A 230686-nucleotide genomic window follows, 5' to 3' on the forward strand; every position below is an offset into this window, starting at 1 on the left:
CGATGACTTTCGCTCAGATTTCTCCCACCGGAATCGGGTCCTGATGGGCCTTACCCCTGGGTTTGCTGACGCCCTGCTCAAACTCCTGCCGGAAGTGTTTGAGGGCCGTCTGTAACGGCATGGCGGCGCCGGGAGCATGGGCGCAGAAGGTCAGCCCTGGGCCGCAGTCCGCCGCCAGCTTGTCCAGTAGTTCGATATCGCCAGTTTCACCCTGCCCCAGTTCCAGTGCCCACAGCAGTTTGACCGTCCACGGCAGCCCGTCCCGGCAGGGGGTGCACCAGCCACAGGATTCCCGCGCAAAAAATTCCTCCAGGTTGCGCATCAGCGCCACCATGCTCTGTTCCTGAGGTACCACCGTCAGCAACCCCGTCCCCAGACGACTGCCTTCCTTGCCCACGGTGTCGAAATCCAGCGGCAGCTCGAGATGCTCCGGCAACAGAAACCCGGTGCTGGCGCCGCCTGGCAGCCAGGCCTTGAGTGATCGGTTGCCACGCATACCCCCAGCCCGCTCAAGGATTTCTGCGCCGGTTGTCCCCATGGGCAATTCCCACAGGCCGGGCTTCTCCACCGGGCCGGACACGCCATAGAGTTTGCTGCCACCGTCGTCAGTGCGATCACCGGATAGTGCCTGATACCAGTCCGCACCCTTGAGGATCACCGCCGGCACGTTGCACAGGGTTTCCACATTGTTCACCACCGAGGGTTTGCCCCAGGCCCCGGACTGGCCCGGGAACGGCGGCTTGGCACGGGGGTTGGCCCGTTTGCCTTCCAGCGAATTGATCAGCGCGGTTTCCTCGCCACAGATGTACCGCCCTGCGCCGGTATGCACGGCAATGTCGAAATCAAAGCCGCTGCCATTAATGTTGGCGCCCAGCCAACCGGCCTCCCTGGCTTCGTCCAGAGCTCGGTTCAGAACTCGCGCTGCCTCCACGTATTCACCGCGTAGAAAGATGTAGCCGTAAAAGGAATTGTTGGCCAAAGCCCCCAGAATCATGCCTTCGATCAGCAGGTGAGGCTGTTGCTCCATCAGCAGGCGGTCCTTGAAGGTGCCTGGTTCCATTTCGTCCGCATTGCAGATCAGGTAGCCCCGGGGCATGTCGCCGCCCTGCAGGGTCAGGCTCCACTTGAGCCCGGCAGAAAAGCCCGCACCCCCGCGACCTCGTACATTGGCGTCTTTCATGGTGGCGATGATGGCCTGAGGGTCGCCGTTGTCCAGCGCCTTGCGAACCGACTGGTAGCCTTCCTTGCGCAGGTATTCGTCAAGCCAGATCACTTCGCCGTCGTCCCGCAGCCGCCAGGTCAGCGGATGGGTATCCGGATGACGGTCCGCCTCCGGTTGCAACAGCCGGCTGCGATAACGCACGGATGTTCGCTGGCTGGAAATGGACTCGCTCATGGGTAACCCTCCAGCAGGCCCGGCAGGTCGTCCGGCGACACCGGGCCATAGGTATCATCGTCAATCATCAGCGCCGGCGCGCCATCGCAGGCACCCAGGCAGCAGACCGGCAGCAGGGTGAACCGGCCGTCTTCTGTGGTCTGGCCATAGTCGATTCCAAGATGGCTCGCCAACGCCTGTTTCAATTCGTCGAAACCACTCAGAAAACAGGAACTGCTGTCACAGACCAGCACCACATGCCGACCCACCGGCTGTCGAAAAATCAGGCTGTAGAAGGTCGCCACGCCCTCTACCGCCGCGGGGCCGATACCAAGCACCTTTGCAATGGCGCCAATGGCACCATCCGGCACCCAGCCGTATCGGCGCTGGACGATTTTCAGGGCCTCAATGCACGCGGCCTGAGGCTGCTCGTAGTGCCCCACTTCTCCCAGCATCGCGGCCTCGTCCGCGGGATCAAGTTCGAATCCGTCGGTGCCGATAAGCCGATGTGTCTGCGGTGTTGTTGCCATCATCAGCGGTCCACGTCTGCCATCACGAAGTCGATACTGCCCAGGTGGGCGATCAGGTCCGGCACGAAGCCTCCACGCATCACCGCCGGTATCTGCTGCAGGTGCGGGAAGCTCGGGGTGCGGATGCGGGTACGGTAGCTCATGGTGTTGCCGTCACTGGTCAGGTAATAACTGTTGATGCCCTTGGTGGCCTCAATCATCTGCAGGGATTCATTGGGTTCCAGCACCGGCCCCCAGGACACCTGCAGGAAGTGGGTAATGAGGGTTTCAATGTGCTGGAGCATGCGTTCCCGGGGTGGCGGCGTCGTCAGCGGATGATCTGCCTTGTAGTCACCCGTGGGCATATTGTTGACGCACTGCTGGATGATTCGAAGGCTCTGGCGCATTTCGTCGATACGCAACTGTCCCCGATCGAACACATCCCCGTTGTGGCCCAGCGGCACCTCAAAATCGAACTGTTCATAACCGGAGTAAGGCCGCTGCTTACGCAAATCAAAATCGCAGCCGGTGGCCCGCAGGTTAGGCCCGGTCACCCCCCACTCCAGTGCCTCGGCTGTATTGAAGGCCGCCACATGGCGGGTCCGCTCGCGCACGATGGCGTTTTCCATCATCGCCCGCTCGTATTCCTTCAGGCGTGCAGGCATCCAGTCCAGAAAGCCCTGCACCAATTTTTCCCAACCCTGTGGCAGGTCCTGCATCACACCGCCAATGCGGTACCAGGCCGGGTGCATGCGAAAACCGGTAATGCCTTCGATCACCTCGTAGCCCCGCTGCCGGTCGCTGAAGGTGTAGAACACCGGCGTCATGGCCCCCAGATCCTGCAGGTACGTCCCGAGGAATAGCAGATGGCTGGTGATGCGGAACATCTCGGCCATCATCACCCGAATCACCTTCACCCTGTCCGGCACCTCAATACCGGCCAGTTTTTCTGCGGCCAGCACATAAGGCAGGTTGTTCATCACGCCACCGGTGTAATCAATGCGATCGGTGTAGGGAATAAAGCTGTGCCACGACTGGCGCTCGGCCATTTTCTCGGCGCCCCGGTGGTGGTAGCCAATGTCCGGCACGCAATCGACGATTTCCTCACCGTCCAGTTGCAGCACGATGCGGAAAGCTCCATGGGCGGATGGGTGGTTGGGCCCCAGGTTGAGGAACATAAACTCCGCCCCGTCGCGTTCACGCTGCATGCCCCAGGCTTCCGGGTCGAACCGCATGGCTTCCTGTTCGGCATCCTGGCCTTCCACAGTCAGGGTATAGGGGTCAAACTCGGTGGCCCGGGCGGGGTAATCCTTCCGCAGCGGGTGGCCTGTCCAGGTCGGCGGCATCAGGATCCGCTCCGGATGCGGGTGTCCGGCGACGGCGATGCCAAACATGTCCAGAATTTCCCGCTCGTACCAGTTGGCATTGGCGAAGACGTTGCTAACGGTGGGCACCCGCAAATCGCTCTCTGGCAGCCCAACCTTCAGGATCAGGTCTTCATTACGCTCCACCGACAGCAAGTGGTAGAACACGGTGAAGTCAGCCTCTGGCAGACCGTTCCTGTGACCACGCAAGCGCTCATCCACGGCCGACAGGTCATAGAGCATGGAAAATGGCGCTGGCTGCCGCTTCAAGTGGGTCAGGATATCCACGATGCTCTCACGAGACACCCAGAATACGGGCATGCCCGTCAGCGTGGGCTGTACATGCAGTACATCCTCTCTAAAATCGCCCAGCAGGCTCTCTAAGTCAGCGGTGCCTGTCGTCATCGTTGCGTTTGTCACAGTTTGTCCGGCGTTCTCAGTTCGGTGGCCTGGATGCGCTGGTCCCGCCATTTTTCACGCTGGGACGGCATCTCCGCCCGATAGACACCCTGATCGCCCACCACCCAGGACAGCGGGCGGCGCTCCTCCTGAATGGAGTCCTGCAGCAACTGCAACCCCTGCAGAAAGGCCTCTGGCCGGGGCGGGCAACCGGGCACATACACATCCACTGGCAGGAACTTGTCGACGCCCTGCACTACCGAGTAGATATCGTACATACCGCCGGAGTTTGCGCAGGAGCCCATGGAGATTACCCACTTGGGTTCCAGCATCTGGTCGTACAGTTGCTGGATCACCGGTGCCATCTTGATAAAGCAGGTACCGGCAATCACCATGAAATCCGCCTGTCGGGGCGATGCGCGGATAACTTCGGAGCCGAAACGGGCAATGTCGTGGGGCGCGGTGAAGGCCGTGGTCATTTCCACGTAGCAGCAGGACAGCCCGAAGTTGTAGGGCCAGAGGGAATTCTTGCGGCCCCAGTTGACCGCGGAATTGAGAACGTCGCTCAGCTTGCCGGTGAACACATTGCGTTCAAGCTGGCGTTTCACCGGATCTTCCGACGGTTCCTGTTGCCGTACAGGGTATTGCGTGTCACCGTCCGGCGAAGGTTCCGCCCTGGTCAGTGTGTAGGACATGCTGCGCCTCCATGGGCGCTGGTCCCAACAGCGAAATCACCGTTGGCCCGCGCCATAATCGGGTGCGTTGAATCAGCCTGCCGGACTACGAGGTCTACCGCTGGATGATTCCGGGGCCCAGTCCAGGGCACCGGTACGACTGTCATAGAGCAGACCGGCCAGCAGAATCAGGATAAAAACCGCCGCGCCCCAGAATCCTGTCCAGCCCACGTCGGGAATGACAATGGCCCAGGCAAACAGGAACACGGCTTCGATATCGAAGATCACGAACAGCATCGCGACCAGATAAAACTTGACGGAAAAGCGTTGTCTGGCATCACCGGTGCCGACGATGCCGGACTCAAAAGGGAGGGATTTGCTGACACCCCGGCTACGCCCTCCAAGCAAGCTGGAGGCACCCACCATAAAGGCACAAAGGCCCAATGTGGCAACGATGAAGAAGCCGGTGGCCCAGTAGCGGACCAGCAAGTCAGTGACGGTGTCTGCCATGCGCTCTCCCTATGAATTCAGGATGAAGCCCTGACTAGAAACCTAACAGTGGATTAGCGTTTGCGCAAATAATGAACGGCGAAAATCAATGACCTGGGGCAACTCAGCCGCCCCTCACACCCAACCTGTCCAGATAGACATGGAGCTCCGCTTCGCTGATGTTGACGTATTCCACCACCCGGCCATAGAGCATAACCGTTGGCACGTTACGACCTTTTAACTCATGCTGGGTTTCGTGTAACACATAGAGAATGATCCGCTCCGTGCGGGTGAGACCGTCACGGGCGTCGGGGATGGTTTCCAGCAGGGTATCGATTTGTTCCGGCGTCAATGAACTTTCTACCTCACCTCTGAAGCGCTGTTCTCAACAGCGCACGAATTCACACCACAGACGGATCGGATGGGCCCCTTTAATTCAAGCGAGACCATCACTACAGTATTTCCGCACAACCCCACAAACTTATACGGACATCCAGACTAGCGGACAAGCGGGGACCGACGATTGATGCGGCAAACCATCATCAGCCTGACGTCACTGATCCTGAGCATCATTCTGCTCATCGCGGGTAACGCTTTCCTCATGACCCTGCTGGGGCTCAGGCTCAGCATCGAAGACTTCAGCGCCAGTGTGATCGGGTGGATCCTGGCGTTCTACTCCATCGGCTTTGTGGCCGGCACGCTCTATGCCGGGCGCATCATTGAAAAGGTGGGACACATCCGCGCGTTCGCGGTTTTCGCCGCGGTGCTTTCTGCCTCGATTCTGATTTATCCAATGGCCGTCCAGGCCGGACTCTGGGGTGGCCTGCGGGCCGTGGGCGGCTTCGTAATGGCCGGCCTGATGATCGTGATGGAAAGCTGGTTCAGCAGCAAGGCCGACAACCGTAACCGGGCCAGCCTGTTTGCCATTTACCAGGTCATCTTCTTCCTATCCACTGCCGGGGGTCAGGTATTGATACGCGTCGCCGACCCGGCGGGCTTTATTCCCTTTTCCCTGGCCACCATCCTGGTGGTGCTCGCCCTCACCCCCCTGACAATGACCCGCCGGGAGTCACCGTCGGTTTCGCAGGGTGAACGCCTGTCATTACGTAAACTCTATAACAAGTCACCAACGGGCACGCTCGGCGCACTGATCGCCGGGCTGCTCATCAGTGCCTTCTATGCCATGGGGCCAGTGTACGCCAATCAGATTGGCCTGAACCTCGGGCAGCTCTCCAACTTCATGGCTTCGGCCATCGTGGCTGCCATGCTGATGGCCTGGCCCATCGGGCAACTGTGCGACCGCTTCGACCGATACCGGGTCATGCTGGTGGCCGCCATCGTCGCTGCCGTGTGCAGCCTGGCTGCCGCTGCTATTGGCAACATCAGCATGGTGGCCCTGGTGCTATTCGTCGGGTTGTACATGGGCATCAGTGCTGCCATCTACCCAATCGCTGTGGCCATCACCAATGACCTGATGGAAACCCACCAGATCACCGCAGCAAGCACAGCGCTGTTACTGAGTTATGGCATTGGCAGCATCATCGGCCCGCTGATCAGTTCCCTATTCATGGACCTTCTGGGGCCGCGGGGCCTTTTCGTCAGCAATGCCCTGATGCTGGGAGGGCTGATCCTGTTCATGGTGGCGGGGCCGAAGCGCCAACACCCGACTGTGGAGCAGCAGGAGCAGTACTACACCGTCACTCCGGAAGCAGGATTGGGGGTTGAGGAACTTGATCCGCGCAATACGGAGTTTGAATCACGAGACATCTAGGATGCGTAGGATGCGCCTGCAACAACCCCACTGAGCCACCTGTCCATGGATGGTTTGGGCAGCTAATCCGGACGACGAACAACCCTCAACTTCCCACTCTGGCCGCCTCCGCAGAAGAAGCGACTACGACCATCGGCCCCAAGTCCCGATATGCCAACGCCGGACGGCATTGCAATGCTTTTCAGAACGTCCCCGGTCTGGGGGTCGATCTGCCTGATCTCATTGTCGTCACCGTCCCAGGTGGCGTGCCAAAGTTCGCTGTCGATCCAGGTAACACCGGTCACATGTCGGTTGGATTCGATGCTACGAAGAACCTTCCCTGTTTGCGGGTCCAGCTGATGAATCTTGCACGCCTGATACTGCCCCACCCAGAGAGAACCTTCCGCCCATGCCAGCCCCGAGCAGCCGTCTGGCGCAGGGATGGTTCCAAGTACCTCGCCGGTTTTTGGATCAACCTTTTGAATCTGGCTGTCCGCAATCTGGAAAATATGGTGTCCGTCAAAAGCGGTCCCGGCTTGTGCGGGCACACTAAGGGAATCGACCGGCTTGCCGCTATCCGGATCGATTGCATTCAGTTTGTCACCGGATGCAAACCAGACGCGCTGCCCATCGAATGTAACCCCATGGATCTGCTCAGCTCCGTGGAAGGGGCCGTACTCGTTGAGAATCTCTGCACTAAACTGTTTCATGGTCGTCTCCTGGTTGACTGAATCACGTCCCCATATTAGCCAAGGGCCAGTGAACCAGGGAGTAACAAGATTGTCGCGAATCCGGCAATGGGTGGCGTTGTCCAGCGGCGGTTTCGGCCCCGGCCAAACGAGTAAACCTTGCCTTCTGTCGCTAACGTATCGAGTGCCCGCTGCACGCTGCGCTGGCCGATATTCAACGCCAGAGCCAAGGCGGAACTCGACCAGGACTCACCATCGGAAAGCAGTGCCAGTATAGGCGCGTACTTTTCCTCCACTGGCTGTGCCAGGACGGCCACCTCGCACGCCTCGTGGGGTACCAGTGCAAAACCCCGTGACGTGGCATCCACGGTTGCCAACGGCTTCAATAACTCACGAAGGCGCCCGATCTCCACCCGCAGGCGTGCACGATGGGAATCATCAGCCTGTTTCATGCGAAATGCCCGTGCAATCAGCTCGTCTCTGGATGCTTCTTTGGGCCAGGCTTCAGCCATGATGCGAAGCAACACGAACAGCACTGGGCGCGTCGCGAGTAACACAACGGCTTCCTTGTGCTTCACGGTATAACGGCACCCGTCGACCACAAACGCCTGGGACGCCATTAACGCTTCTACTTCGTTCAGAAGCAGCAAACGCTCACTACCCATCCTGGTCAGGCGAGCGGCGGGCAAGCCCAGAAGTTCAACTTTACTGGCGACTTCAGCCACAAGAGCCGGAATACCGGCGTGCTGTGAGGCGCGTTCGGCCTGCAGGAGCGCATCGCGTGCCACCTGGGTTTCCAGGCGCCGCATAGCAATCCCGGCAACAATGAGTTCGTGGATGGTTCTCAACGCCGGCGGCAACGAGGCAACGTCCGTACCCCCTAGTTCGAACTCAGCTTCATTGAGTCGACCAATCAGCAGCCGGCGCCGGATATCGATATAGCGCGCATGCGTTGCATTCACCCGGTCGCCATGCTGTTCCAGCACCTCGCGCGCTGCGTCAAGCTTGCGGGATGGCCAGCCGAGATCACGGGAAGCAAGCGCAATTTCCGCCTCGGCCACAATGCACTTTGCGCGTGCCAACGGTTCCTGCGAACCAAAAGCACGGGTAGCGTTGCCTATCAACACCCTGGCCCGGTCCAGTTCTCCGAGCTGGGCCATGGCGATGCCACGCAGCGCAAGCGACGGCGCGTCGTCGCGCAAGGCAACGCAGTTCAGCGCGGCCAACGGGTCGCCCATTGCAAGCGCTCGGCCAGCGGCTGTGATCATCGGGTCCATCGCGAGCTCGTCACGGTGTTTTAGCTTTCTATGGCTTAGTTTGAGACATCTGGCTCAACCACTTCCGCAGGTTCTCACCGACGTGCGACTGGGGATAGGACCAATTCGATTCTTCCATACCAATCTCTTCTTCCCAGGTTCGGATCTGCTGGTTGATGTCCTCGAACATGGCATCAGGGTCGGCCAATGACAGCCCCACACTCTGATAAACCGCCTTGGTGAACCAGGTCATCTCCGAGTCATCACCACAGCCGAAAGAGGTACGGTCTGCCCGGGCGGAGGTCATGATCAGTGTGTCTTCGTCCTTGAGTGGCTCTATCCATTGGCCGGAGTAGCATGCCGAAATTACCAGCAATTTTCGGCGCACGTTCAGTGGTTCCAGCATTTCCGCAAAATCCTGCGGCGAGAGGTTCGGCAACTCGATACCGGGTTGCTGCAACAGCAACTGCCCGTTTTGCATGCCGTGGCTGACCAGGTGAACCACGAGCAGGTCTTCCTTCGGGTTCATCTGCGCATCCAATGCCGCCAGAGCTGAGGCAATGGATGGCCGGGTAGCCAGAGGAAACGTTTCATAGTCCCGGTGATTGAGCAGCATGATGGCGCGGTTTTCCACATCGAACTGCGCCTGAAGGCCAGTTTTGGCAACCTGGATATCGCGCATGAACACCGACTCGGTGCCGTCGCCACCCACGGCCAGGAAGTAGGCATCTGCCGCCCCCGCCTGTTCCGGTGCCAGGCTCTCGATCTGGTTGTTCAGGCGCTGACGGTCTTCGACGAGAATAGTCTCAGTCAAAAGCGCTGGTTCTTCCGGGACAGATGCTTCCGCGACGTACTCTTCCTGATCGACGAACTCACCAAACTCCCAGGTTCCTGTGAGGCTGCCCAGATCCTCCGATTCGCCGGTAAAGGCGTAGCTGCCTTCCCCGTGGTAATACCAGTCACGGAACTCCCCTTCGTAGGTGCCGTAATCTGTAACGTGTTTTCCCTCCACGGGCTCGCCATCTTCAAACTCAGCGATATAGACACTGCCACCGGCTTCGTAACGCCCCTCACCGTGAAACTCACCGTTCCGGAATTCCCCCTCGTAGCGACTGCCGTCGTCTTCGATTACGCCCTGTCCCGACATCGTCCCTTTCTGGAACTCGCCCTCGTAATACCAACCCGCCGGGGACTCGAGCTCACCATGGCCGTGCCAGTAGCCCTCCTGGAACTGGCCGGTGTAGACCATGCCACTGGCAAATTCCTGAACGCCTTCACCGTGAAAGTAACCATCCTGAATATCACCGGAATAGGTACTGCCGTCCGGAAGGCGGGCGTCAGGCGGAAGCAGTTGTGGCGCATCGCAGGCGGTGAGCAAAAGGATTGCGACCAGCGGGAAAGCTCGCCGCAGGGGGCTTGATACAACGGGTTTTCTCATCCAATCTCCTGTGTGTCCGCCGCCTTGGGCGCACTGAGTGCTTTGCTGTAATACCCTGAAGGATCAAAGCAGCAAACGCGCCGCTTTCCCGAGGCCAGCATGTCGCACGCATCGCTAATTCGCTTCGTCCGGGTTTTTGCCTGCTTGGCTGAGACAATCCAATGAATCCAGTCCAGACGCGCGATGGTGGTTGTCTCATTCCAAACCACCCGAGCCTCGGGGGCCGCTTCCAACGCCTCTTGCAGGTCCGAGGGAACTTCTGGTTCAGGTTCCTGGTCCACCGGCCTGATGCCCAAATCAACAACATCACCGACGCTCACACCTGCGGCTTCGAGATGTTCCTTGCTCACCTTTAGCCAATGGCTCAATTGACCATCGGGCTCGAGCGTTACCTGAAAATGATGACCGTTGAGGCTGGCCTCTACCGTTGTTCTTCCCCGCCTGGGAAGCTTTTCGCTTGCCTCCCGGGGCAGAACGATAAAGGCCCAGGGAGCGCCTTCGCCGGGCTTAGCCGGACAAAGTAATTCCGCGTTGAACTGAGAGTTTGTTTCACTTTGCTCCATGCTTTTCCTCCCCTCGACATGCACTAGGCATTACCACTTTCTTTGACTTTATCGCCGACATATTTGGAAAATCTAACCGATGGCTACACCACAGACAATGGTGCAGTTTCCAACGACTGAATCACCCATACAAGCGCTGGAAGTGATTCGCCGCTACCTGCTCGCCGTTGCCAGCCCCAGCCCAAAACCAACAAACGTCGCCCCACCCAGTTTATTGACCAAGTGCCCCCCTTTTTCAGATGAAAGCCAGCCACGGGCTGATCTGGCGAGGCGCGCATACAGCAAGTGGATGGCGACAACCAGGGCGCTGTAAGTCACAACCAAAAGGGCGAACTGGCCGACAAATTCAGTCGAGTAATCAATAAATTGCGGGAATACCGACAAGAAGAAAAAGACGGCTTTCGGGTTTGTCAGTTGCAATGTCAGCCCCTCGAGAAACTGGAGCTTCCTGCTCCGAGCTGCCGTCGTCGCTTCCTCAATTTCGGTGACAGGAGACCGCCACAGTTTTACCCCCAGATAAATCAGGTAGGCGACACCGATAAACTTCATGACGCTAAATGCCGTCGCTGACGTCGCCAGTACAATGCCCAGGCTTGTGGCTGAAATACCCGCAACAATGAAAGTACCAGAGGCAATCCCCAGAATTCCGCCGAAGGCACCGGACACACCGAACCGAATGGCGTTGGTCAGTGTCAACATAACGCCTGGCCCCGGGCTGAGGACAGTCGCTATAGCGATAACTACGAACAGCAGATAACTACCCATCTAGACTCCTACGGATTGCAATCGACGATCCCAGGATCGTTCAAGTGCTTCAAACAGGCTATCCGTTGTCAGCGCAAGCAACCCGATCAGAATCGCTCCTTGCAGCACATACGCGGTATTGCCGTTCACCAGCCCGGCGATCACCGGATCGCCCAGGGTGCGGGCCCCAATGGTTGAGCCGATAGCGGCGGTCGCGATATTGATAGTAACAGAGGTTCGAATACCCGCGAGAATGACCCTTCCGGCTAGGGGCAGTTCTACTCGCACAAGGACCTGCACTGGCGACATACCCATACCCAGTGCGGCCTCCCGCACAGCCGGATTGATACCTTCCAGCCCCGCCAGGGTATTACGCAGAATGGGCAGCAAGCCATAAAGGACCAACGCAAGAAGAATCGGAGCCTCGCCGAAACCAAGCACTGGTACCGCCAACGCAAGTACAGCCACCGGCGGAAAGGTCTGGCCAATGGAGGCCACTTGCCCAACCAAGGGCAGGAAATCGCGGCCAAAAGGACGGGTAACAAAGATGCCGCCAGCCACCGCAACGAACGTACCCACGGCCGCCGATACGACGACCAGCATCAGGTGATTCTGAAGCAGGAATAAAAAACTCTCCCGTTCATAGATCACCTGCTGCTTGCCCGGCTGCACCCAGTTAAACAATGGCTCCAGCACCGGCATGCCGGCACTCAGCACGATCAGCAGTGAAGCCAAAAGAGTGGCAGGTAACCAGACACGCATTACACGCCTTCCTGGATAATGCGTTCACGGGTAATCACACCTGTCTCCTGCCCCTGCGCATTGAACACCGCGACCTGCCGCAGGTCCTGCCAGAGCATCACGGACAGAGCCAGGCGAACACTGTCTTCCTCCCTGAGTACATGCTCCCCGGGTTCCGACTGCCGCGGCTCAGTGTGATTGGCCATCAGGTCTCGCACAGGCCGCAGGCTCATCAGTTTCAGACCGCGGTCCTGCTTGCCAATCAGGTTTTCAACAAAGTCCGATGCTGGATGGCGGAGGATATTCTCCGGCGTGTCATGCTGGATGATGCGCCCCTGATCCATCACGGCAATCCGGGTGGCCAGCTTCAGTGCTTCATCAATATCGTGGGTCACGAAAACAGTGGTTTTACGGACCTGCTTCTGGATCCGCAGCATTTCCAGCTGGAGGTTTTCCCGCGTTATGGCATCCAATGCACCAAAAGGTTCGTCCATCAGCAGAATGTTGGGGTCCGCCGCCAATGCCCGCGCAACACCGACCCGTTGCGCCTGGCCGCCAGACAATTGCTGGGGGTATTTGTTGGCGTGGGCGCTGGGGTCGAGATCCAACAAGGTCATCAACTCGTCGACTCGTGCGTCGATCCGCTCCCTCGGCCAGTTCAATAGCCTGGGCACCATGGCGATGTTGCGCGCCACCGTCCAGTGAGGAAACAACCCCGTACCCTGGATCACATACCCCATGTTCAGCCGCAGCTGTTCCGGATTCATGGTGGTGATGTCCTCACCATCCACCAATATCTCGCCAGCGCTGTGGGGCAAAAGACGGTTGATCATGCGCAGCGTGGTCGATTTACCGCAGCCGGAACTGCCCACCAGCACGCAGACTTCACCGGTTTCGATGGTCAGGTTAACCCCATCCACTGCGATGGTATCGCCGAAACGCCGGGAGACATTTTTCAGTTCAATCATCCGACCAGTTCCTTCCCCTATCAGGCCGTTGCCGGTGTCGGCTTGAGACTGGCCGCCAGCATCGTGAGTAACGCATCGGCAAGCAGCGCCAACGCAATCGTAGGCAAGGCGCCGAGCAACACCAGGTCCATAGCCGCCTGCCCCAGCCCCTGAAAGATAAAACCACCGAAACCACCCGCTCCGATGAGGGCGGCTACCGCCGTCAGGCCGATTGCCTGAATGGTTGTGATGCGTACACCCTCAATCATCACCGGCAGCGCCAACGGCAGCTTGAGCTGATAAAACACCTGGTGTTCATTCATACCCATACCCCGCGCCGCATCGGCCAGGCTTTCGGGAACTTCGGTAAGAGCCACAAAGGTGTTGCGCACCATCGGCAGCAAACTGTAAGCGATCAACGCCAGTAGCGCTGGCGCCCAGCCAATCCCCCGGATGCCAAGATCCTGCAGAAACGGGAGCGCTGACGAGAGCGCACTGAGTGGCGCAATCAGCAAACCAAATACCGCAAGGCTTGGAATGGTTTGCAGAAAACTCACGGCGCCCAGAAGAGGACGCTGCCAGGCGGGGCTTCGGATCATTTTAAGCGCCAGGGCGAACGCCAGGCCCGCACTGATGGCGACCGCACCCAATGCCAGGGCCAGGTGCGTCCAGAGCGCTTGCTGGAACTTGTCGGGGCGAGCGTTGAACTCCCGCACCAGCGACAGACTTTCCAGGCCCTCGCCACGCAGCAGGACAATCCAGCTCCCACCGATAAACACGAGCAGTATCAGTTGAAGCCAACGCCGGGCTTCGAGCCGGCCAAGGGTCTCAATCAACATCAGCGAAAGCAGGAACAGAAGAGACCAGAACCCTGCCCCGACCGACGAGCGGGCGTAGGGCGAACCCTCGGGCAGATGGAGGGCGGCAAACATATCCAGCAACAGCGGCATCGTTGCCAGTGAAAGCCCAATCAGACCGAGCAGGAGCTCATAGCGACGACGTAACGGCAATGTGGACAGCACAATGGTCGCCAACAGAATCCCCGTAACCAGCCCTGCCCCTGTCCATCCCACGGCCGAAAGTAGGCCATGGCCGGTGCCCGGAACAATACGGTTGGGTTGGATAGTACCAAGGTCCAGCAACCAGACCAGTGCCAGGGCCAACACCCCAAGCACCGGAATGACTCGGTTTGGGCGCAAAGTCTCGGTGATCGCCAAATCTTAGTCCTGAGCCAGGGAATCCAGATAGTCCCGGGCAACGGCTTCGGCAGGCACACCATTCACCGCAACCTGGCCATTCAGGCGCTGAAGAGTCTCCAGGTCCAGTGACTCAAAGACCGGCGCAAGAACTTCGCGGATGTTCGGATACGTTTCCAGCACCTCTGCGCGCACGATAGGCGCGGGCTGATAGACCGGTTGAACGCCCAGGGTGTCTTCCATCACCTTCAGGTCGAGTGCGTTCAGACCACCATCAGTGCCGTAGGTCATGGCGCCATTCACATCGTTGTCGGTCAGGGCCGCAGCCCGGAGCGTCGCAGCAGTGTTGCCGCCGGACAGGATCAGCAACTGATCAGACCCCAGTTTGAAACCGTACGCTTCCTGGAACGCCGGCAACGCGCTGGCAGATTCGACAAACTCGGCACTGGCTGCAAACTTGAAGGCGCCGCCGCCATTGATATAGGAAGCCAGATCTTCAAGCGTGTTCAAGCCGTTCTCACGTGCCAGATCGCCCCGCACACTCATGGCCCAGGTATTGTTGGCTTTCGCCGGTGTTAGCCAGACAATGTTATGTGCCTTCTTATCAAGGCTGGCAGCCTGCTCGTAGGCCTTGGCGGCATCTTTCCAGATGTCCCGGTCTGCCTGATCATGGAAGAAAGCGGCATTGCCGGTGTACTCCGGGTACAGATCTATCTCGCCGGCCTTGATAGCATTGCGAACGATGCTGGTCGCGCCGAGCTGCAGGCGGTTCTCAACCGGAATGTTCGCTTCTTCAAGGGTTTGCAGGATCATCTGGCCCAACACTGCGCCTTCCGTATCGATCTTGGACGACACCACCACTGGGTCAGCAGCCATAGCCGGCCCGGCGATCATAGCAAGGGTAAAAGCCGCTGCGCGGTAAAAAGGAAAGATAGCGGGCACGGTTATTCCTCTCATTGGTTGGCCTTTCTTTGATTATCAAGCCGCCACAACACCCTAAGACGGGCTTCCGGCTGCAGTTATCAGTCTATTGCAGGCAACTACGAAGACAAGGTTAATTTGGCTTCTCGCTGTATCATAGCGTCGACTAGCCCTCAAACATCACCGGCTCTGGCTTGCTGATTCGCGGAAGTCTCAATCTTCCATGCAAACTTGCTCCTGAGCCTGTCACTCGGTTTTGAAGTTACTTACCCACCCAATCCTGCCAGTTCCCGCGTAAGAGCTGCCGCCGAAACCTCCTTGCAGCCACCAACATTCTGTCCCGCCCACAGAGGCGAAAAGTCACCGCTCCCCTCAGCTTCGGCTTTCGCACGTAATGGTGCAATGGCGGATGATGCCAGGGGGAAAGCAGGAGCTTTGGAACTCATCGGCCCCAATTCACGCATTATTCGGTTCACAATACCCCGGGCGGCGCCACCGCTAAACAGATTTGTCAGCGCAGTTACACGGCTGGTCTCTGATTTCAGGGCGGCGCGATGCACTGCTCTGGTTTGAGCTTCGGGGCACAACAAATACGCGGTGCCAATCTGCGCTCCGGCCGCCCCAAGCGCCATTGCAGCCTGTACGCCTTTGAAGTCCGCAATGCCGCCAGCGGCGATAACGGAGATTTTCACCGCGTCTACCATTTGTGGAATCAGGGCGAAGGTGCCGACCTGAGTACTGATGTCCCGCGACAGAAAAAACCCGCGATGGCCGCCCGCTTCAAGCCCTTGCGCGATAATGGCATCGACGCCCTGCGCCTCCAGCCAAAGCGCTTCGTCCACGGTTGTGGCGGTCGACAGTATCTTCCCGCCCCACCCTCTTATACGAGCCATCAACTCGGGTGCCGGCAAGCCAAAGTGGAAACTCACCACCGGCGGTTTGAAGTCCGCCAAGACATCCGCTGCCTCAGAGCTGAAAGGGGCCCTTCCCGCTTGCGCGGATACATCATTGGAATCGATACCCAACTCGTCGAAATATGGCGACAGCGCTTCGCGCCAATGATGCTCTGCATTGGCATCTGGCTCTGGGGGCGTGTGACAGAAGAAGTTGACGTTGTAGGGCTTGCTGGTCTGGCTTGTCAGTGCTTCCAACTCTTTTCGCAGTGCTTCAGAGCTAAGCATGGCACAGGGCAACGAGCCCAGCCCTCCAGCATTGGACACCGCTACAGCCAGTTCATGCCCCTGCACACCGGCCATTGGCGCCTGAATGACGGGCAGATCAATTCCCAGCACATTCTGGATGGTCATTTTTTACCTCTAGATTCTTAATTGGTGGAGAGTCGCTCCCAAAGCTCATGGGCAACCACCCCCAGAGCGCCTTCCCGACGACGCACCAGGTGAAGCTGTGAACGGCGGATCGGGTAACCTTTCAGATCAAGCGTTACCAGTTCGCCGGCCTCCAATTCACGGGCAATCAAATGCTCCGGCAGACCGCCCCATCCCATCCTGGCCATCACGATCTCTTTTTTAGCGGCAAAATCCGACACCGTCCACCTTAGGCTCTCCGGAACCACATCCCGGCTCTGGTCATATTGCCCCTGCCCGGTACCCGCCACCACAACCTGGACGTACGGGCGCATTTCAGCATTGCTCAGCCGCTTGCGACTGCTTGCCGGACCATAGCCGGGATGGGCTACCGGGATGATATTCACGGCGGTGTAGGGCGAAGCATGAACTGCCTCTGTGGAAAGACCATCCATTGTGGCGATGATAAAATCAACCTCGCCCGCCATGAGTCGTTCTGCACTGCCACCCATGGCATCCGACATCAGCCGGATATCCGTGGCTGGGTATGCCTCCTTGAGCTCACCAATCACTGACAGGAGATTACCCAACGGACAAGTGGCGGATACCGACAGCCGCACCTCAGCTTCCTGGCTGGCCGACAACTTGCCGGCCAACTCCTTCAGAGCCTGTACCTGGTCCAGCACACCCCGTGCCTGGCGGTAATAGGCCTTACCGGCTGGGGTAAGCACCGGGCGGTAACTCTCCCGGGACAGCAGGGTTAGCCCGGTTTCCTCTTCCAGGCTTTTGATAGCCTGGCTCAAAGCGGGCTGGGATTTGTAGAGCACCTCAGACGCTTTGCGAAAGCTGCCTTGCGTCACGATGGCATCCAGCACACGCAATTGCTCCAGCTTCATCGACGCCTCTCGTTTCTTCACCCAAAGATGATTCTATTAGATTATCATTATTATAATAACTCAATATTATTTTATTCTTATTGCAGACAGTAATCTCCTCTGTGTCCAAGCCCAGTGCTTATCACACAAAGGAGATCTACCCATGAAACTGTATTTCAAGCCCGGCGCCTGCTCACTGGCGACACACATTGTACTTAGAGAACTGGGTATTGATTTCACCCTTGAGCCCGTTGATACCCAAACCCAGCGCACCGAGTCCGGTATCGACTATAAAACCGTCAACCCCAAAGGTTATGTGCCGGCGCTGGATACCGGCAGAGCGGTACTGACCGAAGGCGCTGCGATCCTTCAATACCTGGCGGAATCAACTACATTGATACCCGACGTAGGCACCCTTGAGCGAGCCCGTTTGCAGGAGCACCTGAACTACATTGCATCAGAGCTGCACAAGGCCTTTGGCCCCTTCTTCAAAGCCAGCGCAACGGACGAACAGCGTGCCCAGGCACTGGAGACCATCCCCCGCCATTTCGACTACCTGGAGTCTCTGCTCGACGATGGTCGAGCCTATCTGGTGGGCGACACCTTCACCGTTGCTGACGCCTACCTTTTTGTAGTGTGCAGTTGGGCCGCCGTGCCCGGGATCGATCTCAAGGATTGGCCGTTCCTGAACACCCTCTGGAATCGCATGGCGGCCCGGCCGAGCGTTAAAGCCGCAATGTTGTCGGAAGGACTGGTCGCACAATGAACTCACCCAAGCCTTACGAAGCCATCCCGGTCCTGCTCGAAACCTATTTTGAAGGACTGCACAAGGCCGACAGCGCCATGCTCTCTGGCGTGTTCCATCCGCACGCCCAGTATGTGAGTGCGACACCAGAGGATTACCGGGTACTGTCGTTCGACGAATACCGGAAGGTGCTGGATCAACGGGTGCCGCCAGCAAGCAACGGAGAAACCCGCAACGAGCGCATCATTTCGATCGAAACGGGAGGCCCGACTCTCGCGTTCGCGCGAGTGGAAATGACCATGATGGGCCGCGACTACACCGATTTCCTGACCCTGATCTACGATCAAGGCCGCTGGGCCATCATGGCCAAAATCTTTCACTATGAAATCACAAGCCAGGGAGACTGACCATGCCGTACGTCAATATCAAAATTACCCGCGAAGGCGGCCCGGAGGGCAAGGGACCTTCTGCGCAACAGAAAGCGGAACTGATCGCGGGCGTTACCGACTTGCTCGTTCGAATTCTGGACAAGAAACCGGCCTCAACCATGGTCGTGATTGATGAAGTGGCGCTTGAGGACTGGGGAATCGGGGGATTGCCGGTGCCAGAATATCGGGCGCAAGTGACTAAGCACAAGACAACGGCAAGGGAATGAATCACTCCTTGCGATCATTCAGCAGTTGAGTCATGACACTCTGGTTCACCTGTATAAGACCGCGTTTTGGTCGATCCAGATCAATTATTATAAAGACGATCAAGGTAATCAGTATGGAAACCAACACTATCGGCGCGAACATACGTTTTCCACTCAACCCTGCGGAATACCCCATTATCCCACCTGAGGAGACGAACACTATAAACAGTAAAACCAGTACAACTTCTGGAACTTGCATTTGAAGCAATGCATTTCTTTTACCTTGGCTATCAATAACGTCATTGAGTGATTTTACAAATGCGCCAGTTGTTACCGGGCGGGGGTCCACCTCGGTAGCTGATATTGCCAATGCCCATAACCGATTCTGCAAGTCGGCGATTTTATCATTGTAGGAAGTACGCTCTTCCGTTTTGGTAAGGTCCAACTGGCCAATTTCTACACGCAAACCAACATATTGCCGGAATAGATTGCCAGCTTCGTCTCTGTATTCCTCTGGCAGCAATTGAACCCTCAGTATTGCGGTTCCTATGGCATTCGCTTCATCTATTAAGGCCATACTTCGATTATCATATCGTTGCATGGACATGCTGAATGTAAACCCGAGCAACAATGCCAATAAACCCAGTACGCTGGCCTGAATGGAACTCGTAAGCGCTTTAACTTCATCGTCCGTATGGGACTGTACGAAGCGCCCTACTCTAAATCCCACTTCATTAAGCGCAACTATCGCCATGAAGAGAATTACAACGATAACGACACTGCTGAATCCGTAAAGCAGATCAAGTTGGTTCATAGGTAATCCTTGGGGAGGCCGCGAAGCGTAGCGGTGCTCTATTTACCATGGACCCACGACATAACCAAGCTTTTCCGGTAACCACAACGCAATCCCCGGCACCAACATCACCAGCACCAGGCTGACAGCCATCGCAGCCACAAACACCATGGCCCAACCGATGGTGTGTTCCAGGCGGATGTTGGCGATGCGGGTGGTGACCATCAGGTTCACGGCGACCGGTGGTGTGAACTGGCCAATGGCGATGTTCATGGCCAGCAATATGCCAAACCAGATCGGGTTCCAGCCAAAGTGATTCATCAGCGGCAGAACAATCGGAATCAGGATCAGGTAGATCGAGATGGCATCCAGCAGCATCCCGGCAATCAGCACCAGGACCATCACCAGACCCAACAGCACCCAGCCGTTTTCCGAGAGCGACAACAAGGCATCCGCAAGGTGCTGGAAAGTACCCAGCGTCGTCCCCGCCCAGGCGAAGATGCCCGCCAGCGCAATGATAAACATCACCACGCCGGAGGTAACGGCGGCGTCTGTCATCAGGCCCCAGAGGTTCCGCAGGCTGAGATTGCGATACAACACGCAACCGACCAGCACGCCGTATGCCACCGCCACCACGGCCGCCTCAGTGGGCGTAAACAGGCCTGAGCGCAGGCCCCCAAGGATGATCACCGGTGCAAACAGCGCGGGCAAGGCCGCCTTGAGGCTGGGCCAGAAAGGCGGGCGTTCGACCGCTTCGGGGTCTTCCCAACGGTACTTCTTCGCAAAATACAACGCTGGCGCCAGCAAGGACGCGCCCGCCAGAATGCCCGGAAAAATACCAGCGGCGAACAGCGCCCGCAGATCAACACCAGGCACCACGATGGAATAAAGAATCAATGCAATGGACGGCGGAATCAGGATTGCTGTGGACGACGAAGCCGCAATCAATGACGCCGAAAACGGCTTCGGATAACCGGCCTTCTGCATGCTTGGCAGCATCACCATGGCAACAGCGGCCGCATCAGCTGGACCAGAACCGCTCATGCCACCCATGATCAGGCACACCAGCACCGCGACAACGGTCAGCCCACCATGGCGGGGGCCGATGATCGACTGGGCAAACCGCACCAGCGCGGCGGCAACGCCCGCACGCTCGAAGATCAGGCCGGTCAGGATAAACAGGGGAATCGCAATCAGCGGGTATTTGGCCACGCTGTTATACGTGTTGGTACCAAACGTGCCCAGCATCGCGGGCGGCAGTCCCGCGACGATACCCACCAGCCCGCCCAGGCCCAGGGCAATTGCGACCGGCATGCCCAACAGCAACGCCAGCAGGAAACTGCCAATCATCAGCAGATCAGGACTCATGGATCACCTCTGGGGCTTCCCGGCCGCGAAGGCGATCAACAAGGTTCTGGGTCAGGCGGATAATGATGGCTGCAGATAGTAGCGGCAGCCAGATCACGTAAATCCAGTTAGGTAATCCCAGGCCTGGTGACAATGACTCCCACTGGTATTCCTGCATGGCGAAGGTACTGCCATACCACGTCATGATCCCCAGGACTGTCACCCCGCCCAGCCATTGCAGGACAAACACCACCTTTCGTGCCCAGGGCGGCAGATAGTGCTCGATCAACTCAATGCGAATGTGCTGGTTGTGTCGCGCAGCCACCGCAGCGCCTGCGAAGGTAAGCACCACCAAAAGGAACACCGAGAATTCCTCGGTAAAGGCAAAGGAGGCATCTGTCGCGTAGCGCACGATCACATTGCCGAGGCTGATCAAGCAGATCGCAACCAGGGCAATGGTGGCCAGCCAGGCATCGAGCCGGAATTTGGGAGGACGGGACGGCATGGTAACTCCGGTTCGGAAAGAGCGCCCACCGGCAACGGTGGGCGCCTGAACAGATCGCGCTTACTGGTTACGGTTGGCGACCGCTTCCTGCGCTTGCTTGACCAGATCCTCGCCAATGCGCGGAGTCCAAGTTTCATAAACCGACTGGGTGGCCTTCATGAAGGCATCACGCTGCTCATCAGTCAGTTCGGTGACCTCTACGCCACGTTCCTTGATGGCGGCCAGGGTCGCGTCGATTTCGCTACGGGATTTCTCGATTTCCCACTGGCCGGCATCAATCGCCGCCTGCTTCAGCAGCGCCTGATCTTCCTCGCTGAATTGGTCCCAGATGCTGTTGCTGACTGCAAACACCAGCGGGTCCGCCATGTAGTGCCAGCGGGTCAGGTACTTCTGGCCAACCTGATCGATACGCGCCACGTCAAAGACCGATAGCGGGTTCTCCTGGCCGTCGACGGCACCGGTGGTCAGCGCCGGCTTGGCATCGGCCCAGCTCATCTGGGTGGGGTTAGCGCCCAGGGCCGTAAAGGTATCCTGGAACAGCGGCGAACCGACTACGCGTATTTTCAGGCCATCCAGGTCGGCCGGCTCATCGATGGTCAGCTTGGAGTTGGAGAGCTCGCGGAAGCCATTCTCGCCCCAGGCCAGCGGTGTAACACCACGCTTCTTGATCGCGGCAAAGACAGCTTCGCCAGCCTCGCCTTGGGTGATCGCATCGATGGCGGCATAATCCGGCATCAGGAAAGGCAGGGAAAACAGGTTCAGCTCAGGCACCTGAGGCGACCAGTTGATGGTGGACCCCACCGACATATCGATCAGCCCGGAGCGCATCGCCGAGAACTCTTTGGTCTGGTCACCGGAAACCAGTTGGGAGTTGCTGTAGATTTTCATGTTGATACGCCCATCGGAGCGCTCTTTCACCAGCTCCACCCATTTGTCGGCAGCCTGGCCCCAGGGAAACGCAGACGGCAGTACGGTGGAAACGGTGTATTCATCCTTGTAATCGGCTTGAGCAACGGCACTGAACAGCAGGGTAGCCGCCGCGGCAGCAAGAAGAGAGCGACGTTTCAACATGTGGTTTTCCTTTTTATTGGGATTGTGAAGATCGCTGTGCCGCTATCAGGCAGCGGACCAACGATTGATTATAGAAATCGGGCTATCTGGGAGCAATAGACGATGGTGGGAGTACCCCCTCCCCCAATGAATGAGTAATGCAATACGGCGAAAGGATAGTTGGTGCTACCCCAGGCTTTTAGTTTAGCTTGCCAGCAACAAAACAAGCTGAAAAAAATATTGGGGGACAATGTGTTAGACAGAGCAGCCAAACCTATGGTCAGTCTGGTAGACAAATACCTACCGGACCCCTACCTATTCGTCATCATACTGACACTGCTGTCATTCGTTGCCGCTATGGTGTTCCAGGGGCATAGCCCCATGGCGGTAGTAGAGATGTGGGGGGACGGTTTCTGGAACCTGCTGACCTTCTCAATGCAAATGCTGCTGGTACTGGTCACCGGCTTCATGATGGCGAGCACCCCACTGGTGCGTGGCATCCTGAACCGGATTGCAGGCCTTGCCAGAACACCGGGCCAGGCAATTGTACTGGTTACCTTCATCGCGCTGATCGCCAGTTGGATCAACTGGGGCTTTGGCCTGGTGGTCGGCGCGCTGTTTGCCAAAGCCCTCGCCCGGCAAATCCGCGTACACTATCCGTTGCTGATCGCCAGTGCCTATTCCGGGTTCATTGTCTGGCACGGCGGGCTTGCAGGCTCCATCCCACTGACGATTGCCACAGAGAACCACTTCACTGCAGATGTGATCGGCGTTATCGGCACCAGTGAAACCATCTTCGCCTTCTTCAACCTGGCCATCGTCGCCGCACTTTTTATTATTGTGCCCCTGGTTAACCGACTCATGCTGCCAGACGAAAGAGACAGCGTGTACGCGGACCCTAAAATCCTGGACGATGAGCCCGACACCTCGGTTGTTATCAATCGCCCGGCCGACTACCTGGAGAACAGCAGAATACTTGCCTGGTTGATCGGATTCAGTGGTATCGCATTCATCTTCCAATACTTTATCGAGGGTGGCGGGCTGAACCTGAACATCGTGAACTTCATGTTCCTGTTCGTTGCCATCATCCTGCACCAGACCCCAAAGCGCCTGCTTGCCAGCCTGAATGAAGCCGTGAAAGGCGGCGCCGGCATCGTTATCCAGTTTCCGTTCTACGCCGGCATCATGAGCGTAATGACAGCTTCCGGACTGGCAGCAAGCATCTCAACAGGGTTTGTGTCCATTGCGAGCGCCGAGAGCTTGCCATTCTGGAGCTTTATCAGCGCCGGGGTGGTCAACATATTCGTGCCATCCGGCGGCGGCCAGTGGGCCGTTCAGGCGCCGGTTATGCTGCCTGCTGCACAGGAGCTTGGCGCTGACATATCCAGAGTGGCCATGGGGGTTGCGTGGGGCGACGCCTGGACCAATCTCTTACAACCTTTCTGGGCTCTGCCTGTGCTTGCCATCGCTGGGCTGAAAGCCAAGGACATCATGGGCTACTGCCTGATGCTGCTGATCGTCACCGGCATCATTATCAGCGCGGGCCTGACCTGGCTTTAACTGCCATCCAAATATAAAGGCCGGAGAGTAGCGCTACTCTCCGGCCTTTGACACGGATAAAAGCTATCTAGACACGCGTTCAGGACACGCCTCTAGCGCTTCCTCAGAATGGCGCGGTCGTGCTCAACAAAATCACATGCTTTTACCTTGGGCCATATGCCGCTCATGGAGCTCATTGTTATACTCACCAAGGCGCTCACGAGCGTTCTCAAGCTCTTTCCAGGCTTCCTGTAGCTCCGATAGATCTTCCTCGGCGGGCGCCTGGTCCTTGGTGCCACTATCGAGGCTTTCGTATTTGGCATCTATCCGCTCAGCCACGTTCTGGTACTTGGCCCAGGCCGCCTGATACTGTTCCCGCTCGCGTTTCCAGTTTTGTGCGTTTGCCATTGCTTACCTCCCACTGGTGCAATTGAGTGATGGGGGATCTTTCGCCTCACTCATCATGACGTTACGGCGGGAAGGGGCTTTTTCAACCAGAGACAAATTACGGAATAGACAGTTGGAAGCCGCCTGGGTTGAGCAGCCCCTCAAACATTTGTGCTGCTCATAACGACCCACGTTAGTTGCAGAATCATGACTGTCCTTCCCTACGGGTTCACCAGCACGTAGTCGATCGCCGCACACACGGCAGTAGCCTGCGCTGCATTGCATTGCTCGGGGGTCACTCGTGCGCTGTCGGGATAGACTTCAGTGGTGGTCCTGTATGGAGCACTGGTGATACTGGCGCACAGGCCCAGCTGTTTGAGCGGGTACTGAATGACGCCTCGAGCGGCGACCGGTGAGCCAAAGATCTCACCGTTACCATCAGCCGGTGCGATGTGTGTGACCTGCTCCACCGCCTCAATCAACGCCTGTTGAAACTCGGGCTCTGGGCTTTCGCTGTCATCGACCAGATAGAAGCCGTCAGGAATTTCCCCCGGCTCGAACGGCTTGCCGTCTCGGGCCGCGAGCGCGGGACGAAACTCGGTTTCATCCGTATCAGTGGTCTCGTGCAGATCGATATGCATCAATGCATGATCGCGAACGGGGGCCACCAGTCGCATAAGCGCCGCCGCCTCATCCGCCAAACCGTCATCTCGGAACGAACGGTTCGGGTCGACCGCGTTCGGGTTCCAGCGATGGATGCGCTCGTATGCCCAAGGGCTGACGCACGGCGCGACCAACAGATTGACACGGCCCGCGTAATCCGCCGCATGCTGATCAAGAAACTGCAGTGCGCCGTGTACACCGCTGGTTTCATAGCCGTGTACCCCGCCTGTTATCAGCACGACTGGCAAATCCTCACGCCAGTCGCGGCTGCGAATCGCCATCAGCGGATAACGGTTGGCGCCATAATCCAGACGGCCATACTCTTCCACATCAAAACGTGGGCGCAGACGCTCGATCACGCTCAACACATCAGACTCATAGCTCCGTTGACGGGTCTGCTGTGACAACCACTCAGCACGTTCCACCTCACCCCAGGGAGTGCCAGGCTTACCGATGGGATAGGGTGCGGGAGCCGTGTTCATATCATCTTTCCTCCATATGAGTTGTCAGACGTCGTACTCATCGTGGCGGCGATTCCATACGTAGGGCTCCGTCTGAGGCCAGCCTTCCGGTGAGTCTTCCCAAGTTTCCTGGCGACCAAAGGGGGTCAAATCCAGGTATGTCCAGAGAGTGCCGAGATATTCGACGCCACGCGCACCCGTATAGTAGGTGCGGTAGATATCATCTCCGTCGCGAATAAAAACACTGGCACCGTGTCGTTCACCGTTATCCGTGGTTGCGCCGAAATCGACGTTAAAGTCGCTCTCGTAAGACGAATACCATGGAACAGGCGCCGTCCATCCCATCCGCGACCTGTACTGCATGAGTTTTTCCCTTGGTGCGCGTGACACCATAACCAACGACGTATCGCGAGCATGCAGGTGGGCCGGGTGTGTCATGGCATCTACCAACCAGGAGCAACCGTCGCAGCCAGCGTTCCAATCCGGGGCAAACATGAAGTGATAAACAATGAGCTGACGGCGCCCTTCGAACAAATCGAGCAGGGACACTGCGCCATTTTCCCCCTGGAGCGTATAGTGCTTGGCCACCTTGACCATCGGTAACTTCCTACGCTCTGCGTTCAGTGCATCCCGTGCCCGGGTTAACTCTTTCTCTTTTACAAGAAGCTGATCCAGCGCCGCTTTCCACTGTTCCGAAGAAACGACCGCCGGTAGTGGCTGTTTATCTGTCGCCATTGTCTGAGTCTCCTATGCGTTCAATGTAGGGCCTCCGGCAACCGCGGAAACTACGTAACACTGCGCACGGTTTTGGGCTGGAGTTGTCGCCACACTAGTTCGACAGGTTTAGCTGCCAAGACACACCATACCTATCATTCAACCACCCGAATTTCTGGCTAAAACCATAATTATCCAGCGGCATTAGCTCTGAGCCACCTTCTGCCAGGGCTTTAAATACTTCCTCAATTTCGCTCGCCGATTCGCACTCAACATACAGCGACATGGAGGGCGTAAACGTAAATTGGTGATCAAGGTGGCTGTCGAGCGCCATAAACTCTCGACCGTTTATCTTAAACTTCGCCATTTTCACAGAACCTTCTGGTTCATGCTCGCCGGCCTGGTAACGTTGAATATCGACGATCTCTGAACCAACGAATAGCGAGGTATAAAACCTGATGGCCTCCTCGGCTTTCCCAGCCTGCTCTCCAACAAACATGAGTGATGTTGCAATAGATCTCATCTGTGCCTCCATTCCAATCAGATAACATTCCGCTGCGGGCCACACACGCGCGCATCCGCCCCTGGTGCTTAACGAGGTTGTAGAGAAACCGCTTCCAAGCGTTCCCACCACCAGTCTTGATTATGTTTTTTTACACGCCACGAACTCACCTTTGCCTACCGGCACAGTAGTGGTGGTAAACCCGCCAGTGCTGTCGACAAAATCAATGAATTCCCTCAGTTCCTCAGCGTGCGAAACCGCATTGTCACACACCAGAATGCCCCCGGGCCGAATGAGGGAAACGATTTGGCCAGCAACTTGAACGTAGCTCGCGCGGTCGGCGTCAAGAAAAACCAGATCAAACAAACGGCTAGCTTGCCCGAGATAATCGACGGCGCCCATTTGTACCACAGTGATCTTATGATCGAGATTGGCACGTTTGAAGTTGCTTTTGGCCTGACTAATCTTGAACGGAGACACTTCCAGAGTGGTCACATGTCCATCCTCTGGTAGCGCGGACGCTATCCACAAAGTGGAATAACCGTTAGACGTTCCGATCTCCAGAACCTGTCTCACTGCGCCAGCTTTTATCAGTACCGACAAGAACTCCCCGGTATCCCTGGTGATGTTGAGATACTTGCGATCTTTCTGCTCTACCGACGCATCGTTCTCTTTCCCTAGCGTCTCGAGTTCTTCTAAAAGTTCCTTGAGTTTCACGTCGCTACTCCAGAAGCAACATTCAGCTCAGCCAGCCGAATCTATCTTCAGTTCTACCAGATTGCAGTGCCCGCAGTGCGTCGCTCAGTTTTCGAGTGTTAGGGCCGGTGCTACCATCGCCTACCTTGTATGTAGCGCCTTTGTGCACAAACGACCCCACACCAGAAAGAACAGCCGCTGTTCCGGATAACGCGGCTTCTCCGGTCTGAATCCAATCCATGACCTCAGCAACGGTAAAATCTCGTTCGATGACGTCATAGTTCAAGTCTCGAGCAAGGGTTATTACCGAATCCCGGGTGACGCCATGCAGAAACGACGCATCCAAAGGCTTCGTGAGCAGCTGAGAATCATTGATCAGGAAGAAGTTCGACGCCCCTGTTTCCTGCACATCGCCGTTCGGGCAGAACAACACCTGATCTGCTCCATGTTCTTTCCTGGCTTTAACGACATGGCGAAGCGCTGAGGCATAATTACCTCCGGCTTTCGCCTGACCGAAGCCGGGAGTACTCCGCAACTCCTGATCTTCGATCAGGATAGTCAAACCATGACCACCTCTCGAGAAATAATCTCCGACGGGCGACGCCAACACATAGAGCATGGCCTGTGCAGAGGGCGCACCCGCCGAACCGATGTTCTCCTCCGTGCCAATCAGCGCCGGCCGTAGGTAGAGCGCACCAGGTGCTTCCGGTATATCGTCAAAACATAAATCAACGAGTTGGCGGATCATTGCTTCGACAATGTCGGCGGGCGGCAGAGGCAAGCAAAGCAACTCGGCGCTGCGCTGGAAGCGTTCAACATGGCGGTCGAGGCGAAAAATACGAACGCCGCCATTCTGCATCCGAAAAGCTTTCATGCCCTCGAAACACGAACTGCCATAATGCAACACATGAGATGCTGGGTGTAGCGGCAAAGGTCCTACCGGCAGTGTCTCCACCTCAGACCAACGCCCATCGGCAAAACGGACGAGTGTCATATGATCGCAAAACTGAGTGCCAAATGGCGAGGCGGTATGATTAGCTGACGATACAAGCTTTGCTGACGGGGTTTCTTTCACGATTGAATGCCTCCGCAGAGACAGCGACCCATTTGCTTCATCTGTACACCTCCTTGTCTGCTTGTTTGATCCCGTCAGAACCTGGACTGAATCGACTGTTCCATACCTAACATTCAGTTTGAATTTTGGCTCCCTTTTGAACCAAACCCATGAACCGGTGCAGGCCACCACTGCTGTGGCCTATTCGCTTTATATCTCAATGTACCACTTGGGTTTCGTGCGCCCGAAATCCCGGCGGACATTTGCTTTCAGTGCCTTCCTGGAATCCAACACCTTTGCATCACCACGCTCTCTGACCAAAGCGCCGTATCGTCGGCGTAAATACCCAGCGCGTTTGCAGTCCGTTTAGCCTCGGCATAACTGATGCCTGCTAAAGCTGCACTTGCGGCTATACCACAACCAGTGGTTTCTTCCTGAACAACGGGTTCCATATTTTTACCATCTGACACGGAACGAACCGTTAGAGCAATCCCCAACGGTTACTCATGCTGTAAAACATTGATGAGCTTCCCGAACGGATCACGAACATAGAACCGACGAACACCCCAGGGCTCACTTACCGGGCCATACTCAATCTCAATATTTCCATTCTTCACTCTCTCCAAAGCGATCTCCAGGTTATCAACCTCGATAGACAGATCAGGAACTGGCGTTCCGGAGCCACCTTCCGATGCCACGCTTACCTGAGTGGTCATTTCCTCGCCCGAGCTATAGGTTCTTATCCATCCATGATCCATCACAATCTTAAGCCCAAAAATAGCCGAGTAGAATTTCTCTGCTTCGGAGGGGGTTGCCGCCGCTATGTTGGTAACTATTCGTTTTACCTTCATTTTGTCTCCCACAGATTGAGGTTCATTTAGCTCTAACCGGTGACCGCTGAACCGCTAAGCGTCTGAAAGCTGAACGAAACTGTCGAGGCAAATGTTCTCGCTCATGAGTTCAGTTTGCCGCTGGCGCGGCCAACAAAATGCCTATTCTCTGTTGGTTCCAAGAAGGCTCATATGCGTTATGTGGTAGTTGCATCTACACAGAATTTTCACTTTTTTCGCTCATTTCGACATCGAGATCTTGGATTTGCTGAATGATTTTGATGAGCCTCTGACCAGACTTGGTCAGCGAATACTCGGTACGCGGTGGGACCTCCGGGAAGCTCTCCTTGTGCATCAGGCCATATGCCGTAAGTTTTCGAAGTCGTTCAGAGAGGACTTTTGCCGAGATTCCTTCAATATGTCGCTCAAGGGCCCCAGGCCGGTTAACCCCCTTCTCCACGGCGAGAAGGACGGAAACCGACCATTTGCAGCCCACTATGTCCTCCAACTTGCGATAGGTGCTGCGAGTCTGCAAGAATTTTTCTCCTTTCATTTCGACAAATTACACCAAAAGGTGCCCAGCCCACTCATTTGTGCCCACTAGTCAACGCACTCTGCCAACTCTATCGTTTAGTCGTGCGCACGCCAATCAACCAACAGATATTAGGAGTTCAATAATGAGTGGCAAAGCTATTTTCTACCACGCAGGATGCCCTGTATGTGTCGCTGCTGAGGACCATGTTGCCGAGGCGATTGATCGCTCTCGCTACGATGTTGAAGTGGTCCATCTTGGCAATGACAAGGCGAGAATCGCCGAAGCCGAGGCAGCCGGAGTCAAGTCAGTCCCGGCTCTTGTCTTGGAAGGGGCTCCGTTCCATATCAACTTTGGGGCAAGCATCTCAGATCTGAAGTAATCGTTGCCTCCACTCGCGGCGCCTCTGATTGCTGAGGCGCCGTACTTTCGCTGTCTAACGTCCTGTCGAGTTCAACTCCTCCGCTAACAACTCCACCGATTGGGTTATCTCAGCTTTACTTAACGCTCCAAACCCAAATCGCAGGTGAGTCGGCGCCACCTGATCGTCCGTATAAGCAGTACTAAGGGTCGAATCCTTACCTGGCAGGCTATCCAGCTCCCGGCTTTTGGCCAGCTTGGAAATATCAACCCAGATAGCCATTCCGCCGGTAGGCAAGGTAAAAGATACCTTGTCACCAAATACCCGGGCGAACTCGGCTGCAGCAAAATTACGCCGGGCCTCATACTCCTTGCGCGTCTTACGAATGTGACGCCGGACCTCACCAGACTCCATCAGGTTAGACAAAACCTGCTCTGTGACTGTATTGCCCTGACGGTCAATGAGTATGATTTCCTGTGCAGCACGTTCAATGAACCGGATATCCGCTGCGATGTAGCCAAGCCTTAAACCCGGCGCAAACACTTTGGACATCGAGCCGATATGCACCACGTTCTCGGCATTGGGCAAGCTCGCAAGTGGGGGAACAGGGTTCGTCTCATAGTGGAATTCATGGTCATAATCATCCTCCAACACCGCGAACCTGTGTGCTTTGGAAAGTTCTAGCAGTGTTAGCCGCCGATCCATGGGCAGGCAAACGGTGGTGGGATACTGGTGATGCGGTGTGACATAAATGGCGGCAACCGAATGCTCGGCGAGTAATGCCTGTAGGTGTTCGATATCCAGCCCCTGGCCATCCAGCCTGCATTTCAGCACCTTGAAACCATTCGACTCGAAGGCTGCCCGGGCGGGCAGATAGCAGAGATCTTCCATCACGATGGCCCCCTTACTCGGGTCTAGAATACGGGAAGCGAGATAGATACCCATCTGGCTACCCCTGACAATGCACACCTGCTCGGCTGAGCAATTCATAAAGCGGTCACCAGACAGCATCTTCGCAACCGACTTGCGCAGGTCAACACTGCCTTTGGGATCGCCATAGCCCAGCCTGGAGTTGCGGCTCAGCTCAATACAGACCCGTCGATAAGTGCGCGCCAGCAGTTGATAGGGGATCAACCGGGAATCCGGGGTGCCGTCATTGGTGACCGGCATTGCGTTGTAGGCGCTAAGCGCGTCCTGATAGAGGATTTCCACCAGCTCCGAGGCGGATCGAGTCCTGTTGGTACTGTTAACCAGTTGATGGTCAGAGGACGACAGCCCCTGCTCGGGCAGGGTCTCGGACACAAAGGTTCCCGACCGCGGGCGCGTAACCAGCCAGCCCTGGGCCTCCAGCTCCTCATACACCTGTTGCACGGTTTTGCGATTTACACCCAACTGCTCGGCCAGTGAGCGGGAGCCCGGCAGCATGCTCCCCGGCGACAGCCGGCCTTCCTTGATATCCACCGTCAACGTATTCAGCAATCTTGCATGCAGGGTTTTGCCGGGGCTGTCCTCCAGCCACAGCTGCGTTTTCCAGGGTCTTAACATGCCCGCCTCTCCACTGGACCAGAAAACCTAACAAAACTGGCTCTTATTGCCGGTCCAGAATAGCGATATCGTTCTCCCCACGTCAAAGCTGACACCAAGGAGAACGCGTATGAAGACCGCCACCACAAGCAAGCAGGCACTGATGCAGAGCACCGAACGCGATATGCAAAGCCTGATTCAGGATATGGAACTGACCGACCATGAGAAGCTCGCGCTCACCTGTCGCATTCTGTTCGACAAGGGCCATGACTCCGGCCTGGCGGGCCAGATCACCTGTCGTACCGAGCACCGCGACACCTTCCTGACCCAGCGACTGGGGCTGGGGTTCGACGAGATTACGGCCGACAACCTGATCACTGTCGACCATGATCTCAAGCCGCTGGCAGGGGAAGGCATGCCCAACCCCGCCAACCGCTTCCATACCTGGATCTACAAAGAGCATCCGGAGGTTAACTGCATTATTCACACCCACCCGACCCACGTGGCTGCGCTGGCCATGCTGGAGGTACCACTGCAGATCTCCCAGATGGACGTCTGCGCTCTGTACGACGACTGCTCGTTCGTCGCGGACTGGCCTGGTGTCCCCGTAGGCAATGAGGAAGGCGTGCTGATCTCAAACGCCCTGGGCAACAACCGCGCCGTATTCCTCTCCCACCACGGCCAACTGGTCACCGGCAAGACGATCGAAGAGGCCTGCAACCTGGCCGTGCTGATAGAGCGCGCGGCACAGCTGCAGCTGCTTGCGATGGCTGCAGGAGAGATCAAGCCGCTGCCACACGAGCTGGCCCGGGAAGCACACGACTGGGTATCCACCGACAAGCGCAACAAAGTGAATTTTGCCTACTACGCACGGCAGGCGCTTAAACACCACGCGGACTGCATTTAACAACCTTTTTTCGAGGAACAGGACATGAACCTATCAGGCATCATTGGCTATCCGGTAACCCCTTTTAGCCAGGACAATAAACAGGTTGACCTCAATAAGCTCGGCGACGTCATCGATGTGCTGCTTGAAGCCAAAGTGGACGCCATAGCGGCCTTGGGCAGTGCCGGTGAAGCCGCCTATTTGAGTGAAGCGGAATGGAAGCAGGTCGCCGAGTACACGGTGCGGCATATTGCGGGTAAGGTGCCGGTGGTCATCGGCATCGCCGAGCTGACCACCGAACAGGCTATGCGAAAAGCGCAGCATGTCTATCAAATTGGTGCGGACGCGATCATGCTCTCGCCATTCTCGTACTACAAGTTGAGCGAGGCGGAAACCTTCCAGCACTATGAAACAGTCGCAAGCGCCAGCCCACTGCCCATCATGATCTACAACAACCCCGCCACCTGCGGCGTGGATATGTCCCCAGAATTCATGCTGGAAATGGTTGAGCGCATCCCGAACGCCAGCATGATCAAGGAAAGCACCGGCGACATTCAGCGTATGCATAAAATCTACACGCTATCGGATGGCAAAGTGCCATTCTTTAATGGCTGCAACCACATGGCCCTCGAAGCCCTCAATGCGGGTGCCACCGGCTGGTGTACGGCGGCACCCTGCCTGATCGGTGACAAGCCGAAGCAGCTGTATGATGCCGTTAAGCAAGGTGAAAACGAGAAAGCCAAAGAGCTGTTTTACCGGCAGTACGCGTTTCTGGAGTTTATCGTTTCATCGGGCTTGGCGGCAGCGGTGAAATCCGGCCTGGCCCTGCAAGGCAACGATGTCGGCAACCCGAGAAAGCCTCTTCTGCCTTTGAATGAGCAGGCACAGCAGCGCCTTCAGGGAATGTTGGAGGGGCTTGCTTAAGAGCAGGTGATAACAAAGGCTATTGCGGAGTTATCGATGCCTGTCTATTGAAGTGAGGGAAGTCCACGGTTTTGTGGTGAAGGCGCCGCCGCAACGAAAAAGCCGTGGACTTAAAGGCTCTTAACTATGCTCTTCGGCCCGGAGTGTCAGTACCTCATAACCATCGGAGGTAACGGCCACTGTATGCTCCCACTGAGCCGACAGCTTCTTGTCACTGGTGACAACGGTCCACCCATCCTTCTTCAACTTAACCTTGGCCTTACCCTGGTTAAACATGGGCTCTATTGTAAACACCATGCCTTCCTGGAGGACCAACCCTTTTCCACGCTGGCCATAGTGCAGAACCTGTGGCTCTTCATGCATTTCTCGACCAATCCCATGCCCACAATACTCGCGAACAACTGAATAGCCGTTCTTCTGGGCGTGGCTTTGAATGGCATGGCCGACATCTCCAAGTGTGGCACCAGGCTTTACGCTTCGAATCCCTTCCCACATGGCTTCATAGGTTTTATCGACCAAACGCCTGGCGACCGGAGTCACGTCGCCGATCATGTACATTTTGCTGGAATCAGCGATAAATCCGCCCTGCTCTAACGTGATATCTACGTTGATGATATCCCCGGATTTCAGCTTCTGAGCGGTTGAAGGAACGCCGTGGCATACAACCCGGTTTACAGAGCTATTCAGAACATACTGATACCCATACTGACCTTTACTCGCTGGGCGAGCGTTCAGCTGATCGACAATGTACCTCTCCGCAAGATTGTTGATATCCATTGTAGATACGCCGATCTCCATATGGCCATCAAGGTAGTCGAAAACCGTTGCGAGAAGCCGACCGGACTCCCGCATTGCACTCAGTTCCTCGGTGCTTTTCCGTTTTACACTAGCCACCGACAGCCTTCCTTATGTCTACCTCGGCCAGCTTCATTTGGTCGCGCATGATTTCGGAGAACGACATGCTGGGATTCGCCTCGGCAAGCATGCCAACTTTTATCCAATATTCAGCCTGAGCATTGATAGAGCGAACCATCACGGCACTTGCCTTGCGGATCTCCCCGTGTAATTCATCGTCAATCTTAACAATTCCCATAGCAGCCCCTTAATATACGATTTATATACGGATCATATATCGACAGTGGCAGCCATTCAAGATGAGTAATGAACTGTTTAACGTGTGGCTGCACTGCGCAGAAAAGCGCAGCATAGGTAGGTCTGACATCCCATTGCCGAAGTATCAATCGTTCAGTTCTAAGTCATGGTTCAGGTGGTGCCTTGGAAAAGGACCATCAAGCGCTTGTCGCGTGGATGGCGTTATTAGCTTCTGCTATCTCATATTGGCTAAATACCTGGATATTATGCCGACGTAACAACGCAGCCGTAACACCCATGCCTGGAGTTCGGTTACCTGAAAAGCGACCGTCATAGATAAATGAACTTCCACAAGAAGGACTGGACTCGGCCAGTATCGCTATCTCAATACTGAACTTTTTGCACAATTCCAGAGCAATAGAAGCACCTGCAATAAAATCGTCGGTGACAATATTTCCGCCCTTTTCAATAACGTCGGATTCGCCGTCTAATACATTGTTCCCGCTTCCTCCGTAAATCTCCGCAGGCATCCTTGGGATATTCATTCCGGCTTCAACTTCGGGACACACTGAAACAACCCGACCTTCTGTTATCCAGGTCTCTACAAGCTGATCATTCATCGAAAGGCTCCCACCATCGTATCGAACCCGTTTCCCTAGAAGGCAGGCGCTCATTAATACTCTTCTCAACTTACTAGACCTCAATATTGCTGTGTTTATGCAGCATTCTCAAAATGCCATTGCCGATGATATCGCCACGATCAGCAGCCCAACCCACCCCGGGTGCATTCCTTTAGTTGCGAAAAGTACCAATGCGCTGGACACGCCCATTGAAATTGCCACCGCTCGGAGAAACAAGCCTCGGACATCGGTGACCGGATAAAGAGACATGAAAACAAGTACCCCCGCAATGGCCAGACCGAATACAGAAACGATGTGCCATGTGGCCCACAAAATTCTAACGTAACGCTCTCTGAGGACCGGCTGCCCCTGCGTTGGGACAATTGTCTCTTTACGCATTCGCTGGAAAATCAGAACTTCGCCAAGCGCTGAATGGACAACCGCTACAACGATGGCGACCAGTCCACCAACTAACAACCAGCTTTCACTCGCCATCCGATTCATTCCTTTGATGCAGGGTCAGGGTGTAGTGGCTTACTTTAGCGCGTCCACCGACACGTATAGAGAATTACCATTGCAGCTTGCTATTTGCTACTGGCAGCAAGGTGAGATGGCCTTTATTTGAGGCTTGGGGGTCGAAACCATAGTCTCTGGTGATGTGCTTGACCTATGAGGCACACGGTTGGAGTGAAAAAATGAAAAGCCCAAACCACACATTACCAAGAAGTATCAGTAACTTGATGCCGCCCCGCGCAAAGGCCGGAATATTTTGATATCGGAATAAATACCCGATCACCACCCATTGCACAACCAGCCACACGACTGAGAAATACAGAAAACCTTTGTGGCACTCTACGTCAGTTGCTGTGTAATACGCATACCACCAAGCCGAAACTGCCCCCGTAGCGAGTAGCACAAGAATCACGCAAGATAGAATATTGCGCCAACGCGGGTAACCCGTGCTTAAAAGCTTTTCTTTCGCTTGGCTAAATTTTGCTGTCATTCAAGTCTCTTTTCCAATTGCCACAAAACGAATGCCAACCTCCGACTCGATTTTGCTGAATAACTCCTTAACTAGAACCTTCCGAATCACCGAGGTGCGCCCCTGCATCATATTAATCTTAATAACCGTGTAAGCGGGTGATCTACCACCTGGATAGTAAAAGTCCTCAGCATCCATTGGGATGAAACGGGCAACATGTGCGCCACATCAGTAGCGTCTCTTGACCTCGTTAAGCATTTGACTCCAGGGCATAACTCTGCAGATCAAGGCCATAGAATTTGGTGCCGGGCGTCGGGTTGAAAAAATAGGGCTCGATTTCCTCAAAGCCCATTAACTCGTATAGTTCCTGGGCTTTTTTCGTAGGAGGCACGGCATCCAAAACGACTCGGGTATAACCCATTCTTTTCAGCTTCAATAGCAGATTGTCCATGAGCACACGCCCGAGTCCCTTACCCTGATACTGTCGACGTACGTACAGGCGCTTCACCTCGGCTGTGTACTCGTCAATCCGTCTAAACCCAACACCACCGGCGATACGAAAACGTTCTATTGCGAATGTATATTGGCCGCTAGGCGGCGAGAACAGTGCTTCGAGCGAGGCCATCTCTCCCTCAAAATCCTGATAGGAAAGATCGATACCCAGCCAATCTGCATACTCGAGAATAAGCTTTCTTAACTCATCGCTATCTGCGGGGAAGACCACATCCCTGATCATAACCATCTCTTCCGTGTTTTAGACTATTGCTCAACACCTTTGTTTGGCAGCGCCCCTGTGGCTTAACGAAAAGGCATTCGGTGGAGGCCGGAGGCCCAAAACGTACTTGAGCGACCTGCTACACATTGACTGAATACTTAAGGTCACGTGCCTCGTCTCCAGTCATACCCCGAAATCCCCAACAATGGGCAGGCTGCTCCTTAATTGTCACTTCGATATCTACAGGAGATATGCCAACCACAGACTCAATTTTTCTGAAAAGTTCCTTGATCAAAGCCTTTTGGGTCTCTGGAGCCCTCCCCTGCATCATATTGATCTCTATGGCAGTGTAGGCTGGAGTTCTGCCACCTGGGTAATAAAAATCTTCGGCATCCATAGGGATAAAACGATGAGCCCGCTTGTCTTCCGGCATTCCGAGTACGGATTGCATGCATCCGTGAATGACCTCAGAGAGCTGAGCTTTGACCGGGTTAAGGTGTTCTTTGATTCCATATATGACTATCACGATGCCTCCTGCAATATGTGTAACGCTCCCATAACTCAATTCGATAATTAAGAGATTCTATACTCCATGAATACAGCTTCTGGGTGAGGGTTGAACCGGTACGGCTCGATTTCCTTGAAGCCAAAAGCTTGGTACAACCGCAAGGCCTTATCAAGCTCACGAACGCTGTCGAGTCGCACTGAACCATAACCCATTTCCTTCGCCTGACAGAGCAAAGCTTCAGTCAGAGCTTTACCGATACCCATGCCATGGTAGTCTGGCAAAACATACATCCGCTTCATCTCAGCAACTCCGGGCTCGAACTCTCTGAGGCCGACAGCACCAACATGCACTCCCTCAAAAGAGCTCAGCAATAGCGCACCTTTGGGTGGACCGTACAATTGGCAGCGATGCCAACTCACTGGAAAAGCCCTGAAACTCCAAATCCAGCCCTAGAAATTCTGCATATGCACGAATCAACCTACCACCCAAATCAAACTGTTCGGCGGTCTCAGCCACCTCAATACTTACGGACATCCTTATCTCCTAACGCTGGCTTTTGCGACGGTTTTGTTAGTCACGCCACGGTTTGAGCATGACCTCTAACTGAATCATACAAGATGATGACTGAGAGCCAGGTGGCCGCTGGCGCGGCCCCAAAAAGACTATTGCTTATTGATCCCAAGAAGGATCATATGGGTTATGCGCTTCTTCAGGCTGCAACAAGCCTCTTCACGTTGAGCTCTTTGCGATGTTGTTCGGCATGCCAGAGTTCATATTGGGACTGCTGATTCAACCAGCTTTCTGCCGAAGTATCGAAAGCAATAGAGAGCCGGATCGCCATTTCAGGACTGATGCCAGCTTTGCCATTTAACACGGCACTTAGCGTTTTGCGGCTAACACCCAATGCTTTAGCCGCCGCCGTGACAGAGAGGCCAAGGGGCTCAAGACAAAGCTCTCGCAGTACTTCACCCGGGTGCCAGAGAGTTCGTGCAAACGAAGGCCGGGTAAGTCCATATCTTTGGCATTCGCCGCTGCATCGCCTCAACTATTTTCCTACCAACACCTTTACCGTGTTGATCTGGGTGCACGAGTAGCTGATGGTAATACACTACCAAGCTACCGTCTGAAATTGGGTTACCGAGGCTAATGAGCTCGCCATTAATCCTCGTGGTTACCACTCTCTACCACGCTCAGAAGGTGCAAACTAACGATTGCAAGCGCGGCTACAGCGACATTCGTTGACACAGGGTTGAAGGCTGCCCCAAGCAGCATGGGCTGCATCAGAGCCACAAATGCCAGCAAGCCGATCATTGCAATCAATGTAACGACTATCGGCCATCGCTGGCGCCAAAATATCAAGACAACAGCCGACATGGTGATCTCTAGTACGCCACCGATAGTTGCCAACTGCAACGCACCAGCCGGTGAAAAGCCCGCTGCCATCCCCATAGCCAGTTCATCCTCATGCGGATAGAGCAGTTTCGGAATCAAGCCATGATAGAACCAAATAAAGGCGATAGCGCCACGGCAGACTGCATAGCTAAAAAATGGGCTACTCGCCCAGGAACCTCGAATCATGATCTTTATCCGGAATCATACAAACTTCATAGCGACCGAAAAGCTTGTAACGATTTAGTGCGATGCGGTCGTAAAGCCAGTCCCGAATGACTGAGGGGACAACCCAGCCAATACAGAAAAGTGGCCACGGCCATGGTAACCGAAGCATTACTCTGAAAAACGCTGAGGACTTCGTGTATATGTTGGGCCCTTCAGCAAGCAGCATGGTTTCGTATGAATCCGTTGGGAAACCATGCGATTCCAGAATGGCCTGGCCTTCAGGTGACTGAACAGTCGCCAACTTGAATCGACGCTTTCTATCAAACCTGATGAGGAACCGCGCCCACGCGGAACACAATCGGCACACTCCGTCGAACAGGACCACTCGATCCTCGGGGGCAATATTTGCTTCAGATTGCGATTGTTGTTTCATAACTGAGGTAACGTCTACTTTAAAGCGCCGGTGCCGAACACAGCGAAGTACCGGCTGGTTTGAACGGTTTTTTATATTTCACTCTGCTAAACGCGCCAGAGCATGCTCTTCCGCCAAGAATCTCTGGTTATGTGATCCTAGCTCACTCTGGCAGGACCTCGAACTCTGGCACGTCTCCAATCGCTTCGTCCCAAACCGCTCTGCTCGATGTAAAGATGTGCGCAGTTGGCAACACAGAGACTTCAGTGTCCAAACACCCTGCGGGAACAACGAGCAAACCTGCGACCTGAGTGTTTGGCAATGCCGAACCACACAACTTACAGAAGCTTTTGTTATGACGAGTGCCAGGGAGCGTAAAGGAAGTCACAGCATCTACACCCGACTGCCAGACCAATTTAGCTGACTGCGAGAATAAATTTGCCGCATGAGCGGATCCCGTATCTTTCTGGCAATACTCACAATGACACAGGTAAAAGCTGTCGAAGTCCCCATGGACCTCAAATTTCGCTGTGCCACACAGGCAGGAACCGACATGCTTAGTCATAGGATTCTCTTCTATGATCTGCAGGTGACGCGGCACATCAATGCCTCACTCAATCGATATATCAGCGTTCATCTGCAAGTGAGTTATTAGATACCTCGCTGAGATCGATTTTCTTTACATCTCGCAAATTCCTGAAGTCCTTAGACATAAGCCTTGCCAAGAATGAAAAAACCAACATCACTAACATTCCTAGGAAGCTGGTTACACTGTTATCTGAAAACAGTAGCTGAGTGGCCATCAGAAGACCAAGAAAGAAAATTATCGAAGCCGAGACTAAAGAGTATAAAGAGGCGAACTTCTCGAACCTAGATATCGACAGCTTTAGTCCGCCGTCAGAGGAGGGCTCCAAATACCTCGAGATTCCTTGCAATCTATCAAGAGAAACGTTACCCGATAAATAAAGTCGCATTAACGCTTTCGACTTTTTTGGTGATGACTTTATTCCAGAGACCACCCTAAATACCTCATTGTTTTTCAAGTCACTTAGAAAATCCCTATGAAGCCCAGACTCCTTGACTATCTCGGATAGATCAGCAATTCGCCTATATGATCTACGAATAATGTACTCCTCATAGAAGTCGTAAATGCTTTTGGCAACTTTCAGAGCTAGCCCAACAACCGACACCATCACTGCAAAGACTAAGGTGACGGAATGCTCTTTTAGTATGTCAGCGATCTCTATGCCCATAATTATTTACAACTCCCACCATCACCGATGACACAGCCACAGCGAAGCGGGGGTTCTGGCATCCGGTACATAGCTTGATGACACCTCATCTTGGTCAGTGAAGCTGATTAAAAACTTCCGGGTGTTGTTCAGCAATGCGCAAAAGAGCAACCGCTGGGCCTTGTGGCTCCCTGCGTCCTTGCTCCCAATCCTGAAGAGTTCGCACGCTCACTCCCATAAGACCTGCAAACGCTGATTGCGACATATTCAACTTCAGCCTAATCACTTTGGGCGGTGAGGGCTCAGAAAGCTCATGTGTTCGTAGAGCCAATTTGCCCTTCTTGAATTGCTTGATTTCATTGATACCGTCAAGAATCTCTGCTCCAAGGTTCCTGTCACCCATTTTTGATCGCCTCCGCTATCTGCTTGAGCGTATGGCCAGGAATGCTGGCGCGCTCTGATTTACTGTACAGCGTGAGCATCCATATCTCGTGGTCAGACTTCTTCCAGTAGTAAATGGCTCTGATACCACCGCTCTTTCCCGAACCCGCTGGTGCCCATCGAACTTTACGAACGCCACCCGAGCCTTTGATTAGATCCCCGGCATCCGGCTTCTGCAAAAGGTAGGTTTGAAGCCCACGGTATTCCTCGTCCGTGAGGTAGTTCGGCAATAGCTTGGTGAACGTTGAGGTTTCGATGAATAGCATTACCAGAATATACGGCTCTGCCGTATAAATCTCAAGATCGGAGCCGTAAAATGTAACGTAGCTTTCACACCGTACATTGATCGACTGAGAGCTTATCCATCACTTCTTGTCGAATGTTTGAGAGTTCCGGCGTTTTATCTACCAAGTTCCAATGATCTTCAATGCTCCAGTCCTTACAGGAAATCTTTTCACCGAAGTGGGTTTCAACCTCTATTCCGGCGGTATGGTAGCGCAAGAACGGCCGCTCAAGGTCATGCCCAGATTTTGTGAGGCCTAGGCGGCCAAACTTTTGATCTGAGGTTCTGGCAATTCGAGCTACTGGGAAGAATACTAACTCCTCAAAGGGAATTCCTGCCTCGTATAAGGACACCATTGCTGATACCGGAATAGCGTGTTCGCAGACTACTGGGATCTCAGGATTTAGACCCACTTCGCGATAGAGACAGCCGAATTTTCGAGAACCAGCCATACCCATGAAATCATGACACCCTCTCAACCTGCGATTGATTTCGTCTCGCTTTTCTCTGGGCCTGCGAAAAAAAGCAACCTTCTCAATTGTAAAAAGGTTCGCTTTGCAAAGCGCAATCTGCTCTGCAACCACATCCGCAGTTGTGGCGCCATGTTTGTTTCTTATACCAGGGATGGAAATCGTCATTTCATCGAACACCCGCCATAAACGGCCGCAAAAGCCGCTTCATAGTTACAACTGCGAAGTACATCGTGGTTTCACCATATACCCATACAAACACTTACAAACATGGTGACAGAGCACCAGTAAGGCTAATGCTCACCAAACAAAGACCTTCAAAACGCAAAGGATTGAGAAAACCACCACCAACCCAAGCCATCCACAGAACCTGGTAACTCCGACCGGAAACCGAACATTCAATTCCGGGAACAGAATTGCCCCAAAGGAGACCGCCGGGACAAACCCGAAAATATGGCCCAAATGAGTAGCCGTTATCCCCAGTTTGGGGGGAACGTACAAATAGATCGCCAGATAAATCACCATGAAAGCTGATGCATAGGCAACCTGCACCTCGTAGAAATCCTCACGATTCAAGACCAAGTACAGGACGATCAGTGCCGAGGCTACCGTGATTTCAATCACTTTCTATAAACCAGTAACGTTGGTGTTCATGAGAGCACTGTTCCCAGAAAAGCCAAACTTCTCATACAACCCTTGAGCATCACGGGTTTGCAATACCATTTGAGTGCCCTTGATGGCCGGATGCGCAACCAAACATTCCATAATCCACTGCCCCAGCCCCGCACCCCGAAACTCCGGCTCAACGACAATATCTGCTACCCAGGTAAACGTAGCGCTGTCGGTGACGGCTCGCCCGAAACCAATCTGCCTGGAACCACAGTAAAGACTGAAGCAAATGGAACCAGCAACCATACTGTCCACAATTTCTCTGGGACGGCGGCTCCCCCAATAGGTTGCGGCAAGCAAGCGGTGGACAACATCCAGTTGCACCCGGGATTTGTCGTCGGTGATAAGATATTCGTTCTTGCGCCACTCCATCGATGGCTACTCCCTGATTCAAAACGCCGAAATGGGGCTTTATCCCTTTCCTGCAGCACCGGCGGAACTACAGTTAGTTGACTGGTTAAGCTGCACTGCCCCCATAGCATGACCTTAGCACCTTGTGACGGTGCCGAAAGACGAACCGGTAAGCTGGCGCGAGAAGGTATGTCAGTAGGGGCACTCTGCATTGGAACTCAACAGTATCGGTAACCAGACAGTTTGCCCCACTACAATCAATATCCCTACAGTGATGCCACAACTTGTTGGTTAAAGAGTAGGACGTCTCCGCAAAACCCCGTTGACGATCCATGCTCTGGAAAAAGAACGTGTGCCTGTCGATCGGGATGATCCCAAAAAGCAGTATCCAGCTCGAAAAAAGCACTCGCCCCGTAGGCCACTCGAAGATCGGTCGGTTAGCCCATTGGGGAGACGCGGTCATGCGTATAAGAGGGCTCAGCTCCGAGTTTACTCCTCTCATGGTGAGAAGCTCGCTGACCTCATCTGGACTGATTTCAAGCTTGCTCGATACTTCGAATTTCACTCAGGTTTTCCGTGGACGTTAATGCGAAGCTCACCGATGGTTTTTACAGAACGGAGCGGCGTATCAGCCATCCATGTACAGCGAATTTTTACAGCCCATTCGCAGATTCCAGCCTTTCGATTATCGGAATATCACGAAAAGGCTTCTGGAAGTACGGTATCGACTCGAGATTTTTCTTCATGTCGTCAGGCAACTGAAGATACCTTTCCTTGAGCGCCCACGTTTCCTTTCCATACATCAGGGGTTTCACGCTGGAAATCAAATCCTCGACCTCAGCGTAGGCAGTAGATGCCTCTAGCATGCCGATTGTGTATGCCAAATCAGTCAGGTGGGGCTTTTGGCACTCATTCGCCATCGCCGCACTTCGGGTAATAAGAAAGACTCGCACTTCTTCATACTCGTACTGCCGGAGTAGATCGAAAACGTCTGAATCCGGCATGCCGTTTTCAGCAGCCTTTGAATCACACCTCACGATCGCCGCTTCCAATCGCTCTATATTTGACTCGATATACTGCTGAGAGATAGACGCATCCCCGGCCTGACATGATGCGGAAAGCCAACTTAAACACAGAACAATAGCTGCTTTACCCATTCTCATGGCTGACACCCCGCCTCGACTGCCCGCCAGAATTGAGTCTGTTCGTAGGACAAGCCAGCGCGTAAACGTTGCATCTGGGAGATGGTCACAATTCTCTTTTTGACAATCGGTGAAATGTGGGTCATTGCTTCTGCAAACTGAGCCCAATCCGTGGAGTGGATATTGTACGCAGCCTGTGCGGAGTTGTTGCCGAGGAAAATGGTGGTTAGAACACCTGCCGGCAACATGATTTCCAGCATATTCCCATTGCGCTGCGCATTTCGAATGGCTTCGATAGCTTCCAGATCTTCGGAGTCCAGCCGAAGTCCGGAAATGGTTGGACATTCCATGTGTCCTGCTCTCCTTTCCTTGAGTTCCGTACGACTGCCAAATGTTAACCCAAAGGTTGGCTAGGCTCAAAAGCCATGTTGTTTGCGGTATGCGCGCCCTTGGAATGGGATTAAAGGCTTAATAGCTGGTGACCCTGCCCCCGATGGAACGACCGGTTAGGTCGTGATCTAAGGCCACCTAAGAGCGCCCCTATATGTGTTTACTGTGAGTACCTGACAGCCCCACAAGGCTGAGGAGGAAGGCGTTCTCGCTCACGGTTTGGGTTGGCCGCTGGCGCGGCCAAAAAAATGACTATTGCCTATTGAATCCGAGAAGGCTCATATGTGTTAGATTTCAAAGTATCTAGTTGGTTCATTAGGATCGATTACCACGATCCTGTCCCAATCATGTTCAATTCGGACTTGATTGCGAAACATCTCTAGATCGTAGTCGTCAATTCCGAAGCCAACATAGTCTACGAGGGTAAGCCACCACTCTGGGTATCTACTTCTGACTTTGGAGACCTTTCTCAACTTTTCGGCAGCGCAGTAGCGAATATTCTTTTCCATCTCAGCTAAGACCAAACCGCCGGACTCTTCATCGCTACAACCTCCGATCAAAAACATTGTTGAGTGCCGGTTGCTTGCCGGAAAAATGTCGAGTTCAAAATCTCCATTCCGAAAAATAGTCCCTTTTTTTCTGAAGGGGATTCTCAGCAGATGACTGGAGAGCAGTTTTTATCTTTGGGCCAAGAGTTTTCCATGGAGCAACCGGGCGAGCAAAACGGAAAAAAACAAACCAACTTTGCCCAAACAATGGCGGACCGAGGCTTTTGGTAAGGTCATCAATTTTTCTCCAGAGTGGTATCTCTACCTCTTCAAGTCCCCTAAATTTCCCACCATCGAAGTGATTCTGGTTTAGACGTCGAACCTCCACAGCAATAGTGCCGCCCAGTAAGAAATCGGGCGGTACGTTACCGTCTGGTTCATAAGTAATGTCTTTAAAACCGCGGTGACGTAAGTGCCGTTCAACATATCTTTCAGTTGGATCCAAGTCGGCTCCTAGAAAATTAACGCCAGAATAAGCCGCCGTTTGGAGCGCCGGCGCAAAACGGTCGGCTTGATTCACTTGTTAAAAAATCAGGAAAATATGAATTTAAAAATAGCTGCTGTCAGAGCAACTATACTACCCACAGCAATCTTCGCTGCATGTTCTCTCCACCAAGGCGAGATTTCTGGCTCTGTCTTTTCTTTAACAAAGGCTCCCGATTCACGGATTAGTGAATATAGATCGCAGTCTGAAAAATGCTCTTCCGTCGAACTCTCGAATCGCCATTGTAGATCATCTTCTTCAGCCCCTCGCCTGGATAAATTTTCGTGAGCAATTCTCCTGTCTAAGCTATCTGTATAAAAGCTTAAATGAGAGCAGAAAAAGCCGAAGCGCTGGTAAGTCACCTCTGGACAGAAGTTTGAAATAAATGAAACTTGGTCATCAACTTTGAAGACCGAGGTCGCCTGCTCCTCAACCTTTGGCCACAAATCGGACTTGCTCCAATAGTTCAGCAACTGATTATCTTCTTCTGCGTTGAGCGACGTACCTCCAATATCGCCATGAAGGGATATGCTTTGGTAATAACGAGGGCACCTTTTTACAGAGGCATAAGGGCAGCGCGTCGGCAGGGATTTTGCCCCACTAATCTCTTTGTACCAGTCCTTACCAGGCACAACTGTCAATTTCTATTTTCCTTTTTAACAGCGTGTTATACGAACTCGTTCGCAAAACTCCGGGCGTATATCCAGCATTCGTATAATTCCACACACCTACCCGCACATAGTCCAAAAACTCAATATAGTTCATAAACTTAAACCATGCATCCAAAGTTCTGGAATCGGTGTTCTACGAATCAATGCCCGGAATGATCCATCCCATCCCCTTCCATCTTCATCTCCCCATCCAGCGGCGCAACCTTCAGTTCAACCTCCATGGTTTCCGCGCCATCAAAGCTCACCGTCAGCGGCACGCGCTCCCCTTCTTTCAACGGCCCATCCAGTTTTTCCAGCATCATGTGGTAGCTGTGGGGTTTGAGCTCCACGGTTTCACCGGCGGGGATGGTCAGGCCACCTTTCAGAGGGCGCATGCTCATGGTGCCGTCGGTCATGGTGCTTTCGTGAATGGAGACGCTCTTCGCCCTGGGCGTGGTAGCGCTGGTCAGGGTGATGTCGCTGTCGCTGTGGTTGGTGATCACCATGTAGCCAACGCCCATGGGTACACCGGGAGGCGTCGGGCGGCTCCAGGGGTGATTGATGGTTACGGAGTCTGAGGAATGATCGTGGGCGGCGGCCGGGGTGACAATCAGGGTGCTGCAGGCGATCAGGGCGCTGGCGGCCAGTTTTTTGAGTGGGTTCATGTTCCTTGTTACCTCATCAATGGTTGTTTCAATGGAAGTCGTCGTCAGGGCCGTGGCGTTCCGGTTTCAGGAAACGTGTGCCGCCAGAGCGCGAATTCAGTTGCTGGATATTGGTTGGCGCACCGGTTCCATCCAGCTCTACCAAGCCGATACCGGCGTTGTTCCATAGCCGTTCGCCAGCATCACGCCCCTCGGGCAGCCTGGGGCTCACTCGCATGCGCCGGCGCTTGGTAAACCAGTTCAGCGGGGACCAGGGCGCGTACAACCAGCGATTGATCCTATCCAGCCACTCCATAAGGGTGTGGGGGAATTCGTTCTTGAGGCCGCTGCTGGTAATTTGCCAGATTCTGGGCCGTTCCGGCCTGTGCCGCAGTCGAACATCGTAGACGAATGAGTAATGTACGTCACCCGAGAGAATCACGAAGGTTTCCGGTGTGCGGGAGTGGCCGAAGATATTGAGCAGAACATTGGCAGCACCCCGGTGGGCCATCCAATTTTCAGCGTCCACCACCAGGGGTTTGCCGAAGAAGGTGAACACACTCTGGATGGCTTCAATCAGTTTTACACCGAACATGGGCGCAGGCGACACCACAATGACAGCGTCTTCGCCCATCACATCCTGCTGGAATTCGGTCAGCGCTTCCCAGTCCAGCAGGCCGGAAGGCCGCGCCCGATTAAGCTCGCTTCGCCATCGGCGGGTGCGGGTATCCAGCACCACCACTTTAGGTGACGTCTGCAGGGAGTAGTGCCATTGCTGAAACTGCAGCAGATCATCAATCAGTTGGTCCTGCCCGGCGTGATTAAACACGCCACCCTGCTCTGCGGAGGCGGCCAGTTCCTTGATGGCCGGCATGATGTCATCGAAGACGTCAGGGTTGTTGCCCCAGCCCTGGCACAACAGGTAGGCCACCAGGGCATTGCCAACGATGCGCCGGGAAAACGGGTGTTCATAGGTGGTGGTTTCCCAAAGGGCAGACAGGTTCCAGTCGTCGGTCACGTCGTGATCGTCAAAGATCATGTAGGTAGGCAAGTGTGCCAGCGCCCGGGAAGCTTGTGGCAGGCCAGCGACGAAGTCATCGATGGCGGCCTGCTGGTCCTGAAAAACGGCGGCATCCTTGGAAGCCAGCGCAGGCTGGTCCCGTTCGACCAGTTCCCAGCACACAGGCGACCACACCAAGAGGTACATGGCCATCACTTCGCTGAGGGAAATCAGGTGGTTGTGGGCATTGGCGGTGGTGAACACCGGTTTTCGCACACCGCCGAAGAATCGCTCGATCAGCGCTTCATTGCTACGCACATCCGGGAGCAGCTTTTCCCTGTGAAAGTAGGTGTCTGCGTTTTCCCGCAGGGTTTTGCTGTCGCTGACCGAACCGCCGGTGAGCGTTTCCTCGTACAAGCCCAGGCGGTCAATCAGTTGGTGTATGGCCCGCAGCATGGGGCCAGCGACATCGTCCGCGTATATCTGGTCGCCGGTCATCAACAACAATGCTGGCCGCTCTGTGATATCGCCTTCAGCTTCCAGTAACGATTGATCCACTCTCACCATACCGTCGGCAGCGGCGGAATGGGGCCGCCGGCAGGAACCATGGGCGATCCGGTCCAATCGCTCCCGGATCACGAAGTCAGACCGCTCGGCGCCCGGCAGGCACAGGTGTGGCGCCCATTTCCGTATCCATCGCTCGTCGCTCCCGCCCGAATCCACGGTGTCGTCCGAAACGCCCAGGTCGTACCCGATGCGGGTGTTTGCCGGCAACGAGTCGTTCAATTCAACGTCGATCAGATAGAGGTAGGCGGAGGCGCCGAATCGCACCCTGGTGACGTCCTTCTCTGTCAGTACCCGGTCCATCCATGGCTCATCCGCATCTTGCAGATACAGGCGCAATCTCAGGGCGAGCGCACAGGAGCCGACCAGCCAGAGCGTAAGCCGGTTGAGAGAGGTATGCCGGAGAACAGGCCCGGCCAACACCGGCGACAGGGGCTTTGAAGATCGCTCATTCATTTAATCCTCCTGACACACTTTGCTGTTTTAGTGGTGTCTACCTGACCTACTTCGGGCCCTTGCGTGCTGCGGAAGGCGCGCCTCAACCAACGTCTGGTGACAACAATGCGAGTCGGTGACAATTTTTCCAAGAACCTGCACAAACTGGGTTACTACTCCGGAAACGCGGTGCGCTCCCTGGTTCCTCGAGCCTACTGGCAATGGCAGTGCGACCTGCTGATGTCGGAATACGAGGCGATGACGGGCGAACGCAGAGCGGCGATTGACGCAAGGGTTGCGTACTACAATCGCCTTTCAAACCCGTTCACGCTACCAGCAACCGCCGAACCCGCCGGCGACTTTACCTTCGCCGGCAAAAGCAGCGCCTACTGCTTCGATTTTCGCAATCTGATCCAGTGTTTCCCCCGGAACCGAAAAGTGGACTACCAGTTCGGTGATGTAACCGAAATCCCGAACGAACCCCGTTTCGTGAAAAGCCGCCCGGTACGTCGTGATGCCTCCAACCGTAACTCAGTATTGCTCAAACTCAACTCGGTTCGGCATTACCAGTTTGTAGAGGACCCGACACCTTTCCGCCAAAAGAAGCCCCTGGCGGTGTGGCGCGGCAAGTCCAACCGCCAGCACCGCATCGAATTTGCTACCCGCTTTAATGACCACCCCCTCTGCGATATTGGCTGCACCCAACATAAGGAACCCGCACCCCAGCCCTACCACAAGGACTTCATGAGCATTGAGGAACAGCTGCAGCACCAGTTTGTGGTGAGCGTGGAAGGCATTGATGTGGCGACGAACCTGAAGTGGATCATGGCCTCCAATTCCCTGTGCCTGATGCGCCGGCCCCGCTTTGAAACCTGGTTCATGGAAGGCTCACTGGTGCCCGGTTATCACTATGTAGAACTGGCCGATGACCACTCTGACCTGCCGGAAAAAGTACGCTATTACCAGAATCACCCTGAACAGGCAGAGGCCATCATTGCCAACGCCAACCGGTATGTAGAGAAGTTTTTCGATCAGCAGATGGAACAGACCATTGCACTGCTGGTAATCCAGAAATACCTTCACCTGAGCGGGCAGGAGGTGTACGACCTCCCACGCCTGAAGGCCGGTTGACCGATAGATAGGGAACATCGAGCCCTGGATTTGAGCGCCTAACTCCCCGGCGACACACGCGCCAGTATCGTCGGGTTTTCTGACAACGGCAGTGCCATAACCACTCCCTCGTTCGACGATGGGTATATGCCGGTCAGTGCCGTAATATTTACCTGATGGGATACCAGCACCACTGGCAGGCCTGGCTCCATTTCATTCACAATGGCGATGGTCTGCTGGGTATGCATGTCTGAGTTGCTACGGTTCTGGAAAAACGAGTTCAGCGACATCATCTCCTTCACCGGCCCCACATCCATTCCCCGCGCGGTATCGAGGCAGCGGCACCACTGACTGCTGAAGACCCTGGCCTCCTCAACGCCATGCTCCGCCAAATAGACCTTCCAAGCCCGCGCCTGCTCGCGCCCTTCGGCATTCAGGTTTCGCTGCGTGCTGCAATCGTCGACATCAAAGTTCGCGGGGTCGCCTGTTCCCGGTGCCAGGGCGTGTCGCAACATCAAAACCGCCCGGCCTTCCCGGAGAGCCTCCCAGGCCTCTGATTCATCGGCGTACGCAGTTCCTGCAAAAAGGGAAATCAGCCCCAGCGAAAACACAAGAAGTGCAGTAAGAACACTGTGAGTCTTCATAAGTTTGTGATCCTCCACCCGCAAAGCATGCAACCACGTAATTAATACGCACCCCAAACCTACCAGGCTCACATCATCAAAAGGTAAACTTCACCAAGCACCGAACCAACAAAGGAACCAAACATGCCAATCTGGGTCGACGCCGACGCCTGCCCCGTGCCCATTCGGGAAATCCTCTGCCGCGCCGCCACCCGCTGGCAGGTCGATACCACCTTCATCGCCAACCACGCCATTAACCTGCCCCCGAGCCCTTACATCAAACGCCGGCAGGTACCCCAGGGTTTCGACGTGGCCGACAACGACATCATTGACCAGATGGAGACAGGCGATCTGGTGATCACCCAGGACATCCCCCTGGCTGCCGAAGCCATCGAAAAAGGCGCGGACGTGTTCAACCCGCGCGGCCAGGCTTTCACCAAAGAGAATATCCGCCAGCGCCTGGCTATGCGCAACTTCATGGAAGAAATGCGCAATGCTGGCCAGGTCACCGGTGGCCCGGCGCCCTTCAGCCAGACCGACCGCAAGGAATTCGCCGACAAGCTTGACCGCTGGCTGCAACAGAACGCCAGTAGGTGATAATGATTCCATTTTAAATTCTCGACAAATCCGCTACGCTTGCCGCTTTCTGGCGCAAGCGGAGCGAACCATGACACAGTCTTCCCCCCACACCACCAGCAGCTTTGCCGCCCTGGGCCGACTGCTGAAATACGCTCGCGGCTATCGTCGCCAGATCATTACCGCCACCACTTGCTCCATCATCAACAAGTTGTTCGATATCGCACCGGAGATCCTGATTGGTATCGCCATCGACGTGGTGGTAAACAAGGAAGAAAGCTTTGTGGCGGGCCTGGGCTTTGAGACCGCTCAGGAGCAGATCACCATCCTGGCTGTGCTGACCTTCTTTATCTGGGCCGGCGAATCGATATTCGAGTACCTGTTCCAGATCCTCTGGCGCAACCTGGCTCAACGCCTGCAGTCCGACCTGCGGCAAGACGCCTACGAGCATGCCCAGAAGCTGGACATGAGCTTCTTTGAAGCCCGCAGCTCAGGGCAACTGGTCGCCACCATGAACGACGACGTCAACCAGTTGGAGCGTTTCCTGGATGGCGGCGCCAACGCCATGATTCAGGTGGTGGTGACGGTCGTTGCCGTAGGCGCTGTGTTTTTCGTATTGTCACCGCTCATTGCCCTGCTGGCGTTTACTCCCATTCCGCTGATTATCTGGGGCGCGTTCTACTTCCAGCGCAAGGCTGGCCCGCTGTACGCCGACGTGCGCGAGAAGGTCGGTGACCTGTCGAGCCGGTTGGCCAACAACCTGGGCGGCATTGCCACCATCAAGAGTTTCACAGCCGAAAACCGGGAAGCGGAGCGGCTGAAAGCCAGCAGTGAAGCCTATGTGGACGCAAACCGCCGGGCCATTCGCATCAGCTCCGCGTTTATTCCGGTGATCCGCATGGCGATCCTGGCGGGTTTCCTGGCCACCTTTACCGTGGGCGGCATGATGGCCCTGGAAGGCTCTCTGAACGTCGGTGCTTACGGCGTGCTGGTGTTCCTGACCCAACGTTTGCTGTGGCCTCTGACCGGCCTTGCGGAAGTAATCGACCTGTTTGAACGAGCCATGGCCAGCACCCGCCGCATCCTGGACCTGCTGGCTGAGCCGGTTCACGTTCGGGATGAATCCGGCAAAACGCTGGAACAGCCGGTGAAGGGCGAAGTCACCTTCGAGGGCGTGAGCTTCCACTACCCGTCCAGCGGTGCCGGTATCGACGACATTTCGGTAGCGGTACCAGCCGGCAATACCCTGGCGCTGGTCGGGGCGACCGGTTCCGGTAAGTCCACACTGATCAAGCTGTTGTTGCGTTTCTACGACCCCACGGGCGGCCAGATCCGCATCGACGGCCAGCCCATCCAGTCCGTCAGCCTGAAGTCCCTGCGGGAGGCCATCGGCCTGGTCAGCCAGGACGTATACCTGTTTGAGGGCAGCATTCGTGACAATCTCGCCTACGGCTCCCCCGGCGCGAGTGACGAACAGATTATCGAAGCGGCCAGGACGGCGGAGGCCTGGTCATTCATCGAGGCACTGCCCGAAGGGCTTGCCACCGCCGTGGGTGAACGAGGAGTTCGGCTTTCCGGTGGCCAGCGCCAGCGCCTTTCACTGGCCCGCGCACTGCTGAAAGACCCGCCCATTCTGGTGCTCGACGAAGCCACGAGTGCCGTGGACAACGAAACCGAGGCGGCCATCCAGCGCTCCCTGAAGCGGATCGGGCACAATCGCACCGTGATCATGATCGCGCATCGGCTGTCCACCATTGTGGATGCCGATACCATTGCCGTGGTAGCCGGCGGGCGCATTCTGGAATCCGGCCGCCATGAGGAACTGCTGGAGAACAACGGCCCCTATTCCGCACAATGGCGCGTACAGACCGGTCAGGCCTGACAGCACGCCATACATTGCCAGGCATACATTGATAGTAATTCGCATTTAGATTATTCTGCAGGCCCTCAGATCCATGGGAGCCTGCATGTCTGCGTTCTTTGAAGTATCCAGCCTGGGCGTGCACATTGGTGACGCTGCCATCCTTGACAACATCAACATCGAGTTTCGTGAAGGCGAGGTCACTGCCCTGCTCGGTCACAATGGCTCCGGCAAGTCCACGTTATTGAAAGTGCTGGCCCGCCAGATGTCGCCTTCTTCGGGCAATGCAAGCCTTCTTGGCAGCTCATTCCGGACCACCGGCGCGCGGGAATTCGCCCGTACGGTCGGTTACCTCCCCCAACATCCACCGGGCACGGACGGCCTCACCGTACGGGAACTGGTTGCCCTGGGGCGTTATCCCTGGCGCGGGCCTTTAGGCCGCTATACCGGCGAAGACCACCAGTTCATCGACCAGGCCATACACGATACCGGGCTCGACCACTTCCAGCACCGCTCTGTGGACACGCTCTCCGGCGGCGAACGCCAGCGCGCCTGGATTGCCATGCTGCTGGCGCAACAAACTCGCTGCCTGCTGCTGGACGAGCCGATTTCCGCCCTGGACGTCAAACACCAGGTGGAAACCCTGCGCCTGGTGCACCGCCTGGCCGAAGAACGGGAACTGACGGTGATTGTGGTACTGCACGATGTCGACCTGGCCGCCCGCTTCTGCGACCGCTTGGTGGCCCTCAAAGGCGGCCGGTTGATTGCAGATGGCAGTCCACGCGACATCATGGACTCGGGAATCCTGGAATCCATTTACGGCGTACCAATGGGGGTGATGGAGCGGGCGCCGGGCCAGTGGGTCTCGTATGTGCACTGAGCGTGTGGCTAAAACCCTGATTGCCATGGTGTTCATTGGTGCTCTGTCGCTGCCCGCCAGCGCCGGCACCTGGCAGCATGAAGGCGGCACCCTCACCCTGGACGAGCAACCTGAGCGGATTGTTGCCCTCAACTGGGCCGCCACAGAAGCCTTGCTGTTGCTGGGCGTGACGCCCGTGGGCGTCGCTGACCGCGATGGCTATGACGTGTGGGTGAATGAGCCGCAGCTTCCAGAGGAGGTTGCCAACATCGGCACCCGCGTCGCCCCCAGCCTCGAAGCCATTGCCGAACTCAAACCGGATCTGATTGTTACCAGTGCCGAAATGGCGCCCGCCGCAAAACTGCTGGAGCGTATCGCCCCCACTTACGTTATCAGTGTGTACAAAGAGGGCAGTCAACCCTTCGAGAAAGCCAGTGACATGCTGACCACCCTCGGCGAGATGCTGGGCCGCGAGGCTCGCGCCGAATCGATTCTGGCGGATATTGACACCACTCTGGAAACGCAACGCCGCCGGCTGGAAGCGGCGGGACTGACAGACCGGCCGGTTGCACTGGTTAATTTCATGGACGCCCGCCACGTGCGTATTTATGCCCCCAACGGCCTTTACCAGAGTGCCCTGAATGCCCTCGGGCTGGAAAACGCCTGGCCCCGGCAAGGCAACTTCTGGGGCTTCTCGGTGGTGGGCCTGGAATCCATAGCCCCTTATGAAGACAGCCGTATTGTGGTGATTGCGCCCACCGCCCCCGGGCTTGCAGACACCCTGGCCGCCAGCCCGTTCTGGACGTACCTGCCAGCGGTCAACCGCCATCAGGTTTACGAGATCGACGCCATCTGGCCGTTTGGCGGGGTTTTTCCGGTGAAACGGCTGGCCACCATGCTGACAGACAGCCTGCTGGCCGGGGGCTCTGACAATGTACGCTAGCACCTCCGGCATGCCTGCTTCCCGGCCTGATATGCCCGCCAGGCTGCCCATCGCCGCCACACTCCTCTGGCTGGGCGCGTTACTTGCCAGCGCCGCTCCCTGGCTCAACCAGTTGGATGCCGGCGCTGTGGTGTCAGCGTTCTGGGCCTTCAATCCGGACGACTATTCATCGGTTCTGGCTCACTTCAGCTGGGCGCCACGTGTATCCATCGCCATTCTGATTGGCTGCGGCCTGGGTCTGGCCGGGGCGGTTACCCAACAGGTGCTGGGCAACCCACTGGCTTCGCCTACCACCCTCGGTGTGGAAGCGGGTGGCCAATTCGGGGTGACCGTTGCCACGCTGTTCGCGCCCGGGTTACTGGCCTTCAGCCCGGATCTGGTGGCCATTGCAGGTGGCCTCATCGCCATCGGCATGGTCATCGCCCTGACGTGGCGGCTTGGTTTTTCACCCGTGACGGTGATCCTTGCCGGCCTTGTCATCACCTTCTTCCTGGGCGCCCTCAACATGGCATTTCTGCTGCTCAAGGGTGAGTGGCTGGGCAATCTTTTCATCTGGGGCGCCGGCTCCCTGGTACAGAACAATTGGGGGCCGTTCATGGAGCTGTGGCCCCGCGTGCTGATCATCTCGGTGCTGATATTGCTGCTGATGCGCCCGTTGCAGGTGCTGCAACTGGGGCAGTCGTCCGCCAGTTCACTGGGTGCCAGGGTCGGGCTTATTCGGGCACTGGCTCTGTTCCTGGTGGTACTGATGACGGCAACGGTTGTCAGCCGGGTGGGCGTCGTGGCCTTTGTGGGGCTGGCAGCGCCGGTACTGGCACGCCTGCTGGGCGCGCGTACATTAGCCAGTCGCATCCTGTGGAGCACGCTCATGGGCGGCGGGCTATTGCTGCTGGCGGATACTCTGGCGCATTGGGCATCTACCTGGGGTGATGGCTCCCTGGTGCCGACGGGAACCACCACGGCCCTCATTGGCGGCCCCATCATCCTGCTGGCGTTACAGGGTTTCAGAAACACCCATCACATGCCCGGGCAGGAATCCAACTTTGCGGGCTTCCAGCCCAGGCGGCGCGCGCCGTTGCTGGTCAGTGGTATCGTGACCGGGCTGATCGCACTGACCGTTGTCGTTTCCATGGGTTGGTCCCCGGGCCTGGATGGCTGGAACTGGACACCTGTCACCCAATGGGACAATGCCTGGGTGTGGCGCGGCCCGCGCCTGTTGGCCGCCATGCTGGCAGGGGTCGCATTGGGTCTCGCCGGCACGCTGATTCAGCGGATGACAGGTAATCCAATGGGGAGCCCGGAGATGTTGGGTATCAGCGGCGGCGCCGCGCTGGCCATGGTTCTTATCGTGCTCACCGGCGCGGATGTAGGCCGGGCCGGGCAGCTTGGCGCTGCGACGCTCGGCGCGGCCGGCGCACTCGGGTTATTGATTCTCCTGGCCCGAAAACATCGATTCGCCGGTAACCAACTGCTGCTGGGCGGCCTGGCCCTGTATGTATTCATGGATGCGGGGCTGAGATTGGTCATGGCCTCCGGCGGCACCGTCGCGTCACAACTGCTGAACTGGATGTACGGTTCCACCTGGCTGGTTTCCGAAACCGAAGCGTTTGGGCTGCTGGGATTCATCCTTCTTATCTGCGGCGTTTTGGCGCTGATCGTAAGGCCCCTGACGCTCTTGCCTCTGGGAGATACTTCGGCATCGTCCCTCGGGCTTCCGGTCACTAAAGCCCGCCTGCTACTGCTGCTGCTTGCCGCGGTACTGACTGCATCGGCTACGGTGGTGATTGGCCCTCTGAGTTTCGTAGGGCTCATTGCACCGCACCTGGCACGGGTACTGGGGCAGCAAACCGTTGGCAGGCAATTGATCGTGGCCGGGTTGGTGGGTGGCCTTCTGTTGGCCCTGGCGGACTACCTGTCGCGCATTGTGGTCTTCCCCAACCAGTTACCGGCGGGCTTGCTGGCTGCGCTGGTTGGTGGCGTCTACTTCTTGTGGGGGCTAAGCCGGCACGGTAAAGCGTGACCGACGGGACGTGTCACCAGAGCACCAGGAGGCTGGCTATGATCAGAACAAACACACCGGCGCCGGCGGCCAGTTTCAGCCCTTCAATCGCTTCCTCTTCCGGGGTCATTGTACGTCTCCTTGTGTCCATGGGTATGGATGGTTCCCGTTGATATTGAAGTAACAGTACATGATACTCGCCCAAATGTTAATAGTTCTCATTAACGTTTTGGTAACGTCAGGGTCGTAATGTTATCGCCTGATACTGCCGGCCATTCCGTTCGTATCAAATGCTAGACTTTATCGATGCAGGAATAACCTGGCACGGAGATCATTCTATGAATCGACTCGGCAACATCGCGACTCTACTGGCGTTGGCTGGGCTGGCAGCGGCCGGGCCAGCCTTCGGGCAAACGTTCCGCTCAGACAAAGCCGACTTTCGTCTGGATACGGTCGCGGAAGGCCTGGAACATCCCTGGAGCCTCGCCTTTCTCCCCAATGGCTCACAGTTGGTGACCGAGCGCGAAGGCCGGCTACGCCGAATCGAGAATGGTGAATTGCAGGACAAGCCAATTGCCGGTGTTCCCGAGCTGGTGGTCTCCGGCCAGGGTGGCCTGCTGGATGTGATCCTGCATCCGGACTTCGAAAACAATCGCACTCTGTTCCTGAGTTACGCCCATAAGATCAGCCGCGACGGGCTGACGACCAGAGTGGCTCGTGCAACGTTGGACGGCGACCGGCTGTCAGAGGTTGAAGTGATTTTCGAGGCCCTCCCCCGAGGCAACACCAGCCGTCATTTTGCGGGCCGCATGGAATTTGATCGCGATGGCAATCTGTACGTCGCGGTGGGCGACCGGGGTGAAATGGACCGTGCCCAGGCCACCGATGACGATGCTGGCGGCGTTCACCGCCTGACCGTTGACGGCGCCCCCGCGCCGGGCAATCCGTTTGTCGACGACCCGTCAGTGAATGACACCTTCTTCACCTACGGCAACCGCAACATTCAGGGCATGACCATTCACCCGCAAACAGGCGACATCTGGAGCCATGAGCACGGCCCCAGGGGTGGCGACGAGATCAACATCATCCGTGCGGGTAACAACTACGGCTGGCCAGACGTCACCTATGGCATCGACTACTCCGGAGTGCCCATCACCAGCAAAACCACCATGGAGGGCGTGACCGACCCGCTGCACTATTGGGACCCGTCCATTGCCCCCTCGGGCATGGCATTCTATACCGGTGACGAATTCCCGGAGTGGCGGGGAGATCTGTTTGTGGGCGCCCTGAAAATGCAGAAGCTGGTGCGCCTGAGCATTGAGAACGGCACGGTCAGGGAAGAAGAAGATCTTCTGGAAGACCTGGGCGAACGCATCCGTGATGTGCGAATGGGGCCCGACGGTGCATTGTGGCTGTTGACGGACGCGGACAACGGCAAGGTCTACCGGATAGTTCCAGCAGAATAGTTCGACGAGGAAACCAGCGATGCGTCAGTGAGGATCGTTGGTTCTCTCGGTTTTCTCAAACTGCGGGGTATCGTCGGTGATGGTGAACCAGTCCGACTTGGAGCCCACATAAACGTGTGATGCCGGCCCCTTTTCCAGGGGCTCATTGATCACACCCACCCGCAGGCGCAGTATACCGGGGATGGCATCCACGCGGCTGTATAACTGGCTACCGCACCTGGGGCAGAACCCACGGTACTTTCCCGGCCGGGATTCGTATTCACGGATCAGGTCCTCACCCGCTGTAAAACGGGTACGGATTTTCTGGATCGGCGAACTGGCGGAAAATGCACTGCCGTGAGCCCGGCGGCACTGGCTACAGTGGCACAGGGCAATCGGCCCCAGAGGGCCGTCGTATTCAAGCTTTATATCGCCGCACAGGCATTGCCCTGTCAGCATAACGTGACCTCAACCATGGTTTCGCTTGCGGGTTCCGAAGGCCGGTATGATAACCACCCGCCACTTGAAGAACCAGCGGGTGGGCACCACATATAAGTCACAGCGTTCACGAAGGAGGACACTATGGCATTCAGCACACTTCCGAACATCGGTATGGGTACATTCCGCCTGAAGGGCAACGATGCAAGAGACGCCGTGAAGAGTGCCCTTTCCCTTGGCTACCGGCATATCGATACCGCCCAGATGTACGGGAATGAGGCTGAAGTAGGCGATGGCATTACCTCAAGCGGTATTCCGCGACGGGAGATTTTCCTGACCACAAAAGTGTGGCACGACCAGCTCCAGCACAGCGACGTGATCAACAGTCTGCACGACAGCCTGTCGCGACTGAAGACCGACCATGTCGACCTCACACTGATTCATTGGCCATCGCCGGGCGACGCCATCCCCATGGAGGAATACCTGGGCGCACTGCGCGACGCGCAACGCGAAGGGCTAACCACCCACATCGGGCTGTCCAACTTCACCTGCGCGCAAATGGACAAGGCAAAGGAAATACTGGGTGACACGGCGATTTTCACCAACCAAGTGGAAGTGCATCCGTTCCTGGCCAACCGCAAGGTGGTGGAGCATGCCCAGAAACTGGGCATAACCGTAACCGGTTACATGCCGCTGGCGGTGGGCAAGGTAATGGACGATGAAACCCTGGCTCGCATTGGCCGCGAACATAATGCGTCTGCTGCGCAGATTGCCATTGCCTGGATGGCCTCCCGAGGGGTGGTACCGATTCCGTCGTCAACCCGACCCAAGCACCAGAAGTCCAACCTCGACGCGCTGAACATCACGCTCAGCGAGGATGAAATTGCGGAAATTGACGGCCTGGACCGTGGTGATCGGATCGCTAATCCGGATTTCGCGCCTGCCTGGGACTGACGAAGCAGGCCATCGCCGCCAACACCAGCGTGGTACCCGGAATGACCGCCAGCACCCAGGTGCCTAATGTCCAAAGGGTCGCCACGCTGAACAGTGACCATATCAGTGGTAATAATAGAAACAGCCACCGCACCCGGCGGGGAAACAGCAGCATGCAGAGCACCGCGCCCAACGCCGTGACGTCCGGTGTAACGGCGAACAGCGCTGCTGCCTGACCATTGCCGGTTTGAGCGACTGCGAGGAGAGGCGACAGCCCCATCAATGCGATCCAGCCGATGCCCATCAGCCAGCGAGACCATATCGGCCGGTTCGTTGCCGCATTCCAGGGCCAGAACAGCCCCGCCACCGTCAGTAAGGCACCCTGCAGGACAAAGGCCCAGCCGAACCAGATCGCTGGCAGATTGATCGGCCCGTAGTAATGCATCAGGAAGCCGGCCCCGCTCCATAGCCACGCCGCGGCCACCAGCAGCAGTGCACTGCGCCTCGCCATCCCATCCCCACGTACCAGTAAGGCGCCAATCGCGATCACCATCACCACCGCAACACCCTGCCATGGCCAGATATCCTGGTTGATGCGAAAAAAGAGCCGAAGAAACACCTCTGGCCCGAACATCAGGAAATCCGCCAGGGAATAGCTGAGCCAGGTGGTCCCCATCACAGCCCTGCGACATAGGCCGCCATTCGGCGCCGTTGTTTCTCATCCGGCAAAGCACCGTATAGGGCGCCCATGTTCTCCTTCATATGCTCAACGCTGGTGGTGGCCGGAATGGCACAGGTAACCGCCGGGTGGGAAAGGATGTACTTCAGGAAAAACTCCGCCCAGTTGCGGCAGCCCACCTCATCGGCCCAGGGCGGCAGTGCTTCGGACTGGAAGCGCCGGAACAGTCGCCCGCCCTGGAAGGGCCGGTTCGCAATCACGGCGATCCCGCGTTCCCTCGCCAAAGGCAGCAGTCGGTCTTCCGCCTCCCTGTCCAGCACGTTGTAGGTCAGCTGCACAAAGTCCAGCGGTTCCGTCTCCATGATGCGTGCAAAGTCTCCGTGCCTGCGGCCATGGGAGGTGGTAATGCCGATATAGCGCACGTCACCATCGGCCTTCATTTGCTGTAAGGTTGCCAGGTGTTGCTGCCAGGCCACCAGGTTGTGTACCTGCTGCAGGTCAAAACGCTCTATACCCCACTTCCTGCGGGATTCACGGTCCTGTTGCCGGGTTGCATCGCCGTCTCCGGTCCAGATCTTGGTGGCGGAAAACAGTTTTTCACGGGCATTGAGGGTGTCCAGCGCCTCACCCATCACCTCTGCCGCCGAGCCGTACATGGGTGAGCAGTCCACCAGGGTGCCACCGAGATCGAAAAAGGTTTTCAGTACCTCGGTACGCTGATCAATCAGATACTGGTCACCGCCGACATTGAAGGTACGCCAGGTGCCCATGCCAACGGCAGGCAACCGTTCGCCGGAGGAAGGAATGGGATTCATCATCACATCCCCCTTCGGAGCAGCCATCAGCGCAGGCATTCGACATGAAAGACCTGCCGCGGCCATGGCAGCCAGAAATCGCCGTCGAGTCAGTTCGTGCGCCATACTCACTCCATTTTCTGTTTCCATCATACTAATCAAGAGGTTGTACAAATGCTAACCAGTTGATTAGCATGGGCGCTTACATCCGTTAACAAAAACGCAATATAAACAACGCCCCTACTGGCATTTTTTAACGTCATGTAGAGCCTTTCCACATAGTACACGCTTAGAATATGGGCTATTGTTAATGCACTTGGAATCAATGAGCGCCACACCATGTTGCTGAAGGCACGACGCCACCCGAACACGTCCCGTTATGGAACTATCCGCCAGCATGGTCGGGTGGCCCGTGGCATGGTGGTTTCCACCATGGCTGCAGTCCTGGCAGTCGGGTCTGCCGGTGCCTTTGCTTCGGAGTCAGCCGAGGCCGGTGGCACCAATAAGACCTGGAGCAATCAGGTGCGGGATTACGCCACCGAATCCCTGAACGACGAACAGGCGCTGAGCCTCGCGGCCATCCCCATGAACGGGCCGGGCATCGAGCAGTACATCAATGCAGATGCCTTGATGAGCCCCGGCTCTATCATGAAGCTGGTCACCACCTATGCGGCGCTGGAAATCCTGGGGCCAACCCATCATTGGGACACCAGCTTCTACACCGATGGCGAGCTTGTGGGCGATACCCTCAATGGCAATTTCTACGTTGACATGGGGGGTGATCCCAAGCTGACCATTGAACGGCTCTGGAGCACCCTGAACGAGCTTCGCGGGATGGGTATCAGTGCCATCAACGGCAACCTGGTGCTGGACGGTGATGTGTTCCGCATCGCAGACGAGCAACCCGTTTTCGACGACAACGGTGACAACCCCCACGCTCCGTTTCTGGTAAAGCCGTCGCCATACCTGAGCAATCTCAACCTCGTTCACTTTCAGGTTCGCGCAGATGAACGCGGAACACAGGCCTGGAGCGCGCCTTCACTGAACGACGTGGTGATCGACAATCGAGTGATCGCTACTGCGGAAGCCCCCTGCCCCGCTCGCCGTCATTTTACCTGGGAGCCGTTTTTTCACGAGGATCACCGGGTCACCGTTCGGGTGTCAGGCGAATTACCGCAGGGCTGCCGCACCACGGCCTATCTGTCGCTTCTGCCTCACGAACAGTACACCGCATCCATGATACGTTCACTGCTGTCAGACATGGGTATCGACATCAACGGTAAGAGCCTGCTGGCCAAAACGCCGGATGACGCCCGCCTGTTGCTGAGGACCACGTCTCCGGATCTGGTAACGATGGTTAGGGACATCAACAAGTGGAGCAGCAACGTGATGGCTCGCCAGTTGCTTCTTACCATCGGTGCCGAGAATCGCCTGGAAGATGAAGAAGACGATCGTGTGGCCGGTATTCGCGTCGTTAACGAGTGGCTACAGGAAAAAGGCGTCAATACCGCTGGCCTGGTGATCGAAAACGGTGCGGGTCTGACACGCGACGGCCGTATTACAGCGCGCCAGGGTGCGCAGATTTTGCAGCACGCCTGGAACAGCCCTTTCGCTTCGGACCTGATGGCCTCCATGCCGTTGATTGCGATGGATGGCACCATGGCCAGACGGCTGCGGAATTCCGGCCTGGACGGCAAAGGGCGCATCAAGACAGGTTACCTTGAGAACGTGCGCTCCATCGCAGGCTTCACCCGCGACGACACCGACACCACCTGGGCCATTGTCGGCATGGTCAACAACGACCCTGCCTGGAATGGTCAGGCCGTGCTGGACCGGATTATCTACTCCCTTCACTACCGTCCGCCCACTGGAACCACCCTCTCCAGGGCCCAATCCAGCGGCACAAAAATACGCTGAACCACACCAATAAGCGGTAGCTGCCGGGTTTCGGTGGTTACCGTTCTGTCATTTACCGGCCCAAAGCCCACCCCCCACGCCCGCAACCTTTTGTGGCGCATTCGGCAACAGATCCGTTGTAGCGACGCCTCTCCCTACCAAGTTTATTTCCATACCTTCATGCCGTAATCAGATCCCACTGCTAATCTTATGCGTAGCAGTAGCACTAGGTGCTTAAATTGGCGGAGCCTTCAGGGGTGTCGCCAAAGACAAGTACCAACAAGAGTCTGGACGGGGCTATATCGCCCCGTTCCTCACTGGAAGGAGATTGTGCATGAGCAAGCATACTTCGATGTTAGGTGCTGCAGGTGTAATCAGCATCGCTGTCATTGCCGGAGGCTGCGCCAGTTCGGTTGAGCGGCCGGATGGTGAACTCCGGTCCGCCGAGTCCGCCATTCAGCAGGCGGTGTCGTCCGATGCCAGGGATTTTGAACCCGTACTCTTGAATCAGGCTCAGAACCGGGTTGCGGATGCCGAGGAATTGATCAATCGCGAACAATACCTTGAGGCAAGCCGCTTACTCGAAAAGGCAGCCGTGGATGCGCAACTGGCCGGCGCTCGCTCGGAAACCGCGAAAGCAAGACAAGCGGTTGATGAGGTCAATCGCAATATTGAGTCTCTTCGCAAGCGAATCGACGAACGCCAGTAAAGGCCTCATCGGAAACGGGAGATGGTTATGAATAAGCGCAACATGACTTTGGGTATGGCAGTAAGCGTTTCTGTCCTCGTGGCAGGCTGCGCCAGCACGCCCCAGGATAACGCAAAGGTCGATGAAGCACGGGCCGCCTATGAGGAAATCCGCAACGACCCGAACGTAGCCCGCAGTGGTGATCGCCAGTTGAGGAACGCAAGGGAGCAATTGTCCCGTGCTGAAACTCTGCTCGCGGACGGTGCGGACGTTACCGAGATTGAACACGCGGCTTATCTTGCCAACCGGCATGCACAAATAGCCGGTGAGCAGGGAGAGCGCGCAGAGCTGCAGGAGCAGATTGATTCCGCGGAAGCGCGTCGCAAGGAGCTGGAACTGCAGATGCGCGCTGACGAAGCGGCACAGGCCAGGCGGGAAGCCAAAGAGCTTCGCCTGCAAATGGAAGCCATGCAGGCAGAGCAAACCGACCGGGGAATGGTGTTGACCCTCGGAGATGTGCTGTTCGATCTCAACAAGGCCGAACTGAAGTCTTCCGGTGAAGCCACTGTCAGGCGATTGGCCGAGTTCATGGCCGAGTATGAAAACCGGCGTGTGCGGGTGGAAGGCTACACCGATAGCACCGGTGAGGCCTCCTACAATCAGGGCCTGTCCGAGCGTCGTGCAGAAGCCGTTCGCGATACCCTTGTCGATATGGGCATCAGCAGAAGCCGCGTTGAGACAAAAGGGTTCGGTGAGCAGTTCCCCGTTGCCAGCAATGACACCTCTGGCGGAAGACAGCAAAATCGCCGGGTAGAGATTGTCATCTCCGACGAAGAGGGCAATATCAAAGCGCGGGAGAATTGATCACCCCGTTGCCACTTACCCATAAAAAAGCCCCGGTTCAACCGGGGCAAGTTTTTTCAAAAGATGCAAAGAATCAACGCTTCAACCTGATTCTAAGGTGTTATACGTCGTTCATCACTTTTGGATCAGGTTACCCGCTTTTCCCGAGGACCGGTCATGATTCGGATTGTTTCCATTGCGCTGCTGGGCCTGGCACTCCTGGCCGGCTGCAGCTCCACCAAGATGGCGTATCGCTATGCGGACTGGGGCATCGTCTGGTGGGTGGACGACTACATACCCATGACCGCCGAACAGGAATCCCGGCTTGAGCAGGACATCCGTGGCCTCCGCCAATGGCATTGCGCCACTGAATTGCCACGCTATTCCGAGTGGCTTGCCCAGTTAAAAAGCGATGTTCGCTCTGGCAACCTGAGTCAATCCACCGTTACCCACCACCAGGAACAGCTGCTTTCCTTTTTTCCCCCACTCATGGAGCGCGCAAGGCCGGCAGCCACACGCCTGTTATCAAGCCTCAGCGATGAACAGGTTCAACAGTTGGCCAGCAATATGGAAGAGAGCCAAAAAGAGCTGGAAGACGAGTTCCTGGCGGACAACCCGGAACAAACCCGGGAAGCCCGGGCCGAGCGCACGATGGAACGGGTTGAACGCTGGCTGGGGTCCCTCAACGAGCGACAGCGTGACACGGTCAACGCCTGGTCGGAAGGCCGGGGCAAGCAGACTGAAATCTGGCTGGAGGGGCGTCGGAATTGGCAACAGGCGTTAATCGATGCCCTGGCAACGCGAGACAGCGACGATTTTTCAGATCGAGTCCATTATCTAATGAGCAACTACGAGGAAGTTCGGGGGGAACGATACCAGCGGATGATGTCGGAAAGCCGGGCAGCCATGGCCGGCCTGATGACCGATTTACTGCAGCAGGCCGACCAGCGCCACCTTGACCACTTGCTGGAACAGGCGGCAACCATGCAGGGCGATTTCGATACCCTCGCCTGCACCAGCGAGGGTACCGGAAGCCTTAACGGCTAACGTCAGGACGCCCGGCTCAGATCGTCAGGTAACCGCCGTCCACGTTAATGCAGGTGCCTGTGGTATAGCTGGAAGCACCCGACGCCAGGTAAAGGACCGTGCCGGCCATTTCGTCCGGGTCTGCCACCCGCTTCATGGGGATGTGGGCCATCGCCTGCTTCTTGATGGCTTCGTTGCTGGTCAGCGCACTGGCGAACTTGGTGTCGGTCAGCCCCGGCAGCAGGGCGTTTACCCGAACCTTCTGCTGCCCCAGTTCCATGGCGAAGGACTTTGTCATGGATATCACCGCTGCTTTGGTGACGGAATAGATACCCTGGAAATGGCCAGGGTTGACGCCATTGACCGAGGCCACGTTGATAATGGACCCACCGCCATTCTTCTTCATGATCTGTGCGCCGCGGGCACACATGAAGAAATAGCCGCGAATGTTCACGTCCACCGTCTTGTGGTAGGCGCCCAGATCCGTGTCTTCGATGGGGCCGAAATAGGGGTTGGCTGCGGCGTTGTTCACCAGAACATCCAGCTTGCCGTGTTTCGATTCGATGTGCTGCCAGATGTCTTCAATCTGATCCATTTCGCCAATGTGGCAGGCATAGGCTTCGGCGCTGCCCCCAGCTTCGCGGATGCTACTGGCAACCGCCTCGCAACCGTCAATCTTGCGGCTGCTGACAATCACATGGGCGCCGTAGTTTGCCAGGGTGCGGGCGATGCTCTCGCCGATGCCACGGCTGGCGCCGGTGATCAGGGCCACTTTCCCACTCAGATCAAACAGGTCTTGCTTACTCATTCTTCACCTCAGTTCGTTATCGGAAGGTCACCAGGGAGGGATCTTCGGCTTCCAGGTGACTGTAATTGTTGAACACCGCCAGGCTGCGCCGGGCCCCGGAATGCAGAACCCGGGTAACACTGGTATTGGCAATCACGGAATTCATATCCAGGGCCTTGCGATCACTCAGTTCCAGAAGATGCTGGGCGATCACGGCAATCGGACCGCCGGATGTGGATACCAGGGTCTCGCCACCATCGGCATACTCAATCAGTTGCTCCAGCGACGTAATCACCCGCTGACGGAACGCTTGCCAACTTTCGGTGTATTCGTGATCGTGTCCGCCACTGACCCAGCGCTGCATGGCTTCCTCGAACACCTGCTGGAACGCCCTTGCCGGCTTGGGGAAGGCTGCCAGATCACGCGCCATGCGCTCGCGGTCTTGCCACTCGGGGCGCAAACGCTCCACCACCTGGGTATGATCAAACTCGTTGAAGCCATCCACCGCCTGCATGTCTGGCAGTGCATCACCGTAACCACTGGCGATCGCCTCTACCGTTTCCCGATGGCGCTCCATGTTGCCGCCGAAGACCGCGTTGGGCGTCACCTTGCCCGCAAGCCACCGGCCGAGGACACGCCCCTGCTCCCAGCCACGAGGAGAAAGCTGGTCATAGTTTTCCTTGCCGAAACTGGCCTGCCCGTGGCGAATCAGATAGATCGTTGCCATTACAGGTCACTCGCCTCGATAAGTCGCTGACAGCGTTTTTCCAGGTAGTTCGCGGCATGGCCAAAGGCGGCGAATCGCTTGTCTTTGGTCTGGCCGTGGTAAAAACGGTAATAGATCTGCTGGACAATCACCGCCAGCCGGAACAGGCCATAGATCTCGTAGAAATCGAAGTTGTCGATCTTGCGGCTGGATTTCTCCGCGTAGTAAGCGACCACCTCCTTGCGGGTCAGCATGCCCGGCTGGTGGGTCGGCTGTCGACGCAACATCTGGAACGGGCCCTCGTCATCGGCCTCAATCCAGTAGGCCAGGCTGTTGCCCAGATCCATCAGCGGGTCGCCGATGGTCGCCATTTCCCAATCAAGAACACCAATCACCTCGAACGGGTTGTCCTGATTGAGCACCACATTGTCGAAGCGGTAGTCGTTGTGAATGACCACCTGGGCAACGTCGTCCGGCATCTTGTCGTTCAGCCAGCCCATCACTGCTTCAAAGTCACCCACGTCATCCGTCTTCGCCTTGCGGAAACGGTCACTCCAGCCGCCAATCTGGCGCTGCACATAACCGGCGCCCTTACCCAACTTATCAAGGCCGGTGGCCTTGGCATCGACATTGTGCAGGTCCACCAGTTTGTCGATCACATTCAGGCACAGCTTGCGGGTATCCGCCTCACTGAGCTCAAAGTCCTTGGGGAAATCCTGGCGCAGGATGATGCCTTTCAGGCGCTCCATGATGTAAAAATCGCAGCCCAGAATGTCGTGGTCGTCGCAGATGGCGACAATGTTCGGAACATACGGGAATTCGGGCTTGAGAGCCCGCATCACCTTGGCTTCCCGCAACATGTCGTGGGCAGACTTGGCAATATGGCCAAACGGCGGGCGGCGCAACACGTAAGAACGATCGCCATAGTCCACCTGGTACGTCAGATTGGATGCGCCACCGGGATACTGTTTGATCGCAGGCGCGCCTTCCAGGTCCGGGATGGCCTGCTTCATGAAGCGGTCAACGGCCGCAATATCCAGCTCTTCACCTTCGCGGATATCAACAGCCTGGTCGATCTGGGTCATACGGCTCTCCCTTACTTCCTGATTCTGTGTTAAATAATGACTTAGGCCTTGCCGCCCATTTTCTTCATCCAGCGCTTGCTTTCCTGGTACATCAACCAGTCAAACGCCTTGGGCGCGTGGCGTTTGAGTACCCACATGCGACGCTCTTTGGCGTGTGGCAGCACCCAGAAATCGCCTTTCTCTACCGAACGAACGATGTCATCGGCCACGTTTTCAGCAGTGATGGTGGAGCGTTTCATCAGTTTGTTGACGTTCTGCTGAATGCCCGGAATATCCGATCGCATGCTGCTGGTCAGATTGGTCTGGAAAAACGCCGGGCATACGCAGCTAACGTGTATACCGGAGTCTCGCAGCTCCTGGCTGAGGGTTTCCGAGAGCGCAATCACACCGGCCTTGGACACATTGTAGCTGTCCATCAGCGGCGCAAGCATAAGCCCGGCCATGGAAGCGATGTTCACAAAGGCTCCGGAGCCCTGCTTCTTGAACTGCGGGGTAAAGGCCTTGCAGCCACGAACGACACCCAACACGTTGATGTCCATGATCCATTCCCAATCGGCCATGGTGGTGTCTTCAATCGAGCCCGCGGAAGCGACACCAGCGTTGTTCACCACCACGTCTACCCCGCCCCATTTGCCGGTGAGGTCCTCGCAGATCTTCTCAAGGTCGGTCAGCCGGCGCACATCGCACTCAACAAAGTAACCTTCGCCACCCGCGTTGTTGATCTCCTGCTCTACGGCAATGCCCTGCTCGGGATTAATATCGCCAATACAGACCTTGGCGCCTTCTTTGGCATACCGCAATGCAATAGCCCGGCCCAGGCCGCTGGCCCCGCCGGTAATAAATACTCGCTGTGTCATCGTTGTCTTCCGCTGTTTTCTATCGTTTTTAGTTTCGGTGCAAGAGCCCGCGATGGCCCCACATGCCGACTCCCTGAGTTAGCAGGGGACGGAGGGGGGCTGTTTCAGAAACTGTACGGAGCCATGGATGGCGGAGTCCAAGCGCCACATGGATGTGCCGAAGGAGCGTGTCTCTGAAACAGCCTCCCTCCGTCCCCAGGCACCCAAGCTTCAGTTCCGGTATTTAGCCAACTCCAGACGAGCAACCATCGCACGGTGAACCTCATCAGGGCCATCAGCCAGGCGCAAAACCCGAGCATAGGCGAACAGCTGAGTCAGCGGGAAATCATCGTCGCTAACACCCGCACCACCGTGAATTTGAATCGTATCGTCCACAATCTGCTGAAGCATCTTCGGAATAACCGCCTTAATCATGGACACTTCCTGCAAGGCTCCAGAGATACCTTTGGTATCCAATGCCCAGGCGCATTTCAGCGTCAGCAAACGCGCCTGCTCAATCGCCATACGGGCATTGGCAATCACATCCGGATTACCGCCCAGTTTAGCGATTGGCCGACCAAACGCCTCACGACTGGTCGCCCTTTTGATCATCAGTTCCAGAGTACGCTCCGCCGCACCGATGGCACGCATACAGTGGTGAACACGCCCCGGCCCAAGACGGCCCTGGGCAATCTCGAAGCCACGGCCGGGGCCCGCAATAAATGCAGTCTTGGGCAAGCGCACGTTGTCGAAGGACACAACACCGTGACCGTATGGCTCATCGTAGGCGCCGAACACCGGCAGCATTCGCTCAATTTTGACCCCAGGGGTATCCAGCGGCACCAACACCATGGAATGACGGCGGTGCTTGTGGGCATCGGGATCGGTCAGGCCCATGAATATGGCAACCTTGCAATCCGGGTGGCCAACGCCAGTGCTCCACCATTTGCGACCGTTGAGAACAACCTCGTCGCCATCCACGGTGGCCGTGGCTTCCATGTTGGTGGCGTCTGAAGATGCCACAGCTGGCTCTGTCATGCAGAAAGCGGAGCGTACTTCACCGCTTTGCAGACGGGGCAGCCACTCGGCTTTCTGCTCTTCGGAGCCGTAGTGGATCAGCACTTCCATGTTGCCGGTGTCCGGCGCGTTGCAGTTGAAGATTTCCGGGGCAATGAAGCTGCGGCCAGTTTCTTCGGCAATCAGGGCATAGTCGGAGTTGAGAAGCCCACACCCGTATTTCTCATCCGGGAAGAACATGTTCCACAGGCCCTGTGCTTTGGCCTTTGCTTTCAGTTCCTTGATGATGGGCAACACCACCCAGCGGTTTTCCTGCGCCATCAGTTCCTTATGGTACTGCTCTTCAATCGGGAAGATTTCTTCCTCCATGAAAGTTTTGACGCGCTTGAGATAGTCCTGGCCCTTCTCGGAAATACTGAAATCCATTGCCATGTCCTCTTGGTTTGACCGATATCGAGCCAGTCTAGTTTTCTATCCACTATTACGCGACTGAATAATTCTTATCATTTATCATAAGGCTGGCTTATTCGCGAAGGGGAGATGCTTATGGCACTGAATCGACTGGACCTGAACCTGCTGCATGTATTCGACACCATCTACCGGGAGGGCAGTCTGACCCGCGCCGCCCGGGCCCTCCACCTCACCCAGCCGGCGGTCAGCCATTCCCTGTCACGTCTGCGGGAGCATTTTGATGACCCCTTGTTCAGCCGTCAGGGCAACCAGATGGTGCCCACTCCCCTGGCCCGTCGTTTCCTGGAGTCCATGCGCCCGGGGCTGACCCAGATACAGAGTGCGGTGAACCAGTTCCACGCCTTCGACCCGGCCAATCAGCGCAAAACCTATTCGCTGGCCTTGCGGGACATCCTCGAGTCGACGTTCCTGCCCAAACTGATGGGCCGACTGGAAAGCTACCCCGAACTGGAGATCATCAGCCAGCGGGTACCCCGGCGGGACATGGAAACCCAGCTGGCAGCGGGCAAACTGGATTTTGCGGTGGACGTGCTGTTGCCGGTCAGCAATCAGACGGGCCATGAACTATTGCGACACGACAGGTTGGTGGTGCTGGCGAGAAAGGGCCACCCGCTCACCGGCGGCGGCCTGACCTTGGACAAGTATCTCGAAGCCAAGCATGTACTGGTTTCGTCCCGGTCGGAGGGCCCCGGCATTGAGGACTTTGAACTGTCGCGGTTCGGAGTGCAGCGAAACATTCGTCTGCGATGCCAGCACTACTACGCCGCCTGCCGGGTAGCTGAGGGAACCGACCTGTTGCTGACCATGCCGGAAAACTACGCGCGGATCATCGCGGAACGGGCTGACATCGATATTCTGACCACTCCGGTGGACCTACCCGGTATCGATGTGCATCTATACTGGCACAAGGCCTATGAAAGGGAGCCAGCGCTCATCTGGTTCCGGGAGCAGTTGGCCAGCATCGTGTGAGCGCCACCTTCAGTAGGCCCCCACCAGTTTCAGGAAACCAAGAAATCCGGCGGCGGTAATACCCAGTGACGCTACAACAATGCCGAAGCCCCACCAGATCGCGGCCCCATCAGACACCTCAGTGTCGTGCCCTCGCAAGGTGCGGTAGAACGCCCAGGGGCCAAGAATAAAGGCACCCAACACCGCAAACACGAGCCCCACACTGACGCCCGCAAATGTCCAGGTGGCCAGCACTGTGGCGCGATCAGATACCTGTTCCTTGACGCCATGGCGAAGCAGGAACTGTTTGCAGAAGAACCAGATCAGCGCGAACAGGATGATGACAAACAACAGTCCGCCAACGACGGTAATCAGGCGATAGAACAAGGCAAATCCTCAGTAAAATTAGTCAACCACAGCACTATAACCAGCAATCCATAACTGGTAAAACAAACGAGGGATTAAATGGTGTGGAATCCCCATGGCACATGACTACACTGAATCACACGACTGACTCTACGATCACAGCAACAGGAAGGAGTATCCGGAATGGCCCAGAAAACCCGAATTGCGGTGACCCCCGGTGATGGCATCGGTCCTGAAGTGGTTGCCGAGGCGGTACACTGCCTGGAGACCCTGCGCAAACGACACGATTTGCCGATGGAGTGGACACGCTTTCCCTGGCCATCCCATGCCTGGCACGAAGAGAATGGCGAATCCATGCCGGCTGATGCTCTGGACCAATTAAAATCCTATGATGCGATTCTGTTGGGTGCCCTGGGCGACCCCGGCCCGGTCGACGACCCTGACCGTTACCTGCTGCCAGACAGCATCTCCCTGGCCCCCCTGCTGGACATGCGCAAGGGATTTGATCAGTGGGTTTGCGAACGGCCCGCCAGACTGCTTCCCGGTGCCCGTCAGTATCTGGCGGATGAGCGCGCCAAAGACATCGACATGCTGGTGATTCGAGAAAACAGCGAGGGCGAGTACGTTAGCCAGGGCGGGCGGCTCCGTAAGGGCGCACCGGATGAAGTGGCTACCCAGATGGAAGTATTCACCCGCCGGGCAACCGACCGGATTATCCGCTATGGCTTCGAGCAGGCCCGCCTGCGAGCCGCCGCACGCGCCGAAGAAGGCCGCACCCGACACTTCCGTACTCTGGAAGGTAAAACCTGCGAAAGCCAGGTGTGCATCGTGACCAAACGCAATGCCCTGCGCTATTGGGGCGACATGTACACCGAAGCCTTCGAAGAAATGGCGAAACAGTACCCCGACGTAGCAACGCACCACGAACTGGTGGATGCGGCCTGCATGAAGTTCGTCCAGGCGCCCTGGGCGTTCGATGTGGTGGTGGCCAGCAACCTGCAGGGTGACATCCTGACCGACCTGGCAGCCGTATTGTCCGGCGGCATGGGCGTGGCGCCCTCCTGCAACCTGAATCCCGACGAAAACGGCATGCCCTCGATGTTCGAGCCAACCCATGGCAGCGCACCGGATATTGCCGGCCAGGGCCTGGCCGACCCCACAGCAATGCTGTTCACCACGGCACGCATGCTGGAGTGGCTGGGGCGGAAGGACCCGGCTGTGGCCGCGGCCGGGCGGGAATTGTTTGACGCAGTAGCCGCTGATCTGGCGGAGAACGCCGGCAAATCCAGGGGTACACAGGAAATCGGCGCCGCCGTGCGCGAGCGCCTGGAGTCACTTACTCGGCCATAACGAACTCAAGCCGCCCGGGCGCAACCCTCACGTCCATGGGCACCATGCCGAACATTCGCTGGGTGAAGTCCGCTTCATCCAGCCGATACACCGGCATGGTTTCCAGCATCTGGGCAACCACCCTCATGACGTTATCCGTAACCGGTTTGAGATCCCCTTTGAAAAACGACGAATCGATACTGCTTTCCAACAGTTGCAGCCGCCGAATGTAGATCGCTTTCTCCTTACTGTCGTAAACAGGCGCTCCTTCCACTTTCAGGGCAATATCGACTGGCAGCTTTGCCATCAGCGCATTCAGGGCGACCTGTCCTCTCAGGTCAATGACCGCCACGTCACGGCCATCCGGGCCAAGGGTAATGTCCGCATTGCTCAGGCTCAGGCTAAGTGGCGACCCGCTCTGCAGCTGCCGGCGATCAAAGTCACTGACGGTATCCTGAAAGTGGCGCTCCAACGTCGCTTCGGAAATGGAATAGGGTGACAGGCTGGCACAGCCGCCTAGAACAAACATGGATAACAGAATAACGGCCGAAAACAGGCGGGTTGATGCGTTGACCATCGAAAGACTCTCCTTTGCAGTTCCTCCTATCCTGAGCCAAGGTGGCTGCCCGGGCAAGCCGGGCAGGTTAATCATCGTTCAGGAATGAATAGACACCGCCGAAGGTTGGCGGGCGGTTATTCGTTCTCGGCCCGGACGGTCACGGAGGGGGTCAGGTTCTCGTCGAGGACCACGTGGACCAGGATGGGCTGACAGCACACCTGGCAGTCCTCCACGTACTCCTGATCTTCCACCGAAGGGTCGACGCTGAGATCCAGCGTCTCCCAACAGTAGGGGCATTGCACAAGCACTGAGTCCAGAGCCGACATGACGGTCAGAACTGCTGCTTGGCCATCCAGGGGATGATCCGGTCGAAGGCTTCATCCAGTTTCTCGCACGTGGTCGAGAAACTGATCCGAACGGCGTTCGTGCACCCTTCCCCGAAGGCATCTCCCGGCACCAGGCAAACACCCGTTTCCTTGAGCATTCGCAGCGCCAGATCGGAGCCGTCCACGTGGGGCGGCAAATCCGGGAACGCAAAGAAGGCGCCACCGGGTTTGTACCCTGTCAGATACGGTGTCTGGTCGACCAATTCCACCACCTTGTCGCGGCGTTCACGGTAGATGTCCACCATGTTCTTGACGCATTGCTGGTCTCCGGTGAGTGCCGCGACGCCCGCGAACTGGGACGGCGTGTTGGCGACAGAGGTGGTGAACATGTGGAAACGCCGCAGCGACTTGATCGCCGCCTGGCTTGCAATCACCCAACCTACCCGCAACCCGGCCATACTGTAGGTCTTCGAGAAGCTGCTGATGCACATGATGTTGTCCAGGTCCATTGAGCAGTTCAATACACTGGCGAAGTCGTCATCGTCAAAGATGAGGTGATCATAGACCTCGTCGGCGTATACCTGGATTCCCCGGTAGGCGCACTCTTCCAGAATGGTCTCGACGGTAGTGCGGGGGTATACGGCCCCGGTGGGGTTATTGGGGTTGTTCAGGATCAGCGCAAACGTGCGCGGTCCCATGGCCCGGATTACTTCGTCCGGATCCAACTGGTGGTCGTTATCCGCCCGGGTGGGCACAAACTTGACCTCACCACCGTTCATGCGAATCAGCGGTGCGTAAAGCAGGAACGACGGGTCAGTCACGATGAACTGCCGGCCTGGCGCAGACGTCGCCGAAATCGCCAGGTACATCGCCTCGGTCGCCCCGCTGGTGATCAGGATGTTGTCCCGGGTCAGCTTGCGATCGTAGCGTGCGCCGTAGTAATCCCGCAGGGCAACCAATAACTCGGGCAGGCCCGCGTCCATGGTGTACCCCGTCTGCCCGGCATTGAGCGCGTCAATATAAGCGTCAATGACATGCTTGGGGGTTGGCAAATCCGGCTGACCGATGGAAAGATGAATGACATCCTTCATGGTGGCCGCCATATTCACCATGCGACGAATGCCCGGCACCGGAACCGCCTGCATCGCCGGGTTCCAACTGGCCTTGTTCTTCCGGTATTTCACTTTACGCGGTTTGGTCTGGCCGGTTTCTCGATTGGCGGCTTCTGCCATAAACACCTCCTGGACGCGGGGCAAAATAGTAGCTACTCCTGCAGGTTAGTCAGTAAACAGGGGCCGTACAAGACATAAAACAGAAAGATTGGATTACCGGAACGAAACGCCGTAGTACCCGCTATAACAAGGGCTACGACCTTTATCTTATATGGGGTCAGGTTGACCAGTTCAGGCTCAGATACCAGACTGTAGACTCGACATCCGGACTGTCGATTCCCGCGGCCGGACGCGGACAAACTGCATTGGCGGAGGACAGATGACCCAACACAGCAAACCGGTTGTAACCGTTCTGACAGCACCCGGTGAAAACGAGCCTCCTGGCATGGATGCCCTGCGGGCACGAGCAGAGGTTCGCTTTGCCTCTGACGAGCCCACTCTGCGGGACACCTTGCCGGGCACCGACGTAATGATGGTGACGGACTTTCGTACCGAGGCCCTGGCCGCCGCCTGGCCGTCAGCGGACAAACTGCAGTGGATCCACGCCACCAGTGCCGGCGTGGATGCCTTGATGTTCCCGGACCTTATTGAAGGCGATGTCACCGTGACCAACGCCCGGGGCATCTTCGACCGCACCATTGCCGAGTACGTGCTGTGCACGATTCTGATGTTCGCCAAGGATTTTCCCCGCTCCCTGCGCCTGCAGGCAGAGCACAAATGGCAGCACCGGGACACCGAAAGAGCTGAAGGCAAACAGGTACTGATCGTTGGCGCCGGTTCCATCGGCGGGCAGATTGCCCGGCTATGCAAGGCCGCCGGCCTGAAACCCCACGGTATTGCCCGCAAACCCCGCCAAGACGATCCGGATTTTGTCGCGGTTCACGGCAATGACGACCTCACCGAGCAACTGGGCCTGGCGGATTTCGTAGTCATCGCCGCCCCACTGACCCCCCAGACCGAAGGCCTATTCAACGAAAAAGCCTTCAAGGCCATGCGCAAGTCCGCCCGCCTGATCAACATTGGTCGCGGGCCCGTGGTGAAAACCGACGACCTGATTGCCGCCCTGAATAACGGCGACATCGCTGGCGCGGCGCTAGACGTGTTCGAGGAAGAACCCCTACCGGCGGATCATCCGCTCTGGGATATGGAAAATGTCATCATGACCGCCCACATGTCTGGCGATTTTATCGGCTGGAAACGGGCGCTGACCGACCAGTTCCTGGAGAACCTGGACCGCTGGCATCAGGGTGAGGAGCTGTTCAATCTGGTGGATAAGAAATTGGGGTATGCCAGTAAAAAGTGAGCACGCCCGCTCAAACAAAAAAAAGCGGAAATCCCATTCGCAGGGATTTCCGCTTTTTCAATTCAATAGAACCTCTGGGCCAATCAGCTACCAGACAACGACGTATCCGAAGGATCTATCTCCATTTGCTGGATCGCAATTACCGCCTGGGTCCGGTTGCGAACCCCCAGCTTCCGGAACACCGCCGTGATATGGGCCTTGATGGTAGCCTCTGAGACGTCCAGATCATAAGCGATCTGTTTGTTCAAAAGCCCCTCAGCCAGCATACCCAGCACCCGGAACTGCTGCGGCGTCAGTGACGCCAGTTTTTCGGAGAAGTCCGTCATGTCCGAATGCATCCGCTCGATCTTGTCCGCCACACCCTCCGGCAACCAGACGTCTCCTTCCAGGACTGCCTGAATCGCCTCGGTGATGGTTGGCAGAGGCGCCGACTTCGGAATAAAGCCCGACGCCCCATAGTCGATCGAACGGCGCATCACCTGCATTTCTTCCGATCCTGACACCACCACCACTGGCAGGCCGGGGTACTGCCCGCGCATGAACACGAGCCCCGAAAAGCCGTGGGCGCCCGGCATGTTCAGATCCAGCAACACCAGATCCGCATCCGGATGCGACTCTACCGCCGCCTGCAGCGCCTTGATGCTGTCCACTTCCACTGTCTTGGCATCAGGTACCGCCTGACTGACCGCCTGTTTCAGAGCTGCCCGAAACAGCGGGTGATCATCGGCGACGATAATAGTTTGTGTCATTCAACAGATTCCTCACAGGGTCACAGCCTGATAGCAAGCAGGCCTTACTTGTTCGCACGACCGCTTATCAGGTCATCCACCACGCCCGGGTCCGCCAGAGTGGAGGTGTCGCCCAGCTGATCGTGCTCATTGGATGCGATTTTACGCAAAATACGACGCATAATCTTGCCAGAACGAGTCTTGGGCAGTCCAGGCGCCCACTGAATTACGTCCGGAGACGCAATCGGCCCGATTTCCTTGCGCACCCACTGGACCAGTTCCTTCTTCAACTCGTCGCTGGGTTCCTCGCCATGAACCAGGGTTACATAGACATAAATGCCCTGCCCCTTGATTTCGTGGGGGTAACCAACCACAGCTGCTTCGGCAACCTTGTTGTGGGCTACCAGGGCGCTCTCAACCTCAGCGGTCCCCAGGCGGTGGCCGGACACGTTCAGAACATCGTCCACCCGGCCGGTGATCCAGTAGTAGCCGTCTTCATCACGACGGGCACCGTCGCCAGTAAAGTACATTCCCTTGTAGGTACTGAAGTAGGTTTGCTTGAAGCGCTCATGATCACCGTAGATGGTGCGCATCTGGCCAGGCCAGCTGTCCAGGATCACCAGGTTGCCCTCAGTCTTGCCTTCCAGGATATTGCCGTCATTATCCACCAGTGCCGGCTTGACGCCGAAGAACGGCACAGTCGCGGAACCCGGTTTCAGATCGATGGCGCCCGGCAGCGGCGAAATCAGGATGCCGCCAGTTTCCGTCTGCCACCAGGTGTCCACAATCGGGCACTTGCTGTTACCGATTACGCGATGGTACCACTCCCAGGCTTCCGGGTTGATCGGCTCACCCACCGAACCCAGCAGGCGCAAACTGTCGCGGGTGGTGCCGTTCATGCAGGACTCACCTTCGGCCATCAAGGCACGGATGGCGGTAGGTGCGGTGTACAGGATATTGACCTTGTGCTTGTCCACCACCTGACCCATACGGGAGGTATCCGGGTAGTTGGGTACACCTTCAAACAGGACGGTGACAGCACCATTGGCAAGCGGGCCGTACAGAATGTAGCTGTGACCGGTGACCCAGCCAAAGTCCGCCGTACACCAGTAGACGTCGCCATCGTGGTAATCGAAGACGTATTCGTGGGTCATGGAGGTAAAGACCATGTAGCCACCGGTGGTATGCAATACGCCTTTCGGGGCGCCAGTGGAGCCGGAGGTGTACAGCATGAACAGCGGATCTTCGGCGTTCATGGGTTCTGCAGGGCAATCCGTGGACGCGCCCTTCATCAGCTCCTCGTAACTCTCGTCACGACCGCCTTTCCAGGGCACATCACCGCCGGTACGCTTGACCACGATAACCTTGTCCACCTCTGCGCCGGCTTCCTTACTCAACGCAGCGTCGACGTTTTTCTTGAGAGGAATCTTGCGGCCGCCGCGGACACCTTCATCAGCCGTTACCACGAATCGGGATTTACCATTCGCAATCCGGGCACCCAGTGCTTCCGGAGAAAACCCGCCGAAGACAACAGAATGGATAGCGCCGATGCGGGCACAGGCCAGCATGGCAACACCCGTTTCAACAATCATGGGCATGTAGATAGTGACAACATCGCCCTTCTTGACGCCCTGATCTTTCAGAACGTTCGCGAACTTACAGGTTTCTTCGTACAGTTCGCGGTAGGTCACGTTGCGGGAATCGGCCGGGTCGTCGCCCTCGAAAATGATGGCTGTCTGATCACCGCGCTTTTCCAGGTGACGGTCCAGGCAGTTAGCGGCGGCGTTCAGTTGGCCGTCTTCAAACCATTTGATGGATAGGTTGTCGTAGTCGTAGGTGGTATTTTTCACCTTCGAGAAGGGCTTGATCCAGTCCAGTCGCTTGCCGTGTTCAGCCCAGAAGGTCTCCGGGTCATTCACCGACTGTTGGTACATCTTCTCGTACTGATCCCGGTTTAGCAGGGCCCGTTTGGCCACGTCCGGACTTACCGGATAAACCTGTTTATCAGTCATTGTGCTCCCCCTTATTAGTCAGAGTCTGTTGTCATTATCGGTTATTTAATAAAGAGCGTGACGGGCAAAAAAGCCCTGAAGACGGATACCCATAGTTCAACACGCGTGCCAGTGAACAATGAATTAGACTAACGTCCCAATCCGCCAGCACTTTTAGCTAGAATGACGGTCTCACGAGGGGTGACCCTATGTTCTGGAGCCTGCCCTAAAGGATAGACCCGCCAGCGGAAACAACAAGTGAGGTTCCGCCCCCCCGGGAACCGGGGGGGACGGGTAGAAAGGACAGCCGACTGACCGGGTGTCAGGCGGCTTTCTTGCGGGTCTGGGCAGCCCGCAGGCTGTACAGCTTCCTCTCCTTGAGAGCGTAACGGTTAAGACCTCCGAGGTGGATCTTGCACAGGTACAGCTGCCAGTCGATCTGGCGTGCATCCACCGGGAACAGGACACGATCCAGTTCACCCATGCGGGAAGCCAGGGCCATCAGCGAATCGTTACGGAAGATGTAATCCGGTGCCGTGTAGAAACCAAAGATGGTGGCGAGTGAACGCGTGGTATCGAGGTTTTTGAGAACCTTTAGCTCACGGTTCTGGCCAGCCAGCCTCAGTGCCTTGCCAGCGATGGACAACGGCACGCGCATCCCGCCAACCACAACATCAAACAGCTTGCGGTTGACCGCCACAAACGGTTTCGTGGGCCGTCGATAGAACAACTGGTCATACGCTGCATAGTTGGACTTGGCTTCGGCCATCAGGTAGTCAATGAACGTGCCCAGCGAAATTGGGTTTGAACCGCCACTGCAGCATTGATAGATGCGGCGATGCCCAGGCTCGGAAATGGCTTCAGCCAGGGACAGGATAATGCTGTTGGCCACTAGGTCCACCGGAATCACGTCGATAATACCGCTGCGTTTGCCGGGAAACAGGGAGACCTTCTCACGGGCGTAGGCAAGTATGATCGCATCCGCCACCTTCACACCTTCAATCCATCCCGGCGAGGGTTCTTCCAGTGCACTTTCAATGATGGAAGGGCGAACAATTGTGAGTGAGCGCCCGGAAAGGGCTTTCATCAGGAGTTGCTCACCCAGCCATTTGGTAAACGTGTAGGTGTCGCTCCAGCCGTAGTTGTTGGCCTCGCGAATACCCAGGTCCACGAGCTTTTTCTCAAGCACTTTGCCGGAGTATCGGGCCTTCACGTCGGAGATCTTGTCCTGCAGAAGGTGTACAAGCTCTTCCGTTTCATAGTATCCGTCGGTGCTGCGGGGGATAGACTCTCCCGCCGGCTTGATAACGGACTCCGTGATCTGACCGGAATTTTTTCCGTTGACGTAGCAGGTGGATACCTGGATGACCGCCATAGTGCTGTTGAGCTCCGCCAGAGCGGCAACGTTCTTGAGGCAAAGGGTATTGATCTTCAGCGCCTTATCGAGCTCCTCCCGGAAATTTACGCTGGCTGCGGAATTGATAAACGCATCGACCTGCCCGGCAAGAGCACGGAACCGCTCCTGCGTAAGCCCAAAACGGGGTTCAGTCACTTCGCCGGTGATGCAATGAACGCGTTCCTCAAGAAAGCTTTCGAACGCCTCGTTGTCATCGTGCCTAAGGCGTTCGAACACGGAAGAACTCGCGATCTCATTGAGGAATCGTTCCCGCGCTGCCGGATGCCTTTTGTTACCGCGGATAAGCAGATGGATCCCGCCAATATCCGGCACCGTGCGAATCAGTTTTTCCAGTACCACCTTACCAAGAAACCCGGTGGTGCCGGTGATCAACACGTGTTTACCACGTAGTTGCTCAAGAACACCGGACGCTGACGCTCCATTCTGTTGCTGCTGTGTTGCCATGACGAGAACTCCTTCTCAAATTCACTGTGTAGCCATCAAATGCAGTGGGTTTTACTGCATTTTGCGGGCCACGATTCCGGGAATAAGGCTGATTTTTGCACAGACCGAATGACAGTGCGGTGACATAGAGCAAAGTTACGCTACAAATTGCATCAATAAAATGACCATAAAATAAGGTGACTAAATGCAAAAAAAAGGAATGGAGAGAAACCGGATAAAAGGTGCTCAGGAACCGTTCTTGTCGGTGTCCGCCAGCGAGCGTAGAAGCTGATCCAGGGAGATATTGGACGGCTGCTCCTTAAGCGCCCGAATCAACCGGCTTTGTTCACCAAAACTGATACGGTCGTAGTACGGCTCCCGCTCTGGCTTATTTACTATTGCTTCCGCCTTACGGGGAACTGCCGCAGGGTCAACTTCTGCAGCGAGATGGCGAAGATGAGTCGCCATATGTTCTCGTTGTTCCTTTTCCAGTTTGTCCCAATTGAGAGAGGCTAAACCGGTCTGGATAATCTCGATGGCATCTGCATCCATTTTGCGCCCTAACAGTGCAAAAAGCCCCTGAAACGCGTCATAACGCAGCAGCGGCTTGTCACTGCTGTCAGCCAGTATTTCGCCGAGTTCTGCAGTCAGCCGCTTGCATTCCTGGGCCGGGTCTTTTGGCGTTTTTGCCTGGCCACCGCCGGACGCAGGCGCCGTATCCGCTGAACCGGACGACACCCGGTGCCAATACGCCGCAATCCCCGCCTTTCGCGGCGGCAGCTGGCGCAGCCGCACGTTCAGCATGTCAGCCAATGTTCGGAATTGACGGCTGGACGGATCAGAAGCCGGCAACAGTGCCACAGGGCGTTGATTCATCACTGACTGGCGCAAGGTTTCGTCACGCCAGATCGCACCCAGGTAATGCAACTGCAACCCCAGGTGCCGAACTGCAGCAGCATCAAGGCGCTGAAACACGGATCGAGCCTGACTTGCACCCTGGGCCATGTTCACCAACACGCTCGGCGTCCTTCGGTAGCCACGGCGAATCAGAAGTTTTATCAGGGAGAAGGCATCGGTCAGCGATGCAGGGTCTGGCGTGACCACGACGCAGGCCAGTTCCGCCGCCGCAATCATGTGCATGCCGGTCTTCTGCAAACCGGAGGCCGTGTCTGTGATCACGTAGTCGTAGTTTTTCTCCAGCCTCGACAAAGCCTTGAGAACACGCAGGCTTTCTTCAGCGGCCATATCCACACATTGTTCAACTCCCGAGGCGCCGGGAATGATGTGCAAACCCCACTCCGCTTCCATAATCACGTCGCGGAGAGAGCACTCACCGGCCATTACGTTGGCCAGGGTGCGCTCCGGATACCGGCCCAGCATGATACTGACATTAGCCAGATCCGTGTCACCATCCAGCAACAATACTCTGTAACCCTCTCGCGCAAGGGTCAGGGAAAGGTTCAGTGCCACCGATGTTTTTCCGACGCCACCTTTGCCACCGGTTATGGCCAGTGTTCTGGGTTGCTTCGGAATGTGCCTGGAAGTGCGGGAATCGGTCATGAATGCTTAATAGGCGCTGTCTTGTCCATCGACTGACACGTGATCCGGGTAAAATTTGAGTACTGTGTCAAAGTGTAACCCGGACGGAGTTCTAACTGTAGACAAAAAGAGACGGGTTGAATGCCCGATCATGGACGGTTTTGCGACATTTAACCTGTAAAAAGTTTACACACATCACAACACGGGTAATACTCTGCTTAAAAAAGGACCAATAACTGTTTAATAAATGCAGGTTATTGACTAAGCTCCATCGGGTTAATGTTTATGAACAAGTCGTCAGATACTAACGAAATATCTGGCGCGTTACACAGGCAGGCCTATGCAGATTGCCCCTGACATACAGCTACCGAGTCTCCCGGAGGTTACCCTTCGGGCGCTTGAGGCCTGCCATCAGGATGAAAACTATCGCCGAATAAGTGACATTGTGTCTGCCGACACCGCTCTGGTCACTCGCGTTCTCGCCCTCGCCAACTCGGCACTGTACGGCCCCACCTCGCAAATACGTTCCATTGACCAGGCCCTGCTCCGGCTGGGAACCCGACGTTTTCACACCCTGGTTCTGACTGCTGCATTGCGCCAGATTCTTTACGAACTCGGGGCAGACCAGTGGCAACAGCTGCGGGACTTCTGGCGCCATTCACTGACCACCGCCCTGACGGCCAGGGCTCTGGCAACACTGACCCGCTACCCCGAACCCGACCAGGCGTTCATGCTGGGTATGTTGCACAACGTAGGCGAGCTGATCGCACTGAAAACACCGCCTGGAGAAACCCAGCAATACTACTTTGACCACCAGTCCGATATTGCTGCCGAACTGGTCAATTCATGGGGGCTGGGCCCCATGGCGGTTGACGCTATGCGCTATCAGCAGGCCATGCCAGCGGAAATACAGGATGCTGGGCACCTGGTCAAACTGATCAGTCTGGCAACGCGCCTGGCACTCTCGGACGCGGCGGGCATTGCGGCGGCGGGGACCATTTTTGGGCTCAATGAAGAGCTCACGCGAGAGATCAACCGCAGGATCGACCAGGAAGTGAGCGGCGTGGCCGAGTCACTGGGCATTCCGCTATCGGAAGACTACGACGCCCACCATTCCAACCACAAACTCAAACAGACCATACTGAAACAGGCCATGGCCAGCCAGGCGTTGGAACTGTCGCCGATTCGCGGCAGTGCCCAGGAGAGTCTGGCCGCAACCGTCACCAGCCTGACACTGATCACCGGCCTGCCGGCACTGTATTTTGGCCAGGCCGGAGACGGGCTGACACTGCTATCCGCCAGCAACGGCGATACTCCTGACCTTACAGTTGCCAGCGGGCCGGCCACCAGCGTGTTGACCGAGGCCTACAGCAGCGGCACCGCCCTGTGTCTTGGTGACCGCACAACGACTGTGCTGGACCGCCAGCTGCTTTCTCTCTTGAAAACCCCTTCTCTGGTGGCTATTCCCGTTCGGGGGGAAGATCAATGTGCTGGCGTCTTTGTCGTCGGTACCGACCATGACAGTTCCGGTCAGACAGAAGAAATCGGTCGCCTGTTCAGCGCCAAACTGTCTGACGCCGTCACTGCCACGCTAGCCAATAGTGGTACCCAGGACAGTATGGAGTCGGAACTGGCCCGACAGGCCATTCGTCGCCAGGTCCATGAGGTGAGCAACCCGCTGACCATCATCCGGCAATATATCTATCAGCTACGGAACCGGCTGGATGATGACGAAGTACAGGAAGAGCTGGACGTCATACGTGACGAACTTGATCGCGCGGGGGATCTCCTGTTGCAGATCAGCAGGGGTCCGGGCCATGATGCAGCAAACCCGACCGGCGTCTGCAATCTTAATGACGAACTGAGAATTCTGCGGGACTTGCTGGAAGACAGCCTGTTCAGCGGCGACGACATGGCGCTGGAGCTTGACCTTTGCGCGGACCCCACCGATGTTACCGTGCCCGGTGCTGTCATCCGGCAGGTGGTTATCAACCTGGTCCGTAATGCGGCAGAATGCCTTGTTGACGGTGGCGAAGTGGCTATTCACACACAGGCACCAGTCTGGCAGAGCGGAAAAACCTGGGTGGAACTGGAAGTGGCGGACACCGGTAATGGAATTCCCGACGAGGTCCGAAAACACTTGTTTTCACCGGTTCAATCCACCAAGGGCAAGGGCCATAGCGGCCTGGGTCTGAGCGTGGTCAAACAGTTGATTGATGACATGGAGGGCATCATTAGTTGCCGCACGGGGCGCGGAGGGACAGCATTCCGAATTCTGTTTCCCGCGGCGGCAAATAAAAAAAACGATGAAAAATGACGAAGAAACGACGGGCTACTGACATGAAACCTGCGAGCACCGAGTGGACTTACGGCGACGACGGAAAGGCGCGCATCCTGGTCGTCGACGATGATCCGAGACTGCTTTCCGGCCTTGCTTCACTGCTCAGAAGCAAGGGGTACGAGGTCACCGAAGCGGAAGGTGGGCGCATGGCCTGTCGCATCCTTGAGACCGAATCGTTCGACCTGGCAATGCTGGATCTTCGCATGCCCGATGTGGACGGATTCGGTGTGATGGAACGCCTGTCATCGGAACAACCAGAATGTGGCGTGATTGTCGTGAGCGGTGAAAGCTCGTTCAGCGCCGTCAGCCGTGCCCTGCGCCGGGGGGCACTGGACTATATCCGCAAACCGTTCGACCCGGAAGAACTGCTGGCAACGGTCGACGGCGTGCTCGGCAAGCGTTCTCTGCTTCGCGCCCACGAGCACATACGAATGCGCCTGGAAAAGTCCGAGGAACTGCATCGCTACATCGTCAACAGCTCACCCGATATCGTTTTCATGCTCGATGGCGACGGGCATTTCTGTTTTGTGAACAGCAAGATTGAGAGCCTGCTTGGCTACCAACCCGCTGAGCTGTGCGGGCGTCACTTTCGCCACATCCTGGATGACCGGGACATCGCCCGGGGAACCTATGCTCTGAAAGGCCCGAATATCAGCGCCGACAATCCCCGGACACTGGAAGTTCGGCTCAAGACCCGAGGCAGCCGCAAAGCCACCCGACACTTTGAAATTACCGCGTTTCCGATTGACCCGGAAACCTGGCCCCACACCAATCACGATGACGGCAAATACAATGGTCGCGAGGCCCGCTACTACGGCACTGCTCGCGATGTGACCGAGCGTAAGGAAGCGGAAGCCTTTATCAACTTCCAGGCCTACCACGACTTGTTGACCCGACTGCCAAACCGCGCCCTGTTCAAGGACCGGCTCGACCTGGCCATCACCCACGCGCGCCGCAGTGAGCAGAAGCTGGCGGTGATGTTCCTGGACCTTGATCGCTTCAAGGTTATCAACGACACGCTGGGACATGCCATGGGCGATCGCCTGTTGCAGGCTGTCACACAGCGACTGGAACGGTGTCTGCGCAAAGGGGATACCCTGTCACGCTTCGGTGGCGATGAATTCACTCTGCTGTTGCCGTCGATCCACGGTTACGAGGACGCAAGACAGATTTCAAAGAAGTTGATCAAGGCCTTGCGCGCGCCTTTCCAACTGGGCGAACACGAAGTTTTCGTAGGTGTGAGCATTGGCATTGCCACCTACCCGGAAGCCGGCGAATCCATGGATCAACTGATCCAGAACGCCGACATTGCCATGTATCACGTCAAAGCACGGGGCAAGGATGGCTATCGCTTCTACTCGGAGAGCATGAGCATTGACACGGCCAACCGCCTGAGCCTGGAAAGAGACCTTAGGATGGCACTGGAGCGCGATGAGTTGCGGGTGTTCTATCAGCCGCAAGTCTGTTCCTCGAGCAATCGCGTGGTGGGTTTGGAAGCGCTGGTGCGCTGGCAACATCCGGAAAGGGGATTGCTCTATCCACGGGACTTCCTGCCGCTGGCGGAAGAAACCAAACTCATTGCCAAACTCAGTGAATGCGTACTCGACCAGGCCTGCCATGATGTCGGCCAGTGGATTCGAGAAGGACACAGCGACCTGCGACTGGCCGTAAACCTGTCCCCGGTCCAGGTGGAGCACCCAAGGTTTGTAGAGACCCTGATGGCTCAACTCCAGGCCCACGGCTTCCCGCCCCAAAACCTGGAAATCGAGATCACTGAAAACGTGATCATGAACGATCTTGAGCAGATCAGTCAGAAACTCCGGGAATTAGCGTCATTGGGCGTCAGAATTGCCATTGATGATTTCGGCACCGGCTACTCCTCCCTGAATTACATTCACCGGCTGCCCATTCACACCCTGAAAGTGGATCAGTCCTTCGTCAAAGCCATTCGCAGAGGCGAAGATGGTGCGTGTATTGTAAACGCCATTGTCGCCATGGCCCATGGACTGAAACTTCAGATCGTGGCGGAGGGTGTGGAAACGGACGAACAGCTCACCTACCTCAAAAGCCTGGGATGCCACCAGGTTCAGGGATTCTTCTACGGCCCGGCGCGGCCTGCAGACGTCATCGGCAAAACCCTCGGACATACCCCGGCGCGCGCCGTCGCTTTCTAACCTACCGCATTATCGATACTCCATTGTCGGACAGTCAGATCTAAAATGTTGATCTGGTTTGCAAAGTGTTGCTGTTCGTTACGTTATGTATCTGGAAATGCGCGGTACTGCACATAATTCCCCCACCGGCTTCTCTAAGCTCAAATCCATCAGGCGCTTCCTTCAATTCACCTGACGGTGAATCAACAATCACAAGAAGAATGGAAGCATCCCCAGGATATGGACAGGCAGAAGTCACCATGCGCGATAAATACAAATACATTGGCCCGGTATACGATTTTCTGAGCAACCTCTACAGCGGCAAGAACATCCATCGCTGCAAGACTGCCATGCTCGATGTGGAAACCGTCAAGCCCGGCGCCCGCATCCTGTTTGCAGGCGTGGGCCATGGCCGTGACGCGATCCGTGCCGCAGAGTTGGGCGCGGACGTGACCGTGGTGGACCTCTCCGAGACCATGCTGCGCAAGTTTGCCGAAGCCCAGGAAAAAGAGGCGCCGCACCTGACCATCCGCCGCATTCACAGCGACATCATGAAGGTCGATGAGTTCGAACAGTACGACATGGTGGTCGCCAACTTTTTCCTCAACGTGTTTGACGAAGACATGATGGTGCGGGTGCTGGAGCATCTGATCCGTCTGGGCAAGGCCGACGCCAGGGTGGTTGTGGGTGACTTCTGCTACCCCACCGGCAACATTGTGGCCCGCCTGTTCAAGAAGATGTACTGGTACATGGCCGTCTTCATCTTCTGGCTGTTCGCCAACAATGCCTTCCACAAGATTTACAACTACCCCGAACACATGCAGCGCCTTGGCCTGCACGTTACCGAGAAAAAGCATTTCAAGCTGCTGAACATGAACTGTTACTGGTCGATCCTGGGACGGAAACAGGTGTAGACACGAGGCCTCACGCCGGATTTAAAACAATAAACGGGGGAGTTTCACAATGTCAGACCAGATCCTTTCACTCGATGGCGTACGCTCTCTGGACGAAGGTGTATTTACCTTTCCGGAGCGCATCAGTTACCTCAAGAAGTACGGCACCCATTCCCAGTCGTTCTCGACGTTGCAACCTGAGATGCAGTATTTCGATGTGCCCGGCGTTGGCTACCTGGCGTATATGCGCAAATGGGGCGGCACGTTCGTGCTCTCCGATCCTGTCACCGCACCGGAACACTTTGAGGTGATCCTGGAACAGTTTCACCAACGCTTCCCTTCCGCCTGCTACATCCAGGTATCCAAACCTGTCGTGGACTACCTCTACCGCCGCTTTGGCCTGTTTGGCACCCAGTTTGGCAGCGAATCCCGTATCAACCTGAAAAACTGGTCGCTCAGCGGGAAGAAGAAACAGATCCTGCGCACGGCCCTCAACCAGGCGGAAAAAAACGGCATTACCGTGAAGGAGCGCTTCAGCGATGACCACACCCGCGAAATTTCCGATGCCTGGATTCGCACCCGTAAATGCAAGAGCAAGGAGATCCGTTTCCTGATACGTCCCATGGAGATGGAGTACCGGGAGAACGAACGCCATTTCTACGCGTACCAGGATGGCAAGGCCGTGGGCTTTATCTACTTCGACCCCATCTACCGCAATAACGAGATCATCAGTTACGTGCCCAACATCTCAAGGGCCAACGCGGATTTCCGCCAGGGTATTTTCTACACCCTGATGGCCCATGCCATGGATGTGTTCAAGGCCGAAGGCGTGCCCTATCTGGACCTGGGTTTAATTCCGCTATCCCTGGACCCGGCTACCGAGCACCAGGAAAGCCGACTGCTCAAGCGCATCATGCACGGCCTGTATGAGAAGGGGAACTTCCTTTACAACTTCAAGGGCCTGGAATTTACCAAGTCACGATTCCGTGGCGACAACTTTAAAACCTACTGTTGCCACCGCCGATCCTTACCGGCACTGGAGTTCCTGGCCATGTTCAAGCTGACCCGCTTGCTATAGCACCGACTACCGACGAGGACCAGTTACCACGGATGTCGTTGGTGGCCAGGCTGAGCCCATCCAGGAACTCCCCGATACCTCGTGGGATGTCCCCGGAAAACAGGGCGGCATCAACCACATCCCCATCGCTGTTGAGGGCCATAAGACTTTTCACTTCCAGCCCCTGCTGTTCGAATAACCAGGCCGCTCGGCGGGCGATGGCCTCTCCGGAATCCACCCAGTGTTTTACGGTCGGCAACTGGCTCTGCAGCAGATCCTTTATCAGCGGGTAATGAGTGCAGCCCAGAACCACAGTGTCCACACCCACGTCCCGGAATGGTTGCAATGCCACGGACAAGGCCTGTTCGGGGACTGGCGAACCGGACACCAGATTTTCGATCCATTGCACCAAGTCCGGATGCCCCAGCCGTTCCACCGTGCAATCACTGGCAAACTCGTCAATCAGGTCGGCAAGGTAGGGCCGACGAACAGTGGCGGGGGTGGCCAGCAGACCAATACGGCGGTTTTCAGACACCGCCGCCGCAGGCTTTACCGCCGGCACCACGCCGATCACCGGTATCGGTGTCATGGTCCGAAGATGCGGCAATACCACAGTGCTCGCAGTGTTGCACGCCACCACAATGACATCACAGGGAAATTCCGACAGCGCCAGCCGGATCAGTGTCTGGCTGCGCTCAATGACCACCGCTTCCGGCTGGGCGCCGTAAGGAAAGCCAGCGTTATCAGCCAGGTACACCAACTTCACCCCCGGCAATTGTTGATGGATACAAGCAGCAACGCTCAATCCGCCAACGCCTGAATCAAAGACCAGCACTCTTGGCGCAGTCACGACGATGCCCCCTGCCCTTTAATTTCCCGCACCATGGCCTGGATCAGGCCGCCAGAGATGGTGGTCACCGGCGGCACAGGTGGCATATCGCCCGGCAGAAACCAGTCCGCTTCCGCAATTTCGTCTTCCTGCAGCACCAGCTCGCCCCCGGCGTAGTCTGCAAAAAAGCCCAGCATTAACTGATGGGGAAACGGCCATGGCTGAGAGGAGTGGTAGCGAACCCCACTAACCTCAAGGCCGGTTTCCTCTTTCACTTCCCGGGCAACCGCCGCTTCAATGGTTTCACCCGGCTCCACAAAGCCCGCAATCAGGCTGAAATAATGACGCTTTGTCCGCGATGACCGGGCCAGCAACATGCGTTCACCACGGCGGATAACCACAATTACGCAGGGCGCCAGCCTGGGATACCAGGGAATGCCGCAGGGCTTGCACCACTTGGCCCTTTCCAACGGGTGCAGCTCTGTCAATTCACCACAGCGGCCGCAGAAGCGGTGATCCCGCCACCACTGATGCACCTGGAACGCGGTGCCCAGCATTTCCGCGGGAGCATCCTCCATCAGCAGCAGCGCTTCCCGAAGCGTCACCCGTTCTGTAGACCCCGCCAGTCTGGCCGCGTCGGCTTCGGCTACGTAGACAGGCTTGCCGTCCATCTGGCCAACATACACCGGCCCGATATCACCGTGCGTACTAGGGGCAATCATCCGCCAAGGCTTCAGCCAGCCAACGTCGGGCTTCAGCACCGCATCACCGTCGATGGCCAACACAAGATCGTCATCGTCGGGCCCTTTCGAAGACCAGCCGGGAGTCCATAACGCCATAATCCGTGTCCAGAAGCTATTATGTGGGTAGAGCTGGAAATGTATCACAGCGGCACAACACAACAGAACGACCGCATGGCTTTCCGCACTGCACGCAACCAAGTAAACTTACCGCCTGTTTTGTGAACCGGAGCGACCGTTTATGCGTTTTTTCCTGGGCCTTCGCAGCCTGATCCTGACCCTTTTCCGCAAAATCCTGTTTTTGTGGGTCCGGACGGATGTGAGCGGCAACAGCGTGGAAGCCCTGGGAGTAGACCCGGAAAAACCGGTTTGCTACGTACTGCAGTACAGCTCGCTGTCCAGCCGATTGGTCCTGGAACAGGAGGTGCTGCGAGCTGGCCTGCCTGGTGCCGAGTCGTCCCTGCCGGTCAAGAACGGTCCGAACCACTCCTTCTTTTTTCTCTACCGTCGGATTGGTGGTCTTTTCCGTCGTCGCCAGACGCCCGTTCCCACCGGTGAGTTCCGGGCGCTGGTTCGCCATGGCCTGGAACACCCTGAGCAGGATGTTCAGATCGTCCCTGTGTCGCTGTTCTGGGGGCGCTCCCCGGACAAGGAAAAATCGCTGGTCAAACTGCTGCTGTCCGACACCTGGTCCGTGGCTGGACGTTTGCAGAAATTCCTGATCATCATGGTGCATGGGCGTAGCACTTACGTGCAGTTCAATCAGCCCCTGTCCCTGAAGCAGGTGATTGACGAATACCGCCATAGCGAGGAACGCGCCAACCGTAAGCTCGCCCGCATTCTCCGTACCCATTTCCGCAGGGTGCGCCAAGCCGTGCTCGGCCCGGACCTGTCTCACCGCCGCACCTTGGTGGGTGGACTGGTGCGGACCCAGGCGGTCAAGGAAGCCATCCGGGAAACTGCCCGAAAGGATGACATCCCCCCGGAAAAGGTGCGCGCCAAGGCGTACAAATATGCGGACGAGATCGCTGCCAGCATGTCCATCGTGACCATACGCTTCCTGGAAGTGGTGCTGTCTTGGCTGTGGAATCGTATCTACAACGGCATCGCTATCAACAACATCCGCGTTGCCAAGGAAGAAGCCCAGGACAATGCCGTGGTGTATGTTCCCTGCCATCGCTCCCATATTGATTACCTGCTGCTGTCCTACGTGCTCTATAAGAACGGGCTGATGCCCCCGCACATTGCCGCCGGCATCAACCTGAACATGCCTATTGTTGGCCCCATCCTGCGACGCGGCGGCGCGTTCTTCATGCGTCGGAGCTTCCGTGACAACCCGCTCTACGCCACCGTGTTCAACGAATACATGCACGTGATGTTCTCCCGCGGCTATTCCGTTGAGTACTTCGTGGAGGGCGGGCGCAGCCGCACGGGCCGCATGCTCCAGCCTCGGCCCGGCATGCTGTCCATGACCGTCCGCAGCTTTCTGCGAGACCATCGCAAGCCCATCGTGTTCGTCCCGGTATACATTGGTTACGAGAAGGTGATGGAAGGCCGTTCTTACCTCGGTGAACTACGGGGCAAGAAAAAACAGAAAGAGAGCGTGTTCGCGATTGCCAAGACCGTTCGCAAGTTGAGCAACTCGTTTGGCCAGGTCGCTGTAAACTTCGGTGAAGCCATTCCCCTTGCTGAGGTATTGAACGAAGTCGAACCAAGCTGGCGGGAAGAAGCCTACGATTCCGAATACCGGCCAAAATGGCTCAATCAGGCGGTGTCTGAACTGTCCAATCGTGTTGCGTCCAGCATTAACGCATCTGTCGCCGTCAATCCCATTGGCATGACTGCAACGGTTTTGCTGGGCACCGATCGCCTGGCTATGGATGAAGGCCAGTTGATTCGCCTGATGGACCAGTATGCCGACCTGCTGAAAGCCTTTCCCTACGCCGACACCATCACGCTGCCGGAAGGCAGTGGCAAGGATTGGGTCGACTACTGCGAAAACATGGGCCTGATCACGCGCCAGCCCCAGAAACTGGGTGACATCATCGCGCTGGAAGGCAGCAACGCGATCCTGATGACCTATTACCGCAACAATATCCAGCATCTGTTTGCCCTGCCGTCTCTGATCGCGAGCCTGTTTGAGAACAAGAACTCCCTGCGCCGGGACAAAATTGAGTTCCTGGCCAGCGTGGCGTACCCCTATCTGAAATCCGAACTGTTCCTCAAATACGACGCCGAGGAGATTGACGGGGTCATCAACCAATGGATCGACGTTCTATTGGAGAAAGGGTTGCTGTTCGAAGAAGAGGAAGACAGGATCAGCCGCCCTGAGGAAGGCACCGATGCCATGCTGCGCCTGCGGGTGCTGTCACGGTTCATCATCCAGACCCTAGAACGCTATCACATTGCCATCGGCATCCTGCGCAAATACGGATCGGGTAAGATTACCGCCGGCGAACTGGAAGAGCAGAGCACGCTTCTGGCCGAACGTATGTCCATCCTGTTCGGCCTCAATGCGCCGGAGTTCTTCGACAAGACCCTGTTCCGTAACTTCATCGCCAACATGCAGCACAATGGCGTTATCACCACCGATGACGACGGACTGTTGTGCTACACCGACGGCCTGGATGAAGTAGCGGAAGACGCACGGTTGGTGCTAAGTGTGGAAAAACGCCAGGCCATTCAGCAGGTGACCATGCTTGGGGCCTGAACGCGACCGGTGACCTATCCGGCAGGAAACGCCTTGATGGAGTAGATATCGTACCGGCTGCTCTTTCCTTCAATACGGGTGGTGGGTTCGGGGCCACTCACTGGCTCCGCCTTGCGCGGGCGTTTGACGACAACCCGATAGGTTGCCACTGCCAACGCGGCCTTCAACAACGCTGGTGAATCATCGTCGTCTCCCACCACCGTGCGAAACACCTGCATTTCCTTCTTGACCAGGGCCGACTTGTCGCGATGGGGAAACATCGGGTCAAGGTAGATCACATCCGCGGCGCCCGCGCCCGCCTGCGATAACCAGTCGATACTGCTACCCGACTGCAATGCCATCCGGGCGACAATGGGCGCGCTCTGCTCGTTCAGGGCCGCACGGGAAAGTCCATCACTAAGCAACGCATGGATAACCGGCGAACGTTCGAAAAGGGTTAACCTGCAGCCCAGGGAGGCCAGTACGAACGCGTCCTGGCCAAGACCGGCCGTTGCATCCAGAACATGAAGGGGCTGGCGGGCTTTCTTCAGGCCAACAGCCTTGGCAATCAGTTGTCCGGTGCCACCGCCGTGTTCTCTCCGGTATCCCGCCTTTCCGGTCACGAACTCGGCTCTGACAGGCCCTGGAGCCCCCTTGCCGGTAACCTGCAGGCCAAGACCATTTTCATCCAGAAACAGCAGCACTGGGTAATCCCGCACGTCTCGCGGACGAAGCGTACCCAGCAAAGGCAACGATAATGCTTCAGACAGGGAACGTGCAGCGTGGAGATCGCCAAGGGGGCTGCAGCCAACGGCAAGTTCAGACAGGGTGTTTCCTGGCGACATCAAACCAGGATATCGATGCCTGAGAGCCCTGCATCCGCAACATCGCCTCCGGCGGCGACATCGGCAAACGTGGACAGGGCTCTGGAGGTGCTCAGGGAAACTTCATCGGCACGGAAACGCTCCAGGCGCACGTCCTCCGCGGCTTGACGTGCCTCGACACGGCGTTCTAGCGACTCAGCAGAAGGAACCGGCCGTTGTTCGGCGTTGGGGGGCCGTGCATCGGTGAGATCACGGCGAACGGCCTGGCTATCGTTATCGGGGGCGGACGCAGGCGCACGAGCGATGTCACTGCGCTCACGAACCGGGCTGCTGTTGCCGGACTGGAAAGGAAGACTGCTGTTTGGGTTAACACCACCGATCATTCTGGTACACCGGTTAAAAAGACCACAGGTAGTGGATTATGGAAGATCCTGGAGCAATTTTAAAGCAGGCTGTTCAATGTTTGCACTACCAGAGCATGACAAGCAACAGCAGACCAAGTACCAGGCGGTATATAACGAACGGCATCAGGCCAAGTCTCTCAAGGAACTTGAGAAACAGGTGGATACAGACCACGGCACTGACAAATGACAGCGCAGCACCCAGGGCAATAGCCGCCCAGTCGGTTGCCCCGCCCTGCTCCACCAGCTCCAGGGTTTTCAGCAGACCGGCGGCGAGAATCAGCGGGATCGACAACAGGAACGAGAATCGGGCGGCGGCCTCCCGTCCAAACCCGAGAAACAGAGCCGCCGTGATGGTAATACCGGATCGGGAGGTGCCCGGAATGAGAGCCAGCGCCTGGGCCACGCCAATGATCACTGCATCTTTCATGGTCAATGCCGGCAGGTCCCGGTTACGACGTCCCACCGCGTCCGACCACCACAGCACCAAACCAAAACCGATGGTCGAAACCGCAATCACCAACCCGGAACGCAGGGAGGTTTCAATGAAATCATTAAGCAACAGACCAGCCAGTCCGGCTGGAATGGTGCCGGCGATGACCGCCCACGCAAGGCCACTATCCTGCCCGACACGGCCCCGAACCGTATCTCCAACCCAGGCAACCGTGAGACGGCCCACTTCCGCGCGAAAGTACCAGATCACCGCTGCCAACGTCCCTACATGCACGGCGACATCGAACGCAAGGCCTTGATCCGGCCAGCCAAATACCTGTGAGGGAAGGATCAGATGGGCCGAACTGCTGATCGGAAGAAATTCCGTCAGCCCCTGTATAACGGCCAATACAATAATGTGCCACAGTTCCATCGGCAGTGATTCCGGGTGGTAGCAGTGAGGTTGTTGTTAGCGGCCGGGCAGTTTTTTCCAGGCCACTTCATCACGAATGTATACCGGTTGTGCTTGTTCGGCCGGCACCCCGGCACCCGCATGAAAGGCACGGGCGGCGATCTCCGCCACTCTGGAAGCCCTGGGCACCAGAGTCTCGTCGATGCGGTCCATGGTTGCGGCAACATCGGCCGGGAAATTTTCTTTCAGGCTCCACCCCTGACCGGCACCAAACCACCGGGATGCGCCATCGGCCAGAGTCACAGACACCGGAGCGCAGACCTGCTCGTGACCCATCAACTCCGGTTGCCCATCTCGGCACATATAACAGGCCCAATAGGCTTCACCCATGCGGGCATCGAAGGCCACTGCAACGGCGTCGCCGTCCAGCATTTGCCAATGCTGTATCGCATCCTCGGCAACGGCTGCCAGGGATGACACTGGAATAACGGGGATTCCGAGACCATAGGCCAGGCCCTGGACAACCCCCGTAGCAATGCGAAGTCCCGTGAACGAGCCCGGACCACAGGCAAATGCGAGCGCATCGAGGTCCGCCGGCACCAGTTCCTTCTCGGCGAGAAGCTCGCGGATCATCGGCATCAACAGGCGGGTGTGTCCGCGGGGAGCCAGCTCGAACCGCTCCACCAGGCTGTTATCCACCAGCAGGGCTGCTGAGCAGCCCTCTGATGAGGTATCCAGTGCCAGTAGTTTCACAGGGTTACTTCAGTTGGGTAAGAATCTGGTCGCGAATGTCATCCAGGCTGCCCACGCCTTTTACGCGCACATATTTCGGCGCAGCGGCAGGGGCTTCTTTCGCCCAGTCCTGATAGTAACCGACCAGTGGCGCGGTTTGCTCGTGGTAGATCTTCAGGCGTTTACGGACGGTTTCTTCCTTGTCGTCCTCGCGCTGGATGAGGGCATCGCCAGTCTCGTCGTCTTTACCTTCGGTCTTGGGCGGATCGTACTTCACATGATAGATGCGACCACTGCCCTCGTGCACCCGACGACCTGACAGACGGCTTACGATTTCCTCGTCATCAACGGCGATTTCCACCACATAGTCAATAACAATACCCTGGTCTTTCAGGGCCTCGGCCTGGGGAATAGTGCGGGGGAAACCGTCGAGCAGGAAGCCGTTCTTGCAGTCAGGCTGCTTAACCCGTTCTTCGATGAGCGCAATGATGATGTCATCAGACACCAGACCGCCAGAAGCCATCACTTCCTTGACCTGCTTGCCAAGATCGGACTCGGCTTTCACCGCCGCGCGAAGCATGTCGCCGGTCGAAATCTGCGGGATTTCAAACCGTTCGGTGATGAACTGGGCCTGCGTACCCTTGCCTGCGCCTGGCGCGCCTAACATGATGATTCTCATAACGCTGTGCTCCCGTTGTAGTCATTATCATTTGAAAAGCTGTTGCAAAACCCGGCGGCTTTGCGACAGCTTCTCGGCAGCAACGAGCCCGCAGCCCCTGCCAAGGAAGGCGCATTATACGAACTCAGCCCCCTCATAGAAAGTGGACCTCCGTAGCATGCACCAAAAGGTTACATCGGGCTGTGAGTTGCGGCTGTAGCTGATAGTGCTCGACGGTCAGGATGACAGGGATAACGCCAGCGCGTCCAGCTCCCCGGAAACGCTGTCAATCTCCTCGTTCAAACGAGCAACATCCCCTTCGGAAAGCCCGAGGGACGACGCAAGGGAGGCGACATCATCCGGGTTGAACTCATCCCCAATCCCCCTTTCCTTCAGCAGCCCATTGGCCAGCTGGACCATGAGCACATACTGTTCATGCTCGCCATGGTAGCCCTCCTGCTGATGCATGCCCGCGGCCTTGACCACCGGGTCAGGCAGCTCCCAAAGTCGGTGAAGGATGCCGCCAATGGCGCCGTGGCCAACTGCCAGCATCTGTTGATCGTTGCTGGCCCCGAACACCTGTTGCTCCAGCGAATGCATGCTGGCGTCGGGATTGGCTTCCCGCAGCGAATTCAGCTCGTCAAACTCCTGGGGAAACAGGTGGCCGATCAGCAGTAGGCCGAAGTTGTGCAGCAAGCCACACAGATACGCCAGGCCTTTATCGGAATGGCACTTTGGCGCCATACGCTGGCAAACAAACGCGTTATACAGAGAGTGGCGCCAGAACTGGTCCATCCCCAGCATGCCCTGACGGGGCACTTCGAAAGCGCGCACGGACGCGATACCCAGCGCGATATGGGCCACACGATCAAACCCAAGAACCCGGGTCACCGCTTCCTGTACCGAGTTGATCTGACCGGGATAGTTGAACAGGGCAGAACGGGCATAGCGCATGATCTGCGCGGTAAGGCTGGGATCAAACTCTATCAGCTCGCCCAGTTCGCGGGCGGTCGCCTCGGAATTGGCCGTCAAACGGAGAATGCGCAGCGCCAGCGCTGGCATGGGCGGCAGACGGTAAAGCTTCTGCAGCTTGTCGGCCACTTCTTCCAGCGTCAGGGCATCACGCTCATCGTTGTTTTGCCCGCGAATCGCCAGGTGGCCCTGAGTGGCATCCGCCAGGGCCCTTGCCAGAGAGGTGCGGTCCAACTCGAGAAGCGTGTTGTCGGTCCCGCAGCACATGAGGGTGCGGGGGTATCCCAGGATATCCTCATCAACGAGTACCGGCAGATCGTAGGCAGCCCCGACCGGCGGCTGGAAGCCCGGATCACAGTCGGCAAACAGCCGGGCGGACTGGCGAGCCGTTAACGGCTGCAGGCGTCGGCCAGTTTGCTTGTGCACCAGGTCCATATCCAGACTGGTGTTGTAACCGTGAACGGCCATGACGACGCCATTGATGTCGATCAGGGGCGTTGCCCGGATAAACTCATCCTGAGGACGCCCGGACGCCATGACCGCGGCGTCAAAGCTAAGTACCTGATCAATCTCAAGTTCCCGATAGGCAATTCCTTTGCCGGTTAAAAAGCGTTCCAGTCTTGCCGCTAACGCCACGGCGTTACTCCTGTTTTATATGATCCGCTGAACCTGCTTTAGCCGGTGTTCCGCATGCCGGCCGCAATACCGGCCATGGTTACCTTGAGTGCGCGCTCAACCATCTCGGGCACTTCGCCCTTGCCCTCGCCCTCACGGTCACGCTTGAGCAGTTCCGCCTGTAAATAGTGTAGCGGATCAGTATACGGATTACGTACACGCATGGAATGGGCAAATACAGGTTCCTGTTCCAGTAAGGTGTCCTGCTGCTTCAATTCCAGCAAATGGCGGATGCAGCCCTGCAGGCGCTCCCGCAGGTTCTTGCCGAGTTCAAGCAGTTTTGGATCATCGACCAACGTCTTTTCGTAGTAGCTGGCAATTCGCAGGTCAGATTTTGCCAGCACCATTTCCAGCATATCCACGTAGGTTTTGAAGAACGGCCATTGCTGCATCATCTCCCGCAGCACCGGCACGCGGTCGTTGTGAAATGCCTCCTCCAGGGCAACGTCGCTACCCAGCCAGCTGGGCAGCATCATCCGCATCTGGGTCCACGCGAAAATCCAGGGAATGGCCCGCAGGCTTTCCACGCCACCGCCGGGTTTGCGTCGTGCCGGGCGGCTACCCAGGGCCAGCTTGCCCAGCGCCTGTTCCGGAGTGACCTGGCGAAAATAGGGAACAAAGTCGGGATTCTCCCGAACCACGTCACGGTAAGCTTTGAGGGAGCGTTCGGTGAGCCAGTCCATAGCCTCCCGCCATTCCGGCTCTGGCCCTCGCGGTGGCGCCAGGGTGGCTTCAATCACCGCCGTGGTGTACAGCGTCAGGCTCTGTTCCGCCAGCCGGGGAAGGCCAAACTTGAAGCGGATCATCTCGCCCTGCTCGGTGATCCGGAAACTGCCGTTCACCGAACCCGGCGGTTGAGACAGGATTGCACGGTTGGCCGGGCCACCACCACGGCCGACGGTGCCACCGCGGCCATGAAACAGCGTGAGGTGGACGCCATACTGATTGGCGACCTCGGTGAGCTTTTCCTGAGCCTGGTACTGAGCCCACGCGGCCATCATCTGACCAGCGTCTTTGGAGGAATCGGAATAGCCGATCATGACTTCCTGCCGGCCTTCGCAATAGTCCCGATACCAGTCCACGCTGTAGAGCGCCGCCATACTGTCAGGGGCGCCGCGCAGGTCATCCAGGGTCTCAAAGAGGGGCACTACCCGCATCGGGTTTTTCATACCCGCTTCACGTAGCAGCAAAATCACGTTCAGCACGTCCGACGGTTTGCTGGCCATGGAGATGACATAGGAACCCAGCGCTTCCGGCGTCTGTTCTGCCACCACTTCGCAGGTAGCCAGCACCTCGGCGACTTCGTCGGAGGGTTTCCAGTGCCTGGGTATCAGTGGCCGGCGCCCCTTGAGTTCGCGCACCAGGAAATCCTGGCGTTCCTGTTCGGACCAGGACAGATAATCGCCCAGCCCCAGGTAATCCACCATTTCCGAAACCGCCTCGGCATGACGGGTCGACTCCTGGCGGATGTCCAGGCGAATCAGAGGCAAGCCAAAGGTGTGGGCGCGGCGAATGGTGTCCAGCAGCGGACCATTGGCAATGGATTCCAGCCCGCAGTCCACCAGGGACCGATAACAAAGCTCCAGCGGCCCTGTGAAGTCCTCGTTGGCAAACAGAATGCCGGTGGCGTCGGAGGGCTCGCCGGCAACCCTGGCTTCCGCCCAGTCCCGGGTTTTGATCAGTTTTTCCCTCAGCCCGGCCAGCACCTGGCGATAGGGCTCCCGGGTATCACCAACGACGTCCCGCAGCTCATCACTGGCCTGCCACATGGACAATTCCGCTCGCAGGGACTGGATGTCCCGCAGGTAGAGATCGGCTGCCATCCAGCGGCCCAGCAGGAACACCTTGCGGGTTACTTCATGGGTTACATTGGGGTTGCCATCGCGATCACCGCCCATCCAGGAGGCGATCCGGATGGGCGACGCGTCCAGCGGTAACCCCTTCCCCGTGGCGTCTGAAAGCGATAGATCCAGGCTTCTCAGAAAACGCGGCAATGCCTGCCACAGACTGTTCTCAATAACGGCAAATCCCCACTTGGCTTCGTCAACCGCCGTCGGGCGCTCATGCCGAATCTCATCCGTGTGCCAGGCTTCGGTGACCAGTTGCGACAGGCGTCCGACGATTTCATCACGCTCCGCGGGCAACAGGTCCTCATGATCCAGTCGGGCCAGGCAATCGGACATTTCGTCGTACTTCATGATCAGCGTACGGCGGGCCACTTCGGTGGGATGTGCTGTCAGAACGTACTCGATACGAAGGTCAGCCACTCGCCTGTGCAGTTCATCGGCACTGACGCCACCGTCTTTGAGGCGGCCAAACACCTCTTCGAGGGATTCCACCATCAGGTCCGATTGATGACCCCGCTTGCGGCGGATGCCGTGGTATTGTTCCGCCAGATTGGCCAGGTTCAGGAACTGGTTAAAGGCGCGGGTTACCGGCAGCAACTCGTCATCACGAAGCTTGCCCAGCAGGTTGACCAGGCGCTGGCCGGAACCGCTTTCCTGGCGACGGTCGGCCTTGGCAGCCGCCCGCACTTCTTCTATCAACTCGTAGCAATCTTGCCCGGGGTGACGCTGGATACTCTGCCCCAGCAACTCGCCCAGCATGCGAACGTTTTCTCGAAGGTCAGGGTGTAGCTCAGTCACATTGACGTCCTTTTAAATTGACGGAGGCGAAGTAAACTAACGATACTGTTTACTCTTATAAAGCCTTTCTAACGATTAAAGCCTGTCGCCGCAAGGAGTATCCATGAAAGTAACCGATCTGCCCAAGCACTGGGAAAGCAAGAAAGAGTCTGTTGAGCGCAGCCACGATTACAATCTCCGCTTGCCGCTGGAAGATGCCGCGCGCATAGCAGCACTGGCCGAGCTTTACCCGGACCGTTCAGAGAGCGACATACTGAATGACATGATTGGCGCCGCGTTGGACGACCTGGTCAGGCTGAGCCCGTTGAAGGACAAGCTGGAAGGCAAGGATAAATAAAGCGGGGGCACTTCTCTGCGGGGTGGTGAAGCCACCCCGTCGGGTATCACAGGGCCGTCGCGATCAATCAGGCGTTGGCCTGATCAGGCAACCGATTCGAGCTGGCGCGCCTTCAGCCGCTGGATATGCTTCTGGCTGAGACTGATGAAGCGCGGGGTCATCCCCTGATCTTCATAGATTTCGAAGCCGTCTTCATCGAACGCAACAACCTTAGACCCCTGAACGTACGGAAAGCTGGTTTCCAGCTCATCAAGAGCAGCGGAAATCAGGTCTCGCATCAGGTCCTGGGAAGACTTCATCGGATACAACGCGGCCAGTTTTTCCAGTCGCTTGTGATGCTGGTCAGAGAGGTCGGCAAAATACGCATCACGGGTCAGCCGACCACGTGCGTGCTTGTCCCAGTAGTTGACCAGATCTTTGATTTTCATGGTGCCTTCACTCCTGCATCTTCTTGGTGGCCCACAGGGTGCACGAAGTGTGTGCATCCTTAACCGGAAGTGTAGACGAAGCGACCGCACCAGGGGCGGAAAACTTGGTAACGGATTGTACTTATCCGTTACCTTTTACGAGTCTTTTCAACCCCTTTGACGGCTTGCCAGACGGCGTCCAATGCCTCCAGCGATTCGCCATCAAGATCACGGCCTTCGCGTTCGAGGTGCTCCTCAATAGCACGGAATCGCATCTCAAACTTGTGATTGGTGCTGTTGAGGGCCTGCTCAGGATTAACCTTCATGAAACGTGCCAGGTTGACGCACACAAACAACAGATCACCCAGCTCGTCCTCCACCGCCTCCGCCGGACCATCGCCAGAGCTCGCGTCATACCAGGCTTTCTTTAGCTCATCGATCTCTTCGTGAAGCTTGTCGAAGACCGGTTCAACCTCTGGCCAGTCAAAGCCATGGTTGGCGGCCCTACGCTGAAGTTTCTCAGCGCGCACCATTGCGGGGAGCGTCCGGGCAATGCCGTCGAGCCGGCTTGATGGCGCAGTCTCCACAGACGCCTCCGGCTTCGCCGCCCGCTCCTCTGCCTTGATACGTTCCCAGCTCGCCTTGATGTCAGCCTCACTGGGCCGGTTGTGCGGATCGATCCTGCTTTCCAGGGTGCCTTCCGGAAACACGTGGGGATGACGCCGGACCAGCTTGCGCACGAGGTTATCAACCACCGAGTCGAAGTCGAAGTGGTTATCTTCCTTCCCCATCTGGCTGTAGAAGATCACCTGAAACAGCAGATCACCCAGTTCATCTTCCAGGTGCGGGTAGTCTTCACGGTCGATGGCATCGGCAACCTCGTAGGCCTCTTCAATGGTGTGGGGCACGATGGTCTTATAGCTCTGGCGGGTATCCCACGGGCACCCGGACTCCGGGTCCCGAAGCCGTGTCATCAAGGTTTTAAGATCGTCAATGGAATAGCTCATGATCGCTTTCGCCTGACATTAATGATGTTGGGGAGATTGCGAATCTGGGCGAGCAACTTGGCCAACTGATCAAGGCTGGAAATTTCCAGGGTCACGGTCATGGTGGCTGTGTTCTCATCCTTGTTGGACAGGGTATTGAGTGCCAGAACGTCACTTTTGGAAGACGACAGCACCTGGGTGATATCCCGCAACAACCCGGAGCGATCGTAAGCTTCAATTTCTACATCAACGGGATACACGGCCACAGGCTGACCGCCCCAACTCACCTCGATAATCCGATTGGGCTCGAACTCCTTCAGATTCAGGAAGGTGATGCAATCCTGCCGATGCACGGTGACACCACGGCCGACGGTGATGTAGCCACCGATCGGATCACCCGGCAGGGGCTTGCAGCATTTCGCCACCTGGGTCTTGAGTTTGCCAACACCCAGAATCTGGATATCCGATTCGGTGTCGTAGGGCTTGCGCCTCTGGGTGCTGAGTTTCAGATCCAGTTGCTCGGATTTCGGCTCCAGCATCTGCTGGGCGACGTTGGCCACGTGGGTGGGTCGAAGATCCCCGGCCCCCACTGCCGCATACATGTCCTCGGCAGCCTGGTAATTCACTTTGCGAGCCAGGTCGTTGAGGTCCACCTCGTACAGCGACAGGCGTTTGAACTCGTCTTCCAAAATGGCCCGACCATCAACAATGTTGCGATCGCGGTCCTGTTGCTTGAACCAGTGGGTAACCTTGGCCCGGGCACGGGAAGTCTGGATATAGCCCAGGCTCGGGTTAAGCCAGTCACGGCTGGGCGCCTGGTTATTGGACGTGAGAATGGATATCTGGTCGCCGGTCTTCAGCGGGTAAGTCAGCGGCACGATACGGCTATTAACCTTGGCCCCGCGACAGGCATGACCGATTTCCGTGTGCACACGATAGGCGAAGTCCACCGGCGTCGCGCCTTGTGGCAGGTCCACCACATGGCCTTCGGGCGTGAACACATAGACCCGATCGGAGGCGACATCGGATTTGAGATGATCCGCCAGCCCGGACAGGTCGCCGAGTTCCTCCTGCCACTCCAGCACTTGCCGCAGCCAGTTGATCTTGGCGTCATAGCCCACGGACCGGTTGCCCTTATCCATGCCTTTGTAGAGCCAGTGAGCACAAACGCCAAGCTCAGCTTCCTCATGCATGGCCTGGGTACGGATCTGCACTTCCATCACCTTGCCTTCAGGGCCGATGACAGCCGTGTGCAGGGACTGATACCCGTTTTCCTTGGGATTGGCAACGTAGTCGTCGAATTCGTTGGGAATATGGCGCCAGAGTGTGTGCACGATACCAAGCGCGGCGTAACAGTCACGGACCTCAGGCACCAAGATACGGACGGCCCGAACATCGTACACCTGGGAAAAGTCGATGCCCTTGCGCCGCATCTTCCGCCAGATACTGTAGATGTGCTTCGCACGCCCTGAAAGCTCACCGTCTATTCCAGACGCATCCAGTTCGTCCTTGATGGTGGTGATGACACGCTTGATGTAGCTTTCGCGGTCAAGCCGTTTTTCATCGAGCAGCTTGGCGATCTTTTTGTAAGCGGTTTCGTGCAGGTAGCGGAACGAAAGATCTTCCAGTTCCCATTTGATGTGACCGATTCCCAGTCGATGCGCCAGCGGCGCATAGATATCAAACACCTCGCGGGCCACACGCATGCGCTTCTCTTCAGACGCGTTTTTCACCGCACGAATGGCGCAGGTCCGCTCTGCAAGCTTGATCAGCGCCACCCGGACGTCGTCGATCATGGTGACCAGCATCTTGCGAACGTTATCGAGCTGGCCCTCGGTCTGGCCCAGCACATTACCCTTAAGAGGGTGATGGATGGACGATATTGCCGCCATCTGCTGAACACCATCAATCAGCCCGGCCACCTCATCGCCGAACTCCTTGCGGATGTCCTCCAGGGGAATCCGTTCCTCCCGCACTGCCCGGTAGAGAATTGCTGCCACCAGGCTGGTCTGGTCGAGGTGCAGTTCCACCAGTACCTGAGCCATTTCGATGCCGGTTCGGAAGCTGCTGGCCCCCGGGGCCCAGACCCTGTCCTCGCGTACCGCCTGGACATCAATCGCGGCGGCCATTTCACAGGCCCGCCGGAACTGTTCAGCATCCTCAAGATGCGTCTGTGACTCGATCTGACGGACCCAACGCTCGATATCAACCTGGCCGTCACCCGTCACTGCATAGTCTTCGCGAACTTTTACCATATCGCTCTTGTTCTTCCTGGTCGCTTATCCGGCCATCCCTGACCGGTCCCGAGAGGCATCAATTATCCACGCGCTCGAACATCGCCATGGATTCAACATGAGTGGTGTGGGGAAACATGTCCATAACGCCCGCCCTCACCAGTCGATAACCATTACGCACCATCACCCCTGCGTCCCTGGCCAGCGTGGCCGGGTTACAGGAGACATAAACAATTCGCTTCGCACCAAAGGCTGTTAGGTATTCACACACCTCCTGGGCTCCGGAACGCGGCGGATCAATCAGGATTTTGTCAAACCCTTCCGCTGCCCACGGTTGTGCTGTGAAATCCGCCTGCAAGTCAGCGCCGTGGAATGCGACATTCGATAGCCCGTTGAGTTCCGCATTTTCCCGCCCGCGGACGACCATGGCATCGTCACCTTCCACTCCAACCACCTGCCCGGCACGGCGAGCCAGCGGCAGGGTGAAATTACCCAGTCCGCAAAACAGGTCCAACACCCGCTCACCGGGCTGGACGTCCAGCCACTCGACGGCCCGATGTACCATGTTTCGATTGATGTCCACATTGACCTGGGTAAAGTCCATGGGATGGAACTTCATGGTCAGGTCGAATTCCTCCATGTCGTAGGACAGTCGCTCTTCGCCGGTCTCGGGCCAGATTCTGTGAACCGTATCCGGCCCTTTCGGTTGCAGATAGATATGCAAGTCATGGGCCTGGCCAAAATCGATCAACGACTGCCTGTCGGAATCGCTCAACGGATCCATGTTGCGGAATATCATCGCCGCCGAATCGTCGCCGCAGGCGACTTCCACCTGCGGTATGCGACGATAGGCGTCCATGCCATGAAGAAGTTCACGTAGCGGCGTGATGCGATCGCCGATACGCGGATCCAACACCACGCAACGATCAATATCGGTCAGGAAACTGTTGCGCTTTTCCCGAAACCCGACCAGCACCGATTCCCGTGCTGGCACGTATTTCACGCCCAGCCGTGCCTTGCGACGATAGCCCAGAGCCGGGGAACGCATGGGCGCCACCCACTCGTCCGGTTCAATGCCCCCAAAATGGGCAAAATGCTCCCGCAGGGTATCTTCCTTGAACCGGATCTGGGCATCGCCACTCATGTGCTGAAGACTACACCCACCACACAGGTCGGCAAAGTCGCAGGGCGGAGTCATACGCGCGTCGTCGGCTTCAAGCACTTCCACAGCACGTAATTCATCGAACTTGCTGCGTGTACTGGTAAATTTGGCCATGACCGTCTCGCCAGGCAGGGCGCCGTCGACGAACTGTGCCTTACCGTTGTCCCGGGCGATGCCCCGGCCATCGTGACTGAGGGTTTCAATCACACAGCGCACCGGTTCGCTTGGCAGGGCCTTCCTGCGTCTTCTACTCATAGAAAGTCTCTTAACTGGATTCAGGTCTTGATGGGTTCAGGCACCGGGAAACACACCGGTGGAAAGGTAACGATCACCCCGGTCACAGATAATGGCCACGATCACCGCGTTTTCAACCTGTGCGGACAGCTTGAGGGCTGCAGCGATGGAGCCACCTGATGAAACACCACAGAAAATGCCTTCCTCGCTGGCCAGGGCACGCATGGTGTCCTCAGCTTCCTGCTGGCCGATGTCCATGACCGTGTCCACACGGGTGGCATCAAAAATTTTCGGCAGGTACGGCTCCGGCCAGCGCCGGATACCGGGGATAGACGCTCCTTCCTGGGGCTGCAGGCCAACAATCTGGATATCGGGATTCCGTTCCTTGAAATACCTGGACACGCCCATGATGGTTCCGGTGGTACCCATGGAGCTGACAAAATGCGTAACCCGCCCTGCCGTCTGCTCCCAGATTTCCGGGCCGGTGGTGCGGTAATGCGCCAGCGGGTTGTCCTGGTTGGCAAACTGATCCAGCACTTTACCCTTGCCTTCCGCCTCCATTTGTTGGGCCAGGTCGCGGGCGGTTTCCATGCCTTCCTCTTTGGTGACGGTGACAATCTCCGCCCCATAGGCGCGCATCGACGCTCGACGCTCCTCGCTCATGTTCGCTGGCATGATCAGCACCATACGGTAGCCCTTGATGGCAGCCGCCATCGCCAGGGCAATTCCGGTATTTCCACTGGTGGCTTCGATCAGGGTATCGCCTGGTTTGATTTCACCCCGGCGCTCTGCTTCCTGGATCATGCTGATAGCAGGACGATCTTTCACCGAACCGGCGGGGTTATTACCCTCAAGCTTGGCCAGAATCACATTGCTGGTCTCGCCCGGAAGTCGCTGCAGACGCACAAGAGGCGTATGCCCTACATAATCTTCGATGGTCGGGAAATGCATGTTGTAACCTTCCTCAATTCTTCCGGAACCCGCCGCCAGCGGGTAACGCCGACGACACAAGCCTGTGATACACTCCGGGTTCGCATGATACGCGGAATATCCGCAGTCTCCCAATACAGCTTCTCGCTATATCCATGACTGTGGGCTATATCCGGGGACGCCATCACGGCCAGACTGCGTGGAATCAACTATTCTGACAGGGAAGAATGCCGGATATCAGGCCGGCGACGTCAATCGGGAACTCACTATGCGGCGCTGGGGCATACGCAAAAAAGTACTGGTGGTGACACTCGTCCCCACCCTTCTGACCACGTTGATGCTGGGGCTTTTCTTCACCTACAGCTGGGTCAACAACATTGAAAGCCTCCTGCAGGATCGTGGCGAGTCGCTTTCGCGGCAGCTGTCAGCCGGCTCGGAATACGGCCTGTTCACTGCCAACAGAAGCCTGCTCAGCAGCCTCTCCAACGCCCTTCTGGAAGAGCAGGATGTGCGCTCGATTACCTTCTTCGACAGCGAGCATAACCGGCTGCTGCACACAGGCCCCGGCAGCTCCGACGATATTGGCAAGGACACGTTGACCGGCGAAGAAGCGGTACGGGTTACCCGCGCCGACAGTACTGTTTTCGTGACACCGGTCTATCTCCAGGACCTGATGATCGAAAGCATGCTGGACCCGGATTCCCGCCAGAACGTGGGGGCGGGCAAGAAACCGATCGGCTGGGTAACCGTGGAGATGTCCCACATACGCACCGAAAAGGAAACCTATAAAGCACTGCTGATTTCCCTGTTGCTCGTCTTAGGCGGCGTACTCCTCAGCCTGATGATTGCGCTACGCATGAGCCGCTCGTTTACCGATCCTGTCTTTGAACTCAATGAGGCGGTGGCCAAACTCAAGGAAGGCAAACTGGACACTCGGGTCTATACCCGCGCCGGCCCTGAATTCGAGCAATTGGAATCTGGCCTGAACGCCATGGCCGGGGAACTGAGCAAAGCCCAGGCGGAAATGCAGCAGAACATTGACCAGGCCACGGAAGACCTGAGAGAAACCCTGGAAACCATCGAAATCCAGAACATCGAACTCGATTTCGCCCGCAAGGAAGCCCTGGAAGCCAGCCGCATCAAATCGGAATTCCTGGCCAACATGTCCCATGAAATCCGCACCCCGCTGAATGGCATCATCGGCTTCACCGAGTTACTGCTTAAAAGCCCGCTACCGCGCCAGCAGCGGGATCACCTGAGCACCATCCGCAAGTCATCGGAAATACTGCTGACCATCATCAACGACATTCTGGATTTCTCCAAGATCGAGGCCGGCAAACTCATCCTCGACCGCATTCCCTTCCAACTCCGGGACATCGTAGAAGAGGTCATGGTCATGCTGGCTCCGGCGGCTCACAGCAAGAACCTGGACCTGGTACCACTGGTCTACAATGATGTACCCGACAACATCATGGGCGATCCCCTACGGGTAAAGCAGGTGATCACCAACCTGGTCAACAATGCCATCAAGTTCACCCAGACCGGTGAAGTGGTCCTGCGCGCCAGCCTTGAAGAAGAAGATAAAGAGAGTAACCGGATCACCCTGAGACTCAGCATTACCGATTCCGGTGTCGGGCTCTCGCGAGCTCAGCAGCAGTCCCTGTTCAACGCCTTCAGCCAGGCCGACGCGTCTACTGCCCGGCAATACGGTGGCACCGGACTGGGGCTTGCGATCTCCAAGCGCCTGGTTGAGGAAATGGGCGGCAAGATCGGGCTTGAGAGTGAGCTGGGCAAGGGCTCCACGTTCTGGTTTACCCTGACCTCGGAACTGTCTTCTAACGGCGAAGCCATCGCGCCCAAAGACTCTTTGCGCGGCGAAAGGGCCATCTACCTTGACCAACAGAAAACCACCGGCCTGGCGGTAGAACATATGCTCCGGGAATGGGGCATGACGGTCGACCGGGTTTCATCACCGGGTGCCATGCAGGAGCAGATAGAGGAAGCTCAAAAAGAGCAGTCCGGTTACGCCGTTGCGGTTGTCGGCATCACCCGTCACCTGCTGAATTCAAGCCAATACTGCTCGTTAGTACGGTCCCTGGAGCTGGAGCGGGATTGCCGCACACTGCTGCTGACCCCTACCCTTGAAACTCACGATACACCGCTATCGGGGCTGGCCAGTGGCCACCTGACCAAGCCAGTATGCCGCGACTCCCTGTACGACGAACTGTTGCTGCTGGTGCACGGTATCAGCAACCGGCAACGCCAGTTGCCGGATCATTCCCATGCCATTAGCCGTGAGTTGCCAACCCAATCAACACGCGTACCCAGAGTGCTGGCGGTGGACGACAACGATGCCAACCTGAAGCTGGTAATGACCCTGCTCAACGACTGCGGCGTTGTAGCTGAGGGAGCAACCAGCGGCTTTGAAGCGCTGAGCAAGGCGCGCCAACACTCGTTCGACCTGGTTTTCATGGATCTTCAGATGCCCGGAATGGACGGGGTGGAAACCACTGAGAGATTGAGAAGCCTTGATGGCGCCAGCCATCGTACTCCGATCATTGCGCTCACGGCCCATGCCCTTGCAGAGGAGCAGGACCGCCTGATCCAGCAGGGATTCGATGGCTACCTGGCCAAACCCATTAGCAACAGCCAACTGATCGACATTATTCATGACTACACTGGCTATACCTGCCACCCCGACCCGGATGATGGACACCTGCCGGTACCCGAGGTGCGCGATACACGCCGCTCGGTTCGCCCGTCAACCAGAAAGAAACAGCCTGACTGTGTCAGCGTGGCCGAAAGCGTACAGTTGGCCGCCGGAAAAGCAGATCTGGCCGAGGAACTGTTCAGCATGCTGATCGAACAGATCCATACCGACATTAACCAGGTGCCGGCACTCTGGAGCAAAGGCGACATGGACGAGCTACTGGAGTGCGTCCACAAACTGCATGGCGCCACGCGTTACTGTGGCGTGCCGGAGTTACGCGCTGCTGCAAACCAACTGGAAACCGCCTTGAAGTGCGCAGCGCCGGATATGGAGTACCAGAAGAATCAATTGCTTGCAGCCATGGAGCGCTTGCAGACCTGGAGCGAACAAACTGACTGGCAGCAGTTGTTCCGGCAGCAAAACCCTCGGCAGGCAACCGTGGACTGAGGGACGATCAGCGCCTTAGGTTCGGGCGCTTTCGAGGATTGTTTTCATATCCTTTACCGCCTCTTTGAGCCCGGTAAACACCGCCCTGGCAATGATGGCATGGCCAATGTTGAGCTCGTTGATACCCGCGATGGCGGCAACGCGTTCGGTGTTGTGGTAGTGCAGCCCATGGCCGGCGTTGACCACCAACCCTTTCTTGCGAGCGTAAGTCACTGCGTCCTGCAAGGTGTTAAAAGCCGCCTCAACAATCTGAGGGTCTGTCGCTTCCGCGTATTCCCCGGTGTGTAGCTCCACCACCGGCGCACCGCAACGGACTGCCGCATCAATCTGCGCCACATCCGGATCGATAAACAGGGAGACCTCGGCACCAACCTTTGCCAACCTGTCACAGGCTTTGGCCACCCTCGCCTCCTGGCCGTCCACATCCAGGCCGCCTTCAGTTGTCAGCTCTTCACGCTTTTCGGGCACCAGACACACACATTCCGGCCGCACCTGCTCGGCGAATGCCAGCATCGCATCAGTGACCGCCATTTCCAGGTTCATCTTGGTGGTGAGGATTTCCTTCAGCAGGAGCACATCACGGTCCTGGATGTGCCTGCGATCTTCGCGGGGATGGATGGTGATACCATCGGCACCCGCCTCTTCCGCCAGAATCGCAGCCTGTACCGGATCCGGATATCGGGTTCCCCTGGCCTGACGCAAGGTAGCAACATGATCAATATTCACACCCAGCAAAACTCTGGGCTTCATTGAGCTAGAGGTCATTACGGTCTCCTCGATGATGACTGAACAGGCTTCTGCTATGGAGCACCTTGCCCTGCAACAGGTAGTCCACAAGTACCCTTGTTACCCGCTTGGCGATGCGCCGGCACTCCGCAGATTCGAGGTCGCCATCAGCCAGCGCCAACAGTGTATCCCCGGGCAGGTTCCGGAGCCTGGAGCCCGGCGAGGGCTCGGCCAGAATCCCCTGCTCCGGATCATAGCAATAAAGCCCACCGGCCTCGACCGGCTGCCCACTATCCATCGCCTGATCCCAGACGAAGTCATACCCGAGTTCCGCAGCCAGGGATTGCTCGAAACGTCGAAGAACCGGCTCCACGTCACTGGCTTCCGACAACTCAGCAATCACATCAATGTAGGCAGCAAAGAGTTGGTGGTGAGGGTCGGCCATCGGCAGCAGACGCTGCAATAACTCATTCACGTAAAGACCACTGTACAGGGAGAGAGTGCGCTTCAGGGTGGGGCCGCTGCGAACGTCCGCCTGAGTCAGCGTCTTCAGGTCGCTGCGTCCGGTCCAGTCCAGCAACAGAGGCTGGAACGGTTGCAACTGTGCCTTGAGCGGGCTCTTTGCGCTGTTGCCACCACGGGCAATCACGGTTACCCGGCCCGCGTTGAGGGAAAACACATCCACCATCAGACTGGTTTCGCGCCAGGGCCGGCGGTGGAGGACATACGCGGGCTCCTGTTGCATTGGCCCCGTCATAGCTGCCTCAGAAGTCGTTCATACCCAGGCTTTTCAATGCCCGGTCGCTGTCCGCCCAACCTCGCTTGACCTTGACCCAGAGCCTCAGCATGACTTTACTGTCGAACAGGCGCTCCATATCTGTTCTGGCTTCCTGACCGATGCGCCGCAGGCGTTCGCCCTTGTCGCCAATAATGATCTTCTTCTGGCCCTCACGCTCTACCAGTATCAGCGCAGAAATGTGAAGAGTCTTACCGTCCTTGCGAAATTCTTCGATCTCGACCGCCACGGAGTAAGGCAGTTCTGCTCCCAGTTGCCGGGTAATTTTCTCCCGCACCATTTCGGAGGCCATAAACCGCTCGCTGCGATCCGTGATCTGGTCATCCGGGTAAAAATGCACACTTTCCGGCAGGAACCGACTGACCGCAGCCTCCAGCGGCTCCAGGTTCATCCCCTTGAGAGCTGATAACGGAATGATCTCGGCAAACTCGCGCTTCCGGGATAGCATATCGAGGTGCGGCAACAGGGCCTCCCGATTTTCAATGCGGTCGACCTTGTTCACTGCCAGAATCACCGGGCACTTCAGGCTACTGAGCTTCTCCAGAACCATTTCGTCCGCCGTCGTCCACGCCATCTGGTCGACAACAAACACAGCAACATCGACATCCTTGAGGGCCGATGTCGCCGCCTTGTTCATATACCGGTTAATAGCGCGAGGTTCTTCTTCGTGCATTCCCGGCGTATCCACGTAAATTGCCTGAACCGGGCCTTCGGTCTTGATGCCCAGTACCTGATGACGGGTTGTCTGGGGTTTACGGGACGTAATACTGAGCTTCTGGCCCAGAATGTGGTTCAGCAATGTGGACTTGCCCACATTGGGCCGACCGACGATCGCCACAAAACCACAACGGCTGTCCGGGTTTTCCGGACGAGTCACATCATTCATCAGTCATTCTCCACACCCAGTTGCTTAAGGGCATTGCGGGCGGCCTGCTGCTCGGCGATTCGACGGCTATTGCCAGTGCCGGTCGTTTTGCGGTCCAGCGATGGCAGGGCACAGGAAACATGGAACGTCTGGGCGTGGGCTTCACCGTCCACGGAAATGACGTCATAGCGAGGCAGCGGAAACTGCCGTGACTGCAGGTACTCCTGGAGCCGGGTTTTGGGGTCTTTCTGGGTATCCTGCAGATCCAGCTTCTGAAGGCGCACCTCAAACCAGCGCAAAACCTGTTCCCGACAGGTGTGAAAATCACTGTCCAGGTATATGGCACCGATGATGGATTCAACAGCGTCGGCAAGAATGGATTCACGACGGAAACCACCGCTCTTCATTTCACCGGAACCCAGCCTGAGGTACTTGCCCAATTCGAATTCACGGCCAATTTCCGCGAGGGTTACCCCCTTGACCATACGGGCTCTCAGACGGCTCAACTGACCTTCCCGGGCTTTTTCAAAATGCAGGTACAGGTATTCAGCAATGACCATGTTAACGATGGAATCACCCAGGAACTCCAGGCGCTCATTGTTCTGGTTGCCAAAACTCCTATGGGTCAGCGCCAGCAACAGCCGCTCAGGCGTCTTGAACTGGTAGCCGATACGTCGCTGTAACTGCTCGAGATCCGGTTGCGAACTCACTTGCCCTTCATCTCATACTCATGTTGAAAATGGATAACGGTATCCACATTACGGAACAGGTTGTTACGGACTTCGTAATCCACATTGATGATGACCAGATCCCCGTCCTTCTCAACGGTGATGTTCTTTTCATCAAAACCGCGAACATTGTTCACGCTAAGTCGCTTGTTTATCAGACTTCTCACCTGAGCAGGCCCCATGGTGGAAAGATCCTCTGTTCCTTCCAGGCTCTCAAGCGCTTCCTGAATGGTAATGTCATCAAGATACGCTGGCCCCAGCTTGATGGCCAGTGTCAGCAAGCCGCCGAAAAAGAGCACCATAATCATGATAACGAGCGCCGATGCACCCGACTGCCGATGCATGGAGGAAAGACTGTTCTTCTTCATGTTAGATACACCCCTGAATAACAACGTACTTATTCCAAACCGCCCACTCGGTCAAAGGATGGCAGACTGGTGAGCGATTGCCAGTGCATCCAGATCGCGAACGCCTTGCCAACGACCATTTCATCCGGAACAAAGCCCCAATAGCGACTGTCATTACTGTTGTCCCGATTATCACCCATCACGAAATACTCGCCTTCGGGCACCACCCACTCGCCTTCACCAGAGCGCCCCGTGCGCCCCAGGGTCAGGAAGATGTCGTGCTCAACGTCGCCCAGGTATTCACGTCTCAGCTCCACTGGTGGCAGCCGGGCAACAAAGCGTGTCTCCACTTTATCGCCATTGATAAACAGCTCCCGATCCTGGTATCGGATACGGTCTCCCGGAAGCCCGACCACCCGCTTGATGTAATTGGTGCTGCCGTCATCCGGATAGCGGAACACCATGATGTCACCGCGCTGGGGGTCATCCACTGCCAGGATTTTGTTGCCCGCAACCGGCAGGCGAAGCCCGTAGGCGTATTTGTTAACGAGGATGAAGTCTCCGACTTCAAGGGTAGGCAACATGGAGCCGGACGGAATCTGGAAAGGCTCCACCAGAAACGAGCGCAGAACCAGCACCACCGCCAGCACCGGGAAGAACGAACGGCTAAGATCAACGAGGTAGGGCTCCTTAGGTTCTTCCTCAGCCTCAACCTCCCCGCTGGCGCCTTCTACAACCGCGAGCCTGCGCTTACGCAGAAATACAACATCCAACAGCCAGATCAGCCCCGTTGCAAACGTCAGAACAACCAGAACCAGGGGGAAATCAATATCCATTCAGGTGCCTTTTAGTTATCCACTTTCAATACGGCAAGGAATGCTTCCTGAGGCACCTCAACATTGCCCAGTTGCTTCATGCGCTTCTTACCTTCTTTCTGCTTCTGCAGCAGTTTCTTCTTCCGGCTGACGTCGCCACCGTAACACTTGGCGGTGACGTTTTTGCGAAGCGCCTTGACGGTCACTCGCGATACCACCTGATTCCCGATAGCCGCCTGAATGGCGATGTCGAACATCTGGCGTGGGATCAGCTCTTTCATCTTGTCGATCAGGGCGCGACCCCGGTAGTGGGACTGGTCCTTATGGACAATCAGCGCCAGTGCGTCCACGCGCTCGCCGTTGATCAGCACATCGAGGCGCACCAGGTTGGCCGCCTGGAACCGCACAAACTGATAGTCCAGCGATGCGAACCCGCGGCTGGCGGACTTGATCCGGTCGAAAAAGTCCAGCACCACCTCGGCCATCGGCAACTCGTAGGTCACCTGAACCTGAGTGGACATAAAGTGCATGTTCTTCTGGATGCCGCGCTTTTCCTCACAGAGGGCGATCACGTTGCCCAGGTGTTCCTGGGGCACCAGAATACTGGCCTCCACGATTGGCTCGCGCATCTCCTCGATGGACCCAATATCCGGAAGACTGGACGGATTGTCTACCGACAGCGTCTCACCCTGTTTGGTAACGACTTCATAGATAACCGTCGGGGCCGTGGTAATCAGGTCAATGTCGTATTCCCGCTCCAGCCGCTCCTGGACGATCTCCATGTGGAGCATGCCCAGGAAGCCGCAACGGAAACCGAATCCGAGGGCATCCGAGCTCTCCGGTTCGAAGAACAGCGAGGCGTCGTTCAGGGTCAGCTTTTCAAGAGCATCCCGGAAATCGTTGTAGTCATCGGAACTGACTGGAAACAGGCCCGCATAGACCTGAGGCTTGACCTTCTTGAAGCCGGGCAGCATCGGGATGTCGTCCGAGCCTTTCTGCTGAACGATGGTGTCACCCACCGGCGCCCCATGAATGTCCTTGATGCCGGCCACCACAAAGCCGACATCCCCGGATTCCAGAATATCCGTGTCTTTGGGTTTGGGATTGAAAATACCGACCTTGTCCGCATTCCAGGCCTTGCCTGTCGACTTCATGACGATCTTGTCGCCCTTCTTGAGGGTGCCCTCAGTCACCCTGACCAACGACACAACCCCCAGGTAGTTGTCGAACCAGGAGTCAATAATCAGTGCCTGCAAGGGCGCGTTTCGATCACCCTTGGGTGGCGGGATTTTCCTGATCAGATCTTCCAGAACATCCTCGACGCCCAAACCACTCTTGGCGCTGCAGCGCACGGCGTCGGTTGCCTCTATACCAATGATGTCCTCAATTTCCTGGGCTACGCGATCCGGCTCAGCCTGCGGCAGGTCCATCTTGTTGAGCACCGGAACCACTTCCAGCCCCTGTTCAATCGCGGTGTAACAGTTGGCGACAGACTGGGCCTCAACGCCCTGACCGGCATCCACCACCAGCAACGCACCTTCACAGGCGTACAGTGAACGCGATACCTCGTAGGAGAAGTCGACGTGGCCGGGTGTATCGATGAAATTCAGTTTGTATTCAATGCCGTCCCGAGCCTTGTAGTTCAGAGTCACACTCTGGGCCTTGATGGTAATACCACGCTCACGCTCAAGATCCATGGAATCAAGGACCTGCTCAGCCATCTCGCGTTCTGTCAGGCCACCGCAGATCTGGATAAAGCGGTCTGCCAGAGTGGATTTACCATGGTCAATATGGGCGATGATCGAAAAATTTCGGATTCGGCTCAGTTCAGTCACAGACAATGAATACTCGCAAAAGACGAAGGATTGAGCCCGGAAGGGCCGTTGCCGGAGTCCGGCGACGGCGTGATTTTACCGGTTACCGGCCGCTATTGCCATGATCAGGAGATCAGCGGCCGTTCATATTGCCGAATAAGGAAGCCGATAAGCGCATCCTCGTCCAGCGGGTAACTGAACAGGTTGCCCTGACACTGGGCGCAACCGGCGCTTTTGAGGAAGCTCAACTGCTGAGGCGTTTCCACACCCTCGGCAACAACGGTCAAGTGTAACTTTCTGGCCAGTGCGATCACCGCCGAGGCAACATCGGTTGCACTGACGTTGTACGGGATGTCGCGAATAAAACGATGGTCAATCTTGATAACGTCCAATGGCAACTGCTGGAGCGCCACCAGAGAACAGGAACCGGTGCCAAAATCATCCAGGATCAGGCAGACACCCATGTCGTGCAGCGACACAAGGAGCTCTCTCAGCATGCGCGGGTCTTCATTCAGAAGCTCCGCTGGCATTTCAAGTTCAAGCCGCTCTGGCGACACCCCCGTTTCGGTAATGACCTGGCGCATCATATCCAGAAACCCGGAATCCGTCAGTTGGCGAACGGACAGGTTGACCGCCATTTTCAACGATTCAAACCCAGCCCGTTCGAGGGCCTGAACCTGGATACAGGCCTGCCTCAGCGCCAGCTCGCCAAGGCGTATGATCAGGCCCGTTTCCTCGGCCAGGGTAATGAATTGCTGGGCACTGACCAGCCCCTTCTCGGGGTGGTGCCAGCGCAGGAAAGCCTCGACGCCAATCACCCGCTCACTCTCGAGATCCACCTTGGGCTGGTAATGCAGCACAAACCGATCGCCTTCCAGTGCGGTCGCCAGTTCTTCCTGCTGAAGCAGCCGCCTGGCGGCCTTGATGTTCATGGCCGGGGTAAAGAACTGGTAGGTGTTGCGCCCTAACTCCTTGGCCCGGTACATGGCCAGGTCGGCGTATTTCATCAGCGTACCAGGGTCCTCACTGTCGTGAGGGATCATGGTAATACCGATACTGACGGTAACCCCCACTTCGTGATCGTTGAGACGAATTCGCTGGCACAGCCTCCGCAGTATGGCTTCGGCAACCTTGCCAGCGTCATCGGGACCGCTGATTCGTGACAACAGCACCACGAACTCGTCGCCACCCAGCCGGGCCACCGAATCTTCCTCCCGCACGCAGCCGGATAACCACTGGGAAACCTGCTTCAGCAGTTCGTCGCCACTATCGTGGCCGAGGGTATCGTTGATACGTTTGAAGCCGTCAAGATCCAGGAACATCAGGGCGGCCGGCTCTTCGGTGCGACGACTTCTGCGCACCACATGGTTAAGCCGGTCACGGAACAACTGGCGATTGGCAAGCCCGGTCAGCGGATCGTAGAACGCCAGGCGATGCAGCTCCGTCTGTGCGGCTTTCAGCTGGGTCAGGTCACGGAGGCTCAACACCACCCCATTCACGCCGGGCACCGTCAGCATGGCTGTGAACGTGCCTTCCATATCCCGCCACTGACCTTGCGCATCGCGTATACGACCACGGATCACCGGCATCTGCTTCCCAGGTGATTTGACCGCTTCATCAAACCCGGACTTTAACTGCGGCCAATCCTCGGCATGCACCAGGGAGGCCAACTCCAGACCATAAACCTTGTCGGGATCGAAGCCCAAAATGTCGTGACTGGACGGACTGGCGTAACGCGGCGTGCCATCGCGATCCAGCACAAGAGTCACGTTCGCGGCACCTTCGGTAATAGCCCGGTAGCGACCCGCGCCAATCTGCGCCATGATCCGGCCGCGAATCATGGTCAACACGAACAGGAACATCAGCAGACTGATAACAATACCGGAACCGAGAACGATGGGCGGTCGCGGATCAGACGCCAAGTAGTCAAACGCCGGTGTGGAACGGGTTTGCAGCAACCAGTCGCGCCCACCGTGGGTAATGGTCTGACTCATTTCAAAACTGAAATCCTCATCCAGGGAGCCCAGGTTTGACCCATACATCTGCGTATCCCGTGACACCTCCCCGCTGTCGTATATTTTCACGTCCAGGAATGGCGAGATCAGGCCGACGATGCCATCGAGCAGGGTGTTCATCCGAAAGGCACTGAACACATAACCGGCGAGCATCATCTGCCGCTCAACACGACTTTCAGGTATTTCCCCACCCTGGTAAACAGGGTAATACATCAGGAAGCCAGCCTGATCCTCCGCCACTTCCTCCTGAACCAGCACGACTTTACCCGTCACTTTTGGCTCGGCATGGTCCCGTGCCCTCGCCATGGCATGCCGGTGCACAGGATCACTGAAGGCGTCGTAACCAAGTGCCTTGCGATTCCGCTCTGTTCCGGGCTCCAGATACACCATGGGGTAGTAATCCGGCCCGGTACCAAGAGGCGTCACGAGGTAATTGAGGACACCATCTTTCCTGACCGACGCGATGTGGTCCGCCATCTGGCGGACACCTATTCTTTTCACGTAGCCAATACCCTGGATGCCCGGGTAATACCGGTTGATATCCACATTGTCGACGTATTCACGCCAATCGTCCCTATCCACTTCACCGGCAACGGCAAACAGGCCCGCACTGCCGGCCAATACCTGCTCATAATTCAGCAGGCGCTCTTCAATAGCAGTTCGCAGCTGTAGTGACTGTGTTTTGAAACGGGCTTCGGTACGGTCTTCGACCAGGCGAATGGAAACTTGCCATAACAGGACGGTGACAGCGAGAGATGCAATCAGCACTAGCCATGCTGCCCACGAGTAGCGCAGCTGGAGCAGTTTCCGGAGGGGAAGTTCCTTTCTGTTCATCATTCTCGTGCAGGTCCGATCCGTGGCCAGTAATCTGATTATTTTGGGAAGTATAACAAAAGCCCCACTGGCTGTCGTTTAAACGACCCCCAGCAGGGCTCTCAGTTTTGTACCATTTTGTGTCCGCCGATCCGGCGGATCAACCGTCAGGGCTTCATCACCAGATAAGTGGCCCGCCCCTGGCGAACAACGCGCACCGAGACGGCGCTGTCGTCTGGCAAGGAGGATACCGCTTCGCGGAAATCCTCCACAGAGGTGACTTTGCGGCGGTTCAGCTCGGTGATCACATCCCGTGGACGGATACCCGCATCAAGCGCTGGCCCGCGGGCAACCTCTGCCACAAGCACGCCCCCAGATATCCCCAGCGACTCCTGAAGCTCAGTTGGCAGAGGCTCAACCGTCATCCCCAATGGCGCCGATGATGGGCCGTTGTTGCTGGACGCCGGAGCGGAGGCCTGCTCCGAACCCTCTTCCGGCAGTTTGCCGATTTCAACGTCCAGTGTAATCTGCCGGCCTTCCCTCATTACTTCCATGGTGGCCGTTTCACCGACCGGCGTACGGCCTACCATCGGCGGCAGATCCGAAGACAACGTCACGTCCTCGCCCTCGTACTCGAGCACAATATCACCCGCCTGCAATCCCGCTTTCTCGGCAGGCGAGCCCGCCATCACTTCTGCAACCAGGGCGCCTCGAGGACGCTTAAGGCCAAATGACTCCGCCAGATCTCGATTAACCTCCTGTATCAGCACACCCAGCCAGCCACGGGACACCGATCCATCGTCCCGAAGCTGCCGGAACACATTCATGGCATCATCAATGGGGATTGCAAAGGACACCCCCATGAATCCACCCGAGCGGGTGTAGATCTGGGAGTTAATACCCACAACCTCGCCGTCCAGGTTAAACAGTGGCCCGCCGGAGTTACCCGGGTTGATAGCAACGTCAGTCTGGATAAACGGAACGTAGTTTTCCGATGGCAGTGAACGGCCCAGGGCGCTGACAATGCCCGCTGTTACGGTGTAATCAAAACCAAAGGGCGAGCCGATAGCCAGGACCCACTCACCCACTTTCAGGTCATTGGAGCGCCCGACCCGCACCACAGGCAAGTCGTCGCCGCCCTCAATCTTCAGAACCGCCATGTCCGAACGTGGGTCGGTGCCAATCAGTTTGGCAGGCAATTCCCGACGGTCATTCAGGCGCACAATGATCTCGTCGGCCCCTTCCACCACATGGTTATTGGTCAACACATAGCCATCACTGGAAACGATAAACCCGGACCCCATGGACTGACGCGGGGCTGAACCACCAGGGCTGCCGCCAAACGGTGACTGGGGACCGCGGAAGAAATCCTGGAAAAACTCCGGTAACTGCTCAAGCTGTCGATCGTTAAAAGGGAGACCGTTTGAGCGGCCACGATTCGCTGACTTGGGCTCGGTCGTTGTACTGATGTTGACCACAGCATTCGAGTTCTCTTCGACCAACTCGGTAAAGTCAGGGAGACTGCGAGCTGAGACAGACTGAGCCAGAGACAAGGGAACAAGAAGACACAAAAGATACCAGACGAACACAATGGAACCCTGGCGCTGAGGCCGGCGCAGCATGTCTTGATCGTTCTTTACTTCAGGCATTAAAGACCCCCTGTTCAGCGGACGTTATAAACTCAATGTGCGGTCAAAGCCGATAATTTCAACAGAGCCTGTTGGAACATCATTCCGGGGAAGCGACCACCCCCTGCCTGACCTCCACCAGTGTCGGCTCCCAGGTTCCCGCTTTACGTGACTGCCCCCTGCGAGCGGCCAGGAAGCCCAGGGCAAGTCCCGCCGCAGCACCCATCATGGCGACGGCCTCACTGGCCGCGTGGCCTGCCGACAACTGGTGCCCCAAAACAGCCCCGGCCACCATCGACACCAATGGCAGGGCGTAAACAAGCAGGGAAGCACCAAGCAGCGCGGACTCATCAATGGCCACCGTCACCTCATCACCCACCTCGGCACCAAGGCTGTTGGCCACCAGAACCTGATTGGCCCTGCCTCCTGAAACACCGGCCAGTGCACGCTGGCCACAGCCATGACGAGCCGAGCAACTTTCACAGGCGCTGGTGCGAATCGTCTGCACCCATACCCGGTCGCCGGCAACACCGACAACCCTCCCGGTTTCCGTAATCATTTCCGGCCTCCGCCGAACGCCAGGGTATCGTCAATCGTCACTGATTCGGCCACCTTACGGGCCGTCGTCGGTGGAACTTCCCCAACCACAGTCACGAAAAACGCGATGTCATCCACACTGAGCTGTTTCATGTACACCGTGGTGGCGCCAATTCGCGAAGCGCCGGTGGGCATCACCATCTTCCGTGCTGGTTCGACAAACACAGAAAAGGCTGCCAGCCCATCCGAGAACGCCACTGCCTGCCCTTTGCCTGATCGCGGGGCAGCGGCGGGAACAAAACCATCCGGGCGCCACTCGAGCGTCCAACCATCCATCCGTGCCGCGGGAGACGACGTCTGTTCCGGTTTCAATTCCCGTTTGATGGCCTCTCCCTCCGTTTGCACGATAAATTCGCTATCCGGGAGAGAGTCCGTTATTTCAAGGCTGGTGAACTGAAAATGCTCAAGCACCTCACCGCCGACGGAACGCACATGGCTCTTCACCAACAGACCGGTGGATTTTTCCAGCCATAACTGGTGACTGTATCGAAGATCATCCCTCGCCCTGAGCCCGAGCTTGACCACATCGTAACCAGCAATACGATCATCGCCCACCAGCTCTGGCTGATACCATTGACTGACCGGCATCAACTGATGGGAAAATGCCTCGGCAAAAGGACCCGACGGAATAACCTGATCCAACTGGATGCGCCCATGGTCAGGAAGCACACAGACAACCCGCATCCCCTTTCGCACGATCTCACCGCTGGCTCCGTCCTGCAGAACCAGCCGCTCTTCCACCATGCCATCCCGATACCGGTGCGCAATCTGCATCGAACTGACCTGATCACCCCGGGCATACACAAAGACGCCGCGATAGGACGTCATGTTGAGGGCAGGACCAAGACGGTTGAGCCAATATTCGGCGCTCTGTTCATTCTTCCCGGCGCTCTCCGCCGTCTCGGCAGACACTTGCCCTGTCAGAACGGTGAGCAACGTCAACATGACCAGCCCGTGCCTGATTGCACCAGGGAATCGACTCTGGATTGCCATTGCGATTCTGCCCATCAGCCGTTTAACTCCAGCCAGTGTCCTGCAAACATGAAACGTCAATACCCTGGTCCGGACGCGCTAACGACACGCGCATAGCCAACGGAGCCTCGACCGGCTCCTACGCTGTTATGTTGGGCGTGCTCAAGAAGATAGCGGCTAAGATGTTCCCATTGCTCTTCATCAAGTCCTTGCAATGCCACCTCCGGCACCGGCTCGACCGCCGACTCCTGCCGATCCTGTTCTTCTGAAACGCCCGCGGCTGCAATCGCTCCACCATCTTCGGCGGACTCCCAACCAGCACCGGCGCCAAAACCAATCACCGCTGCCAGTGTGACCATCGCAACCGCTGGCCAATGCCAGTTTTTGTCCCGGCGGGGCATCGAGCCGACTGTCGCGGCAGGCGATACCGCACCGCTGCCATCCAGAACATCCCTGACCCCAGCACTGACATCCACAGCCTCCGGTGCCACGCTGCCCTGATGCATGAGATCCCGCACCTGCTGCCAACGCTGCCACTGCGAACGAACCTGATCCTGCTCAGCGTGTGACAGCAGTCTGCGAACTGACAATTCGTCTGCCTCGTCATCCATCATTGCCGACAGCGTTTCTTTGAGACGATCATCCATAGGATGCAACCTCATTACGTCCGGGAATCATTTAACAAAGGGCCCAGGTGGCGATCCACTGCATCCCGTGCCCTGAATATTCGTGACCTTACCGTGCCGATGGGGCACTCGAGAATACCGGCGATGTCTTCGTAACTCAGCCCATCGTACTCCCTGAGCAAAAACGCAGATCGAAGCTCCTCCGGCAAGTTTGATATCGCCACCCTGAGCGCGCTCTGCAACTGATCCCGCTGCAACAGTTTCTCCGGTGACGCATTGTCCCTGAGTCTTGAACCGTCGTCGTAATTCTCGGCTTCCCCCGCGTCGGCACTGCCTTGCGGACGACGCCCGCGGGACTCAAGAAAATTCTTGGCCGTATTCACGGCTATACGGTACAGCCAGGTGTAGAACGCGCTGTCTCCCCGAAAACGGTCAATCGCCCGGTACGCCTTGACGAAGGTTTCCTGGGTAAGGTCCATCACCTCCTGGCTGTCGTAGACATAACGACTGATAATCGACGCAACCCTGGACTGATATTTGACAACCAGAAGATCAAAGGCGGGCCGATCACCATGACGGACCTTTCTTACCAGCTGAAGGTCTGTCTGGCTTTCGCTGCCGTCTTCCTTGTGTCTTTCTGTATCCGCATTCATGGACGGAGTGCCGGAGTTGCCATAGCGTTCGACCGTCTGGCCCACTTGCCTGCTATTCAATGGAATCATGCTGCTGTCCGGCATCCGATGAGTCTACAATGCCCCCTTTTATCCGGGAGCACCCCGTCAGGCCAAATAGACAGCGAGCGCAAAGTTTAGTTCAATACACATCCACATTATGGCCCGCGATTACGACCCGATGCCACAGTCCTACGAATTCGATGTCCTGATTGTCGGCAGCGGTGCTGCCGGCCTCACTGTTGCCCTGAATTTGCCCGAGCACCTGCAGATCGCCGTCATCAGCAAGGCCGATATCAGCAGCGGCGCAACACTCTGGGCCCAGGGCGGCATTGCCGCCGTGCTGGATGACGACGACTCTCTTGAGAATCACGTCAGCGACACCCTCAACGCCGGGGGCGGCCTCTGCCACGAGGATGCTGTCCGGTTTACGGTTGAGCATGGCCGCGAGAGCATCAACTGGCTGATCGACAGCGGCGTCACCTTTACCCGCGATGACCAGTCCCAGTACCACCTGACACGGGAGGGCGGGCATAGCCACCGCCGCATTATCCACGCGGCCGATGCCACCGGCCACGCTGTTTCCACCACCCTGACGTCCCAGGCCCAGGCGCGCCCCAACATTACCCTGATGTCCCGCAGGGTTGCCGTAGACCTGATCACCAATCGCAAGCTGGCATTGCCTGGAAACGCGTGCGTAGGCGCCTACATACTGAACCTGGAAGACAACCATGTCGAACTGTTCCGGGCCCGGTTCACTATCCTCGCCACGGGCGGCGCCAGCAAGGCGTATCGCTATACCACCAACCCGGACGGAGCTTCGGGAGACGGTATAGCCATGGCCTGGCGCGCCGGCTGCCGGGTCGGCAATATGGAATTCAACCAGTTCCACCCCACGTGCCTGTACCACCCACATGCCAAGTCGTTCCTGATTACCGAGGCAGTGAGGGGTGAAGGCGGTGTGCTGAAGCTTCCGGACGGCTCCCGCTTTATGGATCGCTTCGATGATCGAGGCGAGCTGGCGCCCCGGGATATCGTGGCCCGCGCCATCGACCACGAAATGAAACGGCTGGGTGCTGATCATCTATACCTGGACATCAGCCATAAACCGGCCGAGTTCATCAAACAGCATTTCCCAACCATTCGCGAAAAATGCCTGACGTTCGGGATTGATATCACCAAAGAACCGATCCCGGTGGTACCCGCCGCGCACTACACCTGTGGCGGCATACTCAGTGACGAACGCGCCCGCACCGACATCAACCAGCTCTATGTTGTCGGCGAGGCCGCGTTTACCGGTCTGCATGGCGCCAATCGCATGGCCAGCAACTCCCTGCTTGAATGCCTGGTCTACGGCCGTGCCGCCGCTGCGGATATAGCGCGACGGGAATCGGACATTCCCGCACCACCCCAAGCACCGGACTGGGACGAAAGCCAGGTAAGGGATTCCGACGAAGACGTGGTAATCTCCCACAACTGGGACGAACTGCGGCATTTCATGTGGGACTATGTTGGCATCGTTCGTACGACCAAACGCCTGCAGAGAGCCAAGCACCGGATTGATCTGCTGGAACGGGAAATTGGCGAGTTCTACAGCAACTACCGCGTCTCGAACGACCTGCTTGAGCTGCGCAACCTGGTGACCGTGGCGGACCTGATTATCTGTTCCGCGTTGCAGCGCCGGGAAAGTCGCGGCCTGCACTACACACTGGATTTCCCCGGACTACTCCACGAGGCAAGGGATACTGTACTGGTTCCCACCACTTACCGACGGTCGTCTCCCTGAAGGAAATGGCTCGGTCCACTCCAATGCCCACTGGTTAACTGAGAGAATCAATGTCTGACAATACTGAATTCAACCGCCTCTACTGGCACAGCCGCCGCGGCATGCTTGAACTGGACGTTTTGCTGATCCCATTCCTTGAGAACGCCTATCGAGATCTTCCCGCTGAGGACCAGGCACGGTACCAAAAGCTGATCAACTGCGAGGACACCGATATGTTCGAGTGGTTCATGCAGCGCAGCCGCCCGGAAGATCCCGACCTGCAACGCATCGTTGACCTCATACTGAACCGTGTCCAGCCGGATTGAACTGGCACTGATTCCATCCCACGCTGTCGGGTTACTGTGCGCCCTGCCCTGGCTGGCGCTGACCCTGTTCGTATCCGCCGTAGCCAGTGAGTTCAGCCCCCTCCTTCTGGTGCTGGCTATCCCCTCACTCGTGGGTGCGGTTTTCCAGTATCGCCGAACCGGCTTGCTGGTCGGTCCGGAAGCCGTAACCGAACTACGGGTTGAGGGCGAGCAATTATACGTGCGCCTTCGCTCTGGGCAGGACCGCGCTGTCCAGGTTGCGGACGAAAGTCGTCTGGGTGCCCACTTTGCGATCTTGAAACTGCAGCATTCCGGCACCATATCGTGTACATATCCTGTTGTCCTGGTTGCCGTTACGCCGCGGTTTCGCAACATCCCTTCCGATGCATTCCGCCGTTTGCGGGTCTGGCTTCGCCTGGGCCCGACCTCTGGCAGCAAGGCATCTGGTCGCCAAACGCAGGAAATCCACTGATTCTGGAGTGTTTCATGTCAGACATCGAAAGTCCGTTGGCCAACCATCCGCTTCCCCAGCCCCGCTGCGTTTTCATCTCTGACCGTGTCATGGTTCGAATATCCGGGCCAGGCACTGACAAGTTCCTGCAGGGGCAGTTCAGCCAGCAGATCGACGATGTCACCCAGGGTCATTCGCCAAGAGCGGCAGCCTGTACACCCAAGGGGCGCGCCTATTGCCTGACCCGGTTGGTGAGGGATGGTGATGACATATTGATGGAGCTGCCAGCGGATCTCTCCGACGGCACGGTGACTCATTTGCGCAAGTACCTGATGTTGTTCCGTGGTACGTCAATGGAGGTAGAGTCGGACGCTCGGATCATCGGACTTCTGGGCGATGCCGCAGTAGAAAAACTGCTGCCAGAAGGCACCGGTGCACTGGCAGTCGCAGGCGATTCCGTGAAAATCAACGGAGGCCACGTGATACGTACGATGGACACCGCCGAGGGCATGGCTCGCTATGAACTCTGGCAAACGGGTGATCTGGACACATCGCTACAACAGGCTCTGGCGGACATTCCTGCAGCCCCCCTCGCCGATTGGCAGGCTTCCGAAATTGCTGCCGGCGTAGCATCGCTCACGGCCGCCACCACGGAGAGCTTCGTGCCGCAAATGCTGAACTGGCAGCATGTTGGAGGCATCCACTTCAAGAAAGGCTGCTACACCGGGCAGGAAGTGATCGCGCGCATGCACTTCCTGGGGCAACTCAAAAAAAGCCTTTTCCGGTATACCTGCAGCGATGCCGGCACCCTGCCTGCCCCCGGTGAGTCGCTGCTGGACGGAGATCGGTCAGTGGGAAATGTCGTGAATTCTGTTGGTTTCTCTCACGGACACTCGGAGATTCTGGCCGTTGTGCGCCACGATGCGGCGGAGAAATCACTGGTACCCGAGAGCGCCTCCGACGCGGTTCTGTCACTGCGCCCCTTGCCGTATTCTGTTCCGGAGCGTGAAAAAACCGACACGCCTGATACATAAGTTGACAGGAAGAATCCCGATAATTTGCTATAAAGTACGTCATATACATGAACATATTAGCCTTTCCGGACGTTCCTGCCGGCCAGGTGACACTTAACAGGCGGATTCAAACTGACTATGTCCAACATTGTAGAAACCATAAAAACCGACCTGACCGACGCTATTGAAAACGACAAACTGGTACTTCCGACACTTCCGGAAGTTGCGCTTCAGGTACGCGACATCGCAGAAAACGAGGACTCGGCCATTATTGACCTGGTGAAGGTCATCAGCAACGACACGGCCCTGTCAGCCCGTATCATTCGAGTCTGCAACAGCCCGCTATTTCGCGGCAGCCGGGCGATTGAGAACTTGAATATGGCGGTTGGTCGCCTGGGCATGGCTTATACCAGCAACCTGGCGATGGGTCTTGCCATGGAGCAGATGTTCCAGGCCACTTCGGACATGATCGACAAGCGCCTGCGTGCCACCTGGCAAAAGAGCACTGAGGTGGCCGGGGTGTGCCATGTGCTGGCACAGCATTACACCAATCTCAAGGCAGACCAGGCCACCCTGGCCGGGTTGGTTCACCTCATCGGGGTGTTGCCGATTCTGCGCTATGTGGAAGACCGGGATATTCAGATCAGTAGCATCATGCTGGACAATGTGATTGATGAGATTCATCCGCGTATCGGGGCGACGATTCTGCAGAAATGGGATTTCCCGAAAGAACTTCAGAATGTGCCTCTGGAATACGCGAACCTGCATCGTGAGGTGCCGGCAGCGGATTATGCGGATCTGGTGATGATTGCCAATCTGCAGTTGATTGCCGGGACAGATCATCCCTGGACGGAGGTGGACTGGAAGACGATTTCGGCGTTTGATCGTCTTGGGTTGGATCCTGAGGTGGATATGAGCGAGGAAGAGGACCTGAATGCGCAGATGGAAGCTGCTATGGCGCTTCTTCAGTAGGTTTGGGGGCTGGCCGAAGGTGGGGGTATTTTTCTTCGGGAAAAGAACTCGCTTCGCTCGGACACCTTTTCCTGTCAGAGAAAATACCCCCACCTCCGGCCGATCAATACAGTTGCGGGCCGCTCTTTCGGGCCGCTTCATTTTTTCAGGATTGGCTCTTACCGTATTGTTCCAGTAGCTGCGATTTGTTTGGCAAAGACCAATCAACGGTCGGCAGGCCCTTCTGCTGTAACCACTCGTTGGCCCGGGAAAAATGCTTGCAGCCGAAGAAGCCGCGGTAGGCGCTTAACGGCGATGGATGTGGCCCGTCCAGTACCAGATGCTTGCTTCGGTCGATGTGCTGGCCTTTTTTCTTGGCGTAGCTTCCCCAGAGTAGAAACACCACCCCTTCACGCTCGCGGTTAATGGTTTCGATGACGCGGTCGGTGAAGGTTTCCCAGCCTTTGCCCTGGTGGGCGCCAGCCTGGCTCTGGACAACGGTGAGAACGCTGTTGAGAAGGAGCACGCCCTGCTCCGCCCAGGGTTGCAGACAGCCGTGGTCTGGGGGCTGAATGCCGAGGTCGGCGTGGATTTCTTTGAAGATGTTGACCAACGACGGCGGCGTGGCCACGTGCGGGCGCACGGAGAAGCACAGGCCGTGGGCCTGGCCGGGACCGTGGTAGGGGTCCTGGCCGAGAATAACCACGCGCACCTTATCCAGCGGTGTGCTGTTCAGGGCGTTGAAGCAATGCTGGCTGGCGGGGAACAAGGTCTTTCCCGCCTGCTCTTCCGCCGCGAGGAATTCAGCCAGCTGCTGCATGTAGGGCTGACGGAATTCGTCACCAAGGTGCTCCGTCCAACCTCGCCCTGATTTTAGCTGGCTTGCCAGTATCTCCACCGGCTGCATGTTCAGCCCTCGTCTTTCTTCGTTTCAGCCTTGTGCTCCGGGCGCATGGCGGGGAACAGGATGACATCGCGAATCGAGGCGGAATCCGTCAGAAGCATGGCCAGACGGTCGATGCCAATGCCTTCACCTGCGGTTGGTGGCAGGCCATATTCCAGCGCCATGACGTAGTCTTCGTCGTAGAACATGGCTTCGTCGTCGCCGGCGTCTTTCTCGGCCACCTGATCCTGGAAGCGCTCAGCCTGGTCTTCCGCGTCGTTCAGCTCGGAGAATCCGTTGGCAATCTCGCGGCCACCCACGAAGAATTCGAAACGCTCAGTGACGAACGTATCGTTGTCCTTGCAGCGGGCCAGCGGTGACACTTCTTTCGGGTAATCGGTAATGAATGTGGGCTGCATCAGGCGATGCTCAGCAGTCGCTTCAAAGATTTCGATCTGCACCTTGCCCAGTCCCCAGCCTTCTTTAAGGTGAATGCCCAGATCCTTCGCCACCTGTCGAGCACTGGTTTCATCGGCCAGTTGTTCGGCTTTGATATCGGGGTTGTATCGCAGGATGGCGTCCACCACGGTCAGGCGCTCGAAAGGCTTGCCGAAGTCGTACTCAATGATTTCTTCTTCGCCATCGGACAGGGTACGGGTGTTCACCACCGTGGTGGTACCGAGTACTTTCTGGGCAATGGTGCGCAGCATGTCTTCGGTCAGGTCCATCAGGTCGTTGTAATCGGCATAGGCCTGATAGAACTCCACCATGGTGAATTCCGGGTTATGACGGGTGGAAAGCCCTTCGTTACGGAAGTTGCGGTTGATTTCGAATACCCGCTCGAAACCACCGACCACCAGGCGCTTGAGGAACAGCTCCGGAGCAATACGCAGGTACATGTCGATACCCAGGGCGTTGTGGTGAGTCACGAACGGACGCGCCGTGGCACCACCAGGAATCACCTGCAACATCGGGGTTTCGACTTCCATGAAGTCTCGGTCGGTGAAGTACTGACGCATGACGCTGATAATCTTCGAACGTGCATAGAACACACGGCGACTGTCTTCGTTCACCATCAGGTCAACGTAGCGGTGACGATACCGGGCTTCCGTGTCGGTCAGCCCCTTGTGTTTCTCCGGCAATGGACGCAGCGACTTGGTCAACAGCGTGTACTCGTCCATGCTTACATAGAGGTCACCCTTGCCTGACTTACACAGAATACCCCGCACCCCCACGATATCGCCCAGATCCCAGTGCTTGGTGTCTTTCTGGACATCTTTTGAGGCGTAGATCTGAATGCGGCCCGTCATATCCTGAACCACTTTGAATGCTTTACGATCAAGCATCATGCGGCCGGCAACAGCCACCTGAATGCCCATCTCAGCCAGCTCTTCCTTGCTCTTGTCGCCATATTTGGCCAAAAGCTCGGCCGCGGTGGCGTCGCGACGGAAGTTGTTGGGAAAGGCATTGCCCTGATCACGCATCTCCGCCAACTTGGCGCGACGCTCGGCAATCAGCTTGTTGTCCTCTGGCTGTGCATTCGGGGTGTGTTCAGTCATGTTGGCTCGCAAAATCGGGAATTGTCCGGGTTAGCATGGCAAAGGCGCTGTTTACAGCGCCATCTTCAGGCTGGCTTCGATGAACTTGTCGATGTCACCGTCCAGCACCGACTGGGTATTGCTGGTTTCCACCTTGGTGCGTAAGTCCTTGATACGGCTGTCGTCCAGCACGTAGGAGCGGATCTGGCTGCCCCAGCCGATATCCGCCTTGGCATCCTCAGCCTTCTGTTTCTCGGCGTTACGCTCCTGCATCTCACGCTCAAACAGCTTCGCTTTCAGCTGTTTCATGGCCTGGTCTTTGTTCTGATGCTGGCTTCGGCCAGCCTGACAGGCCACGACAATACCAGTGGGATTGTGAGTCAGACGCACAGCAGATTCGGTCCGGTTTACGTGCTGACCACCCGCACCCGAGGCGCGATAGACGTCGACACGAAGGTCTGCCGGATTGATTTCAATCTCGAAGCTGTCGTCCACTTCCGGTGAGACAAAGACGGATGAGAACGACGTGTGACGGCGGTTGCCGGAATCAAACGGCGACTTTCGCACCAGACGATGCACACCGGTTTCCGTGCGCAACCAACCAAACGCATAGTCGCCCTGGATGTGGATGGTCGCACTCTTGATACCAGCCACATCGCCTTCCTGCAATTCGACGATCTCGGCCTTGAAGCCACGGCGCTCAGCCCAACGCAGGTACATGCGCAACAGCATATTGCCCCAGTCCTGGGCCTCAGTACCGCCGGAGCCGGCCTGAATGTCCAGGTAGGCGTTGTTGGCATCCATCTCGCCGGAGAACATGCGGCGGAATTCGAGCTTCTCGAGCTCTTTATCAAGCCCGGCCAGATCGGCTTCGATCTCCGCGGCCGTGCCCTCGTCCTCTTCCTCGTCCGCAATTTCGAGCAGACCTTCGGCATCTTCAAGGCCGGAGGTGAGGTTGTCGATGGTACGAACAATCAATTCAAGATCGGAGCGTTCCTTGCCCAGCGCCTGCGCCCGCTCTGGATCTTCCCATACGGAGGGCACTTCCAACTCACGCTCAACTTCAGTCAGTCTTTCACTACGCTGATCGTAGTCAAAGATACCCCCTGAGCGCTTCAGTGCGCTCACGAAGGTCTTTTATCTTCGTAACAATGGGATTGATTTCCATGAAATCCTTACTCTCGCTCGAAAAATGAATGCGATCAAAATCAGACGCGAGATTCTACCGGAAATCTGTTTTTAAATCAGCCGGTGGTAACCGCTACTTCGGTGAAAGCGTCAGGCAGGGCCGTTGTTCCGGGAGACGCTGTGAATACGTCCATGTACGCTTGACGAAAACATCCATGTTTTCGACACTCCCGGAACAACGGCCCTGCCTGGCGCCCAAAGTTGGGTGTGGCATTCATACAAGGTGTGATCGGGCTCGGGGTGGGGGTATCTTTTCTGCCAGAAAAAGGTGTCTGAGCGAAGCGAGTTCTTTTTCTAAAGAAAAGATACCCCCACCCCGGGCCCAGCCCGCCAAGGCCAAGTCCCCAAATGCCAGACTCCCAACCTTCAGGCCAGAGGCTCCAGATAATCCACCAAAAGCTGCAGGTTAGTACGCCCACGAAAGGTATTGGCATCAGGTTTGTAAACCACCCGCGCACCAGTCCTGGTGTAGTCGGGCACTTCCGGCCCGGTGTTGAAGGCGATGCCATCGATGATGGCGCCGCCCTCTTCCGGCTGGAGTACCAGCTTCAGGTGGTTCTCGCCAACGATGCGCTGGCTGACCACACGGAAGTTGCCGTCAAACAGGGGCTCCGGGAAATGCTGCCCCCAGGGACCGGCACGCTTTAACAGGGTGGCGGTTTCCAGGTGAAGCTCGTCCGGGCTCAGGGGGCCATCGGTGGTAATGGCCGCCTCAAGGTCTTCCGCCCGCAGGGTATCGCGGACCGCCCGGTCGAACGCGTCACTGAACGCGTCCAGGTCACCGCGGGACAGGGTCATGCCTGCCGCCATGGCATGGCCGCCGAATTTTTTCATCATCCCCGGGTGCCTGGCATCAACCACGGCGAGCACGTCGCGGATATGCAGGCCCGGGATGGAACGGGCCGAACCCTTGATGTCCTCGCCGTTGTCGTCCGGCGCAAACGCAATCGTCGGGCGGTGAGTCTGCTCGCGGATACGGGCCGCCAGTATGCCGATCACACCCTGGTGCCAGTCGGTGTCAAACAGGGCCAGGCCCCATGGCAGGCCCTCGATGTCCAGCGACATGGACGCCAGCAGGTCCTGAGCCTGGGTTTTCATATCTTTTTCGATGGTGCGACGTTCACGATTGAAGGTATCCAGTTCACGGGCCAGGCGCTGGGCTTCGTCACGGCTGTCCGCCAGCAGGCAGGCAATGCCCACGCTCATATCGTCCAGGCGACCGGCAGCATTCAGCCTTGGGCCAACCACAAACCCGAGATCCGTGGAGCTGATTTCGCTGTGGTCGCGGCCTGCCACTTCCAGCAGCGCCAGAATACCGGGGCGGGCCTCCCCCTGGCGGATGCGGCGCAGGCCCTGTTCCACAAAGATGCGGTTGTTATGGTCCAGGGGAACAACGTCCGCTACAGTGCCAAGCGCCACAAGATCCAACAGATTGCCGAGATTAGGTTGCGGCTCTGGCAACAGGCCCTGCTCACGCAGATGCTTTCGAAGAGCCGTCAGCACATAGAACATCACACCCACGCCCGCCGCGTTCTTGCTCAAGAAGGGGCAGCCGGGCTGGTTGGGGTTCACGATGGCGTCCGCCTCGGGCAGGGTTTCACCGGCCAGGTGATGATCGGTTACAACCACCCGGATGCCCAGTTCCCGGGCTGCGCGAACACCTTCCACGGCGGAAATACCGTTGTCCACGGTCACCAGCAGGTCCGGCAGCGCACCCTCATCTCTCAACCGGTGGATAATGCCCGGCGTCAATCCATAACCGTCGGAAAACCGGCTGGGCACGCGGAAGTCAATATCGTTCAGCCCCAGCATCCCCAATCCCAGCATGGCAACTGCCGTGCTGGTGGCGCCGTCGGCGTCGAAGTCCCCAAGCACCAGCACTCGCTGCTGACTGGTGATGGCGTCCGCCAGGAGCGCAACGGCACGGTCGACACCTCTTAGATCCATGGGCGATGCCAGGTGTTTCAGTGTGTAGGTGAGTTGGTCATCGGAAGTCACGCCACGGGCGGCGTATAGACGGCGAAGCAGTGGGGGCAGATTCTGGCCCCAGTCCGGAGTGGTGTCCGGGCTGGGGCGACGAAGGATTTTTTTGGGCGTCATACCACTCAGGTATTTTTCCAGTGTTTGGCGATAAAGTCCTGCACGGCGGACAGGTCATTATCCAAAACGGTGTATCGCTCCTCCCGTTCGAACAGATCCGACATATGCACCGGCAGGGACGGCTCGGCTTTAACACCTGAGCGCAACACGGCATCCGGGAACTTGGCCGGATGCGCAGTACCCAGGGTAATCATCGGTACCGCCGGGTCGCGACGACAGTTTCGGGCCGCACGCACGCCGATGGCGGTATGGGGGTCGAGCAAGTACTCGTTCTGGTCAAACACCTCACGGATGGTGTCTGTGGTGCCCTCATCACCCACCGCGTCACTGTCAAACAGTTTGCGAGCGTGCTTCCAGCGGTAATCTTCAATGCTGACTGGGCCCTTGGTGGCATTCTCCAACAGGTCCTTTACCGCAGCCCCGTCGCGGCCGTGCAGGTCGAACAACAGGCGCTCGAAATTGCTGGACACCATGATATCCATGCTTGGTGACAAGGTATGCTCAAGCTGGAGCTGCTCGTAGCGATTGCCACTCATAAAGCGATGCAGGATGTCGTTACGGTTGGTGGCGATCACCAACTGGGAGATCGGCAAACCCATTTTCTTGGCCAGATAACCCGCGAAGATATCGCCGAAGTTACCCGTGGGCACCGAGAAAGCCATACTCCGATCCGGACCGCCGAGCGCCAGGGAAGCATGAAAGTAGTAGACGATCTGAGCCATGATACGGGCCCAGTTAATGGAATTCACCGCCGCAAGCTGGGTTTGACCACCGAGGAACGACTGGTCACCAAAGCTCGCCTTCACCATGCGCTGGCAGTCATCAAAGTTGCCGCGCACCGCGATGTTATGGATATTGTCACCCTTCACGGTGGTCATCTGGCGACGCTGCACCTCGGACACCCGTTCATGGGGATGCAGGATGAAAATGTCGACGTGTTCGCACCGGCGGCACCCCTCAATGGCGGCGGAGCCGGTATCACCGGACGTTGCCCCCATGATCACCACGTGCTGCTTGCGTTTCTCCAACACGTAGTCCAACAGGCGCCCCAGCAGTTGCAGGGCAAAATCCTTGAACGCCAGGGTTGGGCCACGGAAAAGCTCCATGACCCACTCATTGGTGTCCAACTGAACCAGTGGGGCCACCGCTTTATGGGCAAATACATCACCGTAGGTCTCGTCCAGCATCCTGCGGAAATCCTCCGCAGGAATCGCATCGTCGACAAACGGGTGCATTACCTTGAAAGCGAGCTCGCTGTAGGAAAGCCCACGCCAGCTGCGAATTTCTTCCAGGCTGAAATGAGGCAATGATTCCGGGACATACAGGCCACCGTCGGTGGCCAGGCCTGTCAGCAGGACGTCTTCAAAGCCCAGGGCGGGAGCTTCGCCCCGTGTACTGATGTATCTCACCTTGCGTTCCTGTCAGTTAAAGTTTTCGGCGCGGATACGGACGACTTTTTCGTCGATATCGCTCAGGGCTTCCAGCTCTTCAATAGCGCGGTTGATCTGTCGCTCCTGGACCGTGTGGGTCAGGATAATTACCGGGATGCGGCCATCTTTCAGCTCCGATTCCTTCTGCATAATGGACTCGATGTTGATGCCGTGCTCACTGAGAATGGAAGCGACTTTCGCCAGCACGCCGGGACGGTCCAGCGCCTGTATGCGCAGGTAATAGGCGGACTGAACATCCTCCATCGGCAGCACCGGCAGATCTTCCATTGCCGCAGGCTCGAAGCCAAGGTAGGGAACCCGCTGGTTGCTCTTGGCAGCCACGGAACGGGCCGCGTCGATGATATCGGCGATAACCGCTGATGCCGTGGCCTCATCGCCGGCGCCGGGGCCGTAATACATGGTCTGGCCAACGGCATCACCGTCCACCAGAACTGCGTTCAACACACCATCCACCTGTGCAATGAGATGGCTGCGCGGAACCAGCGTGGGATGCACCCGCAACTCGATGCCCTCATCGCGGCGACGTGCGATCCCCAGGTGCTTGATGCGATAACCAAGAATTTCCGCGTGAGCGATGTCGTAAGGGGTGATTTCCGAAATCCCCTCGGTGTAGGCTTTTTCAAATTGCAGCGGCACACCAAAGCCTGCAGAGGCCAGGATCGTCAATTTGTGTGCAGCGTCAATGCCTTCCACATCGAAGGTCGGGTCCGCCTCGGCATACCCCAGGTCCTGAGCTTCTTTCAGCACTTCAGCGAACTCGCGACCGGCGCGCATCTCGGTGAGAATATAGTTACCGGTGCCGTTGATGATGCCGGCGATCCAGTCAACGCGGTTGGCGGCCATGCCTTCGCGAACAGCCTTGATGACGGGGATACCGCCAGCAACGCCAGCCTCGTAGGAAACGATCACATTCTGCTTCGCCGCTGCCTCGAAAATCTCGTTGCCATGGACCGCAATCAACGCCTTGTTGGCGGTGACTACGTGCTTGCCATTTCGGATGGCAGCCAGCACCAGCTCCCGAGCGGTTTCGTAACCACCAATCAATTCGACCACAACATCCACAGACGGGTCGTTCACCACGTCAAAAATGTCGGTACTGAACGGGATATCCCCCAGATCAATATCATTGCGCGGGGTGCGTGTCGCCACCCGGGCAATACGGAGATTGAAACCTGTCCGGCCTGTGATCAGGCTGGCATTACGGGTCAGTACGTTGAACGTACCACCACCGACTGTTCCCAGTCCGCAGATTCCGACATTGACGTCTTTCAAGCTTTCACCTCTGTTCCCGATGGGTTGCTGTGGGGAGCGATAGTATAACGGTTAACGGGCGCCCGAATAAGCCCCGCCTGATGAACAGGCAAACAAGGCATTCCGTAGCCTATCAGAGCAGCCCCAGGCCTTCAGCCAGTTTTTCAGACGGCACGTAACCACGCACCATATTACCGTCTTCCAGTACGATCGCCGGGGTACCCGTCACACCGACGCGACTACCCAGCTCGAATTGCTCCCTGACCGGGTTCTCGCAGCTCTGATCATCCACGGATCGACCCTGCTTGGCGGCATTCATGGCAGCCTGCGGATCATCGGAACACCAGACGGAAATATACTTGCGAAAAGAGGGCGTATTGGGGCCGGAACGGGGAAAGCCATAGTAATTGACAGTAATACCCAATTCGTTCAGTCGCGGAACCTCGTCATGCAGCTTGCGGCAGTATGGGCAATCGATATCGGTGAACACAGCAATAGAAGCCTTTTCGGTGCCCTTGGCCGGAAAACTGATCAGCCCCTCATCACCGAACTCGTCCATGGTTTGAGCGCGCTGGGACGCCCTGCCCTGTTCAGAGATATTGGCAATACCGTTCGCGGTCACTTTCAGCAGGTCGCCGGTCAGGAGGTACTGACCATCGGCCGTTGTGAAAATGGTATCGCCGTTATTACTGTACACCTCGTACAAACCCTCAGCCTCCGATTTGCGGACATCGGATATCTTCAGCCCCGGAATCGCTGCGGTGAGTTTGTCGGCAATCGTATCCTCGACCTCGCCCGCATGAGCAGTGTAAGCGCCAGCCGCCAGAGCCGCGAGCACCAGTGGCAGCATGGGTTTAAACAAGTTCTTGATCAGCATATTGGTTTCCAGTTTTCCAGAATCACGAAGGTATATAGCCTGTCAGACGGCGAATTCCGCCGAGTTTGTGCGACACCGCTGCCCGCAAAAAGTTCAGTGTACCAAGCGCCATGCCCGCCGACTAACCCGGGATGTTACGACACTCTAACTAACCGCGCGGATGGTGAGCCTGATGCAGCGATTGTAATCGCTGACGTGCCACATGGGTGTATATCTGGGTTGTCGACAAGTCCGAATGCCCAAGTAACATCTGAACCACCCGTAAGTCGGCACCATGATTCAACAGATGCGTCGCAAAGGCATGGCGAAGGGTATGGGGTGACAGATGCTTGAGAATTCCAGCACGGAGTGCGTAATGTTTGATCCGATGCCAGAAGGTCTGCCGCGTCATCGCAGCGGGACGGTTACCCGGAAACAGTGCGTTGCTGGCCCGCCCCTTGAGAAGCTCACCTCGCCCCTCCCTCATGTAACGTACCAGCCAATCAACTGCCTCTTCACCAAGCGGAACCAGGCGCTCCTTGTTTCCCTTGCCAACAATCCTGACCACCCCCTGGCGCAGGTTCACCTCATCCACCGTTAAAGCCACAAGCTCCGAAACCCGCAAACCGCAGCCGTACAGGATTTCCATCATCGCCTTGTCGCGAAGCTCAATGGGCACTTCAGGATCGGGTTCCGACAACAGGTTTTCCACGTCGTCTTCCGACAAAGAATCCGGCAACCGTCGAGGAAGGCGGGGGCTATCTATTCGCAGCGTAGGGTCTTCAGCGATCACGCCTTCTCGCAAAAGGTAGCGGAAAAAACGACGAAGACCGGAGAGGCGACGGGCAGCCGTGGAGGTTTTGAAACCATCAGACAACCCACGGGATATCCAGCCCAGCAAGTCGGTCCGGCGCACCTCGGTCAGCAGGGGCGTTCCCGGCTGCTCCTGCAGCCAGGCCGCCAACCGCTCAAGATCACTCCGGTACGCCTGACGGGTTTTTTCCCCCAAGCCATCTTCAAGCCAGATGGCATCGGTGAAGCGCACAATGACCGCTTCATCCTGCGATCTAAGCTCAACTCTGGAGGTGGGTTTCCGGGGCATGGCGGCCTACTCGAAACGAAACGGGAACGAAAAGTTCCGGCAACCGGATACGAAAAAGGCAGCCTTGGGCTGCCTTTTCCTGACGAACTGTACCAGCAACTTCTGCTGATCAGCCCAGCTTTTCCTTGATACGAGCTGCCTTGCCAGACAGGTCGCGCAGGTAGTAAAGCTTAGCCTGGCGAACGTCACCACGACGCTTCACACTGATGCTGTCGATCAGCTTGGAGAAGGTCTGGAAGGTACGCTCAACACCCACACCGTAGGACACTTTCCGTACAGTGAAGGAAGAGTTCATGCCACGGTTGCGCTTGCCGATCACAACGCCTTCGAACGCCTGCAGACGCTCACGGTTGCCCTCGGTAACGCGAACCTGGATTACCACGGTATCACCCGGCGCAAAGGCAGGGATTTCCTTGGTCATCTGCTCTGATTCAATTTGACTGATGATGTTGTTCTTGCCGCTCATCGTATGTGCTCCTGATACCCAATCTTTTAATGCCCTGATGATTCAGAGGCACCCGGTTCGTTCAAAATCTCTTCCAGCAGCTCACGCTCTTCGTCCGTAAACACCCGCTTATCCAGCAGGTCGGGGCGTCGCTCCCGGGTTCGCCTCAACGACTGTTTCAGCCGCCAACGCCGGATCTGATCATGGTGACCGCCTAACAAAACATCCGGCACAGCCTGACCTTCGTAAACCTCCGGCCGGGTGTAGTGCGGACAATCCAGCAAACCGTCAGCAAAGGAATCCTGCTCTGCCGACTGCGCATGACCCAGCGCTCCGGGGATGAGGCGTGTAACCGCATCAATGACAGCCATGGCCGCCAACTCGCCACCGGAAAGCACGAAATCTCCCAGTGACACCTCCCGATCGACTTCCGCCGATATCAGGCGCTCATCAACACCCTCATATCGCCCAGCGACGAGAATAAGACTCTCTTCCGCTGCCAGCGATTCAACCACGCCCTGATTCATCGCCTCCCCCTGGGGAGACAGATAAACCACGCAGGCGCGTCCGGGTGCAGACTCCCTTGCCGCATGGATGGCATCCCGCAGTGGCTGAATTTTCATCAGCATACCCGGGCCTCCACCGTAAGGCCGGTCATCTACCGTTCGGTGACGATCATGAGTGAATTCCCGAGGATTCCAGGCCGTGAACGTCAACAGACCATCACGAACGGCCCTTCCGGTAATCCCGTAATCCGTCACCGCAGCGTACATCTCCGGGAACAGACTGACTGCGCCAATCCACACCCGTCAGAACTCCGGATCCCAGTCGGCCACCAAACGCGAGCCGGCCAGATCCACACTCCGGACCACTTGGTCCGGAAGATAGGGAATCAGCCGCTCACGCTGGTCAATGGAGGCGTCGGTTGCCCGCACCACCAGGACGTCGTTGGAGCCTGTTTCTATCAGATGATGCACCTTACCCAGGTACTCATCCTCTGTCGTGAAAACGTCAAGGCCTTCCAGTTGATGCCAGTAGTATTCCCCTTCGGGGAGCTGCGGCAATTCCTCGGTAGACACAACAACGTCGGCACCACAGTAACTGCGGGCCACTTCACGATCATCGATACCTTTTAGCCTGACGACGATCCCCTGGCCTTGCCGGCGACCTTCCTCAAGCTTGGCCGGGATACGCTTGCCGTTGTGAACCAAGGTCCAGTCCCGGTAGTTCAGTATTCCGTCCTTGGGGTCAGTATAGGAGTAGACCTTGAGCCACCCCTTAACCCCAAACACCGAGGTAATCTGACCAATCACAGTTTCCTGCGAATGTTGAGCCATACCCTAACCCCGGTGGTGAAACGTTCTTTCAATTACTCTGCAGCAGCGCCTTTCAGCAGCTGTGCAACGCGCTCGCTGGTCTGGGCGCCTTGACCCAGCCAATGATCGATGCGATCACGATCAATACGCAGACGCTCTTCCTGGCCACGGGCAACCGGGTTGAAGAAACCAACACGCTCGATAAAACGACCGTCGCGGGATTTGCGGCTATCTGTCACTGTCAGATGGTAGAACGGGCGCTTCTTGGAGCCGCCACGAGCCAAACGGATTATTACCATTTCGACCAATATCCTGTTCTGTTGTACGAACTTTGTACGATTCACACCCGCCAAGCTTCAGAAATCACTGGCTGGCGCGAAGACCCATACTCGAAAGGGGCGCTATTCTATGCTAAATGAACGCCAAAGAAAACAGGGAAAACATCCCGGTTTCTACATACGCCCACGCGGAGGCATACCACCGCCTGCGCCACCCGGCGGCATCATACCGCCAAGACCGCGCATCATGTTAGCCATTCCGCCCTTCTTGCCGAATTTCTTCATCATTTTCTGCATTTGCTTGTGCTGCTTTAGCAGACGATTCACATCCTGGATTTGCGTACCGGACCCCGTCGCAATGCGGCGCTTGCGAGAGTTATTGATCACATCCGGGTAGCGGCGCTCCTTTGCCGTCATTGAGCAGATAATGGCCTCCATCTGCCCCATGGACTTGTCATTGACCTGTTGCTGGGCCATCTGTGCCATCTGGCCCATGCCGGGCAGCTTATCCATCAGACCGCCGATGCCGCCCATGCTTTTCATCTGCTGAAGCTGGTCACGGAAGTCTTCAAGATCAAAGCTCTTACCCTTCTTGATCTTCTTTGTCAGTTTCTGGGCTTTCTTCTGATCAATCTTGCGCTCGGCTTCCTCTATAAGGGAGAGCACATCCCCCATACCCAGAATCCGGGACGCCACCCTGTCAGGGTGGAATGGCTCCAGGGCATCGGACTTCTCGCCCACACCCAGGAACTTGATCGGTTTACCAGTAATGTGACGCACCGACAGCGCGGCACCGCCACGGGCATCGCCATCGGTCTTGGTCAGGACAACGCCCGTCAGTGGCAGCGCATCATTAAAGGCCTTGGCCGTGTTGGCAGCATCCTGGCCCGTCATGGCGTCGACCACAAACAGGGTTTCAACCGGGTTGACGGCTTTATGAAGACGACCAATCTCGCCCATCATCTGCTCATCGACGTGCAGGCGGCCGGCGGTATCCAGAATCACAACATCAACATGTTTCTTGCGGGCTGCATCCATGGCGCCATTGGCGATATCAACAGGGTCCTGGTCCTCAGAACTGGGAAAGAACTCCACACCCACTTCACCGGCCAGCGTTTCCAGCTGACGAATGGCCGCCGGGCGATACACGTCGGCGCTCACCACCAGAACGGACTTTTTCTGCCTTTCCTTAAGGAAGCGGGCAAGCTTGGCCACCGTGGTGGTCTTACCGGCACCCTGCAAGCCGGCCATCATAATCACTGCCGGTGGCTGTACTGCCAGGTTGAGGGATTCGTTGCCATCCCCCATCACGCGTTCCAGCTCCTGCTGGACAACCTTCACGAATACCTGGCCCGGACTCAGGCTACGCTGAACTTCCTGCCCGATTGCCCGCTGACGCACGCCCTCAATGAATGCCTTGACCACAGGCAGGGCAACGTCCGCCTCCAACAGCGCCATGCGCACTTCACGCAGCGTTTCCTTTATATTGTCGTCGGTCAGCCGCGCCTGCCCAGATATCTTGCGCAGACTGCCGGAAAGTCGGTCCTGGAGGTTTTCAAACATGTTGCTCTTCCGTACCCGGATAAATTGGTTGCATGAAACACCGGAACCCGATCAGGTTCCTTGATTCCTGTTGCATAATCGCGACATTATAACCAGACTATCGCCCTGAAACGACCAGCCCGGTCAAATCGGCGTGGAACCCCGCCGATCTCGAGTCAGAAAGTGGTTATAAAAAGGACGTCATGGGAACGTTGATCCTCGCGGTCACTTCGTTATTGCTTTACAGCGTAGGTACCGCCCTGCAGGCTCTCAGCTTCCGGGGACGGGTACACACCAGCATTGCCATCACCACCCTTATCGGCCTGCTGGCCCTGACAGCACATGGACTGTTGATTGCCCAGACCGTTCATCGTGAAGGCGGTTTCGATTTCGGCTTCTTCCAGAGCTCTGTCCTTATTTCCTGGCTGATCGCTTTTTTGCTGCTAGCCCTCAACCTTCGCAAACCGGTACAAAGCCTTTTCCTTGGCGTTTACCCGCTGGCAGCGCTGACCATCATTATGGGTCTGATTACTCACTCCCCTTCCCGATTGGTGCCGGAAGACCACTACGGCATGCTCTCCCATATCGCACTGTCGGTGACAGCCTACAGCCTGTTTACGCTGGCCGCCATACAGGCGGTGCTGCTTTACCTGCAGAATCGCCAGCTCAAACAGAACTATAACAGCGTCCTGATACGCAACCTGCCGCCGCTGCAGACCATGGAGTCATTGCTGTTCGAGCTGGTGTGGGCAGGCGTGGTCATGCTGATTCTGGCCATCGTGACCGGCGCCCTGTTCATTGACGACCTGTTCGCTCAGGATCTGGCCCACAAAACGCTGTTCTCGCTGTTGTCACTCATCGTCTTCATCGCATTGCTAATCGGACGCTACACGAAGGGCTGGCGCGGCATTACCGCCAGCCGCTGGACACTGGCAGGGTGCGCCCTGTTAATGCTCGCCTTCTATGGAAGCAAGTTCGTGCTGGAACTGATCTTTCACCGGGGCGGCTGACGCTACCATGAATTTCCCCGGACAGACACCAACTTGACACCCCGACTTTCAACCACCTATTTTCCCAACTTGTCGGTAACATAAGGACACTCAGTCTTGAACGAAACATCGCTTACTGCGCTGTTCATCATCCTGGCAGGACTCATCCTGCTTTCCGCCTTCTTCTCCAGCTCTGAAACCGGGATGATGTCACTGAACCGGTACCGGCTGAAGCACATGGCCAAGACCGGCCATAGAGGCGCCCGCAGAGCCCAGTCTCTCCTCAATCGCACCGATCAGCTGATCGGCGTCATCCTGATCGGCAACAACTTCGTCAACATCTTTGCCTCAGCCATCGCCACGGTGATCGCCATCCGCATTTGGGGCGACGCCGGGATTGCCATTGCCACCGTTCTGCTGACCATCGTTATCCTGATTTTTGCGGAAGTCACCCCCAAAACCCTTGCTGCACTGTTTCCCGAAAAGATTGCCTTTCCAGCCAGCCACGTACTGGGACCGCTGCTCAAATTACTCTATCCCGTGGTTTGGGCGGTTAATCTGTTTACAGGCGCCATCCTGAAGATCATCGGCGTGTCCGCCGACGATGCCGCCAACGAGCACCTCAGCCGCGAAGAACTGAGAACCCTTGTAAATGAGGCGGGCGCACTGATCCCAGCCAAACACAAGGACATGCTGGTTAGCATCCTCGACCTTGAGAAAGTGACCGTGAACGACATCATGGTGCCACGCAACGAGGTGGTCGGCATCGATCTGGATGATGACCTGGACACCATCCTGCGCCAACTAAGAAGCAGTCAGCACACTCGCTTGCCGGTGTTCAAGGGGGACATCAACAACATTCAGGGCGTGCTTCACCTGCGCAACGCCTCAAAACTCCTGCTTCACGATGAAATCAACAAGGCCATGCTGATGCAGCTGTGCCGTGAGCCCTATTTCATTCCGGAAAGCACACCCCTCAACACCCAACTGATCAACTTTCAGAAGGAGAAACGACGCTTCGGCATCGTTGTTGACGAGTACGGAGAAGTACTCGGCCTGGCGACACTGGAAGACATTCTTGAGGAGATCGTTGGCGAATTCACCACCGATTACGCCGCCACCAGCCCCGACATCATTCCCCAGGACGACGGCACATACATCATCGATGGTACGTCCGCTGTGCGAACCATCAACAAAACCCTTGGCTGGAAGCTACCTATTGATGGCCCCAAAACACTCAACGGCCTCATCACCGAAACCCTGGAAAACATCCCGGACACCAACGTGTGCCTGAAGGTGGGCGGGCACCGCGTTGAGGTGCTCCAAATCAAGGACAATGTGGTCAAGGCTGCGATCGTTCACCCCAAAAAGAAGAAAAAGCGCGCTATGGGCTAGATCATCTGGCTATAACACCTGACTATTTAGAAAGATCAAATTTTAATATTTTTCTTGACCGAAATGCGGTTCCACCCAAGACTGGAGTCACGCAAAAAATAATAACAACATGCCGTAAGGCATATGATCCGCCGTTCCTTAGGGTGCTTTGGAACATTAGTGGGTTTTGTTAGCGTTTGGTCATGTTACCGTGTGTTAAAATGCGGTAGATTTAACGTATAAAGAAAAAATACAGCTGTAAGCTCGGTCATGTATCCGGTTGAGGCGTACACAGGAGTCGGCCATGAATAAGCAGTCCGGCATACATTATCTCCGCGAGCACCGGGAGGCAGGGAGCTCAAATCCCGTACCTGCGCAGGTGGTTCGCATCCGCGACACTGTCGTTGCTGGACTGGGGGATTTGTTGCAGGGTGCATTTGATGCAGTTGATGACTCGCTGTTCGAGCTGGCAAACAACGCCAGAAGCAACAACGAGCAGAACCGCTATTTCGAGGCCATGCGCGAAATCCGTATCAAGCGGAAGGGTGTAGAGCGTCACTTCCAGAATGCGGTAGCACAACTGTTCGCCAATCCGCCTCAAAGCGGCAGCGTGGCAGCCGACGAAAGTCTAGCCAGCCAGACCAGCTCAGACAGCCTGTCGCTGGTAGGCGACGACGACCTGGAAGAACAGGTTGCCCTCAATGCCATGATCACCAAGTCCAAGGTCCACTTTCAGGGTCCCCTGTTACAACTGCAGACACGCTTCAGCGTGGTTTATCCGGGCGCCAGTGACGAAGCGCCGGTTAACCCCATGGCGCCAGAACATCTCTGCAGCGCCTTTGTGGAAGCCATCCAGGCGCTGGAAATCCAGATACGCGAACGCCTGATTCTGCTCAAGCAATTTGATCGTTACGTTGTTTCCAACCTTGGCATGTTGCTGGACGAAGCCAACCGAATCCTCATCCAGGCCGGCGTGATTCCGAATTTCCGCTACCACGGCAAGGCTGGTAAACAGCAGAGCAAGACAGCATCCGGCACTCACGCTGACGAAACAGGTGGGAACGCCAGCGCGATGACGGAACCCGCTGCTGCGGAAAGTCAGCAAGGGCACCATGAAGGCGCCATGTTCGACCAGATCCGGCAGATGCTGGCGCTCCAGCGCGCCAACGCAGGCATTCCGCCGCGGGCATCCGACCCCAATATTCATGTCGTTGGGGGAGCGGAACTGGCAAGTCTGCTCGGCTCACTTCCCCAACACCCCCCTGGCGAACAGATTAGCGGCAACCTGAGTGCCGGCGAGCCGGTGATGGTTGACCTCCATCAGGTTGTCCAACAGTTGCTGGCACAGGCCGGAACGACCAGCGATGGCAAAAAGCCGGCGTTGGCGGAAATGGACGAGGACCTGATCAACCTCGTGTCCATGTTGTTTGAATTCATTCTCGACGATTACAACCTCTCGGCCCCCGTGCAGGTCCTGATCAGCCGATTACAGATCCCCATCCTCAAGGTGGTGATCAAGGACAAGTCATTCTTCAGTAAAGCAACTCACCCAGCCCGCCGCCTGCTGAACTCCCTGGCACGGGCCGGCATTGGCTGGAGCGAGAGTGACGAGAAAACCCGCGACAAGCTGTACGAGCAGATCCACGCCATTGTCGTTCGCATACTGAACGAATTCGATGGTGACGTAACACTCTTTGAAACCCTGGGCGAGGAGTTCGAACAGTTCCTGGCAAGGGAAAACCGCAAGTCCTCCCTGGTGGAGCAGCGCACCCGGGAATCCGAGCGCGGACGTATCAAATCGCAGAAAGCTCAGGAAACCGTCGATCAGTTGCTGCAGAAAAAACTGGCGCGATACAAGCTTCAGGAGCCAGTGCGGAACATCCTGATCAACGGCTGGAGCCGAGTGATGTTCCTGGCTTACCTGAGGGACGACGTGGAACACCGCTGGCTACAGACTGTCCGCGTGGTGGATGACCTCATTTGGTGCCTGCATCCGCATCAGGAAGATGAAGAGCGGGATCAGTGGGTTCGCGTGGTTCCCGGCTTGCTGAAGTCACTCCGGGCCGGGCTTGAAGAGGTTTCCTACAACTCATCCAAGCTGGATGAGATGATGGCGGACCTCAAGCACGAGTTAACGGAAGCTTTTCGGGCCAACGCGCTGGCCGAGGCCATGGAGGACTCTCCCGAACCGGAACCCGAAGAAGACATCCCCACGGCTCATCAGACTGCCATTGAGCGCCAACAGGAGCTTGAGGACGCCGCCATCGCCGAATATGTGGCACAGATCGATGCTATTGAAATCGGCAATTGGGTGGAGTTCAACCTGGTCAACGGGGCCAGCTTCCGCTGCAAACTGTCCGCCATCATTGAGGAAGCAGACTGCTTTGTTTTCGTAAATCGCATGGGGCTCAAGGTGATCGAGAAAACCCGCACCGACCTGGCGCATGAGATGCGGCGCGGCCGTCTGACCGTCCTTGAGCAGGGAGCGCTGATTGACCGGGCGCTGGACGCAGTCGTGGGCAGCTTGCGGAGCAAGGCAGGTTAAAAGCACTGGGAGCGTCTGAGCAACAATGCTGGAGTATGGCAGTGTTACCGGCCTCCCGGACAAATACCGGATCACCCTGGCGATATCGGTTGCCTTACTGCTTCATACCCTGATAATGGCCACCCTTCCCTATACGGCTCCAAGCGCGGAAAGCCATCGCCAGACGGTGAAAGTGGAACTGGTCAGTCCTGGCAGTATTCCCTTGCCGGAATCCGCCGCCAGCGCGACATCGCCGACTCGCACGACAGCTCCGGACCGCAACACGATCACAACTGAACCAACGTCCACCAGCGACCAGCGTGACCCCGTTGCTGTGGAATCGCCGCAAGTCGACACCAGTCATCCCCGGCACAAAGAACCAACTGCGCGTTCGGCGCCATCACCACAAACACCCGTGGTGGAGCCCCAATCTCCAGCACGGACAACGCCCTCGCAGGACTCGGCCGCTACTGCCGCAGGCAACCCGGAGCAACCGGTGGAGGACACGCCGAAAAAGGTCACTCAGATAACATCGTCGCCACGAGATGTGGATCCCTATACGGCAAGCCTGGCCGTACACATTGGTAAGGAACTCGGCAAACGACCGGTTCCTTCCAGCCGCAGTGTCACCGAGCCGGTGAGCAGTCAGCTTGAGCTGAAACTACTCCCAAGCGGAGCACTTACTGGTGCCAAAGTCACCAAATCGACGGGGTTCAACGACATAGACCGAGCGATTTATCAGGCTGCCCTGCTAGCCAGCCCTTATCCAAAACCACCGGAAGAATACTCAGGAAGGAAGCAATTCCGGGTCGAACTCATTTTCGCCCCGGAACGCATTTAAACGCGGTTAACTCAGGCTTCTGCCTGTTTCGCAGCGGCTTTGACCTGCTCGGCCAGCTCACCACTTTCCGACATTTCGAGAATAATGTCGCAGCCGCCTACCAGCTCACCATTGATATAGAGCTGCGGGTAGGTGGGCCAGCTTGAATAGACCTTGAGGCCTTCACGCAATTCCTGGTTATCAAGAATATTTACAAAGGCGAACCGCTCGCCGCATGCCATCAGCGCCTGGACGGTCTTCGCTGAGAAACCGCACTGCGGAGCCTGTGGAGTGCCTTTCATATAGAGGATAATGGCGTTTTCCTCAAGCTGGCTCTTGATGGTTTCGTTGATGTCCATGAACTCTCACCTCTCATTGGAAACGGGGTCGCCCGGTTGCGACATGCCTGCCACTATTGTACACGTCCCGTGACGCTCACCAAACACCGCCTGACACCTGCATATGCCCTGGCGTTGTCTTCAGTCCCCTGACGGGCTAGACTTGAGCCCCTGCCTTTCAGGCAACCTCCGTTTCCGTATTTCCCGCCAGTGCGGCTCTCACCGCGTGCTGGCGTATTGCCGTTTCAGGACAATGACCACCGCGGGCCGGTTGTAACCACGAATAGATCCGGATTTCTTGGATAGGGTTATCGATTAATTAAGGGCCACTCCATGGCAGCAAGACATTTTCTCACACTCAATGACTTAAGCTCCGACGAGCTTGAAAGTCTGGTCGACCACGGCACTAAACTCCGCAACGATTGGCGTCAGGGCGTCGTGCGCGAAACCCTGAAGAATCGTGTCCTGGCAATGATCTTCGAGAAGTCGTCAACCCGTACGCGGGTATCCTTCGAGGCGGGCATGACCCAGCTCGGTGGCGCTGCGCTGTTCCTCTCTCCCCGTGATACCCAGCTCGGACGAGGAGAACCCATTGAAGACTCCGCCATCGTGATTTCAAGCATGGTGGACGCTGTCATGATCCGGACGTTTTCCCACGATACCGTCGACGCATTCGCGGCGGCCTCCAGAGTGCCCGTCATCAACGCTCTGACAGATGATTTCCATCCTTGCCAGCTGCTGGCCGACATGCAGACGTACCGGGAACATCGCGGCAGCATTCGTGGCGGTACGGTTGCCTGGATTGGCGATGGCAACAACATGTGCCAGTCCTATATCAATGCAGCGACGCAGTTCGGCTTCAACCTGCGCGTTGCCTGTCCGGAGGGTTACGAACCTGACAGTGAATTGCTGAAAACCCATCAGGATCGGGTGTCTGTGGTTCATGATCCGGCTGAAGCCGCCAGAGGTGCCGATCTCCTGGTCACGGATGTCTGGGCCTCCATGGGGCAGGAAGATGAGCAGAAAGCCCGTCAGAGAGTCTTCCAGAACTACCAGATCAATCCCTCGCTGATGAAATTGGCGGACAAGGACGCGCTGTTCATGCACTGCCTGCCGGCGCACCGTGGCGAGGAGATATCCGCGGACATGATGGAACACCCGCGCTCGGTGGTCTGGGACGAAGCCGAAAACCGCTTGCACGCCCAGAAAGCGCTGCTGGAATTCCTGATCCTCAATCGACTGGACTGACCGAATGACCGATAGCCTGGCTCAGCCTGCTGACTGGCTGCTGGAAGTAAACAACCTGTCCTGCGGGTATGGCGATGGCTCAGTGGTCAGGAACGTCAACTTTGCCCTCAGTCACGGCGACATCGGCTGCCTGCTGGGCCCCAGCGGTTGCGGAAAAAGCACCATCCTCAGGGCATTGGCAGGATTTCTTCCCATCAATACCGGTGAGATTTGCCTGCAGTCCAGTTCCATCAGCCTGCCCGGTCGCACTCTCGCCCCTGAGAAGCGCCGAATCGGCATGGTGTTTCAGGACTACGCCCTGTTCCCGCACCTGACAATTGCCGAAAACGTCGGCTTCGGCTTGCGCAGAGAGGATCGCGAGGAAAAACATCAGAAAGTCACCGAGTTGCTCAAGGTGGTTCATCTGCAGGATCTTGCCGACAACTACCCCCATGAACTGTCGGGTGGGCAGCAACAAAGGGTGGCGCTTGCCCGTGCCCTGGCACCGGAACCCACGTTGATACTGCTGGACGAGCCGTTCTCTAACCTCGACGCAGATCTGCGCCGCCGACTCAGCCTGGATGTGCGGGAAATCCTCAAGACACTGGGCATCAGTGCCATCCTGGTCACTCACGATCAACAGGAAGCCTTCGCCATGTGTGATCAGGTGGCGGTTCTGAAAGACGGCGGAATACAGCAATGGGACGTGCCCTACAACTTATACCACGAACCCGCCAACCGTTTTGTTGCAGGTTTCGTGGGCCAGGGAGGTTTCGTTCCAGGAAAAGCGTTGGGGCCGGACACGATTGAGTCCGAGCTGGGAGTCATCCGCGGCAACCGCGCATACACCTGGCAACCCGGCACGCTGGTCGACGTGCTGATCCGGCCAGACGACATCGTCTACGATGCCAACTCCGAACTTAAGCCAAAAGTGGTGGAAAAGACCTTTGCCGGGACGTCGACGCTCTATCGCTTTCGCTGCTCGGAAGACACCGAGTTCGAGGCCCTGTTCCGGAGCCATCTGGACTTTCACCTGGGCGAACACGTGCCAGTCCGGGTGGAGGCAGACCATCTGATCGCCTTCGAGAGAACCTGAGAGCCCGAGCCTCAGTTATTACAAACCCGCTCCACGGAATCCAGCCAGCCGGCGTACAGGGTCTCCCGCAGTGCCGGCTTCATAGCCGCCTCGAAGCGATGTTCCCGCTCCCAGAGTTGTGCTATCTCGTCCAGCCCCTGGTATACACCGGTCTGCAGCCCGGCCAGATAGGCCGCCCCCAGAGCCGTGGTCTCTGTCACGCGGGGGCGGTCCACTGGCACGTTGAGGATATCCGCCAGAAATTGCATCACCCAGTCGTTGACCACCATGCCACCATCCACCCGCAGTGCCTGCAGGGACGCACCATCGTTCTGGATGGCGCGGATCAGGTCCTTGGTCTGATAGCAGACGGATTGCAGGCCGGCGGTGACGATCTCGCCGATTCCGGTGTCCCGGGTAAGGCCAAGAATCGCCCCGCGGGCGTGAGGATCCCAATGTGGCGCACCCAGACCGGTAAAGGCCGGAACCAGATAAACAGGGTTTTCCGCCCCCACTTTCGAGGCGTAATCAGAGGATTCGCTGGCGTGACTGATAAGCTTCAACCCGTCCCTGAGCCATTGCATGGCGGCGCCGGCAACAAAGATGCTGCCTTCCATGGCGTAGCACGGTTTGCCATTCAAACGATAAGCCATGGTTGTCAGCAACCGGTTTTCGGAGCGTAGCGCCTTTTCGCCGGTATTCAGCATCAGGAAACAACCGGTGCCATAGGTGCTTTTCGCCATGCCGGGCTCGAAACAGGCCTGCCCAATCAATGCTGCGTGCTGGTCGCCCGCGATACCGGCGACCTGCACCGATGCCCCCAGCCACTGCCTGTCGGTGGTGCCAAAATCCGCGGCAGAATCGAGCACCTCCGGCAACAGCGCCCGGGGAACCCGGAAGAGGGTCAACAACTCGTCGTCCCATTGCTGACTATGAATATTGAACAACGCGGTGCGCGAGGCGTTAGTGGCATCGGTCTTGTGGGAGCGCCCACCAGTCAGATTCCAGAGCAGCCAGCAGTCCACAGTACCGAAGGCAAGCTCGCCAGCTTCCGCCCTCTGACGGGCACCGTCCACATGGTCGAGTATCCAGGCAATCTTGGTGGCGGAGAAATACGGGTCGATCAGGAGCCCGGTGCGTTCCACCACCCTACCTTCATGGCCATCGGACTTGAGTTTGGTGCAAACAGACGCTGTGCGTCGATCCTGCCAGACAATCGCGCGGTGAATTGGCTCTCCGGTTTTCCGATCCCAGATCACCGTGGTTTCCCGCTGATTGGTGATGCCGATACCTGCCAGGGTTGAGGCATCCAGCCCTGACGACTCGAGAACCTCCCTGCACACCGCCAATGTACTTTGCCAGATTTCGCCGGCCTCATGTTCCACCTGGCCATCTTTCGGAAAGTACTGGTGAAATTCCTGTTGCGCCGTGGCGATGGCTTGGCCGGAGGCATTGAAAATGATCGCGCGGGAACTGGTGGTCCCCTGATCGATGGCGAGCAGGTGCTGGGTCATGGGGCGTCCTTTCAGGGGCTTCAGCATTATTCTGGTCAATGCTGCAATCTTCTCAAAGGATTGCTAAGAACGCTACGGTAAAGTCGGGCATAAAAAAAGGGCCGGAAAACCGGCCCTCAAATGACGAATGAAACAAGGAAAGTTCGTAAGAACTACAACCTCAAAAGTCATCCCTTACACATTTAGTATCGGCTCGGATTGCCCAGCCTTCAGTTGAGGTTGTGTTGCGCCTTTGTTACATCAGGTTAGGGGCTGAGAGGCGCATCACAAAACGGCTTAGAGGGTGTGCTCCACCGGCTTCTTGCGAGGCCAGACCAGACTGAAGCGGGCTCCGCCCAACTCGTCGCTGCGACTGACAAACGCCTGCCCGCCATGCCAGTAGAGGATTCTCCTGACAATGGAGAGGCCAAGGCCATAACCGCCCGAGGTTCGGGTACGGCTGTCATCGAGGCGAGCAAATGCAGTAAACACTTTTTCCCAATCCTCTTCGGGAATACCAGGGCCGTCATCCTCCACATCAATGCGGCAATTATCCTCATCAAACTGGCAGTGGACTTTCACGCGGCCGGCCGCGTAGCGTGCAGCGTTTCCTACCAGATTCTGAACCGCCCGGTGCAGATACCGAGGCTCCACATCAGACAGTGACCAACGCTCGGATTCATCGTCAATGTCTGCCTCGATGGTGTGATCCGGGCGGACCATCTGCTGCTCGCTCACCACCTGGCGAACGATATCACTGACCGACCGCTCCTGAAGCGCAAATACGGGACCACCCTGCTCCAACCGGGCGTAGGTCAGGATTTCATCGATCAGCTCATCAAGCTCCTGGATGTCGCCGTCAATGCCATCAAGCTGCTTCTGGAGCGCCTCCGGAGAATTGGCGCTTTCGATCATCTGGACACCGAATCGAATACGGGCAACCGGTGTTCTCAGCTCATGGGAAACCGCGTGGATCATTTCCCGCTGAACCCCTACCAGCCGCTGAATATGCTCCGCCATACCGTTGAAGGCTGCGGCCAACCGGGACACAAGGCGACTGTCGCCTGCATCCACCCGCGCCCCCATCTCGCCGCGGGCTATGCGAATTGCCACCGACTCCACGGCCCGGAGATTGCTGTCTACATCCCTTAACGCCAGATAGAGAGCCAGTGCGAGAACGCTTCCCGCCACTACAAGCAATAGCAGCATTACCGGCCATGCCCAGGGACTGAAGGGCGCAGGCATAGCCATGTCCACGAGAGTGCCATCTTCCAGACGGATCAACACCTGGGCACGATCCCGGGAGGGATGATGGTATAGCGAGATACCCCGCTCGGAGACGCGTTCGAGAACCTCGGAATCCGGGAGTGCGGCCTGATCCCGAACCGCCATCAGCTCTACCCCGAGCGTATCGGATAGCTGCGACATGGCACCTTCCCTGCCATCCGAAGACATGTCATCAAGATGCAGGCGAGCGATGAGAGCGGTTGCCTCGGCAACATCGCTGTAGATATCCCGAAATCGCAGGTCGATGATCCCACCGCTATCGTTCCGGACCATCACCTGCTGGCCGATACTGGTGTCCATCGCCACTACCTGGCCATAGGAAAGGCGCTCCATGATGACATCGGACACCGACAGGTTACCCGGCGGCGTCACCCGGAAATCGTAGAAAGACTTGAGCCAGGGATACTGTTGCTGAGGATGAGGAGTCGCGACAAGCCAACGCAACAGGGGCTCTGAAAAACGCTCCTGCCAGTACTGCTCCCTGACGGAATTCACACCCAGGAACAATGCGGCACAAAACAGGAGAATCAGAAAGGTAAGACCAATCAGCCGGGCGTAAAGCTTGAGAAAAAACTTGAGGGGCATTGCGATAACCCTGGCAATGAACGCCGGCCCCGCCGGGCCAGCGCCAGAGACTGAACAGTCAGGCTTCCTTTACGAACAGGTAGCCTTTGCTGCGTACGGTTTTAATGCGCCTCGGGTGGATGGGATCGTCGCCAATCTTGGGACGTATCCTCGAAACCCGGACATCGATCGAACGGTCCTGGCCATCGTATTCGATCCCTCTCAGGGCGGTGAAGATTTCCTCCCGACTGAGCACTCGGCCAGCATTGCTTGCCAATAGCCAGAGCAGGTCGAATTCCGCGCTGGTGAGGTCGATACTGTCGTCGCTCAACCATGCTTCACGCATTGACCTGTCCACCACCAGGTTGTTGAACTGCAGCCTGACCGGTTCTTCACCGCTACCCTCTTCCGCAGCCACCGAACCATTCTCGGTAACCCGCCTCAGCAAGGCGCGGATTCTCGCCAGCAGCACCCTTGGCTGAACCGGTTTGCCGATGTAATCGTCGGCACCCATTTCCAGGCCGAGCACTTGGTCCAGATCGTCCGTGCGGGCAGTAAGCATGATAATCGGGCCTGGATAAAAAGGCCGCGCACGCCTGCAGATAGACAGTCCATCCTCACCCGGTAACATCAGGTCAAGCACGACCAGGTCCGGCTGTTCCTTGCGAATGCGCTCCACCGCGTTCCCACCGTGAGTTTCGAGGGTGACAGTCAACCCGTTACTCTCCAGGTACTCCCTGGTCAGCTCTGCCAGCCTCTCATCATCTTCGACTATAAGAATCCGCCAACTTTCGTTCGTCTGTTCCACGCCATCCATCTCTGATTTTGTTTTTCCGGTTTCTGAAACGTCCGGCCAACGTCACCCCACATGGCCGGAACAGAGCTGCCTGTCAGAAGATCAGCTACCCAACTGACAATACAGGCTACCTCCTGTAACAGCAATTATACATGCTATTCAGAAATATACATGGAACCGCCTGTTCGTTACAGCCCGTGACAAAGGTCACACCTCCACACCGATAACGGGACTTGTCACAAAGTCGTCATCCCCCGTTCATTCCGATGTCACACGGGATTCATAGCCTTGTCGAAAAGTGGAAACAAAGAGACATTGCCATGAACGCCCAGACCGCCCGCCTGTCACGCTCGGCCCGACAGCTCAAAACCGTCATTACCCAACAGCCGGATCTCGTTGAATCCGCTCAGAAATTGCGCTATCAGGTTTTCTCGGAAGAGTATGGTTCTGACCTGGGGGCTACCGTCCCTGGCATTGATGCGGACGAGTTTGACCGATTCTGCGATCATCTGATTGTCACCGATGAGAACACCGGTGAACTGGTCGCTACAACACGAGTGCTTCACCACAGCCAGGCCATGGAAGCCGGAGGCTTCTATTCCGAGGGTGAGTTCGAACTCTCTTCCCTTTACCAACTCCCCGGGACTGTCGCCGAGCTTGGGAGAACCTGCGTGCACCCGGACTATCGTAATGGTGCGACCATCAGCCTGTTGTGGGCATCCGTTGCGGAATACCTGGTATCGCGAAACGTGGATTACCTGATTGGCTGCGCCAGTATCGGTATGTCAGATGGCGGCCTGAAAGCCTGGCGCATAGCCCGATACCTGCAGCGGGAATTCCTGGCCGGCGAGGAGTACCGGGTAACCCCGTTACGGGCAATGCCGCACCTGACCCACACTGTCAGCGAGGATCGCCCGGTGGACGTTCCCGCGCTGATCAAGGCCTACATGCGCCTCGGCGCCCGCGTCTGCGGCGAGCCCTGCTGGGACCCGGACTTCCGTTGCGCAGACCTGTTGGTGGTGCTGGACGTCAACAACCTGGCCAGTCGCTACAGCCGCCATTTCATGCGCAAACAGGCCCAGTAGACAACCGGGACTACCCTGGCAACCCGAGGATTGGTTATGGAACTGATACGCCTGACCGCAAGACTGGTACTCTTTACCGGCTTCATGGGCCTGACGGCAACGCTTGCCGGCACTCTGTTACTGGTTGAGACCCTGTTCCGTTGCCAAATCGACCGCGCGCCCTTCGCCCGCATCTGCTTTAACGGAGCCAGTCGCTGCCTTGGCTTTCGCATGTCCACGCAGGGCACCTTCAGCAACAGGCCCGTGCTCTATGTCAGCAACCACATCTCCTGGTCGGACATTCCTGTACTTGGCGGACAGGTGCCCCTGCGCTTCCTGTCCAAAGCGGAAGTAGGCCGCTGGCCGGTGATCGGTTGGCTGGCCACGCAGGCGGGCACGCTGTTCATTCAGCGCGGCAGTGGCAAAGCCGGCCAGGCCCGCGACGAAATTGCCCGCACCCTTCTGAACGGGCAATCGGTGCTGGTGTTTCCCGAAGGCACCACCACAGCCGGAGTGACCGTCCTGCCCTTCCATAGCCGGCTGCTTCACGCCGCGGCGGATGCAGGCGTGGACATACAACCTCTGAGCATCGGTTATTTGAGAAACGGCCATCCCGACCATTTGGCGCCGTTCATTGGTGACGATGAGTTTCAGCATCATTTAATGCGCATGCTGCGCCAGCCGGCGGTCGAGGTCGGCGTTATCGCCCATCCGGTGGTGACTATCGACGACAGCACGGACCTGACAGATGTAACGCGGGATTTGCGGCAGACAGTACACGATGGGTTGCGGCAGATTCAGGCGGGACGCCTTTCAGACCAGGCATCAGACGGGCCGACAGCGGTTGCCGGCCCGGAGCTGTAATTCAGCTCAGCGGATGGCCGGCGTTGATTTCCTCTTCCGTGGCTTCACGCTTACCGATGATCTCCAGATCAAAGTACAGGGTAAAACCCGCCAGAGGATGGTTGGCATCCACCCGCACCAGATTGCCATCAATGCTTACCACCTGTACCACCTGGGCCGTGTCGCCGGTATTGGTTTGAAACTTCATCCCTACCTGCAGGTTCTCCACGTTCTCGAACATGGAACGGGGTACTTTGCGGATCAGCTCCGGATTATGTTCTCCATACGCCATGGCCGGAGGTACGGTCACTTCCAGGCAATCACCGACATTACGGTCTTTCACCGCTTTCTGGATGCCTTCGATGATTTCCGGGCTGCCTTCCAGGAAATGAAGCGGCTCGCTGCCCTCGGAGGTGTCAACCAGCTCACCGAGCTTGTTCTTGAGGACATAGTGGACGGTTAATACAGCAGGTTTTTGCATCAGGCGTTTGTGTTTCCTGTATTCGGGGGTGTATCAGTCAGATTCAGGCCATGGATAACCAGGCGCCGGTCCAGTCTCGCCTTCAGGCTCCGGGGTTTATCCAGGCTCATGCGCTCCAGCAACGGCTGGTAGCGATTGTCGTCGTCGTTTGCCTTAACGGCGCGCCAAAAAGTCAACAGTTTACCACGACGAGTCGCCGTTGCGGCCTTCAGAGTTTGTAAAGCCTTGCCCAGCCGGAGTTCTTCATCGGTAAAGTCCCGCCCGAACGGGAATGCTGGAAACATATCCGTGTCTCCGGCGATCTTTACAGCCTCTCCAACCGCCTCCGGCGTGTTATTGCACCAGTGCTCAGGCAGACGAAACGAAGCATCCACTTTTCCCGCTTTCTGGGCCTGCTTCAGCAAATCGGCCTGGAAACGGGAATCTGCAATGCGGATCAGTTGCAGGTATACCTGCTCGTCGGACTGACCCCTCAGATCCGCAATACCGTACTCGGTGATGACTATGTCGCGAAGATGACGGGGAATGGTGCAGTGCCCGTAACTGAAGACAATGTTGGACAGTGTTTCCTCACCGGACTTACGGGTGCTGCGCAGGGTCAGGATAGACCGCGCGCCCGGCAGCTCGTGGGCCATGGCGACAAAATTGTACTGGCCGCCAACACCGCTAACCACACGACCGTCTTCCAGCCCGTCGGACACGGCCGCACCGCTTAGCGTATGCATCATCGCCGAGTTGATAAACCGGCCATGCACCCTCTGTGCAGCTTTCAGACGCTGGTTGCCGAACGCGTGGTCATATAAGTGGTTGATGTAGTTGACGCTGGTCATGCAGATGCGTTGGCGGTCGCGCGGCGCCAGGTCCCGCAACCGCTGATAGAAGGCTTCGGGGCCGACGAAGAAGCCACCATGCACCACAATCCCTCCGGTCAGTGACTTTCCCAGGGCCAACGACTCAATGGCGCTTCTCGCCTCCTCACTGTCGAGATCCGGATCCAGGGATTGCTCGCCCACACGCAACCGCCCGCCTTTGAACTCGACCTCCGGATTAAGGATGCCGTAACGACACAGCCACTGCACGTCCCTGGCCCGTAACGGCGAGTCGATCAACTGTTCCCGCCGCAGGACATCCAGGGTGTCGAGAGAAACACTGTGAGTAAGTTCGCCCCGGTTTATCAATGTTTGCAGTCCGGCATGATCAAACACCTCGCGGGTCAGGACACCCGCCTCCATGAGGTAAATAAAACCATCCACCATCATTTCACTGCAGCCGTAGAGTCCCTCCTCGAAGACATCCGTGCCACCGCACTCGGAAACCACCGGGAAGCGGTCTGCCACCTTCAGGTGATCAAACACCTGCGTCCAATGCTCGTTGTGACGATGCCGCAGAATCGCGCTGTGAACCAACGCCGCGCCCAGCGAGCCAATCCCCACCTGCAGGGTCCCTCCATCCCGGAGCAACGCACTGGCGTAGAACCCGATAAGGTGATCCTCCGGGCTGACCGACATTTGTGGTGCCGAAAACAGGGGGTAGTCGGAGGCGGCATGCTCCAGGACGATATCAAACTGGCCCGTCTCGACGGCGGCGTCATTGCCGAGAAAGGGCAAATGGCTGTTGGTCTCTGCCACCAACGCCACGGGGGTTCCGGCCGCTTCCCGCGCCCGTAACAGGGGCAGCAGGTCCAGACTCAGATCCGGGTTGCAGCTCAGGCTAACGTAGCCTTCCTGATCCGGCTCGGTCGCCGGAGCCACCATCTGGCCGACGACATTGACACCGAGCGCCATAAGGTCGCGCACTGCATGGGTGTAGTTGGTACAGACATAGTTGCGCTGTTGGTCCTTGTTATTCAGGAAGGACCCGGCCTTGAAGAAGAACTCGGATACCCGCACGTTCTCGGGCAAACGCTGACCAATCACGTCCCGTGCGTAATCAAGTTCCGGAATCCGCCCGTACAGGCGCTCGGCGAACGGGCCCATGAAACGCTTTTCCAGCGATGAACTGCCACCGGGCGCGGTCAGGGATAGCGCCGTGACAATGTGAAGCTCTATGGACGGATCGTCCTTGGCACGCTGGTAGAGAGCATTGGCAAAACGTATGGGTTTACCAAGCCCCAGTGGCAGGCCGAGTGTGATGCGCTTACCCACCCGGCGAATCAGCTCGTCTACACAGGCGCTGCTGTCTGCGAGCGTTACCGGTTGTTCCTCCACCATCGCGGCCATAGTGTTACTCCCTTAGTTGCCGTCAGAATGCTTACCGATATGGATAATCACATGTGCCATTGCGACAGGCAATGCACTGAGACAGATAAGCGGTGGCGAGGATTCGTGGGAGGTCAGTCAGGGTTCAGAAGGAGAAAACGTCGGCGGGAGTTCAAAAATTCCAGCGAAGGTTGAGGCAGGCGCCCTCTTCAAGCAATGCAATACCGTGGTCCGGCTTGGCACGATCAGACGCGTAGGACTTCTTTCCCGAATCTGAGCCGCTGAGACTGAGGCTCAGCAGGCGAGAACCAATGGTCGCATACATGTCGGATTCTTCACGCTCGAAGTCACCCGACATCTCTTCCTGAAGCTGATACACATTCTCGGCCGGAACTTCGTCTGCAAACACACGTTCGCTCGCTTCGGCGCGAACGACGAAGGCGATCATGTTGAGTGCAAGTAGTGCGACGAAGATACGGATAATCATAATAATTCTGGCGACCTGTAATCGAAGCGGAATTCTACTGTCATGTAATGCTTAAGTCTAATGATTAAAGGTCAGAAAGATGTGATTTTGCACACAAAAGCGCCGCTTTTTTGTCACAGGATCACCGCATTTTTGTCAAGAAAACAGCAATTTTTGTTGCAAACTGTAAGCACCCCACTCTGCCGCCTGTAACGGTCAGAGTGGCTGCTTCACGATGGGAGTTGTTAAAAAACCGTAACGCTTGCAGGATTAAGGGCAGGGGTAGGTGTACACCTGGTTAAGGTTCTCTATCTCCCCAAGCACCTCTTCGCTCAGGGACACCGACGCTGACCCCAGGTTTTCACGAAGCTGCTCAAGCGTCGTGGCCCCAATAATGTTGCTGGTAACGAAATCACGGCTGGTCACGTACGCCAGCGCCATCTGTACCGGTGACAGCCCGTGGCTGGCCGCCAGGTCTACGTAGGCTCGGGTCGCCTCGGCACCACGACCGCTGGTGTAACGGGTGAAGCGCTCAAACAAGGTCATCCTGGCGCCTTCCGGGCGCTTGCCATCGAGATATTTGCCAGAGAGCATGCCGAAGGCCAGCGGGGAGTACGCGAGCAGACCAACCTGTTCACGGCAGGCAATTTCCGCCATTCCCACCTCAAACGTGCGGTTGAGCAGGTTATAGGGGTTCTGGACGCTGACCACCCTGGGCCAGTCATGCTCCCGGGCCAGCCTGAGGTATTCGTTCGTTCCCCATGGGGTTTCGTTGGAGATTCCTACGTGGCGGACTTTGCCTTCCTTGACCAGCTCCGCCAGTGTGCCCAGTGTCTCTTCAATGGGGGTCGCCTGCTCGTCCACACTGTGCCGGTACCCCAGCTTGCCAAAGAAATTGGCGTTACGATCCGGCCAGTGCACCTGATAGAGGTCGATATAATCGGTCTTGAGCCGGCGCAGGCTGTCTTCACAGGCCTGACGAATATGGTCCCGGGTCAGGCGCGGGCCATCCCGGAGGTAACCCAGTCCATTACCCGGCCCCGCCACTTTGGAAGCAATCACCAGATCGTCGCGACGGCCCCGCTTCGCCAGCCAGTTGCCCAGATAGCTTTCCGTGAGGCCCTGGGTTTCAGCCCGCGGGGGCACCGGGTACATCTCCGCGGCATCGATGAAATTAATGCCCTCGGAGGTGGCCAGGTCCAGCTGCTCAAACGCTTGCTGTTCGGTATTTTGCTCGCCCCAGGTCATGGTGCCCAGGCAAATCTCGCTTACATCAATGTCGGTCCTGCCGAGCTTGCGGGTTTTCATGCGTACTCCCGAATCTGATTGGTGAAAAAGGTAAAGGGATTGTCACGGGATTGTCCCGGAACTGTCATGCCAGGTTTCCATAGTGGAGGCATGAAAGAGGAAACCACAGGTAACACCGCGATGAGAGTCACCCAGGCTTCAGGGCGCAAGCACCACATTACCATTGTTTCGGAGACCTTTCCTCCGGAAATCAATGGCGTGGCGAACACCCTCAGGCACCTATGCCTGGGCCTGATGCAACGTGGCCACAAGGTGACGGTCATCCGTCCACGCCAGCGCCATGAATCGAAAGGACGATTCGATGGTGCCGGGGAATGCCTGTTTTCCGACGAGCAAGTTGTGACCGGCCTGCCGCTACCGGGTTACAGTGACCTGAGGTTCGGAATGACCCGGCCGGGCTTCCTGGCCTCACTCTGGAAGCATCAACGCCCGGATGCCATTTACGTTGCCACTCAAGGCCCCCTCGGCGTAGCGGCCGTTGCGGCCGCCAGACGGGCCGGCATCCCGGTCAGTTCCGGCTTTCACACCAACTTCCATGCCTACAGTCGCTACTACGGTGCCGGGTTCCTGGAAAAACTGTTGTGCAGCTACGGCCGTTGGTTTCATAACAGGACGGCCATAACACTGGTCCCCACCCGGAAAATCGCACAAACCACCCATGACATGGGCATTCAACCGACATCGGTCTGGAGTCGCGGCGTTGACTGCACCCGTTTTTCGCCCCACAAACGGGACACGGTGCTCCGGCAACAATGGGGACTGCAAGCCAACGACCGCGCGGTACTCTATGTTGGTCGCCTCGCTCCGGAAAAAAACCTTCAGATGGCGGTGTCATGCTTTGAGCGTATCCGCGGGCTGCACCCCTGCGCGAAATTCATACTCGTAGGTGATGGGCCGATGCGCAAGCGCCTTGCCGAACGCCATCCGGATTACATTTTTGCAGGAACCCGCCGTGGCGAAGATCTGGCCCGGCACTATGCCTCCGGTGACATCTTCCTGTTCCCCAGCAAAACCGACACCTTCGGCAACGTGGTTACTGAAGCCATGGCCAGCGGCCTGGCGGTGGTTGCTTTTGACGATGCCGCCGCCAGCGAACATATCCGCCATGAAGACAACGGCATGAAGGCTCAGCTCAGCAACGACGAAGGCTTTGTCGATCATGCCCTGCGCCTGGCTGACCAGCCAACCCTGATGAACAGGGTACGGGCACAGGCACGCCTGGACGCACTGGACCTGAATTGGGCCGCACAGGTTGAGCAGTTCGAACACCTGATACTGAACCAGCCACTGAGGAACAGCTACAATGCCCTCCACAAGCAAGGCATCTCGCTTCTTTAACGTGGTGGATCAGAGGGAATTTGCCCTCTGCCAGTCCATCAATCGCTCTCTGCGGTTTCGACCGGTTCAGGGGTACTTTAAGGTTGTCAGCCGGCTGGGTGATGGTTGGCTATGGTATCTGGTCATCCTGTCGATGCCAGTGCTTATGCCTCAGGCCGGGCTCGCCATCGCGCTGCTGATGGTGGCTACCGGCCTGACCTGCACCATTACCTACAAGCTGCTGAAGCGCTGGCTGATCCGCGAGCGCCCGTTTATATCGTTTCCTTCGATAAACTGCGGCACACCGCCCCTGGACCGTTACAGCTTTCCGTCCGGCCACACCCTACATGCCGTCTGCTTCAATACGGTGCTGGCCATGACAGCGCCTGAGGTGGCCTGGCTGTTGTTGCCGTTCACCCTGAGTGTTGCCGCCTCCCGGGTCGTGCTCGGCCTTCATTACCCCAGCGATGTAGCGGCAGGCGCCTTGATCGGCGGTTGCCTGGGCCTGGCTTCGGTTAACGGCCTGTACGACCGGTTTATTCAAATAGCCGCAGTTGCATAACCGGCGACTCATCACTGCGAAAGCGCACGCCCAGCCCCAACAGGCGCACCGGGCGACCCGTATCAGTCACCAGTTCATCCAGCAGCGGCTGATAGTCTTCCAGCTCGGGCTCCTGAATCCGGTCGCGCACACGCTCCAGGGTATGGGTGGAAAAGTCGCTGTAACGAATCTTGATAAACAGCTTGTGAATGGGTTTTCGGCCGGCCTTGCGGCTGAGCCGGAGGTTCAGGTCGGCCACCAGCGAGGCCATCACCGACTCGCAGGCGCGCTTGTCCGGCAGGTCCTGGGAAAAGGTCCGTTCCACGCTGACGGACTTGGCAATGCGCGACACCACCACATCCCGGTCATCACGGCCGAACGCCATTTCCCGCAGCCGGTACCCCTGCTTGCCAAACTTCTCCGGCAGGGCTTCAGCGGGTAGCGCCTGAATGTCGCCACAGGTGGCAACGCCCATCGTGTGAAGTTTGCCAGCGGTCACTTGCCCCACGCCAAAAAGCTTCTCGACCTTCAGGTCCTGAACGAAACCCTTGACGTCCTCAGGGCGGATCACGAACAGGCCGTCAGGTTTTTTCCAATCACTGGCAATCTTCGCCAGGAACTTGTTGGGGGCCACACCGGCGGAAATGGTGATACCCACCTCATCTTTCACTCGTTTGCGCAAGTACTGCGCCATCAACGTGGCACTGCCCTTATGCTCGGTTACCTCGCTGACATCCAGGAAGGCTTCGTCCAGCGACAGCGGCTCCACCAGATCGGTCAATTCCCTCAGAATGGCCATCACCTGTTTCGACACCGCCCGGTAGCGGGCCATGTCCGGCGGCACGGTCACCAGGCCGGGGCACAAGCGCCGGGCTTCGCCGCCAGGCATGGCGGACCGCACGCCAAAAGCCCTCGCTTTATAGTTGCAGGTGGTAACCACTCCGCGGCCACCTTCGCCACCCACGGCCAGCGGAACTTCCCTTAATGAGGGATCGTCCCGCATTTCCACGGCGGCGTAGAAGCAGTCGCAATCTACATGGATAATCTTGCGCTGGGCCATGACTCTTCAATCAAGTAAATTATCTGTACATATGTACAGCCTTGTATCTTACGGTAACATGCTGAGAATGTCAGGAGCTCCGAGTAGCAACTCCCAACGACGACAGAGACAGGTGTGAGCAATCATGACAAACCCGATCCCAGAACAATCGCAGACGGAAATCGAAGCCGCCGCGTTTCGAAAGCTGGTCAACCATCTGCGCGAGCACACCGAGGTCCAGAATATTGACCTTATGAACCTGGCAGGGTTCTGTCGCAATTGCCTCTCCAAATGGTATCGCGCCGAAGCCGCCGAGAGAGGCTTCGAGCTGTCTGACCCGGACGCCCGGGAGATCATCTATGGCATGCCTTATGAAGAGTGGAAAGCCCGCTATCAGCAAGGGCCCAAACAGGACCACAAGGCATGAACGTCAATGACGCGGTTCGTATCCACCTGGCATCGGTTGAGGCCGGCCATGGCGACTTTGACGATACCCTGGCGCTGATTGACCGATTCTTCGACTATCAGCCCACCGGGTTTCACAACGGACCGCTGTACAATGGCACCGGCGAGAACGCCGGTTCATGCCGGGTATTTTCCCTGGCCCAATACTGCAACCTGACCGAATCCGACACGTTGCGTCTGTTTGCCCAGCACTACCAGCAAGTGCTGGACGAACCGGCAGGTGAAAGCCATGGCAATATCCGCCAGTTCATGGGCACCGGCTGGTCCGGTATCCGCTTTGACGGCCCGGCGCTTCGCAAACGCCCGGGCACTACTCAGGACGACACCACGGAAGAGACCCATCCATGAGCGAGACCGCCGTATCCGGGGTAAAGCAGTGCTTCCAACTGAAGAGTGCGAACGTTTCCATGACCGCACTGGAGCTGTATTTTTTTGACAATGACGACTTCGAAAGCACGCTCAGAGACAAAATCAGCCAGGCACCCGGATTCTTCAAGGACATCCCCCTGATCATCAGCCTGGAAAAGTATGAGGGGCTGAGCAGCGAACTGGATTTTTTCAAGATCATCGGCGCCTGCCGCCGCCACAACATCCATGTCATCGGCGTACGCGGTGGCAACGATGATCAGCGCCGCCTCGCCCGCGGTGCGTCATTGGCGCTGCTTCCCGGTGGCAACCAGCGCGACCGGGACATCGATACCGCGCCGGCCACGGAATCGGCCGCCACTGAACCGACCGAAAACCCGACTCCCGCCAGGGTCGAGAATCCGGGTGAGCCAGCGCCCGCGAAAATCATCAATCAGCCAGTCCGTTCGGGCCAGCAGGTTTACGCACCCGAGGGCGACCTGATCATCCTTGCGCCGGTTCAAGCCGGCGCCGAAGTGCTTGCGGCCGGCAACGTTCATGTGTACGGACCATTGCGCGGGCGGGCCCTCGCGGGTATTCACGGCGCGGAACATGCACGGGTATTCTGCCAGTCTCTTGAAGCAGAGCTTGTGTCCATCGCCGGACACTATAAAATCTCCGAAGATCTTCAGGACAACGGCTGGAAAACCGCCGTACAGATCCAGCTCAGGGATGACCTGCTGGTGGTAACGCCACTGGAGAAGGCCTGAAAAGAACGTAACTACCCGCACGGGCGGGAAAAACGACGAATCCACCGCAAAACAGGAATGCAACCTTGGCTAGAATCATTGTCGTTACCTCAGGAAAAGGTGGCGTAGGTAAAACCACAACCAGCGCCTCTATCAGCACCGGCCTGGCGAAGCGAGGCCACAAAACCGTGGTGATCGATTTCGACGTGGGCCTGCGCAACCTGGATCTCATCATGAACTGCGAACGCAGGGTGGTGTACGACTTCGTGAATGTGATCCAGGGCGAAGCCACTCTCAACCAGGCTCTGATCCGGGACAAACGGGTCGACACCCTGTATATCCTGCCGGCCTCCCAGACCCGGGAAAAGGAAGCCCTGACCAAAGATGGCGTTGAGAAGGTGATCAACGAGCTGTCCGAGCGGTTTGACTACATTGTCTGTGATTCTCCCGCCGGCATTGAGCATGGCGCCCTGATGGCGCTCTACTATGCCGATGAGGCGGTAGTTGTTACCAACCCGGAAGTGTCCTCGGTGCGGGATTCAGACCGTATTCTCGGCATCCTGCAGAGCAAGTCGCGGAGAGCCGAGATGGGGCAGGACCCCGTAAAGGAACACCTGCTGCTATCCCGCTACAACCCGGATCGGGTGGAAAAGGGCGAAATGCTTTCCGTGGCCGATGTGGAGGAAATTCTCGCCATCCCCCTGCTGGGCGTGATTCCGGAGTCCCAGGTGGTACTGAATGCCTCCAACCAGGGCGTTCCGGTCATTCTTGAGGAAGACAGCGATGCCGGACAGGCCTATGATGATGCCGTGGCCCGCCTTCTGGGTGAGGAGCGAGAACATCGCTTCATGACGTCCCAGAAAAAAGGTTTCTTCTCACGGATGTTCAAGGGGGGCTGACGGATGAGTTTCCTGGATTATTTCAAGAGCAAGAAAAACAACCGGTCCGCCAGCGTTGCCAAGGAACGCCTACAGATCATTGTTGCCCACGAACGGGGCCAGCGCGACCAACCTGACTACCTGCCAGAATTGCAGAAAGAGCTGCTTGCGGTCATCCGCAAGTACGTTCAGATCAGCGATGACCAGGTCCAGGTGGAAGTTGACCGCAACGACAGCTGTTCGGTACTGGAACTGAACGTTACCCTGCCGGAACACTGACCGCGCCACTACCAGCGTGCGAAGTGATCCTCCATCAGTCCCCGTAGCCCGTCTACGGGGACTGAGTTGCCCGCCTCATCGCGCACTGTGCCGGAAAAGGCACCAATGTACTGGCGGAAATTGGAGGCAATCAGCCATGCATTGAGTCGCTCCCGCCGAACCCCCGATGGCTCAAACCAGAGATCGATCCTGCCATCGTCCGTGGTGACCTGCCAGGGTGCGGTTTCATTGTAGCGATCAAACACGAAACGGGCCTGCCCGAGCTTGATACAGCGCCCTTCCAGCCAGAGCGCATTTTCCGTCATACCGGTTTCATTCACGCCCGCCGCCAGATTGAGACCAACGGCACGACCATCTGCCAGCACCCCTGCCACACTCGCCCAGTTCCAGGCGGTTTCGCGCCTCATAAAGCCGCAACTCCAATCAACGGCTGCGCGTGACAGCGAGTCGCATTGCCAGCTCTGTCCCTGCCACCGAATGTCTCCGGACACCGGCAGACCCGCTGATTTACGGGTAAACACCCAACCGCTGTAACCGGCTGGGCACACCAGTCGCAGAGGGCGGGTGTCCCCTTCTATATTCAGGGCTATCCGGAGGTCACCGGGGCCGGAAACCAACACACCACGCGAGTGGCCGTCCGACGTAATACGAACGCATGTTTTCCCTTTACGAAACTCCGTCACCCCGGTTTCAGGCCTTGGCTCAATGTGAGTTCCCTTCGCCAATGGCTGCGTCAGGGACTGCTCCAGCATCTGCCCGGTCTTGAAATCATAAAGATAGAAAAACGCCGTACTGACCAGTTTCAGATCCACTACCGCCAGCCCGAACACCCAACCCGGCGCCATCGCACTGACGAACTGGAACTGGTTAAAACGGGTTTTACGGGCCAGGGCCGAGCGCGGTTTATCCATCACCGTACGGAGGTCAAAGTCCCGGTAGTTGATGACATCCACTGGTGTGTCCAATACGCCGTAGGGAATCCGCCCTCGGTCATCGATCAGTCGCTTGTTCGGTTTTTTCATCGTCAATTCGGGCCAAATGTTAACGTCAGGAATTCAGTCAGTTACCCAGTTCACAAACCCCCGATCGTAGCAGGTTGGCACCAGATCAGTCGTGCTAGACTCGCCCGACCATGTTCAAGGAAGTGTACCTCATGCAAAACCTGAGAGCCCGTGGCAACCAACGCCCGGCCAATCGACGCGTCATCTGGCTCGCAGCCACCACGGTTTTCCTGCAGGCCTCAGGTTTGACCTTCGCCGGGCTGCCAGCCGAAGACTCAGAAAACTGGAGCCTTCGCAAGGAAACCGATCGTATCCGGGTCTATACCACTGATCAGCCGAACTCCAGCTTCCAGGCCTTCAAGGCTGTGGCTGTGCTTGATGTGCCGATCGAGAATCTGATGGCGGTTATGATCAATCCCAAATCCTGTGTTCAGTGGGTTCATAACTGCTCGGAATCCTATGCCTTCGGCTCGGGTGACTTTGATGAGCGCTACGCCTACTCGGTCAACGATATGCCCTGGCCGGTCACCGACCGGGATTACGTACTACGGATTCGCACCCGGGGCCAACAGGTCGACGGCGAAATCGTGATGGACCTCAACGCCATTCCCGATCAACGGGCCGAGGAAGATGACTACATCCGTGTCGACAAGTCCGACACCCTTTACCGCTTTATTCCCGAAGACGGCCAGACCCGGATGATCTGGGTTCAACACACCGAGCCAAACGGTTCGATACCCGGCTGGCTGGTCAACACCCTGCTGGTGGACATTCCTATCCGTTCCATGGAGCAGTTGGAACGGGTTGCCCAGTGGGACCGTTACCAGAACTACGAACTGATCTATGACTCGCAGGGCCAACTGAAAGATGTAGCCCCCAAAGCTGAATCAGGGGATGACTAGAACATCAGCAACAGCTAAGCTCTTTTACAAAGGACCTGCTAACGGAGCCGATTCGTCAATGACCGTTCTCGCCTACGAGATCATGACCCCGAGCATCAAGGCCGTACCCCAATCCTGGACGATGGACCGTCTGGCCAGGTTCCTCACTGACAACGAAATCACCGGCAGCCCGGTTACCGACGAAACGGGCGAGATTGTCGGCATTGCCACCCTGAAGGACATCACCGAATTCCGCTGGAACGCCAGCCGTTCCGAGTCCGATGCGCGCATGACCCCGGAAGAAGAACACGAAGCCCGGCGCCTGCGCATGGCCATTTTTGAGGAGATGGGCAAGGTGCCGGTGGAAGTGCGTGACATCATGACCCCTATCGTTTTATCGGTTGACGAGCAAACGCCTGTGCGCGACATTGCCGATATTATGATGCGTGAACACCTGCACCGGATTTTCATCACCAAAGACGAAAAGATCACCGGTATTGTGACCACGTATGACATGCTCAAACTGATCTCCGACCAGGAGCTCACCAACCGCTGTGCCGGGAACGGCTGACCAGAGAGGTATCACACCCTATGCCAAGAGCATCGCAGGCTCGCAGAAAGATGTATGTCCTCGACACCAACGTCCTCATCCACGACCCGAACGCCCTCCTGAACTTTGAAGAACACGACGTCATCATTCCGATGACGGTCCTCGAAGAACTCGACAGTCTCAAATCCGGCAAACAGGCCGTTGCTGCCGATTGCCGACAGGCCATCCGCAACATCGACAAGTTGCTGGGTGACGCCAGCCCAGGAGAAATCGAGAAAGGCGTACCCATCGTGCGCGGCAAGAAAGCAGAACCGCTCGGCGCGTTATCGATACTGATGAGCACGGACTACCAGGGCAACCATGGCCTGCCCGAGCACCTGAACGACAACAAGATCATCAATACCCTGGCGGCCCTGCAAACCCGCCACACATCGCGCGACATCATCCTTGTCAGCAAGGACATCAACATGCGATTGAAAGCCCGGGGCTTCGGCGTGGAGGCCCAGGACTATCACAACGACATGCTGCTGGACGATATTGACCTGCTGCCGAAAGGGTACAAAGAATTCCCGAACTCGTTCTGGGACACCATCGAGAAGGTCGAAACCATCCAGCGGGAGGGTATTACCGAACACATCCTTCGTCGTGAGGGCGACCTGGCCAGGCTGACCATCAACGAGTTCGTTATTGATGAACAGGGATTCGTTGGCAAGGTGTCTGATGTGGGCGAAGACCAGATTGTCATTCGGGATCTGCACCAGCACGATCTGATGCACGAGGAAGTCTGGGGCCTGGTACCGCGGGATATATACCAGGCCATTGCCCTGAACCTGCTGCTGGACCCCGATATCCACCTGGTAAACCTGACCGGTTCCGCCGGCTCCGGTAAAACCATCCTCGCCCTCGCGGCCTGTATCGAAATGACGGTTGCCAGCAAGCTGTACAAACGCATCATCGCCACCCGTAGCACTCAGGGTCTGGACGAGGACATTGGCTTCCTCCCCGGCACCGAAGCGGAGAAAATGGAGCCCTGGCTGGGGGCCATCGTGGACAACCTCGAAGCTCTCCACGAAGACGATGAAAATATGACCGCCAGCGTGGACTACATCCTCAGCAAGGTGCCACTGCACTTCAAGTCGATGAACTACATTCGTGGCCGCAGCTTCCAACACAGCCTGATCATCATCGACGAATCCCAGAACCTGACACCGCATCAGATCAAGACCATCATCACCCGTGCCGGCAACGGCTCCAAAGTGATCTGCCTGGGTAACCTGGCTCAGATCGACACCCCTTATCTGAGCGCCCTGAGCTCAGGCCTGACCTACATGACCGAGCGCTTCAAGAGCTTCCGCCATGGCGGGCACATTCACCTGCAGGGCGTCCCGCGCTCTGTTCTAGCGGAGTACGCCGAAGCGAATCTCTAACCAGCGCGCACAAAAAAGCCGCACCGATCATCCGGTGCGGCAAAGCGGAGGTTAGCGACCGGGAACCGAATCAGTCGCTGGCCGGGCTTTCCTTCATGGCCGCGTTCATGCGGCGACGCAGCACCGGACCCACCACATAAGGCAACACCAGGCTCAGAGCGGCAACCAGCCAGAAGCTCTTGGCCAGGGTGCTTTCCCACAGAATGCTCCAGTCGCCGTCTGACAACACCAGGGCATGCCCCAGGTTCTTCTCCATCTCCGGTCCGAGCAATAGCCCGAGAATAATCGGCACCACCGGAATTTCCAGTTTGCGCAGGAAATAACCCGCCACGCCAAACGCCACCATGAAATACAGGTCGAAGGCGCTGTTGCTGATGGAATAGATGCCCACGAAGGCAACCATGGTCACAATCGGCAGCAAGTACATGGGCGGCACCGACAGCAGGCGCACAAAGAAGCCAACCAACGGGATGTTAAGCACCAGCAGCAGCACATTGCCAATCAGCAGGGCGGCAATGACGCCCCAGACAATATCGGCGTTCTGGGTAAACATCAGCGGGCCCGGAGTGATGTTCAATGAAATCAGCATCGCCAACAGCACCGCGGTGGTACCGCTACCTGGCACGCCCAGGGTCAACATGGGTACGAGCGCGCCTGATGAGGCACCGTTGTTGCCCGCCTCAGGCGCCACCACACCCCGGATATCGCCCTCGCCGAACGTGCCCTTCTTGCCTATCACGCTCTTTTCGAGGGTGTAGCTGATAAAACTGCCCAGGGACGCACCGGCACCCGGCAGCACGCCGGAAATGAATCCAAGCACGCCGCCACGAAGCTGGGTGGGAACCGTGGAGACCAACTCCTTGAAGGTAAGGGTCAGCTTGCCCACGTTCATTTTCTTACGCCCACCGCCCATGCGCGACTCGACGAAGAACAACAACTCCGAAATGGCGAAAAGGCCAACAATCGCCAGGATGAAATCAATACCCTCGTACAGCTCCAGCACACCGAAGGTGTAGCGCTGGGTGCCGGTGGAGATATCGATGCCCACAGTGGAGATCATGATCCCCAGGGTCGCGGCAATCACCGTCTTCATCGGGTTCTTGCCGGTAATACCACCCAGGGTGGCGAAGGCCAGCAGGAACAACGCGAAATACTCCGCCGGGCCGAAACTCAAGGCAAACCTCGCCAGCACGGGGGCAAGCATGATCAACCCTATAGTGCCGATCAGCCCACCGGCAAAGGACGCAATAGCAGAGATCGCCAGCGCATCGGCCGCCCGCCCCTTTTGGGCCATGGGGTAGCCATCCAGGCAGGTCATCATCGCCGGTTCGTCACCGGGAATGTTGAGCAGGATGGAGGAAATACGGCCGCCATACATCGCGCCGGCGTAAACCGATGTCAGCAGGATCATGGCAGTTTCCGGCGGCAAGCCAAGGGTAAACGCCAACGGGATGAGGATCGCCACACCGTTTGCCGGCCCCAGGCCAGGCAAACAACCAATCAGGGTGCCCACGAAAGCGCCGAAGAGCGCAAACATCAGGTTGTACGGTGTCAGGGCAACCGCAAACCCCTCCATCAGAAAACCGAGCGTTTCCATCAGTTCACCTCCAGGATGCCAGCAGGCAAGCTCAACGCCAGGCCATAGTTGAACAGGACGAACACCACCACGGCGCTGATCAGGCCCGTTAAAAAGGCATTCCTGGCGGGCGCGCCCATGCGCCAGCTAAGGGTGCCAACCGCCAGGGTTGTCGAGATGACAAACCCCAGGGGTTCAAGCAGCATCGCGTAGACCACCAGCACAACCAGCGACACCACCAGCTCAACTGCGGACCGGCCCAGCGGCCACTGGGCGTCGGGGTCCGGCTTGACCATCAGATAGATGCTGCCGGCAACCAGAACCACCGCAAGGATGGTTGGAAAGGTTTCCGGCCCAACGGTTTCGGCGCCGCCAAACGGCTCGGGCCACTGCTGTGCAACCCAGCCGTAAGCCACCGCCAGAACCATCAGGCCCAGGCCAAGAAGCCGATCACCCAGGCCTGTCATTTCAGCAGTCCTATTTCGCGGGACAGGTTCTCGATGTCCTGTACCTGTTGCTCGACAAAGCTGTCGAACTCATCTGCAGGCGGATGGAACGGGATGAGACCATTGGCCTTCATCACCTTTTTCCACTCCTCACTGGCATACAGGGTATCGACGGTCTCGACCCAAAACGCCTTGGACTCACTGGAAGCACCCTTGGGCATGTAAAAACCGCGCCAGTTCGGGCCAACGGCGTCAACGCCCTGCTCTTTTGCGGTCGGAATATCGGAAAATTCACCCGGCAGGCGCTCGTCGGCCAGCACGGCCAGAACACGAAGGTCGCCCGACGACAGGAAACCGGTGACTTCGGAGATATCACCGGTGAAGGCGTCGACCTGGCCACCGACCACCTGGGTCATGGCCTCACCACCGTTATTGTAGGAAAGGTACGGAATGGCGGGCAGTCGATCGGCGCCGGCGGCCTTCGCGGTGATCAGCACCTTCAGATGATCCCAGCCACCCCGGGCACTGCCGCCCGCGAACTTGACGGATTTCGGATTCTGCTTGATGGCATCGAGCAGTTGATTCAGGTTCTCATACTGTGAGTCCTTGCCTACGGCAATGACGCCGTAATCCGCGCCCAGTGCGCCAATCCAGGTCACCATATCGGCATCCAGCCCGGGGAACTGTTTCTGGGCGAGACGGGTGGTGGTTGCCGTTGATGCGGCGACGATCAGCTTGTCATCTTCCGCTCGTTTGCTGACCGTGTGAGCATAGGCAACACCGCCGCCAGCACCGGCCATATTGATGGTCTGTACGGTGCCATCAACCAGGCCAAGGTCCCTCATTACATTACCAGCGCTGCGACAGGTAAAGTCCCAGCCGCCACCCGGGTCGGACGGGGCGATGCATTCCACTTTTCCGGAGGGTTGCCATGCCATGGCATTAAGGCTGAAAGCCGCTGCCGCGATAAACGACAAGCTTCGTTTGAGAGTCATGATTGTCACCTCTGTCTTGTTTTTGTGATCGCTTCCAGGGTACGGGCCCGCGTTCAGGGCCAACGTGAAGCGCTACCGGACTGAGGTTAAAGATTCACCACTGAGGCCAGAAGTTTGTGCGCGTAATGCCTTTAAAGAAACTAAAGGGCGTTTCGTTCATAAAATTTACGGGCAATCGTAAAGCGGGTGTTTTAACCTGACCCCATAACGACAACAAACCAATCACTGCTGACAACGTGTTCCGAAAAACCAAACTGAAAACCCGAATGATCCTCACGCTCGGATTCGTCAGCGCAGCGCAGACGATCCTCATAGGCGTGTTCGCCGGCTATTACCTCAGCGACTCCCTGTTTGATGAAATCGGACAACGGGCTCTCATGGTGTCGAAGACCGTCGCGGCAGCCCCCTCGGTGATCGAGGGCGTACACGAGCGTGATATTGAAGGGCTGAACCGGCTGGCAAATCGACTGACCCGCACCAACGAAGCTTTGTTCATCGTCATTGGTGACCACCAGGGCATACGCCTGGCACACCCCTCCCCTGATCGCATTGGCCACTCCATGGCCGACGATGACGGTGACCTGGGCCGGCGTGCCCTGGTTGATGGCAAGGCCTATGTGGCAAGGGCCACGGGCAGCCTCGGCGAGTCCATGCGTGGCAAGGCCCCGGTGATCGAGCCAGAAACTGGCGAGATCATCGGCATTGTCTCCGTGGGATACGGAGTTGACCAGGTGGATGCCACCATCAAACGCTACAGCTTCGTACTGTATACCGTGGTTGGCCTTACCCTGCTGGTCAGCATACTCATCGCGATGGTGATCGCCGGGCGCTTCAAGCGCGCCATTTTCGGCCTGGAACCCGAGGAAATCGCACGCCTGTTCCAGGAGCGGGACGCCACCTTGCAGTCCGTTCGGGAGGGCATCATCGCCATCAACCGCGACGGTGTAATCACGACCTTCAACCGCACCGCCCTGGAAACCCTGGGTATCGACCCCGACACGCCGCTGTCAGGCCGTCCCATTCTCGATGTTCTGCCCGAAAGTGACCTGCTGTCGGTACTAGAATCCGGCACGCCGGACTTCGACCGCGAGGTCTGGCTGAGAAACCGACAGATGATCGTCAACCGGTTACCTGTTCGCCAGGGCGCTGAGATTACCGGTGTTGTGGCCAGTTTCAGGCTGAAGGACGAGGTGGATCAGGTCAGCCGGCAACTGACTCGCATACAACAATACGCAGATACCTTGCGAAGCCAGACTCACGAATACTCGAATAAGCTCCACACCATCGCGGGCCTGATCCAGATTGAAGCCTATGACGACGCGTTGAATCTGATCGGCAGCGAAGTCAGCGACCATCAGGCACTGATTCACCTGCTTCTGGAAGCCGTCCCCGATCCGGTTATCGCCGGTTGCCTTATGGGCAAGTACAATCGCGCCCGGGAGATGGGGCTGGGCTTACAGATCGATGCCGAAAGCCGCATGGTGGACATACCCGCCGACATGCCGCGGGATCAGTTGGTGAGTGTCCTCGGCAACCTCATCGACAACGCCCTCGAGGCGACCCTTCATCAAACGGGCGAAGGAGGACGGGTTCAGCTATCCATGACAGACTTGGGGCATGAACTGATCTTTGAGGTTGAAGATCAGGGGCCCGGTATCCCGGAAGAATCTCAACAGAAGATCTTCGAGAAAGGCGTAACCACCAAGCCGGGCGCTGAAGAACACGGTTATGGCCTGCACCTGGTGCGTCAGTTCCTGAATCGCTGGGGCGGCTCCATCACGGTGGAGAATCTACCGGGCGTGGGCTCGCGATTTACCCTTTACCTTCCGAAAACCAGTCAGGGGAGTGACAGCCATTGAATACCCTTCGGATCCTGATTGTTGAGGACGACCGGCAGATCGCCGAAATCCAGCGCCGGTTTGTTGAACGACTCGAGGATGTGGAGCTTTGCGGCATTGCCCACAGCCTGGGGGATGCACGCGACCTTATCGACGTTATGGCCCCACACCTGATCCTGCTGGATATCTATTTTCCCGACGGCAATGGTCTGGATCTGCTGCGGGAACTCCGGGCGCGGGATAGCAGCAGTGACGTTATTCTTATTACCGCCGCCAAGGAAGTGGAACCGCTCAAGAGCGCCCTGCGCGGCGGCGTCTTCGACTACATCCTCAAGCCCCTGGTTTTCGAACGCCTTGAGGAAGCCGTCAACCGTTACCGCGACCACTTGCGGCAACTGTCTGGCCTGGTGCAAATCGCCCAGAAAGAAGTCGATGCCCTGCTGCCCAGAGGGTCAAGCGAAGCCAGTCAGCCCGCACCCACAGACAGACTGCCCAAGGGCATCGATAGCATCACATTGGATAAAATTCGCGAGGTGGTTTCATCCGGCCAGTGGAGTGCCGAGGAAGTCGGCCAGGCCATGGGCGCGTCACGAACGACAGCGCGACGCTACCTGGAATTCCTCGTTGGCCGGGGGGAGTTAACCGCGGAAGTTACCTACGGCAGCGTCGGTCGACCGGAACGGCGGTATCGCGTCTGAACCCCTGCCTTTAGGGTCAATCCCGGAACTGAGACTTGTCCAGCCCGTACTTCTTCATTTTGTCGTACAGCGTCTTACGGGCAATGCCTAGCTGGACCATGGTGTCCTTAATGCTGCCATGGCAGGCATTGAGCGCACTGACGACGGCGGAACGTTCAAAGTCGTCCATCATCTCGGACAGAGTCTGGCGCCCGGACACATTGGCGGTGACGGAGGAATCGTTTTCGTCCAACGCCGCTGGCCCCAGCAGAACGTAGCGCTCGGCCAGGTTCCTTAACTCCCGCACATTCCCCGGCCAGCTATGCTGCATCAGACGCGCGGCCTGGCTGGCATCCAGCGGGATGCTTTCGCGGTCGTAGCGGGCTGCCGCAATCAGCACAAAATGGTGAAACAGTACGGGAATATCGTCCTTGCGTTCACGCAGTGGCGGAATATCCAGCTTCACCACGTTCAGCCGGTAGTACAGGTCAGCACGGAACTCGCCTTCGTCGCTGAGCTGCTTCAAGTCAGCCTTGGTGGCGGCGATAATGCGAACATCCACATTCTGCACCTGATTGCTGCCCAGGCGCTCCACACGCTGTTCTTCGAGCACCCTCAGCAGCTTTACCTGCAGGGCCATGGGCATGCTTTCCAGCTCATCCAGGAACAGAGTGCCCTTGTGCGCATACTCGATTTTTCCGATGCGGCGCTTTTCCGCACCGGTAAAGGCACCGGCTTCGTGACCGAAAAGCTCGCTCTCGATCAGATTCTCGGGCACAGCACCACAGTTGATAGCAACGAAGTTGTGAGCGCTTCGGGGGCTGTTCTCGTGGATATAGCGGGCCAAGGCATCCTTCCCCGAACCGGTCTCACCGTGCAACAGGATATTGGCGGAGATATCCAGTACCGGGTCGATGGTCGCCATCACTTTCTGCATACCGGCTGAATCCCCCAGGATTCGGGGGCCTGGCCGGGCCAGATGCTTCAGCTGGGCCTTCAGCCGCCGGTTTTCCAGCGCGAGGTGGCGCTTTTCCAATGCATGGCGAAGCAGCTCCAGAAGCTCGTCGTGATCAAAGGGTTTTTCGATGAAATCATAGGCGCCCTGCTGCATCGCGGTGACGGCCGTGCTGATATCGCCCTGCCCGGTCAGGATGATCACCGGGATGGTTTCATCCATGGCGCGAATCCTGTCGAGCATTTCCAGGCCATCCATTCCCGGCATGTTGTAGTCACATAGCACGACGCCCTCATAGTCCTGTGAGATGCTCTCAAGACCAGACCGCGCGTCCTCGAAACACGCAATGGAAAGGTCTTCCAGGGTAAGGGTTTGCGCGATGGCCTGGCGGATGTGCGGGTCATCGTCCACAAAAATTACCGATGCGTCTGTCATTCGGTGGCCTCCCGCTTTCTGAGTGTCAATACGAACTCCGCGCCCGGTCCGTCGCTCCGGTTACGCCCCGTCAGGCTGCCGCCCAGCGCGTCCACGATCTGCCGGGATATCGAAAGGCCCAGCCCGAGCCCCTGCTTTACCGATTTGGTGGTGAAAAAAGGCTCGAAGATCCGCTCCGTACTGCCCGGCAGGCCGGAACCGTTATCCCGCACAAGGCAATACCAATGCCCGTCATCTTCTTCCACATCAATGGTGATCTCCGGCCGTTCGCTGCTTTCGACTGCCTGAATAGCGTTCGCCACCAGGTTCACCATAACCTGTTCGATCCGGATCAGATCTCCATGGCACTGTACCGGTTGTTCCGGGCGGTGCCATTGAATGGAGATATCGGATCGGCTCTCCTGCGCCGCCATTATCTTTAGGGCACCGTCGACCGATTGCCGCAAATCAACCAGTGCCGGTGGCCCTTCCGATTTGCGGGCAAACACCTTGAACTGGCGGGTAAGCTCCGCCATTTTGTCACACAGGGTGATGATCTCTGAAAGGTTGGCATCCACCGTCTCCGTCGCCCCTTTCTCAAGGAACCGACGACTGTTGCGGGCATAGGTCTGAATCGCCGTGAGCGGCTGGTTAATTTCATGGTTCAGGCCTGCAGACATCTGACCAAGCACGGCAAGCTTGGCTGCCTGGATCAACTCATGCTGGGTTTCCCGGAGCTCATCGCGGGTTTTCTCCCGCTCGCGGATTTCATCCAGAAGTTGCTGGTTGGAACGCTCAAGCTCCGCCGTTCTGCTGGCGACGCTGAGCTCAAGCTGCTCTCCCCTGTGTGCCAGTTCAGCCTCCCGCCGATAGCGTTCCCGCAAATACAGCGAGGCGAGCAAGCCGACCACGAAAATCGCCACGCCCACCGCCGCAAACCCGAGCCGACTCCACAGCACAGTGCGGGTACTGACCATCACCTGAAGCGTCCAGTCCAGGCGTGGCAGGGGTGTAAGCACCCTGAGGTATTCGCGGCTTTCTCCATCGTTGTGGATACGCATGGTCCCTGCCCTGTCGGAAAGCCCCCAGGGTGATCCCAGGCTGTCGAAATCAATCGGCGAAAGCTCACGGTCAGGGTAACGCTGGCGAGACTGCTCACTGGGAGCGCCGCCGCTGTCACCGGTAAAGTTCCGGTACAGCCACTCGCTCTTGCTGGACAGGAAACTGATGCCAGCGTCGTCCAACACGACCATTTCCGAATCCCTCAATGAGGCGGGGCGACGCCACTGTGATTCCAGTTCATGCACCAGCACTTTCATGGCGATAACACCCAGAATCTCGCCGCTGTCATCACGGACAGGATGGGAGAAATACAGCCCGCGGACATCGGAGGTGACGCCCAGGGCAAAATAGATGGCGGAATCCCCGCTCGCCATGGCGTCCTGAAAATAGGGCCTGAAATCAAAGTTGCGGCCCACAAAGCTGTCCCTGCGCAGATAGTTGTTAGCCGCAATAGTGGTTCCGGAGGCATCCATAAGATAGACATCCGAACTGCCGACGATGGTCGCCATTCGCTGCATCTGGTCGTTAGCCCGCAGAAGTGTACCTGGGTCACCCGGTGATGCCAGGGCTTCTGCCAACAACGGATGCTCGGCCATCAACTCGGGGATGGGCACATACCGGTTAAGCTCATTGGCCACAAGTTGGCGATAACGAAACGACTCTTCCACGCTCTCCTGTTCAACCTGCCGGTAGCCATACCAGCCACCCAACATCCATGAGAAGGCCAGAGTCACCAGAAAAACAAGAAACGCGATAATCCGGTAGGACATACACTCCGGTTCCTGAAAAACCGTTGAAAGCCGCTAGAGTATAGCCCTGTCCGGGCCAGGGCAATCGAGTTTCAACTCGACCGCCCTGGCCCGGACACTCCAGCCGCTGCTGTTCAGGTGCTCGCCGGACGCAGTTTGCTCTGACGCTGCGCCAGGAACGCAACCACCGCCAGAGCAATACCGCTGAGGTCTGTCCATAAACCGCCTTCGATCATCAGCAACGCCGCACCGATCAGCAGAAGACGGGTGATCACACCGGCGGAGGCCCGTGCAAACCAGCCCAGCACACCACCGGACAGCATATACACTCCGAACAGAGCGGTGATCAGTGCTCGGGCGATATCAAACCAGCCGGCATCCATCAGCAAGGCGCCGTTGTAGAAAAACATGAATGGCACGATGAACGCTGCAATACCAATTCGGAACGAGGCCACGGAGGTCTCCATCGCATTGGCGCCCGAAATCCCGGCAGCCGCATAGGAGGCCAGTGCAACCGGCGGGGTAATGGCTGACACCACCGCAAAATAGAACACGAAGAAGTGTGCTGTAAGCGGCTCGATGCCCAACTGAACCAGGCCCGGGGCGACCACCGACGCGGCAACTGCGTATGCGGCGGTAGTTGGCATGCCCATACCCAACAGGATCGAGATGAACATGGCGAAGATCAGCGCCAGCAATTGGCTGGCCTCGGCCACGTCCAGCAGCAACACGGAAAACCGCGCTCCAACACCGGTCAGGGAAATGACGCCCACAATCACACCGGCCGCCGCACATACCACAATGATCTGGATGGCCATGTACGACGCAATTTCCAGCGCCTCAAGGATCTTCCGTATGCCCATTTTGTTGGGCGAGAACCAACTGACAACTGCGGCAGACACGGTGGCAAGCGTACCGGCCCGGATCACTGAGTAGCCCATGAAGAGCGCCACAATCAGAATAATAATGGGCACAAACAGGTAGCACTGCTTCACCATGGTCTTGAGCTTGGGCAACTCATCCTCGCGCATGCCACGCATGCCGGTCTTCGCCGCCTCAAAGTCCACCATGAAATAGACCGAGGCGAAGTAAAGGATGGCCGGGATGATCGCCGCAATGGCAATCTCGGTATAAGGAATGCCGGTAATCTCAGCCATGATGAAGGCGCCCGCCCCCATAATCGGTGGCATGATTTGCCCACCGGTAGAGGCTGCCGCTTCCACGGCCCCTGCCGACCGTTTGCTGTAACCCACCTTTTTCATCAGCGGAATGGTCAAGGAGCCGGTGGAGACCACGTTGCCAGCGCTGGTTCCGTTGATCATACCCATCAGGCCGGAGGCAAAAATCGACACCTTGGCCGGGCCACCCCGGGTGCGACCCGCCGCGGCGAAGGCGAAGTTCACGAAATAATCGCCCACTTTTGACGCCTGCAGGAAGGCGGCGAAGACGATAAACAGGATGATATAGGTCGACGACACGGCGGTGGTCGGGCCGAGGATACCAGCGTCGGTATACACCTGACTGAAGAAGCGCTGAACCGATAAACCAGGATAACCCAGGAAGCCAGGCAGGTAGGGCCCAAGGAAGACATATACCAGGAAGACCAGCCCGATAATGACCAGAGCCAGACCTGCCACCCGGCGAGTCAGCTCCATGATCAGGGCTGTGCCGGCAATGGCCGCGAATGAAATGCCGACCGGCGCAAACGAGGTGCCCGTGGACATGCGCATGGAGGTGTTATAAACCACCAGAAAATAGGCAGCGACCGCCACCGAACACACAATCAGCACCAGATCCGGCACACTGAAGCGGGAGCGCTCGCGCTGGTGAAACCAGCTCATCACGATACCGATCGCACTGGCGGCCAACAGCGGCCAGCCGAAATGCCAGGTTTCGAGGTCAACTGGAACTCTCTGGGTGCCATCCAGGATCATCTGGTGGAATGAAAATGTCTGGTACAGCGCGTATAGGGCCGGCACCAGAGCCACGGCACCAATCCATGTTGTCCAGCGATGGCGTGCGGGACCGTCTTCGGCGGAGACAAAACGGGCACCGGCAAACAGGATGAAGCCCAACACCAGGGCCCCCGCAATGTGGACAATCCGGAAAGACCAGGTTTCCAGCGGCGCAATGTTCAAGCTGTAAAGATGAAACGACGAGTAGGCGATGGCCAGTAACGTCACGAGTTTCAGCATACCGCCTTCAAACAGGCGGCGATTGGCCTCAACCGGCTCTTCATCGACATCGTGGGCCAGGACGTGGTCATCGCCAATGTCGTTCACCGGGTGTTCTTCGGGGTGTTGCTTGTCAGTCATGATAGACCCTGCTCACGGGGAAACGGGGCCGGCGGTTCGCCGGCTTTGCTCAGGAGGGCCACCACCGCGACCCTCCTGAGCACACGATGGTTACTGATTGATCTTGCTGTCTTCGATCGTGTAGCCGTTTTCGTTGAACCAACGAGCTGCGCCAGGATGCCAGGGCAAGACGTTGTTCTTCGTGTAGTTTTCCGGAATGGAGTTTTTGGCGGCCTTGTGGATGGACACCATCTTGTCGTTGTTCTCCATGGTCAGCTTGGTAATTTCATACACAAAGCTCTCCGGCATGTCGCAGTTGACCATGGCGAAGTTCCACATGGAGACCACGCGGGACGGCTCATTCAGGGACTGGTAGGTGCTGGCTGGAATGGTGAATTCCGATACCGGGAAATTCGCAGTCACCTTCTTGGCCTCTTCATCCGTCATGCCGATGATGGTCACATCGGTCTGCACTTCCAACTGGCTGACGGCCGGGATAGGAATACCGGCGGCAAAGGCCACCACGTCAATCAGACCATCCTGCAACTGCCCGCCCAAGTCAGACCAGCTACCGTTGCGGCGTTCAAAATTGACGCCCAGGGTTTCCATGATGCGGGGGAAATAGGTGTCGGATGTGGAGCCGGCCGGCCCGAATCCGATGGTGGCGCCATCGGGAATATCAGAGATAGACGTAATGCCGGAACTGGAAAGTGCGGTGACGGAAAACGGCGTTTCATACATGGGAAACATCGCGCACACATTGTCCATTTTCATGCCCGGTGCCAGTGGGCTGTTACCGTCGATGGACTCCTGCGCCGGCCCCATGGTGGTCAGCCCGAACTTCAGATCGCCAGTATGAACCAGCGCCATATTCTGCATCGGACCACCGGTAATTTCAGCACCACCGGATACGCCCAGGTTCTCGGCGACAAAGTTTGCCCATCCGGACCCATACGCAAAGTAGGTTCCCCCCTGACTTGCGGTACCGACCGTGAAGTTATCCGGCCAATCAGACCGGTCCTGAGCAATGGCGGGACTGGTGGCGGCAAACGTTGAGACAAATGCCATGGCAAAGACGGATTGGGTTTTCATAGAGAATGCTCCCGTTTCGTTGTGTTTGTTGGGTGCTAGAACGGAGCCCAGCAGGTTCCGGTTGGACACTTACAGCAACGAACAACAGCAACTAGCAGGCCAGATACGGCAACTAATTGATCTTACAAATATTTCATTAATAAAGCCGGGGCAGATCAAGCAGTAGCGGGTAACATTCCACCCATTTCCAGGAAGGTAATGGGTGGAGATCCACCCATATTGCACGACAAAAACCGTGTGATCAGGCTTTACCCTGTTTACTGGAACTCGAGTAGTTCTCCCAAACCAGGATCGCCGCAGCCAGATCTTCCAGCGAAACACCCACGGATTTGAACAGGGTAATGGCATCATCACCGTTGCGGCCAGCATGGGTACCACTTGCCAGTTCAGACAACTCCGCCTGAATCTTGTCCATGGCAAAAACGCCATCGTTCACAGCAAAGTGCAGATCTCCCGCTTCGCCTCTAGCGCCGGCATAAGAGTCAACAAAGACATCAGAACGAGCAACGCATTCGCTGTCGGTCTCCCGCATATTCTTTCGGAATGCCCCAACCAGATCCAGATGCGTTCCGGGTTTCAACCATTCACCCTGAATCATGGGCTGGGTTGAGAGCGTCGCCGCACTGACGATGTCCGCCTCTGGAACCACCGAGGCCAGGTTGTCGGTAGCGGTAACGGACTCAAATGCCGCCTGCCCTTTACGGTAACCCGAGTACGACCGGGCCAGATCCTCAGCTTTGCTCAGGTTGCGACCATACACCACGACCCGGCGAATCGGCCGCACCGACGCATGGGCTTCAATCAACATTGGCGCCAGCTTGCCAGTGCCCACGACAACCAGGGTCTCGGCATCTTCGCGGGCCAGGTAGCGGGCTGCCAGGGCGGAGGCCGCGGCAGTGCGCCGACGGGTCAGCTCACTACCATCAATACAGGCCAGGGGCTGGCCCGTGGCGCCATCGCTCAGCAGGTAAACGCCGCTGATCGCGGGCATGCCGCGATTCGCATTCTGGGGGAAAACGTTCACCATCTTCACCCCAAGATAGCCCGGCTGTTTACCCTGATCTTCCCACGCCGGCATCAGCAGCATCGTAGCCTCCCCGTCCTGACGCTCAACGGCATGATGGTGGCGAGGTGGTGTTACGATGCCGCCAGCGAAAGCACGTTCCAACTGGTCGACGAGCGCATTCCAGGGCAGGTTTTCGGCGACGATTTCAGGGTCGAGTATTTGCATACTTTGAGCTCCCGTTCAGGGTGCCTACAGAGAAAGGCGCCCGTGATGCATGGTTTACAAGGGCGAACACCCAGCCACTTTCTTATGTGACAGCAAGCGGTTACCACCGTCCCTGCAAAGTTGCTACGACCCGTCTACCGCCGGCCCGGTCCCGGTGTTCGCACAGATAGATCCCCTGCCAGGTGCCCAGGGCAAGGTGTCCTTCGTTCACGGGAATGGTCAGTGAGGGGCCGACCAGAACACTTTTTATATGAGCCGGCATGTCGTCCGGGCCTTCCATGGTGTGCTCATAGTGGGGCGCATTCTCGGGCACCATCACATTGAAATGGCGCTCCAGATCGCCGCGCACGTCCGGGTCGGCGTTCTCGTTAATGGCCAGGGAGGCCGACGTGTGTTGGATAAACAGGTGTAAAAGCCCCACCTGACAGTTCTGCAGGGCCGGCGCCTGGGCCAGGATTTCATTGGTTACCAGGTGAAAGCCCCTGGGTTGGGGCTTCAGTTCGATAAAGGTCTGATCCCAGATCATGTCCAACCTCGTTTCTATTTCTGCCGGTCGTCCCAGGGATGGACGGGCACCACGTCGTCGCCCACATCTCCTTCATAGCTGCTGCGGAAATAGTCCATTGCCTTCTCCGCCTCGCTGAGTTCGTCAAATCGGGCAATGTGGTAGATCGCCTCGCCCTCGTTTACCAGCGGCAGGTTATTCACACAAATAACAATGCCGGAACAGGGTGATGTCACTGCGGTTTCCGACTCGCCGAACGGGTCGGCTACCATGGCCAGTCTCTGACCTTTACGGACTTTCTGGCCAAGACTGGCAACCGGGCGCATGATGCCATCGGTGTCCGTTCGCACCCACTGCGAGTTTGCCGCCGTTTCCGAGCGTTTCCTCGGGGCCTTGGGGCCTTTCTTGGCGGGAATCATCTCCAGTTCCCGCATCACCCGGATGACCCCTTTCACGCCGCTGGAAATCACCACATCGTCAAATCGCAGGGCCTCCCCGCCCTCGAAGGTGACCACCGGAATATCCTGGGAATCAGCGTAGGCGCGAAGGCTGCCCTCCCGCAGGCTGGCGTTGATGATAATGGGCGCACCAAAGGCCTCAGCCATACGGATGGTTTCCGGGTTTTTGAGCTCCGCGCGAATCTGCGGCAAATTGAACCGGTGTATGGCGCCCGTATGCAGGTCAATAATGTGGGAGACATTCTCCATGATCTGCGTGCGCAACAGGTAGGCAATGCGACCACCGAGGGAGCCGGTTTCGCTGCCCGGGAAGCAACGGTTCAAATCCCGGCGGTCCGGAAGGTAACGGGTGCGCTGGACAAACCCGAAAATATTCACGATGGGAACCGCCACTAACGTCCCCCGCAAATGCCGCAGGGCGGAGTTGGTCAGCACCCTGCGCACAATCTCGACACCGTTGATTTCATCCCCGTGTATCGCTCCGCAAACCATCAGTACCGGCCCGCTTCGACGCCCATGAACCACTTCAACGGGAATATGCAGTGGCGTGTGGGTATATAGTTTGGCAACCGGAATCTCAACAGTCTGTCGAGTGCCGGCCTTGACCTCGTGACCGGCGATAACAAACGGCGCCCGAGCAGCCATATCAGCCTCTCCCCTTGGTGCGGGTTTTCCAGGGCTTCTGGTTTTTCTCGGTCCAGTTGATGATCATGCCGGCCACGTTCTTGCTGGTGGCATTTTCAATACCTTCCAGGCCCGGTGAGGAGTTCACTTCCATAACCAGGGGCCCGCGGCTGGAACGCAGCAGATCCACACCGGCCACGTTCAGGCCCATGGATTTTGCAGCCGTGATCGCCGTTTTGCGCTCTTCGGGGGTGATCCTCACCAGAGAGGCAGTACCGCCCCGGTGCAGGTTGGAACGGAACTCTCCTTCCCCACCCTGACGTTTCATCGCCGCAATCACCTTGTCACCAATCACGAAACAGCGGATATCGGCGCCACCGGCTTCCTTGATGAATTCCTGCACGAGAATGTCCGCTTTCAGGCCCATGAAAGCCTCAATGACACTTTCCGCCGCTTTGCGGGTTTCGGCCAGCACCACGCCAATGCCCTGGGTGCCCTGCAGCAGTTTAATAACGACGGGAGCACCGCCCACCATCTGCAGCAGTTCCGGCACGTTGTCCGGCTTGTTGGCGAAGCCGGTCACCGGCATGCCAACGCCCTTTCGGGCCAGCAACTGCAATGAACGCAGCTTGTCCCGAGAGCGGGTAATGGCCACGGACTCATTGACGGGGAAAACGCCCATCATCTCGAACTGCCGCAACACGGCCGTCCCGTAGAAGGTCACCGACGCGCCAATACGGGGGATCACCACATCGAAATCTTCCAGGACTTCCTCGTGGTAGTGAATGCGAGGGTCCGCGGACGTGATGTTCATGGAGCAGTGCAGGCAATCGATCACCTTCACTTCGTGGCCCCGATTGATCCCTTCCTCCACCAGACGACGAGTTGAGTAGAGATGACGGTTACGCGACAGAATCGCAATTTTCATGTTTTCGTCCTTAGGGCCGGCTCGCCGGCAAGATAGGAACATTCAGGAAGAACAATGGCGCGCCTGGCCATTGCCGTTCGACCAAGCAGCATACGGAAACGCATGGAGTCACGATTGGTCAATGTCATTTCGATGGGCCACTCGATGTTGCCGAGCACCAACCGGGTTTCGATCACCAGGCGCAGTTCTTTATGACCACCGGAGTCCGAGACGTTGCGCTCATCCAGAACCGCCGCATCGCACTCCACCACGTGATGTAGATCGTTCTGAACCGGGTGCACCCAAAAGCGGACCCGGCGCTGACCGCTCTCTGTGTAGGGTTCGGTACGGAAGGTATGCAGACAAGAGGTGCGGGCACCGGTATCCACTTTCGCCTTGATCCGGGAAATGTCGAACTCCGGCAGGGCAACCCACTCGCGCCAGCCCAATGCCAGCTTTCCGTCTGTGTCCGGCACCGGGCCGGCTTTCGAGGCATCATCCATTCTGGTCGGCATCCGGGCCTCCCTTGTTGGTTGTGGTTTCCGGCCGAAGCAGCTCCACCCGGAAGGGCTCGGAATGGCTTCCGGCATAAATGCTCGTATGAGGGAAGGGTATTTCAACGCCCTCCTCATCAAGCGTTTTCTTGATGGCCACCATCATCTGGCTACGACCCTCCAACACTTTGTTGCTGGGCACCCAGAACGAGAACTGCAGGTCCACTGAGGATGGACCAAACCCGGTGACCAGTACAAATGCCTTCGGCTCTTCCAGACTCGCACTGTTCTGTCTCGCGAGCTCAAGAAGCAGTTTTTCAACCCGCTCCACATCCTCGGCGTAGGCAATGCCCACCGTCAGATCCATACGACGGATGGGAAAGCGTGAGCGGTTGACCACGCGGGTCTTGATCAGGGTTTCATTGGGAATACGCACATACAGGTTGTCCGGCGTGCGCAACTTCACACTTAGCATATCAATGGAAACCACCTCGCCAATGGTGTTCTCCACTTCAATAAAGTTACCTATTTCAAATGGCTTCTCCACCAGCAGGAACAGACCGCTGATCATATTGGAGGCGGACGTCTGGGAGGCGAAACCAATAGCAACCGTCAGTATACCGGCGGCACCGAGCACCACGTCGAGAGAGAAGCCGGCTTCACGCAAGGCGGCGACGAAGAATATGGCCAGCACGATGTAGAAAACCAGCCGCCTCAACATCACCGTGTGGTGCCGTGACGCACGGTCCTCCATGAAGCGGGTAACTCCACGGGCCGCAAATGAAGCCAGCACAATGCCAAGAATCAACAGGAACAGGGTGCTGATCCACTTGCCCCAGGCAATGGCACCAAAAAACTGCATCAGGCTGCTTTCAAACTGCTCAATCAAGGAGGTAACTCCGTTTACGGATTCGATGTCGACAATTGGCCGATGATATCAGCCAAATATACGGTCGTAGGCTCGTACCAACCCGCCACGGGAGGTTTGTTCCCGCGCCGGCGAAATAAGCTCGCACTGCCCGGCAGCAGCAATAAGCGACTGGTCAATCTTCAGGCGTGCTGAGTTCATATCGGTTTCGCAGGTCACCGTCACACGCGGTGTCCATAGCTGCCCCTTGTCATTGCGATGAAGGGACAGCAACGGGGTGGGCAGATTGAACCGCTCCAGCAACAGCGGTTCCTGTCGTTCATTGACGATCCGCACCGGGGTAATCGCCCGCCAGGGACGTTTGGGCACAGCTTCGAGCACCAGGCGCGCAAACGTGGCGGCGGAGTAGCACAGCTCGCCTTCCATGGTGGTTCTTCCCACCCAGGTCAACGACGGATCTGCCAGCGGCAGTTCCATCAGGTGCGTGCCTTTGCTTCCAGCCTGGATTCGCATCCACAGGAGGGTGCCCACGTAAATGGTGCACTCACTCTCGGCGGGGATGGTCAGCGGCTGATAGGGACGTATCACCGTAGCAAGGCTGGACATCGCTGGCAGGTAGCAAACCTGACTGCCATCATCCGGCCGTACGAACCGATGAACCTCCAGATCCGCATCGGGTAGCGTGTGGGTTACCCTTTGCTGCCAACGCTCCTGATTGTCGTCTTCGGGCATACGCTGGTAGCGGATCAGCCATTCCTGATCCAGCAGGGTTATCCAGATTCGGGTGTGGCTGAGTTCGTGGTATTGCGTCTGCCCGGGTTCCAATGTGTAAGGCGTTGCCCAGTGGCCATCCTGCATCGTTCGCTGTGTGTCCAGACTCGTCGTCATTCCGGCCCTTTGTCCATAAATTCTTCCATTAACTATAATCCAATCAGCACGTTCCAGCGAATATCCATCCGTAACTGTCGATCCGCCATCAAACTCAGGAAGCTCAATGACTCAGCTCGTATGGTTCCGAAACGACCTGCGCGTTGCCGACAACGCTGCCCTTACGGCAGCCTGCAAGCAACAGCAACCGGTGCAGGCCTGTTTTATCGTAACCCCGGCTCAGTGGCAGGAGCATGATTGGTCTCCGGCGCGGGTTCAATTTGTGCTGGACCACGCCAATGCGCTGTCGGAAGAACTGGCGAAATTAGGCATACCCCTATCATTCATGACCGCAACCACGTTCGCCGAGAGCGTTGAAAAACTGGAAAAATTCTGCCGGCGCGAGAGTATCCGGCATGTGCATTTCAATGAGGAATACGGAGTTAACGAAAGGCGCCGCGACAAGGCCGTAAAACACACCCTTGATGATATTGGCGTGGCGGTGAATAAATACCGGGACCAGACGGTAGCGCCTGTTGGCACCATCCTTACTCAACAGGGTGAGCCCTATTCCGTGTTCACCCCGTTTTCCCGTCGGTGGCGAAGCTGGGTTGATGAGGCGCAGCCAACCCTCTTTCCCGTTCCCAAGCCCGTCGGCGAGCCTGTTAAGCCTCTTTATTATGTAGGCCTGCCAAAATGCTTCGATAATCCACCACCCCGGCTTGTTGAAACGGGCGAGGACGCCGCCCACCAGCAACTGGAACAGTTCCTCGACGACCACGGCGGGGACTATAAGGATCTGCGCGACCTGCCATCCGTAGATGGTACCAGCCTGCTCTCCCCTTACCTGGCCAACGGGGTGCTTTCCGGCAAACAGTGCCTGATTGCCGCCCGCCAGCAGCAAGGTATGGGAGGCAACCAGGAAGGCCTGGCCACCTGGACCAATGAAATTGCCTGGCGGGATTTCTACATCAATATCCTTTACCACTACCCCAGGATTAGTATGCACCGGGCGTTCAAACCGGAGACCGAGGCCCTGCAATGGAATACACCCGGCGAGAACTTCGAAGCCTGGAAATCGGGCAACACCGGCATCCCCATTGTCGACGCCGCCATGCGCCAGCTGAACCAGACCGGCTGGATGCACAACCGGCTGCGTATGATCACGGCGATGTTTCTCACCAAAAACCTGTTCATCGACTGGCGACTGGGTGAGGCCTATTTCATGTCAAAACTGGTGGACGGCTTCCTGGCCTCCAATAACGGCGGCTGGCAGTGGAGCGCCTCCACCGGCACCGATGCGGCGCCGTATTTTCGGGTATTCAATCCGGCCACTCAGAGTGAGCGGTTTGATCCGGATGGCGAATTCATCCGCAAATACGTTCCCGAGATCGCAAAGCTGGACAATAAACGGATTCACCAACCCTGGGCCGGTGGTGTGATTCCCGGTGGGTATCCACGACCTATCGTTGACCTGAAAGAAAGCAGGAAAGAGGCAATTTCAAAGTTTCAGGCTCTGAAAAATTAAGGCGCTGGCTTCGGCGTCGGGAGGAAACGGCCGGCTGGGGGGAGGTTCTGCCCAAACACGCTGTGAATACGTCCGTGTACGCTCGGCTCCGCCATCCATGGCTCCGCACGGTTTGGGCAGAACCTCCCCCCACCCGGCCTTATGCTGACTCTCTGCTTTTGCAGACAGGACAACCTGGATCTCTGGCGAGTTTCATTTCCCGCCATTCCATTTGCCAGGCATCCAGAATGAGCAGACGGCCTATCAACGGTTTGCCCACGCCGGTGATGACTTTTACGGCTTCCATGGCTTGGGAAGCGCCTATCATACCAACGAGGGGGCCGATAACACCGGCTTCTGAACAGGTGAGGTCTTCGTTGCCCTGCTCCGGGTAAAGGCAGTGATAGCAGGGGCTGCTGTCGTCGCGAACGTCATAAACCGACAACTGCCCTTCCCCGCGGATGGCGGCACCAGACACCAGCGGGACGCCGGCAGACACGCAGGCTCGGTTGAGGGCAAAACGGGTATTGAAGTTGTCGGTGCAGTCAACGACCAGGCTGGCAGACTCTACCTGATGAGCCAGTTCGTCCCCTTCCAGTCGTTCGGTCAATGCCGTTACTGACACTTCCGGGTTGATGCGCCGCACACGATCAGCCAATTGCCCAGCTTTGGACTGTCCGAGATCAGACTGCTCGAACGCGATCTGACGCTGTAGGTTGGCGACTTCTACACTGTCGTCGTCGACCAGAGTGAGGTGCCCAATCCCGGCGGCCCCGAGGTAGAGCGCTACTGGGCAACCCAAACCGCCAGCACCGACCACCAGCACTCTTGCGGACTTGAGCTTGGCCTGGCCTGCGATATCAAACCGTGGCATCAGGATCTGGCGACTGTAGCGCAGCAGTTCCTCATCGTTCAGCATCTTGTTTTCTCCCAAGGGTGAAGCGGTCACGCCGGCCGTAGTCCTGGCGGGTTTCCACACAGGTCAATTCCGCATCGGTAAAAAGCTGCCGCACAGCCGCTCCCTGTTCATAGCCGTGTTCCAGTATCAACCAGCCCCCAAGCGAGAGCCAAGCGGGGGCTTCGGCGGTTATCCGCCGGATATCGTCAAGGCCGTCATCGCCGGCCACCAGGGCCGACGCCGGCTCGAAGCGCACATCGCCCTCTCCCAGGTGGACATCATTCCCTGAGATGTACGGTGGATTGGAAACGATGAGATCAAAAGCAACTGATGGTAAATCCTCGAACCAGTTGCTTTGTCGCACCGTCACCGGCAGGCCCAACTGGTCGGCGTTGTCGGTCGCCAGGTCTACTGCTTCCCGGACGGCGTCGCAGGCGGAAACCCGCCAGCCGGGTTGCTCGCTGGCCAAAGCCAGTGCGATGGCACCCGTGCCGGTACCAAGATCCAGCACATTGGCATTTCTCGGTAAATCCAGCGCCAGCGCTGCCTCCACCAGGCATTCAGTATCCGGGCGGGGAATCAGTGTGGATGGATTGACCTTCAGCGGGAGTGACCAGAATTCCTGTTCACCCAGCAGGTGTGCAATCGGGTGGCCTTCACAGCGTCGTTCCACAAGGGTTCTGAAGCGGTCGACCAGGGCCACGTCCACCTCACGCTCGGGCCAGGCCCGGAAAGTGGTTCGGGACCAACCCGTCACATAACCCAGTAGTAGCTCAGCATCGAGGCGCGGAGAATCACCGCCAATAAGCCCGGCAGCTTCTGTCAGCAACGCCTCACAGGCCAGGGGTTTGTCAATCATCAGCCAGGGAGGCCAACAGATCGGCCTGGTGTTCCTGCTGCAAAGGCATGATGACGGCATCAAGATCACCGGAGATAACCTCATCCAGCTTGTACAGCGTCAGGTTGATGCGGTGGTCGGTCACCCGCCCCTGGGGGAAGTTATAGGTGCGGATTCGCTCTGAGCGATCGCCACTGCCCACCAGGCTCTTGCGGGTGGCCGCCATGGTTTTCTGCTGGCGTTCAATTTCCTCATTCTGGAGGCGCGATGCCAGGAAACTCATCGCTTTGGCCCGATTCTTGTGCTGGGAACGTTCTTCCTGACACTCCACAACAATGCCCGTGGGAATATGGGTAATACGAATCGCCGAATCAGTCTTGTTGACGTGCTGACCGCCGGCGCCAGAAGCTCGGAAGGTATCCACCCGCAGGTCGGACTTGTTGATTTCAACGGCCTCGGTTTCATCCGCCTCCGGCATCACCGCTACCGTGCAGGCGGAGGTGTGAATTCGGCCCTGGGATTCGGTCTCCGGCACCCGCTGTACCCGGTGGGCACCGGATTCAAACTTCAGTGCCCCATAGACCGCACTACCAGCAATGCGGGCAATGATTTCCTTGTAACCGCCGTGCTCACCATCGTTGGCGCTGATAACCTCAACCTGCCAGCGCTGGCGTTCGGCATAACGCATGTACATCTTGAACAGGTCACCGGCGAAAATCGCCGCCTCATCGCCCCCGGTGCCGGCACGAACCTCCAGGAATACGTTCTTGCCATCGTTGGGGTCCTTGGGCAGCATCAGGCGCTGGAGCTCTTCGTCCAGTTCCTCGCTCTTCTGTTCCGCCAGGCCCAACTCCTCTTCCGCCATGGCTCGCATGTCGGCGTCACCGTCGCGGGCCAGTTCAGTGGCTTCCTTAACATCGTCACGGGATTTCTGCCATGCCTGGAAGCAGTAAACGATGGGTTCAATCTCGGCAAATTCCCGGGACAGGTCGCGGAATTTATCCTGGTTGGCAATAGTACCCTGATCGCTCAGCAACGCGCTGACTTCCTCGAAGCGGTCAACAAGCTGCTCGAGGCGGGACTGAATCGATGACTTCATAGTTTTTCCGGGGTGATGGGCGCGTCGGCATCCAGCACATCAAGCTGATGCAGCTCTCTGAGCCATTGAGTGACTTCGGTTCTGCCCTCCGTGGTGGCCTTGCGGACCTGGATGGACGGCTCGTGCAGTAATTTGTTGGTCAACCCCCGGGCCATGCTTCGCATCACGGTTTCGGGGTCTGCGCCATTACGCAGGGCGCGAATGGCCTTTTCGGTCTCCCCGTCTCTCAGGGCTTCGGCCCGCTGACGGAACTGCTTGAGGGTGGAGACAGCATCCAGGGCCCGTAGCTGGCTCAAGAACTGCTGTACGCCATCAGCAACCATGTTCTCGGCTTCCCGCGCGGCGCCCTCTCGGGAACGAACGTTCTCCTCGATAACCTGCCGCAAGTCGTCAACGGTGTAGAGATAGACATCAGCCAGGGAACCCACCTCGGGTTCGATATCCCTGGGAACGGCGATATCCACCATGAAATAGGGGCGATGCTTGCGCTTTTTAAGCGCACGCTCCACGGCGCCCTTGCCAAGGATAGGCAACGGGCTGGCAGTGGAGGAAATGATGATGTCCACGTTTGCCAGGTGTTCTGGAATGTCGGAGAGCATAATGCCCTGCCCGCCACGGGAGTCCGCCAGCGCCTGGGCACGTTCCAGGGTACGATTGGCGACCAGGAAGTTTTTCACGCCAGCGTCGGCCAGATGCCTCGCGACCAGCTCAATGGTTTTGCCGGCGCCAATCAGCAAGGCTCGATTGCGGGACATATCCGCGAAGATGTGGTGCGCCATGCTGACCGCAGCGTAGGCCACCGACACCGGGTTTTCGCCAATAGCAGTCTGCGTGCGCACCCGCTTGGCGACGGAGAACGTATGTTCGAACAGACGGGACAGGAACGCACCGCTCGCCTCATGCTCGCGAGCGAGGGCATAGGCGTCCTTGAGCTGGCCGAGAATTTGCGGCTCTCCAAGCACCATGGAGTCCAGCCCCGACGCAACCCGCATGATGTGGCGCACGGCGTCTGAGTCCCGATGTACGTAGAGCACGTCTTCCAGGTCTGCCGCCTCCATGTCATGAAACCCCGCCAACCACCGCAATACCGCCGGGGCACAGTCGTCATCTCCGGCCAGATACAGTTCGGTGCGGTTGCAGGTAGACAGGATCGCCGCCTCGCTGGCGCCGGAAGTGGCACGCAGTTCGGCAAACGCCTCGGCCATACGCTCGGGCGTGAACGCGACGCGCTCACGCAACTCTACCGGTGCGGTGCGATGATTGATTCCGAGGGTGACCAGTGCCATATCGGGGTTAGACTGCCTTATCTTTGACGACGGTTCGATACCGCCATTTTAACGATCGGGAGCCAGTGTCGCCACCCATAACCATCGTGATATCGGCAACTGCTGACAGGTTGGGCAATATCAAGCGCTTGTGCCATCATAGAGCCTTGTCGCACTACGCCACATCTGAGACCGCCGCCAGACCCTTCTCCGGCCGATCAGGTGCATCGTACACAGATCATGGGATGTTGCATGCATAAGTCTGCATTACTGCTTGGTACCTGCCTGCTTGGGCTTTCCCTGTCCGGCTGCGCTTTTCTCCAGGACAACCAGGAATCGCAATCCACCTCGTCGCCTGATGACGCCACTGCATCATCCGCGGAACCGTCAGCGGACATCCGTTACGCCGATTTCGAACCGGAAGAACTGTACCTGCTGCTTTCCGGCGAGATAGCCGCCCAACGGGGCCGATTCGACGTCACCCTTGTCAATTACATGAAGGCGGCACAGCAATCCCGCGATCTGGGCGTGATTGAGCGGACCATGCGCATTGCCCAGTCACTGAACGCCGATAACGCGCAGCAGAAACTGGCGGCGCTGTGGCTGGAGGTAGCCCCGGACAACATGCAGGCACATCGCATCTCCGCCATCCAGGCCGTGAAGAAGAACGAACTGGAGACCGCCCTGGGCCACATGGAAAAGATCATGGATCTGGGCGGCGACGCGGATTTTGACAGCCTTGCCGCGATGGCCGGAAACCTGCCGCCGGAACAACAGCAGGAACTGCTCGACTTATACCAGCAACTGGAGCAGCGCCACCCTGACAACCCGGAACTGCAATACAGCATTGCCCTTCTACTGAAGGTGACGGGCGAGCCCCAGCAAGCCCTCGCCAAACTGGAACCCCTTCTGGACAGCAAGCCGGATTTCCAGCCAGCACTGATACTCAAGGGCGACCTGCTCTACCAGACCAACCAGAAACAGCAGGCCCTGGATCACCTGAGGGCGAATACACGACAATTCCCCGACAATCGCCAGATGGGAACCCTCTACGGCCGCATGCTGATCGGCGAAGGTGAGCTGCAAACCGCCCAGAACGAATTCCGCCGGCTGGTTAACCGCTTCCCCGACGTTCCCGGCCTGCGGCTCTCCTACGCCCTGGTCGCGCTTGAAAACGATCAGATCGCGCTGGCCGAGGAGGAACTGACACGCCTGATCGAACAAGGCCACCACAGTGATGAGGCTCACTACTACCTGGGCCGGATTGCCGACGAGGAAAACGAAAACGAGCAGGCCATCGGCTACTACAGGAATGTCGAGAAAGGTAATTACTTTTTCCCGGCCCTGGCCCGTGCCAGCGAACTGATGGCGGAACAGGGAGAGCTGGATGAGGCCCTGGCCGACATTCGCGAGATCCGCAAGAACAACCCCGACCAGGACGAGAATTTCCGCCTGCTGGAAATCAATCTCCTGCTGGATCGGGATCATGACGAGCGAGCCCTTCAGGCGGCCAATGAAGCCCTGGAATCCTTCCCTGGCAATGTCCGCATTCGCTACGCCCGTGCCATGCTGCTCGACTCCATGGATAAGCCAGAGCAGGCCGAAGCCGATCTGAGAACAATCATCGAGGAACAGCCCGACAACGCCGTGGCACTCAACGCGCTGGGTTATATCCTTACCACCCGCACGGACCGACTCGATGAAGCCAGGGACTATATTGAGAGAGCCCTGGCCATCGATCCGGAGAACCCTGCCATACTCGATAGCATGGGCTGGGTACTGTATCTGCAGGGCAACACCGACGAGTCACTGAGCTATCTGTCACGTGCCTGGGAGGCCTACGCTGACCCGGAAGTAGCCGCTCATTACGGCGAAGCGCTCTGGCAAACCGGCAATCAGGAACAGGCCCGCTCGATCTGGAGAGAAGGCTTCGAGCAGGACCCGGACCACCCGATACTGACTGAAACTGTTGAAAGGCTGACCGGGGAGCCGTCCCTGTGAAATTATCGGTTATCGCGCTGACGTTCGCCGCCCTGGTTCTGAGCGGCTGTAGCTCACTGACAGTTGAACCACTTCCTGAAGGCCTGACTGAACAGCCACCGGCCGACTGGAGCAAGACCAGTGCCCGACTTGACCAGCTTCAGCACTGGGAACTGACCGGCAAACTCGCCGTTCGCCAGCCCTCGGACAGCGGCACCGCCGTCATCAACTACTGGAAACAGGACCGGGAAACGTACGAACTGGCGCTGTCATCATCGTTCCTCGGTATGGGCCGCACTACCCTTGAAGGCGTTCCCGGGTTCATCGAACTCACACTTCCCAACGGCGAGCGCTACCAGTCCGGCGACCCGGAGTCCCTGGTCAACGCCGCCACCGGCTGGCTGCTCCCCGTTGACAGCCTGGCCTGGTGGATACGGGGCCTGCCCGGCCCTGACGGGGACTTCCGGCTGTTCTTCGACGACAAGGGTCAACTGGCCGTCATACGCCAACTGGGCTGGGAGATCCGCTACGACCGCTGGCAAGCATTCATAGAGGGCTACCCTCATCTGCCCGCCCGTATCACGGCGGTCAAGGGCGAGAAGCGCGTGAGGGTGGTGGTTACCAGCTGGAACCAGACCGATGGAGACAGCCAGTGAACAGCCTGGTTCTGCCCTCCCCGGCAAAACTGAACCTCTTCCTGCATATTCTCGGGCGTCGACCGGATGGCTACCATGAACTGCAAACCCTGTTTCAGTTTCTGAATTATGGCGACACCCTGACCCTGACCGCACGCACCGATGGCAGAATCGTCCTTGAGCAACCCCTGCCCGGGGTGCCCGACGAGGAAAACCTGATTGTCCGTGCTGCGCGACAACTGGCGGCAACCGCAGGTCATACGACTCCCGGTGTCAGTATTGCAGTCGACAAGCAGTTGCCCATGGGCGGTGGCCTGGGTGGTGGCAGCTCCAATGCCGCCACCACACTGGTGGGGCTGAACCGCCTGTGGGGCCTGAACCGCTCCCTGGACGAGTTGGCTGAACTGGGCCTGTCCCTGGGTGCCGATGTGCCCGTATTCGTTCGCGGACATGCAGCCTGGGGCGAAGGCGTGGGCGAACGACTCACCGACGCCAACCCACCAGAAGACTGGTTTCTGGTTATAAAACCACCTTGCGATATAAGCACCAAAGAGATTTTTTCCGAGCAAGGGTTGACAAGGGATACCCCCGGAATCAAAATAGCGCCCGCTTTTGAGGGAGACGCCTCGAGGTACCGAAACGACTGTGAGGATGTAGTTCGAAGACTGTATCCTGAGGTTCATCAAAGCCTGGAGTGGCTTGCACAATTCGGACCTGCAAGATTAACCGGAACCGGGGCTTGCATATTTGGACGTTTCCCGACAGAATCCGCAGCCCGGATTATCTGGGAAAGCAAACCCTCCGGCATCACGGGGTTCGTAGCTCAAGGGGTGAACATTTCACCACTTCACAAAAAGCTGACAGAGCTGAAATGATGCCAAAAAAGCACGATACTGGGGTGTCGCCAAGTGGTAAGGCAACGGGTTTTGATCCCGTCATGCGCAGGTTCGAATCCTGCCACCCCAGCCACCTTTCTCCCGCTTCTTCTGAATCAAACGCCGATACCGAGAAGGATGCCGTCGTGTCCAAACTGATGATTTTTACTGGCAACGCCAACCCGGAGCTTGCCAAGGCCATCGCCCAGAAACTTCACATTCCCATGGGCCAGGCCACCGTTGGAACCTTCAGCGATGGTGAAACCACCGTTGAAATCAACGAAAATGTTCGCGGGCATGATGTCTTCATCATTCAGCCCACCTGCAACCCCACCAACGATAACCTGATGGAACTGATCGTGATGGCCGACGCACTGCGCCGTGCATCCGCCACCCGGGTTACCGCGGTTATCCCCTACTATGGCTATGCCCGCCAGGATCGCCGTGTTCGCTCCACCCGTGTTGCCATTAGTGCCAAAGTGGTTGCAGATATGATTTCCAGCATCGGCGTTGACAGGGTCCTGACCGTTGACCTCCACGCCGACCAGATCCAGGGCTTCTTCGACATTCCGGTGGACAATATCTACGCCACCCCGGTCATGCTTGAGGATATCGAGAAGCAGCGCTTTGAGAACTTCGTAGTGGTATCTCCTGACGTTGGCGGCGTTGTTCGTGCCCGCGCCGTTGCCAAGCGACTGGACGATGCCGACCTCGCCATCATCGACAAGCGCCGTCCCAAGGCCAACGTGTCGCAGGTCATGCACATCATCGGTGATGTAAAGGACAAAACCTGTATCCTGGTGGACGACATCATCGACACCGCCGGCACGCTTTGCAAAGCCGCCAACGCTCTTAAGGAGCATGGTGCCGCCAGCGTGGTCGCCTACATCACCCACCCCGTCCTTTCAGGCCCGGCTGTTGACAACCTCAACGCCTCCGAATTGGACGAACTGGTTGTCTGCGACACCATCCCACTGGGTGACAAAGCGCGTAATTGTGATAAGATCCGCATCCTCACTATGGCTGGGCTGCTTGCGGAATCCATTCGTCGCGTCAGCAACGAAGAGTCCATCAGCGCGATGTTTGAGAACGCCTGATCAGCTAACCACCTGATTTAGTGAAAAGAATCCAGACCGGGAGCCCAGTGGGCTCCCGGTCTGTTTAGTCCGCCGGAAAACAGCCGGCATATCGAAAATATCACCGGTTCAGGACCTGGTCGCGGGCCGCTCTGGTGAAAATTGAGGTTATAACCATGTCTCAGGAATTTCTTATCGAAGCATTTCCTCGTGGCGATCAGGGGAGAGGTGCGAGCCGCCGCCTGCGTCGTGAGGAGCGTAAAATTCCGGCCATCATTTATGGCGGGAAGAAAGAAGCCGTTTCGATTTCCATCTGGCACAACGAGCTGAAAAAAGCTCTGGAAAACGAAGCCTTCTTCTCACACATTCTGACCATCGAACTGGAAGGCAAGAAAGAAAGCGTGATCCTGAAGGATCTGCAGCGTCACCCGTACAAGCCGCTGCTGACCCACGCTGACTTCCTGCGCGTTGACAAGGATCACGAAATCCACGTTAACGTACCGCTGCACTTCCTGAACGAAGAAACTGCACCGGCCATCAAGCTCCAGGGCGGCGTTGCCAACCACCAGATCAACGAAGTAGAAGTGATCTGTCTGCCGCAGAACCTGCCTGAGTTCCTCGAAGTCGACATGACTGCCGTGGAGATGGACCAGGTTGTTCACCTGAGCGACCTCAAACTGCCGAAAGGCGTTCGTATTGCGGCTCTGCTGCAGGGTGAAGACCACGACCTGCCAGTCGTTGCAATCCACAAGCCGCGCGCTGCCAAGACAGAAGATACTGACGAAGGCGAAGACGGCGAAGCGGGTGAAGAAGGCGAAGACAAGGAGTAATCGCTCCTGTACGAATGAGGGCAACGGCAGATGGCACAGGATATCCTCATGGTGGTGGGACTGGGTAACCCCGGCCCCGACTATGCGAATACCCGCCACAACGCCGGTGCCCTGTTCGTGGAAGCACTGGCCCGTGAAACGGGCCAGTCGCTCCGCCCCGAAAAGAAATACCACGGGCTCTACGCCCGAATTCAGCTTCAGGGTCTCGACCTGCACCTGCTGAACCCTTCCACGTATATGAACCGCAGTGGCCTCTCCATCAAGGCACTGGCGGACTTCTTCAAGATTCAGCCCCAACAGATTCTGGTTGCCCACGACGAGCTCGATCTGCCCCCGGGTACCGCCAAGCTAAAAAAAGGCGGCGGCCATGGCGGACACAACGGCCTGCGGGACACCATTGCTCACCTCGGCACCAACGACTTCCAGCGCCTGCGCATCGGCATCGGCCACCCCGGCGACAGCCGCCAGGTCACAGGCTATGTTCTCGGCCGCCTGGGCAAACGGGAAACCGAAGAACTCAACGCCCTGATCGACGAAATCATTCGCGTACTGCCGGACGCTGCCAGCGGCAAACTTCCCGCTGCGATGAATCGCTTGCACAGCTTCAAACCGGTATAATCCGCCCAAATTTTCCAGCACCAGCAGAGGCATTCCATGGGATTTAACTGCGGCATCGTCGGCCTTCCCAACGTCGGCAAATCCACCCTGTTCAACGCACTGACCAAATCCGGTATTGGCGCGGAAAACTTCCCCTTCTGCACCATTGAGCCTAACGCCGGCGTCGTGGCCATGCCCGACCCCCGCCTCAACAAGCTCGCTGACATCGTAAAGCCGGAAAAGGTGGTGGCAACCACAATGGAATTCGTGGATATCGCCGGCCTGGTAGAAGGTGCCTCGAAAGGCGAAGGCTTGGGCAACCAGTTCCTGGCCAACATCCGCCAGACCGACGCCATTGCCCATGTGGTGCGTTGCTTCGAGGACGACAACGTCATTCACGTCGCCAACAAGATTGACCCGGCGTCGGATATCGAAATCATCAACACAGAACTGGCCCTGGCCGATCTGGAAACCGTCGAGAAAGCCATCAAACGGGTTCAGCGAGTCGCAAAGAGCGGCGACAAAGAGGCCAAAGCTCAGCTTGAAGTCTTCGACACCCTGCTTCCCGTGCTGAACGAAGGCAAACCGGTTCGCAGCATGAATCTCGACAAAGAGAAGATGGCACTGATCCGCGAACTCTGCCTGCTCACCGTAAAGCCAACCATGTACATCGCCAACGTCAGCGAAGACGGGTTCGAGAATAACCCTCACCTGGACACCGTGAAAAAGATTGCGGAATCCGAGAACGCAGTTGTGGTGCCTATCTGCAACAAGATAGAAGCCGAAATCTCCGAACTGGAAGACGACGAAAAATCCATGTTCCTGGAAGAAATGGGCATGGACGAGCCTGGCCTGGACCGGGTCATTCGCGGCGGCTATGGCCTGCTGAACCTTCAGACCTACTTTACCGCCGGGGTGAAGGAAGTCCGCGCCTGGACGGTGAAAGTGGGCGCTACCGCACCACAGGCGGCAGGCGTGATCCATACCGACTTCGAACGCGGCTTCATCCGCGCCGAAGTGGTGAGCTACGATGACTTCGTCAAGTACAACGGCGAAGCCGGAGCCAAGGAAGCCGGCAAGTGGCGCCTTGAGGGCAAGGAATACATCGTCCAGGACGGTGACGTTGTCCACTTTCGGTTCAATGTCTGACCGCGCTGGAGCGTTCTGACGGTGAGCCTCGTGCCCGCATGCTGCAGTACCCCGGATGACCGGTGGCCCTGGCCGCAATCGTTGCCAGGGCTTGAGCTGATCAGCCTGGACTTTGACCCCGATAACCTCAAACCGGACGACTTTACGATCAGTGACATCGTCCCACCACCGTCGGTGGAAAGGGCTGTTGCCAAACGCCAGGCGGAATACCTGGCTGGCCGTTTCTGCGCCCGCGAAGGCTTACTGCGCGCCACGGGGCAACCGGTGGTGCCAGCCCTCGGCGATGACCGGGCGCCGGTATGGCCAACTGGGTGCGTGGGCTCGATCACCCACACCCAGGGTTGGGCTGCGGCGGTTATCGGCCAGCAACAGGACTACGCCGGAATTGGCCTGGACGCGGAAGTCATCATGCCCGATGAACGCGCCCTGCCGCTTTGCCGGCAAATCCTGATCCCTTCAGAGCAGACACGGTTTCGTTCGGAACTGGCCAATCATGCAGGGCATTTCATCACTCTGGTGTTCTGCCTCAAGGAAACGCTCTTCAAGGCGCTGTATCCGCTGGTTCAGAAGCGCTTCTACTTCGAGCACGCGGAAGTGCTGTCATGGGACCCGGATGGCACAGCACGATTGCGCCTGCTCACCCACCTTTCCGAACAGTGGCCTACGAATACGGAACTGGAAGCCCGGTTCGTGCAGGAGCACGACCGCCTGATCAGCCTGATCGTGGTTCCCGCCAACCACCACAATTGATAACCATTACCATTTGAGATAGGATCACGGTTTCTCTCAATCTCCCGCCAGAGGCACTATGTTTAAACTGGACGCCGTCAGTTGGCAGATCAATGGAAAGACCCTGCTCCATCCGATCGACCTGACCATTAAGCATGGTCAGGTGGTTGGGCTGATCGGGCACAACGGCTCCGGAAAATCCACGCTGGTAAAACTGCTCGCCCGCCAACTGACGCCGACATCAGGCCAGGTTTCCCTTGAGGGTAAACCGTTGGAATCGTGGGGCGACAAACCCCTGGCGAGGCAGATCGCTTACCTGCCGCAACAGCTGCCACCGACAGAAGGCCTGCGTGTTATCGATCTGATACGTTTCGGCCGCTACCCCTGGCATGGCGCACTCGGACGCTTTTCCGCCGAAGACCGGGCCCAGGTGAACCGAGCCATGGCACTGACGGATACGGAACAGTTTGCCCACCGCAACGTCGATGAACTGTCTGGGGGCGAGCGCCAGCGGGTCTGGCTGGCCATGCTGATCGCCCAGAACGCCCGGTATCTGCTGCTGGACGAACCCACTTCCGCACTTGATATTGCCCACCAGGTGGAAGTCCTGTCTCTGGTTCGCAACCTGGGCAGGGAGCTGGACATGGGTGTCGTTGTGGTTCTGCACGACATCAATATGGCCGCCACCTACTGTGACCACCTGGTCGCACTCCACAGCGGAAAGTTACTGACGCAGGGTGCGCCCAAAGAGCTGATGAACACCAGCACACTGGAATCCATCTACGGTATTTCCATGTCTGTCATGCCTCACCCTCATAATGATGGGGCACACATTGCCATCGCCTGAACCCCGCCGTTTGGTACCCTGACGCTTTTAAACCGATTGGTTGTTCTGCTCAGGCCTGCTCGACCAGGCTTTCCGGAAGCTGGGCCCCTTTAGGCGGTTTATCAATATGGGGACAATTCTCACACAGCGCCAGCTCCGGCAGCCGGTAACGGATACAACACTGACGCCGCTGACGCAGGGGCGAAGGCCCGGATGAGCGTTCCACATAGCGTACCGGGCTGAACATCGGGTTTTTGCCACCATCCGGGCGGCGCTCTGATTCAATCAGCCGTTTGCCGTCAGCAAGCATCTCCGCCGGCAATCCAAGGCCAGCCATGGCATGAACCAACCACTCAACATAATTGGCGGCATTGTTCCACAACACCTTCCTGGACAGCTTTACCTGCTGGTTCCAGCCCTCGATAAGTGGTTCGAAGTTGCCGTCCAGCAGCTCCTTAAAGCGTTCGAAAGGCCCTTCGGGCTTGCTCGCAAAGGGCTGTCCCTCATGGGGTAGCCGGAAGGCTTCCGGCAAGCCGTCATCCCCCAGAATCACCTCAAGCTTGTCGAGTGCCACTGGCAGCTCATGCCCCAGCACCATGTTCGCCGCCACAGTCGGCACGATCAGCTTCACGAAGTATGTGCGGGACCACTGGGAAACCAATGCCCGCCTGTCATCACCTGGCTGAAAGCGGCGATAATGTTCCAACAGCCACGCCAGGCCATCGGTGGTTATCAGTTCCCGGACAGGAATTGCTGGCCGCGGATCATCCGGCAGAACCAGTATGTCCCGGTAATGTTCGAAATCCCCGACGAACAGGGGGGCAAGCGCACGAATAGTCATGAATCAGGCTGCGTAAAGCTGTTTGAGAGGAAGGAACCTAACACATCGAAGACCGTTCAAAGAAGCGCTCCCGCGAAAGTGACATGAGCGCGGCTCGTTTGTGGGGGAAATCAAAATCCCGGACCCGATCAAAGCCGGTATTCTGAAGGTGGTGAATCATACGGTCGTTGTCGGACCGAGGTTCGGAGACGATACGCTGTGTCCGGGGTTCATCCAGAAACAGGTAGTGCACCAGGGACGGCAGCCAGCACGCCACTTTGTGGGGGCCACGGTGGTGATCCTCCCCGACCAGCATGTGGATGCCACGATCATGCAATCCGGCCTCACAATGGGGCCCGATACGATCTTCCTGGGCCCAATAGACATCGAAAAAACCAAACGGTTCGTCATCAAAACAGCCGATCAGTTGCAGGCAATGGGGGTCCTTCGCGAGGACCTCCAGATGCCTGCGATGCTCTTCCAGCGACCCGCTCTCCTCCCAGAAATACTCGACCCTGGGGGAGTTCTGCCAACGATTGAAGCGCGCCAGGTCTTCCCGGATATCCAACGTACGAAAAGAAATCCAACTGCACAACTGGGTATCATGGCGGCGGTACACCTCGCCAACGGGTTTTTGCGGTCGTATCGGAACACCCGGGTTTTCCAAAGTATCTGCTGTACTCACGTTACCTCCTCCCGAAGCGCCGGGTTCTGTGGATTGCTGGAAAGCCCATGCCCCTCGGCCATTGCAACGACGACTTTCCTGGGGCCGGCGAAGGGTTCCCGCGCATGGGCCATCAACATATTGTCCAGCATCAGGATGTCGCCACTGCGCCACGGGAAGACCACGCGACATTCATCCAGAACACCCCGGACTTCCTCCAGGGCGGAGGACTCAATGGCGCCGCCATCGCCGTAGTAAACGTTTCTGGGCAGATTGTCCTCGCCCACGGTTTCCAGCAGGATCGCCTGCATTTCCTCATCCAGCGCCGACAAGTGGAACAGGTGCGCCTGATTGAACCACACCTTGTCGCCGGTACGGGGATGACGGGCAACTGCCTGACAGCGCTGAGCCGTGCGCAGACAACCATCGTCTTTCCAGGTTACGTCAATACCCTGCCGTCGGCAGAAAACCTCAACCGCTTCGGCACTGTCGGTGTTGAACACCTGTTGCCAATCCACATCAAGGCCGTTGCCATAGTTGCGAACGTAAGTCAGCCCCCGCTCACTGAAACGCCGGCGCAGGGCCGGATCGATCCGGCGATAGACCTCTCGGCTGTCCGCGATGGGGGTCTCCCCGCCCTGCTCGGCCGCCCGAGCACAATAGAACCAGATCCGCATTGGCCACTCGGTGGTATAGGCCTGCTCGTTATGCAGTGGAATGCTTCTGTGAGCCGGATACTCCGTTGAGGTATAAACACCTTTTCCGGTCACCTGGCTGCGGGGCGTTGAACCAAACTCGTAACTGAGCAGCGGATGACCAAAAGAACCGGAAAACGACTGGAAGCCCTCAACGCCGGGCGCTGAAAAGCCGCGAAACAGGATGGCACCGTCTTTTTCCAGTCGGTGCTCGACCAGCTCCCGAATTGCTCCAGCAACCTGCTCCAGGCCGGTATCCGGCGTGAGCGGGCTGACCTTGAGCGGAACACCGTCCTCGATGGCCAACGCCTCAGGCGCTGTTCTGGCCGTGATGGAATTCATCGGCTTCAACCTCCGGCCATCGCATCCTGCAGGCTTTTGGGACGCATATCCGTCCACGCTTCACGGATGTGCGCGAGACACGAGGCCTTATCCCCCTCCACGCCTATCGCTTTCCAGCCTTCGGGAATGGGTTTGTAGCTCGGCCAGATGGAGTATTGCTCTTCGTGGTTAATGACAACCTGAAAAATGGTGCTCTCGCTATCGAAACTCATGACGTACCTCGCCTGACCTGTAACTCTAGGGGCAGACCGCCCCTCCCATACTCTCCAAGACGAACGGGACACCCGGAAATTTAGGGCGACGGCCTGTCTGAGCCCATCCCGTTCATCACATCAATCATCTGCTTCATGATGACGGTGGCGGTCAGCGGCCCACCAAACGACCAGTAGTTGGTTGCCAGGAAGCCGTAGCGATGCTTCCGCGCCGCCGGCAGAGCTCGCCAGAGCGGAGATTCAAACATCGGTGCTCCACTGAAATTGCCGATCATGAAGATATGGGCATCGGGTGCCTGGGCAAGCGCGTGGATTTCAATCCGCTGGTGGATGGTGTGGCTTTCCCGCAATGGCCAGGGATTGGTGCCGCCCAGCCGGTTCGCCAGGCTGACGACCAACGTCTGTTCATTCGAAACAATAAACAGCCCCTGCTCTGCCAATGGGTAAAGCACTGCGATGGGCTCTCCGGCCATCCCCCTTTTACGAGCCACCCGCCTTCCCTTATCCAGGACCTGTTCCAGCCGGGCAACAACCACCTCCGCCTCAGCCTCTCTCCCTGTCAGGGCCGCCAGGTGCCCCAGAATCGCCTTTCCAACGTCTACGGCATCCCGGGGTGACGTTTCCAGGGAGACCCGATACATCACTGTGGGCGCCAGCCGGTCAAGGCGGTCAAATAGGCTGACATGGAGGCTGGACACACCCAGAATCAGGTCCGGCTGCAGGCTGACCAAACGTTCCAGGTTGGGTTGTTGCGGCGTTCCCAGGGATTCCACGCCATCCAGACTGTCAGCCAGAGGCTTGCCCTGCCAGCGATAGCTGTCCGGGTTGGCAACACCCACCGGCTGTATACCCAGCGCCAGCAGAATCTCCGTGGTGAGATCATCCAGACTGACGATCCGCAGAGGCTCGTCGGGAATCGTCTCTGACTGCGCGGCCACGATAGGCTTCGGTGGTTCGGCGTTGGCGACCAGAGATACGAGGCAGAGTGCAATGGCTGCAATTAACGTCATTCCGGCTCTCATGCTTTACGAAAGTAGGTTCGGGTCAGGAGCACCAGGAAAATCGGCGCCCCTATGGTGGCGGTCATCACACCAAGTGGCACGTCCAGCGGTGACAACAATCGCTGCCCCCCCACATCCGCCAGGATCAGCAAAACCGCGCCCATCAATGGCGTCACGATCAGCCGATCCCGATAGCCATAGAAGCCCAGCAACCGCACAGCATGAGGCACCAGCAGCCCAACAAAAGCCACCGGCCCAAGCACACTGACAGCCGCAGCAATCATGAAACTGGCCAGCACAAGCAGTAGCAGGCGTTTACGGGCGGCGCCCACACCCAGACTGTCCGCGACCCCATCTCCCAGGGCCAGCAGGGCCAGCCACCGACGCGCCAACATCGCCAGCACCAGGCCGATGCACAACCAGGGCAACAACACCCATACATCACCCCAGGTAGTGGCGTAGCTGCTTCCAGCCATCCAGATCAGCGCGAGCGTTATGTTCAGGGAGTGAAAGCCAATCAACAGGCTGGTGAGCCCCGCAGCAACACCGGTCAGAGCGAAGCCTGCCAGAATCAGCCGCAAGGGCTCGAGACCATGACGAACGTTGAGCAGAATGACGACGGTCAGTGCCACGGTCGCCCCAAGCCAGGCGAAGGGCAGGCGCCAGCCCGGTGCGAGTTCGGGCAGTAGCATGATCCCGGCCAACACCGCCAGTGCGGACATCTGGCTGACCCCCAACACACTGGGACTCGCCAGTGGGTTGCGGGTTACTCCCTGTAGAATCAGACCACTGGAGGCAAACAAGGCGCCCCCGGCGGCATCCACCATCAGCCGGGGCAACCGCAGGTCCAGCAACTGCCAGGCCACTCCATCCCCCGCCAATAGCATGGTCAGGCTGATGGCGTCGCCACCTAGCACGCCATAACCCAGCCCACCGCCCAGCATCATCGTCAATATCACCACGATCGCGACGGCGGAGAGCTTTTTCCCGGTAGGCTCCCCTGACCCCAGGGCTGCCTGAACCGGAAACTGGCGGCTGCGGGTCAATCGCAACAACAGCATGACCGCGACGCCGCCAAGAACCGCCGACAAGGTCGCCAAAGGCAGTTCCATCACCTCCGCCACAGCAGCCACCACAACATCCGCGGACAACGTCAGGACCCCGCCCCAAAGCGCAGCCAGCGGCAGCAACCGTGATGGCCAGTGTACGCCAAATCCGTAGCGCACCAGGTTCGGCGCAACCAGACCAATGAACCCCAGCGGCCCGGCGATATGAATTGCCAGTGCGGTCAGCAGAGTGCCTATCAGGATAACCACCGTTTTAAGCATGCGGGGTGACAGCCCCAGCACCCGCATCTGGGCATCTCCCAACAGAGCCATGTTCAGCGGTCGCCGCAGCAACGCAAGAGCGAGCAGCAATGGCGGCACCATCGACAGTGCCAGTTGCACCCGGGCCCAACCGAACTGGCTGAGTGACCCGGTGTCCCAGATCGCCACCACAAAGGCCGCCCGTTCATTGAGGGTGAGCAACAGCGTCAACAGGGCGTAAAGGATCTGTGCCATGGCCATGCCGGCCAACACCAGGCGCAGCGGCGTCGTACGACTGCCGCCGGCGAAAAAGAACGTCAGCATCGCGGCCACAAGACCACCCAGGAAGACCAGCGGCAGGGCAAACGCCGCTGGCAGCATCATCCCCAGGATGACCCCAAACTGGGCGCCCGCCGTGATACCAAGTAGATCCGGCGACACCAGCGGATTGCGGGTAATCAACTGCATCAGGGCGCCGGCAATACCCAATCCCGCACCGACGATCAGGCCTGCAATAACTCGGGGTAACTGTGCCCACCAGAGCAGCAGGCCATCGAGGGACGGTGACGACTGCCATGGGGTCAACCAGGCACCGGCCTCCGGCATCGGATAACGGAAAAAGCCCTGCCATAACAGCAGGGCTATCAAGGCCAGGGTTCCCGCCCCGGTCGCCAGCCACAGTCGGCGGTTCGTCGCCTTGACCTGGCCACCTTCAATTTGCTGATTCACCGCAGTCACACCAACATCCATTCATCAGGGTGCAGAGAATCCGGCGATGGCATCGGCAGCCGCAGGAAGGCACGGCCGCCGTCAGCACATCGCCGGCTCAGGCACTACCAGTTATAGGAAACCGTGCCCTGAACGGTGCGCTCAGCGCCATAGTAGCAACGCGAAGCATTGTTACATTCGCCGACGTATTCCTCGTCAAACAGGTTGTGGACGTTCACGCGGGTCTCCCAACCGTTAAGGAATTGGTAGGCCAGAGCCAGGTCCACCAGAGTGACATCGTCGGTCTCCAGTCGTGACGGGTAGGCGAGATTATCTTGATCTGGGTAAGCATAGGACTCACCCACATAACGCACACCGACGCCAGCTTCCACGCCACGCAACAGGTCCTCGAAGAATTTGTAGTTGGCCCAGAGCGAAGCCTGGTTGCGCGGGACGCCCACGACCTGCCTACCCTCATAGCGAGGGAAGGATTCATCTTCGACGATCTTTGCGTCGGTGTAGGTGTAGGTGGCCAGCAGGCTCAGGTTCTCGTTGATGTCGCTGTTGAGTTCAAACTCGACACCCTCGGACTCCGTACGGCCGACGTTCCGATAGGCACCAATGGAACCGTCATAATTGACGTCGTCCTTCTTGACAATATCAAACGCCGAAACGGTCACCAGCGTATCCAAGCCCGGCGGCTGGTACTTGAAGCCGGCTTCATACTGCCGACCTGTGATCGGTTCCAGGGCTTCATTATCCGTCGTAGTCTGGCGAGCTGGCACAAACGAAGTGGAATAGCTGAGGTAAGGCGAAAGGCCAAAATCAAACTCGTACATCAGGCCGGCCTGCCATGTGAACTCCTTGTCGTTGAAGTCGAAGTCCTCGCCTCCCGGCAGACGATTATCAAATTCAGTTTCGGCGTAATCAAAACGCCCTCCCAGTAGCCCGATCAGGTTACCGACCCGACTCTGCACCTGTGCATAAACACCAGCCAGGTTCTGAATTTCCTCACCGTCGCTGGAGGTGGTCGGGGTACCCGGGATCCGGGCCCAAACCGGGTCATAGATGTTGATAAATTGAATATCGCTGAAACCGACATCCTGGGTCTGATCAAAACTGGTGCGATCAAAGCTCACACCGGCAAGCCAGGTGTTTTCGGTAGCGCCGATCTGCAGATCTCCAACCAGTTGGTTGTCGATGGAATAGGTACGCGACTCATTAAACCGGTCACGGCCATACGCACCCACGAAATCATCAAACCCATCCCCAGGGAACCCCCACCAGACTTCCTTGCGCTCAACACGGGAACGCAGGTAACGGGCGTTCTGCCGGAAGGTCAGGTCAGAATTGAACTGGTGCTCGTATTCATAGCCCAGTGACCAGACCTCACGATCAAAGGTATCCCACTCCGGATGACCAAGATTGGTGGACGGGTCGATTTGACCGGCGGGGTGATCCAACACGGTTCCGCCTGCCGGTAGCCCCAACTGAATTTCGGTATCGTCTTTCTGATAGGAGACCAGCAGTGTCAGGGTGTCCTGATCGGTCAGTTTCAGGGTCATGGACGGTGCAAAGTAAAGCCGGTCGTCCGGCACGCTGTCGGTCTGGGTATCGGATCGCCGGCTCAGGAACACCATGCGCCCCAGCACCTTGCCATCATCGGTCATCGCACCGGAAATATCAGCGGATACCTGTTTGCGGTCATGGGTGCCGTAGCTCAGGTTTACCTGGCCCTGATCGGTCTCAGTGGGACGCTTGCTCACCAGGTTCACCAGTCCGCCCGGCACGTTCTCACCGTACAGTACGGAAGTGGGGCCCTTGAACACCTCAACCCGCTCAAGCCCGAAGGGCTCTGCCGAGGTGGAGTAGGCGTTGGGCTGAACCCTGAGGCCATCGCGGTAGGTACCGTAGCCGTAGTCGCGCTGGTTCATACCGCGAATATAGAAAATGTCACCGGCAAGACCATCACCGACCGGGAACTTGGTCGAGGAAACACCCGGCATGTAGTAGAGAATATCGGACAACGTCTGGGCATTCTGGTCTTCGATGCGCTCCCTGGTAGCAACGGAAACCGACCGCGGTGTTTCAGCCAGCGGCGTGTTCGTCTTGGTCGCCGTCAGGCTTCGTTCCGCCTCGTAGCCATAGTCAGGTCCCTGCGGCCCTTCCCTCTCAGCGGTGACCTGAATTTCCTCGAGTTCCGTTGCGTTATTCTCGTCCTGGGCAAAGGCGTGGCCAGAGGTGCCTACTGCAGCCGCAAGCAGACTGATTCGGAAGGCGGATAAGCCGTTTTCCTTAAACGTCATAACTGATTCCCTACTGAATGTGACAAAAGCGCCAAAACCCGGCGCCTTACCTGAAGCTGAAGCTATCTTAAGTATATTTAATTTTAAACTCAACGATAACAATTCCTATTTACATTAGAAAATGCGTTATATTCAATGCCTGTTAAGGCCTAACCCACTGGTTCGCCTGAACGCCCCACTTTCATACCATCGGCTCCGACCGTGGAATTGGAGTTCGCTTCCAACGAACGGGGCATCGATTCAAGAAATTCCGGATGGCGTACAATTCCCAGATGGTGAGTATCGATCCACACCGAGCTGGCAGGTTTGCAGCCGATAAAGGCGGTCAGTAGCGCTTCTGCATTGTCATTGCTCTCTGGTGACTGCTTTGCCCACCACGCATGCACTGGCGCCCGAAGTGGTTTGACCCGTTCATGGGCCCTTGCCAGCCGGCGCATATGCCTTTCCACATCCAGCAATTGCTGCCACTCATCCTGGGCGACGCCCTCAGGGGATGATTCGGGATTGTTTTCGACGGACCGGTGGCCAGCCCCGGGGATATAACCATCGATCAGGCCGACCCAGGCCACTTCCCTGCCCAGGCGCTCCAGCAGGCTCGCCATTTCCAGCACCAGCGCACCACCCATGGACCAACCAAGGAGGTAGTATGGCCCCTGGGGTTGTAGCGCCAGCATCTCCTTCACGTAGTCCCTTGCCATCGCGGCCAGTGACCGGTCGCGCCAGCTTGAATCAAGAATCTGTCGATTCTGAAAACCCCAGACCGACCAGTCGCCCGCCAATCGTGAGGCAAGCGGATAGTAGCCAACCACCGTGCCGCTGACCGGGTGCGGACAGAATAGTTGCGGTGCTGTCCCACGCGACTCTGAAAGACGAATCAGAGGATTCAGCTTACCCGCCGACGGCCGCTCGGCCTCCGCCGGTAATGCCTCCGATGTGCCGGCCACCAGGGTTTCCAGAGCCAGGCCAATCGCTCTCATCAGCCGCTGGACGTTGGAAGCCTGATATCGCTGACCACTGTAGCGACAACTGAGCGTCAACTGCCCCTGATAGACCTGGCCGTTTATTTCCAGCTCCCGCCCGAGGGGCGCATCGGGGTCCACCAACTCACCCGCCGACTCCGGCGCCAATCTAAAACGACCGCTCGCAAGGGTGTCGTCAAACTGACCCAGGTAATTGAATGCCAGGTCCGGTTCCGGCAGGCGTTTCAGACGCGAACGGGTTTTAGGGTCGCCCAGGTATCGAAGGGCACCGTATCCGAGTCCCTTGCCCGGAATCCCGGCACGCAGATGGCGGGTCGCGTCTAGGGTTAATAACGGATTGCCTGTGGGTTCGAGCTGAACCGGATACAGGCTGGTAAACCAACCCAGTGTGCGGCTCAGATCGAGGGCTGCATCGTCGGTTTCCCGGCCATGACCCTCTACGGCGACGATGGGTCGCTGCAGACCACCCCATGCCCGCAGCCCCTCCGCCAGGGCAGCCAGCATGACATCGTCCATGCCCGCCTCAAACGCCGCCAGGGTTTGACGGAGCAACGTTCGGGTTTGACCGGCGGACAGGCTCCACTCGCAGAGTTCCTCATACCGTGTCGCCCGGCTGCCCGCCGGATTGTCCACCGGCCAGGGCTCAGGGGCAGTGGAAAAACGTTCCCAATACGCCAGTTCCTGCTGCCATGCTCCCTGATCGGCACGCTCGCGGAGGTGATTGGCCCAGGACTGGAAAGTAGCGCGCGGTAGCCGAGCATCAGTTGCCCTTCCCTCGGCAACCTGCCGGTAGGCTTCGCCGAGATCGTCCAGGAGAATCCGCCAGGAGACACCGTCAACAATCAAGTGATGGGCGCTGACCAACAGTCGCTGCCCACCGTCCGGAAGTGTCATCAGCACAATGGCTGCAAGGGGGCCGTTCTCGAGATCGAAACTGCGCTGTATTCGGTCACAAGTCGTCGTCACCAAACCCTCGTCTGGCAGCACCACGACACTGAAAAGCCGGTCCACGGACTCTGTAGCCCGGTAGTTTCCATACCAGACATCCCGTTCACGGTGGAAGCCCAGGCGGAGGACATCGTGGTGTTCGATCAGCGCCGCAACCGCTCGCCGCAGCAGTTCCTCGTCAAGCGGGTGAATGACCTCAAGCAATACCGACTGGTTCCAATGGGAATAATCAGGCAGAGGCTGCTCGAAAAAATGGGCCTGAATCGGTGTCAGTGGCACAAGGCCTTCGGCCCTTGCAGTTTCGGAGGCTGACGTCGTTATCGGCTCCAAAGCAGCGGCCAACTCCGAGAGTCGCGGTTTCAGGAACACGGTTTTCGGTGTCACTTGCCAGCGCAACTGACGCAAACGGGTGATCAGCTCCAGGGACTGGATGGAATCACCACCCAGCTCGAAGAAACTGTCATTCCTGCCGACCTCAGCCGCTCCCAGCATTGCGGCCCACAGTTCGGCCAGCAGGACCTCGCGCGCGCCTTCTGGCCTCTGATGCTGTTTCGTTCGCGAGACAGGCTCTGGCAACGCATTACGATCCAGCTTGCCATTGGGCAGCTTGGGCAGTTCCGCCAGGGTGACCACGTGCGACGGCACCATGTACTCCGGCAATTGCTCCCGTAGCTGTGTCTTGATGGCACGCTCATCCAACCCCTCACCAGACACATAACCTACCAGCCGCTGACCGGCCGCAGTATCTTTCACAACCGCCAGGGTGTCTTTCACCCCCTCGCAGCCCTTCAACGCCGACTCCACTTCCCCGATCTCGATCCGGAAGCCCCGCAGTTTCACCTGCTGGTCCATCCGCCCCAGGTATTCCAACTGACCCTCCTGGTTCAGTTTCACCCGGTCACCGGTACGGTAAAGACGCTCGCCGGCCCGGAAGGGGTTGGGTACAAAGCGTTCCGCGGTGATGTCCGGGCGGTCCAGGTAGCCCCGTGCCAGGGCGCCACCCAGGTAGAGTTCCCCGGCCACGCCCGGGGGCAGCAGGTTGAGGTCTGCGTCCAGCACATAGCCCTGACGGTCGCCCACCAGGTCCCCGATCGGAGCGTAGGCGCTGTCGAAGTCAGCCGTGTCAGCGGCAATGCGCCATAGCGTGGGCGTAACCACGGTTTCTGTGGGGCCGTAGCCGTTGATCACCCAGTCCGGCTGCAGGTGCTCGATGGCGTGGTGCATCATCTGTCGGCTGAAGGCTTCGCCGGCGAAGCAGTAAATACGCACGCCTGGCGGCTGCCCTTTCAGTTCCGCCCACTCCGCCAACTGGCGCAAATAGCTGGGCGGGAAGGCGGCCACGGTGATGCCTTCGTGGATCAGGCAGTCGTAGGTTTCCTGCACGCTCCACAGGGCCTGGTCCCGCAGGACAATGCGGGCGCCATGGCTGAGCGCGGTCAGCCAGCGCTCGTGGGCGCCGTCGAAGCTGATGGACAGGAAGTGAAGTTCCCGGTCCTCCGGGGTCAAGCCATAGCGGGCGCCGATGGTCTGGCAGTGCATGGACAGGCCGCCGTGGGGGATGGCCACGCCCTTGGGCTTACCGGTGGAGCCGGAGGTGTAGATCAGGTACGCGAGTTGTTCCGGATGAATCGATACCTCCGGTACTGACTCGGGCTGGCTGCTGACATCCAGGTGATCCAGGTTGACCGTCTCGACGCCCTCGGCCGAGGGCAGTCGGTCCAGAGCGGCGTCGTGAGTTAGCAACAACGCGGCGCCGGAGTCTTCCAGCATGTAACGCACCCGTTCGGCCGGATAGTCCGGATCCAGGGGCAGGTAGACGCCGCCGGCCTTGTGCACGGCGTACAGCGCCACCAGCATGTCGGTGCCCCGCTCCAGGGCCACACCCACGCGGCTTTCGGCACCGATGCCCTGCCCCATCAACCAATGGGCCAGGCGGTTGGCGCGGGTGTTAAACTCGGCGAAGGTCAGGCGGTCGTCGCCGTGGACAACGGCTATGGAGTCCGGGCGCTGGCGCGCCTGTTCGGCGATCAGGGTCGGGATCGGACGCGGGTCCACTGCCGGGTGCTCCACGCTGTTCCACTCGGACCAGACCTGTTGTTCGCGGTCCGTCAGCAGAGGCAGGTCCGACAAGTGGGCCATGGGCTCACAACTGATCACCTCCAGCAAGGCTTGCAGCTGTTCGGCCATTCGCGCCACCGACGCCGCGTCGAAGATATCCGTCGCGAAGTCCAGGTAACCGTCGATTCGACCGTCCGCGTGTTCGTGGGTGCCCAGTACCAGATCGAAATGCGCGTTCTCCGCCGGACAGGCGAGCGGCTCGCAGCTCAGCTCATGCAAGTCCGACAAGGGCTTCTGGTCAAAGACCTGATGGTTGTAGCTGGCCTGGAACAGCGGATTGTGGCTCAGACTTCGCTCCGGCTGCAGTGCTTCCACCAGTTGCTCAAATGGCAGATCCGCATGCGCCTGGGCTCCGTGCATTCGCTCTCGTACCTGGGCCAGAAGATCACTGACCCGGTCACCGGGATCAATCTCGGCACGCACCACCAGCGTATTGACGAAGAAGCCAATCAGTCCCTCGGTGCCCGGCTGATGCCGTCCCGAAACCGGAATACCCACGCGCAGATCCCGTTGACCACTGAGTCGGTACAGCAGCGCTTCAAAGCCGGCCAGAACGACCATAAACAGCGAAACTTCCTGATCACGGGCCGTGCGACGCAACCGCTCCGCCAGCGACGATGGCAAAGTGAAGGCGTGTCGGGCACCACGGCCATCCCGCTGCCCCGGACGCGGGCGGTCCGTGGGCAGCTCAAGAACCGGATGTTCATCACCCAACTGCCCTCGCCACCATTGCAATTGCCGATCCAGCTCAGCACCCGTCAGTTGCTCTCGTTGCCAAAGTGCGTAGTCCGCATACTGAACGTCCAGCGGTGCCAACCTATCGGGCTCACCTCTTGATGCACAGCGATAGAGCTCAACCAGTTCCTCCAACAGCAACTGCATTGACCAGCCGTCGGAAATGATATGGTGCATGCACAACAGCAGGCGCCAGCCCGATGTATCCATCTGCACCAGGGCAACGCGCCAGGGCGGTGCGGTCTCCAGGTCGAAGGGGCGGCGGCTGAACTCCCGGAATAGCTCTCCGAATACAGTCTCGGCATCGTCCTGGCCGCGAAGATCATAACGCTCCATGGGTACCGCCATGGCTTCCATCACCCACTGTTGGGGGCGACCATGTTCCCCATGTCGAAACGCCGTGCGCAGCGACTCATGCCGCTGAATGAGTCCGACGAAGGCCGCCGTCAACGCCTCTTCATTCAGTCGACCCTGCAAATCCAGGCCGCCCGGAAGATGGTAGGCACTGCTCTCAGGCTCCAGTTGGGCCAGGAACCAGAGCCGCTGCTGGGCAAAGGACTGCGGTGCCAACTGGCCCCGATCATGAACGCGTAACGGAGGCGCTTCATCGGCCGGTATGCTCTGAAGTACATCGGCCAGCCCAGCCAAAGAACCTGACTCGAACAACACGCTCAGCGGCAGCGTCCGATGCAGGGCTTTGCGGATACGATGAACCAGGGTGACACCCAGCAGCGAGTGCCCTCCCAGGGCAAAGAAATTATCCTGTCGTCCAACCCGCTCAACACCCAGCACTTCCTGCCATAGGCGTGAGAGTGTTTGTTCGATGTCGGTTTGTGGCGCCTCGTAGCCAACCGTGTCCATCTCCGGAGCCGGCAATGCCTTGCGGTTCAGTTTGCCGTTGGCCGATAGCGGAAAGCGTTCCAGTACCATCAGGTGTGCCGGCACCATGTAATCCGGCAGGTGGTTTTTCAGCGACGCTTTCAGGGCGTCCGTTTCGATGCCGGTGCCCTGCACGTAACCGATCAACTGGTCATTGCGGGCGATGACCACGGCGTCCATGACGCCGGCAGATTCCCGCAGCACGGCCTCGATCTCACCCAACTCGATCCGCAAGCCCCGCAGCTTGATCTGGTGATCCAGCCGGCCCAGGTATTCCAGGGTGCCATCCCGACACCAGCGGGCCAGGTCGCCACTGCGGTAGAGCCGCTCACCCCGCTCAAAGGGACTGGGCACGAAGCGCTCCGCCGTCAAGTCCGGCTGGCCGTGGTAGCCCTGGGCCAGACCGGCGCCGCCGATATAAAGTTCGCCCGGCACGCCCACAGGCTGCGGGTTCAGGCGGTCATCCAGGACATGGATCTGCAGGTTGGCGATCGGCCGGCCGATGGGCACGGTTGTGCGAGTGCTGCGATCGTCCTGGCCACAGGTCCAGTGCGTGACATCGATGGCCGCCTCGGTGGGGCCATAGAGGTTATAAAGCGTTGCCCTGGGCAGGCGACGAAGGGTCTCATCCTGCAGGTCTTTGGGCAGGGCTTCGCCGCTGCAGATCACCCGGCGCAGAGTGTCACAGCCGGTCAGGTCGTCCTGGGTCATAAAGGCCGGCAGCATGGAGGGCACAAAGTGAACGGTGGTGACCGATTCGCGCTGAATTTGATCCACCAGCCTGGCTGGGTCCCGGTGGTCCCCCGGTTGGGCGACCACGAGGCGTGCGCCCACCATCAGCGGCCAGAAGAACTCCCATACGGACACATCAAAGCTGTAAGGGGTTTTCTGCAGGACGGTGTCGTCCTCGCCCAGTTCGTAGGCCGCCTGCATCCACTTCAGGCGGTTGAACAGCGCTGCGTGGGTGTTGGCCACGCCCTTGGGTTTGCCGGTGGAGCCGGAGGTATAGATCACATAGGCCCGCTGCTCCGGGTGGATCCCGACATCGGGGATCGATGCCGGCTGATCCGCCAGATCAAGCTGGTCGAGGTTGATCACCGACAGCCCGGCCGGGGCCGGTAGTGACTCAATCACCGCGTCGTGGGTCAGCAGCAGGTCCATACCGGCGTCGGTCAGCACCTGACTCTGACGCGCTTGTGGGTGTTCGGGGTCCACCGGCACATAGGCGGCGCCGGCTTTCTGGATGGCGTAGAGGGCGACCACCAAGGCCACCGAGCGCTCGGTGGCAACGCCTACGAGACTGTTGCGATCCACGCCCTGGCCGATCAGGTAATGGGCCAGGCGATTGGCTCGGGCATCCAGGTTGGTGTAGCTCAGGCGTTCAGCGCCGAACACCAGGGCTTCCCGATCCGGGTGCGCAGCCACCTGGCGCTCGAACAGACGATGCACCGGCTCGGGCCGGCCATAGTCCACGCCCGTCCGATTCCAGCTCGCCAGTTGCTCGTGGTCGGTGTCGTCCAGCAGGTCATAGTCGCCGATTGGCTGCTGCGGGCCTGCCACAATCTCATTGAGCAGCCATTCGAAACGGGCCCCAAAGCGCTCAACCGTTGCCGCGTCAAACAGGTCCGTGGCGTAGTTCCAGTTGCCGGAGAACGTACCATCGGCTTCTTCGATCAGGTTCAGTGCCATATCGAACTGGGTGCTGCCGCCTTCCAGTTCCATTACCTTCGCGGTCAATCCAGGCAACTCGCCCAAACCGCGCTGATCACGGTGCTGGTAGTCGAATGCCACCTGGAACAGCGGGTTATGGCTGAGGCTGCGTTCCGGTTGCAGGGCTTCCACCAACTGTTCGAACGGCAGGTCCTGATGGCTCTGGGCCTCAATCGATGCCTGGCGGACGGTCGCCAATACCTGTTCGAAAGTCTGGGATGAGGCCAATTCACAGCGTAGGACCTGGGTGTTCACAAAGAAGCCGACAAGACCCTCGGTTTCCCGGCGATTGCGGCCTGCCACCGGCACGCCAACCCGCAGATCATCCTGACCACTGAGCCGATGGAGCAGTAGGTTGTAAGCCGCCAACAACATCATGAAAGGTGTGACATCGCGGCTCGCCGCCGATCCGCGAAGACGGTTGCTCAGGGACTCGCCCAGTCGGAAGTGATGACGTGCACCCTGGAAACTCTGCCGGGCAGGTCGTGGTCGATCCGTCGGCAACTCCAGAACTGGCTGCCCGTCACCGAGCTGGGCACGCCAATAATTCAGTTGCCGCTCGCCTTCGCCGCTGGCCAGCCATTCCCGCTGCCACACCGAGAAATCCGCATACTGGATCGACAATTTCTCCAGTACCGCCGCTCTTTCACCGCAGGCAGCACGATACAGAGACGCGAAATCCCGCATCAGCACCGACACCGACCAGCCGTCGGAGATGGCATGGTGCAGGCAAATCAGCAGACGCGATTCCTTTGCGGCCATGGTGACCAACCCAACTCGCCAGAGCGGCTGCGTGCCCATGGAGAATGGTCGGCGCATAAAGGCTTCCGCATGATCGCGGAATGCACCCTCCGGATCATCCGAGTGGCTGACGTCTACCCGTTCCAACGGGACACCAATCGCCGGGTCAATCACCTGTCGAGGGATTGCCTCGCCATCCGGGGCAGCCACCAGTCGCGTGCGCAGCGTCTCATGACGTTGCGCCAACGCGTCGAGTGCCTGCTGCAAAGCACCTTCGTCAACGGTGCCTTTCAGGTCCAGAACGCCAGGCAAGTTGTAGGCGGTAGCTCCCGGTTCAAGCTGGTCCAGGAACCAAAGCCGCTGCTGGGCGAAAGACTGCGGCGCACCCTCCAGCCCCAGTGCGGGAATGGTCTCTTGCGCTGGGGTGCCTTCCAGTGCCTCCAGCAAAGCCGCCATATCCGTCAGCCTGGGCGCCTCGAAAACCATCCTTAACGGGAGTTCCACACGCCATTCGTGACGAAGGCGAGAAACCAGCTGCGTCGCCAGCAGGGAGTGACCGCCCAGTTCGAAGAAATGATCCTGCCGACCGACACGGGACTGTTGCAAAAGATCCTGCCAGATCCGGGCCAGACTCTGTTCGCAGTCCGTTACGGGAGGTTCGTAATCACTCTGACCCACCACGGGCTCAGGCAACGCATTGCGGTCCAGCTTGCCATTGGGCAGCTTGGGCAGTTCCGCCAGGGTGACCACGTGCGACGGCACCATGTACTCCGGCAACTGCTCCCGTAGCTGTGTCTTGATGGCACGCTCGTCCAACCCCTCACCAGACACATAACCTACCAGCCGCTGACCGGCGGCAGTGTCTTTCACAACCGCTAGGGTGTCCTTCACCCCCTCGCAGCCTTTCAGCGCCGACTCCACTTCCCCGATCTCGATTCGGAAGCCCCGCAGTTTTACCTGCTGGTCCATCCGACCCAGGTATTCCAACTGGCCGTCCCGGTTCAGTTTCACCCGATCACCGGTACGGTAAAGACGCTCGCCGGCCCGGAACGGGTTGGGGACAAAGCGTTCCGCCGTGGTGTCCGGGCGGTCCAGGTAGCCCCGCGCCAGGGCGCCACCCAGGTAGAGTTCCCCGGCCACGCCCGGGGGCAGCAGGTTGAGGTCTGCGTCCAGCACATAGCCCTGACGGTCGCCCACCAGGTCCCCGATCGGAGCGTAGGCGCTGTCGAAGTCAGCCGTGTCAGCGGCAATGCGCCATAGCGTGGGCGTAACCACGGTTTCTGTGGGGCCGTAGCCGTTGATCACCCAGTCCGGCTGCAGGTGCTCGATGGCGTGGTGCATCATCTGTCGGCTGAAGGCTTCGCCGGCGAAGCAGTAAATACGCACGCCTGGCGGCTGCCCTTTCAGTTCCGCCCACTCCGCCAACTGGCGCAAATAGCTGGGCGGGAAGGCGGCCACGGTGATGCCTTCGTGGATCAGGCAGTCGTAGGTTTCCTGCACGCTCCACAGGGCCTGGTCCCGCAGGACAATGCGGGCGCCATGGCTGAGCGCGGTCAGCCAGCGCTCGTGGGCGCCGTCGAAGCTGATGGACAGGAAGTGAAGTTCCCGGTCCTCCGGGGTCAAGCCATAGCGGGCGCCGATGGTCTGGCAGTGCATGGACAGGCCGCCGTGGGGGATGGCCACGCCCTTGGGCTTACCGGTGGAGCCGGAGGTGTAGATCAGGTACGCGAGTTGTTCCGGATGAATCGATACCTCCGGTACTGACTCGGGCTGGCTGCTGACATCCAGGTGATCCAGGTTGACCGTCTCGACGCCCTCGGCCGAGGGCAGTCGGTCCAGAGCGGCGTCGTGAGTTAGCAACAACGCGGCGCCGGAGTCTTCCAGCATGTAACGCACCCGTTCGGCCGGATAGTCCGGATCCAGGGGCAGGTAGACGCCGCCGGCCTTGTGCACGGCGTACAGCGCCACCAGCATGTCGGTGCCCCGCTCCAGGGCCACACCCACGCGGCTTTCGGCACCGATGCCCTGCCCCATCAACCAATGGGCCAGGCGGTTGGCGCGGGTATCGAACTCGGCGAAGGTCAGGCGGTCGTCGCCGTGGACAACGGCTATGGAGTCCGGGCGCTGGCGCGCCTGTTCGGCGATCAGGGTCGGGATCGGACGCGGGTCCACTGCCGGGTGAGCCACGGTGTTCCAGTCATTCCAGACCTGTTGTTCGAGGTCCGTCAGCAGGGGCAGATCCGACAGTCGCTGTTCGCCGCTCCGCGCCATGGCGTACAGGAGGTGTTCCAACTGGCCTGCAAGCGCTTCCGCGCGGGCCGGTGACACCTGATCGTTACGGTAATGCAGGTGCAGGACCAGCCCCTGCCCGGCCTCGACCGCCAGGCTCAGGGGGTAATGGGTCTGTTCGCTCACCTGAAGGTTGCTGGCTCGCACGCCGGAGGCATCGCTGCGCAGGGCATCGTCCACCGGGAAGTTCTCAAACACCAGCAGGGAATCAAACAGCTCTCGCCCCGATTGCCCGGCATACTGCTGAATCTGGTACAGCGGGGTATGCTCGTGCTCCCGCAACGCCAGGTTGTGAGCCTGTAGCTCTGCCAACCAGTCTCCCAGGCGCTGCTCTGGTGCCGGGGCCTCAACGACTGGCAGCGTGTTGATGAACAACCCGATCTGGCGATCCATACCGGACACCGCCGCCGGCCGACCAGACACCGTGGCGCCGAAGGCCACTTCGCGCTGGCCGGTGTAACGCTGAAGGATCAGGGTCCAGGCGGCTTGAATGAGGGTATTGAGGGTCACCTGTTGTTGCCGGGCAAATCCCGCCAGGGAGTCGTAATCCGGATGCATCACAATATCGGCGAGTGAAGCCTCGTCCCGGTCCAGGCAACGGCTGTCGGCCAGCAGTGGGGCCAGACGCGTGGGCTCGGGAAGCTGGCACAGTTGGTCGCGCCAGAAAGTCTCGGCGCTTTCAAGATCCCGCCCAACCAGCCAATTGAAATAGTCATGGTAACGGGCCGGGGTCTCCAGGCGCCCGCCCAGAGTCTCCAGCATGACTTCGCTGAGCAGCGCCGCACTGCTCCAGCCGTCCAGGAGGATGTGGTGAAGCGTCAGGACCATCTGCCAGCGCCGCTCCCCCAGCCGGATCAGCACCATCCGCATCAGCGGCGGCCGGGCCAGGTCGAAAGCGGCCGATTTTTCCTGTTGGCAGAGAGCATCCAGAGTCATGGAAGCATCAGTGCGCCAATCCAGTTCGCGGATCGACAGCACGGCTTTGTGGTGAATCAGCTGCACCGGCAACTGGGAACCGGGCGCATGAATAAACCCGGCCCTCAGAACTGGGTGACGGGCAACCGCCGACTGCCAGGCCGCCTTGAAGGGCTCCACAGGCAGATCGTTCAGGGTCACGGACACCTGATTGACGTAGGTATCGGAGACACCCCCCAGCTCACTATGGAACAGCAACCCCTGTTGCATCGGCGTCAGTGGCAGCAGATCGTCGATGTCGCCCTGCCCGACCGGCAAGGCATCCAGCGCGGTCTGGTCCAGGGCCACCAGCGGGAAATCTGAGGGTGTTACGCCACCGGTTTCCCGGCACGTCGCGACTACGTTTTCGAGGGCGCGACGGAAATTCTTCATCAGCTCGTCAATTGCTTCACGCTGATAACGCGCCGCACTGTAACTGCAGGAAAACGACAGCACGCCGTCACGCACCTGACCGTCCAGCGACAGTTCAAACCCCAGAGGAGCATCCATAGCCCGCATGGCACCCGGCGATTCTTCCGCCAGTACCAGGCCATCCTGGCTGCCTGCGTCCACCTGCCCCAGGTAATTGAAAAGCACCGCGCCAGAGAGATCCGGCAGGCCGTGCTCGCCTTTCAGGTAGCGCAGCACACCGTACCCCAGACCGCCCCGGGGCACCTGACGCAGGGCTTCTTTGGTGGCCTTCAGGTTCTCGACAAGGTTGCCACCACCGGACACACACACCGGGTACAGGCTGGTGAACCAGCCGACGGTCCGGCTCAGGTCCACCCCTTCCATCAACGGCTCACGACCGTGGCCCTCGAGGGCAATCGTTGACTGCGAACGACCACTCCAGTGAAACAGCGCTTCGCCCAGGGCGGTCAGCAGCAGGTCATTCACCTGTGCGCGCCAGGCCTTCGGAGCCTCGGTCAGCAACTCCCCGGTGACCTCGGCGGACAAGGCCATGGTCGACCGGGCCAGTTGATCCACGGTATTGGGCCCGCCCGCGTTCACGATCGGCAGCGGTGCCGGGGCGGGGATGGCCGACCAGTAGTCGATTTCCTCCGCCAACACGGCGTCATTCCAGGGTGTTGGCAGTTGCTCGGCCCAGGCCTGGAAAGGAGTGGCCTTCGCCCCCAGGTCAATGGTTTCTCCCCGAAGGATCTGCTGGTAGGCCTGCATCAGGTCGTCTAGCAGAATGCGCCAGGACACGCCGTCGATTCCCAGGTGATGCACCGCCAACAGCAACCTTTCGGAACCGTCGTCCAGCCGTGCATGCAGTGCTCGCATCAGGGGCCCTTCCGACAGATCCAGGCTGGCCTGGGCCCGGTCGCATTCGTTCACCAACTGTTCAGGGGTTGTGGTCACCGACCACAGCAGATCCGCCGGTTTGTCTGGTATACCGTAGGCTTGCAGCCATTCATCGTTTTTCCGGGCAAAGCGCAGCCGCAAGGCGTCGTGGTGTCGGTAAATCGCGTTGAGTGCCTCGGCCAGAGCTTCGCTATTCAATGCCGTGGCGGGTTTGAGCAACAGTGCCTGGTTCCAATGCTCCGGCCGGGGCATGGCCTGATCAAAGAACCACTGCTGGATCGGTGTCAGCGGGAAGTCCCGTTCCATATCGACGACGTAGTTTTGTACCGTCGCATGGGTTGCTACCAGAGCCAGAGCAGCAATGGTCTGGTGCTCGAACATCTGCCGGGGCGTCAGCTCAAGACCGACGCGTTTCGCCTTGGCGATGATCCGCAAGCTCTGGATGGAGTCGCCCCCCAGGGCAAAGAAATTATCCTGTCGTCCAACCCGCTCAACACCCAGCACTTCCTGCCATAGGCGTGAGAGTGTTTGCTCGATGTCGGTTTGTGGCGCCTTGTAGCCAACCGTGTCCATCTCCGGAGCCGGCAATGCCTTGCGGTTCAGTTTGCCGTTGGCCGATAGCGGAAAGCGTTCCAGTACCATCAGGTGTGCCGGCACCATGTAATCCGGCAGGTGGTTTTTCAGCGACGCTTTCAGGGCGTCCGTTTCGATGCCGGTGCCCTGCACGTAACCGATCAACTGGTCATTGCGGGCGATGACCACGGCGTCCATGACGCCGGCAGATTCCCGCAGCACGGCCTCGATCTCACCCAACTCGATCCGCAAGCCACGCAGCTTGATCTGGTGGTCCAGCCGCCCCAGGTATTCCAGGGTGCCATCCCGGCACCAGCGGGCCAGGTCGCCACTGCGGTAGAGCCGTTCGCCGTTAGCAAAGGGACTGGGCACGAAGCGCTCCGCCGTCAAGTCCGGCTGGCCGTGGTAGCCCTGGGCCAGACCGGCACCGCCGATATAAAGTTCGCCCGGCACGCCCACAGGCTGCGGATTGAGGCGATGGTCGAGGATATGGATCTGCAGGTTGGCGATCGGCCGGCCGATGGGCACGGTTGTGCGAGTGCTGCGATCGTCCTGGCCACAGGTCCAGTGCGTGACATCGATGGCCGCTTCGGTGGGGCCGTAGAGATTGTAGAGTTGCGCCTTGGGCAGGCGACTCAGGCTCTCATCCTGCAGGTCTTTGGCCAGGGCTTCGCCGCTGCAGATCACCCGGCGCAGGGTGTCACAGCCGGTCAGGTCGTCCTGGGTCATAAAGGCCGACAGCATGGAGGGCACAAAGTGAACGGTGGTGACCGATTCGCGCTGAATTTGATCCACCAGCCTGGCCGGGTCCCGGTGGTCCCCCGGTTGGGCGACCACGAGGCGCGCGCCCACCATCAGCGGCCAGAAGAACTCCCATACGGACACATCAAAGCTGTAGGGGGTTTTCTGCAGGACGGTGTCGTCCTCGCCCAGTTCGTAGGCCGCCTGCATCCACTTCAGGCGGTTGAACAGCGCTGCGTGGGTGTTGGCCACGCCCTTGGGTTTGCCGGTGGAGCCCGAAGTATAGATCACATAGGCCCGCTGCTCCGGGTGGATCCCGACATCGGGGATCGATGCCGGCTGATCCGCCAGATCAAGCTGGTCGAGGTTGATCACCGACAGCCCGGCCGGGGCCGGTAGTGACTCAATCACCGCGTCGTGGGTCAGCAGCAGATCCATACCGGCGTCGGTCAGCACCTGTTGCTGACGGGCTTGTGGGTGTTCGGGGTCCACCGGCACATAGGCTGCGCCAGCTTTCTGGATGGCGTAGAGGGCGACCACCAAGGCCACCGAGCGCTCGGTGGCAACGCCTACGAGACTGTTGCGATCCACGCCCTGGCCGATCAGGTAATGGGCCAGACGATTGGCTCGGGCATCCAGGTCGGCGTAGCTCAGGCGTTCAGCGCCGAACACCAGGGCTTCCCGATCCGGGTGCGCAGCCACCTGGCGCTCGAACAGACGATGCACCGGCTCGGGCCGGCCATAGTCCACGCCCGTCCGGTTCCAGCTCGCCAGTTGCTCGTGGTCGGTGTCGTCCAGCAGATCATAGTCGCCGACTGACTGCTGGGGGTCTGCCGCGATCTGCCGGAGCAGGCATTCAAATCGACGGTGTATCCGCTCAACCGTTTCCCCATCGAACAGATCCGCCGCGTAATTCCAGTTACCGCCCACGCGACCGTCCGGGAAGGCCCAGGTGTGCAGCGCCAGGTCAAACTGGGCGGCGCCGGCGTCCTGCGCCAGCAATTCAGCAGTCACACCGGGAGTCAGTTCAAAGCGCTCGCCATCGCGCTGCTGATGGTTATAGAGCACCTGGAACAACGGATTTTGGCTCAGGCTGCGTTCCGGCTGCAGCTGGTCGACAAGATGTTCGAATGGCAATGCCTGATGCGTCTGAGCCTGCCGGGCAATCTCATGCTCCCGGGACAGTATGGCTGTGAATCCATCGCCGCCGGCCACATCGCTGCGCAGCACCTGGGTATTCACGAAAAAGCCGATCAGGCCCTCCAGTTCCGCCTGTTCTCGTCCGGCAATGGGAACGCCCACGCTCAGGTCGGTCTGCCCGCTCAGCCGGTACAGCAGCACCTTGTAGGCCGCCAGCATGACCGTGAAGAAGGTTGTTCCCCGGGACCGCGCCAAGGCATTCAGCGCATTGGCCACGGTGTCGTCGAACGTGAAGTGATAACGCCCGCCCCGGAAAGACTGCTGCGCAGGCCTCGGCCGATCGGTCGGCAATTCCAGCACTGGCGGCTCATCGCCCAACTGCCGCGTCCAGTAGTCGAGGCCCACTTCCCCGGCGCCTGCCTCAAGGCCACGGCGTTGCCACAGGGCCACGTCCGCGTATTGCAGGGGCAACGAAGGCAAGTCGGCCACCTCACCGGCCAGAGCGGCGCGATAGCATTGGGCAAATTCGGTCAGCAGCACCTGGATCGACCAGCCATCGGCAATGATGTGATGCAGGCACAGCACCAGGCGATGGTCGTGTTCCGCCATCCGCACCAACGCCACCCGCCAGAGCGGGCCAGCGGCCAGATCGAAGGGTTGCTGCGCGATCTCCCTGGCCCAGGCCTGGAATGCCATTTCGCTGTCTGCACTCAGTTGCGGGATGTTGACCGGCGCCACCGGTCCCACCACCTGCAGCGGCTCCCCATTTTCGTCGGCACGGAAGGTAGTGCGCAGGCTGTGATGGCGAAGTGCCAGGGTGTCGAAAGCCGCCTGCACCGCCCCGACATCCAGCGGGCCGTTGAGACGAATGGCGCCAGGCAGATGATAGGCACTGTTACCCGGCTCCAACTGATCGATAAACCACAACCGCTGCTGGGCGAAAGAGGCAGGGCTGGCATCACCGGCCATACCCGAAGGGATCGGCAGGGACGACAGGTCCAGCCCCTGCTCCTGCAGTCTGCGAAGGAACACCTGGCGCTTGTCGGCGCTCAGCCCCAGGAAGCGGCGTGACAGGGCCATCGCATTGTCCTGCATTATTCAATCTCCTCCAGTTCATTCATCAATGCATCAAGGTTGTCCAGGCGGTCCTGATCCAGGGCCTGTCCCTTCAGGCGTTCAATCACGGCAGCCATGGCCGCCACCGTGGTGGCCTCAAAGGCTTCCGCCAGCGGCACGCTCACGCCCAGGCGCTCGCGAATCCGAGACAGCAGGCGAGTTGCCAGCAGCGAGTGGCCGCCCAGTTCAAAGAAGTGGTCGTGGCGCCCCACCTGCTCGACCTTCAGCAGGTCTCTCCAGAGTTCCACCAGGATTTCTTCCAGTTCGCCTTCCGGGGCGATGTAGCGGCGTACCTCAAGCTCCGGCTGCGGCAGGGACTTGCGGTCCAGCTTGCCGTTGGCGTTCAGCGGCAACCGGTCAAGCACGACCAGATGGGTAGGCACCATCACCGCCGGCAGCTCATGGGACAATCGATCCCGCAGGCTTTCGGTTTCCAGGTGTAGACCGTCGTCGGGCACCAGGTAGGCCACCAGTTGGGCCCCGTGAGGTGTTTGCTGGGCCGCCACCACCGCCTGACGAATGCCGTTGCAGGCCAGCAGGCAGGATTCGATCTCGCCCGGTTCAATGCGCTGGCCACGGATCTTCACCTGAAAGTCCGCGCGGCCGGCGTACTCGAGCAGGCCGTCGTCATTCCAGCGTGCCAGGTCACCGGTGCGGTAAAGGCGGCCACCGGGTTGACCGAAGGGGTCCGGGACGTAGCGCTCCGCGGTCAGCTCCGGACGGCCGGCATAACCACGGCCGACTCCAGTGCCACCGACATAGAGCTCACCAACCACACCGCTCGGTGCCAGCTCCAACTGAGTGTCGAGCACATAAAGCCGGTTGTTGTCGGTGGGTTTGCCGATGGGAATGCCCGCGCGTGTCTCCTCCAGGCCTGTCAGGGTATGAAGCGCCACATCGTCGGCACACTCCGCCGGCCCATAGGCGTTGACCAGTGGAATGCGCGGGTAACGCTCGAACCAGCGCCTGGCCAGCTCCCGGCCCAAGGCTTCGCCCGTGGGCAAAAGCCAGCGCAATCCCAGACGCCGCTCCGGCACCGCGAGAATGCCTTCAATCACCGCCGGCACGCTTTCCAGCACGGTAACGCCGCTGTCGGCCACGGCCTCAAGCAGCCGCTGGGGATCGTGGGTGATCTCATCGGGAATGATGTCCAGGCGGCCGCCAAACAGCGGCGCGGTCAGGAACTGCCACACGGAAATGTCGAAGCCGGTGGCCGCCGTCTGGGCGATCACGTCCCCGTCCCCCAGCTCCAGATAAGGCACCTTGGACAACTGGTTGTTGAGCATGCCCTGCTGGTTGACCATCACGCCCTTGGGCTCACCGGTGGAGCCGGAGGTGTAGATGACGTAGGCCAGTTGATCCATGGCCGGATACCGGCGTGGATTACCATCCCGATCCGTAGCCAACAGGGATTCCAGGGTGACCACCCGTGGACGTGCTTCGGTTTCTGCCAGGATGGCGCCGACCTGCTCCAGGCAGGCTTCCGGCGTGACCAGCACGGGCGCCTGACTGCTATGCAACATGCGGCCACTGCGCGCCGGCGGATGGCGTTCATCCAGTGCCAGGTAGGCGCCACCGGCCTTGAAGGCGCCCACGATCATAGTCATCAGGTCCAGGTTGCGGGGCGAATACAGCGCCACCACTTGATCCGGCTGCGTGCCTGCCTCAATCAGACCGTGACCGATGCGGTTGGCCCGTTGGTTAAGTTCGGCGTAGCTCATGCTGCTGCCCTGGCAGCGGGCGACTTCCCGGCCGGGATCCGCCAGCGCCCAGGCTTCGAACCGTTCGAGCCAGCTCAGACTCATCCAGTCTGGTTCCATCTGGCCCTGGCCAAGTCCGAGCAGCTCGCCCCGTTCCCCGGCGGAAACCAGCTGGATAGCGGCAAGCGGCTGCTCCGGCGCCTGCATCAACTGGCGCAGAACCTGGTGGTACTGGTCCAGCAACGCCTGCATATCCCGATCCCGGAAAACCCGCTGGTCGTAGCTGAACTGAAGTTGGTAGGTCTCGCCCGGCAGAATGACCACGGTCAACGGATAGTTGGTGTGGGTGCGGTTCGCCAGAGGCGTGATGCCGTAAGCTTCGGCGGCCTGCCGCACGTCCGTCCCCATGGGCACGTTCTCGAACACGAACAGGCTGTCGAACAGGGCGTCGCCACGCGGGGTGTCTGCCAGGTTCTGTACCTCTGCCAGGGACAGGTGTTCGTACTGGCGCAGGGCCGCATTGGCAGACTGCAGTGAACACAGGAACTCGAGCCCGGTCTGGGTGGTGCTTTCAGCGCCTATGCGCAGCGGCAGGGTGTTGATGAACAGGCCAAGGGTGTCTTCGATGCCATCCAGCTCTGCCGGGCGACCGGCGACGGTCACCCCGAACAGGGCTTCGTCCAGACCACCGTGGCGCATCAGCACCAGTGCCCAGGCTGCCTGCATGAAGGTGTTCACGGTCAGCTTTTCGTCACGTGCCCGTTCAACCAGTTGAGCCGTTTCCTCGGCTGTGAGCGCATGCGTCACATCCTGAATGGATGGCTCACCATTGGCGGTGCGCCGGTAGGGCAATGGCGTGACCTCGGTGAAACCGACCAGATTATCGCGCCAGAAGCGGTGCGCCTGTGTGGCATCCTGGCGTTGCAGCCAGGCGATGAAGTCGCGATAGGGGCGCGCCGGGGTTACCACCGGCTGCTTGCCATCCACCAAGGTACGGTAATGGTCGAAGAACTCCGCGAGCATCAGGCCACGACACCAGGCGTCAATCAACGCATGATGATGGCTCTGTACAATGCGGCAATCATCCTGACCGAAACGCACCAGGCGCAGACGCAGCAGCGGAGGTTTGGTGAAGTCGAAGCCCTGGCGGCGTTCTGCCGCCAGCAACGCCTCCAGCTCCGCTTCCGCATCGGCACGCTCCAGATGGCTCAGGTCGATCAGCTGCGCCGGCGACGGCACATCGCGATAGACAATCTGGTGTTGGGTGCCACCGTCCAGGCCGTGGAAAGCGGTCCGGAGCATGGGATGGCGCTGGACCACCGCGTGCCAGGCCGCCCTGAAGGCCTCGAAATCCACCTCGCTGCGCACTTCATACTGGTCCTGCATAAGGTAGATGCCGCTGCCCTGTTCCAGCAGACTGTGTAGCAGGATGCCTTCCTGCATCGGCGCCAGGGGCAGGATGTCCTCGATATTCGCGGGGTTTTCCAGAGCATCCAGTTGCGGCTGGTCCAGATCAGCCAGCGGTACATCCGACGGTGTCAGGCCACCGGCCCGGGACGCACAGTCTTCAATCAGCGTCATCAACGCTTCGCGGTACAGGTCGATCAGGCGGGTCACCCGCGACTTCTCGAACCTCGCACGACTGTAGGTCCAGTCCAACTGTAACTGACCATTGCGTACCTGCCCGTCCACCACCAGCGCGTTCGCCAGCAGGCCGGAGCCGTGGCGCGAATCGCCGACGGGCTTGCCCTCGAGGACAAACTGCGAACCTGGCTCTTCGTCGAAACGGCCGAGGTAGTTGAACGTCAGGCCGGCACCGGTCATTTCCGGCAGTTCCGCGCCCTGCAGTTCCTTCAGCACACCATACCCAAGCCCGTCGCCCGGAACCTGACGCAGCATTTCCTTGGTGCGTTTGAGTGTGCCAAGTGCCTCTTCGCCGGCTTCCAGCGCCACCGGATACAGCGTTGTG

At 57.8% G+C, this 230686-nt stretch carries 215 protein-coding genes, 1 tRNA gene and 1 pseudogene (1 of these 217 running past the window's edge); 66 read left to right on the forward strand and 151 right to left on the reverse strand.

Features of this window, described 5'->3' with window-relative positions; translation table 11 throughout:
- Positions 1–13 precede the first annotated feature (13 nt).
- From nuoF to JJO78_RS05850, 6 genes are all read right to left on the reverse strand, one after another.
- Positions 14–1396 carry an NADH-quinone oxidoreductase subunit NuoF gene (gene nuoF, locus JJO78_RS05825; protein WP_075195902.1) on the reverse strand — a complete coding sequence of 461 codons (1383 nt, stop codon included), beginning with the start codon at positions 1394–1396 and terminating at the stop codon, positions 14–16.
- Entirely contained in the window at positions 1393–1908 is a 516-nt protein-coding gene (nuoE, locus tag JJO78_RS05830) for an NADH-quinone oxidoreductase subunit NuoE (RefSeq protein ID WP_075195903.1), read from the reverse strand. The genes nuoF and nuoE overlap by 4 nt, the downstream gene beginning before the upstream one ends.
- Positions 1908–3653, reverse strand: a complete 1746-nt coding sequence (nuoC, locus tag JJO78_RS05835; RefSeq protein ID WP_075195904.1) for an NADH-quinone oxidoreductase subunit C/D — start codon at positions 3651–3653, stop codon at positions 1908–1910. Before nuoC ends, nuoE begins: the two co-directional genes overlap by 1 nt.
- Positions 3654–3664: 11 nt before the next feature.
- Entirely contained in the window at positions 3665–4342 is a 678-nt protein-coding gene (locus JJO78_RS05840; RefSeq protein ID WP_075195905.1) for a NuoB/complex I 20 kDa subunit family protein, read from the reverse strand.
- A gap of 72 nt (positions 4343–4414) precedes the next feature.
- Positions 4415–4831, reverse strand: a complete 417-nt coding sequence (ndhC, locus tag JJO78_RS05845) for an NADH-quinone oxidoreductase subunit A (protein ID WP_041335332.1) — start codon at positions 4829–4831, stop codon at positions 4415–4417.
- 103 nt (positions 4832–4934) lie between these two features.
- Complete coding sequence (locus tag JJO78_RS05850) at positions 4935–5162, reverse strand: hypothetical protein (protein WP_075195906.1); 228 nt, start codon at positions 5160–5162, stop codon at positions 4935–4937.
- A 174-nt stretch (positions 5163–5336) separates the two neighbouring features.
- On the opposite strand from JJO78_RS05850, the gene JJO78_RS05855 reads away from it, so the two are divergent.
- Positions 5337–6581, forward strand: coding sequence for an MFS transporter (locus tag JJO78_RS05855; protein ID WP_075195907.1), 1245 nt, complete (start codon positions 5337–5339; stop codon positions 6579–6581).
- 62 nt (positions 6582–6643) lie between these two features.
- On the opposite strand, the gene JJO78_RS05860 is transcribed toward JJO78_RS05855, so the two are convergent.
- The 11 genes from JJO78_RS05860 to JJO78_RS05910 all read right to left on the reverse strand — a co-directional run bounded on the left by JJO78_RS05860 (position 6644) and on the right by JJO78_RS05910 (position 17255).
- A complete protein-coding gene (locus JJO78_RS05860; protein ID WP_036204389.1) occupies positions 6644–7270 on the reverse strand; it encodes a Vgb family protein in 627 nt (208 codons plus the stop codon).
- Between the two features lie 35 nt (positions 7271–7305).
- Positions 7306–8526 (reverse strand): helix-turn-helix domain-containing protein, encoded by a 1221-nt coding sequence (locus JJO78_RS05865; protein WP_091641727.1) that lies wholly within the window; start codon positions 8524–8526, stop codon positions 7306–7308.
- 28 nt (positions 8527–8554) lie between these two features.
- On the reverse strand, positions 8555–9943 hold the full coding sequence (locus JJO78_RS05870; RefSeq protein ID WP_273623090.1) for a C13 family peptidase: 1389 nt from the start codon (positions 9941–9943) through the stop codon (positions 8555–8557).
- Positions 9940–10506: a YdeI/OmpD-associated family protein gene (locus JJO78_RS05875; protein ID WP_085681410.1), complete on the reverse strand. Its 567-nt coding sequence runs from the start codon at positions 10504–10506 to the stop codon at positions 9940–9942. The genes JJO78_RS05870 and JJO78_RS05875 overlap by 4 nt, the downstream gene beginning before the upstream one ends.
- Positions 10507–10659: 153 nt before the next feature.
- Entirely contained in the window at positions 10660–11271 is a 612-nt protein-coding gene (locus tag JJO78_RS05880) for a LysE family translocator (RefSeq protein ID WP_075195910.1), read from the reverse strand.
- A complete protein-coding gene (locus JJO78_RS05885) occupies positions 11272–12012 on the reverse strand; it encodes an ABC transporter permease (protein WP_075195911.1) in 741 nt (246 codons plus the stop codon).
- Positions 12012–12959, reverse strand: a complete 948-nt coding sequence (locus JJO78_RS05890; protein WP_075195912.1) for an ABC transporter ATP-binding protein — start codon at positions 12957–12959, stop codon at positions 12012–12014. Before JJO78_RS05890 ends, JJO78_RS05885 begins: the two co-directional genes overlap by 1 nt.
- 20 nt (positions 12960–12979) lie before the next feature.
- On the reverse strand, positions 12980–14155 hold the full coding sequence (locus JJO78_RS05895) for an ABC transporter permease (protein WP_075195913.1): 1176 nt from the start codon (positions 14153–14155) through the stop codon (positions 12980–12982).
- Between the two features lie 3 nt (positions 14156–14158).
- Entirely contained in the window at positions 14159–15028 is an 870-nt protein-coding gene (gene osmF / locus JJO78_RS05900; RefSeq protein WP_075196019.1) for a glycine betaine ABC transporter substrate-binding protein OsmF, read from the reverse strand.
- A 293-nt stretch (positions 15029–15321) separates the two neighbouring features.
- A complete protein-coding gene (locus JJO78_RS05905; protein WP_075195914.1) occupies positions 15322–16362 on the reverse strand; it encodes an NAD(P)H-dependent flavin oxidoreductase in 1041 nt (346 codons plus the stop codon).
- Between the two features lie 17 nt (positions 16363–16379).
- Positions 16380–17255: a LysR family transcriptional regulator gene (locus tag JJO78_RS05910; RefSeq protein WP_075195915.1), complete on the reverse strand. Its 876-nt coding sequence runs from the start codon at positions 17253–17255 to the stop codon at positions 16380–16382.
- 142 nt (positions 17256–17397) lie between these two features.
- On the opposite strand from JJO78_RS05910, the gene gstA reads away from it, so the two are divergent.
- The 3 genes from gstA to JJO78_RS05925 are packed head-to-tail and all read left to right on the forward strand — an operon-like array spanning position 17398 to position 18634.
- Positions 17398–18000, forward strand: a complete 603-nt coding sequence (gstA, locus tag JJO78_RS05915; RefSeq protein ID WP_075195916.1) for a glutathione transferase GstA — start codon at positions 17398–17400, stop codon at positions 17998–18000.
- Positions 17997–18386, forward strand: a complete 390-nt coding sequence (locus tag JJO78_RS05920; RefSeq protein ID WP_075195917.1) for a nuclear transport factor 2 family protein — start codon at positions 17997–17999, stop codon at positions 18384–18386. Before gstA ends, JJO78_RS05920 begins: the two co-directional genes overlap by 4 nt.
- A 2-nt stretch (positions 18387–18388) precedes the next feature.
- Positions 18389–18634, forward strand: coding sequence for a tautomerase family protein (locus JJO78_RS05925; RefSeq protein ID WP_075195918.1), 246 nt, complete (start codon positions 18389–18391; stop codon positions 18632–18634).
- A 1-nt stretch (position 18635) separates the two neighbouring features.
- Here JJO78_RS05925 and JJO78_RS05930 read toward each other — a convergent pair whose 3' ends face one another.
- Genes JJO78_RS05930 through JJO78_RS05945 form a run of 4 tightly spaced genes read right to left on the reverse strand, consistent with a single transcriptional unit; the run spans position 18636 to position 22329 of the window.
- Positions 18636–19427 (reverse strand): bestrophin-like domain, encoded by a 792-nt coding sequence (locus tag JJO78_RS05930; protein ID WP_041335313.1) that lies wholly within the window; start codon positions 19425–19427, stop codon positions 18636–18638.
- A 42-nt stretch (positions 19428–19469) separates the two neighbouring features.
- On the reverse strand, positions 19470–20774 hold the full coding sequence (locus JJO78_RS05935) for a TRAP transporter large permease (RefSeq protein ID WP_075195919.1): 1305 nt from the start codon (positions 20772–20774) through the stop codon (positions 19470–19472).
- Positions 20764–21258 carry a TRAP transporter small permease gene (locus tag JJO78_RS05940; protein WP_075195920.1) on the reverse strand — a complete coding sequence of 165 codons (495 nt, stop codon included), beginning with the start codon at positions 21256–21258 and terminating at the stop codon, positions 20764–20766. The genes JJO78_RS05935 and JJO78_RS05940 overlap by 11 nt, the downstream gene beginning before the upstream one ends.
- 60 nt (positions 21259–21318) lie before the next feature.
- A complete protein-coding gene (locus JJO78_RS05945; protein ID WP_075195921.1) occupies positions 21319–22329 on the reverse strand; it encodes a DctP family TRAP transporter solute-binding subunit in 1011 nt (336 codons plus the stop codon).
- Positions 22330–22560: 231 nt separating this feature from the next.
- On the opposite strand from JJO78_RS05945, the gene JJO78_RS05950 reads away from it, so the two are divergent.
- Positions 22561–23868, forward strand: coding sequence for a short-chain fatty acid transporter (locus JJO78_RS05950; RefSeq protein WP_075196020.1), 1308 nt, complete (start codon positions 22561–22563; stop codon positions 23866–23868).
- 132 nt (positions 23869–24000) lie between these two features.
- On the opposite strand, the gene JJO78_RS05955 is transcribed toward JJO78_RS05950, so the two are convergent.
- From JJO78_RS05955 to JJO78_RS05990, 8 genes are all read right to left on the reverse strand, one after another.
- Positions 24001–24255, reverse strand: a complete 255-nt coding sequence (locus JJO78_RS05955) for a hypothetical protein (RefSeq protein WP_075195922.1) — start codon at positions 24253–24255, stop codon at positions 24001–24003.
- 200 nt (positions 24256–24455) lie between these two features.
- Positions 24456–25379 carry a M14 family metallopeptidase gene (locus JJO78_RS05960; RefSeq protein ID WP_075195923.1) on the reverse strand — a complete coding sequence of 308 codons (924 nt, stop codon included), beginning with the start codon at positions 25377–25379 and terminating at the stop codon, positions 24456–24458.
- Between the two features lie 24 nt (positions 25380–25403).
- Positions 25404–26093 carry a DUF899 domain-containing protein gene (locus JJO78_RS05965; protein WP_273623095.1) on the reverse strand — a complete coding sequence of 230 codons (690 nt, stop codon included), beginning with the start codon at positions 26091–26093 and terminating at the stop codon, positions 25404–25406.
- Positions 26094–26187: 94 nt separating this feature from the next.
- The gene (locus JJO78_RS05970) at positions 26188–26595 is read right to left on the reverse strand and encodes a VOC family protein (protein ID WP_041335301.1); all 408 of its coding nucleotides are present in this window, start codon (positions 26593–26595) and stop codon (positions 26188–26190) included.
- Between the two features lie 120 nt (positions 26596–26715).
- Complete coding sequence (locus JJO78_RS05975) at positions 26716–27291, reverse strand: O-methyltransferase (protein ID WP_075195925.1); 576 nt, start codon at positions 27289–27291, stop codon at positions 26716–26718.
- Between the two features lie 22 nt (positions 27292–27313).
- Entirely contained in the window at positions 27314–28345 is a 1032-nt protein-coding gene (locus JJO78_RS05980; RefSeq protein WP_075195926.1) for a branched-chain amino acid aminotransferase, read from the reverse strand.
- Positions 28346–28824: 479 nt separating this feature from the next.
- Positions 28825–29175 (reverse strand): VOC family protein, encoded by a 351-nt coding sequence (locus tag JJO78_RS05985; protein WP_075195927.1) that lies wholly within the window; start codon positions 29173–29175, stop codon positions 28825–28827.
- A gap of 193 nt (positions 29176–29368) precedes the next feature.
- On the reverse strand, positions 29369–29689 hold the full coding sequence (locus JJO78_RS05990; protein WP_218618582.1) for a winged helix-turn-helix transcriptional regulator: 321 nt from the start codon (positions 29687–29689) through the stop codon (positions 29369–29371).
- Between the two features lie 142 nt (positions 29690–29831).
- Here JJO78_RS05990 and JJO78_RS05995 point away from each other — a divergent pair, with 142 nt between their 5' ends.
- Positions 29832–30068 carry a thioredoxin family protein gene (locus tag JJO78_RS05995; RefSeq protein ID WP_075195929.1) on the forward strand — a complete coding sequence of 79 codons (237 nt, stop codon included), beginning with the start codon at positions 29832–29834 and terminating at the stop codon, positions 30066–30068.
- A 54-nt stretch (positions 30069–30122) separates the two neighbouring features.
- Here JJO78_RS05995 and pdxR read toward each other — a convergent pair whose 3' ends face one another.
- On the reverse strand, positions 30123–31592 hold the full coding sequence (gene pdxR, locus JJO78_RS06000; RefSeq protein ID WP_075195930.1) for a MocR-like pyridoxine biosynthesis transcription factor PdxR: 1470 nt from the start codon (positions 31590–31592) through the stop codon (positions 30123–30125).
- 109 nt (positions 31593–31701) lie between these two features.
- Between pdxR and JJO78_RS06005 the strand changes: the two genes are divergently transcribed.
- Positions 31702–32478: an aldolase gene (locus JJO78_RS06005; protein ID WP_075195931.1), complete on the forward strand. Its 777-nt coding sequence runs from the start codon at positions 31702–31704 to the stop codon at positions 32476–32478.
- Positions 32479–32502: 24 nt separating this feature from the next.
- Positions 32503–33381, forward strand: a complete 879-nt coding sequence (locus JJO78_RS06010; protein ID WP_075195932.1) for a dihydrodipicolinate synthase family protein — start codon at positions 32503–32505, stop codon at positions 33379–33381.
- Between the two features lie 120 nt (positions 33382–33501).
- Here JJO78_RS06010 and map read toward each other — a convergent pair whose 3' ends face one another.
- The 27 genes from map to JJO78_RS06140 form a co-directional block, all read right to left on the reverse strand.
- The gene (map, locus tag JJO78_RS06015) at positions 33502–34275 is read right to left on the reverse strand and encodes a type I methionyl aminopeptidase (protein ID WP_075195933.1); all 774 of its coding nucleotides are present in this window, start codon (positions 34273–34275) and stop codon (positions 33502–33504) included.
- Positions 34268–34474, reverse strand: coding sequence for a ParD-like family protein (locus JJO78_RS06020; protein ID WP_075195934.1), 207 nt, complete (start codon positions 34472–34474; stop codon positions 34268–34270). Before JJO78_RS06020 ends, map begins: the two co-directional genes overlap by 8 nt.
- Before the next feature lie 196 nt (positions 34475–34670).
- On the reverse strand, positions 34671–35162 hold the full coding sequence (locus tag JJO78_RS06025; protein WP_228712221.1) for a DUF523 domain-containing protein: 492 nt from the start codon (positions 35160–35162) through the stop codon (positions 34671–34673).
- A gap of 39 nt (positions 35163–35201) precedes the next feature.
- Positions 35202–35588 carry a hypothetical protein gene (locus JJO78_RS06030; RefSeq protein WP_075195936.1) on the reverse strand — a complete coding sequence of 129 codons (387 nt, stop codon included), beginning with the start codon at positions 35586–35588 and terminating at the stop codon, positions 35202–35204.
- Positions 35589–35760: 172 nt separating this feature from the next.
- Positions 35761–36096: a hypothetical protein gene (locus tag JJO78_RS06035; RefSeq protein WP_075195937.1), complete on the reverse strand. Its 336-nt coding sequence runs from the start codon at positions 36094–36096 to the stop codon at positions 35761–35763.
- Positions 36097–36279 carry a tautomerase family protein gene (locus JJO78_RS06040; RefSeq protein ID WP_256713615.1) on the reverse strand — a complete coding sequence of 61 codons (183 nt, stop codon included), beginning with the start codon at positions 36277–36279 and terminating at the stop codon, positions 36097–36099.
- 46 nt (positions 36280–36325) lie between these two features.
- Positions 36326–36811 carry a GNAT family N-acetyltransferase gene (locus tag JJO78_RS06045; protein WP_178380789.1) on the reverse strand — a complete coding sequence of 162 codons (486 nt, stop codon included), beginning with the start codon at positions 36809–36811 and terminating at the stop codon, positions 36326–36328.
- A 118-nt stretch (positions 36812–36929) separates the two neighbouring features.
- Positions 36930–37316 (reverse strand): tautomerase family protein, encoded by a 387-nt coding sequence (locus JJO78_RS06050; RefSeq protein WP_036204345.1) that lies wholly within the window; start codon positions 37314–37316, stop codon positions 36930–36932.
- 47 nt (positions 37317–37363) lie between these two features.
- On the reverse strand, positions 37364–37717 hold the full coding sequence (locus tag JJO78_RS06055; RefSeq protein ID WP_178380790.1) for a GNAT family N-acetyltransferase: 354 nt from the start codon (positions 37715–37717) through the stop codon (positions 37364–37366).
- The gene (locus JJO78_RS06060; RefSeq protein ID WP_127400811.1) at positions 37653–37832 is read right to left on the reverse strand and encodes a hypothetical protein; all 180 of its coding nucleotides are present in this window, start codon (positions 37830–37832) and stop codon (positions 37653–37655) included. Before JJO78_RS06060 ends, JJO78_RS06055 begins: the two co-directional genes overlap by 65 nt.
- A gap of 175 nt (positions 37833–38007) precedes the next feature.
- On the reverse strand, positions 38008–38343 hold the full coding sequence (locus JJO78_RS06065; RefSeq protein WP_273633663.1) for a HigA family addiction module antitoxin: 336 nt from the start codon (positions 38341–38343) through the stop codon (positions 38008–38010).
- Positions 38264–38476, reverse strand: a complete 213-nt coding sequence (locus tag JJO78_RS20580) for a GNAT family N-acetyltransferase (protein ID WP_127400810.1) — start codon at positions 38474–38476, stop codon at positions 38264–38266. The genes JJO78_RS06065 and JJO78_RS20580 overlap by 80 nt, the downstream gene beginning before the upstream one ends.
- Entirely contained in the window at positions 38457–38876 is a 420-nt protein-coding gene (locus tag JJO78_RS06070) for a DoxX-like family protein (RefSeq protein ID WP_075195939.1), read from the reverse strand. Before JJO78_RS06070 ends, JJO78_RS20580 begins: the two co-directional genes overlap by 20 nt.
- Positions 38851–39288, reverse strand: coding sequence for a thiol-disulfide oxidoreductase DCC family protein (locus tag JJO78_RS06075; RefSeq protein WP_075195940.1), 438 nt, complete (start codon positions 39286–39288; stop codon positions 38851–38853). Before JJO78_RS06075 ends, JJO78_RS06070 begins: the two co-directional genes overlap by 26 nt.
- Before the next feature lie 142 nt (positions 39289–39430).
- Positions 39431–39832 carry a GFA family protein gene (locus JJO78_RS06080; RefSeq protein ID WP_075195941.1) on the reverse strand — a complete coding sequence of 134 codons (402 nt, stop codon included), beginning with the start codon at positions 39830–39832 and terminating at the stop codon, positions 39431–39433.
- 61 nt (positions 39833–39893) lie between these two features.
- Positions 39894–40520, reverse strand: coding sequence for a hypothetical protein (locus JJO78_RS06085; RefSeq protein ID WP_075195942.1), 627 nt, complete (start codon positions 40518–40520; stop codon positions 39894–39896).
- A gap of 94 nt (positions 40521–40614) precedes the next feature.
- Complete coding sequence (locus tag JJO78_RS06090) at positions 40615–40902, reverse strand: helix-turn-helix domain-containing protein (RefSeq protein ID WP_012137897.1); 288 nt, start codon at positions 40900–40902, stop codon at positions 40615–40617.
- A complete protein-coding gene (locus JJO78_RS06095; protein WP_012137896.1) occupies positions 40895–41206 on the reverse strand; it encodes a type II toxin-antitoxin system RelE/ParE family toxin in 312 nt (103 codons plus the stop codon). The genes JJO78_RS06090 and JJO78_RS06095 overlap by 8 nt, the downstream gene beginning before the upstream one ends.
- Before the next feature lie 64 nt (positions 41207–41270).
- A complete protein-coding gene (locus tag JJO78_RS06100) occupies positions 41271–41861 on the reverse strand; it encodes a hypothetical protein (protein WP_075195943.1) in 591 nt (196 codons plus the stop codon).
- Between the two features lie 132 nt (positions 41862–41993).
- On the reverse strand, positions 41994–42317 hold the full coding sequence (locus tag JJO78_RS06105; protein ID WP_075195944.1) for a hypothetical protein: 324 nt from the start codon (positions 42315–42317) through the stop codon (positions 41994–41996).
- A 3-nt stretch (positions 42318–42320) separates the two neighbouring features.
- On the reverse strand, positions 42321–42734 hold the full coding sequence (locus JJO78_RS06110; RefSeq protein ID WP_075195945.1) for a GNAT family N-acetyltransferase: 414 nt from the start codon (positions 42732–42734) through the stop codon (positions 42321–42323).
- Between the two features lie 632 nt (positions 42735–43366).
- Positions 43367–43876, reverse strand: coding sequence for a hypothetical protein (locus JJO78_RS06115; RefSeq protein ID WP_127400809.1), 510 nt, complete (start codon positions 43874–43876; stop codon positions 43367–43369).
- Entirely contained in the window at positions 43873–44205 is a 333-nt protein-coding gene (locus JJO78_RS06120) for a hypothetical protein (protein WP_075195948.1), read from the reverse strand. The genes JJO78_RS06115 and JJO78_RS06120 overlap by 4 nt, the downstream gene beginning before the upstream one ends.
- Positions 44206–44848: 643 nt before the next feature.
- Positions 44849–45238 carry a hypothetical protein gene (locus JJO78_RS06125; protein WP_127400808.1) on the reverse strand — a complete coding sequence of 130 codons (390 nt, stop codon included), beginning with the start codon at positions 45236–45238 and terminating at the stop codon, positions 44849–44851.
- An 86-nt stretch (positions 45239–45324) separates the two neighbouring features.
- Positions 45325–45918: a hypothetical protein gene (locus JJO78_RS06130; protein WP_075195950.1), complete on the reverse strand. Its 594-nt coding sequence runs from the start codon at positions 45916–45918 to the stop codon at positions 45325–45327.
- A 170-nt stretch (positions 45919–46088) separates the two neighbouring features.
- Positions 46089–46592, reverse strand: coding sequence for a copper chaperone PCu(A)C (locus tag JJO78_RS06135; RefSeq protein WP_075195951.1), 504 nt, complete (start codon positions 46590–46592; stop codon positions 46089–46091).
- A gap of 28 nt (positions 46593–46620) precedes the next feature.
- Positions 46621–48591, reverse strand: coding sequence for a hypothetical protein (locus JJO78_RS06140; protein WP_075195952.1), 1971 nt, complete (start codon positions 48589–48591; stop codon positions 46621–46623).
- A gap of 105 nt (positions 48592–48696) precedes the next feature.
- Between JJO78_RS06140 and JJO78_RS06145 the strand changes: the two genes are divergently transcribed.
- Positions 48697–49701, forward strand: a complete 1005-nt coding sequence (locus JJO78_RS06145) for a glycosyl transferase family 90 (RefSeq protein WP_041336153.1) — start codon at positions 48697–48699, stop codon at positions 49699–49701.
- Positions 49702–49739: 38 nt separating this feature from the next.
- Here JJO78_RS06145 and JJO78_RS06150 read toward each other — a convergent pair whose 3' ends face one another.
- Positions 49740–50324, reverse strand: coding sequence for a histidine phosphatase family protein (locus tag JJO78_RS06150; RefSeq protein WP_041336157.1), 585 nt, complete (start codon positions 50322–50324; stop codon positions 49740–49742).
- A gap of 123 nt (positions 50325–50447) precedes the next feature.
- Between JJO78_RS06150 and JJO78_RS06155 the strand changes: the two genes are divergently transcribed.
- From JJO78_RS06155 to JJO78_RS06180, 6 genes are all read left to right on the forward strand, one after another.
- Positions 50448–50900, forward strand: a complete 453-nt coding sequence (locus tag JJO78_RS06155) for a YaiI/YqxD family protein (protein ID WP_041336161.1) — start codon at positions 50448–50450, stop codon at positions 50898–50900.
- A gap of 70 nt (positions 50901–50970) precedes the next feature.
- Positions 50971–52761, forward strand: coding sequence for an ABC transporter ATP-binding protein (locus JJO78_RS06160; protein WP_041336163.1), 1791 nt, complete (start codon positions 50971–50973; stop codon positions 52759–52761).
- 85 nt (positions 52762–52846) lie between these two features.
- Positions 52847–53620, forward strand: a complete 774-nt coding sequence (locus JJO78_RS06165) for an ABC transporter ATP-binding protein (RefSeq protein ID WP_041336165.1) — start codon at positions 52847–52849, stop codon at positions 53618–53620.
- Entirely contained in the window at positions 53610–54542 is a 933-nt protein-coding gene (locus JJO78_RS06170; protein WP_036204309.1) for an iron-siderophore ABC transporter substrate-binding protein, read from the forward strand. The genes JJO78_RS06165 and JJO78_RS06170 overlap by 11 nt, the downstream gene beginning before the upstream one ends.
- Positions 54532–56562, forward strand: a complete 2031-nt coding sequence (gene fhuB / locus JJO78_RS06175) for a Fe(3+)-hydroxamate ABC transporter permease FhuB (protein ID WP_075195953.1) — start codon at positions 54532–54534, stop codon at positions 56560–56562. The genes JJO78_RS06170 and fhuB overlap by 11 nt, the downstream gene beginning before the upstream one ends.
- A gap of 317 nt (positions 56563–56879) precedes the next feature.
- Positions 56880–58007, forward strand: coding sequence for a PQQ-dependent sugar dehydrogenase (locus JJO78_RS06180; RefSeq protein WP_127400807.1), 1128 nt, complete (start codon positions 56880–56882; stop codon positions 58005–58007).
- A 24-nt stretch (positions 58008–58031) separates the two neighbouring features.
- Here the strand turns inward: JJO78_RS06180 and JJO78_RS06185 are convergent, their stop codons facing one another.
- On the reverse strand, positions 58032–58445 hold the full coding sequence (locus JJO78_RS06185; RefSeq protein WP_007152016.1) for a GFA family protein: 414 nt from the start codon (positions 58443–58445) through the stop codon (positions 58032–58034).
- A gap of 123 nt (positions 58446–58568) precedes the next feature.
- Here JJO78_RS06185 and dkgB point away from each other — a divergent pair, with 123 nt between their 5' ends.
- Positions 58569–59378, forward strand: a complete 810-nt coding sequence (gene dkgB, locus JJO78_RS06190; protein ID WP_273623109.1) for a 2,5-didehydrogluconate reductase DkgB — start codon at positions 58569–58571, stop codon at positions 59376–59378.
- Here dkgB and JJO78_RS06195 read toward each other — a convergent pair.
- Both JJO78_RS06195 and JJO78_RS06200 read right to left on the reverse strand, forming a co-directional pair.
- Positions 59347–60033: a DUF6064 family protein gene (locus JJO78_RS06195; protein WP_075195955.1), complete on the reverse strand. Its 687-nt coding sequence runs from the start codon at positions 60031–60033 to the stop codon at positions 59347–59349. The genes dkgB and JJO78_RS06195 overlap by 32 nt on opposite strands.
- Positions 60033–60956: an aldo/keto reductase gene (locus JJO78_RS06200; protein ID WP_036204296.1), complete on the reverse strand. Its 924-nt coding sequence runs from the start codon at positions 60954–60956 to the stop codon at positions 60033–60035. The genes JJO78_RS06195 and JJO78_RS06200 overlap by 1 nt, the downstream gene beginning before the upstream one ends.
- 213 nt (positions 60957–61169) lie before the next feature.
- Between JJO78_RS06200 and dacB the strand changes: the two genes are divergently transcribed.
- The 4 genes from dacB to JJO78_RS06220 all read left to right on the forward strand — a co-directional run bounded on the left by dacB (position 61170) and on the right by JJO78_RS06220 (position 65304).
- Complete coding sequence (dacB, locus tag JJO78_RS06205; RefSeq protein ID WP_075195956.1) at positions 61170–62747, forward strand: D-alanyl-D-alanine carboxypeptidase/D-alanyl-D-alanine endopeptidase; 1578 nt, start codon at positions 61170–61172, stop codon at positions 62745–62747.
- 313 nt (positions 62748–63060) lie between these two features.
- Positions 63061–63435: a DUF4398 domain-containing protein gene (locus JJO78_RS06210; protein ID WP_036204295.1), complete on the forward strand. Its 375-nt coding sequence runs from the start codon at positions 63061–63063 to the stop codon at positions 63433–63435.
- Between the two features lie 27 nt (positions 63436–63462).
- Positions 63463–64278, forward strand: a complete 816-nt coding sequence (locus JJO78_RS06215) for an OmpA family protein (protein WP_041336782.1) — start codon at positions 63463–63465, stop codon at positions 64276–64278.
- A gap of 156 nt (positions 64279–64434) precedes the next feature.
- The gene (locus tag JJO78_RS06220) at positions 64435–65304 is read left to right on the forward strand and encodes a DUF6279 family lipoprotein (RefSeq protein WP_075195957.1); all 870 of its coding nucleotides are present in this window, start codon (positions 64435–64437) and stop codon (positions 65302–65304) included.
- Between the two features lie 16 nt (positions 65305–65320).
- On the opposite strand, the gene JJO78_RS06225 is transcribed toward JJO78_RS06220, so the two are convergent.
- From JJO78_RS06225 to JJO78_RS06245, 5 genes are all read right to left on the reverse strand, one after another.
- On the reverse strand, positions 65321–66091 hold the full coding sequence (locus tag JJO78_RS06225; protein ID WP_036204289.1) for an SDR family oxidoreductase: 771 nt from the start codon (positions 66089–66091) through the stop codon (positions 65321–65323).
- A 16-nt stretch (positions 66092–66107) separates the two neighbouring features.
- On the reverse strand, positions 66108–66797 hold the full coding sequence (locus tag JJO78_RS06230) for a histidine phosphatase family protein (RefSeq protein ID WP_036204287.1): 690 nt from the start codon (positions 66795–66797) through the stop codon (positions 66108–66110).
- Positions 66797–67861: a phosphotransferase family protein gene (locus JJO78_RS06235; RefSeq protein WP_075195958.1), complete on the reverse strand. Its 1065-nt coding sequence runs from the start codon at positions 67859–67861 to the stop codon at positions 66797–66799. The genes JJO78_RS06230 and JJO78_RS06235 overlap by 1 nt, the downstream gene beginning before the upstream one ends.
- A gap of 41 nt (positions 67862–67902) precedes the next feature.
- Entirely contained in the window at positions 67903–68718 is an 816-nt protein-coding gene (locus JJO78_RS06240; RefSeq protein WP_036204283.1) for an SDR family oxidoreductase, read from the reverse strand.
- Between the two features lie 210 nt (positions 68719–68928).
- Complete coding sequence (locus JJO78_RS06245) at positions 68929–70140, reverse strand: acyl-CoA dehydrogenase family protein (protein ID WP_075195959.1); 1212 nt, start codon at positions 70138–70140, stop codon at positions 68929–68931.
- A 120-nt stretch (positions 70141–70260) separates the two neighbouring features.
- Between JJO78_RS06245 and JJO78_RS06250 the strand changes: the two genes are divergently transcribed.
- On the forward strand, positions 70261–71154 hold the full coding sequence (locus JJO78_RS06250) for a LysR family transcriptional regulator (protein WP_075195960.1): 894 nt from the start codon (positions 70261–70263) through the stop codon (positions 71152–71154).
- A 9-nt stretch (positions 71155–71163) separates the two neighbouring features.
- On the opposite strand, the gene JJO78_RS06255 is transcribed toward JJO78_RS06250, so the two are convergent.
- The gene (locus JJO78_RS06255) at positions 71164–71520 is read right to left on the reverse strand and encodes a hypothetical protein (RefSeq protein ID WP_036204277.1); all 357 of its coding nucleotides are present in this window, start codon (positions 71518–71520) and stop codon (positions 71164–71166) included.
- Between the two features lie 162 nt (positions 71521–71682).
- Between JJO78_RS06255 and JJO78_RS06260 the strand changes: the two genes are divergently transcribed.
- Positions 71683–72849 carry an isocitrate/isopropylmalate dehydrogenase family protein gene (locus JJO78_RS06260; protein WP_075195961.1) on the forward strand — a complete coding sequence of 389 codons (1167 nt, stop codon included), beginning with the start codon at positions 71683–71685 and terminating at the stop codon, positions 72847–72849.
- Here the strand turns inward: JJO78_RS06260 and JJO78_RS06265 are convergent.
- The 3 genes from JJO78_RS06265 to JJO78_RS06275 all read right to left on the reverse strand — a co-directional run bounded on the left by JJO78_RS06265 (position 72836) and on the right by JJO78_RS06275 (position 74945).
- Positions 72836–73405 carry a DUF1439 domain-containing protein gene (locus JJO78_RS06265; protein ID WP_036204273.1) on the reverse strand — a complete coding sequence of 190 codons (570 nt, stop codon included), beginning with the start codon at positions 73403–73405 and terminating at the stop codon, positions 72836–72838. The two genes, JJO78_RS06260 and JJO78_RS06265, sit on opposite strands and share 14 nt — an antisense overlap.
- A 116-nt stretch (positions 73406–73521) precedes the next feature.
- Complete coding sequence (locus JJO78_RS06270; RefSeq protein ID WP_007152033.1) at positions 73522–73713, reverse strand: CPXCG motif-containing cysteine-rich protein; 192 nt, start codon at positions 73711–73713, stop codon at positions 73522–73524.
- Between the two features lie 5 nt (positions 73714–73718).
- On the reverse strand, positions 73719–74945 hold the full coding sequence (locus JJO78_RS06275) for a pyridoxal phosphate-dependent aminotransferase (RefSeq protein ID WP_036204271.1): 1227 nt from the start codon (positions 74943–74945) through the stop codon (positions 73719–73721).
- A gap of 259 nt (positions 74946–75204) precedes the next feature.
- Between JJO78_RS06275 and JJO78_RS06280 the strand changes: the two genes are divergently transcribed.
- Positions 75205–76188 carry a D-2-hydroxyacid dehydrogenase gene (locus JJO78_RS06280; protein ID WP_075195962.1) on the forward strand — a complete coding sequence of 328 codons (984 nt, stop codon included), beginning with the start codon at positions 75205–75207 and terminating at the stop codon, positions 76186–76188.
- A gap of 83 nt (positions 76189–76271) precedes the next feature.
- Here JJO78_RS06280 and JJO78_RS06285 read toward each other — a convergent pair whose 3' ends face one another.
- The 4 genes from JJO78_RS06285 to JJO78_RS06300 all read right to left on the reverse strand — a co-directional run bounded on the left by JJO78_RS06285 (position 76272) and on the right by JJO78_RS06300 (position 82307).
- A complete protein-coding gene (locus JJO78_RS06285) occupies positions 76272–76937 on the reverse strand; it encodes a LuxR C-terminal-related transcriptional regulator (RefSeq protein WP_007152036.1) in 666 nt (221 codons plus the stop codon).
- 44 nt (positions 76938–76981) lie between these two features.
- The gene (gene acs / locus JJO78_RS06290; protein WP_075195963.1) at positions 76982–78928 is read right to left on the reverse strand and encodes an acetate--CoA ligase; all 1947 of its coding nucleotides are present in this window, start codon (positions 78926–78928) and stop codon (positions 76982–76984) included.
- 301 nt (positions 78929–79229) lie between these two features.
- Positions 79230–80768: a fatty acyl-CoA reductase gene (locus tag JJO78_RS06295; protein WP_075195964.1), complete on the reverse strand. Its 1539-nt coding sequence runs from the start codon at positions 80766–80768 to the stop codon at positions 79230–79232.
- A 225-nt stretch (positions 80769–80993) separates the two neighbouring features.
- Positions 80994–82307 carry a MinD/ParA family ATP-binding protein gene (locus tag JJO78_RS06300; protein ID WP_075195965.1) on the reverse strand — a complete coding sequence of 438 codons (1314 nt, stop codon included), beginning with the start codon at positions 82305–82307 and terminating at the stop codon, positions 80994–80996.
- 319 nt (positions 82308–82626) lie between these two features.
- On the opposite strand from JJO78_RS06300, the gene JJO78_RS06305 reads away from it, so the two are divergent.
- The 4 genes from JJO78_RS06305 to JJO78_RS06320 all read left to right on the forward strand — a co-directional run bounded on the left by JJO78_RS06305 (position 82627) and on the right by JJO78_RS06320 (position 88751).
- The gene (locus tag JJO78_RS06305) at positions 82627–84603 is read left to right on the forward strand and encodes an HDOD domain-containing protein (RefSeq protein ID WP_075195966.1); all 1977 of its coding nucleotides are present in this window, start codon (positions 82627–82629) and stop codon (positions 84601–84603) included.
- Positions 84604–84626: 23 nt separating this feature from the next.
- The gene (locus JJO78_RS06310; protein ID WP_075195967.1) at positions 84627–86801 is read left to right on the forward strand and encodes an EAL domain-containing response regulator; all 2175 of its coding nucleotides are present in this window, start codon (positions 84627–84629) and stop codon (positions 86799–86801) included.
- Positions 86802–87040: 239 nt separating this feature from the next.
- A complete protein-coding gene (locus tag JJO78_RS06315) occupies positions 87041–87694 on the forward strand; it encodes a class I SAM-dependent methyltransferase (protein WP_007152042.1) in 654 nt (217 codons plus the stop codon).
- Between the two features lie 49 nt (positions 87695–87743).
- The gene (locus JJO78_RS06320) at positions 87744–88751 is read left to right on the forward strand and encodes a DUF2156 domain-containing protein (protein WP_036204254.1); all 1008 of its coding nucleotides are present in this window, start codon (positions 87744–87746) and stop codon (positions 88749–88751) included.
- Here the strand turns inward: JJO78_RS06320 and murI are convergent.
- Both murI and nudC read right to left on the reverse strand, forming a co-directional pair.
- Entirely contained in the window at positions 88729–89580 is an 852-nt protein-coding gene (murI, locus tag JJO78_RS06325; protein ID WP_075195968.1) for a glutamate racemase, read from the reverse strand. The two genes, JJO78_RS06320 and murI, sit on opposite strands and share 23 nt — an antisense overlap.
- Positions 89577–90398 (reverse strand): NAD(+) diphosphatase, encoded by an 822-nt coding sequence (gene nudC, locus JJO78_RS06330; protein ID WP_075195969.1) that lies wholly within the window; start codon positions 90396–90398, stop codon positions 89577–89579. The genes murI and nudC overlap by 4 nt, the downstream gene beginning before the upstream one ends.
- Positions 90399–90540: 142 nt before the next feature.
- Between nudC and plsB the strand changes: the two genes are divergently transcribed.
- Entirely contained in the window at positions 90541–93009 is a 2469-nt protein-coding gene (gene plsB / locus JJO78_RS06335) for a glycerol-3-phosphate 1-O-acyltransferase PlsB (RefSeq protein WP_036204246.1), read from the forward strand.
- Between the two features lie 14 nt (positions 93010–93023).
- Here plsB and JJO78_RS06340 read toward each other — a convergent pair whose 3' ends face one another.
- The 7 genes from JJO78_RS06340 to ppc all read right to left on the reverse strand — a co-directional run bounded on the left by JJO78_RS06340 (position 93024) and on the right by ppc (position 100739).
- Positions 93024–93833, reverse strand: coding sequence for a class I SAM-dependent methyltransferase (locus tag JJO78_RS06340; RefSeq protein ID WP_075195970.1), 810 nt, complete (start codon positions 93831–93833; stop codon positions 93024–93026).
- Complete coding sequence (locus tag JJO78_RS06345) at positions 93833–94195, reverse strand: UDP pyrophosphate phosphatase (protein WP_075195971.1); 363 nt, start codon at positions 94193–94195, stop codon at positions 93833–93835. Before JJO78_RS06345 ends, JJO78_RS06340 begins: the two co-directional genes overlap by 1 nt.
- Positions 94196–94280: 85 nt before the next feature.
- Positions 94281–95078, reverse strand: a complete 798-nt coding sequence (locus JJO78_RS06350; RefSeq protein ID WP_036204238.1) for an undecaprenyl-diphosphate phosphatase — start codon at positions 95076–95078, stop codon at positions 94281–94283.
- Positions 95079–95114: 36 nt separating this feature from the next.
- The gene (gene tsaB, locus JJO78_RS06355; protein ID WP_273623121.1) at positions 95115–95810 is read right to left on the reverse strand and encodes a tRNA (adenosine(37)-N6)-threonylcarbamoyltransferase complex dimerization subunit type 1 TsaB; all 696 of its coding nucleotides are present in this window, start codon (positions 95808–95810) and stop codon (positions 95115–95117) included.
- A gap of 4 nt (positions 95811–95814) precedes the next feature.
- Positions 95815–96468: an adenylate kinase gene (gene adk / locus JJO78_RS06360; protein WP_036204233.1), complete on the reverse strand. Its 654-nt coding sequence runs from the start codon at positions 96466–96468 to the stop codon at positions 95815–95817.
- A gap of 216 nt (positions 96469–96684) precedes the next feature.
- Complete coding sequence (locus JJO78_RS06365; RefSeq protein ID WP_036204230.1) at positions 96685–98055, reverse strand: HDOD domain-containing protein; 1371 nt, start codon at positions 98053–98055, stop codon at positions 96685–96687.
- 38 nt (positions 98056–98093) lie between these two features.
- Positions 98094–100739 (reverse strand): phosphoenolpyruvate carboxylase, encoded by a 2646-nt coding sequence (gene ppc / locus JJO78_RS06370; RefSeq protein WP_075195974.1) that lies wholly within the window; start codon positions 100737–100739, stop codon positions 98094–98096.
- Between the two features lie 103 nt (positions 100740–100842).
- Between ppc and JJO78_RS06375 the strand changes: the two genes are divergently transcribed.
- A complete protein-coding gene (locus tag JJO78_RS06375; RefSeq protein ID WP_007152054.1) occupies positions 100843–101076 on the forward strand; it encodes a hypothetical protein in 234 nt (77 codons plus the stop codon).
- Positions 101077–101159: 83 nt separating this feature from the next.
- On the opposite strand, the gene JJO78_RS06380 is transcribed toward JJO78_RS06375, so the two are convergent.
- The 5 genes from JJO78_RS06380 to cysM all read right to left on the reverse strand — a co-directional run bounded on the left by JJO78_RS06380 (position 101160) and on the right by cysM (position 107050).
- Entirely contained in the window at positions 101160–101504 is a 345-nt protein-coding gene (locus JJO78_RS06380) for a hypothetical protein (protein ID WP_007152055.1), read from the reverse strand.
- Positions 101505–101632: 128 nt separating this feature from the next.
- Positions 101633–102490: a nucleoside triphosphate pyrophosphohydrolase gene (mazG, locus tag JJO78_RS06385; RefSeq protein WP_075195975.1), complete on the reverse strand. Its 858-nt coding sequence runs from the start codon at positions 102488–102490 to the stop codon at positions 101633–101635.
- Entirely contained in the window at positions 102487–104724 is a 2238-nt protein-coding gene (gene relA / locus JJO78_RS06390) for a GTP diphosphokinase (RefSeq protein ID WP_036204223.1), read from the reverse strand. Before relA ends, mazG begins: the two co-directional genes overlap by 4 nt.
- A gap of 58 nt (positions 104725–104782) precedes the next feature.
- A complete protein-coding gene (rlmD, locus tag JJO78_RS06395) occupies positions 104783–106120 on the reverse strand; it encodes a 23S rRNA (uracil(1939)-C(5))-methyltransferase RlmD (RefSeq protein WP_051946599.1) in 1338 nt (445 codons plus the stop codon).
- A 36-nt stretch (positions 106121–106156) separates the two neighbouring features.
- Entirely contained in the window at positions 106157–107050 is an 894-nt protein-coding gene (gene cysM / locus JJO78_RS06400; RefSeq protein ID WP_036204217.1) for a cysteine synthase CysM, read from the reverse strand.
- A 247-nt stretch (positions 107051–107297) separates the two neighbouring features.
- On the opposite strand from cysM, the gene JJO78_RS06405 reads away from it, so the two are divergent.
- Complete coding sequence (locus JJO78_RS06405) at positions 107298–110186, forward strand: ATP-binding protein (RefSeq protein ID WP_075195976.1); 2889 nt, start codon at positions 107298–107300, stop codon at positions 110184–110186.
- 15 nt (positions 110187–110201) lie between these two features.
- Here the strand turns inward: JJO78_RS06405 and pdxJ are convergent, their stop codons facing one another.
- The 13 genes from pdxJ to rpoE all read right to left on the reverse strand — a co-directional run bounded on the left by pdxJ (position 110202) and on the right by rpoE (position 123581).
- Entirely contained in the window at positions 110202–110936 is a 735-nt protein-coding gene (gene pdxJ, locus JJO78_RS06410) for a pyridoxine 5'-phosphate synthase (RefSeq protein WP_075195977.1), read from the reverse strand.
- 4 nt (positions 110937–110940) lie between these two features.
- Positions 110941–111669 (reverse strand): DNA repair protein RecO, encoded by a 729-nt coding sequence (recO, locus tag JJO78_RS06415; RefSeq protein ID WP_041335061.1) that lies wholly within the window; start codon positions 111667–111669, stop codon positions 110941–110943.
- Positions 111670–111676: 7 nt separating this feature from the next.
- Complete coding sequence (era, locus tag JJO78_RS06420; protein WP_036204205.1) at positions 111677–112594, reverse strand: GTPase Era; 918 nt, start codon at positions 112592–112594, stop codon at positions 111677–111679.
- Positions 112594–113283, reverse strand: coding sequence for a ribonuclease III (rnc, locus tag JJO78_RS06425; protein ID WP_007152064.1), 690 nt, complete (start codon positions 113281–113283; stop codon positions 112594–112596). Before rnc ends, era begins: the two co-directional genes overlap by 1 nt.
- Positions 113280–113669 carry a DUF4845 domain-containing protein gene (locus JJO78_RS06430; protein WP_036204200.1) on the reverse strand — a complete coding sequence of 130 codons (390 nt, stop codon included), beginning with the start codon at positions 113667–113669 and terminating at the stop codon, positions 113280–113282. Before JJO78_RS06430 ends, rnc begins: the two co-directional genes overlap by 4 nt.
- Before the next feature lie 29 nt (positions 113670–113698).
- On the reverse strand, positions 113699–114484 hold the full coding sequence (lepB, locus tag JJO78_RS06435) for a signal peptidase I (RefSeq protein WP_075195978.1): 786 nt from the start codon (positions 114482–114484) through the stop codon (positions 113699–113701).
- A gap of 11 nt (positions 114485–114495) precedes the next feature.
- Positions 114496–116298 carry a translation elongation factor 4 gene (gene lepA, locus JJO78_RS06440; RefSeq protein ID WP_075195979.1) on the reverse strand — a complete coding sequence of 601 codons (1803 nt, stop codon included), beginning with the start codon at positions 116296–116298 and terminating at the stop codon, positions 114496–114498.
- Positions 116299–116402: 104 nt separating this feature from the next.
- On the reverse strand, positions 116403–119129 hold the full coding sequence (locus tag JJO78_RS06445; protein ID WP_036204191.1) for a bifunctional diguanylate cyclase/phosphodiesterase: 2727 nt from the start codon (positions 119127–119129) through the stop codon (positions 116403–116405).
- Positions 119130–119272: 143 nt separating this feature from the next.
- Complete coding sequence (locus JJO78_RS06450) at positions 119273–120727, reverse strand: DegQ family serine endoprotease (RefSeq protein ID WP_083637228.1); 1455 nt, start codon at positions 120725–120727, stop codon at positions 119273–119275.
- 106 nt (positions 120728–120833) lie between these two features.
- Positions 120834–121292 carry a SoxR reducing system RseC family protein gene (locus JJO78_RS06455; RefSeq protein WP_036204183.1) on the reverse strand — a complete coding sequence of 153 codons (459 nt, stop codon included), beginning with the start codon at positions 121290–121292 and terminating at the stop codon, positions 120834–120836.
- Entirely contained in the window at positions 121289–122338 is a 1050-nt protein-coding gene (locus JJO78_RS06460; protein ID WP_227544260.1) for a MucB/RseB C-terminal domain-containing protein, read from the reverse strand. The genes JJO78_RS06455 and JJO78_RS06460 overlap by 4 nt, the downstream gene beginning before the upstream one ends.
- A 41-nt stretch (positions 122339–122379) precedes the next feature.
- Positions 122380–122949: a sigma-E factor negative regulatory protein gene (locus tag JJO78_RS06465; RefSeq protein ID WP_075195981.1), complete on the reverse strand. Its 570-nt coding sequence runs from the start codon at positions 122947–122949 to the stop codon at positions 122380–122382.
- 14 nt (positions 122950–122963) lie between these two features.
- Entirely contained in the window at positions 122964–123581 is a 618-nt protein-coding gene (rpoE, locus tag JJO78_RS06470) for an RNA polymerase sigma factor RpoE (protein ID WP_127402363.1), read from the reverse strand.
- Positions 123582–123780: 199 nt separating this feature from the next.
- Between rpoE and nadB the strand changes: the two genes are divergently transcribed.
- The 5 genes from nadB (at position 123781) to JJO78_RS06495 (ending at position 128126) form a co-directional block, all read left to right on the forward strand.
- Positions 123781–125385: an L-aspartate oxidase gene (gene nadB / locus JJO78_RS06475; RefSeq protein WP_177190603.1), complete on the forward strand. Its 1605-nt coding sequence runs from the start codon at positions 123781–123783 to the stop codon at positions 125383–125385.
- Positions 125386–125435: 50 nt separating this feature from the next.
- Positions 125436–125690 carry an FAD assembly factor SdhE gene (locus JJO78_RS06480; protein WP_007152075.1) on the forward strand — a complete coding sequence of 85 codons (255 nt, stop codon included), beginning with the start codon at positions 125436–125438 and terminating at the stop codon, positions 125688–125690.
- Entirely contained in the window at positions 125674–126162 is a 489-nt protein-coding gene (locus JJO78_RS06485) for a hypothetical protein (protein ID WP_075195982.1), read from the forward strand. Before JJO78_RS06480 ends, JJO78_RS06485 begins: the two co-directional genes overlap by 17 nt.
- Before the next feature lie 14 nt (positions 126163–126176).
- Positions 126177–127175, forward strand: a complete 999-nt coding sequence (gene ygfZ / locus JJO78_RS06490; protein WP_075195983.1) for a CAF17-like 4Fe-4S cluster assembly/insertion protein YgfZ — start codon at positions 126177–126179, stop codon at positions 127173–127175.
- 117 nt (positions 127176–127292) lie between these two features.
- Positions 127293–128126 carry an HDOD domain-containing protein gene (locus JJO78_RS06495; protein WP_036204169.1) on the forward strand — a complete coding sequence of 278 codons (834 nt, stop codon included), beginning with the start codon at positions 127293–127295 and terminating at the stop codon, positions 128124–128126.
- Between the two features lie 145 nt (positions 128127–128271).
- Here the strand turns inward: JJO78_RS06495 and ung are convergent, their stop codons facing one another.
- The 13 genes from ung to ffh form a co-directional block, all read right to left on the reverse strand.
- A complete protein-coding gene (ung, locus tag JJO78_RS06500; RefSeq protein ID WP_036204167.1) occupies positions 128272–129012 on the reverse strand; it encodes a uracil-DNA glycosylase in 741 nt (246 codons plus the stop codon).
- A gap of 2 nt (positions 129013–129014) precedes the next feature.
- On the reverse strand, positions 129015–130547 hold the full coding sequence (gene lysS, locus JJO78_RS06505) for a lysine--tRNA ligase (RefSeq protein ID WP_075195984.1): 1533 nt from the start codon (positions 130545–130547) through the stop codon (positions 129015–129017).
- A 51-nt stretch (positions 130548–130598) separates the two neighbouring features.
- Positions 130599–131694, reverse strand: a protein-coding gene (gene prfB, locus JJO78_RS06510; RefSeq protein WP_126810486.1) for a peptide chain release factor 2 whose coding sequence is annotated in 2 segments (ribosomal slippage) — positions 130599–131621 and positions 131623–131694 — 1095 coding nt in all. Because the reading frame shifts where the segments join, the coding sequence is not laid out codon by codon here.
- A gap of 386 nt (positions 131695–132080) precedes the next feature.
- Positions 132081–133814 carry a single-stranded-DNA-specific exonuclease RecJ gene (gene recJ / locus JJO78_RS06515; protein ID WP_075195985.1) on the reverse strand — a complete coding sequence of 578 codons (1734 nt, stop codon included), beginning with the start codon at positions 133812–133814 and terminating at the stop codon, positions 132081–132083.
- Positions 133815–133819: 5 nt separating this feature from the next.
- Positions 133820–135223 carry a threonine synthase gene (gene thrC / locus JJO78_RS06520; protein WP_041333520.1) on the reverse strand — a complete coding sequence of 468 codons (1404 nt, stop codon included), beginning with the start codon at positions 135221–135223 and terminating at the stop codon, positions 133820–133822.
- A gap of 12 nt (positions 135224–135235) precedes the next feature.
- A complete protein-coding gene (locus tag JJO78_RS06525) occupies positions 135236–136537 on the reverse strand; it encodes a homoserine dehydrogenase (protein WP_036204154.1) in 1302 nt (433 codons plus the stop codon).
- Positions 136538–136649: 112 nt separating this feature from the next.
- Positions 136650–137393 carry a DsbC family protein gene (locus JJO78_RS06530; protein ID WP_127400806.1) on the reverse strand — a complete coding sequence of 248 codons (744 nt, stop codon included), beginning with the start codon at positions 137391–137393 and terminating at the stop codon, positions 136650–136652.
- Positions 137394–137541: 148 nt separating this feature from the next.
- Positions 137542–138474 (reverse strand): site-specific tyrosine recombinase XerD, encoded by a 933-nt coding sequence (gene xerD, locus JJO78_RS06535; RefSeq protein WP_127400805.1) that lies wholly within the window; start codon positions 138472–138474, stop codon positions 137542–137544.
- A 109-nt stretch (positions 138475–138583) separates the two neighbouring features.
- Positions 138584–138940 carry a 50S ribosomal protein L19 gene (rplS, locus tag JJO78_RS06540; protein WP_007154388.1) on the reverse strand — a complete coding sequence of 119 codons (357 nt, stop codon included), beginning with the start codon at positions 138938–138940 and terminating at the stop codon, positions 138584–138586.
- A gap of 26 nt (positions 138941–138966) precedes the next feature.
- Positions 138967–139725, reverse strand: a complete 759-nt coding sequence (gene trmD, locus JJO78_RS06545; RefSeq protein WP_036204148.1) for a tRNA (guanosine(37)-N1)-methyltransferase TrmD — start codon at positions 139723–139725, stop codon at positions 138967–138969.
- 3 nt (positions 139726–139728) lie between these two features.
- The gene (rimM, locus tag JJO78_RS06550) at positions 139729–140256 is read right to left on the reverse strand and encodes a ribosome maturation factor RimM (RefSeq protein WP_127400804.1); all 528 of its coding nucleotides are present in this window, start codon (positions 140254–140256) and stop codon (positions 139729–139731) included.
- A gap of 32 nt (positions 140257–140288) precedes the next feature.
- Positions 140289–140534, reverse strand: a complete 246-nt coding sequence (gene rpsP / locus JJO78_RS06555) for a 30S ribosomal protein S16 (protein WP_007154391.1) — start codon at positions 140532–140534, stop codon at positions 140289–140291.
- Between the two features lie 153 nt (positions 140535–140687).
- Positions 140688–142076 carry a signal recognition particle protein gene (gene ffh, locus JJO78_RS06560; protein ID WP_036204143.1) on the reverse strand — a complete coding sequence of 463 codons (1389 nt, stop codon included), beginning with the start codon at positions 142074–142076 and terminating at the stop codon, positions 140688–140690.
- A 182-nt stretch (positions 142077–142258) separates the two neighbouring features.
- On the opposite strand from ffh, the gene JJO78_RS06565 reads away from it, so the two are divergent.
- From JJO78_RS06565 to JJO78_RS06580, 4 genes are all read left to right on the forward strand, one after another.
- Positions 142259–143065 (forward strand): cytochrome C assembly family protein, encoded by an 807-nt coding sequence (locus JJO78_RS06565; protein WP_036204139.1) that lies wholly within the window; start codon positions 142259–142261, stop codon positions 143063–143065.
- Between the two features lie 96 nt (positions 143066–143161).
- A complete protein-coding gene (locus JJO78_RS06570; RefSeq protein WP_041333515.1) occupies positions 143162–144439 on the forward strand; it encodes an HlyC/CorC family transporter in 1278 nt (425 codons plus the stop codon).
- Between the two features lie 283 nt (positions 144440–144722).
- A complete protein-coding gene (locus tag JJO78_RS06575; protein WP_036204133.1) occupies positions 144723–146963 on the forward strand; it encodes a DUF1631 domain-containing protein in 2241 nt (746 codons plus the stop codon).
- A 25-nt stretch (positions 146964–146988) separates the two neighbouring features.
- The gene (locus JJO78_RS06580) at positions 146989–147783 is read left to right on the forward strand and encodes an energy transducer TonB family protein (protein WP_127400803.1); all 795 of its coding nucleotides are present in this window, start codon (positions 146989–146991) and stop codon (positions 147781–147783) included.
- An 11-nt stretch (positions 147784–147794) separates the two neighbouring features.
- Here JJO78_RS06580 and grxD read toward each other — a convergent pair whose 3' ends face one another.
- Positions 147795–148121 (reverse strand): Grx4 family monothiol glutaredoxin, encoded by a 327-nt coding sequence (gene grxD / locus JJO78_RS06585; protein ID WP_036204127.1) that lies wholly within the window; start codon positions 148119–148121, stop codon positions 147795–147797.
- 312 nt (positions 148122–148433) lie between these two features.
- Here grxD and argF point away from each other — a divergent pair, with 312 nt between their 5' ends.
- Both argF and JJO78_RS06595 read left to right on the forward strand, forming a co-directional pair.
- Entirely contained in the window at positions 148434–149348 is a 915-nt protein-coding gene (argF, locus tag JJO78_RS06590; RefSeq protein WP_126810491.1) for an ornithine carbamoyltransferase, read from the forward strand.
- A gap of 4 nt (positions 149349–149352) precedes the next feature.
- Positions 149353–150423 carry an ABC transporter ATP-binding protein gene (locus JJO78_RS06595; protein WP_036204120.1) on the forward strand — a complete coding sequence of 357 codons (1071 nt, stop codon included), beginning with the start codon at positions 149353–149355 and terminating at the stop codon, positions 150421–150423.
- A gap of 11 nt (positions 150424–150434) precedes the next feature.
- Here JJO78_RS06595 and glpK read toward each other — a convergent pair whose 3' ends face one another.
- The 3 genes from glpK to JJO78_RS06610 form a co-directional block, all read right to left on the reverse strand.
- Complete coding sequence (gene glpK, locus JJO78_RS06600; RefSeq protein ID WP_036204117.1) at positions 150435–151916, reverse strand: glycerol kinase GlpK; 1482 nt, start codon at positions 151914–151916, stop codon at positions 150435–150437.
- Positions 151917–152192: 276 nt separating this feature from the next.
- On the reverse strand, positions 152193–153767 hold the full coding sequence (locus JJO78_RS06605) for an ATP-binding protein (protein ID WP_036204115.1): 1575 nt from the start codon (positions 153765–153767) through the stop codon (positions 152193–152195).
- Positions 153768–153825: 58 nt separating this feature from the next.
- Positions 153826–154563, reverse strand: a complete 738-nt coding sequence (locus JJO78_RS06610) for a response regulator (RefSeq protein ID WP_036204113.1) — start codon at positions 154561–154563, stop codon at positions 153826–153828.
- 299 nt (positions 154564–154862) lie between these two features.
- Between JJO78_RS06610 and JJO78_RS06615 the strand changes: the two genes are divergently transcribed.
- Positions 154863–155627 carry a GNAT family N-acetyltransferase gene (locus JJO78_RS06615; RefSeq protein WP_075195990.1) on the forward strand — a complete coding sequence of 255 codons (765 nt, stop codon included), beginning with the start codon at positions 154863–154865 and terminating at the stop codon, positions 155625–155627.
- A gap of 36 nt (positions 155628–155663) precedes the next feature.
- Positions 155664–156470 carry a lysophospholipid acyltransferase family protein gene (locus JJO78_RS06620; protein WP_075195991.1) on the forward strand — a complete coding sequence of 269 codons (807 nt, stop codon included), beginning with the start codon at positions 155664–155666 and terminating at the stop codon, positions 156468–156470.
- A gap of 1 nt (position 156471) precedes the next feature.
- Here the strand turns inward: JJO78_RS06620 and JJO78_RS06625 are convergent, their stop codons facing one another.
- The 4 genes from JJO78_RS06625 to JJO78_RS06640 form a co-directional block, all read right to left on the reverse strand.
- Entirely contained in the window at positions 156472–156930 is a 459-nt protein-coding gene (locus JJO78_RS06625) for an FKBP-type peptidyl-prolyl cis-trans isomerase (RefSeq protein WP_041333500.1), read from the reverse strand.
- Positions 156930–159140, reverse strand: coding sequence for an acetyl-CoA hydrolase/transferase C-terminal domain-containing protein (locus JJO78_RS06630; protein ID WP_075196024.1), 2211 nt, complete (start codon positions 159138–159140; stop codon positions 156930–156932). The genes JJO78_RS06625 and JJO78_RS06630 overlap by 1 nt, the downstream gene beginning before the upstream one ends.
- A 160-nt stretch (positions 159141–159300) precedes the next feature.
- On the reverse strand, positions 159301–159615 hold the full coding sequence (locus tag JJO78_RS06635; protein ID WP_041333497.1) for a hypothetical protein: 315 nt from the start codon (positions 159613–159615) through the stop codon (positions 159301–159303).
- A 249-nt stretch (positions 159616–159864) separates the two neighbouring features.
- Complete coding sequence (locus JJO78_RS06640; RefSeq protein ID WP_036204104.1) at positions 159865–160902, reverse strand: NADP(H)-dependent aldo-keto reductase; 1038 nt, start codon at positions 160900–160902, stop codon at positions 159865–159867.
- Positions 160903–160992: 90 nt separating this feature from the next.
- Here JJO78_RS06640 and JJO78_RS06645 point away from each other — a divergent pair, with 90 nt between their 5' ends.
- Together JJO78_RS06645 and JJO78_RS06650 are read left to right on the forward strand one after the other, a co-directional pair.
- The gene (locus JJO78_RS06645) at positions 160993–162240 is read left to right on the forward strand and encodes a glycosyltransferase family 4 protein (protein WP_075195992.1); all 1248 of its coding nucleotides are present in this window, start codon (positions 160993–160995) and stop codon (positions 162238–162240) included.
- On the forward strand, positions 162206–162781 hold the full coding sequence (locus JJO78_RS06650) for a phosphatase PAP2 family protein (RefSeq protein ID WP_036204101.1): 576 nt from the start codon (positions 162206–162208) through the stop codon (positions 162779–162781). Before JJO78_RS06645 ends, JJO78_RS06650 begins: the two co-directional genes overlap by 35 nt.
- Here the strand turns inward: JJO78_RS06650 and dinB are convergent.
- A complete protein-coding gene (gene dinB, locus JJO78_RS06655) occupies positions 162756–163820 on the reverse strand; it encodes a DNA polymerase IV (protein WP_036204097.1) in 1065 nt (354 codons plus the stop codon). The genes JJO78_RS06650 and dinB overlap by 26 nt on opposite strands.
- A 124-nt stretch (positions 163821–163944) precedes the next feature.
- On the opposite strand from dinB, the gene JJO78_RS06660 reads away from it, so the two are divergent.
- The 5 genes from JJO78_RS06660 to minE all read left to right on the forward strand — a co-directional run bounded on the left by JJO78_RS06660 (position 163945) and on the right by minE (position 166515).
- Positions 163945–164226 carry a DUF1244 domain-containing protein gene (locus tag JJO78_RS06660; protein WP_036204094.1) on the forward strand — a complete coding sequence of 94 codons (282 nt, stop codon included), beginning with the start codon at positions 163945–163947 and terminating at the stop codon, positions 164224–164226.
- Complete coding sequence (locus JJO78_RS06665; protein WP_036204091.1) at positions 164223–164612, forward strand: HopJ type III effector protein; 390 nt, start codon at positions 164223–164225, stop codon at positions 164610–164612. Before JJO78_RS06660 ends, JJO78_RS06665 begins: the two co-directional genes overlap by 4 nt.
- Positions 164609–165379, forward strand: coding sequence for a septum site-determining protein MinC (gene minC, locus JJO78_RS06670; RefSeq protein WP_036204088.1), 771 nt, complete (start codon positions 164609–164611; stop codon positions 165377–165379). Before JJO78_RS06665 ends, minC begins: the two co-directional genes overlap by 4 nt.
- 65 nt (positions 165380–165444) lie before the next feature.
- The gene (minD, locus tag JJO78_RS06675; protein ID WP_036204085.1) at positions 165445–166257 is read left to right on the forward strand and encodes a septum site-determining protein MinD; all 813 of its coding nucleotides are present in this window, start codon (positions 165445–165447) and stop codon (positions 166255–166257) included.
- Between the two features lie 3 nt (positions 166258–166260).
- Positions 166261–166515, forward strand: coding sequence for a cell division topological specificity factor MinE (gene minE, locus JJO78_RS06680; RefSeq protein ID WP_007154416.1), 255 nt, complete (start codon positions 166261–166263; stop codon positions 166513–166515).
- A gap of 8 nt (positions 166516–166523) precedes the next feature.
- On the opposite strand, the gene JJO78_RS06685 is transcribed toward minE, so the two are convergent.
- Positions 166524–167537 (reverse strand): DUF2804 domain-containing protein, encoded by a 1014-nt coding sequence (locus JJO78_RS06685; RefSeq protein WP_075195993.1) that lies wholly within the window; start codon positions 167535–167537, stop codon positions 166524–166526.
- A gap of 131 nt (positions 167538–167668) precedes the next feature.
- On the opposite strand from JJO78_RS06685, the gene JJO78_RS06690 reads away from it, so the two are divergent.
- The 3 genes from JJO78_RS06690 to JJO78_RS06700 are packed head-to-tail and all read left to right on the forward strand — an operon-like array spanning position 167669 to position 170374.
- Positions 167669–168418: an START domain-containing protein gene (locus JJO78_RS06690; RefSeq protein ID WP_075195994.1), complete on the forward strand. Its 750-nt coding sequence runs from the start codon at positions 167669–167671 to the stop codon at positions 168416–168418.
- Positions 168419–168476: 58 nt separating this feature from the next.
- Positions 168477–168968 (forward strand): CBS domain-containing protein, encoded by a 492-nt coding sequence (locus JJO78_RS06695; RefSeq protein ID WP_036204075.1) that lies wholly within the window; start codon positions 168477–168479, stop codon positions 168966–168968.
- A 20-nt stretch (positions 168969–168988) separates the two neighbouring features.
- Positions 168989–170374, forward strand: coding sequence for a PhoH family protein (locus tag JJO78_RS06700; RefSeq protein WP_036204072.1), 1386 nt, complete (start codon positions 168989–168991; stop codon positions 170372–170374).
- 70 nt (positions 170375–170444) lie between these two features.
- Here the strand turns inward: JJO78_RS06700 and JJO78_RS06705 are convergent, their stop codons facing one another.
- Genes JJO78_RS06705 through JJO78_RS06715 form a run of 3 tightly spaced genes read right to left on the reverse strand, consistent with a single transcriptional unit; the run spans position 170445 to position 173391 of the window.
- Positions 170445–171971 (reverse strand): tripartite tricarboxylate transporter permease, encoded by a 1527-nt coding sequence (locus JJO78_RS06705; RefSeq protein ID WP_036204071.1) that lies wholly within the window; start codon positions 171969–171971, stop codon positions 170445–170447.
- Positions 171971–172417 carry a tripartite tricarboxylate transporter TctB family protein gene (locus JJO78_RS06710; protein WP_036204068.1) on the reverse strand — a complete coding sequence of 149 codons (447 nt, stop codon included), beginning with the start codon at positions 172415–172417 and terminating at the stop codon, positions 171971–171973. The genes JJO78_RS06705 and JJO78_RS06710 overlap by 1 nt, the downstream gene beginning before the upstream one ends.
- Entirely contained in the window at positions 172414–173391 is a 978-nt protein-coding gene (locus JJO78_RS06715; protein WP_036204065.1) for a Bug family tripartite tricarboxylate transporter substrate binding protein, read from the reverse strand. Before JJO78_RS06715 ends, JJO78_RS06710 begins: the two co-directional genes overlap by 4 nt.
- Before the next feature lie 266 nt (positions 173392–173657).
- Here JJO78_RS06715 and JJO78_RS06720 point away from each other — a divergent pair, with 266 nt between their 5' ends.
- Both JJO78_RS06720 and JJO78_RS06725 read left to right on the forward strand, forming a co-directional pair.
- Positions 173658–175250, forward strand: a complete 1593-nt coding sequence (locus JJO78_RS06720) for an ATP-binding protein (RefSeq protein WP_075195995.1) — start codon at positions 173658–173660, stop codon at positions 175248–175250.
- On the forward strand, positions 175247–175927 hold the full coding sequence (locus JJO78_RS06725) for a response regulator (protein WP_075195996.1): 681 nt from the start codon (positions 175247–175249) through the stop codon (positions 175925–175927). The genes JJO78_RS06720 and JJO78_RS06725 overlap by 4 nt, the downstream gene beginning before the upstream one ends.
- Before the next feature lie 16 nt (positions 175928–175943).
- Here the strand turns inward: JJO78_RS06725 and JJO78_RS06730 are convergent, their stop codons facing one another.
- The 11 genes from JJO78_RS06730 to JJO78_RS06780 all read right to left on the reverse strand — a co-directional run bounded on the left by JJO78_RS06730 (position 175944) and on the right by JJO78_RS06780 (position 188447).
- A complete protein-coding gene (locus tag JJO78_RS06730) occupies positions 175944–177296 on the reverse strand; it encodes a sigma-54-dependent transcriptional regulator (RefSeq protein WP_075195997.1) in 1353 nt (450 codons plus the stop codon).
- Positions 177293–179107, reverse strand: coding sequence for a sensor histidine kinase (locus JJO78_RS06735; protein ID WP_075195998.1), 1815 nt, complete (start codon positions 179105–179107; stop codon positions 177293–177295). Before JJO78_RS06735 ends, JJO78_RS06730 begins: the two co-directional genes overlap by 4 nt.
- 113 nt (positions 179108–179220) lie before the next feature.
- Complete coding sequence (locus tag JJO78_RS06740; RefSeq protein WP_075195999.1) at positions 179221–181401, reverse strand: TRAP transporter permease; 2181 nt, start codon at positions 181399–181401, stop codon at positions 179221–179223.
- A gap of 90 nt (positions 181402–181491) precedes the next feature.
- Entirely contained in the window at positions 181492–182472 is a 981-nt protein-coding gene (locus tag JJO78_RS06745; protein ID WP_036204049.1) for a TAXI family TRAP transporter solute-binding subunit, read from the reverse strand.
- A 241-nt stretch (positions 182473–182713) separates the two neighbouring features.
- A complete protein-coding gene (locus JJO78_RS06750; protein WP_075196000.1) occupies positions 182714–183703 on the reverse strand; it encodes an ornithine cyclodeaminase family protein in 990 nt (329 codons plus the stop codon).
- A 100-nt stretch (positions 183704–183803) separates the two neighbouring features.
- Positions 183804–184229, reverse strand: coding sequence for a secondary thiamine-phosphate synthase enzyme YjbQ (locus tag JJO78_RS06755; protein WP_075196001.1), 426 nt, complete (start codon positions 184227–184229; stop codon positions 183804–183806).
- A 14-nt stretch (positions 184230–184243) separates the two neighbouring features.
- Positions 184244–185311, reverse strand: a complete 1068-nt coding sequence (locus JJO78_RS06760) for a succinylglutamate desuccinylase/aspartoacylase family protein (RefSeq protein WP_036204041.1) — start codon at positions 185309–185311, stop codon at positions 184244–184246.
- 1 nt (position 185312) lies between these two features.
- Positions 185313–186218, reverse strand: coding sequence for a 30S ribosomal protein S6--L-glutamate ligase (gene rimK, locus JJO78_RS06765; protein ID WP_036204038.1), 906 nt, complete (start codon positions 186216–186218; stop codon positions 185313–185315).
- A complete protein-coding gene (locus tag JJO78_RS06770) occupies positions 186215–186700 on the reverse strand; it encodes an ATP-dependent zinc protease family protein (protein WP_087148985.1) in 486 nt (161 codons plus the stop codon). Before JJO78_RS06770 ends, rimK begins: the two co-directional genes overlap by 4 nt.
- Complete coding sequence (locus tag JJO78_RS06775; RefSeq protein WP_041336562.1) at positions 186693–187553, reverse strand: mechanosensitive ion channel family protein; 861 nt, start codon at positions 187551–187553, stop codon at positions 186693–186695. Before JJO78_RS06775 ends, JJO78_RS06770 begins: the two co-directional genes overlap by 8 nt.
- A 75-nt stretch (positions 187554–187628) precedes the next feature.
- A complete protein-coding gene (locus tag JJO78_RS06780; RefSeq protein ID WP_036204032.1) occupies positions 187629–188447 on the reverse strand; it encodes a hypothetical protein in 819 nt (272 codons plus the stop codon).
- Between the two features lie 106 nt (positions 188448–188553).
- Here JJO78_RS06780 and phrB point away from each other — a divergent pair, with 106 nt between their 5' ends.
- Positions 188554–189954: a deoxyribodipyrimidine photo-lyase gene (gene phrB / locus JJO78_RS06785; RefSeq protein ID WP_075196002.1), complete on the forward strand. Its 1401-nt coding sequence runs from the start codon at positions 188554–188556 to the stop codon at positions 189952–189954.
- A gap of 139 nt (positions 189955–190093) precedes the next feature.
- Here the strand turns inward: phrB and JJO78_RS06790 are convergent, their stop codons facing one another.
- From JJO78_RS06790 to hemA, 4 genes are read right to left on the reverse strand one after another with little or no spacing between them, the layout of a single operon-like run.
- Entirely contained in the window at positions 190094–190852 is a 759-nt protein-coding gene (locus JJO78_RS06790; RefSeq protein ID WP_151981631.1) for a HesA/MoeB/ThiF family protein, read from the reverse strand.
- Positions 190839–191690, reverse strand: coding sequence for a peptide chain release factor N(5)-glutamine methyltransferase (prmC, locus tag JJO78_RS06795; RefSeq protein ID WP_151981633.1), 852 nt, complete (start codon positions 191688–191690; stop codon positions 190839–190841). Before prmC ends, JJO78_RS06790 begins: the two co-directional genes overlap by 14 nt.
- On the reverse strand, positions 191683–192768 hold the full coding sequence (gene prfA / locus JJO78_RS06800) for a peptide chain release factor 1 (protein ID WP_075196005.1): 1086 nt from the start codon (positions 192766–192768) through the stop codon (positions 191683–191685). Before prfA ends, prmC begins: the two co-directional genes overlap by 8 nt.
- Positions 192765–194054, reverse strand: coding sequence for a glutamyl-tRNA reductase (hemA, locus tag JJO78_RS06805; protein ID WP_007155284.1), 1290 nt, complete (start codon positions 194052–194054; stop codon positions 192765–192767). Before hemA ends, prfA begins: the two co-directional genes overlap by 4 nt.
- A 231-nt stretch (positions 194055–194285) precedes the next feature.
- Between hemA and JJO78_RS06810 the strand changes: the two genes are divergently transcribed.
- The 10 genes from JJO78_RS06810 (at position 194286) to JJO78_RS06855 (ending at position 202751) form a co-directional block, all read left to right on the forward strand.
- On the forward strand, positions 194286–196034 hold the full coding sequence (locus JJO78_RS06810) for a tetratricopeptide repeat protein (protein ID WP_075196006.1): 1749 nt from the start codon (positions 194286–194288) through the stop codon (positions 196032–196034).
- Complete coding sequence (gene lolB, locus JJO78_RS06815; RefSeq protein ID WP_075196007.1) at positions 196031–196669, forward strand: lipoprotein insertase outer membrane protein LolB; 639 nt, start codon at positions 196031–196033, stop codon at positions 196667–196669. The genes JJO78_RS06810 and lolB overlap by 4 nt, the downstream gene beginning before the upstream one ends.
- Complete coding sequence (ispE, locus tag JJO78_RS06820; protein WP_075196008.1) at positions 196666–197523, forward strand: 4-(cytidine 5'-diphospho)-2-C-methyl-D-erythritol kinase; 858 nt, start codon at positions 196666–196668, stop codon at positions 197521–197523. Before lolB ends, ispE begins: the two co-directional genes overlap by 4 nt.
- A 19-nt stretch (positions 197524–197542) precedes the next feature.
- Positions 197543–197617 (forward strand) — tRNA-Gln (locus JJO78_RS06825).
- A 52-nt stretch (positions 197618–197669) separates the two neighbouring features.
- A complete protein-coding gene (locus JJO78_RS06830; RefSeq protein WP_036205696.1) occupies positions 197670–198620 on the forward strand; it encodes a ribose-phosphate diphosphokinase in 951 nt (316 codons plus the stop codon).
- Between the two features lie 155 nt (positions 198621–198775).
- The gene (locus JJO78_RS06835) at positions 198776–199429 is read left to right on the forward strand and encodes a 50S ribosomal protein L25/general stress protein Ctc (protein ID WP_036205694.1); all 654 of its coding nucleotides are present in this window, start codon (positions 198776–198778) and stop codon (positions 199427–199429) included.
- A 30-nt stretch (positions 199430–199459) separates the two neighbouring features.
- The gene (pth, locus tag JJO78_RS06840) at positions 199460–200047 is read left to right on the forward strand and encodes an aminoacyl-tRNA hydrolase (RefSeq protein WP_041333474.1); all 588 of its coding nucleotides are present in this window, start codon (positions 199460–199462) and stop codon (positions 200045–200047) included.
- Positions 200048–200083: 36 nt separating this feature from the next.
- On the forward strand, positions 200084–201175 hold the full coding sequence (ychF, locus tag JJO78_RS06845; protein WP_075196009.1) for a redox-regulated ATPase YchF: 1092 nt from the start codon (positions 200084–200086) through the stop codon (positions 201173–201175).
- 21 nt (positions 201176–201196) lie between these two features.
- A complete protein-coding gene (locus JJO78_RS06850; RefSeq protein ID WP_075196010.1) occupies positions 201197–201925 on the forward strand; it encodes a 4'-phosphopantetheinyl transferase family protein in 729 nt (242 codons plus the stop codon).
- 58 nt (positions 201926–201983) lie between these two features.
- The gene (locus JJO78_RS06855; protein WP_075196011.1) at positions 201984–202751 is read left to right on the forward strand and encodes an ATP-binding cassette domain-containing protein; all 768 of its coding nucleotides are present in this window, start codon (positions 201984–201986) and stop codon (positions 202749–202751) included.
- Between the two features lie 49 nt (positions 202752–202800).
- Here JJO78_RS06855 and fhuF read toward each other — a convergent pair whose 3' ends face one another.
- The 9 genes and pseudogenes from fhuF to JJO78_RS06900 form a co-directional block, all read right to left on the reverse strand.
- Complete coding sequence (gene fhuF, locus JJO78_RS06860; protein WP_075196012.1) at positions 202801–203571, reverse strand: siderophore-iron reductase FhuF; 771 nt, start codon at positions 203569–203571, stop codon at positions 202801–202803.
- Positions 203572–203608: 37 nt separating this feature from the next.
- Positions 203609–204199, reverse strand: a pseudogene (locus JJO78_RS06865) (GNAT family N-acetyltransferase); the annotation flags it as partial.
- A gap of 32 nt (positions 204200–204231) precedes the next feature.
- Entirely contained in the window at positions 204232–205251 is a 1020-nt protein-coding gene (locus JJO78_RS06870; RefSeq protein ID WP_075196013.1) for a TauD/TfdA family dioxygenase, read from the reverse strand.
- A gap of 5 nt (positions 205252–205256) precedes the next feature.
- On the reverse strand, positions 205257–205463 hold the full coding sequence (locus JJO78_RS06875) for an MbtH family protein (protein WP_075196014.1): 207 nt from the start codon (positions 205461–205463) through the stop codon (positions 205257–205259).
- 80 nt (positions 205464–205543) lie between these two features.
- The gene (locus JJO78_RS06880; RefSeq protein ID WP_075196015.1) at positions 205544–206473 is read right to left on the reverse strand and encodes an iron-siderophore ABC transporter substrate-binding protein; all 930 of its coding nucleotides are present in this window, start codon (positions 206471–206473) and stop codon (positions 205544–205546) included.
- 8 nt (positions 206474–206481) lie between these two features.
- Entirely contained in the window at positions 206482–208488 is a 2007-nt protein-coding gene (locus JJO78_RS06885) for an iron ABC transporter permease (protein WP_407716493.1), read from the reverse strand.
- Positions 208489–208604: 116 nt separating this feature from the next.
- Positions 208605–210785 carry a TonB-dependent siderophore receptor gene (locus JJO78_RS06890; protein ID WP_273623157.1) on the reverse strand — a complete coding sequence of 727 codons (2181 nt, stop codon included), beginning with the start codon at positions 210783–210785 and terminating at the stop codon, positions 208605–208607.
- A gap of 149 nt (positions 210786–210934) precedes the next feature.
- Positions 210935–226996, reverse strand: coding sequence for a non-ribosomal peptide synthase/polyketide synthase (locus JJO78_RS06895; RefSeq protein WP_273623158.1), 16062 nt, complete (start codon positions 226994–226996; stop codon positions 210935–210937).
- Positions 226996–230686, reverse strand: partial view of a non-ribosomal peptide synthetase gene (locus JJO78_RS06900; protein ID WP_075194963.1) — the 3' end only. The gene runs 6014 nt beyond the window's last position; the window shows 3691 of its 9705 coding nt (coding positions 6015–9705); its start codon lies beyond the right edge, outside the window; it ends in the stop codon at positions 226996–226998. The genes JJO78_RS06895 and JJO78_RS06900 overlap by 1 nt, the downstream gene beginning before the upstream one ends.

Source organism: Marinobacter sp. DS40M6, assembly GCF_028581595.1.
Taxonomy (GTDB): Bacteria; Pseudomonadota; Gammaproteobacteria; order Pseudomonadales; family Oleiphilaceae; genus Marinobacter; species Marinobacter salarius.

What these genes read in the sequence shown, in the direction of transcription:
- nuoF (WP_075195902.1), bottom strand. Translation starts at nt 1,396, where the DNA reads ATGAGCGAGTCCATTTCCAGCCAGCGAACATCCGTGCGTTATCGCAGC.
- nuoE (WP_075195903.1), bottom strand. Translation starts at nt 1,908, where the DNA reads ATGATGGCAACAACACCGCAGACACATCGGCTTATCGGCACCGACGGA.
- nuoC (WP_075195904.1), bottom strand. Translation starts at nt 3,653, where the DNA reads ATGACGACAGGCACCGCTGACTTAGAGAGCCTGCTGGGCGATTTTAGA.
- JJO78_RS05840 (WP_075195905.1), bottom strand. Translation starts at nt 4,342, where the DNA reads ATGTCCTACACACTGACCAGGGCGGAACCTTCGCCGGACGGTGACACG.
- ndhC (WP_041335332.1), bottom strand. Translation starts at nt 4,831, where the DNA reads ATGGCAGACACCGTCACTGACTTGCTGGTCCGCTACTGGGCCACCGGC.
- JJO78_RS05855 (WP_075195907.1), top strand. Translation starts at nt 5,337, where the DNA reads ATGCGGCAAACCATCATCAGCCTGACGTCACTGATCCTGAGCATCATT.
- JJO78_RS05860 (WP_036204389.1), bottom strand. Translation starts at nt 7,270, where the DNA reads ATGAAACAGTTTAGTGCAGAGATTCTCAACGAGTACGGCCCCTTCCAC.
- JJO78_RS05865 (WP_091641727.1), bottom strand. Translation starts at nt 8,526, where the DNA reads ATGGACCCGATGATCACAGCCGCTGGCCGAGCGCTTGCAATGGGCGAC.
- JJO78_RS05870 (WP_273623090.1), bottom strand. Translation starts at nt 9,943, where the DNA reads ATGAGAAAACCCGTTGTATCAAGCCCCCTGCGGCGAGCTTTCCCGCTG.
- JJO78_RS05875 (WP_085681410.1), bottom strand. Translation starts at nt 10,506, where the DNA reads ATGGAGCAAAGTGAAACAAACTCTCAGTTCAACGCGGAATTACTTTGT.
- JJO78_RS05880 (WP_075195910.1), bottom strand. Translation starts at nt 11,271, where the DNA reads ATGGGTAGTTATCTGCTGTTCGTAGTTATCGCTATAGCGACTGTCCTC.
- JJO78_RS05885 (WP_075195911.1), bottom strand. Translation starts at nt 12,012, where the DNA reads ATGCGTGTCTGGTTACCTGCCACTCTTTTGGCTTCACTGCTGATCGTG.
- JJO78_RS05890 (WP_075195912.1), bottom strand. Translation starts at nt 12,959, where the DNA reads ATGATTGAACTGAAAAATGTCTCCCGGCGTTTCGGCGATACCATCGCA.
- osmF (WP_075196019.1), bottom strand. Translation starts at nt 15,028, where the DNA reads ATGATCGCCGGGCCGGCTATGGCTGCTGACCCAGTGGTGGTGTCGTCC.
- JJO78_RS05905 (WP_075195914.1), bottom strand. Translation starts at nt 16,362, where the DNA reads ATGACCATCCAGAATGTGCTGGGAATTGATCTGCCCGTCATTCAGGCG.
- JJO78_RS05910 (WP_075195915.1), bottom strand. Translation starts at nt 17,255, where the DNA reads ATGAAGCTGGAGCAATTGCGTGTGCTGGATGCCATCGTGACGCAAGGC.
- gstA (WP_075195916.1), top strand. Translation starts at nt 17,398, where the DNA reads ATGAAACTGTATTTCAAGCCCGGCGCCTGCTCACTGGCGACACACATT.
- JJO78_RS05920 (WP_075195917.1), top strand. Translation starts at nt 17,997, where the DNA reads ATGAACTCACCCAAGCCTTACGAAGCCATCCCGGTCCTGCTCGAAACC.
- JJO78_RS05925 (WP_075195918.1), top strand. Translation starts at nt 18,389, where the DNA reads ATGCCGTACGTCAATATCAAAATTACCCGCGAAGGCGGCCCGGAGGGC.
- JJO78_RS05930 (WP_041335313.1), bottom strand. Translation starts at nt 19,427, where the DNA reads ATGAACCAACTTGATCTGCTTTACGGATTCAGCAGTGTCGTTATCGTT.
- JJO78_RS05935 (WP_075195919.1), bottom strand. Translation starts at nt 20,774, where the DNA reads ATGAGTCCTGATCTGCTGATGATTGGCAGTTTCCTGCTGGCGTTGCTG.
- JJO78_RS05940 (WP_075195920.1), bottom strand. Translation starts at nt 21,258, where the DNA reads ATGCCGTCCCGTCCTCCCAAATTCCGGCTCGATGCCTGGCTGGCCACC.
- JJO78_RS05945 (WP_075195921.1), bottom strand. Translation starts at nt 22,329, where the DNA reads ATGTTGAAACGTCGCTCTCTTCTTGCTGCCGCGGCGGCTACCCTGCTG.
- JJO78_RS05955 (WP_075195922.1), bottom strand. Translation starts at nt 24,255, where the DNA reads ATGGCAAACGCACAAAACTGGAAACGCGAGCGGGAACAGTATCAGGCG.
- JJO78_RS05960 (WP_075195923.1), bottom strand. Translation starts at nt 25,379, where the DNA reads ATGAACACGGCTCCCGCACCCTATCCCATCGGTAAGCCTGGCACTCCC.
- JJO78_RS05965 (WP_273623095.1), bottom strand. Translation starts at nt 26,093, where the DNA reads ATGGCGACAGATAAACAGCCACTACCGGCGGTCGTTTCTTCGGAACAG.
- JJO78_RS05970 (WP_041335301.1), bottom strand. Translation starts at nt 26,595, where the DNA reads ATGAGATCTATTGCAACATCACTCATGTTTGTTGGAGAGCAGGCTGGG.
- JJO78_RS05985 (WP_075195927.1), bottom strand. Translation starts at nt 29,175, where the DNA reads ATGAAGGTAAAACGAATAGTTACCAACATAGCGGCGGCAACCCCCTCC.
- JJO78_RS05995 (WP_075195929.1), top strand. Translation starts at nt 29,832, where the DNA reads ATGAGTGGCAAAGCTATTTTCTACCACGCAGGATGCCCTGTATGTGTC.
- pdxR (WP_075195930.1), bottom strand. Translation starts at nt 31,592, where the DNA reads ATGTTAAGACCCTGGAAAACGCAGCTGTGGCTGGAGGACAGCCCCGGC.
- JJO78_RS06005 (WP_075195931.1), top strand. Translation starts at nt 31,702, where the DNA reads ATGAAGACCGCCACCACAAGCAAGCAGGCACTGATGCAGAGCACCGAA.
- JJO78_RS06010 (WP_075195932.1), top strand. Translation starts at nt 32,503, where the DNA reads ATGAACCTATCAGGCATCATTGGCTATCCGGTAACCCCTTTTAGCCAG.
- JJO78_RS06020 (WP_075195934.1), bottom strand. Translation starts at nt 34,474, where the DNA reads ATGGGAATTGTTAAGATTGACGATGAATTACACGGGGAGATCCGCAAG.
- JJO78_RS06030 (WP_075195936.1), bottom strand. Translation starts at nt 35,588, where the DNA reads ATGGCGAGTGAAAGCTGGTTGTTAGTTGGTGGACTGGTCGCCATCGTT.
- JJO78_RS06035 (WP_075195937.1), bottom strand. Translation starts at nt 36,096, where the DNA reads ATGACAGCAAAATTTAGCCAAGCGAAAGAAAAGCTTTTAAGCACGGGT.
- JJO78_RS06045 (WP_178380789.1), bottom strand. Translation starts at nt 36,811, where the DNA reads ATGATCAGGGATGTGGTCTTCCCCGCAGATAGCGATGAGTTAAGAAAG.
- JJO78_RS06060 (WP_127400811.1), bottom strand. Translation starts at nt 37,832, where the DNA reads ATGTCCGTAAGTATTGAGGTGGCTGAGACCGCCGAACAGTTTGATTTG.
- JJO78_RS06070 (WP_075195939.1), bottom strand. Translation starts at nt 38,876, where the DNA reads ATGATTCGAGGTTCCTGGGCGAGTAGCCCATTTTTTAGCTATGCAGTC.
- JJO78_RS06075 (WP_075195940.1), bottom strand. Translation starts at nt 39,288, where the DNA reads ATGAAACAACAATCGCAATCTGAAGCAAATATTGCCCCCGAGGATCGA.
- JJO78_RS06080 (WP_075195941.1), bottom strand. Translation starts at nt 39,832, where the DNA reads ATGACTAAGCATGTCGGTTCCTGCCTGTGTGGCACAGCGAAATTTGAG.
- JJO78_RS06085 (WP_075195942.1), bottom strand. Translation starts at nt 40,520, where the DNA reads ATGGGCATAGAGATCGCTGACATACTAAAAGAGCATTCCGTCACCTTA.
- JJO78_RS06090 (WP_012137897.1), bottom strand. Translation starts at nt 40,902, where the DNA reads ATGGGTGACAGGAACCTTGGAGCAGAGATTCTTGACGGTATCAATGAA.
- JJO78_RS06095 (WP_012137896.1), bottom strand. Translation starts at nt 41,206, where the DNA reads ATGCTATTCATCGAAACCTCAACGTTCACCAAGCTATTGCCGAACTAC.
- JJO78_RS06100 (WP_075195943.1), bottom strand. Translation starts at nt 41,861, where the DNA reads ATGACGATTTCCATCCCTGGTATAAGAAACAAACATGGCGCCACAACT.
- JJO78_RS06110 (WP_075195945.1), bottom strand. Translation starts at nt 42,734, where the DNA reads ATGGAGTGGCGCAAGAACGAATATCTTATCACCGACGACAAATCCCGG.
- JJO78_RS06115 (WP_127400809.1), bottom strand. Translation starts at nt 43,876, where the DNA reads ATGAGAATGGGTAAAGCAGCTATTGTTCTGTGTTTAAGTTGGCTTTCC.
- JJO78_RS06120 (WP_075195948.1), bottom strand. Translation starts at nt 44,205, where the DNA reads ATGGAATGTCCAACCATTTCCGGACTTCGGCTGGACTCCGAAGATCTG.
- JJO78_RS06135 (WP_075195951.1), bottom strand. Translation starts at nt 46,592, where the DNA reads ATGAACCCACTCAAAAAACTGGCCGCCAGCGCCCTGATCGCCTGCAGC.
- JJO78_RS06140 (WP_075195952.1), bottom strand. Translation starts at nt 48,591, where the DNA reads ATGAATGAGCGATCTTCAAAGCCCCTGTCGCCGGTGTTGGCCGGGCCT.
- JJO78_RS06145 (WP_041336153.1), top strand. Translation starts at nt 48,697, where the DNA reads ATGCGAGTCGGTGACAATTTTTCCAAGAACCTGCACAAACTGGGTTAC.
- JJO78_RS06150 (WP_041336157.1), bottom strand. Translation starts at nt 50,324, where the DNA reads ATGAAGACTCACAGTGTTCTTACTGCACTTCTTGTGTTTTCGCTGGGG.
- JJO78_RS06155 (WP_041336161.1), top strand. Translation starts at nt 50,448, where the DNA reads ATGCCAATCTGGGTCGACGCCGACGCCTGCCCCGTGCCCATTCGGGAA.
- JJO78_RS06160 (WP_041336163.1), top strand. Translation starts at nt 50,971, where the DNA reads ATGACACAGTCTTCCCCCCACACCACCAGCAGCTTTGCCGCCCTGGGC.
- JJO78_RS06165 (WP_041336165.1), top strand. Translation starts at nt 52,847, where the DNA reads ATGTCTGCGTTCTTTGAAGTATCCAGCCTGGGCGTGCACATTGGTGAC.
- JJO78_RS06170 (WP_036204309.1), top strand. Translation starts at nt 53,610, where the DNA reads ATGTGCACTGAGCGTGTGGCTAAAACCCTGATTGCCATGGTGTTCATT.
- fhuB (WP_075195953.1), top strand. Translation starts at nt 54,532, where the DNA reads ATGTACGCTAGCACCTCCGGCATGCCTGCTTCCCGGCCTGATATGCCC.
- JJO78_RS06180 (WP_127400807.1), top strand. Translation starts at nt 56,880, where the DNA reads ATGAATCGACTCGGCAACATCGCGACTCTACTGGCGTTGGCTGGGCTG.
- JJO78_RS06185 (WP_007152016.1), bottom strand. Translation starts at nt 58,445, where the DNA reads ATGCTGACAGGGCAATGCCTGTGCGGCGATATAAAGCTTGAATACGAC.
- dkgB (WP_273623109.1), top strand. Translation starts at nt 58,569, where the DNA reads ATGGCATTCAGCACACTTCCGAACATCGGTATGGGTACATTCCGCCTG.
- JJO78_RS06195 (WP_075195955.1), bottom strand. Translation starts at nt 60,033, where the DNA reads ATGGGGACCACCTGGCTCAGCTATTCCCTGGCGGATTTCCTGATGTTC.
- JJO78_RS06200 (WP_036204296.1), bottom strand. Translation starts at nt 60,956, where the DNA reads ATGGCGCACGAACTGACTCGACGGCGATTTCTGGCTGCCATGGCCGCG.
- dacB (WP_075195956.1), top strand. Translation starts at nt 61,170, where the DNA reads ATGTTGCTGAAGGCACGACGCCACCCGAACACGTCCCGTTATGGAACT.
- JJO78_RS06210 (WP_036204295.1), top strand. Translation starts at nt 63,061, where the DNA reads ATGAGCAAGCATACTTCGATGTTAGGTGCTGCAGGTGTAATCAGCATC.
- JJO78_RS06215 (WP_041336782.1), top strand. Translation starts at nt 63,463, where the DNA reads ATGAATAAGCGCAACATGACTTTGGGTATGGCAGTAAGCGTTTCTGTC.
- JJO78_RS06220 (WP_075195957.1), top strand. Translation starts at nt 64,435, where the DNA reads ATGATTCGGATTGTTTCCATTGCGCTGCTGGGCCTGGCACTCCTGGCC.
- JJO78_RS06225 (WP_036204289.1), bottom strand. Translation starts at nt 66,091, where the DNA reads ATGAGTAAGCAAGACCTGTTTGATCTGAGTGGGAAAGTGGCCCTGATC.
- JJO78_RS06230 (WP_036204287.1), bottom strand. Translation starts at nt 66,797, where the DNA reads ATGGCAACGATCTATCTGATTCGCCACGGGCAGGCCAGTTTCGGCAAG.
- JJO78_RS06235 (WP_075195958.1), bottom strand. Translation starts at nt 67,861, where the DNA reads ATGACCCAGATCGACCAGGCTGTTGATATCCGCGAAGGTGAAGAGCTG.
- JJO78_RS06240 (WP_036204283.1), bottom strand. Translation starts at nt 68,718, where the DNA reads ATGACACAGCGAGTATTTATTACCGGCGGGGCCAGCGGCCTGGGCCGG.
- JJO78_RS06245 (WP_075195959.1), bottom strand. Translation starts at nt 70,140, where the DNA reads ATGGATTTCAGTATTTCCGAGAAGGGCCAGGACTATCTCAAGCGCGTC.
- JJO78_RS06250 (WP_075195960.1), top strand. Translation starts at nt 70,261, where the DNA reads ATGGCACTGAATCGACTGGACCTGAACCTGCTGCATGTATTCGACACC.
- JJO78_RS06260 (WP_075195961.1), top strand. Translation starts at nt 71,683, where the DNA reads ATGGCCCAGAAAACCCGAATTGCGGTGACCCCCGGTGATGGCATCGGT.
- JJO78_RS06265 (WP_036204273.1), bottom strand. Translation starts at nt 73,405, where the DNA reads ATGGTCAACGCATCAACCCGCCTGTTTTCGGCCGTTATTCTGTTATCC.
- JJO78_RS06270 (WP_007152033.1), bottom strand. Translation starts at nt 73,713, where the DNA reads ATGTCGGCTCTGGACTCAGTGCTTGTGCAATGCCCCTACTGTTGGGAG.
- JJO78_RS06275 (WP_036204271.1), bottom strand. Translation starts at nt 74,945, where the DNA reads ATGGCAGAAGCCGCCAATCGAGAAACCGGCCAGACCAAACCGCGTAAA.
- JJO78_RS06280 (WP_075195962.1), top strand. Translation starts at nt 75,205, where the DNA reads ATGACCCAACACAGCAAACCGGTTGTAACCGTTCTGACAGCACCCGGT.
- JJO78_RS06285 (WP_007152036.1), bottom strand. Translation starts at nt 76,937, where the DNA reads ATGACACAAACTATTATCGTCGCCGATGATCACCCGCTGTTTCGGGCA.
- acs (WP_075195963.1), bottom strand. Translation starts at nt 78,928, where the DNA reads ATGACTGATAAACAGGTTTATCCGGTAAGTCCGGACGTGGCCAAACGG.
- JJO78_RS06295 (WP_075195964.1), bottom strand. Translation starts at nt 80,768, where the DNA reads ATGGCAACACAGCAGCAACAGAATGGAGCGTCAGCGTCCGGTGTTCTT.
- JJO78_RS06300 (WP_075195965.1), bottom strand. Translation starts at nt 82,307, where the DNA reads ATGACCGATTCCCGCACTTCCAGGCACATTCCGAAGCAACCCAGAACA.
- JJO78_RS06305 (WP_075195966.1), top strand. Translation starts at nt 82,627, where the DNA reads ATGCAGATTGCCCCTGACATACAGCTACCGAGTCTCCCGGAGGTTACC.
- JJO78_RS06310 (WP_075195967.1), top strand. Translation starts at nt 84,627, where the DNA reads ATGAAACCTGCGAGCACCGAGTGGACTTACGGCGACGACGGAAAGGCG.
- JJO78_RS06315 (WP_007152042.1), top strand. Translation starts at nt 87,041, where the DNA reads ATGCGCGATAAATACAAATACATTGGCCCGGTATACGATTTTCTGAGC.
- JJO78_RS06320 (WP_036204254.1), top strand. Translation starts at nt 87,744, where the DNA reads ATGTCAGACCAGATCCTTTCACTCGATGGCGTACGCTCTCTGGACGAA.
- nudC (WP_075195969.1), bottom strand. Translation starts at nt 90,398, where the DNA reads ATGGCGTTATGGACTCCCGGCTGGTCTTCGAAAGGGCCCGACGATGAC.
- plsB (WP_036204246.1), top strand. Translation starts at nt 90,541, where the DNA reads ATGCGTTTTTTCCTGGGCCTTCGCAGCCTGATCCTGACCCTTTTCCGC.
- JJO78_RS06340 (WP_075195970.1), bottom strand. Translation starts at nt 93,833, where the DNA reads ATGTCGCCAGGAAACACCCTGTCTGAACTTGCCGTTGGCTGCAGCCCC.
- JJO78_RS06345 (WP_075195971.1), bottom strand. Translation starts at nt 94,195, where the DNA reads ATGATCGGTGGTGTTAACCCAAACAGCAGTCTTCCTTTCCAGTCCGGC.
- JJO78_RS06350 (WP_036204238.1), bottom strand. Translation starts at nt 95,078, where the DNA reads ATGGAACTGTGGCACATTATTGTATTGGCCGTTATACAGGGGCTGACG.
- adk (WP_036204233.1), bottom strand. Translation starts at nt 96,468, where the DNA reads ATGAGAATCATCATGTTAGGCGCGCCAGGCGCAGGCAAGGGTACGCAG.
- JJO78_RS06375 (WP_007152054.1), top strand. Translation starts at nt 100,843, where the DNA reads ATGAAAGTAACCGATCTGCCCAAGCACTGGGAAAGCAAGAAAGAGTCT.
- JJO78_RS06380 (WP_007152055.1), bottom strand. Translation starts at nt 101,504, where the DNA reads ATGAAAATCAAAGATCTGGTCAACTACTGGGACAAGCACGCACGTGGT.
- mazG (WP_075195975.1), bottom strand. Translation starts at nt 102,490, where the DNA reads ATGAGCTATTCCATTGACGATCTTAAAACCTTGATGACACGGCTTCGG.
- relA (WP_036204223.1), bottom strand. Translation starts at nt 104,724, where the DNA reads ATGGTAAAAGTTCGCGAAGACTATGCAGTGACGGGTGACGGCCAGGTT.
- rlmD (WP_051946599.1), bottom strand. Translation starts at nt 106,120, where the DNA reads ATGAGTAGAAGACGCAGGAAGGCCCTGCCAAGCGAACCGGTGCGCTGT.
- cysM (WP_036204217.1), bottom strand. Translation starts at nt 107,050, where the DNA reads ATGCATTTCCCGACCATCGAAGATTATGTAGGGCATACGCCTCTTGTG.
- JJO78_RS06405 (WP_075195976.1), top strand. Translation starts at nt 107,298, where the DNA reads ATGCGGCGCTGGGGCATACGCAAAAAAGTACTGGTGGTGACACTCGTC.
- pdxJ (WP_075195977.1), bottom strand. Translation starts at nt 110,936, where the DNA reads ATGAAGCCCAGAGTTTTGCTGGGTGTGAATATTGATCATGTTGCTACC.
- recO (WP_041335061.1), bottom strand. Translation starts at nt 111,669, where the DNA reads ATGACGGGGCCAATGCAACAGGAGCCCGCGTATGTCCTCCACCGCCGG.
- era (WP_036204205.1), bottom strand. Translation starts at nt 112,594, where the DNA reads ATGAATGATGTGACTCGTCCGGAAAACCCGGACAGCCGTTGTGGTTTT.
- JJO78_RS06430 (WP_036204200.1), bottom strand. Translation starts at nt 113,669, where the DNA reads ATGAAGAAGAACAGTCTTTCCTCCATGCATCGGCAGTCGGGTGCATCG.
- lepB (WP_075195978.1), bottom strand. Translation starts at nt 114,484, where the DNA reads ATGGATATTGATTTCCCCCTGGTTCTGGTTGTTCTGACGTTTGCAACG.
- JJO78_RS06445 (WP_036204191.1), bottom strand. Translation starts at nt 119,129, where the DNA reads ATGATGAACAGAAAGGAACTTCCCCTCCGGAAACTGCTCCAGCTGCGC.
- JJO78_RS06450 (WP_083637228.1), bottom strand. Translation starts at nt 120,727, where the DNA reads ATGCTGCGCCGGCCTCAGCGCCAGGGTTCCATTGTGTTCGTCTGGTAT.
- JJO78_RS06455 (WP_036204183.1), bottom strand. Translation starts at nt 121,292, where the DNA reads ATGATTACGGAAACCGGGAGGGTTGTCGGTGTTGCCGGCGACCGGGTA.
- JJO78_RS06460 (WP_227544260.1), bottom strand. Translation starts at nt 122,338, where the DNA reads ATGGGCAGAATCGCAATGGCAATCCAGAGTCGATTCCCTGGTGCAATC.
- JJO78_RS06465 (WP_075195981.1), bottom strand. Translation starts at nt 122,949, where the DNA reads ATGGATGATCGTCTCAAAGAAACGCTGTCGGCAATGATGGATGACGAG.
- rpoE (WP_127402363.1), bottom strand. Translation starts at nt 123,581, where the DNA reads ATGAATGCGGATACAGAAAGACACAAGGAAGACGGCAGCGAAAGCCAG.
- nadB (WP_177190603.1), top strand. Translation starts at nt 123,781, where the DNA reads ATGCCACAGTCCTACGAATTCGATGTCCTGATTGTCGGCAGCGGTGCT.
- JJO78_RS06480 (WP_007152075.1), top strand. Translation starts at nt 125,436, where the DNA reads ATGTCTGACAATACTGAATTCAACCGCCTCTACTGGCACAGCCGCCGC.
- ygfZ (WP_075195983.1), top strand. Translation starts at nt 126,177, where the DNA reads ATGTCAGACATCGAAAGTCCGTTGGCCAACCATCCGCTTCCCCAGCCC.
- JJO78_RS06495 (WP_036204169.1), top strand. Translation starts at nt 127,293, where the DNA reads ATGTCCAACATTGTAGAAACCATAAAAACCGACCTGACCGACGCTATT.
- ung (WP_036204167.1), bottom strand. Translation starts at nt 129,012, where the DNA reads ATGCAGCCGGTGGAGATACTGGCAAGCCAGCTAAAATCAGGGCGAGGT.
- lysS (WP_075195984.1), bottom strand. Translation starts at nt 130,547, where the DNA reads ATGACTGAACACACCCCGAATGCACAGCCAGAGGACAACAAGCTGATT.
- recJ (WP_075195985.1), bottom strand. Translation starts at nt 133,814, where the DNA reads ATGACGCCCAAAAAAATCCTTCGTCGCCCCAGCCCGGACACCACTCCG.
- JJO78_RS06530 (WP_127400806.1), bottom strand. Translation starts at nt 137,393, where the DNA reads ATGCTGATCAAGAACTTGTTTAAACCCATGCTGCCACTGGTGCTCGCG.
- xerD (WP_127400805.1), bottom strand. Translation starts at nt 138,474, where the DNA reads ATGCCCCGGAAACCCACCTCCAGAGTTGAGCTTAGATCGCAGGATGAA.
- rplS (WP_007154388.1), bottom strand. Translation starts at nt 138,940, where the DNA reads ATGAGCGGCAAGAACAACATCATCAGTCAAATTGAATCAGAGCAGATG.
- rimM (WP_127400804.1), bottom strand. Translation starts at nt 140,256, where the DNA reads ATGGCTCAACATTCGCAGGAAACTGTGATTGGTCAGATTACCTCGGTG.
- rpsP (WP_007154391.1), bottom strand. Translation starts at nt 140,534, where the DNA reads ATGGTAATAATCCGTTTGGCTCGTGGCGGCTCCAAGAAGCGCCCGTTC.
- ffh (WP_036204143.1), bottom strand. Translation starts at nt 142,076, where the DNA reads ATGTTTGAAAACCTCCAGGACCGACTTTCCGGCAGTCTGCGCAAGATA.
- JJO78_RS06565 (WP_036204139.1), top strand. Translation starts at nt 142,259, where the DNA reads ATGGGAACGTTGATCCTCGCGGTCACTTCGTTATTGCTTTACAGCGTA.
- JJO78_RS06575 (WP_036204133.1), top strand. Translation starts at nt 144,723, where the DNA reads ATGAATAAGCAGTCCGGCATACATTATCTCCGCGAGCACCGGGAGGCA.
- JJO78_RS06580 (WP_127400803.1), top strand. Translation starts at nt 146,989, where the DNA reads ATGCTGGAGTATGGCAGTGTTACCGGCCTCCCGGACAAATACCGGATC.
- grxD (WP_036204127.1), bottom strand. Translation starts at nt 148,121, where the DNA reads ATGGACATCAACGAAACCATCAAGAGCCAGCTTGAGGAAAACGCCATT.
- argF (WP_126810491.1), top strand. Translation starts at nt 148,434, where the DNA reads ATGGCAGCAAGACATTTTCTCACACTCAATGACTTAAGCTCCGACGAG.
- JJO78_RS06595 (WP_036204120.1), top strand. Translation starts at nt 149,353, where the DNA reads ATGACCGATAGCCTGGCTCAGCCTGCTGACTGGCTGCTGGAAGTAAAC.
- glpK (WP_036204117.1), bottom strand. Translation starts at nt 151,916, where the DNA reads ATGACCCAGCACCTGCTCGCCATCGATCAGGGGACCACCAGTTCCCGC.
- JJO78_RS06605 (WP_036204115.1), bottom strand. Translation starts at nt 153,767, where the DNA reads ATGCCCCTCAAGTTTTTTCTCAAGCTTTACGCCCGGCTGATTGGTCTT.
- JJO78_RS06610 (WP_036204113.1), bottom strand. Translation starts at nt 154,563, where the DNA reads ATGGATGGCGTGGAACAGACGAACGAAAGTTGGCGGATTCTTATAGTC.
- JJO78_RS06615 (WP_075195990.1), top strand. Translation starts at nt 154,863, where the DNA reads ATGAACGCCCAGACCGCCCGCCTGTCACGCTCGGCCCGACAGCTCAAA.
- JJO78_RS06620 (WP_075195991.1), top strand. Translation starts at nt 155,664, where the DNA reads ATGGAACTGATACGCCTGACCGCAAGACTGGTACTCTTTACCGGCTTC.
- JJO78_RS06625 (WP_041333500.1), bottom strand. Translation starts at nt 156,930, where the DNA reads ATGCAAAAACCTGCTGTATTAACCGTCCACTATGTCCTCAAGAACAAG.
- JJO78_RS06630 (WP_075196024.1), bottom strand. Translation starts at nt 159,140, where the DNA reads ATGGTGGAGGAACAACCGGTAACGCTCGCAGACAGCAGCGCCTGTGTA.
- JJO78_RS06635 (WP_041333497.1), bottom strand. Translation starts at nt 159,615, where the DNA reads ATGATTATCCGTATCTTCGTCGCACTACTTGCACTCAACATGATCGCC.
- JJO78_RS06640 (WP_036204104.1), bottom strand. Translation starts at nt 160,902, where the DNA reads ATGAAAACCCGCAAGCTCGGCAGGACCGACATTGATGTAAGCGAGATT.
- JJO78_RS06645 (WP_075195992.1), top strand. Translation starts at nt 160,993, where the DNA reads ATGAAAGAGGAAACCACAGGTAACACCGCGATGAGAGTCACCCAGGCT.
- JJO78_RS06650 (WP_036204101.1), top strand. Translation starts at nt 162,206, where the DNA reads ATGCCCTCCACAAGCAAGGCATCTCGCTTCTTTAACGTGGTGGATCAG.
- dinB (WP_036204097.1), bottom strand. Translation starts at nt 163,820, where the DNA reads ATGGCCCAGCGCAAGATTATCCATGTAGATTGCGACTGCTTCTACGCC.
- JJO78_RS06660 (WP_036204094.1), top strand. Translation starts at nt 163,945, where the DNA reads ATGACAAACCCGATCCCAGAACAATCGCAGACGGAAATCGAAGCCGCC.
- JJO78_RS06665 (WP_036204091.1), top strand. Translation starts at nt 164,223, where the DNA reads ATGAACGTCAATGACGCGGTTCGTATCCACCTGGCATCGGTTGAGGCC.
- minC (WP_036204088.1), top strand. Translation starts at nt 164,609, where the DNA reads ATGAGCGAGACCGCCGTATCCGGGGTAAAGCAGTGCTTCCAACTGAAG.
- minE (WP_007154416.1), top strand. Translation starts at nt 166,261, where the DNA reads ATGAGTTTCCTGGATTATTTCAAGAGCAAGAAAAACAACCGGTCCGCC.
- JJO78_RS06685 (WP_075195993.1), bottom strand. Translation starts at nt 167,537, where the DNA reads ATGAAAAAACCGAACAAGCGACTGATCGATGACCGAGGGCGGATTCCC.
- JJO78_RS06690 (WP_075195994.1), top strand. Translation starts at nt 167,669, where the DNA reads ATGCAAAACCTGAGAGCCCGTGGCAACCAACGCCCGGCCAATCGACGC.
- JJO78_RS06695 (WP_036204075.1), top strand. Translation starts at nt 168,477, where the DNA reads ATGACCGTTCTCGCCTACGAGATCATGACCCCGAGCATCAAGGCCGTA.
- JJO78_RS06700 (WP_036204072.1), top strand. Translation starts at nt 168,989, where the DNA reads ATGCCAAGAGCATCGCAGGCTCGCAGAAAGATGTATGTCCTCGACACC.
- JJO78_RS06705 (WP_036204071.1), bottom strand. Translation starts at nt 171,971, where the DNA reads ATGGAAACGCTCGGTTTTCTGATGGAGGGGTTTGCGGTTGCCCTGACA.
- JJO78_RS06710 (WP_036204068.1), bottom strand. Translation starts at nt 172,417, where the DNA reads ATGACAGGCCTGGGTGATCGGCTTCTTGGCCTGGGCCTGATGGTTCTG.
- JJO78_RS06715 (WP_036204065.1), bottom strand. Translation starts at nt 173,391, where the DNA reads ATGACTCTCAAACGAAGCTTGTCGTTTATCGCGGCAGCGGCTTTCAGC.
- JJO78_RS06720 (WP_075195995.1), top strand. Translation starts at nt 173,658, where the DNA reads ATGATCCTCACGCTCGGATTCGTCAGCGCAGCGCAGACGATCCTCATA.
- JJO78_RS06730 (WP_075195997.1), bottom strand. Translation starts at nt 177,296, where the DNA reads ATGACAGACGCATCGGTAATTTTTGTGGACGATGACCCGCACATCCGC.
- JJO78_RS06735 (WP_075195998.1), bottom strand. Translation starts at nt 179,107, where the DNA reads ATGTCCTACCGGATTATCGCGTTTCTTGTTTTTCTGGTGACTCTGGCC.
- JJO78_RS06740 (WP_075195999.1), bottom strand. Translation starts at nt 181,401, where the DNA reads ATGACTGACAAGCAACACCCCGAAGAACACCCGGTGAACGACATTGGC.
- JJO78_RS06745 (WP_036204049.1), bottom strand. Translation starts at nt 182,472, where the DNA reads ATGAAAACCCAATCCGTCTTTGCCATGGCATTTGTCTCAACGTTTGCC.
- JJO78_RS06750 (WP_075196000.1), bottom strand. Translation starts at nt 183,703, where the DNA reads ATGCAAATACTCGACCCTGAAATCGTCGCCGAAAACCTGCCCTGGAAT.
- JJO78_RS06755 (WP_075196001.1), bottom strand. Translation starts at nt 184,229, where the DNA reads ATGATCTGGGATCAGACCTTTATCGAACTGAAGCCCCAACCCAGGGGC.
- JJO78_RS06760 (WP_036204041.1), bottom strand. Translation starts at nt 185,311, where the DNA reads ATGGCTGCTCGGGCGCCGTTTGTTATCGCCGGTCACGAGGTCAAGGCC.
- rimK (WP_036204038.1), bottom strand. Translation starts at nt 186,218, where the DNA reads ATGAAAATTGCGATTCTGTCGCGTAACCGTCATCTCTACTCAACTCGT.
- JJO78_RS06770 (WP_087148985.1), bottom strand. Translation starts at nt 186,700, where the DNA reads ATGGATGATGCCTCGAAAGCCGGCCCGGTGCCGGACACAGACGGAAAG.
- JJO78_RS06775 (WP_041336562.1), bottom strand. Translation starts at nt 187,553, where the DNA reads ATGCAGTTTTTTGGTGCCATTGCCTGGGGCAAGTGGATCAGCACCCTG.
- JJO78_RS06780 (WP_036204032.1), bottom strand. Translation starts at nt 188,447, where the DNA reads ATGACGACGAGTCTGGACACACAGCGAACGATGCAGGATGGCCACTGG.
- phrB (WP_075196002.1), top strand. Translation starts at nt 188,554, where the DNA reads ATGACTCAGCTCGTATGGTTCCGAAACGACCTGCGCGTTGCCGACAAC.
- JJO78_RS06790 (WP_151981631.1), bottom strand. Translation starts at nt 190,852, where the DNA reads ATGCTGAACGATGAGGAACTGCTGCGCTACAGTCGCCAGATCCTGATG.
- prmC (WP_151981633.1), bottom strand. Translation starts at nt 191,690, where the DNA reads ATGATTGACAAACCCCTGGCCTGTGAGGCGTTGCTGACAGAAGCTGCC.
- prfA (WP_075196005.1), bottom strand. Translation starts at nt 192,768, where the DNA reads ATGAAGTCATCGATTCAGTCCCGCCTCGAGCAGCTTGTTGACCGCTTC.
- hemA (WP_007155284.1), bottom strand. Translation starts at nt 194,054, where the DNA reads ATGGCACTGGTCACCCTCGGAATCAATCATCGCACCGCACCGGTAGAG.
- JJO78_RS06810 (WP_075196006.1), top strand. Translation starts at nt 194,286, where the DNA reads ATGCATAAGTCTGCATTACTGCTTGGTACCTGCCTGCTTGGGCTTTCC.
- JJO78_RS06835 (WP_036205694.1), top strand. Translation starts at nt 198,776, where the DNA reads ATGTCTCAGGAATTTCTTATCGAAGCATTTCCTCGTGGCGATCAGGGG.
- pth (WP_041333474.1), top strand. Translation starts at nt 199,460, where the DNA reads ATGGCACAGGATATCCTCATGGTGGTGGGACTGGGTAACCCCGGCCCC.
- ychF (WP_075196009.1), top strand. Translation starts at nt 200,084, where the DNA reads ATGGGATTTAACTGCGGCATCGTCGGCCTTCCCAACGTCGGCAAATCC.
- JJO78_RS06855 (WP_075196011.1), top strand. Translation starts at nt 201,984, where the DNA reads ATGTTTAAACTGGACGCCGTCAGTTGGCAGATCAATGGAAAGACCCTG.
- fhuF (WP_075196012.1), bottom strand. Translation starts at nt 203,571, where the DNA reads ATGACTATTCGTGCGCTTGCCCCCCTGTTCGTCGGGGATTTCGAACAT.
- JJO78_RS06870 (WP_075196013.1), bottom strand. Translation starts at nt 205,251, where the DNA reads ATGAATTCCATCACGGCCAGAACAGCGCCTGAGGCGTTGGCCATCGAG.
- JJO78_RS06875 (WP_075196014.1), bottom strand. Translation starts at nt 205,463, where the DNA reads ATGAGTTTCGATAGCGAGAGCACCATTTTTCAGGTTGTCATTAACCAC.
- JJO78_RS06880 (WP_075196015.1), bottom strand. Translation starts at nt 206,473, where the DNA reads ATGACGTTAATTGCAGCCATTGCACTCTGCCTCGTATCTCTGGTCGCC.
- JJO78_RS06890 (WP_273623157.1), bottom strand. Translation starts at nt 210,785, where the DNA reads ATGACGTTTAAGGAAAACGGCTTATCCGCCTTCCGAATCAGTCTGCTT.
- JJO78_RS06895 (WP_273623158.1), bottom strand. Translation starts at nt 226,996, where the DNA reads ATGCAGGACAATGCGATGGCCCTGTCACGCCGCTTCCTGGGGCTGAGC.